Here is a 230686-nt window from a genome sequence, read left to right on the forward strand (position 1 = left end):
GCGACTCGCTGCTGTTCACCGCGGGCCTGATCGCGGCCGCCAAGTCGGCGGAGGTCGAACCGTTCGCCCCTTTGTGGGTGCTGATGGTGACGATTCCGATCGCCGCGGTCCTCGGCGACCAGGTCGGCTATCTCATCGGAGCGAAGGGCGGAACCAGGCTGTTCAAGCCGGATTCGAAGCTCTTCAAGCAGGCCTACATCGACGAAGCGCACCGCTTCTTCCTGCGACACGGACCCGCGATGATCTTCCTGGCACGTTTCGTGCCGATCGTGCGCACCTACGCCCCGCTCGTCGCGGGCGCCGCGAAGATGCCCTACCGCGTGTTCATCACCTACAACATCATCGGCGGCATCGTGTGGGGCGCCGGCGTGACGCTGCTCGGCTACCTGCTGGGACAGATCAGCTTCATCGCCGACAACATCGACATCATCTTCCTGGGCATCGTGTTCGTCTCGGTCATCCCGATCATCACCGAGGTCGGCAAGCGCGTGCTCAGCTCGCGTCGGGCCAAGAACGGTGAGGCGCCGGCCGCCGAGACCGAGGCCGCGACGATGCCGATCAACCGCATCGACAGCAAGTAGGAACGGTCCTCACACCGCAGAAGGTGGATTCCGCCCGTCGAACGAACGGGTCGGAATCCACCTTCTTCCGTTTCATGACCGCGACGCGGTGACGGCGTAGGCAGCTTCCATGAGCATCCACCCGCCGAGCTGCACCGACATGTCGCGTTCGGCGACGGCCGACTCGCGGACGGTGCCGCCCGCGAACCGCGCGACCGACGTGCCCAGACCGGGCAGCCGCGCCTGCCGCGACCAGTCGCGGCCGAAGACCGGCAGCTCCTCGACCTGCAGTCGGTTCTCCCAGGCGGCCTCCGCCGACGCCAGCACGATGCGTGCCGCGGCGTTGCGGGCGCGGATGTCGTCGCCGTCGACGACGGGCAGTGTCGTGGCGACCATCGCGAGGTAGCGGGCCAGGATCCCGTTGAACAGTCCCCCGTCGCCGCCTCCCCCGCCGGTGACGACGCTGCGTTCGGTGAGATGATCGTCGACCGCGGTGACGAGCGCGTGGACCCTGCGGCGGTGCCGGGGGTCGTCGAGCTGCAGGGCGAGTTCGGTCTCGAGGCCGAGCGTCACCCCCTGGCAGTAGCTGTAGATCGCGCGTTCGTGCACGCCGTCGCGGATGCCGTCCAGGACGAGACCCGTCTCGGGGTCGAGCAGCACGTCGTGGATCCAGTCGGCCATCTCCTCGGCGCGGTAGACCTTGCCGGTGCGGGCGAGCAGCAGCGCCGCCGGACCGTTCGCGGGGGCGTTGAAGAAGTTGTCCCGCCGACGCCACGGGATGCCGCCCCCGCGCTCGGGTTGCCACGCGTCGACGAGCTCGTCGACGAGGGTCGCGATCGCGCCCCGGTGGTCGACGTAGAGATGCCGTTCGGCCCGTTCGAGCGACAGGCCGAGCCACGCCATGTCGTCGTAGTAGTTGTTGGTCCAGCCGGTGAGATTGCGGATGCGGTGGGTGCGCGCAAGCCGCACGACACGGCGCCGGCGACGCGGGGTGGCGTCGCGCTCGGCGGCGTCGACGGCGGTGTCGATCAGGTGCGCCTGCCACCAGTAGTGCCAGGAGAAGAACAGCCGCTCACGTCGGACGGCGGGCCAGCCGACCACCCCGAGCGCGGTGCCGGGGAGGGCCCAGAGACGACGGATGTGCCGCGACACGATGGCACCCTCTGCGGCGTCGGCCCGTTCCGACCACCGGGCGGCCTCGACTCCGTCCGAACGCTGTCCTGCTGCGGTGTTCATCACCCTCCACACTGCCCGACCGGCGGCCGCCCCGACGACGGTCCGCGCGACTTTCATCCCGGAATGCGGGGCAGGTGTTACCAGGCGTCCGAGAAATCGGCGTGCTGCCGGATCCACGCGTGCATCGCGATGCCCGCGGCGACACCCGCGTTGATCGACCGTGTGGAGCCGAACTGGGCGATGGAGACCGTCATCGAGGCGACGTTGCGGGCTGCTTCGGTGACGCCGGGGCCCTCCTGCCCGAACAGCAGCAGGCAGCGGCGCGGCAGGGTCGCCGTCTCCAGCCGGACCGAGCCGGGGGTGTTGTCCACCGCGACGATCTCGAGGTCCTGTTCGGCCGCCCACGCGACGAGCGCGTCGACATCCGAGTGGTGGAGCAGGTGCTGGTAGCGGTCGGTGACCATCGCTCCGCGCCGGTTCCACCGGCGTCGTCCGACGATGTGCACGGTGCCCACGGCGAACGCATTGGCGGTGCGGACGACAGTTCCGATGTTCGCGTCGTGGGCGAAGTTCTCGATGGCGACGTGCAGCGGGTGCCGGCGACGGTCGATGTCCGCGACGATCGCCTCGCGGGTCCAGTAGCGGTAGGCGTCGACGACGTTGCGCCGGTCGCCGTGGGCGAGCAACTCGGGGTCGTAGCGCGGGTCGATGGGCGGCTCGGTGCCGAACTCCTCGATCCACGGTCCGACGCCGTGCGGGTGCTCACCCCACTCGGTGGGGCCCGCCGCGTCCTCGACGGCCGGTTCGGAATGCGTGTCGGTCACCGTCAGAACGTCTCGTTCGAACCTGCTGCGACGCGGAAACCGTGGCCGGTGGCATCGTTGGTGCAGGTCACGTCGGCTGCGGTGGTGGCGCACGTGTAGCCGAGCTGCGACAGCGACGATCCCGGCGGCAGGACGGGGCTCGCTCCGTCGGGTGAGAGGTAGACCGGTCCGCCCGAGCACACGAACTCGCCTTCGCCGGAGTCCTGCACGCGGATGCCGAGTCCCCAGTTGACCATGCAGTCCTCGGGGCGCGGCGGGATCGGATCGGTCGGTCCCTCGCAGCCCGCCTCGGTGCGGGTGGGCAGCCGGACGATGCCGCATTCGAAGGTGCCGTCGGGGCTGCTGAAGTAGTACGACTCGTTGCGCTGGTACTCGACCTGCGCGAGCGGAGCGGGTTCCTCCGGGGAGGTCTCCGGCTCGGGAGCCGGTTCGGTCGTCGACGGGGTCGTCTCCTCGGTGGTGCTCGGAGCGACCGTCGTGGGCGAGGTCGTCGAGGCAGCCGCCGAGGTCGTCGTCGACGTCGCTCCGGAGTCGGCCTCCGGCCCGTCCGCGGAGCCCCCGCATCCTGCGACGAACAGTGCCGCACCCGCGACGACTGCGACCGGCCACATCCGAATTCTCACGCAACACCCTTCCCGACGACGTGCGGGTGTCACTCTATCGAGCGGTGTCAGTGGCCGGTCAGGCGCCGGTTGACCAGGCGATTCATCCATCCGGGCGACACCTGGGCGAGTGTGGCGAGCACGGTCGCCTGCCGGCCCACGGGCCTGTGCACCCGTCCCGAGCGCCGCGTGGGGCGGGTCGCGTCGAACACCGCGCGGGCGACGTCGTCGGCGCCGAGGTTCACGCCCAGTGAGCGTCGCGAGCCGATGTCCATCCCGTCGACCATGTTCGTGTCGACGAACAGCGGCCACAGCGCCTGCACCTTGATGTCGTGGCGTGCCCACTCGAGTTCGAGTGCTTCGGTCAGACCGCGCACCGCGAACTTGGTGGCGCTGTAGGTGGCGAGCTCGGGTTGTCCGTAGAGCGCCGACGCCGAGCACATGTTCACGATGTGCGCGCCGGGGGTGTCGCGGAGATACGGGAAGGCCGCGTGGCAGCCGAGGACGACACCGGTGACGTTGACGTCGACGAGCTGGCGGTGCCGACTCGCCGGGATGTCCTCGAACGGCCCGGACGACAGCAGCCCGGCGTTGTTGACGAGGACGTCGAGCCGACCGTCGGTGCAGAAGTCCTCGAGGGCGCGGGTCCACGCGGAGGTGTCGGTGACGTCGAGGGCACCGGTGACGATCCGCCCTGCGGCGATCGAGGCGCCCTCCTCGGCGAGGCTCGCGAGCCCCACGGTGTCGATGTCGAAGGCACCGACGCGGTAACCGTGACGGGCGAAGAGCAGGGCGGTGGAGCGACCGATACCGGCGGCGGCGCCGGTGATCACCACGTTGGGAGCGGACATGGCATCACCCTAATCACGGGCGGAAGCCGACGGGGCCGAGCGGGGATAGGCTGGAACCGGAGGAGCTGTGAATCGTCGTATCGTCGCTACTGTCGGATTCGTCACCGCGGGATATGTCGTCGTTCTCGCGTTGTGGCTGAACCTGTTCCTGCCGATCTCCGAACCGGGCACCGAGGGCTTCCAGGTGGTCTTCCTCGTCTGTCTGTACGGCACCGTGCTCGGCCTGTCCTTGGCGCTCGCGGGTCGGAGTTCGAAGGTCATGCGCCGCATCGAACGCGAGGGTTACGAGGGATGGGCGATCATCCGTTCCGCGACCCCGCTCGATCTGACCTCGACCGGTCAGCTGACCCGGCTCGATCTCGAGCTCACGGTGCCCGGCTCGGAGTCCTATCGCGGCACGGTCGTCTACGAGGTCGACCGTCGCAACCTGCAGCGCTACGCGCCCGGCGAGGTCGTGAGCATCTGGGTGGACCCGCTCGACCGCGACCGGATCGTCCTCTATCCTTGACTGTCCCGGCTCGTGAGAGCGAGAAGCCCTTCCACGAGCAGCAGCTGGGCCACGACGTAGGTGGCCAGCACGAATCCTTCCGCTGCCGCGCGCGTCTTCTCGTCCTTCAGCAGGGTGCGGCGCACGACGATCGATCCGTCGGACAGCGTGAAGATCAGGCCGCCGAGACCGAGCCGACTGCGCCGGTCGGAACCCGGCACGGGCAGACCCGCGCGCACGCGCGCACCGGGCGCGAGGGCAGGGTCTCCGGCGAGGGTCGCGGTGGTGGCGAGCAGGGCGCCGTATCCGGTCAGCGGCGCGGCCACCGAGCGGTTGCGGGCGGCGAGCAGACCGGCCGCACCGGCGAGAGCGCCGGCACGTTGCACCGCGACCGGCGTCGAGACCCGCGCACCGCGCCGGACGAGGATGCTCGAGTAGGCGGTCTGCATGACGCCGAAACAGGCTGCACCGCTCAGGATCCGGCGGTCCTCGTCGGAGCGGATCATCGCGATGTCACCGAGGGTGGCGGCTGCGAGACCCGCGACCAGCAGGGCGGTGTCGGCGCGATCGGTGTCGCGGGAGCGGCGCAGCACCCGCACGGCGAGCGCCGGTGCGATGAGTGGTTTGGCGATCTGCTGCAGCTTCTCGTTCCCCGCCACTCCCCCGACGACGGTGGCGGCCGACGCCGCCGCGAACACCGCGTGCTCGACGCCCCATCTCTTGCGACTGAACCAACCCATGCGCGCACAGTACCCGGCTGCATCGATCAGCCCGCAAGCTTCAGCAGCGGCGCGCACCGCCGGACGCCGTGGCGCGCAGGAAGGTCGGCGCCGGCAGGTCGCGACGTGCAGCGGCGTCGGCGACGGCCTTCCGCACCGAGTCGACGCGGTCGTCCTCGCACAGCGCGATCGCCGACCCGCCGAAACCGCCACCCACCATCCGGGCGCCGAGCGCACCGGCAGCGACGGCCGCGTCGACGGCGGTGTCGAGTTCGAGGCAGCTGACCTCGAAGTCGTCGCGCAACGAGCGGTGCGACGCGTCGAGCAACGGTCCGAGATCCCGGATCTGCCCTGCCCGCAACAACTCCGCAGCCTCCTGAACGCGGGCGATCTCGTCGATCACGTGCCGGGCGCGCCGACGCAGGACGGGATCGTCGATCGGGTCCGCCGAGGAGGCGTCGCGCAAGCTCTCCACGCCGAGGATGCGGGTGGCGTCCTCGACCTCACGGCGGCGCTGTCCGTACTGCCCGTCGGCGAGCTCGTGTCCGGTGCCGGTGTCGACGACCAGCACGGTCAGCCCGCGGGCTTCCGCGTCGAACGGGATGTGTTCGCTGCTGCCGTCGGCGAAGTCGAGGAGCAGCGCGTGGCCGGGACGTGCGTGGAGGGCGATCCGCTGGTCGAGTCCGCCGGTAGGGGCGCCGGCGTAGTCGTTCTCCGCGCGCACACACGCCGCGGCGAGCCGGTCACGGCCGTCGTCGTCGAGGGGCAGGCCGCACAGGTCGGCGAGCGCTACCGCGATCGACGTCTCGAGCGCTGCGGACGACGAGAGCCCTGCCCCGACGGGCACGTCCGACGCGACCGCGATGTCCGCGCCGGTGAATCCCGGCGGGTCGAGCGTCCAGATCACGCCTGCGACGTAGGCGGCCCAACCGTCGACGTGCCGGTCGCGCAGATCGAGGTCGACGCTGTCGAAACCGGAACTGCGCACGCGCAGCACGTGATCGGAGCGCCGACGCACCGCGACGATCGTGACCTGCGGGATCGCCATCGGCAGGCACAGACCCCCGGCGTAGTCGACGTGCTCGCCGATGAGATTGACGCGCCCGGGGGCGCACCAACAGCCCTCGGGTTCGGTGCCGAACTCGGCTGTGAACAGTGCGCGGGCGGTCGCTGCGAGTGTCATGGCGCCACCTCACGCAGGCGTTCGGCGATCCGTTCGGGGGTGGTGTCGCTGATCCACGCGCCCATCGCGGATTCGGACCCGGCGAGATATTTCAGCTTGTCCGGGGCGCGGCGCAACGAGAAGATCTGGCAGAACAGTCGCACGTCCCCATGAGGTGCACCGACCGGTGCCTGGTGCCAGGCGGCGATGTAGGGGGCGCGGTCGACTCCGGGGAAGAACCGGTCGACGCGGCCGAGCAGGTCGCGCTGGATGCGGGCGAGTTCGTCGCGTTCGTGCTCGTCGAGGGCGGCGAGACCGGGGATGTCGCGGTGCGGGACGAGGTGCACCTCGACGGGCCAGCGTGCCGCGGCGGGAACGTAGGCCGACCACGCGTCGCCGGAGAGCACGAGCCTGGTGCCGGCGCGTCGTTCGGCGTCGAGGATGTCGCCCTGCAGCGACCTCCCGGTCCGCCGGCGATGCTCGCGGGCGCGGTCGAGCAAGGCCTGCGAGCGTGGTGGGACGAACGGGTAGGCGTAGATCTGTCCGTGCGGATGCTGCAGTGTCACACCGATTTCCACACCGCGGTTCTCGAAACAGAAGACCTGCTCGACGTCCGGCAGCTGCGACAACTCGGCGGCGCGGGCGGCGAGCGCATCGATGACGGTGCGCGCCCGGGACACGGAGAGGTCGGCGAACCGGGCGTCGTGGTCGGGGGTGAACGCGACGACCTCGCAGCGGCCGGTCGCCGGTCGTCGCGGCCACAGACCGTCGTCGTCGACGAGATCCTCGTCGGATGGGGGCGCCCCGAGCGACGGGAAACGGTTCTCGAACACGACGACGTCGTAGTCGTCGGCCGGGATCTCGGTGCACGCATCGGCCCTGCTCGGACACAGCGGGCAGTCGACGGCCGACGGCAGGAAGGTGCGCTCCATGCGGTGCGCCGCGAAGGTGACCCACTCCCCCGTCAGCGGGTCGCGGCGCATCTCGGAGGTCGCCGCAACAGGCGGCAGGTCGCGGCGGTCGTGGAGGTCGCGGGTCGCGGCACCGGAGACGAACGGCTCGGTGTCGTCGAAGTAGATCAATTCCCGGCCGTCGGCGAGATGCGTGACGGTCTGCCGGACCCGCGCCCCCACGCGGCTACTTGTCGTCCAGACCCAGGTCGGCGAGGCCGAGCAGGGAACGGTACTCGACGCCCTCGGCGGCGATGACCTCGTCGGCGCCGGTCGCGCGGTCGACGACGGTCGCGACACCCACGACGATCGCGCCGGCCTCGCGCAGCGCCTTGACGGCGGTGAGGGGCGAGTTGCCGGTGGTGGTGGTGTCCTCGACGACGAGCACACGCTTGCCGGTGACGTCCGGTCCCTCGATCTGCCGCTGCATGCCGTGGGCCTTGGCGGCCTTGCGGACGACGAAGGCGTCGATGGGCCGGCCGGGGGCGTGCATGACGGCGAGAGCGACGGGGTCGGCACCCATGGTCAGGCCACCGACGGCGTCGAAGTCCCAGTCGGAGACGAGTTCGCGCAGGAGCTTGCCGATGAGCGGGCCGGCCTTGTGGTGCAGGGTCGCGCGGCGCAGGTCGACGTAGTAGTCGGCTTCCTTACCGGACGACAGGGTCACGCGGCCGTGTACCACCGCCAGCTCGCGTACCAGTGCTGCCAGTTCGTCGCGGTCACTCATTGCGTCCTCACCCGTCGTTCGGCGGCGCGACGCCGGTGCGGTCGCGCTCGTGTCGGGGAACGAGCCTAGTCGCTGCGGGTCGCAGGTCAGGCAGCGACGGTGTCGGAGGTCGCCTCGGACTCCGGCCGGACGTCGCTCTCGACGATCTCCGCCTCGACGGTCTCGGGCTTCCGCGCCGGTTCGGATGCGGCGACGGGCGCGGGCGCCTCGAACAGCACGACCGGTCCGACGGCCGCGAGCTTCGCGAACAGCGAGGTGGGGAATCGGCCGACCGCGGTGTTCAGGGCGCCGCCGAGGTCGTTGTGCACGCGGACGGCGCCGGCGATGCGCTGCTCGCGGGTCTGCAGTTCCCGGGCAACCCGGATGAACGGCCAGTGGTTGACCCCTTCGAGTCCACCGATCAGCTCGTGGAGCGTCGCGGACAGCGCGTTCTCGGCGCCGGCGCGTTCGGTGAGCCCGAGACGCTGGTCGCGCATGCCGATGGCGAGCGACCGGGCGCCGACGACGGGCCGGATGCGCTCACGTTCGACACCGGCACCGGCCGACGCCGCGATGAGCGCGGGCACGAGATCGTAGCGGTCGTCGAGTTCGTGGAGGAGCAGACGCAGGCTCTCCCGCTGGCGTTGCTGCAACGTCCGAAGACGGCGCACGCCTGCGCGCAACCAGAGCACCACCGCAACCACGACAGCAACACAGAGCACCACAGCCACAGACGTCACGCGCAGAAATGTACCGAGCGCACGAATCGCGTCGAAGACTGCACCCGGCGTGTCCTGCGCGGTGTATCCGTACCGTGATCTGGCAACGCCCGCCGTCAGTTCGTCCGTGGCGATCGGGCGCTGTCGCGGCGGCAGCCGATCAGGTGCGGCCGCGACCGTTGCCGAAGGTGTTGGTCAGCTTCCGCACGAGGTTCTGCGGCACCAGTCGTCCCGCCGTGGCGAGCACCTTGTACTGCAGCCCGGGGATGCTGCGGACCTTGCCCTTGTCGAGGTCGGCGAGCGAGGTGCGCACCACCTCGTCGACCTCGAGCCACATCAGGTTCGGGGTGGACGACATGTCGATCCCGGCGCGCCGATGGAATTCGGTGCGCACGAAGCCGGGGCACAGTGCCTGCACCCGCACGCCCGTGCCGGCGAGACCACCGGCCAGCCCTTCGGTGAACGACACGACATAGGCCTTGCTGCCGGAGTAGGTGGAGCCGCGCCCGGGCAGCAGACCGGCCACGCTCGCGACGTTGACGATGTCGCCCCTGCCCGCCTCGATCATCGACGGGAGCGCGGCGCGGGTGAACGCGACAACCGAGGTGACGTTGACGTCGAGCTGCGCCTGCAGCAGGGCCGGATCGGCGGTCCAGAACTCGCCGGTCGTGCCGAATCCGGCGTTGTTGACGAGCATGTCGACACCGCGACCGAGGCGCTCGACGACGAGATCGCGACCGTCGGCGGCCGCCAGGTCGGCGACGATGATCTCCGATGCCGCCCCGAACTTCTGCTTCAGCTCGGCGGCGAGTTCGTCGAGGGCGGGACGGGTGCGGGCGACGAGCACGAGGTCGTAACCGCGACTCGCGAGTGTGCGGGCGAAACCCGCACCGATTCCCGAGGTGGGGCCGGTCACGAGCGCGACGGGGCGGGCGGAAGTCATGGCCGTCACACTAACGACACGCAGCGTGCGCGACCACCTCTCGGAAATCCTCGCTCAGTGGCGAGCGGAGGGCCGACCCGGATCCTGCGAACCCCGGTCGAGTTCCTCGGGTTCGACGACGGGCGGCAGCACGTGGAGGATGCCCGACAAACGCGCGACGGTCTCGATGGCCGAGTCCCATTCGCGTCCGGAGCTGCCGACGGGGATCGAGCCGAGCGTCCACTCGCCTTCGCTCCACAGCATCTGCACGTGGTCGGGGATGGACTCGGTGAACGCGACCATCCGCTGGTCGCACACGCGTCGCGCGATCTCGAGGTCGGTGGCGAAGACGATGCGCGGGCCGATCGAACCGAGCAGGTTCATGTCGGGGTCCTTCGGCGGCGGCGTCGACTTGAGCCGCAGATCGATGTCGACGTCGGAGCCGACCTTGCGCCGGACCGCGATGATCGTCGCGGTCTCCTCGATGTCGAACAGGACGAACTCCTCGCCGCGGCGAACCCCGCGGACGATGTCGATCGCGCCGAGATATTCCTGCTTGGCGAGCGCCGCGCGGTGCCAGGTGGACGGCAGGTGGTCCTCGGCGGAGGTGTACTTGTAGCCCTGCGCCTTGGCCCAGATCTCCCGGATACGACCCGACTGCTCTCGCCGCGTCCGGTCGACGTAGAGCAGCGCGACCGCACCCAGCAGTGCGACCGCGGCCAGAGAGAACCACATGACAGTCATCGTCGAGTCAGCCTAGCGGGTCAGCGGCCCGAACCACCGAAGGATGGGAGGGACGCGCTGACGACGGTCTCAGCGGTCATCCGTCCCTGCTCGACGGCACTGCCGGTCGCCACGGCGGTCGCTCCGACCTCGAGGCTGTCGGCGGTATTGCCGGTCAGGGTGATGATCTCGGTGTCGGGGGTGAGGACGACGGTGACCGTCGAACCACCGATGACGCCGAGGGTGATGCTGCCGCCGTCGTTGGCGGTGATCGTGCCCACGACCGCGCCCGCGTCGCCCATGACCTCGCCGAGTCCGCCCGGGATCCGGTCGAGCGGCAGTCCCGGTGTGGTCGGTTCGGGTGCCGGCGGGAGAGTCGCCGTCGGCGGGGGCGCGACGGTGGCCGGGGCGCGATCCGACGCGACCCGCGAGGTGGAGTCGTCGGGCCGGCTGAGCAGGAACCCGATGGTGCCGCCGAGCGCGATGAGGACCACCGCGGCGAGCGCGATCAGTCCCCAGCGCGGGCCGCGCGGCTTCCCGGCATCCGCGCCGGGCACCGGACCCGTGGGTGGCTGCCCGGGGATTCCGTGCCCCGGCGTTCCCGGTCCCGGGTTCATCGCCGTCTGCGGGTTACCGGGGTCGTATCCGGGGAGCACCTGTGTGGGCTGATAGCCGTGCGGAGGCGGGTAGCCCGGCCGAGGCGGATACGGCTGTTGCGACGGAGGACCCTGGGGGGAGGGATAGGCATGGGTGGGCTGGTACTCGCTCCCCTGCGCGCCCCACTGCTCGTAGCGGGTGTACGCGACCGTCGGGTGGGTGACCGGCCGCCCGTACGCCTCGGTCGGGTCGTCGGTGTGCAGCACGCGGGTCGCGTCGTCGTCCGTCCCGTTCGACGACTCGTCGAGTGCGTAGGCCCGTTCCTGCGGGGTGCGCGGATCCTGGGGATTCGTCATAACGCCTTCCAGAGTAGGCGCGCGCGGCCCCGGCGGCTCCTGCCACCGAGGCCGCGCACCGGTGCCGTCAGGCGCTGATCACGAGGTGGTCGCCGTCCTCGCTGACGCCCACGTGGACGGTGTCTCCGTCCTTGATCTCACCGGCGAGCAGCTTCTTGGCGAGCTGGTCGCCGACCGCCTGCTGGATCAGGCGGCGCAACGGACGTGCACCGTACTGCGGGTCGTAGCCGCGTACCGCCAGCCAGAACCGCGCGGTGTTCGAGACGTCCAACGTCAGTCGCCGTGCCGACATGCGGTCGGCGAACTGGTCGAGCTGGATGTCGACGATCTTCTCGAGCTGCTCCTCCGAGAGCGGGTCGAAGATCACGACGTCGTCGAGCCGGTTGATGAACTCCGGTTTGAACGCCGCCCGCACCGCCGCCATGATGTGCTCCCGATCGCCACCCGCGCCGAGGTTCGACGTGAGGATCAGGATGGTGTTGCGGAAGTCGACCGTGCGTCCCTGGCCGTCGGTGAGACGACCGTCGTCGAGCACCTGCAGCAGCGTGTCGAAGACGTCCGGGTGGGCCTTCTCGACCTCGTCGAACAGCACCACCGTGTAGGGGCGGCGCCGCACGGCCTCGGTCAGCTGACCGCCGGCCTCGTAGCCGACGTAGCCCGGAGGCGCACCGACGAGGCGTGCCACCGAGTGCTTCTCGCTGTACTCGGACATGTCGATCCGCACCATGGCGCGTTCGTCGTCGAACAGGAAGTCGGCGAGCGCCTTCGCCAGCTCCGTCTTGCCGACACCGGTCGGGCCGAGGAACAGGAAGGACCCCGTCGGACGGTTCGGGTCGGCGACACCGGCACGTGCACGACGCACCGCGTCGGAGACGGCCTGCACCGCGACGTCCTGGCCGACGACCCGCTTGCGCAGTTCGTCCTCCATTCGCAGCAACTTGGCGGTCTCGCCCTCGAGCATGCGGCCGGCGGGGATGCCGGTCCATGCCGCGACGACGTCGGCGACGTCGTCCGGGCCGACCTCCTCCTTGAGCATCAGGTCGCCACCGGCGGTGGTACCCGACGCGGCGGCTGCCGCCTCGAGCTTCTTCTCCAGCTCGGGGATGCGGCCGTAGCGCAGCTCGGCGGCCTTGCCGAGGTCGCCGTCGCGTTCGGCGCGTTCCTCCTCACCGCGCAGGGATTCGAGCTGTTCCTTGATCTCCCGCACGGAGTCGATCGCGGTCTTCTCGTTCTGCCAGCGCGTGGTGAGCTGGTTGAGCTTCTCCCGCTCGTCGGCGAGTTCGGCGCGCAGCTTCTCGAGGCGTTCCTTCGAGGCTTCGTCGCTCTCCTTCTGCAACGCCATCTCCTCGATCTCGAGGCGACGGACGATGCGTTCGACGGTGTCGATCTCCTCGGGACGCGAGTCGATCTCCATCCGCAGGCGCGAGGCCGCCTCGTCGACGAGGTCGATGGCCTTGTCGGGCAGGAAGCGCGAGGTGATGTACCGGTCGGACAGCGTCGCCGCCGCGACGAGCGCGGAGTCGGTGATGCGCACGCCGTGGTGCACCTCGTAGCGCTCCTTGAGGCCGCGCAGGATGCCGACGGTGTCCTCGACACTCGGCTCCCCCACCAGAACCTGCTGGAAGCGGCGTTCGAGGGCCGCGTCCTTCTCGATGTACTTGCGGTACTCGTCGAGGGTTGTGGCACCGACCAGCCGCAGCTCACCGCGGGCGAGCATCGGCTTGATCATGTTGCCGGCGTCCATCGCCGACTCGCCGGTCGCGCCGGCACCGACGATGGTGTGGAGCTCGTCGATGAAGGTGATGATCTGCCCGGCCGATTCCTTGATCTCGTCGAGCACGGCCTTGAGGCGTTCCTCGAACTCGCCGCGGTACTTCGCGCCCGCGACCATCGAGCCGAGGTCGAGGGAGATGACGGTCTTGCCGCGCAGCGACTCGGGGACGTCCCCGGCGACGATGCGCTGAGCGAGGCCCTCGACGATGGCGGTCTTGCCGACACCCGGCTCACCGATGAGGACCGGGTTGTTCTTGGTCCTGCGGGAGAGCACCTGGACGACACGGCGGATCTCGTTGTCGCGACCGATGACCGGGTCGAGCTTGCCTTCGCGCGCCCGCGCCGTCAGATCGGTGGAGTACTTCTCCAGGGCCTGATAGCTGGCCTCGGGATCGGCGGAGGTCACGCGGCGGTTGCCGCGGACGGTCGTGAAGGCGTCGCGCAGGGCGGCCGGCGTCGCGCCGTGCCCGGCGAGGAGCTTCGCGACGTCGGAGTCGCCACCGGCGAGGCCGACGAGGACATGCTCGGTGGAGACGAATTCGTCGGTGAGTTCGGTGGCGAGTTTCTGCGCCGCGGTCATGGCCGCAATCGCCTCACGCCCGAGCTGTGGCGTGGTGGTCGCACCACTGGTCTGCGGAAGGCGACGGACGAGGTCCTCGGCTTCCCTGCGGACCGCGGCCGGGTCGACGCCCACCGCTTCGAGCAGCGGGCCGGCGATGCCGTCGGTCTGGTCGAGCAGTGCCACGAGCAGGTGTGCCGGACGGATCTCCGGGTTGCCCGCAGCGGACGCCGACTGAAGTGCGGCGGTGAGTGCGGCCTGGGTCTTGGTCGTCGGATTGAACGAGTCCACTGCGCGCCCCTTTCTTTCTCGGTGCACTCCACGCGCAGGCGAGTGCCCCATGTCGATTCTGCAGCCGATTCCCTGCATCGGGCAGGTCTCGGTGATGTCGAATTCTTCAACGGATCGTAAGTTGAGTTTGTTCCACTCAACTTTCCTGAGTGTAGTGACTCTGATCACAAACCGCTCGCAGGTTGTGACGGACCCGGCGGTCAGTGGCCGGGCGCCCTGCAACCGACTACAGTGGCGGCGTTCGCGCAGCACGGATACAGGGAGGATGGCGTGGAGGCTTTCGCCATCGCCCGGGTTCAGCTCAGCTTCGCGTCGATCATCGCCACCCCCACCGGAGCCGAACGGTTCGCGACGGCGTTCTACACCGCCATGTGGAGCGAGTCCACCGGCATCCGCTCACTGTTCCCCGCCGGCATGGAGTCGATGCGGCAGCGTTTCGCGACCGCGGTCGGCTGGGTCGTCGCCCGCCTCCACGAGCCGGGCACCGTCGACAGGTTCCTCGCCCAGCTCGCGCGCGACCACCGGAAGTACGGGGTCGAGCCGCTGCACTACCGCGTCGCGGGCAACGCACTGCTCGCCGCGGTCCGCGAATGCACTCCCCTGATCCTGTGGACGGCCGCGCTCGAACGCACATGGGCCGAGGTCGTCGACGGGGTCGTCGAGACGATGGCGACCGCCGCGGCCACCGACGACCTGCCCGCCTCGTGGGGCGCCACCGTCGTCGGCCACGAACGCGTGCTCCCCGATCTGGCGATCATCCGGCTCGAGGCCGACAGCCCGATCCCCTACTACGCGGGCCAGTACATGAGCGTGCAGATCCCGCAGCGCCCGCACATGTGGCGCTACCTGTCCGCCGCGATCCCCCCGAATCCGTACGGGCAGATCGAATTCCATGTCCGACGGGTCTCCACCGGATGGGTGAGCCCCGCGCTCGTCGGCGAGACCGCCGTCGGCGACCGATGGACGATCGGCCCACCGCTCGGCGGCCTGCACGTCGACCGTGAGAGCGGCCAGGACGTGCTGATGATCGCGTCCGGCACCGGCCTCGCACCGATGCGCGCCCAGATCATGGAGATGGCGATGCGCGGCGACAACCCGCGCGTCCACCTGTTCTACGGCGGCAAGTATCCGTGCGACCTGTACGACCTCGAGACACTGTGGCAGATCGCCACGACCAACCCGTGGCTGACCATCGTGCCGGTGCTCGAGGAGAAGGAGAACCCTTGGTGGCACCCGGTTCCCGTGAAGGAACCGCCCACCGGCCTCAACCGGCCGATGTACGGCAAGCTCGGTAAGGTCGCCGGGCAGTTCGGCACGTGGGCCGACCGTCAGATCCAGATCGCCGGGTCGCCGTCGATGATCCGCACGACGCTGTACGCACTGTCGGCAGCGGGAACGCCGCGTCAGAACATCAGCTTCGACCCGCTCTGATCTGCTTGCGCAGCTTCCGTGCTGCGAGAGGTTCCGCGCCGGCGACTACATCCGCTGCGCCGCGACCGCCCGCGCGAACTCGGGATGCGCCTGCGAGATGACGAGTTCCGAACCGTCCTCCGCCACCGACATTCCCAGCGACGCCCGTTTCGGTTCGAGCACCCGCAGGGCGACGTAGATCGGGAGGAACGACAGACCGAAGACGCTGAGCAGCGCGAGACCGTAGATCTTGGGAGCGCCCTGTACGAGCGCGAACACCAGCGCGAGGAAGATGACGCCGAGGACCGTGCAGGTCGCGGCGGCGGCGATCTGCCAGCGCGTGCGGACTGCGACGCAGCGAGCGCACACGGGCCAGTCCACCGCGGCGACCTGCACCGTGTAGGCGGCCTCGAGCGCCGAACCGAACCGGTTCGATCCCTGGCGGGGCTCCGACGCGTCGGCCGCGACCGTCACCCGGACACGTCCGGTCTCGGGCTCTCCGTGACGCGGGCAGATCGGGGGGATGGGATCGATCGGTCGCATCGAACCGTCTCCGAGCGTGCTCGTCGCTCCCGAGCCCGGATATTCGACTGCCAACCGCACCTCGACCCGCTGGGCGTCCCCGTTCACCATGCGAGGGAGTATGTCAGCACGGCCCGGGCAGTGAAAGACCGGCTGCACCTGACCGGTACTCGTACGGTCGCGCGGGTACCGACGCAGCCCCTACGCGCTCGTTCCCGAAAGCGCGCACGACCTTTCGGGCAGACCTCCGCGAGGACACAGCACGAACTCCGCCGCAGCAGCAGAACGACGAAGCTCGATGTAACGCAGATCACACTCCTCGCGATGATCCATCATCAGCCACACACAGAGGAACGGACATGAGCAGGATTCACGTGTGGCTCGCGATGATCGTCGTCATCGCGGGGATCGGGCTGACGGGCCCGACCGCGTCGGCCGCAACGCCCTATTGCGGCATCCACTGGGGTTCGCTGGACAAGGTGAACCCGACGATGGTCACCTCACCGTTCACCGCCGTGCGGGCGGGACGGCACGAGTGCTTCGACCGGATCGTCGTCGATCTCGCCGGACCGGCCGCGGGCTACCGCGTCGGCTACGTCCCCGCCGTCCACGAGGACGGATCGGGGTTCGAGGTCCCGCTGCGCGGAGGCGCCTACCTCCAGGTGGTCGTCCTCGCTCCCGCCTACTACGTACCGGCGAACCGGCGCGAGGTCGTCGACGTGAGCGGGTACCGGACTCTGCGGCAGGTGGCGTGGGCCAACAGTTTCGAAGGCCAGACCACCCTCGGGGTCGGGGTACGGGCCCGGCTGCCGTTCCGGGTGTTCACCCTCGACGGTCCCGGTAGCGGTTCCCGGGTGGTGCTGGACGTCGCGCACCAGTGGTGAGGCCGGAGACCGGCACCTCCGGATCCGCGGATCCTTGTGATACACAGCCGCTCCCGGCAATCACGGTCGATTGCCGGGAGCGGCTGTCACGAATGCAGGGTCAGCGATAGGACGCCCGCAGCGTCTTCTTGTCGAGCTTGCCCAGCGGCGTCAGCGGCAGCGCGTCGAGGAAGTCGACCGACTTGGGGGCGTGCACCGAGCCCTTTGCGGCACGCACCTTCTCGATCAGTTCTTCGGCCGGCACCGACTGGCCCTCACGCAGCACGACGCATGCCTTGACGGCCTCACCCCACTTGGTGTCCGGCACCCCGACGACGGCCACGGACGCGACCGCGGGATGCGAGGAGATGACGTCCTCGATCTCGCGGGGGAAGACGTTGAAGCCGCCGGTGACGATCATGTCCTTCTTACGATCGACGATCGTCATGAAGCCGTTCTTGTCGGCACGCGCGACGTCGCCGGTGTGCAGCCATCCGCCGCGCAGCGCCTCGGCGGTCTCCTCCGGCTTGTTCAGATAGCCCTTCATCACGAGCGGGCCGCGCACACAGATCTCGCCGAGTTCACCCTGCGGCACCTCGTTCAAGTCGTCGTCGAGCAGGCGGACGTCGAGCCACGGCACGGGGCGCCCGCACGACGCGAGGCGGCTCGGATCGTCGGGGAGGTGTTCCTCCTTGCGCAGCACCGAGATGGTCATGCCGCATTCGGACTGACCGTAGAACTGGAAGAAGACCGGACCGAGCCGCTCGATTCCTTCGCGTAGGCGGGACGGCGACATGGCCGACGCGCCGTAGAACAGGGTCTCGAGGCTCGACAGGTCGCGGCCGTCGAAATCGGGATGGTCGAGCAGCATGTAGATCATCGTCGGCACGAGCATGGTCGCGTTGATGCGGTGCTTCTCGATCGTTTCGAGCACGAGCGCGGGATCGAAATGGGGCAGCACGTAGAGGCATCCGCCGCGCAGGAGCGTGGGGACGAAGAACGCCGCCCCGGCGTGCGAGAGCGGGGTGCACACGAGGAAGCGTGGCTGCTCGGGCCACTGCCACTCGGCCATCTGGATCTGGTTCAGGGCCGCTCCCGATCGGAACGAGCCCATGACACCCTTCGGTTTCCCGGTGGTGCCGCCGGTGTAGACGATGGATGAGGTGTCCTCGATGTCGACAGGTGCGGACACGAGCCGCTGCTCGGTGAACTGCTCGGACAGGGCGAGGATGTCGGTACCCACCGAGGACGGGCCGAGGGAGAACAGGTTCTTCAGGGTCGGTACCTGCTCGCGCAGCTCCGCGGCGCGTTCCTCGAAGTGCCGGGGATCGAAGATCAAGGTCTCGATCTCGGCGTCGGTCGAGATGTACTGGTGGTCGGAGAGCGAGCCCATCGGGTTCAGGGCCGTGTTGCGGCAGCCGGCGACCATCGTGGCACCCATCGAGATGAGTACCTCGGGCCGGTTCTTGGACAGCATCGCCACCGCCGATCCCTGCCCGACCCCGACGGACGCGAGCGCCTGCTGGAACCGGCTGATGGCGGCGCGCATCTCGGCTCCGGTGAGGACGACGTCACCGAGGTGCAGGGCGGGCCGGTCGGCGCTGCGGTCGAGCGCGGTGATGAGGAGATCGGGCGTGAATGCGGGGCGGTAGAGGTCGGCGTACTCCTCGGGCATGGTCGTCCTTCCGGTGTGCTGTGACGGTCCGTTGTGTGACGTCACCGGTCGGCGTTCTCCGCTGTGGTGACCATCACCTGCCGTTCGTCACGATAACCGCTCGAAGCCAAAAACTGAAACACGTTCCACTCTGCCTTTTCGCCGATTTCTCGCCTAGAGTCTTGGGCACGTCACAGCACACCACCGGGGGATCACGCATGCAGTCGGCCACGCCGTCACCGAGCGAGACCGAAACGGCAGTCACCGCAACCGTCGTCGAACATCATCGGCTCCGGCACGACCTCGCCGTCGTGCGTCTCGAATGCGACGACGCGATCGTCGATTTCCGCCCCGGACAGTACGTCGACGTGGCCGTGCCGCAACGTCCCACGCTGCCGCGTCGCCTCTCCCCCGCGCTGCCACCGTCGCTGGACGGCAAGCTCGAGTTCCACGTGCGCACGGTCCCGGGTGGCTGGGTGAGCGGCGCGATCGTCGTCGACACCCAACCGGGCGACGTGTGGCAGATCGGCGCCGCCCGCGGCGGCGACCTCCACATCGACGACACGGGCCGCATCGTCATCATGGTGGCCGGCGGCACGGGCCTCGCGCCGCTGCGGTCGTTGATCCTCGACACGGCGCGTCGCCCGGATCCGCCCCGCACCTTCCTGTTCACGGGCGCCCGCAACCCGCGCGACCTGTACGCCGCCGACATGCTCATGCTCCTGTCGGAGGCGCTGCCGTGGCTGACGGTGGTGCCGGTCGTGGAGACCCTCGAGATCCCCGACATCCCCGACCCCTGGTTCGACCGCATCGCCCCGCGCATCGACGAGTTCGGACCCGACCCCGACGAACTGCTCGAGGGCAGCGTCGACGAGGTCGTCACGTCCTACGGTGCGTTCGGCGACCACCAGGTGCTCGTGTGCGGCCCGGCGGCCATGGTGCGCACCACCGCTCAGCGGCTGATCGAGACCGGTACCCCGGTCGAGAACATCCGCTACGACCCGTACTGAGTGCCCCGGCGCACCGGCCGGCGCTCTACGAAGCGGCCGCGGTCACCCAGGCACGGGCGACGACCGACCGGGACGAGTCCGTGCCGACGAGCGCGACGTCCTCGACGTTCTCGTGATCGGTGCGGTAACGCTGCAACACGGTCACCGACCAGGTCGGTGATCCGGGACCCGCGGAGTGCTCGTAGAAGCGCATCCGGAGCCGCCGCACATCGGCGAGGTCGAACCGTTCGACAACCGAATGCAGCAGTTCGTCGGCGTACGGGGTGGGCACACCGTGCTCACCGCCCGGACGCGCCGATCCGGACACGAAGACCTCGGCGACGACCCGCCCGATCTCATCGACGTATCCGAGTGTCCGGTCGAGCCGGCCGGACACCTCGTCACGGTTGTCGCGGGCCCGGCAGGTCAGCGCGTCGGTGGTGGGTGGCGCAAAGAACACGACGTCCACTTCGTCCACCGGGCCGTCTTCGAGGTGTGGCCCGGCTCCCCAGAGGGACAGCACGGTAGGGAGGGAACGGACGTTCCCGTTCGTGATCGTCACATGCCCTCCCTACCTCTCGGATCGTCCACTCAGGCGACCGGTGCGTCCGACGATGCTGCGTCGCGTGCCGCGATGTACCCGAAGACCAGGCCCTGCCCGATGGTGGCGCCGGCACCGGGATAGCGGTGGCCGAACGCGTTGGCCGCGGTGTTGCCGATGGCGTAGAGACCGGCGATGGGGCTGCCGTCCTCGCGGAGGACCCGCGCCCGTTCGTCGGCGCGCACGCCACCGCACGTGCCGAGATCGCTCAGCGTCATCTTCACCGCGTAGAGCGGACCGTGCGTCAGGGGTCGCAGGTTCGGGTTCGGCTGGACGGTCGGGTCACCGTAGTAGCGGTCGTAGGCACTGCCGCCACGTCCGAACTCGGAATCCGTTCCCGCCGCCGCGTCCTCGTTGAACTTGCCGAACGTCGCGGCGAAGGCGTCCACCGGCACGCCCATCGACGCCGCGAGTTCCGCAGCGGTGGTGCCGCGGTGAGCGATGCCCGCCTTGTACCAGGCCTCCGGGAGCGGCTGGCGCGGGAACACCCCGGCCGCGAAGACGTAACTGTTGCGGTACTTCTGGTCGAAGACGATCCACATCGACTCGATCGGATCGCCGGCACGCTCGCGTTCGAGCACCAGCCGTCCGAACGACATGTAGTCGGACGACTCGTTCGTGAACCGGCGTCCCGTCTGGTCGACGATGAACGAGCCGGGCAGCGATCGCTCGGCGAGCATGACCATCGGCGGCTTGCCCGGGCGGGTCGGCGCGACGGCGGGGAACCACCAGGCCTGGTCCATGAGGGCGAGATCGGCACCGACCTCCTGGGCCGCCTTGATCGCATCGCCGGTGTTGGTCTCCGCCCCGAGGCTCTCGTGGTCGAGCAGACGCTCGGACTGGAACTTACGGCGCATCTCCATGTCGTGGTCGAACCCGCCGGCGGCGAGCACCACCCCGCGACGCGCGGTCACCGTCACCTCACGTCCGTTCTGCGCTACGACGGCACCGGTGACACGGTCGCCGTCGGTGAGCAGACGCACCAGCGACGTCTCGGTCCACACCGGCACACCGGCCTTCAGCACACCCGCGAACAGTCCGGCGGCGATCGCCTGTCCACCGGCGACGTATTCACGCTTGACGGCGAGACCGGCGACACCCTGGGCGAGCCGCTTGAAGATGCGCGGAAAACCCTTGTGCGGCACGCGCAGCATGAGGTTCATCCACTTGTAGTCGGCACCGGTGGTGGGCATCGGCAGGCTCGCCTCCATGAGGCCGGGACGCAGTCGACCGCGCTCCTCACCGAGGACCGACAGGTCCAGGGGCAGGCACTCGCAGCTGCGGCCGACCGCCGAACCACCCGCCAGTTCGGGGTGATAGTCGGAGTAGCCCTCTGCCCAGAACAGCTTCATGGGGGTGGTGCGCTGGAGCATTTCGACGGTGGCGACACCGTTGTCGACGAAGGCCTCGCCCCGCTCGACCGGCGCCGTGCCGTCGACGACCGTCCGCACGTAGGTGTGGCCGCGCTCGATGGTGTCGCCGCTTCCCGCCGCGTCGAGTACCGGATTGGCCGGCACCCAGAACGCACCGCCGGAACGGGCGGTCGATCCGCCGACGTAGGCCGATTTCTCCACGATGAGGGCGGACAGGCCCGCCTCGTGCGCGGTGAGCGCGGCGGCCATGCCGGTACCGGACCCGATCACGAGCAGGTCCACGGTCGTGTCGCGGGCTGTGGTCACGGCCGGTACAGGGGTCTTGGCCATCGACTGTCTCCTTCACATCGTTGTCTTCCGGACGGTATGGCAGCTCCGGGAGTCGTAACATGCGTGATCCCGATCACCGGGAGAACGCGAGGACGGACGATCGGTCTCCGGCCGTCCGATCATTCCGGCGAGGCGAAGACACCGGAGAGGTAGGCGACGATCTCGTGGAACAACTCCTCCGCAGCAGGTAGCACGGCTGTCATGGTCGCGAAACCGTGCATCATCCCGTCGTACCGCCGTAGTTCGACCGGCACACCGGATTCCTGCATACGCCGCGCGTACTCCTCGGTGCCGTCGCGCGTGGGGTCCACTTCGGCGGTGGCGACGAAGGCGGGCGGCAGGCCGACCAGGTCGCCGGCGAGGCCCGGAGATGCCTGCACAGAACGCCGGTCGGTGGGATCCGGCACGTACATGTCCCAGAACCAGTGACAATCCTCCGGGGACAGCAGTGCCGTGGCGTACTCGGGATTGGTCACCTCCATCACCGCAGTCCCGTACAGGGAGATCTGCGCGAGCGGACATGGAAGGCCGGTCTCGTGGAGTTGCTGGGCCAACGCGAAGGTCAGAGTGCCACCGGCACTCTCGCCTGCGATCACTGCTCGCGTCACGTCGACGGACCGAAGTTCATCGGGCGCAGAGGTGATCCATTCCCAAACACTCCGACAATCGTCGAGCGCCGCCGGACAGGGGTGTTCCGGCGCCAGCCGGTAGTCCACGGAGACGATGACGCACCGGGATGCGTTGCTCAGCTTCCGCAGGTACTCCTCGTTCTGATCGAGATTTCCGACGGCGAATCCTCCACTGTGCATCCACTGCACCACCGGCAACCCCGGGTCGTCGGACGGCCGGTAGATGCGCACGGGAACGCCACCACCGGCAGAGGGAACGACGCTGTCCTGTCGATGATGAATGGGTGTCGTTGCCGGAATCGCGTGTGCAGCGAGAGCGGCACGCAGATCCTCCACAGGCGTCTCGTGCATGGGTCTTGCCATGCGTGTTGCAGATGCATCGACCACCCGCTGTGCTTCCGGTGAGAGCGGCATATGTTCTCGTTTCGTCGACGTCTCGTACGGGCCGGGACGGTTCCGATCGCGGCGGCGGCCGTTCGGATCAGAGAACTCGCGCGGACACCTCTGCGAAGTGATCGGCGTATCTCACCGAGTCCTGGGTATCGAGGACGACGTGGACAGCACTGAAGACCGGTCCCGCTTCGGTGGCCCGGATGCTGCCGCGCACGATGCCACTCGATACGTTGAACGGCCTACCGTCGACGATCTTGGTGACGAAGATGTAGGACGAGAACTCGACCTCTCCGTCCGCGACGCCGGTGACGAACACATTGGTGCCGTTGTGACGCAGCGGATAAGGACTGTTGCGCCGGTGGTCGTCCTTCCATGCCATCACATTGGCGGCGCCACGCACGTCGACGCGGATGAAGTCCTCGTAGTCGGTCTCACCCGTGTCGCTCGCGCAACTGAAGGCGATGTCGTCGGCCATGAGCGCCCGAAGTTCGATGGGATTCCATTCGTCGTAATGGAACCACCAGGCCGCGACGAGGGCGCTGACGGTGCCCGGATCCACGGTCGACTCGTTCATGGAACTCTCCTGGAAGTCGGGACGGATGGTCGGGGAATCCGGAAGCTCTGTCACCGGTCGCGTCCGGCGGCGATACCCATTCGTGTGAGCATCGCCTGTGGGTCGGCCGGCGGCGCGAGATCGAGAAGCTGGTGCGCACGCCGATGTACTGCGGCGATGCACAGGTCGTCATCCGAGTGGATCCAGAACTCGCCGCGCGCGATCTGCTCGACCATGTGCTCGGCAGCGACGAGCGGATCGAGCCCTTTCTCGACGTTGTCGCGTTGCATGGCCGCGAACACCGCGTTCGCCGTCGGGTTGTCCGTGGGTGCCTCACGCTGCGCCGACAGGAAGATCTCGCTCCGGATCGAATGCGGGATCACGGCACTCACCTGGATCGGTGCACCGACGATGGCCAGGTCCTGGTGCAGACACTCCGTCATCGCGAGCACCGCATGCTTGCTCACGATGTACGGGGATTGCACCGCAACGGCATTCAGTCCACCGACCGACGACAGATTGGCGATGCACGACGGAGTTCCCGCTGCGATCATCCGCGGGACGAACGATCGCAAGCAATAGAAGACACCATCGACGTTGATCTGCATCAGCCGTTGCCACCGCTCGCGGTCGATCTCCCACAGCAGGCCGGCCGACTCGACGCCGGCATTGTTCACCAGGAGTTCGACGCTGCCGTGACGCTCGAAGACCTCGCTCGCCATCGTCTCGACAGCGTCGGGGTCGGCGACGTCGACGGCATACGGTTCCGCCTTGCCCCCTGCGGCGACGATCTCGTCGACGACCTTCGCCGCTCGACCGCCGTCGATATCCGAGACGACGACCGTCATTCCCAGTGACGAGAGATGCCGTACCAGACCTTCACCGATACCGGCGGCGGCGCCGGTCACCACGGCCACGCCCCGGGAGAACCGTTCCCGCGCACTGCTCGTCTGCATGCTCACGCCCTCAGTCCGTCGTCGGCGATGTTGGGATTGCACCAGGCAGGCGGCTCGCGGCGAGGCAGTTCGTCCTTGCCGTCGAGGCTCTTCACCGGGATCCCCTGAGACCACGGGAAATGCAGACTGAAGCCCACCAGACCGGTACGTTCGGCGGCGGGCAAGGTGCACATCTCCAGGACGGTCTGCGCCAGGTATTCCGGTGGTTCCGTCTCGTACCCCTCGGGCAGCAGTGCGGCAGCGCCCGGGGTCATGATCGCCGTGGACGGCCCGACCGCATTGACGGCGATGTTGTCGTCGACGAGTTCCGCGGCGAGGCCTTGGGTGAACCGGTGCAGAGCAGCTTTCGCCGACGCATAGATCACGTCACCGGAGGTCTTGTTGTACTCGCGGAACGGGCGGATCGGGCTCACACCGGTGGACGAGCCGATGTTGACGATCCACCCCGCACCGGACTTGCGCATGTGAGGGATGGCGGCCTGCGAGAGGAGGAAGGGAGCCTTCAGGTAGTGCTCCAGAGTCCTGTCGAACGTTTCTTCGCTCATCTTCTCGATCGACGAGTAATCGGCGAATCCCGCATTGTTGACCAGGATGTCGAGCCCTCCGACGGCGTCCGCCGCTGCGTCGATCAGTCCCGCGCGCTGGTCGCGGTCCTCGAGATCCGCCGCGATCGGCACTGCGCGACCACCGGCCTGTTCGATCAGCTGCACCGTCTCTTCCAGAGTGCCCTCGAGTACGTGCTCCTGCCCGTCCCGGAGCGATCGGGACGGGGACATGGAACGAGCCGTGACCACTACGGTGGCACCTTCGGATGCGAGACGTCGCGCGATCGCCCGGCCGATCCCCCGGCTGCTTCCGGTCACGAGAGCGGTACGTCCGGTCAGTCGTTGTGTCATGTCGGTTCCTGCTGCCTGTTCGTCTGTGTGCTCGGACTTCTCGTCGAACCACTCCGAAGCTATGCCGCAGCCCGTACGGGCGGACCGTTCCCTCCCGTTGTGCGGGAGGTCACTCCGACTACTTCCCCGATCTGCGGAACCGGAGCAGATAGGACGGAAGCCCGCGAATCGGAACCGACCGGGGCCAGTCGTCGGCACGGAAGTACGCGTCGGAACCACCATCGACGAACACCACGCTGCCGCACAGGAAATCCGCAGCGTCCGACAGCATGAAGACCGCCCATGCAGCAAGCTGTCCGGCATCACCGAAGCCACCGACCGGTACGGGGAACGAGCGGATCGCCTTCGCTTCGGAAGGAGTGGACAACTGCTTCTCCAGCAGCGGTGTCATGATCGCTCCCGGCGCCAGAGCGTTCAGCCGGATACCGGCACCCGCCCACTCCGGCTGCACGGCGGTGCGGCGAACCCATCTGCTGACGGCGATCTTCGACGCCGCGTAGATGATTGCAGGCGCGACCTTGCCGAACAGCCGGACCGATCGCACCGCCTTGTCCGCGTCCCCTCGCAGAAAAGCCTTGACCGTCCGACCCGGTACAGCGGGCGTGGTGGTCGTCGAATTGCTCGAGAACACAACCACCCTGGCGTTGCCCGCTGCTTCGAGGGCCGCACGCCAACCCATCAGGAGGTCGACGACCCCGAAGTAGTTGACCTCCGCGATGAGCCGGGGGCGTTCCGGGCCGGGCGCCGGCCCGAGACCCGCAGCGAGCACGGCGCCGTCCAGCCGGCCCTCGGCGGCCTCGAGCACCTTCTCGACGGCGCCCTTCCTGCCCTGCGGTGTCGACAGGTCCGCGACAACCTCCGCCTCTCCGATATCGACACCGATGACGGTGTGCCCGGCGGCGCGAAGTTGTTCTGCGACGGCGCGCCCCATGCCCGATGCAGATCCTGTCACCACATAGACGCCCACGTCGTCTCCTTCGTTCTCACGCACCGTTTCTCGGTGAAAGATATTTGACAGAGTAGGACAAAAATGGTGTTCTCGGAATGTGCGTCAGGAATCCTCCGATCCGCCGAAAGCATCCACCGAATCGGCGGGTGGACGCAGGCGTGGCCGACCATCGGTCATCGATACCGAAGCGATCGCCGAGGCTGCTTTCCGCCTCTGGTCCCGACAGGGATATGCCGACACCAGCTGGAACGACCTCGCCGAAGCGACCGGGATCAGTGCCCGCACCCTCATCAGGCACTTCTCCGTCAAGTCCGCGATCGCCTGGATCGGTGTGGCTCCCGCGACCGAACGGCTGCGCGCATCTCTCTCCGTCGCACCCGAGACCGCTCCACTGACCGATGCCGTACGCACGGCGATCGTCGAATCGATCTCGCACCGTCCGCACATCCAGCGCGTCGGACGCGATTGGCTCCGCCTCATCGCGGGCACACCCGAACTCGCCGCGATGTCGTCGGAGGCGTACCGGCCGTGGATCACCGAACTGGCCGATTACATCGGCCGACGCGTCCCCGAAGTCCCGGCAGCGATCGCGCGCGCGTTGGCGACCGCATACCAGGCCGCGGCGTTCGCGGCGTTGACGGAGTGGGCGGAAGAGGGTGCCCACGGGGATCCTGCCGACGCCGTCGACGCGATGCTGCGCTGGATGGACATCGTCCCCCGCTCCTCTGCACGTCCCGCCTGAATCAGCACTCTCCGCCTGGAATTCCTCTCACAGCCCGAGAATACGGAGATCACCATGACGACAGTCGACCCCGAATCTGCTACCGCGCCCACGGTCGATCCGCTGGCGCCTGCGCGCCTCGGACCGATCACCCTGCGCAACAGAATCATCAAGTCCGCAACATTCGAGGGCGCCAGCCCGAACGCCCTGGTCAGCGACCGCCTCGTCGACTTCCATGTCAGGGTCGGTGAAGGAGGCGTCGGGATGACCACCGTTGCCTACCTGGCGGTGGCACCCGAAGGGCGCACCGAGAAGGATCAGATCTACTGGCGCCCGGAGGCCCTCGACGGTCTCCGACGGCTCACCGATGCCGTGCACGCCACCGGTGCGAAGGTGTCCGCCCAGATCGGCCATGCCGGCCCCGTGGCCAACTCGCGATCGAACGGTCTCCCCTCGCTGGCGCCCTCCGCGCGCCCGAATCCCCTGTCGATGAGCATCGACCGGAAGGCGAGCGAGGACGACATCCGACGGATCATCGCCGCGCACGGTGAAGCGACACGATACGCCCGGGAAGTCGGATTCGACGCGGTCGAGGTCCATCTCGGACACAACTACCTCGCCAGTTCGTTCCTGAGCCCGAAGGTGAACCGCCGCAAGGACCGTTGGGGCGGCTCCCTGACGAACCGTGCCGAGTTCGCCCGCCGTATCGTCGCCGCCGTTGCGGAGGCGGCGGACGGTGAGATCGCCGTGCTGGCCAAGATGAACATGGCCGACGGGGTGCCTGGCGGACTCTGGCTCGACGAATCCCTGCCGTTCGCGAAGATGCTCGAATCCGACGGTCACCTCGACGCACTCGAACTCACCGGCGGTTCGTCGCTGCTCAACCCCATGTATCTGTTCCGCGGAGACGTACCGCTGCGGGAGATGGCCGAGACACAGATTCCGATCCTGCAACTCGGGATGAAGATGTTCGGCAACTTCGTCTTCCAGCATTATTCGTACGAGCCGCTGTACTTCCTCGAGTACGCCCGTCAGTTCCGCGACGAACTCGACCTGCCGCTCGTGCTGCTCGGCGGCATCACCGATCTCGACGGAATGCAGGTCGCGATGCGCGAGGGTTTCGAGTTCGTCGCGATGGCCCGGGCACTGCTGCGCGAACCGGACCTGATCGCGCAGATCCAGCGGGACAGGGACACCCGGTCGCTGTGCATCCACTGCAATCGATGCGCGGCCAGCATCTTCACGGGAACGCGGTGCCCGCTGGTCGTCGAATCCCTCTCCTGACAGCAGCAGACGGGCCCCGCAGCACGGTTCTGCTGCGGGGCCCGTCGTCGCTCTCAGTGCAATCGGGGCAGCTTCTGCCCGACAGGCAGTTCGATGCGCGATTCGGTCAGCACGCGCTGCGCGACCGCACGGTCGATGCTGTCGCGCAGCGCGCTGCACTCCCGGCCGTGATCACCGGGAGCCGAACCGCTCCGCGAGATGAGCGGGCACTCCGACGTATCGGATTCCCACTGGATCGAGGTGTGGGCAGGGCTGAACTTCTCGACGAGCACACCGACTCCGCACTTCTCGCACGACAGTGCCTGCATCGTCATGCCGAAGTTCCCTTTCCGCCCACGCGCGCGGGGTCGATGAACTCGAAGTGGTCGGGATGCGGTTCGCGGAGCAGGGTCCAGTAGTCGACGAGCCGCCACGGGCACGGTACGACGGCGCGTCCTTCGCTGTTCCGGTAGTAGCCGTTGGTCTCGGCACCGGGATGCACCCACACGGTCTTGTCCAGCGCCTCGTCCACCCTGCGGTTGTACTCGTCGAGCACATCCTGCCGCACATCCATCGCGTCGTGCCCGTTCTCCACGAGGTACTGCAGACACTCGACGATGTAGTGGACGTGCTCCTCGCTGAGGATGTTGTGGCCGGCACCGTGGTTGGGCGCGGAGTTCGGACCCGCGGTGACGAAGAGGTTCGGGAAACCGGACACCTGGATGCCCAGATACGCCCGCGGGTCGTCACCGCCCTTCCACTGCTCGGCGAGGGTGCGTCCTCCTGTCCCCACGATGTCGATCGAAGTCGTGAACTCCAGCTTGAAACCCGTTGCGAGAACGATGACGTCGGCGGGTACGAACTCGCCCTCGGTCGTGACCACGCCTTCCGGTGTCACCTCCCGGAACGACGCGCGGTGCAAGGTCACGTGATCACGGGTGAGCGCCGCGTAGAAGCCCGGATCCTTGACGATCCGCTTGCTGTAGGGACGGAAGTCGGGTGTCAGTTTCTCGACGAGATCCGGACGGTCGGGGAAGTTGGCGTGCAGGTGGTTCAGTGCCGTCTGCAGCACCATCTCGTTCGCCGGTGAGGCCGAGAAGTGCGTCTTCGCCCATTCGGGGTCGATGCGCGGCATCACGTAGAGGTTGTCCGATGCGAACCAGTAGGAGCGCAACCGGAACCACTCGTGGTACCGAGGAAGATGCGCCAACGCCCACTTCTCGCCGTCCGGAACCTCGTTCACGACGGCCTTCTCCGGGACGATCCAGTGCGGCGACCTCACCACGACGTCGAGCGATTCGACTCGGTCGACGATGCTCGCGACCACCTGGACGGACGTGCATCCGGTGCCCAGAACGACGACGCGCTTGCCGGTGAGGTCGAGGTTCTCGTCCCACTCGGCGGTGTGCACGACGGTGCCGCGGAAGGTGTCCATACCGTCGACGTCCGGGATGTTCGGTGAGTTGAGCATCCCGAGCGCTGTCACGACGGCCTTGGCGCGGTGCACCTCGCGGGTTCCGTCGACGGATTCGACGGTCACCTCCCATACGTGCTGATCGTCGAGCCACCGCGCGGACTGCACCCGCGTACGGAAGGAGATGTTCTCCGCAATTCCGTAGGTGTCGACGACCCCCTTCAGGTACTTCTGGTATTCGGTACCCGTCGGGTAGTACTTGGACCACCCGGGGTTCAGCTCGAACGAATACGAGTAGTAGTGGCTGGGTGTATCGACGGCGGCGCCGGGATAGGTGTTGCGCGACCAGGTTCCGCCGATCTCGTCACGGGCTTCGAACACACGGTAGGTGAAGCCGGCCTCACCGAGCTTGATCGCGGCATTGATGCCGACGATGCCGGCACCGATCACGATCACGGAGAATTCCGGCGCCGGTTTCCGTGTGACCGGGACGCAGCGTTCGGAAAGGACGAAGCCCGCTTGTTCCCGGAGGATCGGAACGAACTCCTCGTCGACACGCTCCGAGGTCGCGACCGTCGCCATCCGGAGGAACAGCTCCGGCTCGGGTACACCCAGCCGGTCCTCGGCATCCGGCGTGAGCAGTTCGTGGGCACGCGCCCGGATATCTGCGACCACGTCGTCCGGGTACTGCCCCGGCGGCGTCGTCGGACGCGTCCCGGTGCGGTAGTGGTTTCCCGGCTCGCCGATCGTCAGGCGTGGCGCGAACTCGTCGAGCAGAGTGGTGTCGCCGGTGGCGTGGACCAGGGACATGAGTAGCGGTGCCGGATCGCATACGTCGATGGCGGCATGCAGCCGGCCTTCGCGGTCCTCCACGTCCTCGGCACCCGAGCCGAGGGAGATCGTCTCGGTCATCATCAGCCCTTCTTCGACGCGAGTTCGGTGGGTGTCTCGATCGCCGCTCGCCGGACGATCTCGAATCCCTTGTAACCGGCTGCCGCGATCTCGGCACAGATGTTGCCGTAGTTCGCGAATCCGCCGATGTACGGCATGAACACCCGTGGTTTGCCGGGAATGTTGGCGCCCATGTACCAGGAGTTCGCCGAGGGGAACAGGGTGCCGGCGGCTTTCTCGTTGCACTCGGCGACCCATTCCTCGACGGCCCGTTCGGTCGGTTCGATCGAGGCGGCATCGTGCTCGTCGAGATGGTCGAGGCAGTCGGAGATCCAGTCCACCTGTTGCTCCGCCATGAGCACCATGTTCGCCAGCACACTCGGGCTGCCCGCACCCACCATGAAGAACATGTTGGGGAACCCGTGGGACGCGAGCCCCAGATAGGTTCGCGGTCCTGCGGACCACTCCTCACGGAGGGTGCGCCCGCCGCGGCCTCGGATGTCGATCCGGGCAAGCGCACCCGTCATCGCATCGAATCCGGTCGCGAAGACGATCATGTCCAGCGCATGGTGATCCTCGCTCGTGCGCACACCGCTCTCGGTGATCTCGACGATCGGAGTGGTGCGCAGGTTCACCAACGTCACGTTGTCGCGGTTGAACGTCTCGAAGTACCCGTCGTCGGTGACGATGCGCTTCGTGCCGATGGGGTGGTCGTTCGGGATCAACTGGTTCGCGATCTCCGGGTCCTCGACCATCTCCCGGATCTTCGCCTCGACGTATTCGCGGGCCGTGTCGTTCGCCCGGCGGTCCATCATCTGATCGGGGAACGCCTTCGCGAAGAGGTAACCTCCACGCTGCCACCACTCGTCGTACACCCTGCGACGCTCGGCCTCGTCGACCTCCATCGCGCCCTTCGGGTACGGCGTGAACGGTGTGCCTCCGCCGCTCATCCGTGCCAGTCGCCGACGCTCCGGATACGTCGCCTTGACTTCGGCGATCTGCTCGGCGGTCAGCGGCCGGTTGCCGGCCGGGATCGAGTAGTTGGGGGTCCGCTGGAATACGAAGACGTGGTCCGCTTCCTTCGCGATCACAGGAATCGACTGGATGCCCGACGAACCCGTTCCGATCACGCCGACGCGCTTACCGGTGAATTCGACGGGCTCGTGGGGCCATTCACCGGTGTGGTAGGACTCGCCCGCGAACGTGTCGCAACCGGGAATGTCGGGTCGGTTCGTCGCCGACAGCACCCCGGTGGCCATGATGCAGAATCGCGCCCTGACCGATCGACCGGTGTCGGTGGTGATGGTCCACAGCGCAGACTCCTCGTCGTACACGGTCGACACCACCCGGGTGAGGAACTCGAAGGCGCTTCGCAGGTCGTGCCGGTCCGCCACGTGTTCGAGATACGCCAGGATCTCCTCCTGCGTGGCGAACCGCTCGGTCCACGTCCATTCCTGCTGCAGTTCCTCGTCGAAGGAGTACGAGTAGTCGATACTCTCGACATCGCAGCGGGCACCCGGATAGCGGTTGTGGAACCAGGTTCCTCCCACTCCTGCAGCGGATTCGAAACCGTGGACGGTCATCCCGCGCTTCCGGAGCTTGTACACGGCGTACAGCCCGGATATGCCCGCGCCGATCACGACCGCGTCCACGTCACTCGAGGTGGTCACGGGAATCATTCGGTCGCCTCCTGCAATTGCTTGGCCCACAGCCATTCGTGACCCCAGTAGCTGTCGGCGGTGATCTCCTCGGCCGTGTAATAGGTCTCGTCGACGAGCATGCCCTCGGTGCCGTATTCGATGTCCCATCCGCCGGGGACCTGGACGTAGAAGGACACCATCTTGTCGTTGGTGTGGCGACCCAGCGTGGACGATACCGGGAAGTCCCGGGCGGTCACCTGATCGAGGGCACGGCCGACTGCATCGAGCGAATCGACCTCCACCATCACGTGGACGAGGCCCGGGTCCCGATCCTCGGGGCTGGGCATGAGGGCCAGACTGTGATGGCGCTGGTTGACACCGAGGAACCGGATCCGCATCGGGTCCATACCGGGAGGAGTCGGCAACCGGAACGCCCCTCGCGGAAGAAATTCGAGCACGTCCACGTAGAAATGGAACGATTCGTCGAAGGCGGTGGTGGGCATGACGACGTGCCCGAGGCCCTGTGGTCCCGTCACGAACTTCTGTCCGTAGCGTGTGACGACGGGACTGTGGTCGAGAGCCGGCCCGAAGAAGAACTCGAGCGGGGTGCCACCCGGATCCTTCATGATCAGGCCACCTTCGACGCGCCGCCGCTCGCACATCTCGAAAGGCATGGCCTCGAATTCGTATCCCGCGGTGGTCAGTCGGTCCGCGAGAGCCCGGAGGGCGGTACCGTCCCTGACTTCCCAGCCGACCGCGGTCACGCGGTCGGTGTCGCCCGGTTCGACGGTGATCCGAGCCGGACGTTCGTCCATGCGGAAGTGCAGTGCGTCGTCCTCCGGACCGGTGCCCGGCGCGAAGCCGAGCACATCGAACCCGAGCTCGCGCCAACGCGCCATGTCGGTGGCCTGGACGCGAACGTAGCCGAGGCTCTTGATCTCAGTCACAGAATTCCTTTCGAGTGCGCAAGGGGTGTCAGATCATCACGCGGAGGGGTCCGTCCGGAACGTCGATTCCGAGGGAGGCCATGGCCGACGCGTGATAGGTGGTGCTGGTGACGTGGATGGCGTGGTGCAGGCCGGCGTGCGCATCCCGCCAGAAGCGCTGCAAGGGGTTGTCGACGCGGAGGGCGTTTCCGCCGCACCGGTCGAAGACTTCGTCCGCGGCGCGGACGGCACGCCATGCCGAGCGCACCTGGTTGCGGCGCGACGTCGCCCGGGTCTCGAAGTCGACCTCCTTGCCGGCATCGACGAGATCCCAGATCCGGTCGACGTTCGCCAGGAGTTGCTGCCGGGCCGCGTCGATCTCGGCAGCGGCCTCGCCGAGGGCGTGCAGGACGTACGGATCGTCCTTGATGGCAGTCCCTGCCGCACCCACGCGCCCGCGCTGATAGTCGACACCCGCCGCGAGTACGCCCTCGCAGATCCCGATGGTGGCGGAGGTGATACCGAGCGGGAACATCGTCGACCACGGCATCCGGTAGAGGGTCTCGGTGACGCCGTACTCCTTGGCCGCGGTCCCGTCGATCACCGCTCCGCCGTTCATCACCCGGTACTCGGGAATGAACGCGTCCTTGACGACGATATCCTTGCTGCCGGTACCCCGCAGACCGACGACATCCCAGGAATCGTCGATGATCTCGTAGTCGGAACGCGGAAGGATCACGTGCAGGCCGACGGGGGGCATGACCGGTGCGCCGTCCTCACCACCCACCAACGCGCCGAGGAAGATCCACTCGCAGTGGTCGGTTCCCGACGAGAACTGCCACCGCCCGTTCAACCTGTACCCGCCGTCGACGGGAACCGCGACGCCCCCGGGCATGTACGGGGATGCCTGCCAGGTATCGGAATTCGTGCCCAGCACTTCGTCCTGCACCTTGGGGTCGGCGAAAGCGAGCTGCCACGGATGGACGCCGACGATCCCGCCGACCCATCCCGCGGAACCGTAGATGCTCGCCGTCTTCATCACCGTCTCGGCGAACTCCCGAGGATGTGCTTCGTACCCGTTGTACTTCTTCCGCTGCAGCAACCGGATGATCCCGGACTGCCGGAGGCCGGCGGCCATGTCGTCCGTCAGCCGACCGAGCCGGTCGGAGTCGTCGGCCCCCGCTCGGATCTCGTCGGCCATCGCGACGATGTTGTCGAGCACTTCGTAACTCATGGTTTCTCCAGGAGGTATGTGATGATGCGGAATTGCGGGGTCAGGATCCCGATTCGGCGGAGGCTGCCTCACGAGCCCGGGTGAGGTTCGGGGCGAAGGCACTACGTCCGGCAGCGACGTTCTCGTCGACTTCGGCCTGCCAGCTCGTCAGGGCGCGCGTGGTGTCGATCTCGTACTCGAACCGGTTGACCATCTCGGGTCGGATGTCCTCGACGTCGACGTAGAACTGTTCGTACCACCGCCGCAGTTGGTAGACGGGACCGTCCTCCTCGCACAGCAGGGGGTTGTCGATCCGCGACTTGTTCTTCCAGATCTCGACGTCCTGCTCGAATCCGATCGCGACGCCCTGGGCGACGGCCTGGGCGATCTGTTCCGCCTGCTCCGGGGGCACTCCCTCGGGCCTTTCCACCATCACGCCGTACTGCAGGCGGAAGGAGGTCGGAAAGATGGGGTAGTGGCAGTTGATCAGGTAGATGTTCGGCGGCGACTCGGGATCACGGCCGGCGCTCCACAGCTTGTCGATCATGTACGAGGGACCGTAATACGTGGCATCGGATCTGCTCTCGGCACTGTAATTGGTGGTCTGGCTGACGCCTACGGCATCCGCCCGGGGCAGGGACCACATGACCTGGGTGGCGGTATGACCTTCGAACACGTTTCGGAAGTAGGTCGGCATTCCGTAGTGGACGTAGAAGAAGTGCGCCATGTCGACGACGTTGTCCACGATCTCGCGACAGTGGGATCCGGTCACCTCGATCGAGTTCCACACCCAGTCGGTCCACCCGGGATCGCCGTAGGTGGGAACCTCCGGAACGGCGAGCTCCGCCGGCGGCTTGCTGCCCTGCGGGTCGTGCCAGACGAAGAGCTGACCGCTCACCTCCGCCACCGGCCACGTCCGCGTGCGGGCGAGCGGTGGAACACGACGCGCATAGGGGATCTCGGCGCACTTCCCGTCACCGCGCCAGCGCCAGTCGTGGAACGGACAGGCGATGGTGTTGCCCTTCACGGCTCCCTGCGCCAGATTTCCACCCATGTGCCTGCAGTAGGCGTCCAGAACGTTGAGCTTTCCGTCCTCACCGGCGAACACCACGAGCGAGGTCCCGAACGCGTCGACCTGATGGGGCTTGCCGTCCGCGAAATCGCGTACGAGCCCCAAGCAGTGCCATCCTCGCGCGTAGCGCTCCGGCGGCGTGCCTACATCGATGGTTCGGACCTGATCTTCGGTGTCTGTGGAACCCACGATGCCTCCTGATCGACTGATCGCGACGACTCGCCCGTCGCACCAGGGACCAGGATCGAGAACCCGGACGTCGATGTGATGTCCGTCTCCCGAAGAGCGGGAGGGCAGTTTCGGTCACAGGGATCCACCTGGCACGGTCGGTTCCATGGTTGCCGTACGTGGCGCTTCGCGGATATGGTGACGCCCATCACACCTGGGGGGTGTTCAGGAGGAGAATGTGAGTACGTCACGCACCGATGGTCTGCCCGTGTCCGTCGTGGACCGGATTTCCCTGGTCCTGGAGGCCTTGAGCACGGGCCCGATGACGCTGGCCAAGGTCACGGCCCGCACCGGGCTCCCCCGCTCGTCGGCGCACCGCCTTCTGGAACAACTCGCCAACGCGGGCTGGTTGGCGAGGTCACCCGAGCAGACGTACGAGTTCGGGGTGAAGGCGTACGAATTGGGTCAGGCCGCGCTCAATCAGAACCGGCTCCTGCATCATGCGCGTCCCCTGATGCATGCCTTCGCGCATCGCTCGGGGTTCACGGTGCAATTGGGGGTTGTGGACCGCGGCGACACCGTCTACCTGGCCAAGGTGAACGGACGCACATCGGGCTCGACCCCGACGGCCGTCGGCCAACGCGTGCCGGCCCACTCGACCGCCCTCGGCAAGGTCATCATGGCGTACTCGGCGGTCTCGTCGCAGCACCGTCCGGACCGTGACCGGATTGCCTCCGGGACAGCACCTTCCGCACGGAGCCGCTTCGAGGACGAGCTCGCCCAGGTGCGTGATCGTGGCGCCGCGTTCGACCGCGCCGAGGCGTTCCCCGGCATAGCCTGTGTCGGGGTGTCGATCGGTCCGCCCGATCACATGTACGGGAATCTCGCCGGGCTGTCCGTGTGCGCCCCCGTCAGCGTGCTGGATCACCACAAGATGATCGGGCCGCTACGTGTTCTGGCCGGCGACATCTGGCAGCGCTGTGTCGCGTCGGATCTTTCGACGCACTAGCCGACGGCGGTGGGCGCGGAACACATGTGTTCCGCGCCCACCGCTGTGATGTCGAGAGTATGGCGAGGGCCGAGGGTACGGATCAGCCTCGCTGCACGAACTCCACGAGATAGCCGTCCGGGTCGCGAACCGTGCCGATCACCATCCCGTAGGCCTCGAGTTCCGTTGCCGGTGTCTCCTCGACGCCACCGTGCCTACATGCGTGGGCCATCCTCTCCCTGACGTCGTCGGTGTTCAGCACGATCTTGACGAACATGTTGCCGTGTTCGTGTGGGGTCTCCCCCTCGATGCCGGTCGGCACGACGAGTTCGAGGCCCGCGGCACCGGCCCGGACGATCGACGCGCGGAATGTAGGGGTGTCCAGATCCTTGTCGTGCGCGAATCCGCATCCCCGGGTGTAGAACTCGGCAGATCTTTCCAGGTCGGCGACTCTCAGCGCAGTGAGCGAGAGCAACGTCGGCGCACCCGACTCCTGCACGGTCATCGCGTCTGGGACCCACCGTTGAAGTCCAGTGTCTGACCGGTGATTCCGCCCGCCTCGTTCGAGGCCAGGTAGGCGCAGAATGCGCCGACCTCGATGGGATCGCCCAGGCGGCCGATCGGGATCGTCCGGAGGATCTGCTCGATCATCTCCGCACTCATCTTCTCCTCGAGGTTCTTCTGATGCCCCAGTGCCACGATGTTCGCCGTCACGCCGTACTGCCCGGTCTCGGCCGCCAGGTGCCGGATGAACCCTTCGATTCCGCTCTTACCCGTTGCGTACATCGATTGATTGATGTTCTGACCCGTGCGTGCAGAACCCGACGAGATCTGGACGACCCGTCCCCAGCCGGCCTCGCACATCCCGTCGAGGGCGACCTTGATGCAGTTCATCGCGCCGTAGATGTTGAGATCGATCGGAGCGCGCCATTCCTCGGGCGACAACTCGCGGAACGGTTTGATGACGCGTCCTTCCGCGATGCCCGCATTGTTGACGACGATGTCGACGTGTCCGCCGAGTGTCTCCTCCGCCGCCCGTACGCATTCGAGCGTGGCGTCGTAGTCGGTGACGTCGAAGGCCGATGCGACCGCCGTGTTCCCCTCCTCGACGATCGCCGCGGCGACCTTCTCGGCGCGGTCCGGGAACAGATCGTTGACGATGACCGAGGCCCCCTGCCGCGCAAGGACCTTCGCGATTCCCTCACCGACGCTCTGACCGGCACCGCTGACGAGCGCGATGCGTCCGGCAAGACTGAACACAGGTACTCCTTCCCGTCGAACATGATTCGACGAATCGTGATGTGAGCCAGTGCACAACAGAGAACCATTTATTGTCAACAGATATTGGATCCAATAATCGCTACGCATCTGTTACGGTCTCCGCATGACCCAGATCTCATCCGATCCTGAGCTGGGCGGCGGCCCGACGGAGCCGATTCTCTGTTCCGTCGCAGACGGTCTCGCCCGCATCACCTTGAACAATCCTCGTCGCAAGAACGCGATCACCCTGGACATGGCAGCCGAGATCTCGGCGTTCTGCGACCGCGTCGAACGGGATACGACCATCGGTGCCGTGGTCGTCGACGCGAACGGAAGCTATTTCTGCAGCGGCGCCGACACTCGCGACCTCGCATCCTCATCCACCGATCCCGCTTCTCCCGAAGCGGTACAACGCACGTCGGCGGTCTACAACGCCTTCGTACGCATCGGGTCGCTCCCGGTACCGACCGTCGCCGTGGTGACCGGTGGCGCTGTCGGGGCAGGTCTGAACCTCGCCATGGCCGCCGACATCATGGTGGTGACACCCGAGACCGTCCTCGACAGCGGCTTCTCCGCTCGGAACATCCATCCGGGTGGCGGCCACATCTCCCTGCTGGGACGTGCGATGGGTTGGTCCGGCGCGATCGCCCTCGCAGCGTGCGGACAGTCCCTGAGCGGATCCGACGCCGTGGCACGAGGACTCGCCTACATCGCTGTGGCCGCCGAGGACATACCGGCGACCGTCGAGCAGCTCACCCGCACGGCCGCCGCCGATCCCGAACTGACGCGACGCATCATGACGAGCGCGCGCCTCGAACTCGGCCCACCCGCCGTGAGCTGGGAATCGGCGCTGGAGATCGAACGCGGCGTGCAGATGTGGTCGATGGCCCGGAAGGGCCACGCATCGTGGTCGTCGCGAGGACCGGGCCGCTCGTGACCGCCACCGGAACCGAGCACCTCGAGGACATCGACTCCGGGCTCGGGCACCTCCGCGCCGAGGTACGGGCCTTCTTGTCCCAGGAGATCACCCCGGGCCGGTTCGTTCCCGACACGGACAGCTGGATGACCGGGTTCGACCCCGACTTCAGCGCTCGTGTGGCCGGACGAGGCTGGCTCGGCATGACGGTCCCCACGGAGTACGGCGGGCACGGACGCAGTCCGCTCGAACGCTTCGTCGTCAGCGAGGAGATGCTCGCGCACGGCGCCCCCGTCGCGGCGCACTGGATCGCCGACCGCCAGATGGCACCGAGCATCCTCGCCAACGGATCGGAAGAGCAGAAGCAGCGGTACCTTCCGGAGATCGCCTCGGGCCGAGCCTTCTTCGCCATCGGTATGAGCGAACCCGACGCAGGCTCGGATCTGGCTTCGGTGCGTACCCGCGCCGTCGACAACGGCAATTCGTGGACGATCACCGGCACCAAGGTCTGGACCACCGGAGCCCACCTCGCGCACGCGATGGTGCTGCTCGCCCGCACCGACGGACAACCGGGCGACCGCCACAGCGGCCTGTCCCAGTTCGTCGTCGACCTCCCCCACCCCGACATCGAGATCCGTCCCCTGCGGAGCATCGACGGACAGGCACATTTCAACGAGGTCGTCTTCCACGGCGCGCAGGTGCCGGCATCGGCCCTCCTCGGCAAGCGCGGAAACGGCTGGACCCAGGTCATGGGTGAACTCGCGTTCGAGCGATCCGGTCCCGAGCGCTATCTGAGCACGATGCCCCTGCTGCGCGCATGGGCGGCCCACCTCGCGGAAAACGGGGCGACTCCCGCACAGAGACAGACCCTGGGCACTCTCACAGCCAGGGCGTGGGCTCTGCGCCGGATGTCCTTGCGGGTCGCGGCCGAGCTCACGGCCGGCCGCAGGCCCGACATCCTCGCAGCGATGGTGAAGGATCTCGGGTCGACCTTCGAGGGCGATCTGGTCGAAGCCGTGCGGGCTTCGAGCAACCTCGTCGCCCGGCGCGACGGAGCCGATCCGCTGGCGCGCATGCTGGCCCACAGTGTTCTGCACACACCCGTGTTCACCCTCAGGGGTGGCACCAACGAGATCCTGCGCGGGATCATCGCGCGCGGATCGGGGGTTCGATGAGCGAGTTCACCACCGAGCTGGCGGAGACCACCGCGGCGATCATCGAGCACGTGGGGGTCGATCCGGCCACGCCTGCGGACGGCATGCACGGTGCGCTCTGGACGCAGCTCGTGGACGGCGGCTTCGTCACCGTCGGCGTACCGGAAGCCGCCGGTGGGGGTGGCGCGACACTCGGCGACGCACTCGCAGTCGTGACGACCGCAGCGCGGCACGGCGCAGTGGTGCCCCTCGTCGAGCACGGCATCCTCGCAGCCTGGCTCGCCGCCACAGCCGGACACGAGTTGACCGCGGAGATCGCGACCGCGGCACGAGGTGACGAGCGATGCTCGATCCACCGCCGGGGCGACACCCTCCTGTTCGACGGCACGGTGACGGATGTCCCCTACGCGGCCGACGCGGACACCCTCGTCGTGATCCTCCCTCCGGAGAACGGCGCGGACGGTTCCTCGGTCGCCGTCGTGTCGATGTCCGGAAACGGCGCCGACGTCTCGGCAGAAACCGACCTGACCGGTGTTTCCTACGCCGACATCGTCTTCCGGGACGCACCGGTCGTCTTCCACGGAAGTTCACCGGTTCCCCTCACCGAGTTCCGGCACCGTGGCGCTCTCGCCTACGCGGCCGCGACGGCGGCTGCAGCTACGGCAGTACGGGACCACACCGTTCGCTATGCATCCGAGCGCCTCCAGTTCGGGCGCCCGATCGCGAAATTCCAGGCCGTCCAGCAACAGCTGGCACAGCTCGCCGCCCGGACCACGATGATGGAGATCGCCGTCGACTCCGCGATCGCCACGCACGACGACCCGGAGATCGGCCCGCTCACGACAGCAGCCGCGAAAGTGGTGACCGCGATGTCCGCGCACTCCGTCGCTGCCGCCGGCCATCAGATCCACGGTGCCATCGGCACGACCTCCGAACACCACCTCGGCCGCTTCACCACCGCGTTGTGGAGCGGGCGCGACCGATTCGGCTCCGAGCAACTCTGGGCGGAGGACCTCGCGAGCCGGATCCTCGACGACGGCATCGACGTCTGGGACGTCGTCACCGGAACACGAACAGAGCACGACAGCGCATCGACGGCGTACAGGAGCCCGGCATGAACGTCTCCACCTCCCCCGGTCACACGCCCACATCGACGGCCGATTCCGCGATCGACGGTCGTGCCGCGTGGCGGGCGGCCGATCGCAGCACCGGAGTCGGCGCGCTCGCCGGACTCCGGGTACTCGACCTCAGCAGGGTCCTCGCCGGGCCGTACACGGCCCAGACCCTCGCCGACCACGGCGCCGAGGTGATCAAGGTGGAGGCACCGTCCGGCGACGAGACACGCGGATGGGGACCACCTTTCGACGATTCCGGCGAGAGCAGTGCGTACTACGCGGGTCTCAACCACAGCAAGGACAACATCTGTCTCGATCTCCGGACCGACGCGGGCCGCGAAGTACTGTCGCATCTGCTGCGTGGCGCCGACGTGGTGATCGAGAACTTCAAGGCCGGCACCATGGCTCGTTGGGGGTTCGACTACGAGACCGTGCTCGCCGAGGAGAATCGCCGGCTCGTCTACTGCAGGGTGACCGGGTTCGGTGTGGACGGGCCGATGGGCGGACTACCCGGATACGACGCGGTGCTGCAGTCCTTCGGTGGCCTGATGAGCGTCAACGGCTATCCCGACGGCAATCCCTTGCGTGTCGGAGTTCCGATCGTCGACATCGTCGCGTCCCACATGGCGGTCAGCGGCATCCTGCTCGCGCTGAGGGAGCGGGACAGCAGCGGCCGCGGTCAACTCGTGGACATCACCCTGCTCGACTCGGTGATCTCGCTGCTGCACCCCCACGCATCGAACTGGGTCTCGAGCGGGAAGGTGCCCCAGCGCACCGGCGACTACCACCCGACGGTCGTGCCGTATCAGGTCTTCGCTGCCCTCGACGGTGACTTCTTCATCAGTGCCGCCAACGACCGGCAGTTCCGCTCCCTGGTGACCGTCCTGGGCAGGCCGGATCTCGCCGACGACCCGCGATTCGTCTCCAACGGCGTGCGGTCGCAGAATCGCGACGAACTCGCGACCCTGCTCGGCGGTCTCGTCGCCGGATGGCGACGAGACGATCTCGCGGTCGAACTCGAACGCGCCGGTGTCGCGGCCAGCCCGGTCAACACCGTCGACCAGGCCCTCACTGCGCCCCAGACCGTTCACCGCGGGCTCTTCCTCGACACCGTCGACTATCGTGGCCTGGGTGTGCCGATAAAGCTCGGGCGGACGGCCACACGGACACCCAGGACGGCGGTTCCGCTCGGAACCGACACCGAAGCGGTGCTGTGTTCGATGGGATACAGCGCAGACACTGTCGCCGCTCTACGGGCCACCGGCGCGCTGGGCCGTTCACGAACGACGCATGCGGGGACGACCCGGAAGGACGACGCAGGAGAGGACCGAGGTGAGCCCACGAGCGATGCGGACCGGTGACGACGTCACCGAGCCCGGTCCCCCGGCAACCGTTCGCGGCGCCGACTGGGTCGCCACCGAGATCGAGCGGATGATCGTCACCGGTGATCTGCTCCCCGGCCAACCGGTCCGTCAGGAGCAGATGGCGGAACGACTAGGAGTCAGCCGGCTCCCGATCCGGGAAGGACTACGCCAACTCGCCTCGCAGGGGCTCATCGAACATCGCCGCAACGCCGGGTACACCGTCGTCCGGCTCGAGCAGTCCGAGTTCGACCAGATCTACCTGATGCGCGATGCCCTCGAACGGGAGGTTCTTGCCTCCCTCCCCGCCCTGGATGCCGACGCGCTCGCCGAGGTCCGCAGGCTGGGCGAGCGCGTCGCCGAGGCGGCAGAACGTGGAGACCTGCTGGAGATGCGCCTGGCGAACCAGGACTTCCACTTCGCCATGTTCGACCGCTCGCCGCTCGGTCTGGTCGTCTCGGAGATCCGCCGATTGTGGCGACTCGCGATGCCGTATCACGCGGCGTATCTCTTCGATGCCGAAGTGCGCCGACGTGTGATCGCGGAACACGATGCGATGATCGACGCGCTCGCCGACCACGACAACGAGCGTCTGATCGGCCTGATGAACGAGCATCGCCGCGGCGGTGAAGCCGGCACGAGCATGCTTCTGCGGAACACCGCTCGCGGAGGTTCGTGACTCGGCACCCCACGGGTGACGGCCGGCCCGGGGCAATCACGCCGGGCCGGCCGATCGGGTCACCTCATGCCGTTCGAACGGCCCCCAACAGCTTCTTCAACGGAACCGTCTCGTCCGAGAGCAGTTCCCGGGACGGCCGGTGCCCACGTGCGAGCGCGGACCGCAGTGCGACGAAGTCGGCGGGCGCGTTGACGCATTCGGCGGCGAGCAGGCGGTCGTCCTCGAAATAGAGTGCGACGCGGCGCCGAGGCTTGCTCGGATCGGTACGGACCAGCACCTCCGTGTGCCCGCCGATCATTCCGGCGATCTGCAGTTTCCACGGCCCCTGGTCGGACCAGAACCACGGCACGGGCCGTTCGACTGCCTCACTTCCGAGCAACGTCGCAGCTGCCACGTTCGCCTGCTCGGTGGCGTTGTCGACGGATTCGAGACGTACCCGGGTTCCCTCACCCGTCGTCTGCACGGTGCAATCACCGATGGCGAGGATTCTCCCGTCCGAGGTCACACAACGCTCGTCGACCAGGACGCCACGATCGCAGGCGAGGCCGAGTTGTTCTGCGAGTTCGGTGCGCGGTTCCGCACCGACCCCTACGAGGACCGTCGCTGCGGCGATCTCGCGACCGTCGTCGAGACGGACCGCACGTACCCGATCACCGTCGAGTGGGATCTCGACGGGTTTCGCATCGAGGACGACGTCCACGCCCATCTCCCGGTGCGCCGCGAGCAGGAACTCGGCCGTTCCTGCTCCGACAGCACGACCCATCAGCTGCCGGCCCGCCTCGACGACCGTGACAGCGACACCCAGTCCCCGGAGTGTGGCGGCGACCTCGAGTCCGACGAAACCACCGCCGATGACCACCACCGGTCCGGCAGTGACACGTTCCGCCAGTCGGTGTGCATGGTCGAGTCCACGCAACACCAGGACATCCCGGTGGTCGGAACCGGGAATCGCCAATCGTCGTGCCCGAGCGCCGGTGGCGAGCACGAGCCGATCGAAGGCGCGCGTCCCGACGGACCCGTCGGAGCGCTCCAGGTGCAGCGTGACGCCGTCGGCGTCACGTTCGACCCTGCGGACGGTTGTACCCAGCAACACTTCGATCTCGTTGTCCGAGTAGTGATCTGACGCACGTAGCATCAGCCGGTCCGGCGTCGACTCCCCCTTCAGCCATGCCTTCGACAAGGGCGGCCTGTGGTAGGGCGGATGCGTCTCGTCGCCGATCAACGTCAGAGGTCCGGTGTACCCGCCGGACCTGAGCCGATCGGCCAGGTGCACCGCCGCGTGCGAGGCACCGACGACCGCCACACTGCGTGGTGGTGCGCCGGTGCCGGTCGGATCTCCGGTCATCTCACGCCTGTTCATCGGGGATCGTCACGTGCAGGTCGACCCCCTCGCGGAGAATCAACTGGCACGACAGTCGTGACGAGTCCTCACGATCACTCGCGGTGCAGTCCAGCATGTCGTCCTCGTCCTCCGAAGGAGCATCGAAATGATGCCGGTCCTCTTCGGCGAGGTAGACATGACAGGTCGCGCACGACAGCGAACCGCCGCACTGTCCGACGATCCCGGACACACCGTTGCGGACGGCTGTCGACATCACGGAATCGCCGGGCACACCGTCGATCACGCGTTCCGTCCCGTCCGGTTGGACATAGAACACCTTGGGCATGTCGGGTCCCTACCAGGTGACGGGGAGATCGACGATGGGCTGTGTGAGGTTGTCGTTGTCCACCACTGCCTCACCAGCGAGCCTGAGGCCCGGGAGCCGCTTGAACAACTCGGTGATCGCGACCTGCATCTCCATCCGCGCCAGTGGTGCTCCGAGGCAGTGGTGCAGGCCGTAACTCAACGTCAGGTGCGGGTTGTCCTTTCGACGTACGTCGAAGGTACCGGGGTCCGAGACTGCGACCGCGTCGTGATTGACCGAAGCGGGATCCACCAGCACGGCCTCCCCCTCGGCAATGACCTGGCCGTCGATCTCCACGTCCTCGGTGGCGACGAACGGAACGAGCCCCCCGCCTCCTGCAACGGTGTCGTAGATGGACATACGGCCGTTGCGGAGGATCTCCTCGACCGCAGTGGGTGCCACGGCGTCGACATCCTCGAGGAGGACCGCCAGCTGGTCTGGGTTCTTCAGGAGCGACAGGACACCGGAGCAGATGAAATTCGCCGTGTTGTCGAAGCCTGCCACGATGAGGATCATCGCGATGGGAAGGATCTCCCCGTCGGTGAGCGAATCGTCCTTGTCCGGCGCATTGGCCAGATCGCTGAGGAGGTCCTCCCGGGGATTCTTGCGCCGATCCTCGATCAGAGCACTCAGGTACATGAAGAGTTCGGTCATGTTCTGCACGACCTCGTCCTCGGGCATGTTCGCCACCGCGAGCGTGGCAGCGCTCCACTTCTGGAACTTCGGACGATCCTCCGGCGGAACGCCCAGCAGGTTGGACAGCATCTGGATCGGCAACGCCACGGCGTAGTCGCTGACCAGATTCGCCGGCGCACCCTTGTCCACCATCTCGTCGATGAGCTCGTTCGCGAACTCGACCGCAGATTCCCGCATGGCGCGCACGCGCTTCGGGGAGATGGACTTCTGTACGAGTTTGCGAAGTTTGGTGTGGTGCGGCGGATCCTCGAACTGGATCGTCGACTTCAGGAAGTCCGGGAACTCCACGAAGTAGGGCACGGCCCGCTCACCGGTCCGGAAGGGCTTCCGAACGAAGCGGGGATCGCTGAGCATGTCGCGGGCTGCAGCGTTCCGGTGGATGACCCAGACGTCACCGCCGATCGGCATCGTCATCTTCGTCATGGGCCGCTCGGCCGAGATGGCGACGTACCGCTGGACGGCATCCTGCGGAGGGACGGCCGCGAACGGGTAGGAGGTGTCGACCACCCGGCCGGTGGGAGTCGTGGACGTTTCCGTTGAGCTCACTGTAATTCTCCTGGGGCTGAACCGATGTCGGGAGATTCCGCTCAGGACGAAGCGGGAACCTCGGCGGGGGCGACGACCTGCGGCGCAGCGTCGGCGGTGATCGCCATGATCTCCTCGAACCGCTCGGCCACCGTGTCGACCGTAAGATCGGGGTCGTGGATGCCCACCGTGTTGACCAGAGCGAGACGGTTGACGATGCCGCCGGCGACGTTGAACACCTCACCGGTGACGGTGCAGTCCGGGTGGACCAGGTATGCAGCGACCGGAGCGACATGCTCGGGGCGCAACTGGGTGCGCATGTACTCCATCACCTCGGGCGACAGGGTGTCCGCAGACGCCTCGGCCATCCGGGTGCCGGCGCCGGGAGCGATGGCGTTGACCTTCACCCCCGAGGCGAGACCTTCGACCGCCAGGTTCCGGGTGAGGCCGAACAGTGCGCCCTTCGATCCGCCGTAGTGCGACATGTCCGGATTACCGAGCATCGCTTGGGAAATGGTGTTGACCACGCGACCGGCAGGCGACTTCAGCAGGTGCGGCCAGGCCGCACGGCACAGCCGGAGCGCACCGAAATAGTGGACGTCGAGATGACGTTGGTACTCCTCGTAGGGAACTTCGTCGAACGGTGCGGTACGCACGATGCCCGCGTTGTTGATGACGGCGTCGAGCCGGCCGAATTCCGCCAGGGCGATGTCGACGAGGGCGTTGGCGCCTTCCTCCGTCGAGACGTCGGCCGCACATGCCACGGCACGTCCACCCGCCGCGGTGATCACCGCGGCGACCTCCGCTGCCGGGTCGTCGCCGTCGACGCCGGAGCCGTCGATGGTGGCACCCAGGTCACCGACCACCACTGCGGCACCACGCGCGGCCAGCAGTTCGGCGTGGGCGCGGCCGATTCCGCGACCTGCTCCGGTGATGACGACCACGCGGTCGTTGAAATCCAATGTCATGATGTGTCCTCGGATGTGGTGGGAAGTGTCGGAGTCAGGGACGGGTGTCGCCGCCGCTCACGGAAACGTCTGCTGCCCAGATGGTTCCCAGTGCTTCCCGAGCGGACTTCTCGAAGTCGAAGACCTCGACACCGACGGTCATGTAGAGCGTGGTGCGGTCGGGGCCACCGAGCAGGCAGGCCGAGGCGACGCCGTTCTCGAGCGGGACCGGAACGGCGTCCGTCATGCCGTCCTCGGTGAAGCGGGCCACGTAACCGCTGCCGGGCATCGCCGCCCACACGCCGCCCTCGGTGTCGAGTCCGATTCCGTCGGGAAGGAACGGGCAGGCGGCGAACGGACGAGGATTGGACAGTGATCCATCGGCGGCGCGGTCGATGACCGTCAGTCTCTGCGCCGTCACCTCTGCGGTGTAGACCTTCGTTCCGTCCGCGCTGATGGTAATGCCGTTGGCGCACATGAGCGGTCCGACCTCATCGGCCGTGGACACGGTCCCGTCGGGCTCGACGACGATGATCGGGGACGCCACCGGCTCGGCACCGGCGAACAGGTCGAATCCGAGCTGGGTGACGTATGCGCGGCCCTCCGCGTCGACGACCATGTCGTTGATGGGGGCCGGCGCGAGTGCGGAGACATCGGCGAGTACCTCGAGGTCGTCGGGCCCCTTCCCGCCGTGGACGAGGACGAGCTTCTCACGCATGGAGGTGACGATCAGCCGGCCGTCCGGGAGCCATCCGAAACCGCCGAGGTGGATCGGAACGTCGGTCCCTGCACGACGGCCCGACGCGTCCACGACGACCGTCGCGTTGCCGTCGGCGTCGAGGGTTTTCAGTGTCGAGGTGTACATGTCGGTGAACCAGAGGGCGCCGTCGTGCCAGCGCGGGCACTCGGGCCACGAGAACCCGCTCGCGATCTTGCGGGGTTCGACGATGCGCGCCTTCGCCTCTGCGACAGCGGCGGCGGTGTCGGCAACTACGTTGGTCATGTCGTGCCTTCCAGTGAGAGGGACCGGGCGCAGATGTCCACGGTGGTTCTGCCAACGCGACGAGGACGACCCGGGAGAGGGCCGTGAACTACGTCACAACTACGTTCACGAGGGACATTAGGTCCCGGAAAATCCCGCATACGGGGTGCATCCCGCTGAGCGGTCAGCTTCCTTTCGCGGGCGTGCCGAGCACGCTCTTCATCTGCCCGGCGACGAGATTCGTCGTCCACCGGGGCACAAGGCGGACGAGCCGATCGAGGATGTTCGCGTCCTGGCCGATGACCACGCGGAAGCTGCCCTTCTCCATTCCGGAGACGATCAGCTCCGCTGTCCGCTCGGGTGTCGTGGCACGCACCTTGCGACCACCCGCATCGATCATCTTCACGCCCGAGTTGCCGCTGAGATTCGTACTGATGTTGCCCGGGAAAACGGTCGTGACCACCACGCCGGTATCCGAGAGTTCCTGGTACAGACCCTCGCTGAACTGTTTGACCGCTCCCTTGGAGGCGCCGTAGACCGTCTGGCCTGCGAACGGGACGAGACCGGCCAGACTGGCGATGTTCACCAGCGAGGCCTCCGGGCGCTGCCGGAGCTCGGGCACGAATGCCAGGCACATGTTGACCACGCCCCAGAGATTGACCTGCAGAACGCGTTCGATCTCGCTCCGTTCGAGTTCGAGGACCGGGACGAACCGGTGGATGACGCCGGCAACGTTGACGAGACCGTCTATCCGTCCATGTTCGGCGAGGACGGCTGCGGGCAACGCATCCACCGCCACCCGATCCGTGACGTCCACGACGTGCAGCGAGACCTTCGCGTTCCGGTCACCGGTGAGTGCCTGCGTCTCGCGCAACCACTCCTCTTTCAGATCGACGAGCGCGACCCGGGCTCCCCGTTCGAGCAACGTCAACGCTGTCTGCCGTCCGATACCGTTTCCGGCTCCCGTGACGACGACGACCTTCCCGTCCAACCGCATGCGACACCTCTCCCTGTCCGGTGGCGCACCGCGCGACACCACCCGTCTCTTCGTCTACCGGGCAGACGTCCTCGGATGTTCGGAGCCGACCGCACAGCGGGAGACCGAATGTGGTTCGTCCTCGGATCACGTGTCCGCGGTGGCCCGGCTCTCCTTGCCGTTGTGCTGCACGGAGCCGGTGTGTTCCACGGAGTCGTTGTGCTGCACGGACCCCAGATAGGCGTGTTCGATCCGGCCGGGATCGGCAGCGAGCGATGCCGCGTCCTCCGACAGCACCACCGACCCGTGCACCAGTACGGCGGCACGGTCGGCGACATCGAGCGCAAGGCGCACATGCTGTTCGACGAGGAGCACGGACATCTCCCGCTCCTCCACCAACCGCCGTAGCACCGAAAGGATCTCGTCGACGATCACGGGGGCCAGGCCCATACTCAGTTCGTCGATCAGCAGAACCTTGGGCCGCTGGAGGATCGCCCGGGCGATCGCCAGCATCTGCTGCTCGCCACCCGACAGGCGACCCGCGGCGACACGGAGCCGCTTCTCCAATGCGGGAAAGTATTCGAGCATCTCGTCGACGGCGCCGGAACGGCGACGGCGATCGTGTACCGCGAGCCGGACATTGTCGGTCGTGCTCAGTTCTCGGAAGAGTGCCCGGTCGTCGGGGACGAGGACCATTCCCGAACGCACGGCATCACGCGGCCGGCCCGGAACCACATCGAGTCCGTCCACGACCACGTCGCCACCGAACCGGGGTAGCAACCCGGCGAGGGAGAGCAAGAGCGTGGTCTTGCCGGCTCCGTTCGGTCCGAGCAGGCAGGTGATCGTTCCCTTCTCCACGCGTAGGTCGACGTCCCGGACGCAGGGACGCTGCGGTAGGTAGCCCGTCGAGAGTTTTCGAATCGTCAGTCCGCTCACGAGAGCGCCTCCTGGGGATCGAGGGCCGGTGCGGCCGCAGATGCGGGAACCGTGTCGTGCCCGGTCTCCGCCGGAGCAGGCGGCAGGCCCAGATACGCGCTGATCACAGCTTCGTCGGCCCGGACTTCCTCCGGTGTACCGCATGCGATCACCCGCCCCAGATCCAGGACGACGACGCGGTCGCAGATCGTGAGGACGAGTTCCATGTCGTGATCGACGAGCAGGATCGACGTACCGGCGTCGCGAGCGGCGCGGAGCCGGTCGCCGAGCCAGCGGCTCTCGGAGCTGTCGAGGCCTGCGGCCGGTTCGTCGAGCAGCGCCACTTTCGGCGACGAGACCAGCACGCGGGCCACCGACACCAACTGACGCCTGCCTTGGGACAGGGTCGACACCTCGGCATCCGCGACATCCCCGAGACCCACCGTGTCGAGGACCCTGCGCACCCGCTCCGAAACCGCTACCGCGGAGGACTCGTGTCCTCTCGCCGCACCGACGGTCACGTTCTCGACGACCGACAGGTCGTCGTACAGTTCGACGTCCTGGAAACTGCGGCCGAGCCCTCTCCTGCTGAGGCGGTAGGGCCGCAGATCGCTGACGTCCTCCCCGTCCAGGACGATGGCACCGGTCGCCGGAGCGAAGCCGGTGACGGCGTCGATGACGGTGGTCTTTCCCGCACCGTTCGGCCCGATGAGCCCGACGATCTCTCCGGCGCGGACATCGAAGGAGACCCCGGACACCGCGTGCACCGCACCGTATTTCACATCGAGGTTCTGCACGGACAGGAGCGGGCCACCCGTCTTCGACGCCGGCACCTGCGCGGCCACCGGTTCGACCTCGCTGGCGTCCGCTGTTCCGTCGAGGGACGTCCTCCGCCTCGACGGCCAGGGGATCCGTGGCAGCTTCCCGGCGATACCGTCCGGATTGACCATGATCGTGACGATGAGCAGAATTCCGCTGATCACCGCGTAGTAGTCACCGATGTGCAGGAACCGGTCGACGAGCAGGAACAGCAGTCCGCCGGGCGCAATGATCCCGGCCAGCACTGCACCCGTGATCGACGTGATGCCGGCGATGTACATGATCGCGAACAGGGTGATTCCGAGGAACACCGTGAAGGGTTCCGGTGTCGCCAACGTCTGTTGATACGCCATGAGCGATCCGGCGAGTCCGGCAAGAAAGGCGCCGATGGCGAATGCCGCCAACTTCGTTCGGGGGACGTCGATTCCGGATGCCGCGGCAGACCGCTCGTTCGCCCGGACCGCGAGCATGTCGGTCCCCAGACGGCTGCGCCGTAGCCATGCCACCCCGAGCGCCGCTGCGACGAGCACCGCCAGGCACATCAGGGCGAAGGCGAGTCGTGGATAGCCCTCCCCCGCACCGATCCCCAGATCGAATCCGAACAACCGAGGGCTGTCGACGGGAGCACCTGCGACACCGCCGTTGAGTTGCGGGTTGCGGAACCAGAACGCTTCCAGGAAGACCGCCAGCGCCAGCGTGACCACCGTGAGGGGCAGACCGCGCACCCGGAGGGCCGGCAGCCCGATCACGATACCGATCACCATCGCGAACAGCGCACCGACCAGCGGCGCGAACGGGAACGGGATCCCGAGATGCGTGTTGAGGACACTGATCGAGTAGGCACCCACTCCTGCGAGCGTGAGCTGCGCCAGCGACACCTGCCCGGTATAGCCGGTGACCACCACCTGGGACAGTGCGATCACGGCGAAGATGATGCTGCTGATGATCGCGGCGCGATAACTGCCCCCGGTGACGAGCAGCGCGACGACGGCGATCGCGACGGCCACGAGCGCGGGAGCGAGGATCCGCTCGGGACGAGGCGCGTGACCGAGCCTTTGGCGGACGACACTGCCGCGATCGGGCAGCGGCCGTCCTTTGAAGACGAGGAAGACGAGGATCAGCAACAGCGGGATGGCCTCCGCCGCACCTGCTCGCGGGAACCAGTCGAAGGTGGCCTGCAGGTTCGTGGTCTCCGCTTGCAGCGCCCCGATCACGATTCCTGCAACCACGGTCAGCCAGATCGACCGGAAGTTCCCGACGAGGGTCGCCGCGAGGGCGGGAACGATGAACATCGAGTACGCAACGGGATTCAGGGCCACGATCGGCGCTATGAGGATGCCACCGAGGCCGGCCACCACGGACGACAGCGCCCAGTTGCTGAACGCGATCCGATCCGGTGAAAGACCCGTCAGGTAGGCACCCTTCTCCGACTCGGCCGCCGCCTCCGTCGCGATTCCGAAGCGACTGAACCGGAACACCAGTGTGGCCACCACAGCTATCGCGATGATCGTGGCAGCCAGCCAGATCCGGTCGGTCGGCGCCTGCCGGGCGCCGATGGCGATGCTGTCCAGAGCGAAGATCGGTTCCACAGCCACGATCTCGGTCCCCACACGCAGGGCGATCAATGCCTGCAGCACGATCATCAGACCGATGGACGCCACGGCCTTGGCGATCACCGGTGCGTCACGGAGCGGCCGGAAGATCAGAGCATAGAAGATCAGGCCGAGCAGCGCCGCGATCACGAGCGACAGGGCCATCGCCGGGGCGACCCCGAGTGGTCCACCGAGATCGACCGTTCGGGGCAGCCCCGGAATCGGGACCATCAGCTCACCCGTACGCAACAACGCATACGTGTAGGCGGTGTAGAGGGCCACGGCACCGGTGGCGAAGTTGACGACGCCGGAACTCTTGAACGTCATCACGAGTGCCAGCCCGATGGCTGCGTACACGGCTCCGTTGCCGAGACCCAGTACGAGATAGGCGAGATGGTCGGTCATGTCGTGTCCTTGTGGGATTCGGCCGGTCCGTCAGCCCGTGACCGTGAGGTCGACGGGAATACCCTGATCGTCGATCTCACCGATCAGCATCTGCGACGAGCAGATCGACGGCATCATCGGGAATGCGGTTCCGTTGCAGGTGAAGGTGATTCCTCCGCCGGCGGGCATCTCGACGTTCTCACTGGTCCGAAGTGCCTCACGGATGGATGCCGCGTCGACCTCCCCGGTGATGCCGTCCGTTGCGCCGGCAAGAGCCATCACGGTCTGGTAGCCGGTCGAGCCGTATCCCGTCGGGGACAGGTCAGGGGCGTACTCGGCGAGAATCGACCGGAACAGTACGGTGTCCGGCCGGTCCGACAGCGCATCGGTCGCGGTGATTCCGATGTTGCCCTTGACGTTGTCGATACCGATCGCCTTGACCACGTTCTCGTCCAGGCAGGTCGGGATCAGCACCTTCTTCACGGTCGGCGCTGTCGTCTGCACGGCCTTCAGCACCGAAGTGCAGGTGGCGGCGTCGCCGATGAAGCTGACCCCATCGGGGTTGTCCGCCAGCCCGGCTGTCACCACGGGGGTCGGATCCGGAATGCCCAGAGCGACCGGAACCACGTCCAGCCGAACTCCGAATCCCTCGAAGATGGGCTTGCCCATCTGGTCGATCATCGCCGCGATTCCACCGCCGTCACTGGCGAACATCGTGAACGTCGACATCCCTTCCTGCTGCGCTGCCGTCGCGGCCGCGGTCAGTGTTCCGGGAAGGCCTGCGGACAACGATGCAACCTCGGGTGAGGTCAGTTCGATCGGTGCGACACCGTTGAGCGTGACGTACGGGATACCTGCACCGATGACGATCGGAACGATCGCCGGGCCCATCGATGTACCGGGCGACAGCACGGCCGCCACCTGCTGTTCGACGAACTGGTTCGCGCAGGCCGTCGCCGACGTGGGCTCCTCCTGCTGCTTGCAGACGACGAGTTCGACCGGCCGGCCCGCGAGTCCGCCACCGTTGTTGTTGAGGTACTCGACCGCGGCCTCGGCTCCCTCACGCATCTCCGGCAGCGATACAGCGGCACCCCCTTCGGTCGAGACGAAGCCGATCTTCACCGGTTCGCCGGTCGCCGGGTCGCTCGGCAGGGCGGAGGTGGACGAGACCGCCGCCGCTGTGTCGTCCTGCGGTTCGTCGCTTGCACATGCTGCGAGGCCGAACATTCCGGCGAGCAGCAATGCGCTCGTTCCCGCAACCGTCCGGAACTGTCGATTCCGACCGCTCGAATTCATAACGCGGACTCCTTCAGAGGATGGTGATGTCCGACCGGACGAGATGCCGGACACATTACTTCTCGCCCAGTGATCTGCATCACCCCCGACGTGGGCGCTGAATTATGTGCGCACGCTCGAGGTCGGTGGACGGTGGTCTCCCGTTCAACGGGAGGAGCATCCGGGCGGTCCGTTCAGCGGGAGATGCGAGTTCTGTTGCCGACGTCTGCCGTCATTCTCCACTCGGGAGTTCCTCGCCCCGCTCGTCGCGTGCAACTTCTGCTTCATCACCGGGACCGGTCCGACAAGGAGATCCATGAGCAAGCCCACGCGTTTCGCTTTCACGAAGATATTCGTCGACGACATCGAGACCGAAGCAGCTTTCTATACAGCAGTTTTCGGCATGAGGGAGAAGAACCGACTCACCGTGGGGCGAGGGAAGGACGCCGTGGAGGAGGTCATTCTCACCAGCGGCCGGGGCGACGACTCGTCGCTGATCGTGTGGCGGTACGTCGAACGAGCCACTCCCCCGGCGGGAGAGGCCGTGCTCGGCTTCGACGTGGCCGACGTGGCCGCCACCGTGCGTGCGGTCGAGGAGGCCGGCGGGACCGTCGACACACCGATCGAGAAGATGTCCGACCTCGGGTTCGCCGTCGCCTTCGTCAAGGATCCCGAGGGACACCTCATCGAGATCACCCAGAAGTTGTAGACAGCCGACCACCCGAGCCAGGGTGCATCCACGCTGCCGGCACGGCGACTCGGCAACGAACACATGCCTCGGCGCCACTCTCCCGTGTCCAGCGCGGGCAGGACACGGGAGAGCGAGCTCTCATCGCACTTCGAGAGGAGCTTCCGCCGGATAGCGGCCGGGTGCCATCTTGTAGAACTCGGTCAATGCCGCCACGAACGCCATGTCGTTCATCGGATCGCCCGGCTCGTCGACGGCATGACCCTTGGCACGCATGTCGTCGATCAGGATGCCGAAGACCTTGTCGGGGGTCAGGTCGTCGGTATGGTCCTGGTAGCGGCGGACGTCGTCGATGTCGTCGAACAGCAGAGCCGTGTAGTGGACGAGCAGCCGCATGTCGGCCTCGCCGAAACGGCGGATCTCCTCGTCTCCGTTGCGGACCGACCACTCCGCGTCCCCGACGGCGTGCAATCGGGTGGTCATGTCCAACTCGGGATAGTCACGCTGATCCCTTGCCCCGTTGGATTCTCTGCGGTGGTACATCCGGGAGTTGTCCGTGAGGAATGCGGTGTTCCAGAACGGGGCCGCGATCCGAGCAGGGTCCTCGTCCGGTCCGTCCGGCCAGTACGTGAAACCCCCGTCGATATCGGACCGGTTGAAATACGTGAGGACCTGGGCCGACTTGACCTCCCACGAGTCGAAGAGGCCGGATTTCGACATGATCGCCAACAGCCAGATCGGCGTGTTGAACAAGCCCATGCCGCGGAACACAGCAGTGTCGAAGTGTCCCGGATCGTAGCTGTGCGAGGGCCCGCACAGGTTGAAGAGCAGGTCGTGCACCATGCCGTACTTCGCTCCGTGGAGCGACCGTGCGGTGTCGAGAAGCTTACGCCCGAAGTAGATGTCGTGTAGTTCGGGATAGAAGACCACGCCGTCGTTGCCGAGGAATCCCCGGAACACCGGTGCGACGAAGTCCGACAATGTCGCGTCCGCTTTACGATCCTTCCCACCGGAGATCGCGAGATACTCCTCGGTGGACGAGAAATGATGAGCAAGGATGAGACGCCACGGGCCGTTCTTCCGGATCACGGAGAAGATCGTCTCGATCTCCTCCGGTGTGTAGAAGTTCTCGATCACGGACGGTGGCGCCACGGGAATCATCGGATGACGCTCGAGGGTGGTCATTGGGGCTCCTCTCTGCCGCGGCATCAGCCCCGGCGGAACGGTGATCCGCGTGACAGTAAGCACTTTCGATCACATCGATTCGGGCGGATTCCGAAGAGCGGGAGGGTTTCCCGTCGAGATCGCCTGCCTTCTACCCACGTGCAGCGGCGGCACCTGCCCGACGGCCGAAGAAGCTGCCGTCGCCGAGGCTGGCACCACTCGCGTAACCGCCGGCACAGACGCCTGCGGTGCACCGCCCGGCCGCGAAGAGACCCGGTATCGGCTCTCCCGAGATGTGCAGCACGCGGGAGTCCGTGTCCGTCTTCAATCCGCCCAGGGGGAACCCGCTCGTCATACCCCTCAGGTCGAATGCGGCGATCGGCGTTCCGATCGGCCGCACCCATTTCTCGTTCTTGGAGAACAACGGGTCGGATCCGTCCTCGGCATGCATGTTGTAGACACTCAGCGTGGAGGTCAGCGTTCCGGCGGGGAGACCCATCTCCGCCTCGAGCTCTGCGGCCGTTTCACATACCCATGTCGGTTGCGGACCGGCCGACGCTCCTCCCAGCACCTCGTCGTACGCGCGTTGATCGAGGATCAGGAAGGCTTCGTTGTTCTGATGGAAGAGCATCGCCTGCCCGATCCGCCCCGGATAGGTGTCTTCCGTGATGAACCGCTGTCCGTGCGCGTTGACGATGATTCCGCGCACCATGAGCTGAGGTGACGTGTGGACGGCGACCTCGGCAGCATCCATGTGCGCCGTCGCAGCACCGAGCGCTTGTCCGATCCGGATCGCCCGACCGTCGTGAGCGTCGATCGCGGATCCGGGCCGCCCGAGGAGGGCCGGCACGTGATCGCGCACCATCTCCTCGTCGAATGCGAAGCTCCCCATTGCGAGCACGACACCGCGGTGGGCGCGGATGGTGATCGTCGTGCCGTACCTGCGCGCGACCACACCCACGACCCGACCGTCGTCGTTCACGACCACCGTCCGGATCCGAATGTCGTACTCTGCTTTCACACCCAGCTTCTCGGCTGTCTCGGCGAGGGGCTTCATCAACATGTACCCGCCCCCGCGCTCACCGGTCTTCTTGTTGTCCATCTTCGGTAGATGTCCACGCGGAGCCGGAGGAATCACGCCCGCGAACGGTGCTGCGTTCTCGCCTCCGGAGTACATCAGCCCTTCGTCGTGCGCCGGCTCCCAGCCGGGCTCGCCCCAGAACTCCTCCTTGAACGGAACCCCGGCTTCGACCAGCCAGTTGTAGTGGTCGACACTGCCCTCGCAGTACGCGTCGACCTTTGCTTCGTCCACGGCGGGGCCCAGCGCAGCCTTCATGAATGCCTTCATGTTCTCGACCGTGTCGTCGAAGCCGCACGCCTTCTGCAACGGTGTTCCGCCGCCGAGGTAGATGAATCCACCTGCCATCGATGCTGCGCCGCCCCAGCCGCCGGACCGCTCGAGGACGAGGACGTCGGCGCCGGCACGCGCAGCCTCGACAGCAGCACTGACACCGGCAATTCCGTAGCCGGCGACAACGACGTCTGCGGAGAGATCCCACGTCGAGATCTCGGATTCGGGTACGGGACGCACGGAATCGTCGGACATCGTGTTCTCCTCGAAGTAGCGGAAGGGCACTCGGCCGCACGGTCCCACTCTTCCGGCGCAAATGGGACGAAGTCTCCCGCTCAGCGGTCGATGGGCGCCGCATCCACGGCGGTGCCGCCGACACTCGTCCCGAATCGGTTCGATCGGCGTGAACCGACGAAGAACGAACGTTTCACCGCATCGGGCGGTGAAACCACCCTCGTCTCAGGAGGACAACGGATGTCCGATCCCTCGACCCCGCCCGCCGATGATCGCCGCGACAGCGCAGTGGTGACCAGGTCCACGACCTTCGTCATCGCTGCCCTGGTCCTGGCGGAATGCGTGAGTGCCTTCGAAGCCGGGATGATCTTCATCGCCCTGCCACGGTTCGGCGAGATCTTCGATGCACCGGCCTCGACGACCGGATGGGCGGTGACCGCCTACATGCTCGTCGCCGCGACGACAGCGCTCGTGGGTGGCCGCCTCGGCGACATGTACGGCCGCAAGAAGGTCCTGATCATCGCGATGATGGTGTCGACACTCGGCTCCGTCATCAGCGTCTTCGGCGATTCGATGGGCGCGATCATCCTCGGCCGAGGTGTGCAGGGCGCCGCCGGCGCGATCCTGCCGCTCTGCTACGGACTTGCACGAGAAGCACTCCCGCCGAGCAAGGTGGCCCTCGCTGTGGGATACATCAGCGGCGCGGCCCTGCTGGCCGGATCGGGTGGCTATTTCGTCGCGGGAGTACTGCTCGATGTGGCCGACTGGCACATGATCTTCGTCTTCGCCGCCGTGCTCGCCGTCGTGGCGTCCGTGGTCGCAGCGTTCGCCCTACCCGGCACCCACACGCGCACGGACCTCCCCCGGTTCGACTATCTGGGTGCTGCGCTGCTGACCCCGGGCCTGGTGGCCCTCCTCTACGGCATCACCCAGGGACCGACCTGGGGTTGGGGTAGTTTCGGCGTACTCGCCCTCATCATCGGGGGGCTCGTCGTCCTGAGTGTGTGGACCGTGTGGGAGTTGCGTCTGGCAGAGCCCCTCGTGAATCTCCGGGCGCTCGCGACCAAGCGGATGACGCTGAATCTGATCGCCGTGGCGGTGCTGGCTCTCGGCCCGGTCGGAGCCGTCCAGATCGTCACTCCCATGATCCTGCAGGCTCCGACCTCCATGCCCGTCGGACTCGGTGTGTCGGCAACCGTGGCAGGTCTCATCGGCGGCATCGGCGCCATCGTCGGATTCGCGGCGTCTCCGATAGCGGGGGTGGTCGCAGGGCGCTGGGGTGGCCGGACCGCGTTCTTCATCGGAGCCGTCCTGTTCGCCGTGGCCAACCTCCTGATTCTCGTGGGTCACAAGTCGCTGCCCGTCATGATCGCCGTCTTCGTCGTTGCCGCAGTGGCAACAGCGTTCGCCTACACCGGCTACCCGAAGATCGTCATCGAATCCGTGCCGGAGGACGTCACCAGCGTCACGACCGGAGTGCTGGCCACAGCCCGACAGGCGTTCTCCGCCATCAGCGTTGCGATCGTGTCGGTCATGCTCTCGCTGTGGACCGTGCCGGACACCACCATGCCGACATCGGCGTCGCTCGACCTGGCGGTCGGCTGGTTCGTGTTGTGCTCGCTGATCGTGGCGGCGATCTGTTTGTTCATCGGCCGGCCGCAACAGGCGCCTGCCGTCGACTCGCCTGTGAGCGACGGCCGGGACGACGCCGACATGTCCGGCGCCGCAGTCTGAAAGCGCACCCGGTGTGGGCCCGTTCGTTCCTCCGGGAAAACCCTCCCGCGAAGCGGGATACGGTCGTCCTGGAACTTCCCTACGACCGTAGGTTCTCGATATGACAGAGGAGAATATCTTCGTGGTCGACCGTGTGATCACGAAACCGGGATGTGCACGTACGTTCGTCGACAGATACATCGCCGAATACGTACCGGGGGGACGTGGACGAGGAATGACGCTCGACCGGATCCTCGTCAGTCCTCCGCTCTGGTCCGACGACGAAACCAACGTGGTCACCATCATGTGGTCGGTCGACGGCGTGAAGTCGTGGTGGAACATGACCCGACAGGGACGACGAGACCCCGAACTCGGACGGTGGTGGTCGGATATGGATCAGTACATCACCGAGCGCTCGCGGACGATGGCCGCCCAGGCCGCCGACATCGAAGGACTTGCCGATGTTTAACGTGGTCAGAGTCGTGCACTTCGACGAGTCCGCAAGCATTGCGGGCTGCGCCGAATACGTCGACACCGTTCGGATCACCGCCAAGGAACTCGACACGGTCGGACACTTCGTGGCTCCCACCCTCCCCGGCGTGATCAACGGCGGCAATGTCCTTGTGCACCTCCGTTTTCCCTCCGCAGAGATCGCCGCTCGCCACATCGGCGATTTCGACGTCACCCTCCGTACACCTCCCGCGATGTATGTGGACGGAGTCGGTTATCCGACCGCCTCGGCGCACAGACGCCCGGACGAGCCGCACACGGTCTACCGGGCGCTTCTGGTGCGGGTCGATCCCGACGCCTCGGTCGAAGCCGTCGAGGAGTTCGAAGGTGACCTGTTGAAGATGCCGGGGTACATCCCCTCGATCGTCGCCTGGCGCCTGAGCCGGGTAGCGGATTCGGTGGGCCGTACCGAATGGACGCACGTGTGGGAGCAGGAGTTCACCGATCACGACGCTCTCATGGGCCAGTACCTGAATCATCCGGTCCACTGGAGTATCGTCGACCGCTGGTTCGACCCGGAGTGTCCGGAAGTGATTGTCCGCGAACGGGTGTGCCATACCTTCTGCGCCGTCGACGACATCGCCATCGAGTGAGAACGACGACGTCCTCGGACCATCGGTGATGGTCCGAGGACTCGTCTTCAGCAGGGTGCGGTCACTCGAACAGCGAGCGCATCATCTTCCAGATCTCCTGCCGTGCAGGCTCCGTCAGCGACAGCGACGGGAACGTCAGGAATCCGTGGAAGAGACCGTCGAATCGTCGATGCCGTACTTCCACACCGGCGTCCGCGAGTCGTTGCGCGTAATCGTCACCGGACGAGCACGGTGGATCGAGTTCGGCGGTGATCACGACAGCCTGCGGCAGTCCTGCAAGCGATTCGGTCCGTGTCGGGATCACCCGAGGATCGTCCCTGCCGTCCGGGGCGTACTGCTCCCAGTACCACTTCATCGCCTTGGTGGTGTTGTAGTACCCCGACCCGTACTTCCGGTACGACTCCGTGTCGAAGTCGTCGTCGATGACCGGATAGAACAGCGCCTGGCCGAACACTGCAGGCCCCCCACCGTCGCGCGCTGCGAGGGCGACGGTCGCGGCGAGGTTCCCCCCGGCACTGTCACCTGCGAGCACGATGCGCGTGGGATCTCCCCCGTACGTCGTGATGTTGCCGGCCGCCCATTCGAGTGCCGCGTACATGTCCTCGTGCGCTGCCGGCGCACGATGTTCCGGTGCGAGTCGGTAGTCGACGGACACGACGACGACGCCGACGCCCTCCGCCATCGAACGGCAGAACTCGTCGTGACTGTCGAGATCGCAGAACACGAAGCCACCACCGTGGGCGAAGACCACCACCGGAATCGCGTCCTCGGAACTCTCGGGCCGATAGACACGGAGCGCGAGGTCTCCACCGGGCCCGTCGATGGTGATGTCGTGGACGTCCCGCATGGCGGGCAGGTGCTGAAGAGGTGCACGACGACTGCGGATCAGGTCACGGAGTTCCGGGGGCGGAACCGTGGTGACATCCGGAAAGCCCGCATCCAGGGCTTTCAGCATGGACTCGACTTCAGGATGCAATGACATGTGGGTCTCCTCGATGTGGTGCGTCCGGCCACGCTAAGACCGGGGGCGACGGGTCCGGAACCCGATCTCCCGGCCAGCGGTCGACCGAAATACGTCACTTCAGTGGGACGAAGCCTTCGCTCGGACGGACCCGGCCACGAGGATGAGGAGCAGTCCACACCCGACGGTCACCGATCGACGGTGACCGGAGACCCGGAGGAAGCGACATCATGACCACCGCGCACGGTGCCACGTCCGCACCCGACGACGTCTACGACCCCGACGTGAGGAAGCTGGTCGAGGCGATCCGCGCGCGAGGCGTCGGTTCCTTGCGGGACACCGGGGTCGAAGCAGCCCGCCACTCCCTCGAGTCGATCGTCCGGCCCGCCGGCCCCGACATGCGCTCCGTGCAGTCCAGGGAACTCACCGGACCCCACGGCACCGTTCCCGTGCGCATCTACCGCCCTCGTTCGGTGCCGGATCGACACGCACCCGCACTGGTCTGGTTCCACGGCGGCGGCATGATCATGGGCACCCTCGATTCGTTCGACCGGCTCGCGCGCGAGGTCGCCGAATCGACGCGGGCCGTGGTGATCAACGTCGACTACCGACTCGCCCCCGAACACCGATATCCCGTGGCCCACGACGAAGCCTGGGCAGCACTCCGATGGGCACACGACAACGCTCACGATCTGGGTCTGGATCCGGACCGTATCGGGGTGGGCGGCGACAGCGCCGGCGGCGGGTTGGCCGCGGCCACAGCTCTCCGGGCCCGCAACGAAGGCGGGCCCCGGATCGCTCAGCAGGTACTGGTGTACCCCGGTCTCGAGCGCCGATGTGATCGACCGTCCATGCGCCGCTTCGGCGACAGTCCCTTTCTCAGGGCCGAGGACATCGACTGGATGAAATCGCTGTATCTGGGCGATGATCCGGCAGAGGACGACGAGTACGGAACCCCGGTGCTGGCGACCGATCTGAGCGGGCTCCCTCCTGCGGTGGTGATCTGCGGTTATGCCGATCCCCTCCGGGACGGTGTGGAGGACTACGGACGACGCCTGCAGGAAGCGGGGGTGCCGACGGCCGTCATCCGCTATCCGGGGGTCGGGCACGGATTCTTCATGCAGACCCACGCACTGGCACGGGCCAGGGCCGCGATGACGGAGGTCGGCGCCCTGGTCGCCGCACGGTTCGCTCCGATCGCCTGATCCCGGAAACCCTCCCGGTGAGCAGACCATGACCGTCCCGGAGCCGTGAAACTCCTCGTAGTTTGTCCGCGAGCGCGCAACCCGGTTCGCTCGTAGATGCCGAGGGAGGCAGCAATGTCCCGAGAACCCGGATCCCAGGTGGAACACGACGAGATCGAACACGCGGACGTGGTGGTGGTCGGGATGGGTGCCGCCGGTTGCGCCGCCGCTCTGGCCGCCCACGACGCGGGTGCCCGAGTGGTCGTACTGGAGAAGACCGGTCCCGGCGAGGCCGGCGGGAACACGCGGGTGTCGGGCGGCGGCTGGTTCCATCACGACGATCCCGAACGCGCTGCTGTGTATCTGCGCGCGCTGTGCGGCGACGATCGGCCCCTGCCCGAGCCCGTCGTCCGAGCGTGGTCCCACGGAACCCGAGAGGTGTCCGCATGGGTCGAATCGCTCGGTGTCGAGGTGGGGCCGCACGGTCACTTCAACGCGGCCGGAGCGGAGTATCCCGAGCTGCCCGGGAGCGACTGCTACGGAGGATTGCGTTGTGTCGAGGGGACACTCGGCCAGGGTCGACTCTTCGCGGTCCTGGAGAAGGCGTTGCACGATCGCGGCATCGACGTGCGGTACGAGACGCCCGTTGCGCGCCTGACGACCGACGCGCTCACAGGTTCGGTGACCGGCGTCGTCACCGCCGGCGGTGAACGGATCGACGCCGGGCGCGGCGTCGTGCTCGCCACCGGTGGCTTCGAAGGCGACCCCGAACTGGTACGCACTCACCTCGGACTCGAGGACGTGCCGGTGTGGGGAAGCACGGCCGCGACCGGTGACGGCCTCCGTATGGCACAGGAGGTCGGGGCGGATCTGTGGCACATGGACAACATGATGGCGGTCAACGGCATCACCGACCCGGCCTCCCGCCACGGCTACTTCGCGATGTTCGTTCATTCGCGTGGCGTGATCTGGGTCGACGACACGGGCCGCCGATTCGTGGACGAGTTCGTCCCGTCGGGGCACGGACAGGCGCTGATCGACGGGCGGTACGTTCTGCATCCGCATCGCCCCATGTGGGTCGTGTTCGACGAGAAGACGAGGTCGGCCGGTCCGATCAGCGGCTCGGCCGACATCCTCCCGGTCGGATGGAACGTGTTGATGAACGGTTATCGGTGGAGCTCCGACAACATGACGGAGATCGAAGCCGGCTGGATACGACGCGGCGACACGCTGGAAGAGCTTGCCGTGGTGACAGGACTGCCCGCAGATGCTCTCGCAGAAAGCATCTCGGAGTACAACGCTGCATGCGCTGCGGGGGTGGACGAGCGCTTCGGGCGTTCCACCGCCACGCTGGTGCCACTTCTCGACCCCCCCTTCTACGCCTACCGCAGCGGACCGATGCTGGCGTGGACCAACGGTGGGCCTCGTCGTGACGAACACGCCCGTGTCCTCGCCACGGACGGCACGGTCATCGAGGGACTCTATGCCGCAGGCACGGTGAGCTCGACATTCAGTTGGGCCAAGGACGGCGGTTTCCACATTGCCGATGCGTTCGTGTTCGGCCGCATCGCCGGCGAACACGCCGCCCGTCGTATCGGCTGAGTCCGGAGACCGGGACGGTTCGTGCGTCCTGCGCCCGCCGCGCGCAGACTGCCCGGAGACGACGTTGCGAAGGAGTGTCCTGTCATGGCCCCTGTGCCGAACCGAGATCCGAAGGTGCGGATCGGAATCACCAGTCCGATCGTCACGCGACTTCCGGGTGCGTGCAACGAATGGGAAGCAACCGCCGGGATCGACGAACTGGCACGGATCGCGGTGACCGCCGACCGTTTGGGATTTCATCACCTCACCTGCAGCGAACACGTGGCCGTGCCGGTGCCTGTGGCCGAAGTCCGTGGCGGAACGTACTGGGATCCGTCGGCGACACTCGGCTACCTGGCGGGACGGACCGAACGGATCCGGCTCGCCACGCAGGTACTGGTGCTCGGCTATCACCATCCGTTGGAGATCGCGAAGCGCTACGGCACTCTCGATACCGTCAGCGCAGGTCGGCTGATATTGGGCCTCGGCGTCGGCACGCTACGAGAGGAGTTCGATCTGCTCGATGCCCCCTTCACCGATCGTGGTGAGCGGGCGGACGATTCCCTGGCAGCGCTGCGTGCCGCACTCTCCGAGCGCGTACCGTCCTATCGCGGAAAGTATTTCGAGTTCTCCGACATGGTCGTGGAACCGAACGCGGTACAACCGCGGGTGCCGCTGTGGATCGGCGGGCGCACACCACGCTCCTTGCGACGGGCGTGCGAACTGGCAGACGGCTGGGTTCCTTTCGGCCTGTCGTTCGACGACGTGCAAGCGATGCTCGCCGAGCGACAGGTGCAGTCCGGATTCGAGGTCGTGCTGCCGGCTGCGGGTCTGGATCCGATCGGCGACCCGGACCGGACGAGAAGGAGGCTCGATCGCGCCGTGTCGGCAGGTGCGACGATCATCGGCGCCGGCGTGACCGCCGAGTCGGCCGACCACTACTGCGAGCAGCTCGAGGCTCTCACGGAGCTGTACGGGGAGGCGTTCGGGAACGCCGCGGATCTCCCGCTGCGCGGGAGCGCGACCCCATATCCACCACGACGCGAATAACGTCGACGAAGTCGCCCCTTGACCATCATCAGATCCGAGGAACAGCTATGACCGTGTCCGAAGCAGACGCCCGCACGCAGCGCATCCGCACCACCGTGCACGCCTATCTCGATGCCGTCGCCGCCGGCGTGGCCGCCGACATCGCCGCCCTCTACGCCGACGACGCCACCCTCGAGGATCCTGCCGGCAGCGAGCCTCGCGTGGGCCGGGCAGCGATCACCGAGTTCTACAAGGGTGTCGAGGCGACCGAGAACACCACCGAGCTGCTCACGCTCCGGATCGCCGGGTCGACCGCGGCCTTCCACTTCCGCGTGGTCACGAAGGCGGGCGAGCAGACCTACGAGATCGAACCCATCGACGTGATGACGTTCGACGACGAGGGACGCATCACCAGCATGCGCGCAGTCTGGGCACCGAGCGACATGCGTGTTCGCTGACCGATCGGCGGGACACGGTTCGCACGCCGCACCACAGGTGACGGACACTGGAACGAACCGACCGATAGGAGCTTCTCGATGACAGCGGAACACGCGGTGCTGGATCCTCGGCGGATCCGCGACGTGATGGGCAACTTCTGCACGGGTGTCACGGTGATCACCGCGCTCGACGGCGACGAACCGCTGGGATTCGCATGCCAGTCGTTCGTGTCGGTCTCGCTGGACCCGCCGCTCATCTCGTTCTGTCCCGCCCGCACGTCGACGACCTGGCCGAGGATCCGGGAGGTCGGCAACCTGGCCGTCAACGTCCTGTCCGAGAGCCAGCGCACCCTGTGCGGTGCGTTCGCGGTGAGCGGCGGCAACAAGTTCCGCGGGGTGCGCTGGGAGCCGGGCGACAACGGCGCTCCGGCGCTCGAGGGAGCCCTCGCGCGGGTCGAGGCGACCGTGGAGACCGAGTACGAGGCCGGCGACCACACGATCGTGCTCGCCCGGGTCACGGGGCTGACGTCGCTGCACTCCCGCGGTCCGCTGCTGTTCTTCCAGGGCACCTACGGCGGTTTCGAACGGCGGTGACACCGAACGTCGGCGATGCGGAACGACGGGTGAGGGAATAGACGGTCACCGGTCGAGGTTGCTCCGAAGGTGTGCCCGGCGGCCGATACCGGGCCCCGACGCGAAGGATTACCGGTGACCGTTCCCCTCTCCATCCTCGACCTCGCACACATCGGCAAGGGTGAGACCGCCCGTGAGAGCTTCGACGCCAGCGTGAAGATGGCCCAGCTCGCCGAGCAGTGGGGTTACCGGCGAATCTGGTACGCCGAACACCACAACATGCCGACGATCGCCTCGTCGGCGACGAGCGTGCTCATCGCGCACGTGGCCGCGCACACCTCGTCGATCCGTCTCGGCGCCGGCGGCATCATGCTGCCGAACCACTCTCCGCTGACCATCGCCGAACAGTTCGGCACCCTCGCCACCCTGCATCCCGGTCGCATCGACCTCGGTCTCGGCCGCGCCCCCGGCAGCGACCAGAAGACCATGCGGGCGCTGCGCCGCGACCCGACGTCGGCCGACAGCTTCCCGCAGGACGTCCTCGAACTGCAGGCCTATCTGAAGGGCGAGTCGCGGATCCCGGGAGTCGACGCGATCCCCGGTAAGGGCACCGACGTTCCGCTGTACATCCTGGGCTCGTCGTTGTTCGGCGCGAAACTCGCTGCCCTGCTCGGTCTTCCGTACGCCTTCGCGTCGCACTTCGCGCCGCAGGCCCTCGAGGACGCGGTGCGGCTGTACCGCCGCGAGTTCCAGCCCTCCCCCGACCACCCGGAGCCGCACGTCATCGCGGGTGTCGGCGTGATCGCCGCCGACACCACCGAAGAAGCGCAGTCGCTGTTCGAGGCGACCAAGCGGGCCCGGGTCGTCCAGATGGTCGGACGCGGGCGCACGTTCAGCGAGGAGGAGATCGACATGCTGCTCGACTCTCCCGCCGGCATGCAGGTGCTCGAGATGCTCCGGTACACCGCCGTGGGCACGCCGCAGGAGGTGCGCGACTACCTCGACCGGTTCACCGAGCGCGCGCAGGCCGACGAGCTGATCGTCGTGTCGTCGGCTCCCGGACGCGACGCGTGGCTGCGCTCGCTCGAGCTTGTTGCGCAGGTCAGCGACCTCGTCCCGGCCTGATCGCCGAAGACCGACGGATCGGGCTACCGACGGGTACACTTTGGCGGCCGGCCAGGCACGGCTGAGAACCACGAGTCGTCAACCGCCAGGAGCACGATGAAGTACCGCACCCGCGCTGTCGCAGCGGCAGTGCTGACCGCCGCAGCGGCGATCACTGCACCGGCCGCCGCGACAGCCGATTCCCTTCCCACCGACGGGCCCACCATCTCGGTGACGATCCGCAACGACACCGACGCACCGATGGTGCTCACGTCGACCGAGAACCCCTACGGCAGATGGGTGGACGAGCCGGCCGCGGTGGTCCCGGCCCGTTCCACCGAGACGGTCTCGGCGAGCAGCGCCGACCGGCGCGGGTTCGGCATCCAGATCGACTACACGATGCCCGGCGACGCGACCGTGGCGCTCATGGCCAACAACTACGGCACCGGCGTCGCGAACGGCGACGGCACCCACATCGAGGGTGTCAACCGACACGGCTTCGCGGTCGCGGCGATGGTGGAGGACGGATATCCGTTCATGACAGCGAACTTCGTCGTCACCCGGCCCTGAGACGACGAACCGGGCCCGAAGGGATACCTGCGTATCCTCCCGGGCCCGGTTCGTTCGTGTGTCAGCGGGTGGCCGCGTCCATCACGGACAGGTGCGCGAACAGCGCGCTCGTGCCGATCGGATTACCGCCGCCGGGGTAGACGGTGCCGCTCGGTGCGGCCATCGTGTTGCCCGCCGCGTACAGGCCGGGGATCGGAGCGCCCTCGCTGTCGAGCACGCGCCCGACGGTGTCGGTCCGCAGACCGCCCTTGGTGCCGAGGTCGGAGATGCCGAACTGCGCCGCGTGGAAGGGTCCCTGTTCGATGGGGACCAGCGCGGAACCACCGCCGGTGAAGGCGAGATCGTAAGGTTCGTCCCCGCGACCGAAGTCCTCGTCGACTCCCTTCACGGCCAACTCGTTCCACCGCGCAACGGTCGCCTTCAGGGCTTCGGCGGGCACACCGATCTGCTCGGCGAGTTCCTCGAGGGTGTCGGCGGTCTTCCACAGTCCCGCGTCGACGTACTTCTCGGTCTCGACGAGAGGCACGTTCGTCGCCCCGACCGGCGGGACCTCACCGCTCCGGTCGTCGTAGATCATCCAGAACGGCAACGTCATCTCGCCGCGCTCCATGCGGGCGATGACGTCGCGGCCCAGACGGTCGTAGGGCGCGTACTCGTTGGTGAACCGCGCACCGTCCTGGTCGACGAAGATGCCCCCGGTGAAGCACAGCGCGAACGCCGAACGTCCGTCCGGATGGGTCAGACCCGGCGACCACCAGGCCTCACCCATCAGGTCCACATCGGCGCCCACGGCGATACCCGCCTGGTGTGCCTTGCCCAGATTCGACCACGGACCCATGGAATCCCGTGCGGCGCCCGGAACGCCGTACTTGCTGCGCATCTCGTCGTTCTGATCGAAACCGCCGGCGGCGAGGACGACGCCCTTGCGCGCGCGGATCGTCCGTCGCTCACCGTTGTTCTCGACGATCGCGCCCACCACCACACCGTCTTCGACGATCAGTTCCTCGAGCGGAGTGTTCCGGTACAGCTCCACGTTCGGGTACTTGCGCAGGGCGATGAGGAATCGTCCGACGAGCGCGCGACCGCCGATGAGCATGTCGGGCAGGGGTTCGCCGTTGCGTTCGCGGCCGAGCGGGCCGCGGATCGACTCGTTGAGTTCGGGATCGGCGGCGATGGGCAGCGGCGACGGGACGATGTGACGTCCCTGGGCACGGGCCTTGGGCGCCTTGCCGAAGTAGTCGGGCCACGGGTAGACCATGAATTCGAGGTCGTCGTCGGACTCGAGATAGTCGATCAGCGGGGCGCCGCCGCGGACGTAGGCCTCCTGCAGCTCGCGCGGGGTGCGGTCGCCGACGACCGCGTGGTAGTAGGTCAGTGCGTCCTCGAGGGTGTCGTCGTCACCGGCGCGCTGCAGGACCGCGTTGGTGGGGAACCAGACGCCGCCGCCCCCGGAGTACGCCGTGGTGCCGCCGAAGTACTCGGACGCCTCGACGAGGATCACCGACAGCCCTTCGCGTGCAGCGGTGTACGCACCGCAGCACCCTCCGGCTCCCGACCCCACCACGAGGACGTCGCATTCTTCCGCCCACTCCGCCATGACTGTTGCCTTCCGTCGACCGTTCGTGTGGAACACGCCACACTAGGCAGACCTCGGGTCCGCACAGGGCGATCGTCTCGCTGGGCGGGAGATTTTCGTTCTCGACCGTTCCGGCGGATCAGTCCCGCTCGACCGCGGTGCGGTCAGTCTCGTCTGTTGCGCGGCTTCCACACCACGAGGGCGTTGCTGCGCGGAATCGGCACCAGATCGCCGCGCGTCGAACGCAACTGGGCGACCTCTGCGTTGAGTTCGGCGACGCGCTGCTGCAGCGCCTCGACCTGGTTGGTCAGCTCTATGATCCGCTTGATCCCGGCGAGGTTGACACCTTCGTCCTGGGAGAGGCGCTGCACTTCGCGCAGCAGTTCGACGTCGCGCGGCGAGTACCGGCGGCCGCCACCGCTGGTGCGGTGCGGGGTGACGAGTCCGAGCCGGTCGTAGTTACGCAGCGTCTGCGCATGCATCCCGGCGAGTTCTGCTGCCACCGAGATGACGTAGACGCGCGCATCGGGGTCCGGTGACAGATCCCGTGGCATTCTCGTCTCGCTCATCACGCACCTGCCCATCCCTCTCGAGGATCGAAACCGCTTGCCTCTTCTGCACGAAGATAGTTGTGCAGCGCTTCGGTCGCCTTCTCGTCGAGATTCTGCGGGATCGCGACCTTCACCGTGACGAGAAGATCACCGGCGCCGCCCCCGCGCTTGGGGACGCCGCGTCCGCGGACCCGCAGGACCCGGCCGTCGACCGTTCCCGGCGGGATCTTCAGTCCGACGCGGCCGTCGAGGGTCGGCACCGAGACGGTGCCGCCGAGGACGAGTTCGCCGTAGCTGACGGGCAGCACGAGGGTCAGATCGTCGCCCTCACGTCCGAACACGCGGTCGGGGCGCACGTGCACCGTCACGAACAGGTCGCCGGACGGGGCGCCGCGCAGACCGGCCTCACCCTGACCGGCGAGGCGGATACGCGAGCCGTCCTTGATGCCTGCGGGGACCCGCACGGTGATGGTGCGGGTGCGGTTCTGCACACCGGTACCGCGGCAGTCGCTGCAGGGGTTGTCGATGATCGATCCGCTGCCCCGGCAGTCGTCGCACGGTTCCGAGAATCCGAACGCGCCCTGGTTACGGGAGACCACACCGCTTCCGTTGCAGTTCGGGCAGACCCGCGGGCTCGTTCCCGGCTGGGCACCGCTGCCGTGGCAGGTGGTGCACGGCGCCGGGCTGGTCATCCGCAGGGGAACCGTGACGCCCTGGACGGCGTCGCGGAAGTCGAGCGTCGTCTCGGTCTCGACATCGGAGCCGCGACGTGGACGCGAACGGCCGGCGGTGGAAGCAGTGCCGCCACCGGCGCGGTTGAACAGGCCACCGAAGAGGTCGCCGAGCCCACCGTCGCCGCCGCCGCCGAACAGGTCGCCGATGTCGAAGGTCGCTCCGGTCCCACCGGAGAATCCGCCGGCGCCGGGACGGAAGCCGCCCGGCATGCCGCCGGAGGCGAACAGGCGCCGGGTCTCGTCGTATTCCTTGCGCTTGGCGGGATCCGACAGGACGGCGTTGGCCTCGCTGACGGCCTTGAAACGTTCCTCGGCCTTGGTATCACCGGGGTTGGCGTCGGGATGCAGGTCCCGCGCCAGTTTCCGGTAGGCCTTCTTGATCTCGTCCTGCGTTGCGTCGGGGGAGACGCCCAGGTCCTTGTAGAAGTCCTTCTCGATCCACTCCCGCTGGCTCACCGGGCGTCTCCTCCTCTCGCGTTTTCTTGTTCTTACTCTGTGCCCGGCTCCGCCGACGGCGCGTCACCCGGCGTGTCCGCCGGATCGCCGTCGGTGACCGTCACCATCGCGTGCCGCAGGATGCGGTCGCCGAAGCGGTAACCCTTGCGGAGCACCGCTCCGAGCACCGGGTGGTGACCGTCGCCTTCCATCTGGACGGCCTCGTGCAGCTCGGGATCGAAGGCGTCGCCTTCCTCGCCGAACGCGACGAGTCCGACACTGTCGAACACACCGGTCAGCTTGCCGGAGAGCGCCTTCAGCGGGCCCGTCTCCAGGTCGCCGTGGGCGCGGGCCCGGTCGAGGTCGTCGAGGACGTCGAGGAACTTCGCCGCGACGGAGGCCTTGGCCTCCTCCGCGATCGCCGTGCGCTGCGCCTCGGCGCGGCGACGGTAGTTCGCGTACTCCGCGCTCACGCGCTGCAGGTCGGCGGTGCGCTCGGCGAGTTCCTTCGCCTCCTGCGACTGCTCTTCGGTCTGCTCGGCCTTCTCGGCCTCACCCTCCGCAGGAACCGACTCGATCACCTCGCCCTCCTCGGCGCGCGGCTCCTCGGCGGGGTCGCGCACCTCGAAGGTCTCGGGGTCGATCCGTCGCTTGTCGGTGACGGTCACCGGTTCCTGCTCGGGCTTGTCGGCACTCACTTCTTCTCCGAATCGTTCGGCTCGTCGACGACCTCGGCGTCGACGACGTCGTCGGCACCTGCGGCCGCGCCGTCACCGGCAGCGGCACCCTCGGCGCCCTGCGCCTCGTAGATGGCCTGGCCGAGGGCCTGCGACTCGGTCGCGAGCTTCTCGACGGCGGCCTTGACCGCGTTGATGTCGGAGCCGGCGAGGGCGTCGTTGGCTTCCTTGATGGCAGCCTCGACCTTCTCCTTGACGTCGGCCGGGACCTTGTCCTCGTTCTCCTTGATGAACTTCTCGGTCTGGTGCACGAGCGACTCGGCCTGGTTGCGGACCTCGGCCTCCTCGCGACGCTTGCGGTCCTCCTCGGCGTGGGCCTCGGCGTCCTTGACCATCCGGTCGATCTCCTCCTGGGAGAGGCCGGAGCCCTCCTGGATCCTGATCGTGTTCTCCTTGCCGGTGCCCTTGTCGCGGGCGGTGACGTGGACGATGCCGTTGGCGTCGATGTCGAAGGTCACCTCGATCTGCGGGACACCGCGCGGAGCCGGGGCGATGCCGCCGAGCTCGAACGAGCCGAGCAGCTTGTTGTGCGCCGCGATCTCACGCTCGCCCTGGAAGACCTGGATCTGCACCGACGGCTGGTTGTCGTCGGCGGTGGTGAAGGTCTCCGACCGCTTGGTGGGGATCGTGGTGTTGCGCTCGATGAGCTTGGTCATCACGCCGCCCTTGGTCTCGATACCCAGCGACAGCGGGGTGACGTCGAGCAGCAGCACGTCCTTGACCTCGCCCTTGAGGACGCCGGCCTGCAGGGCTGCACCCACGGCGACGACCTCGTCGGGGTTCACACCCTTGTTGGGCTCGCGGCCACCGGTGAGCTCGCGCACCAGGTCGGTGACGGCGGGCATACGGGTCGAGCCGCCGACCAGCACGACGTGGTCGATGTCGCCGACGGAGATGCCGGCGTCCTTGACGACCTGCTGGAACGGAGCGCGGGTGCGCTCGAGGAGGTCGCCGGTGATCTTCTGGAACTCCGAGCGGGTGAGCTGCTCGTCGAGGAACAGCGGGTTCTTGTCCGCGTCGACGGTGATGTAGGGCAGGTTGATCGAGGTCGACTGCGAGGACGACAGCTCGATCTTGGCCTTCTCGGCAGCCTCGCGCAGACGCTGCAGGGCCATCTTGTCCTTGGTCAGGTCGACGCCGTGCTGGCCCTTGAACTTCTCGACGAGCCAGTTGACGACGCGCTCGTCCCAGTCGTCGCCACCGAGGTGGTTGTCGCCGGAGGTCGCGCGGACCTCGACGACACCGTCACCGATCTCGAGGAGGGAGACGTCGAAGGTGCCGCCACCGAGGTCGAAGACCAGGATGGTCTGCTCCTTCTCGCCCTTGTCGAGGCCGTAGGCGAGGGCAGCCGCGGTGGGCTCGTTGACGATGCGCAGGACGTTGAGGCCGGCGATGGTGCCGGCTTCCTTCGTGGCCTGACGCTGGGCGTCGTTGAAGTACGCCGGGACGGTGATGACCGCGTCGGTGATGTCCTCACCGAGGTAGGCCTCGGCGTCGCGCTTGAGCTTCATCAGCGTGCGGGCGCTGATCTCCTGCGGCGTGTACTTCTTGTCGTCGATGGCCACGGTCCAGTCCGTGCCGATGTGGCGCTTGACCGAACGGATGGTGCGGTCGACGTTGGTGACCGCCTGGTTCTTGGCGGGCTGGCCCACCAGAACCTCACCGTTCTTCGCGAATGCGACGACGGACGGGGTGGTGCGGGACCCCTCGGCGTTGGCGACCACAACGGGCTCGCCGCCTTCCAGAACGGAAACGACCGAGTTGGTGGTTCCGAGGTCGATGCCGACCGCACGAGCCATAATTTTCCTCCAATGTTCCAGCCGCGACGCGTGCGCGCCGCGAAAACGTTCCATGCCCGACCTGAGCCCGTTCGACTCAGGTGAGCGCGGTCGACTCAAGCCTGCACCCGAGCGGTCCACGCCGTCAAGTGAAGTTGAGTCTCATGCGCTCAAGTTGCCTGACTCGTCCAACGGCAGGTAGTGGACTTTTGTTCCGAGCGTGACGCAGATCACGTAGACATCGGGGTCACGCTGTTCCGCTCGCTCCACCGCGTCCGCGGAAACGACCCGCTGGGCGGGAGAGACCGGTGCCCCGCCCGTTCCCGCAGCCCTAGCGTGAGGCCACTTCATGAACCTCCGTGTCCGTTCCGGGACCGGACCGTTCGCGCTCGTGGAAGGACTCCAAGTTGAACGGACAGCATTTCCGATCCGTCGTCACCGCACCCGATGCCACCTCGTACGACGTCGTCGTGGTCGGGGCCGGCATCGCCGGCCTCTACGCGATCCACCGATTCCGCAGCCAGGGCCTGACGGTCCGCGCGTTCGAGGCCGCGTCGGGGGTGGGCGGGGTCTGGTACTGGAACCGCTACCCCGGCGCGCGCTGCGACGTCGAGTCGATCGACTACTCCTATTCCTTCTCCCCCGAACTCGAGCAGGAGTGGAACTGGAGCGAGAAGTACGCCACCCAGCCCGAGATCCTCGCCTATCTCGAGCACGTCGCCGACCGCTTCGACCTGCGCCGCGACATCCGGTTCGACACCCGCGTCACCTCCGCGGTCCTCGACGAGGACGCCCTGCGCTGGACCGTGCGCACCGATCGCGGTGACGAGGTCTCGGCCCGCTTCCTCGTCGTGGCCGCCGGGCCGCTGTCGAACGCGAACACCCCGGCATTCGACGGCCTCGACCGCTTCACCGGCGACATCGTCCACACGGCCCGCTGGCCCCACGACGGCGTCGATCTCACCGGCAAGCGCGTCGGCGTGATCGGCACCGGATCGTCGGGCATCCAGTCGATCCCGATCATCGCCGAGCAGGCCGAGCGGCTGTTCGTCTTCCAGCGCTCGGCGAACTACAGCATCCCCGCCGGCAACGTGCCGCTCGACGACGCCACCCGCGCCGAGCAGAAGGCGAACTACGCCGAACGGCGCCGGCTGTCACGGGAATCCGGCGGCGGCTCTCCGCACCGGCCGCACCCGAAGTCGGCACTCGAGGTCTCCGAGGACGAACGACGCGCCGTCTACGAGGAACGCTGGAAGCTCGGCGGCGTCCTTTATTCCAAGGCGTTCCCCGATCAGCTCACCGATCCCGCCGCCAACGACACCGCCCGTGCGTTCTGGGAGGAGAAGATCCGCGCGGTCGTCGACGATCCCGCGGTCGCCGAGCTGCTGATCCCCAAGGACCACGCGATCGGCGCCAAGCGCATCGTCACCGACAGCGGGTACTACGAGACGTACAACCGTGACAACGTCGAACTCGTCGACCTGCGCAGCACGCCGCTCGTCGGTATGGACGAGACCGGCATCGTCACCACCGGCGCGCACTACGACCTCGACGTGATCGTCCTCGCGACCGGCTTCGACGCCATGACCGGTTCGCTCGACAAGCTCGAGATCGTCGGCCGCGGTGGCCGCACCCTGAAGGAGAAGTGGGCGGCCGGCCCGCAGACCTATCTCGGACTCGGCATCGACGGCTTCCCCAACTTCTTCAACCTCACCGGTCCCGGCAGTCCGTCGGTCCTCGCGAACATGGTGTTGCACTCCGAACTCCACGTCGACTGGGTCGCCGACGCGATCGCCTATCTCGATGCGCGCGGCGCCGCCGGTATCGAGGGCACGCCGGAGGCCGTCGCCGACTGGGTGGAGGAATGCCGCAACCGGGCCGAGGCGTCGCTGCTGAACTCCGCGAACTCCTGGTACCTCGGCGCGAACATCCCGGGGCGGCCCCGCGTGTTCATGCCCTTCCTCGGTGGCTTCGGCGTCTACCGCGAGATCATCACGGAGGTCGCCGAATCCGGGTACAAGGGGTTCGCGATCCTCGAGGGCCGCGACCCCGGACGGTAGGACAAAGGACCGACCGGTTGCGCCCGTCGAGCAATTCGTCCGGGCGCAACCGGTGGTGGTCCGGCCCAGTGCTTACTTGATGCAGTGACCGGCGTCGACGGGCAGGGTGACACCGGTGATGTAGCGGGACTCCTCGGATGCGAGGAACAGGCTCGCGTTCGCGATGTCCTCGGGTTCGATCAACGGCACGGGGAGCAGGTGCATCGACTGCAGGGCCGCCTCGAACTGCTCCCGCGTCGGGTTCTCGACACCCGGGCAGAAGGTGCGCATCGTGGCCGGGTTCTCCACCATCGTGGTCCGGGTGTTGGCGGGGTGGATCGTGTTGACCCGCACCCGATGCGGGGCGAGTTCGTTGGCGAGCGACTTCATCAGCCCCACCACACCGTGCTTGGCGGCGGTGTAGTGCCCGACGCTCACGAGCCCGCGCAGACCGGCGATCGAACTGACGAGCACGATCGAACCTCCGCGACCACCGGTCACGATGTGCGGGATCGCGGCCTTGCACGTGCGCCACACGCCGGTGAGGTTGACGTCGAGCATGGTCTGCCAGCGTTCGGAGTCCATCTCCGTCGCCCGGCCCGACGAGCTGATGCCCGCCGTCGCGCACACGACGTCGAGCCGGCCGAGCGCGGCGACCCCTTGCGCCACCGCGTCGTCGAGCGACGGCTGGTCGCGCACGTCCACCTCGAAGGCACAGATCTTCCGGCCGACCGATTCCACCAGTCGCACGGTCTCCGCGAGATCGGCAGGTGACGCGCCGGGGGTGGTCGCGTGGTCCACCGGGGCGCACACGTCGACGGCGACGATGTCGGCGCCCTCCTGCGCGAACCGCACCGCCTGGGCGCGGCCCATCCCCCGCGCCGCGCCGGTGATCAGCGCGACCTTCCCGTCCAGACGTCCGCTCATCACGCCACCTTCTGGGTCAGGCCGCCGTCGACGACCATCTGCAGGCCGGTGACGTAACGGGATTCGTCGGATGCGAGGAACAACACCGCATTGCTCACGTCGGCCGGTTCGACCCACGGCACGCGCAACAGCGTCTTCGTCGACAGCACCTCCGCGGCGTCGTCGGCGGTGGGCGCCTCGAGATCGGGACGCAACCGCGCGAAGGTCGCGGGGTTGAGCGTCATCGGTGTCGCCGCCGCACCCGGATGAACGGTGTTGACGCGGATCGCCCGCGGTCCGAGTTCGTTCGCCAGGGTCTTGGCCAGACCCGTGACCGCGTGCTTCGCCGCCGAGTAGTGCGACGCTCCCGGTACGGCCTTGATCGCGGCGGTCGAGCTGACGATGATCACCGAACCACCGGCGGGATCGAGTTCGGCGACACCGGCTTTGACGGTGTGCCACGTTCCGGTGAGGTTGACGTCGATCGACCGGTTCCAGATCTCGTCGTCGATCTCCCAGGACGGGCCCGGATTGTCGCTGATGCCGGCGTTCGCGACGACGACGTCGAGCGGGCCGAGCTCGGACACTCCGGCCCGCACCGCTGCGACCACCGCGTCGAAGTCGCGGACGTCCGCTGTTCCGGTGACGATCCGGCGGCCCGTCGCGCGGACGAGGCGAGCGGTTTCGTCCAGTTCGGCCTCCGTGCGACCACCCGGCAGATCCAGCGCGACGATGTCGGCACCCTCCTCCGCCAGCCGCGTCGCGCATGCGCGCCCCAGCCCACCTGCGGCGCCCGTGATCAGCGCGACCTTCCCGGTCATCCGTGCCATGAACGTTCCTTTCGCCGTGATGTGCCGCGACGCTAACGACCGGCGACGCCGATCCGGGAGGTCTTCTCCCGTGTGACGGGAGGCGTCCTCCCCACCGATTTGTCGCGTTCCATCCAGCGGGAGACACGCTTCACGCGGCGAGTGGCCGACGAGTTCCATGAGGCGCATCACAAGTCTCTCCACCACTGACGGCACGGAGGAATTCATGTCCATCGACACCGCACGCTCCACACCGGACGACGACGTCGAGATCCGCGAGATCCAGGCCGCGGCCGCTCCCACCCGCTTCGCCCGTGGCTGGCACTGCCTCGGCCTGCTCCGCGACTTCCAGGACGGCAAGCCGCACTCCATCGAGGCCTTCGGCACCAAGCTGGTCGTGTTCGCCGACAGCAAGGGGCAGCTCAACGTCCTCGACGCCTACTGCCGGCACATGGGTGGCGACCTGAGCCGCGGCGAGGTCAAGGGCGACTCGATCGCGTGCCCGTTCCACGACTGGCGCTGGAACGGCAAGGGCAAGTGCACCGACATCCCCTACGCCCGGCGTGTCCCGCCGATCGCAAAGACCCGCGCCTGGACGACCCTCGAGCGCAACGGCCAGCTGTACGTGTGGAACGACCCGCAGGGCAATCCGCCGCCGGAGGACGTCACCATCCCGGAGATCGCCGGCTACGGCACCGACGAGTGGACGGACTGGAGCTGGAAGAGCCTGCGTATCAAGGGTTCGCACTGCCGCGAGATCGTCGACAACGTCGTCGACATGGCGCACTTCTTCTACATCCACTACTCGTTCCCGCGCTACTTCAAGAACGTCTTCGAGGGCCACACCGCCACGCAGTACATGCACTCGACCGGTCGCGAGGACGTCATCAGCGGCACCAACTACGACGACCCCAACGCCGAACTGCGTTCGGAAGCGACCTATTTCGGCCCGTCGTACATGATCGACTGGCTCGAATCCGATGCCAACGGCCAGACCATCGAGACGGTGCTCATCAACTGCCACTACCCGGTGAGCAACAACGAGTTCGTGCTGCAGTACGGCGCGATCGTCAAGAAGCTCCCGGGTGTGTCGGACGAGATGGCCGCCGGGATGGCCGCACAGTTCGCCGAGGGTGTGCAGCTCGGTTTCGAGCAGGACGTCGAGATCTGGAAGAACAAGGCACCCATCGACAATCCGCTGCTGTCCGAGGAGGACGGCCCGGTCTACCAGCTGCGTCGCTGGTACCAGCAGTTCTACGTCGATGTCGAGGACATCACCGAGGACATGACCAAGCGCTTCGAGTTCGAGATCGACACCACCCGGGCGGTCGCGAGCTGGCAGAAGGAGGTCGCGGAGAACCTCGCGAAGCAGGCCGAAGACTCGACCGCGACCCCCTAGAGGCCCCTCGTCGCATCCCCCACCCCACCAGAAGGAACACGATCATGAGCTACGAAGTCCTGGCCGGCATCGAGGCCGCGGCCGACGACATCTTCGTCGAAGGTGTCGAGGCCGAACGAATCGGCAAGGTCGCCGACGCGACCGTCAAGCGCATGAAGGAGTCCGGCTCCATCCGCATGCTGCAGCCCAAGGAGCACGGCGGTTTCGAGTCGCATCCACGCGAGTTCGCCGAGACGGTCATGCGGATGGCGTCGCTCAATCCTTCGGCCGGCTGGGTCCACGGCATCGTGGGCGTGCATCCCTGGCAGCTCGCGTTCGCCGATCCCAGGGTCCAGCAGGAGGTCTGGGGCGAGGACCAGGACACGTGGCTCGCGTCGCCGTACATGCCGGGCGGCATGTGTGTGCCGGTCGACGGCGGCTACAAGTTCTCCGGCAGGTGGTCGTTCTCTTCGGGTACCGACCACTGCGACTGGGCGTTCCTCGGCGCGATGGCGTGCAATCCGGACGGCAGCGTGCAGATGCCGCCGCGCATGCTGCACGTGATCATCCCGCGGTCCGACTACCGGATCATTGACGACTCGTGGGACGTCGTGGGTCTGCGCGGGACGGGGTCGAAGGACGTCGTCGTCGAGGACGCGTTCGTGCCGGACTACCGCGTCATGGACTGCGACGAGGTCATCGACGGCACCGCCGTCCGCAAGTACGGCCGCACCGAGTCGCTGTACCTGATGCCGTGGTCGAACATGTTCCCGCTCGGGATCACCTCGGCCACCATCGGCATCTGCGAGGGCCTGCTGCACCACGCCAACGAGTACCAGCGCGAGCGCATCAACCCCCAGGGCACGGCCGTCAAGGACGATCCCTACACCCTGTTCGCGATCGGTGAGGCCACGGCGAAACTGCGGTCGGCGCGGGATTCGTTGCTCGCCAACGTCGATCGCATGTGGGACATCGTCGACTCCGGGAGGACGCCGACCTTCGAGCAGCGTGCCCTCGGCCGCGAGACCCAGGTGAACGCCGCCTGGCAGGCCGTCACGGCCGTCGACCAGGTCTACGCCCGGTGCGGCGGTAACGCCTTGCGGATGGACAAGCCGATGCAGCGGTTCTGGCGCGACGCGCACGCCGGTCTGCACCACGCGATCCACGTCCCGGGCACGGTCTACCACGCGGCGACGCTGAGCGGCCTCGGCGTGGACCCGCAGGGTCCGCTGCGGGCGATGATCTGACCTTCCACACATCCGAATCGACAACGGAGACAACAGTATGAGCAAGCCCGACGTCGGCAGTTTCGGCACCGACATCCGCGGTCTGGGATACGTGAGGATCCAGACGAACGACATGGAGCGCTGGCGGAAGTTCGCCTTCGAGGTCCTCGGCTTCGCCCAGGGGTCCGGGCCGGAGGAGAACGCGCTGTACCTGCGCATGGACGAGCGCAGCGCGCGCATCGTGGTGGTGCCGGGCGAGGACGACAGGGTCGTCACGATCGGCTGGGAGGTCCGCGACCGCGCGGCCCTGGCACGCGTCCAGGCAGCCGTCGAGGCGGCCGGGGTGGCCGTCAAGCCGCTGTCGGTCGAGGAAGCCGACCTGCGCCGGGTGGAGGAGGTCATCACCTTCCAGGACCCGAGCGGCGCGACCCTCGAGGTCTTCCACGGCCCGGTGCTCGACCACAGCCCGGTGGTCACGCCGTTCGGGGCGAGGTTCGTGACGGGCGCGCAGGGACTCGGCCACGTCGTCCTGCCGGTCACCGACATCAACGGCACCTTCGACTTCTACACCGAGGTCCTCGGCTTCCTGCCGCGCGGTGCCTTCCGGTTGCCGGCACCGCCGGAGTTCGGGCCGATGCGCCTGCGCTTCCTGGGCGTCAACCAGCGCCATCACAGCCTCGCGCTGATCCCGGCTCCGCACGGTGGCGCCCCGGGGCTGATCCACCTCATGGTCGAGGTCGACACCCTCGACGCGGTCGGCCAGGCTCTCGACCGAGTCGTCAAGGACGGTTTCTCGGTGTCGTCGACGCTGGGCCGCCACACCAACGACAAGATGGTGTCGTTCTACGTCCGCGCTCCCGGCGGTTGGGACATCGAGTTCGGTACGGACGGGCAGCTCGTGGACGAGACCTTCTACACGTCCGAGGAGATCACCGCCGACAGCTACTGGGGCCACGACTGGTCCGGCAGCGAGCCGCTCGCCGCCATGTAGCACCGCAGCTCCGCACTTCCGGCCAACTGCAGATCGCTCCCCGAAGAGGGGGAACTCCGTCCACCAGGACAGCGAGTTCCCCCTCTTCGGCATGCAATCTCGGTGATCCACTTCACAAATCCGCGCGCATATGTCACTATTCCTAATAGAAAGACCCACGTCAGTTGGGTTTCGTGGCGATTCTCGCCCCTGATCGAGGGAGATATCGGTGACCGCACCCGCGACTGCAGACTCCACCCCCACCGCAATTCTCGAACGGATCTCGCTCGTCCTGGACGCCTTCGACGGCCCCGGACGGCTCACGCTCGCCCAGGTCGTCAGGCGAACCGGGCTGCCCCGCTCGTCCGCTCATCGGATGCTCGAACGACTCGTCGAGATGCGGTGGTTGCGCCGCGAGGGCCGCGACTACGAACTCGGCACCCGTTTGATGGAGCTCGGTTCGATCGCCGTCCACCAGAACCGCCTGCACAGCGCCGCCGCCCCGATCCTGCACGACCTGCACCGCGCCACCGGATACGTCGTGCACCTCGGCGTACTCGACGGACCCGACGTGCTCTACCTCGACAAGGTCGGTGGCCGGCTCGCCACCGAGCTGCCCACCCGCGTCGGCAGTCGCTATCCCGCACGCAATTCCGCGATCGGCAAGGCCCTGCTCGCCTACACCCCGCACAGCACCGACGACCTCGCCGATCTCACCCCCGAACTGCGCAAGGTCCGCGAGACGGGCGTGGCGTACGAGGTGGCCCGGATCTCCGGCGGGATCGGCATCATCGCCGTCCCGATCGGCCCCGTCGGCGATGTCGTCGCCGCCCTGTCCATCTGCGGGCCGACCAGCCACCTCAAGTTCGACCACCGCCACGCCGCCCCGGTCCGTATGGCGGCGAACGCGATCCACCGATCTCTCACCGGACGCCCCCGCACTGCGCCGGTCGTGCCGCGGCCGCGCCACCAGGGCCTCTCCGCAGCGGCGGCACAGCCCCGCCTGCAGTACGCCTGAGCGGCGCCGACTCAGCTGCGCTCGCGCCGTTCGAGCCCCAGCACGAAGTCCTCCACGTCGCGCCAGGACCCGGCGACCTGCGGAACGGGATTGCCCAGTTCGTCGCGGTCCTGGACGGACGAGAAGGTCTCGGCCGCCTCGTCGATGTCGGCCAGGACCTGCTTCGCCAGATCGATCTCGGCCTGGAAGTAGCGTTCGGACCAGACCAGGCTCATCCGGGAGAACGCCCATGCCGGTTCGCGGTTGGCGTGATCGCCGTGCAGCTTCGCCCGCTCCCGCATGGACTCCATGTTCTCGATGTGCGACCGGACGAGCTTCTTCAGTTCGTCGGGCTCGTTGAGATGCCCCATCCACAGTCGCAGCATGAGACCGTGCTTGAGGACCGGCTGCTCGACGGGCGCCGCCCGCGACCAGTTCCGCACGGCACGGGTGCCGCGTTCGGTGATGCGGTAGACCCGGCGGCCACGCTCCCCCGGCTCGGACACCATCTCCGACTCTGCCAGTCCCGCCGCCTCGAGCTTCTTGAGTTCGGCGTAGATCTGGCTGACGGACGGACTCCAGTAGAAGAAGCCGATGCTCCAGTCCGCCCACTTCTTCAGGTCGTAGCCGGTGAGTCCCTCACCGAAGGTGAGCATGCCCAGAACGGCCCAACTCGTGGCGGGCAACGACGGGTAGCTGTCGTCGGAAGCATCGGCGACAGGCTCGGTCTCGGGCATGATCGAAGCCTAACAGCCCAGGTAGATGCGGGTGCAGCGCGCGGTCTTCCGTCCACTGAGCGGAACATGGTCTCCCGTTCGGTGGGAGAACGGGAGACTCGACCGGGCGCCGCAACTAGCGTCGCTGTCACAGCCCCCAGGAGGTCCGATCATGGAAAGCGTCACCTGCAACCACTGCAGCAATCGCGTCCTCGTCGAGAAGTACAGCGAGGCACACACCAGCATCCAGTGGCTCGACGACGCCGACAGCGTCTGCCCCGAGTTCGCGCAGGCCCGCACCGCCCAGGAGGGCCGCGCCTGGATCCCCACCTGCCACAAACTGCAGCAGACGATCGACGACCTGATCGTCTCCGGCCAGATCGGCCTGTCGCTGCGCAGCTATCCGGTACCCGGCCGCCTCGAATGACGCGGAGCGCGGCCGGGATCCGCCGGATCACATCCCCCGCGCCTCGTTCGCCTTCGTGATGAACTCGATCTGTTCACGACTCGGCCCGCAGAACTCCTGCTCGATCTGCTGCGCGTTGTCCTCGTGCATGCGGTAGAGGCTGTCGCGTAGGCCCTCGTCGCCGCCGTGGAACTGCTCGAGCAGACCCATCCATTGCCGTGCCATCTCCTGGGCCTCGGGAGAAGCCGGATCCATCCCCGCACTCAGTGCAGCGTCGACACGTGGGATGAGCTCCTGCCACGACGCCTCCGCCGCCGTGATGACGTCGTCGCCCAGCCTTGCGCGTCGTTCCGCGAGGTCTGCGATCTGTCCCTTGTCGAAATACTTCTCGAAGACGTCGTCCACTTCGATCACTCCTCGGATCACCTGAAGGAAGTCGGCGACCGATGCATCCGGCGACGTTCGGACCGTGCGGGAGAGCATCTCGACCTGGGCGCGCAGCGTGCGGGTTGCCGCGAGCTGATCGTCCAGGTAGGCACGGTGCGCATCGAGGATCTCCGACAGCGAGGTGTCACCGTCGGTGACCGTGGCGATCGCGTCCAGCGACAGCCCGAGCTGACGCAACACCAGCACCTGGTACAGCCTCTCGACGTCCGGCTCCTCGTACAACCGGTGACCCGACGCCGTCCGGCCCGACGGCCGCACGAGGCCTATGTCGTCGTAGTGATGCAGGGTCCGCACGGTCAGGCCCGTCTCCGCTGCGAGACGCCCCACCTTCCATTGCTGTCCGGAACGTGTCTGCTGCATCGTCCACCCACTTCCACCGGCACTCCGTGTACCGGCACGATCGACGCTATGACCTCACGTTACGTGAGGTGCAAGCCGATCGTCCGGCTACAACTCGTCTACCGGCCGGCTCCCGCGACCAGCCCCTCCGCACTGCGCGCCGCCACCGCTGCGGCCTTCGCGGTGAACGGATCGAGCAGCGGATGCTCTGCGCGGGATCGCCAGTGCCGCACCGCATCGACGGCCGCCGCACGGATCTCTGCGGGCGACGCGTCGTCGGCGAGACCGAGGCGCCGGGTGGCGCCGATCCCGGACCCACCGATCACACGATGCAGAACCTGGACCTCCTCGTCGGGCAGCGACACCGACGACGACCGCAGTCTGCCCAGCAGGCGGAGTTCGGCGAAACCGTGGTCGTCGGCCAGTTCGCGCCGCACGGCTCCCAGCAACTCGTGGTCGCCGCACGCGTGCAGCACCCGCTCGAGCGCCAGCAGCGCCGAATGGGTCTTGAGCTGATCGGCACGCTGACCGAACTGCACGTCGATGACCTGACGCAGCTCGTCGAGCCCGCTGCGCGCGACGAGTTCCGCGGCGAGGGAGGGTGAATCGCGCGCGCCGAGCTGCACGAGCAGCACCGCGGTGCGGATGCCGAACAGACCGAACCGGTCGACGAGACGCGTCCGCATCCCGGGGTCGACGGGCAGGTCGACGTCGGGCCGTGCGAAACGGTCGGCCGACAGCATCGCGACCTGCAGTTGTTCCGCCGGCACCTGTGCGAGCGCCTCGAAGGCTGCGAACTCGTTCTGCCGCAGGGTCCGTGCGGCGAGGGCGAGCAACCCGGCGACCGGCACGACCGCCTGGCACAGTCCGGTGCGTTCGAGTTCGTCGGTGAACCTCGCCGCGACCTGCTTCGCCGACATCATCGCGTCGGCACGACCGGCACCGACCTCGTCGGCACGCGACACCACCCCGACGATGCCGAGCGGACCCGATCCCCCGCCGACGTGCCGGCCGATCCGTTCGAGGAACTCGACGTCGGCGGCACCGAGCGAACGCATCAGGTAGACGACGGCGTCGGCCCCGGAGGCCGATTCCTCCGGGGTGAGCAGCGCCAGGGTCCGCGCCGACACGTCCTGCGACAGCGACGACGTGCCCGGGGTGTCGATGATGGTGGTCTGTGCCAGCGCGCTGGCCGGCCATTCGACGTCGATGAAGTCGACGTGGTCGGCGGTGAGTTCGCCGAGGTCGAAGGTCAGACGCCCGTCGGGACGCTGCACCGGCACCGGCATGCGGCGGTCCCCGTCGTACCAGGCGTTCACCGACGGCACCGGGCCGTTGCGGTACCACGTCACGACACGCGTGCACTCCGTCGCGTCGGTGGGCGCGATATCTTGTCCCACAAGCGCATTGAGCAGAGTCGACTTGCCGGCCTTGAGCGATCCGGCGAGCGCGACCCGCAACGGCTGATCGAGTCGTGCGGCGCAGTGGTCGAGCCGGTCCGCGACGGCCGGGTTCCCGCCGTACGACGCGCGGGCCCGGTCGAGCAGGTCCCGGGCGCGCGCGAGAGCCGGGGTCACGCCGACACTCCCGCGAGTTCCGCGGCGCGCTCGCGCAATCGGCTCAGTTCCGCGACCTGCGTGTCGAGTTCACCGATCCGACGGCGGCGTTCCTGTTCCTGCACGGTCGCGGCCTGACGGGTCGCTTCGAGCGACTCGTCGAGCGAACGCAGTGTCTGTTCAGCGATCTCGGTGAAGTGATCGCGCAGCTGACGCTGGATGAGGCGAAGTCGGTCCTTCGATTCCTTACCGACCTGGAAGCTCACGTCGTCGGTGAAGGCGCGGATCGCGTTCTTCGCGTCGGCGCGGCGCTTGGCGAGCCGGACCTGCTTGTCGTCGCGATACGCCTTGGTGCCCAGGACGACTCCGGCTCCCACCGAGATCGGGTTCACCAGCGCCATCCCCATCAGGGTGGTGACGAGACCGAACATCAGCACGCCACCGTAGGAGCCTTTCATGCCGACGAGCACCTTCTGACCGATACCGATCCGGCCGGATTCGAGATCGGACAGGTTCTCGACGGGATCGAGCAGCTTCGACAGGTCGCCGAGATGCAGCGAGGGCAGGGACGCGTCGTCGAGCGCGAAGTGCTCTGCGACCCTGCCGGCGAGGATCTCGGCGCGTTCGTGCGCCCACACGAAGTTGTCGCCGACGGATTCGGCGACCTGCTCGGCAAGCCACTGCCCCAGCCGCGGCCATTCCTTGCCCGGATCGCAGTCGTCCACGGACGCTTCGGCATCGCGGGTCACCGTGCGCAACCGGTCGCGCAGGTCGTGGTCGATGTCGGCCGCGAGATCGGCGATACCGTCCGACAGCGTGATCTGCCACCGCGCCGCCCGCGTCCGCAACGCCTCGGTCGCAGCACGCGCCCGGTGCAGGTCCTCGATCGCGGCGTTTCCCGATTCGGGGTCGCGCAGGGCGGCGAGTTCGCTCTCGCGTCCGAGTGCGAGATGGTCGACGACGGTCTTCACGTCGTGTGCGACCGACAGTCGCGCCGAGTCGGCGTTGCGCGCGACCACCTGGTCGCGCAGGAAGTCGTAGATCGCGTCGAAGCCGGATTCCTGCTGCAGCGAGGCGTCTTCGGTGCGCAGGGCGTACTCGCGCAGCAGAGACGAGACGGGCAGCAGCGGCAGGTCGAGTCCGGCTCGTTGCAGGTGTTCGCGGTCGGCGTCGACGATCGCACGCCAATGCGGATACACGTCGGTCTTGGTGACGAGCACCGCCGACGCCGGGCACAACGTCTGCACCTGTCGCAGGAACGACATCTCCGGTGCGGTGAACTCCTGGCTCGCGTCCGAGACGACGAAGACCGCGTCCGCAGTGGCGAGGAGGGTCAATGTGGCTGCGGTGTGCGGGTTTCCGTGTCCGCCCACGCCCGGGGTGTCGACGAACACGAGTCCGTCGGCGAGCAGTGGGCTCGGCACGCTCACCTCGAGCCGTTCGACGTCCCGGCCGGCACTGCGCGGCGCGACCTGCTGCAGGTCGTCGAAGGGGACGGCGATGCGCGGCGCCGAGCCGGTCGGGACGAGTTCGGCGGACGGCTCCTGCCCGTGCTGCACGAGCGTGGGGACCGCGGTGGTCTCGTCGTCGCCGACAGAACACACCTCGAGGCCGAGCAGTGCGTTCACGAAGCGGCTCTTGCCCTGGTTCAGTCCGCCGACGACGACCACCCGCAGTCGCGGGTCGGAGACCTTCGTGCGGGCGGCCGTCAGCCGGTCGATGAGATCGTTGCGCCCGGCGCTGCGGGAACGCGCGATCGCGGAGTCGATCAGGTCGAGAAGCGCTCGGCGTCTCGAGGGATCGGATGAATGCTGCGTATCCGGTGAATGCTGCATGGGCTGCGTCGACTCGCCTTCCATCGGTGCGGGCTCCGGCCATTATGTCCCGGAGCCCGCACCGCTGCGGTCAGGGCAGCAGTCCGTCGAGGTCGGTGGAGTCGGCGACACCGAGCGAAGAGTCGCCACCGGTGCCGGCGAACAGGCCGCCGCCGAGACCGGAGGTCGCGGTGAGGACGCCCTCGCCGAAGAGTCCCGCAGCTCCCGAGGCGGAGCCGAAGACGTCCTCACCGACCGACGCCCAGCTCTCCGCACCGCCCGACAGGGCCGTATCGACCTGCGTGGACAGTTCGGCACCGAGGTCGGCTGCGCTCTCCAGACCGCCGGAGACACCGAGGTCGGCGGCAGCGCCCAGGTCTGCTGCACCACCGAGATCCAGCGCGCTTTCGAAGTCGGTGGCTGCACCCAGGTCGACCGACGTTCCCAGTCCACCGGCCGCGCCGATCCCCGAGTCGATCGCCGCGCCGAGGTCCGCTCCCACGTTCACTCCGGCCCCGAGTTCCGCCGCCGCGTCCAGCGCACCGTCGAGGGCATAACCCAACTGACCGGTGGCTTCGGCACCGGCATCGAGGCTGCCGCCGATCGTCGTCGCGAGCTGCGTGCCGAGATCGGCACCCGCATCGACGGGCACCGACCCTGCGGCAGTCTCGAGTGCGCTGCCGAGCTGCAGACCGAGTTCGGCGCCGGCCGAACCGCCGGTCGCGAAGGTCGAGCCGAGGACGGACGACAGATCCGTTCCGAGGCTCGTCCCCACCTGCACGGTCGAATCGACGGTCGCGCCGATACCCGTGGTGGATCCGATGGCGACGTTCAACGCCGACGACAGTTCGGTGGTCGCGGTGGTCTCGAGGCCCAGCGCGCCGCCGAGCACCCCGCCGACCAGCGTGCCGAGTTCGATGCCCGTTCCGGCCTCCGCGTCGATCTCGCCACCACCCGAGAGGACCGCGTCGAGGTCGACGCCGCCGAGCAAGCCTCCCTGCGCGCTGCTCTCGATGACGGTCCCGAGCGCGGCACCGAGATCGGCCGCAGCTCCGCCACCCGCTCCGAGCAGGGCCGAGAGGGACGCACCGAGCCCGAGGGTCGCGCCCACGCCGGCGTCGAGACCGGCGGAAAGGTCGGTTCCCAGTCCGGCCCCGAGATCGACCACACCCCCGAGGACGCCGCCCAGGCTCGTGCCGAGCGCGCCGGTCAGTTCCGTGCCCACGCCGAGAACGCCATCGAGCGTCGTGCCGAGCGCGACCCCCAGTTCGGCACCGCCGTCGAGGGCCGCGGTGAGCTCGGTCGAGAAAGCACCACCGGCATCGACGGCCGATTCCAGCAGGCCACCGAGAGCGAGCCCGATGTCGGCGCCGAGCGTCCCGCCGATACCCAGGGCTCCTTCGAGGGTGGTCGCGAGGTCGGCGCCGAGACCGCCCGATGCCTCGACGGCAGCGTCGATCGCGGCGGCGAGATCGGCGGCGGCACCGACGCCCAGGCCCAGACCGCCTTCGAGCGCCCCGGCCAGCGCACCACCGACATCCAGAGCACCCCCGACGGCGAGGTCTCCACCGAGTTCGAGACCCGCGCCGAGTGCACCACCGAGCGCAGCACCCAGGGAAGCACCGAGCTCGCCACCGGCTTCGAGTGCCGCTCCGAGCTGCGCACCGAGGTCGGCGACGATCCCGGTCTGCGCGCCGACACTCCCGCCGAGGTTCAGTCCGCCACCGAGACCCAGGCCCCCACCGAGGCCTGCACCCACACCGAGGCCCAGGCCGGCAGCGCCACCCAGGCCCACTGCTCCACCGAGACCTGCCGCTCCGCCGAGGCCGGCCGCGGCGGTACCGGCGATCGACGCTCCGACGTTCGCCGCACCGTTCAGCGCTGCGGTCAGTTCGGCGGCGGTCCCGGCGAACAGACCGCTGTCCGCAACGAGCGGGGCGACGGCGACGATGTCGGCGTGGCACACGTCGTCCAGTCCGGCTTCGGCGAGGACGGCCTCGGGGTTGCTGCAGTACCGGGCGAGTTCCTTCTCGTCGCGGAACAGGCCGAGGATGAAGTCGAGTACGGCGTTGGTGGCCATCACGTGTCTCCTGAGTCGTCGGGATCTGGGAACGACGCTACGAATCCGCGGGTCATGGGCACAGGGGGTGCGGCCCCCTGTCTGCCGTCGCCCGTTAGGGGATCGGGGTGCGGGGGCATCGGGGCCGTTAGGGGATCGTCCCCACGATCGGGCAGGTGGGCGGTGTGGGAGCTAACAGGTCACGGGGTGGGAACGACAGGCTCATCGAGACCGAACGATGGAACGAGAACGCGGACCGATGTCCGCCCAGAACCCGGGAGCGTGCATGTACTCAGGACTCGGCGTCACGATCGGGGCGGCCAACTCGGTGGCCCTCACCGTGCTCGACCAGCCCCGATCCGGCGATCCCAGCGTTCTGTCGATTCCTACCGAACTCCACCTCCCCGAGGGCGGGGCCCCCGTCCTCGGCGCCGGTGCCCCGATCCCCGGCACGCAGGTGTTCTCCGGCTATGCGGCCCGGGTCGGCGATCCGGTCGGCATCCTCGCCGACGACGGCTCCACCTACCTCGGTGAGGATCTCGTCGCGTCGACCGTGGCCTGCCTGCAGTACCGCACCGGTACCTCCGATGTGCCGACGATGCTGGCGCATCCCGCCGCGTGGTCGGCGCACACCGTCGAGGCCCTGCAGGCGGCACTCGTCCGCGCCGAAGTGACCGCACGGACGATCCCCGAACCGATCGCGGCGGTGCGCTGGCTCGACGCCATCCACGGGCCGCTGGGCGACGACGTGACGGTGGTCTACGACCTCGGTGCGCGCTGCCTCGACGTCGCCGTCGTGCAGGGCGGCGCCCACCCGACGCTGCTGGGCCGACCGCTGAGCAGCGACGACGTCTCCGGCGATCACCTCGACCACCTCGTCACCACCTATCTGCTGGGAACGCTCGGTGAGGACGCAGCCGGCCTCGATCCGTTCGATTCCGAGACCGTCACGGCACTCGCCGACTTCCGCTCCCGGTGCCGCGCGGCGAAGGAAGCGCTGTCCAGCGACACCGAGACGGTGGTGCCGGTCGCGCTGCCCGGCCTGCACCGCGACCTGCGTCTGGTGCGCAGCGAGTTCGAGGAACTCGCCCGGGAACCGCTCGAGGCGTCACTCGCCGTGGTGCAGGACGCGATCCGCGGGGCCGGGCTCGATCGTTCGGACATCGGACGCGTGCTGTTGATCGGTGGTGGCTCGTCCACCCCGCTCGTCGCCGAACTGATCTCGTCGGAGCTGGGTCTGCCGATCGTCTCGTCGGCGCGACCGGCCTTCACCGCCGCGCACGGAGCCGCGCTCGCAGCGGCCGAGGCAGGTGCCGCAACTGTGGCTGCCCCGGTGGCGCCTCCTGCACCTGCCGTCGACGACGAGCCCGAGACCGTCGCGCTGCCGGTGGTGTCCGCCGCGGAGGCGCAGCCGGTCGCTGCCGCGCACCGGCCGGCGGTCGTCGACACCGCGACCGGCACCCCTGCACGCGCCCGTGCCCGTTCGTTCACGCTGGTGGGTGCCGCTGTCGCTGCCGTCGTCGTCCTCGCCGGTGGCGGACTGGCGATCGGCACCCTGTCGTCGGAGGCCGAGACGCCCGGTTCGGAGGTACGTCCGTCGAGCGAAGTCGTGGCCGGGAACCCGACGACCACCGAGAGCGTCCCCGGTACGGCCGTCCCCGGCACGACCGGCGCGCAGCCGTCCGAGTCGGGAACCGTCGTCCCGGTCCGGGTGCAAGGTCCGGACGGGACCGTGACCGCTGTCCCGGCCGCCGCGACGCCCGCTTCCGGTGCCGCACCCACCGGCGCTGTACCTGCACCGGACCCGACCGCACCTGCGCCGGCGACACCCGGGGAGACCACGCAGGCACCCCAGCCGGCACCGCAACCCGCTCCCGCCCCGGCCCCGGCGCCCGCTCCTCAGCCGGCCCCGCAACCGACCGCGCCGAGCACGGGTGGCAGCGGCGTCGGCGACGCCCTGTCGGGTGCAGGCCAAGGTGCGGGCGCGGTCGTCGAGGGTGTCGGCAACGGCGTGGGCCGGGTGCTCGACGGCACCGGCAACGTGGTCGGTGGTGTCCTCGACGGCACGGGGCAGGTCGTCGGCGGACTGCTCGGAACCGAGCGCTGACCGATCCGATGACGTCCGCTCCCGCTCCTCCCCGACGCCCGATCCCCCGGGAGGTCACGCGCGCCCTGACCGTGGCCGCTTCCCCGCGACTGTTGCTCGTCGGCGGCACCGGAACCGGGAAGTCCGCCGTACTCGCTTCGCTCCGCACCGATCTCGCCGATGCCCGCATCGTCGACGACGCACACCGCATGACCGCCGCGGAACTGCAGGAGCTCGTCGACCACATCCGGGATGCACCGACGGGGATCGTCGTGGCCACCGAAGCCCGACCGCACCGAGCCGAGATGCGTTCGCTGACAGCAGCGTTCGCGGGACACGGGACGGTGGTGGAACTGGGTTCGTGGACGCCTCGTGAGATCGCCGGTCGCGCGGCGTCGTTCGAGCTCCGGCTCGCACCGCCCCAGATCCGTGCCCTGCACCGCCTCACGGGCGGCGTACCGCATCTCGTCGACACCGCCTTCGAGGCCGTGCGGACGGAGGGTGATGTCCGGCGGGTCGTCGAGGAGGCGATCCGTCGGCAGCTCCTCGCGGATCTCGATCTCACCGCGTCCCTGGCGCTCGTCGATCTCGGTGCCGCGCTCGATCCCGGCGAACTCGCCGCCGTACTCGACATCCCTGTCGAGCGTGCCCTCGACCTCGTCGATGCCGCTCGTGCGAGTGGCCTGCTCGGCACGGATGCCGCGAGCCTCACCACCGGGGCGAGCGGTGTGCCCGCCGGCGTCCTGGGGAGGCACAACCTGTTCGCCGTCGCGCGTCGTCTCCTCGCGACCCGCATCGATGCCGGAACGCTGACGCCGCATCTCGCCCGCGGTCTCGCGACGATCGGTCTCACCGACCCGCACCTCGCCGATCGGCTCGTCGCCTTCGCGGCCGACGCGGCACCGCGCGAAGCCGCCGAACTCCTCGACGCCGCCGTACCCGCGGGAGCCGATCCAGCGACCCTTGCGGTGCGACGAGCCGAAGTCGCCTTCGCAGCAGGGGATCTCGAGCGAGCCGAACAGATCACCGACCGGTTGCTCGACCGCGCCGACACCGCGGACGTCGACGACCTGCGCGCCGCCACCCGGATCTCCGCGAGCATCGCCGCACATCGTGGCATGCTCGACCGCAGTGCCGACCTGTTCGAATGGCTCGGCCCCGACCGGGTCGGTACTGACGCTCCCCTCGCCGCCACCGTGCTGCTCGCCGCCGGTCGCCCCTCGGCCGCAGAACATCTCCGCGATGCCGCCACATCGGGTGCGCCGACCTCGTCGGCCTCCGCCGCGCGACTGCTCGAGCAGGGCCTGCGCGAATCCGTCGGCGGCGACGGCCGGATCGCAATGAACCGCCTCGCCCGCGCCCTGACGAGCCTCGGCTCCGACGGGTCGCTGCGCGCCTGGCCCGACACGGTCGACGCCGTCGCCGCACTGCTGTGTCTGCACTCGGGTGAACTCCGGCACGCACGCGCGATCCTCGACCGTCCGGAGACGCCCACCGTGCGCAATCGCATCCTGGTGGCGTGGACCGAGATGCTCGGGGGTGATCTCGCAGCCGCCGCGGCCACCGCCGAGGCCGTCGCTCCCGAGGTGACCGGGCAGCGCGACCTCCTCTTCTTTCATGCCCTGCAGGTCGGGTTGGCGCGACGGAACGCCGACCTCGGAGCGTTGACGGTGCGGTGGCAGGCCGCGCAGTCGGTGGTGGCGGAGTATTCCGTCGACCTGTTCGGGCTGCTGCCCCTGGGGGAACTGTGGCTGGCCGCCGTCCGACTCGGAGAGTCCGCGCGGGTCGCGCATCTCGTCGCCGCTGCCCGCGCACTGCTCACCACCCTCGGTGAGCCACCGCTGTGGGGTGCGGCGCTGCACTGGTACGGGGTGCAGGCCGCGATCGCCGCGGACCGTCCGGCCGACCTCGTCCCGCACGCCCGCGCGCTGGCCCTGGCCGCGGAGACCACCGCGTACGCCGCGGTGCTCGCGCGGGCCGGGCACGCATGGCTCTCGGTGCTGCGCGGTGAGGTCGACGCGGTGCGCATCCGCGAGGCGGCCGAGTCCCTCGCGTCCGTGGGTCTTCCGTGGGACGGCGCGAAGCTCGCGGGAGAAGCAGCGCTGCGGACGGACGACACCACCGTCGCCACCGGATTACTGCAGGTCGCGCGGACGATCCGGCAGGACGGTCCGGCCGGTCGCGCCCCGGTGGACATCGCCCCCGACGCTCCCCCGGGCGGTCCGGACGAATCCCCCCTCGGTGCACGGGAGAAGCCGGGTGCACTGTCGGAGCGCGAGGCGCAGGTGGCCGACCTGGTTGTTTCGGGCCTCACCTACCGAGAGGTAGGAAACCACCTGTACATTTCCGCGAAGACCGTGGAACATCATGTCGCCCGTATCCGGCGCCGACTCGGTGCCGGTTCCCGCTCGGAGCTCCTGTCACTGCTCCGGGCCATGGGGCACGGCGCAGATGTACCCCGTCACACACACTCCGACCGGAATGGAGGCAAGCCGGCATGTCCGTAGGCGTAGGCCTGAGGGTGGGGACCACCGTGTCGTCGGTTGCGGTCACCTCACCGACGCCGGGACGGCCGGACCCCGCACCGATCGAGCGGTTCACCGCCGTCCACCTGCACTCCGACGGCACCGCGACACTGGGCGACCACGACGTCGTCGACGGGCACACCAGTTCCTTCACAGGCTTCGTCGATCGTCTCGGCCACTCCGGTGGTGTCCGCGCCAACGACGGTTCGCTCTCCCGCGCCGAAGACCTCGTCGCCACGGCCATGGAATGCCTCCTCGCCGACGCAGCCTCTCTCATCGGCGACACCCCGTACACCGCAGTGGCGACGTACCCCACCGACTGGCCGAGCTCGACGGTCGCGGTACTGCGCAACGCCCTCGACTACGTCGGGTTGCGTCATGTCTCGCTCGTCTCCGACGCCGAGGCCGCCGCGGCATGGTTCGAATCGCAGGTCGCGCACCAGACCGGGCGGCTCGTCGCGGTCTACCACATCGACCCGCAGGGCTCGACCGTCACGCTCGTGCGCTCGGGAGTCGCGGCGGGTAAGGCCTTCCGATTCCCCGAGGACGACGCTCCGTCGGTCGCCGCGCAGCTCTCGTCGGCGCTCGGCGCGTTCGGCTGGCTCGTGAGCAACCTCGACGCCATCGTCGTCACGATCGACGAAGCGGTCGACCCGAGCGCGGCGCAGCTCGTCGCACAGTCGGTGAAGACCGGACTCGGCGTGCGGTGCGCCCTGGCGCCCGAGCCGCACCAGACGATGGTGCGTGGCGCCGCTCTCGCGGCGGCCGCCGGCTCGGTCGACCTCCTCGGCTCGACGCAGATCCTGCCCACCGCCAAGCTCGCCGAACCGCGACGCAGCGAACTCGACCCCGAGATCACCGCGGTGATCTCGAAGATCACGGCGACTCCCCCTCCGGGTGCCACGCCCGCTGCCGTCGCGACGCCCGCAGCGAACACGTCGAAGGCGACGGTCGCCGCCGTCGCGGCCGGAGAAGTCGCCGACGAGAAGCCCTCGGGTCGCTCGTCGAAGGTCACGGCCATCGCGGCGGCTGCGGCGATCGCGCTGCTCGTAGGCATCGGCGCGTTGGTGTTCGGGCTGCGGGACTCCCCGACGGCCACCGCGGGCACGCAGGTCGCCGAGACCCCGACCGCACCCACGACCACGACGACCTCGAAGGCGCGCCCCACACCGGCTCCCCGCAGCACCGAGGAGACCACCACCGAGGAATCGACCGAGCCGGCCACCGCCGAGCAGACGGTCCCGGTGGCTCCGCCGGTCGTGCAACAGACCTGGGTCGATCCCACCACCGGCACGAGCGAACAGTCCTCTTCTTCGTCGTCGTCGCCCGGCTCGACCACCTCGAGCACGTCCGACACGTCCTCGACCACGTCGAGCACCGGCTGGTCGCGGCGGAACCAGCCCGATGATTCCTCGGGTGGCGGACGCGGTAGCGGAGGCAGCGGCGGAGGCGGTGGTAGCGCCACCACGACGACGCCGCCGGCAACCGACACGACCGATCCCGAGCCCTCCGAGGAACCGACGTCGACGCAGACGCCGACCGTGGAGCCCACCGACGCTGAGACCGGCAACTAGACAGAGCAGGTATCCGGGTGGTGACCTACGGCACTATCGGCGGTCGCCGGGCCGTCCCGTAGGCTGTCCCGCGGGTCGGCTCGCCGATTCCACGAAGCACCTGTTCAAGAGCACATCGAGCACACATGAAAGGCCTCCATGCGTCTCTCGTCGGCGTCGCGCGCCGCAGTCCGTTCCACCACCCGCCGCGTCGCAGTCGCAGCGGCCTCCGCGGTTCTGCTGGCAGTGCCCTTGAGCGCCACAGCGAGTGCCGCGCCCGCCGAACAGTTGCCTTCCGCTGAACTTCCCGCCGAACTCGTCGAGGCGATCCAGCGCGACCTGGGTCTGTCCCCCGAGGAGTACCTCGATCGTGCCGCCCGCGCGCAGGAGCTCGGCGACTACGCCCGCGACTTCCGCTCCGAGCACCCCTCCGAGTTCGCCGGTGCCTGGCTCGGCGAGGACGGCAAGCCGGTCATCGCCGTCACGAATCGCGAGGCCGCCGAGCGCGCTGCGCAGGACGGCTTCCACGCCACGGTCGCGCCGGTCTCGGCCGACGGACTCGAGCAGGCCCTCGCCGAACTGAACCGCTGGGTGGCGGGACTCCCGCGCGAGGTGTCGTCGCAGATCAACTCCGCGTCGATCGATGTGCTCAACAACCAGATCGTCCTCGACATCGTGAACTCGCCCATCGGGCGCGCACTGAACCTGCCGTCGCTGGTCGCGAACGTGCAGGTCCAGCTGTCGCCGGGCATGCCGCCGAACGATCCGGCCCCGATGGGTGGCGACACCTACATCACCGCCGACGGCGACGTCCGCGCCACGCCCATCGAGCGCATCGGCATCTGCTCGTTCGGCTTCAACGGTGTCGACGCCGACGGTAACGCCGTCAACCTCACCGCCGGTCACTGCGACGCGGTCGCCCGTGCCGACGGTGGTTCGACGGTCTACCTGCCCAACCGCGCGAACATCGACGAGAGCGTGCGGATCGGCAAGTTCACCGAGTCCACGGTGGGCACCGACAGCACCCTCGACTACGGCATCGTCTCTCTCGACGAGGCCGGCGTCGAGGCCGGCCTCGACCGCCCGTCGGTCCGCGGCGGCAACGGTTCGACCCTCACGGTCACCGGCACGGCCGTTCCGGTCGTCGGCGCGCCCGTCTGCAAGTCGGGCCAATCCTCGTCGTTCACGTGCGGCCTCGTCGTCGCCGATCGCATCGAGACCCAGCTGACCTACGACTCGGGCTTCTCGAGCACCATCCGCGGCTTCGCGACCTCCGCCTGCACCCTCGCGGGTGACAGCGGTGGCGCCATCGTCACCGGCACCCTCGCCCTCGGCGTGATCAGCGGATCGAACAGCGCCGGCGCACCGAACTGCGTCGAGGCGAACCTGGTACTCGCGCCCAACGGTGGCACCTCCAGCCTCGGCATTCCGATCCAGGAGATCGAGAACGCCACCGGCACCCGGGTCCGTACTGCGGCGAACCCGGCATAACGGCCGGAACCGTCCGGTCCGTTCGTCACAACAGTCACACGAGTCTCATCCGTAACCGAGAAGTACCTATGTACTTCCTCGCTCACCCCTTAGGATCGGACGGACGCCGATCCGCGGGGGAACGGCGCCTTCGCGCGTGCATGCGTGAAGGAACGAGAAAGGTATCCATGCGACGCACCTTCGCACGTCGGACGGCCGTCATCGGTTCGGCCGCACTGCTGCTCCTCGGTCCTGCCGTTGCCATCGCGCAGGCCGAACCCGAGACCGAACCCGCGCAGACGTCGTCTCTGCCGGCCGAGCTCGTCGAGGCGTTGCAGCGCGACCTGAACATCGATGCCGAGCGCTTCCTCGCCGATGCGCAGCGCAGCCAGGATCTCGCCGCGTTCGCCGAGAAGGCACGGGAGCAGTTCGAAGCCGTCTTCGCCGGTGTGTGGCTGGACGACCAGGGCACCGCCACGGTCGGCCTCACCGAGGGTGACGGCTTCGAGGAGGCCCGCAAGGCCGCCGAGGATGCCGGATTCACCGTCGCCGAGACCGAGCGCAGCGAGGACGCCCTCGAAGATCAGCTCGGCGCGCTGGGCGACTGGCTCGAGACCCAGCCGCCCGCCGTCGCCGACGTCATCCGCGGTATCGCCATCGACGTGGTGAACAACGACGTCGTCGTGCGCACCGACAACGTGTCCGGTGTCGAGCTCCCCGACTTCCTCGACGGGGTGCGCGTGCTGTTCGCTCCCGCCGAGCTGACGCCGGAGGGCGCGACCGACCTGCAGCCCATCGCCGGTGGCCTCGACGCCCCCGACGCCCTCTTCGGTGGCGACGCCTACGCCGCGCTCGGCGCCGGTGAGGGCCTGCGCTGCTCGCTCGGCTTCAACGGCGAGGACGGCAGCGGACAGCCCGTGAACATCACCGCCGGCCACTGCGACCCCAACCGCGCGCAGGCCGGCACTCGGTGGGCCTCCCAGGTCCACCAGCTCATCGGCGACAACCTCGGCCAGCACCTCGGCTCGTTCGAGAAGACGGTGCTCGACGGCAGCGACTACGCGCTGATCCGCCCCACCTCCGATGCCGCGGGTCGCTTCGAGAACAACGGCGTGCGCGTTCCGTTCGCCGCTCCGCTGCCCATCACGGGTATCGCGGATCCCGTCGTCGGCGCCCCGGTCTGCAAGTCGGGCCTGCGCACCGGCTACAGCTGCGGCGTCGTGACCGCCACCGGCCAGAACGTCGAGATCGGCCACCGCGTGCTCGAGAACGGCTTCTCCACCAACCTGTGTGCCCTGCAGGGCGACAGCGGTGGCACCCTCGTCACCGGCACCCTCGCCCTCGGCATCTCCAGTGCCTCGAACGTCGGCCAGTACGGCATGTGCGAGATCGCCGGGTTCGTCAGCGGCCTGCTCGGTGAGAGCCCCGAGCTGTTCGCCACGCCGATCAAGACGGTCCTGGCGGAGAACCCGGGCCTGAAGGTCCGCACCTGGTAATCGACCAGAACGTCACGAAGGTCCGTTCCCTACGGGGAGCGGACCTTCGTCGTTCGTGGGGGCGTTCGGAGGGGCGTACGGCCGTGCCGGTCGGCGCAGGTTCGGGGCGGTTCTCCTGCACCACAACGACCGGCGGCAGAAGGCGGTGGAACAGCCCTTCGTCGGGCGTTCGGAGGATGCCTCCAGGGGCCCTCGGAAATGCCCCTGAATCCGCTTCGGAAAGCGCCCGCGAGCTGCATTTCCTAGGTGAACCTAACCACCTCCGGGACCTGGCTTCCCAATGTCCGTTTAGCGTAGGTTACGATCCTCGCACCCTGGCCGGTAGCGCCATCCCCTGAAAGGACTTCACTTGAGCACTGAACTCTTGATGACCAGCTTCGACATCTTCGGTTACATCTGGGACATCCTCACCTACGGCAGCCGGCTGCTGCTCGGCTCCGCCTAGGTCCGGTTCGAGCTGGAGACCCTGTCCGATCTTTCTTGGACAGGGCCTTTTCCGGTGAGGCTCCAGAGCGGAAACAGAACGGCCGCCGCAAGGAGCATGTCCTTACGGCGGCCGTTCGAGTTCGAATGCCTACCCGACTGGAATCAGTTGGCGTAGACCGTGGTGCCCGGAGGCGCAGCCAGCGTCTGGATCAGGCCGATGCCCGCGATCGCGAGCGTGGGACCACCCGCGACGATGGTGCCGATGATGCCACCGACCGTTGCGCCCAGAGGAATGGAAGCAAGACCCACGGGGCCACCGAGCAGGCCGAGACCGCCCACCACGGCTCCGATGATGGTTCCGGCCAGGCCGCCGACCGCGGTCGCGATACCCAGCTGCGACGCGAAATTCTGCTGAGCCTTCAGGTTCTCGTCCGGCGAAGCAACATCGGTCAGCTTCAGGGCGACCGGCGTGAGGCTCGCGCCGACCTTGTCCTCGGGGGCGACGGGGGTGGCCTTCGACAGGTCGGTGACCGGGGTCAGCGTGAGGGTCTTGCCGTCCTCGCTGATCTGACGCTCGAAGGGGAGCTGCAGATCGCCGAGCTGAATGGCCAGCGGCAGGCTGAGGACAGTGTTGCCGGCGTTGTCCTGGAGCTCGACGCTCTCGCCGTCCCCGGAGACCTGGAACTCGCCGGCGTCGATGACGGTGACCACCGAGTCGCCCTCGACCTTGGACTCGTAGTTGATCTCGTCCTGCGCAGCGGGCGCCGCATACGAGGTACCGGCGGTGATGCCCATGGCGGCGATCGTCATCGTCGCCACAGCGGCAAGCTTCTTCAGCTTCATCTTTTTCCGTTCTGTGACATGGCGCACGCCTGTTAAGACGCCCCCATTCTGCTGTATTGACCTGGAGTTCTACGTCCCCCGACGCGTACAGCCCACATGCGAACCCCATGTACCGGGCGAATCATAACCGACATCACATCCGGAGTGTTATACCCCTTTGTCCGAATGGACACCGCATTGTGGCCGGTAGAACGTGTCATGACCTCCGTGTGACACACGCCTCGTTTCGGGCAAGTTAGGACATCCTGCGTGACGGCGGTATCACGTTTGGCCTCTAGCGTGTCCGGGCACACGGTCTCCGATTCGACGCAGATTTTGCTACTGGCGGGTAACTCCAGTTCAGAACAAGTTACCGGTGGGTAACTTTGCTTGCGTTACGATGCGGTGACTCATACCAGGCGGCACGACGCCGCCCCCGACACGAAAGGCCACGTATGAATGCCCTGACGATTACGTTGGGCACGATCGGCGTGCTGCTGAGCCTCGTGTGTTGGTTCGCGTTCATCAGCGGCGCACTGAAGATGGTCAACACGATCCGGGTCGGCCAGCCGGCCCCGGACCGCTGGCGGCCGTTCTTCCCGCGCTTCAAGCAGATGGTCGTCGAATTCCTCGCGCACACGAAGATGGTCAAGTTCCGGACCGTCGGCTGGGCGCACTGGCTGGTGATGGTCGGCTTCATGCTCGGCGCGATCGTCTGGTTCGAGGCCTACGGCCAGACGTTCGATCCGGAGTTCCACTGGCCCCTCATCGGTGACACCGTCGTCTATCACTTCATCGACGAGATCCTCGGCCTCGGCACGGTGATCGGCATCCTGACGCTGATCTACATCCGCCAGCGCAACCATCCGCGTCAGCCCGGTCGGATGTCGCGCTTCAGCGGCTCGAACTTCAAGGCCGCCTACTTCGTCGAAGCGGTCGTGCTGCTCGAGGGCCTGGGCATGATCCTGGTGAAGGCCGGCAAGATCGCCACCTACCACCACCACAACGCCTACACCGACTTCTTCACGATGCAGGTCGCTCGGATCCTTCCGGAGAGCCCCGAACTCGTGTCGGTCTTCGCGTTCATCAAGCTCATGTCGGGCATGGTGTGGCTCTACATCGTCGGCCGCAACATCACCTGGGGTGTCGCATGGCACCGCTTCTCGGCCTTCTTCAACATCTACTTCAAGCGTGAGGACGACGGCGGTCCCGCTCTCGGTGCCGCACGTCAGATGATGTCCGGCGGCAAGCCCGTCGACATGGAAGACGCCGATCCGGACAAGGACACCTTCGGTGCCGGCCGCATCGAGGACTTCACGTGGAAGGGTTGGCTGGACTTCACGACCTGCACCGAGTGCGGTCGTTGCCAGTCGCAGTGCCCCGCCTGGAACACCGGTAAGCCGCTGTCGCCGAAGCTGCTCATCACGTCGCTGCGCGACCACGGTTACGCCAAGGCTCCCTACCTGCTCGCCGGTGGTCGCACCGATCTCGGTGGCGACGAGGTCGGCCTGGTCGACGCCGAGGGCAACCCGGATGAGGCCAAGCTGGCGAAGATCCCGACGTCGGCTCGCGAGGAGTCGGGTCGCAAGCTCGTCGGCGAGACCGAGGGACTGCTGGAAGCAGGCGAGCTCGCTCCCGTCATCGACACCGAAACCCTGTGGTCGTGCACCAACTGTGGTGCGTGCGTCGAGCAGTGCCCGGTGGACATCGAGCACGTCGACCACATCATCGACATGCGTCGCTACCAGGTGCTCATCGAGTCGGACTTCCCGTCCGAGCTCGCGGGTCTGTTCAAGAACCTCGAGAACAAGGGCAACCCCTGGGGCCAGAACGCCAAGGACCGTCTCAACTGGATCAACGAGATGGAGTTCGACATCCCGGTCTTCGGCCAGGATGCCGACAGCTTCGACGGCTACGAGTACCTCTTCTGGGTCGGCTGTGCCGGTGCCTACGAGGACCGCGCCAAGAAGACCACGAAGGCCGTCGCCGAGCTCCTCGCGACCGCCGGCGTGAAGTTCATGGTCCTCGGTGCCGAGGAGACCTGCACCGGCGACTCCGCTCGCCGCGCGGGCAACGAGTTCCTGTTCCAGCAGCTGGCGCAGCAGAACATCGAGGTCCTCAACGGTGTGTTCGAGGGCGTCGAGCAGAGCAAGCGCAAGATCGTCGTGACCTGTGCGCACTGCTTCAACGCGCTGAACAACGAGTACCCGCAGGTGGGTGGCAGCTACGAGGTCGTCCACCACACGCAGCTGCTCAACCGTCTCGTGCGGGCGAAGAAGCTGGTCCAGGTCAAGGCCGTCGGCCAGGACGTGACCTACCACGATCCGTGCTTCCTCGGACGGCACAACAAGGTCTACAACGCTCCGCGCGAGCTGATGGCGGCGTCGGGCGCGAAGCTCGTCGAGATGCCGCGTCACGGCGAGCGGTCCATGTGCTGTGGTGCCGGTGGTGCCCGCATGTGGATGGAGGAGAAGATCGGTAAGCGCATCAACATCGACCGTGTCGACGAAGCGCTCACCACGAATCCCGCCAAGATCGCGACGGGCTGCCCGTTCTGCCGCGTCATGCTCACCGACGGTGTGACGGCGCGTCAGGAAGAGGGCAAGGGCGAGGGCGTCGAGGTCATCGACGTCGCGCAGCTCATGCTCGAGTCCATCTCTCGTGTCGAGGCTGCCAAGCTCAGCGACAACCTCAAGGTCGTCCAGCAGCCGAAGACGCCGGTCGAGGTCGAGGAGACCGCGGAAGAGGTCGAGAAGGAGCGCGTCGAGGAGGTCGAGGTGGCAGCGGCAGCGCCGGCTGCTCCGAAGACCACCGGTGCCCCGAAGGCCGGCGGGCTGCAGATGAAGGGCGGTCTCAAGGCTCCGGGCGGACCGAAGGCTCCCGGTGGTGCGAAGGCTCCTGCTTCCGAGGCAGCCGAGGCTTCCGCAGCTCCGAAGGCGAAGCCGGGCGGACTGCAGATGAAGGGTGGCCTGAAGGGTCCGGGCGCGAAGAAGGCTGCGGCTCCGGCTGCACCTGCCGCGTCGTCCGAGGCTTCTGCTGCTCCTGCGGCCGAGGCACCGGCAGCGCCGAAGGCCAAGCCCGGTGGACTGCAGATGAAGGGCGGCCTCAAGGCTCCGGGTGCGAAGGCCCCGGGTGCCGCGAAGCCGGCCGCACCTGCTGCCCCTGCCGAGTCGTCGTCGGAAGCTCCCGCAGCCGAGGCACCTGCGGTGCCGAAGGCGAAGCCGGGTGGCCTCCAGCTCAAGAGCGGCCTGAAGGGCCCCGGCGCCAAGAAGGCGGCTCCGGCAGCGAACTCTGCGCCCGCGGCTCCGGCCGAGGAAGCACCTGCTGCGGAGGCTCCCGCGACGGAAGCCCCTGCGGAGCAGCCGAAGGAGTCGGCGCTCCCGAAGGCGAAGCCGGGCGGACTGCAGCTCAAGAGCGGTCTGAAGGGACCGGGTGCGAAGAAGGCTGCGCCTGCCGCTCCTGCTGCTGCGCCGGCGAAGGCGGAGCCGACGCCGGAACCCGAGCCGGTCGCCGAGGCTCCTGCGGAGCCCGAGACGCCCGCGACCCCGGCGAAGCCGGAGGTCGAGGCACCGAAGGCGAAGCCGGGCGCGCTCGGCTTCAAGCCCGGCGCGAAGGCACCTGGCCGCAAGTAGGTACGCAACGCGAGGTTGAGGCTCGCAACGCTGGCAGTGACTGCTGGCGTTGCGAGCCTCACTTCTTTGTTGCGTACCTCCCCGTCGGCCCGCTCCCCCGCGCCGCCCGTGCGAACGCCTCCCGCACCTTCGTTGCGACGGCGCCGCGGGTCCCGAGGTCCTGCCACGTCCACCGCACCACCGTCCACCCCGCGTGACGCAGTGCGTCCTCCCGCAGCTTCTCGCGGTAGACCACGTCCTCGGCGGCGGTGGTCGCGACCCCGTCGCGGCGGTACTTGATCCGACCGTCGAACTCGCCGATCACACCGTGCTCCGGCCACAGGAAGTCGACGCGAGCGAGCCACCTGCCGTCGGCGGAGAAGACGTCCACCTGTGTGAGCGGCAACGGGATCTGCTCACGGACGAACAGGACCCTGCTCCGCGACTCGCCGGCGCTGTCGCTGCACCCGCTCGACAGCTGCACGGCACGACGCGCGTGCGCGATACGGGGATGGCTCCCCATCCGTTCCACGGCACGGGTCAGATCGACGGGGGCAACCAGCCCTGCTCGCAGCGCACTGTCGGCAAGTACGACGGCCTGCTCCACCGGCACCGTTGCGGCCACATCCGTGATCGTCCGTGCGACCGACAGCACCCGCGCTCCCCTCCGATCCACGACGTCCGCCTCACGGAAGAGCGCGGCGTGCATGACGCGGCCGGGTGTCCTCCGCGCTCCACTCGGCGCGTTGCGGGTGAGGTGCACATCGTCGAGTGGGATCTGCCAGACGTCGAGCCCGTGCAGTACCGCGGCCGATACGTGGCTCAGCGCCGAGGCTGGTCCGGCATTCGCGATGAACGCCCGTGCCCGCAGAGCATGTCGAGCGTGATCGTCGGCCCCCGCATACTGGTCGGACTGGACGAAGACTCCCGACGCGAGCCGAGTCCACGTTCCGTTCCGCACCAGACGTCGGATCTCCGCATCGGTGACGCCGCGCGCATGTGCCTCGCGCCGCAGGATCAACTCCCCCATGACGCCCAGCATCGCCTGTCGCCCCGGGCCCGCAGGTGCCTACGAGGACGAATCGGCCGGGTCTGTGGATGAACCGACCGCCTGTGGAGAACTCGTCAGGAGGCGCCGATCGCGGGGCCGAGGACGGGCCACGAGTTGTGCAGGTCGTCCTGCCAGTAGCCCCAGTTGTGGGTGCCGTCGTCGTGGATGTCGATGGTGGCGGGGATGCCCAGTTCGTCGAGGCGCGTCGCCATGCGCCGGGTGCAGTCGGCCGCGGCGGCTTCGATGAGTCCGCCCTTGATGACCACGTCGGCGAGGTCTTCCTCGTCTTTGATCCACTCGGATTCGAGATTGTCGTAGCGGCCGGGCAGGCCGGTGCGCGACGACAGGTACAGAGTGGTGCCGCGGAGTTTCTCGGCGTTGACGTACGGATCGTTGGCGACCCAGGTGGGGTCGTCGAACGGCCCCCACATGTTGAGCGGGTTGCCGAAGAAGTTGACGACGGTCGTGGTGACGAAGGCTTGGCCGAGGGGGTCGCTCGTGCGTGCGCAGCCGCTGAAGCTGCCCACCGCGTCGTACAGATCCGGTGCAGCGATGGCGAGATTGAGCGACGACGTACCCGACATCGAGAAACCGATCAGACCGTTGGTGCCGGTGGTCGCGTAGGTGCCGTCGATGACGGGCGGCAGTTCCTCCGTGAGGAAGGTGGCCCACTTGTAGCGGCCGAGGTTCGGGTCGTCGTGCTTCCAGTCGGTGTAGTAGCTCGACTCGCCGCCCTTCGGGATGACGACGTTGACGTGCTTGTCGGAGAAGAAGTCGACGATGTCGGACTGGTCCATCCAGCTGTTGTTGTACGACCCGCCGTCGACGCCGCTCAGCACGTACAGCGTGGGGCCGGGAGTGTCGGTGTCGGTGGGGCGCAGGATCCGCAGCTCGATGTTCTCGTCCATGGACGGCGAGTAGACCTCGATGTCGAGCTGCTGGTCGTCGACGACCGTGGTGCTCACGAGCCGGGCCTCATCGGGTTCTGCGGACGCCGTCGACGCTCCGAGTCCCCAGGTCGACGCCACGACGGTCGTCACGACCGCCAACGCGGATATCCGCCGCATAGATATACTCCGATTCCGTTCCCCTGCGCAGCCCCCGGAACACCTTATAGGGCCGCAGTGCACTTGCCGATAATCGTCACTGTTCGAAGGATGACCCGTGTTTGGCCGATCGCTCCTGCTGACCGTTCTCGCCGCGGGTCTTCTCGGATCCGGCGTGGCGGCCGCCTCGCCCGCCACGCTGCCCGTTCCGTACGAACTTCCCGACACGGTGGCTCTGGAGCTCGAGAATCCGGGTGGTTCGGCTCCCGGCTCGAACGACCCGAATTGTCGCCCGACCGCCGACAAGCCCAATCCTGTTGTGCTGGTCCACAACACCAGCGGCAACCGGCAGGTCGCGTGGCAGACGTTCTCGCCTCTGCTCGCCAACGCCGGCTACTGCGTCTTCGCTCCGACGTTCGGCGCGTTCCCCGGTCCGTGGCCCGTCAGCGCTCTGGGTGGGATGGCGCCGCTCGAGCCGAGCACACATCAGCTCTCCGCATTCGTCGACGAGGTGCTCGCGCAGACCGGAGCCGAGAAGGTCGACATCGTCGGCCATTCGCAGGGCACGTTGGTCGCGGCGAAGTGGATCGGTGACGGCGGCGCCGACAAGGTCGACCGGCTCGTGTCGCTCGCTCCCCTGTGGGACGGGACGACCATCGTCACCAGCGACGGTGTGATGCGCGACTTCGAGTACGCGACGTGCCCCGCCTGCGCCGACATGCTTCCCGGTTCGCAGTTCCTCGAGGATCTCGCCGCGACCGGCCGTTTCGTCGAGCCGGTGGAGTACACGAACATCCTCACCGCCCACGACGACGTGGTGCAGCCGTACACGAGCGGCCTGGGCGAGGACCCGAACGTCACCGACATCGTGCTGCAGGACGTGTGTGCCTCCGCGAAGACCACGCACCTGCAGATGCTTGCCGACCGGCTCACCGCGGAGCTCGTGCTCTCCACCCTCGACGAGACCGTTCCGGCGCCCACCGGCTGCGTCGACTGACGGCACCTCAGCTCTCCCGCGCGGAGAGCACCGCGTCGAGCACTGGCACGATGACGTCGAGCGCGTCGGGTGAGGTCATCTGCCAGTGCGTCGCCGGCACCTGATGGTTGTCGACGGCACCCGTCACGGCCGCGTCCCAGCCGGACGCGCCTCGGGTTCCGGTCGGGTCGTCGGCTGCGGCGGTGAAGTAGACGATGTCGCCGTCGTACGTCCCCGGTCGATGTTCCGCCATTAGCTCGGAGTTCCGCTGTGCCGCCGCGACCAGCCTGGTCACCACGCGTCTCGTGTCGTCCTCGGTGTTGCCGGTGAGTGAGGCGACGGACGCGACGAGGTCGTCGACGTCCTCGGCACCGGCTGCGGCCGCGTCGTCGATTCCGAATCCGGCGAGCAGCTCTCTCATCGACACATCGCTCGACTCGCCGGTCCGTGCACCGTTGCCGGCGAAGCTGTCGAGCATCACCAACGTGTCGACCTGCTGTCCCTCCGCTTGCAGACGCACAGCCATCGCGTGGGCGATCACGCCGCCGAGCGACCAGCCGAACAACCGGTACGGCCCTTCGGGCTGCACGGTCCGCAATTCGTCGACGTAACGCGCCGCGAGTTCATCGAGGGTGGCGGGTTCGAAGTCGTCCTCCGTGACGGCCGGGGTCTGCAGACCGTAGACGGGCGCGTCGTGATCGAGCTGACGTGCGAGAGCGGTGTAGCACCACGACAATCCGACGATCGGGTGGACGAAGAACAGCGGCGTACCCGCGCCCTGCGTCCGGATCGGCAGGACCGGAGCCACGGATTCTTCGACGTCACCGGCACTTTCACGATCGATGAGTGCCGCGAGTCCTTCGACACCGGGTTCCCGGAACAACCACTGCAGAGGTACTCGCGTCGGGAGCTCCGCATTCAACCGGGAGACGAGTTTGGTGGCCATCAGCGAATTGCCGCCGAGTCCGAAGAAGTCGTCGTCAAGACCCACCTGCTCGACACCGAGCACCTCGGCGAACACTGCAGCGACAGCCTGTTCGAGATCGGTGATCGGGTTCCGGAACTCGCGCTCCTCGACAACCGGATCCGGAAGCGCCCGCCTGTCCAGCTTGCCGTTCGGCAACAACGGCAACGCCTCGAGCACGACAATCTGTGACGGCACCATGTAGCCCGGCAGAACCTCACCCATTGCGGACCGCACGACCCGAACGTCGAGGTCTCCGGACGACACCACGTACCCGACCAACTGATCGGAGACGACGGCTACTGCACCCGCAGCCACCCTGGACTGCGCGCGCAGCGCTGCTTCGATTTCACCGAGCTCGATGCGTTGACCACGCACCTTCACTTGCAGATCGTTTCGACCGACGTACTCGAGCTCTCCATCGCGCGTCCACCGGACCAGGTCGCCGGTGCGGTACAACCGCTCCCCCGACCCGCCGAACGGATTCGCCACGAACCGATCGGACGTCAACTGCGGGCGGGCCGCATAGCCGCGCGCAAGCTGGGCACCGGACAGATACAACTCACCGACGACACCGACCGGCACCGGCGTCAGTCGCGTGTCGAGGACCCAGGCATCGGTGTTCCACACAGGCCGGCCGATCGGGATGTACGAACCGTCCACGGTGTCCGCGCTGCGATGCGTCGCCTGAACGGTGACCTCGGTCGGCCCGTACAAGTTGTGCGCCTCCGCACCGAGCACGGTTCGCACCCGTTCGGCTGTGGACGTGGCGAGCGCCTCACCACCGGCGAACACCAACCGCACCGACGAGGACGATGAACCGTCGATCTCGTCGAGTACGGCATCGAGCACCGTCGGCACGAACTGTGCCACCGTGACACCCTCATCGGACATGACGCCGGCGAGATATGCCGGATCGCGATGACCGTCTGCACTCGCAATCACCATGCGAGCACCGGAAGTGAACGGCCACAGCAATTCCCACACCGATGCATCGAACGTCGCCGGGGTCTTGAGCAGGACCACATCGGATGACGTCAGCGCGAAAGTGTCCTGCATCCACAACAACTGGTTCACCACAGCGCCGTGCGACACCGTCACACCCTTGGGCCGACCGGCCGAACCCGACGTGAACAGCACGTAGGCAGCATTGGCAGACCGAAGCGGCGAGAGACGCTCACGGTTCTCGATCTGCCCGGGCGCGTATCCGGAGAGGTCGAGTCCATCGAGGGTCACCACCGAACGGCCCCATCGATGGTTTCCACCCGAGGCGGTCAACACCAGCAGCGGATCGGCCGTGTCCAGCACGTACTCGATTCGGTCGTCCGGTTGCTCCGGATCGATCGGCACGTATGCGCCGCCTGCCGCGAGCACCGCATGAATGGCGAGCACCATGTCGAGCGAACGGTCCATCGCCACGGCGACACGCACTTCGGGACCCACTCCGGCAGAGATGAGGTGCCGGGCAAGCTTGCTCACCAGGCCCCGGAACTCCGCATAAGTGATTTCATCTCCGCCGACGGATACCGCCACCGCACCGGGTGTCCGTTCGGACTGCGCAGCAATCAGATCCGAAAGGACTCCGCTCACCGGCACCGCGTCCCCGTGACCGAGCGAGACAAGCCGTTCGTGCTCGCCGACGAGAGAGAGGTCGACGTCTCCGACCGGCTTCGACGGGTCCTCGACCGCACCGGACAGCACACGCTCGAATCGCTTCGCAAAGCCGACCATTGTCGCCTCGTCGAACAGATCGGTCGCATAGGTCAGCGCGACCGCCATTCCCGCAGACGAACCCTGCTCGTCGAGCCGCTCCGACACCGTGACCTGCAGGTCGAACTTCGCCAACGACACATCCGCGTCGATCGCCGACAACGACAGACCCGGCAACTCGAATTGCGTCGGCGCCATGTTCTGCATCGTCAACATCACCTGGAACAACGGATTCCACGCGGTCGACCGAACCGGGTCCAGCACCTCGACCAGCTGCTCGAACGGCACGTCCGCATGCCCGAACGCACCCAGGTCGACCTCACGCACACGCCCGAGCAGATCCGTGAACGACTCGGAGGAATCGATCTGCGTACGCAGCACGAGCGTGTTGACGAACATGCCGATCAGATCGTCCAGAGCACGCTCACCACGACCCGCCACCGGCGTACCGATCGCGATGTCACCCGTGCCAGCCAACCGAGCCAACAGCACTGCCAGGGCTGCATGCACCACCATGAAACGGGTGACCCCGTGTTCGGCAGTCAGTGCGTCGAGACCGGCCAGAGATGCCCGGTCGAGCACGAACTCTTGCGTCGCACCCCGGTTCGAGGCCACCGCCGGACGTGGTCGGTCCGTCGGAAGCGCAAGTACATCAGGAAGATCTGCCAGTTGTTCCGTCCAGTACGACAACTGTCGCGAGATCAAAGATCCCGAATCGGAGACGGATCCGAGGACCCGACGTTGCCAGAGAGCGTAGTCCGCGTACTGAACCTCGAGCGGCTCCCATGCCGGGATCTCCCCCGCAGCACGGGCCGCGTACGCCACCAACACATCGCGAGACAGCGGTCCCATCGAGAAACCGTCCGCCGCGATGTGGTGCACCACCACGGCCAGCACATGCTCGGTCTCCGAGAGCTGCAGCAATTCGATCCGCAGCGGCGGCGCCACCGTCACGTCGAATCCGGTACTCACCGATGTGACGACCCGATCGAACACCTCCGCCTCGGAAACGCGCACCACCTCGAGCGCGACTCCGGCGTCCTCGACGTCGAGCACGATCTGACGCCCCGCACCGTCGACCTCCGGATACACCGTCCGCAAGATCTCGTGCCGCTCCACCAGATCCACCACCGCAGCCCGCAACGCCTCGACATCGAGCACGCCCGACAACCGGATCACCGCCGGGATGTTGTTCACCGCCGACTCCGGATCGAACCGGTTCAGGAACCACATCCGCTGCTGCGCCAACGACAACGGCACCACCTCGGGCCGCCCTTGCGCGACCAACGGAACGGCATTGCCAGTATCGACCTCCCGAGCGACCAGCGCAGCGAACTGTTCCACGACGGGTGCGTCGAATAATGAGCGCAACGAAACACGCGTGCCGAGCGCTTCTCCCAGACGCGCGACCACCCGGGTTGCCACCAGGGAATTGCCGCCGAGTCCGAAGAAGTCGTCGTCCAGGCCGACCTGCTCGACACCGAGCACCTCGGCGAACACCGCGGCCACCGCCTGTTCCACGGAGGACGAAGGCGCCCGGAATTCACGTGCCTCGAGCACCGGTTCGGGCAGTGCCCGTCGGTCCAGCTTGCCGTTCGGCAACAACGGCAACGACTCGAGGACGACGAATTGGGACGGCACCATGTAAGCCGGCAACGACTCACCGACAGATGCCCGCAGCGACTGGATATCGAGGGTTCCGGTCGGCACGACGTACCCGACTAGTCGGTCCGACACCACCGCCACCGCACCGGCAGCCACCCCGGACTGCACCCGCAGCACCGCTTCGATCTCCCCGAGCTCGATGCGCTGACCACGCACCTTCACCTGCAGATCGTTACGACCGACATAGTCCAGGTCGCCGGCACGGTTCCAGCGCACGAGATCACCCGTGCGATACAACCGCTCCCCCGACCCACCGAACGGATTCGCCACGAAACGCTCCGCCGACAATCCCGCACGTCCCGCATAACCGCGCGCCACCTGGACACCCGACAGATACAGTTCGCCCACCACACCGACCGGGACCGGCCGCAGGCGATCGTCCAACACCAGCGCCGCGGTGTTCCACACCGGACCGCCGATCGGCACGTACAGACCGTCCACGGCGTCCGCACTGCGATGCGTCGCCTGAACCGTCACCTCGGTCGGCCCGTACAGATTGTGGACCTCCGCACCCAACACCGATCGCACTCGTTCCGCGGTCGACGCGGCCAGCGCCTCACCACCGGCAAACACCAACCGCACCGACGACGAGGAAGCACCGTCGATCTCGTCGAGCACCGCATCGAGCACCGTCGGCACGAACTGCGCCACGGTGACACCCGACTCGGTCAGCATCCGCGCCAAATACTCGGGGTCGCGATGCCCGTCCGCGGAGGCAATCACCATCCGGCTACCGGTGACCAAGGGCAGCAACAATTCCCACACCGACGCGTCGAACGTAGCGGCTGTCTTGAGGAGCACCGAGTCCGATGTGTTCAGCTCGAACTGCTCCCGCATCCACAACAACTGGTTGACCACAGCGCCGTGCGAAACCACCACGCCCTTGGGGCGGCCCGTCGAACCCGAAGTGAACAGCACGTACGCCGCGTTCTCCGGTCGCAATGCTGCACGTCGCTCGTCACCGCGGATCGTTCCGCCGGCATATCCCGAGAGGTCGAGAGCATCGACGGCGAGGACCTGACGCTCGCCCTGTATGCGGATGTCCGAGGACGTCAGCACAATCAGGGGGTCGGACGACTCGAGCACGTATTCGATGCGATCGTCCGGCTGCTCCGGGTCGATCGGCACATAGGCGCCACCCGCCGCGAGTACCGCATGGGTCGCGAGCACCATGTCGAGCGAGCGGTCCATCGCCACCGCGACCCGCACCTCTGGGCCCACACCCACCGAGATCAGGTACCGGGCCAAACTGCCTACGCGATCCGCGAACTGCGCATAGGTGAGTTCGTCGTCCCCGACCGACACCGCCACAGCATCCGGCGTCCGCTCCGCCTGCGACTCGAGCAGAGCAGGAAGCACACCGTCGACCAGTGATACTTCACGTCCTCGACCGAGAGCCAGAACGCCTTCTCGCTCCTGGGCAGCCACGATGTCGATGTCACCCACGCTCGTGTCCGGGTCGTTCGAAAATGCCGCCAGCACCTGCTGGAATCGATCGGCGAAACCGACCACTGTCGCCTCGTCGAACAGGTCCGTCGCATACGTCAGCGCGACCGCCATACCCACAGTCTCACCGCGGTCGTCGAACCGCTCCGAAACGGTGACCTGTAGGTCGAACTTCGCCAACGACACATCCGCATCGATCGCCGACAACGACAGACCCGGCAACTCGAACCGAGTCGGCGCCATGTTCTGCATCGTCAACATCACCTGGAACAACGGATTCCACGCGGTCGACCGAACCGGGTCCAGCACCTCCACCAGACGCTCGAACGGCACATCAGCGTTGCCGAAGGCACCCAGATCCACTTCACGCACACGCCCGAGCAGATCCGTGAACGACTCGGACGTGTCGATCTGTGTCCGCAGCACGAGCGTGTTGACGAACATACCGATCAAGTCATCGAGGGCACGCTCACCACGACCCGCCACCGGCGTACCGATCGCAATGTCATCCGTGCCCGACAACCGAGCCAACAACACCGCCAGGGCTGCGTGCACCACCATGAAACGGGTGACCCCGTGTTCTGCGGTCAACGCATCGATGCCGATCAGGAATGACGGGTCGAGAACGAACTCGTGCGTCGCACCCCGATTCGAGGCTACTGCCGGACGTGGCCGGTCCGCCGGCAACGCAAGTACATCAGGAAGATCCGCCAACTGTTCCGTCCAGTACGACAACTGTCGCGAGATCAAAGATCCCGAATCGGAGACGGATCCCAGTACCCGACGTTGCCAGAGCGCGTAGTCCGCGTACTGCACCTCCAACGGCTCCCATGACGGCATCTCACCCGCAGACCGGGCGGCATAGGCCACCATCACATCGCGAGACAACGGACCCATCGAGAAGCCGTCCGCCGCGATGTGGTGCACCACCACGGCCAGCACATGCTCGGTCTCCGAGAGTTGCAGCAACTCGATCCGCAACGGCGGCGCGACCGTCACATCGAAACCGGTACTCACCGCGGCGACGACCCTATCGAAGACCTCGGTCTCGGAGACCTCCACGACCTTCAGTTCGATACCTGCGTCGTCGAGGCCGAGGACCACTTGACGACCCGCACCGTCGACCTCCGGGTACACGGTCCGCAGGATCTCGTGCCGCTCGACCAGATCCGACACCGCAGCCCGCAACGCCTCGACATCGAGAGCACCCGACAACCGGATCACAGCGGGAATGTTGTTCACTGCCGACTCCGGATCGAACCGGTTCAGGAACCACATTCTCTGCTGCGCCAACGACAACGGCACCACCTCGGGCCGTTCCTGCGCCACCAGCGGAACCCGAGCATCGTTGCCGATCTCCTGAGCGACCAGCGCAGCGAACTGTTCCACGATTGGCGCGTCGAACAAGGTACGCAGCGAGACGCGCATGCCGAGCGCTTCTCCCAGACGTGCGACGACCCGGGTCGCGACCAGGGAATTACCACCGAGCGCGAAGAAGTCGTCGTCGAGACCCACCCGTTCGACTCCGAGCACCTCGGCGAACACCGACGCAACGGCCTGCTCGACGTCGGTGACCGGAGCCCGGAACTCGCGAGCCACGACGGTCGGTTCCGGCAGTGCGCGACGATCCAGCTTGCCGTTCGACGTCAACGGCAGTTCGTCGAGAACCATCACGATGTCCGGAACCATGTATGCCGTCAGGAAATTGCCGACGGTCTCTCTGATCTCCATCGGATCGATGATCGCACCGGCTTGTGGGACCACGTACGCGACAAGTCGTTCATCTCCCCAGGTACCGGCACGCACGACTGTAACTGCGTGCGCCACACCGTCACAGGAGACGAGAGCAGCCTCGATCTCGCCGAGTTCGATACGGAATCCACGGAGTTGGACCTGGAAGTCGGAACGGCCCGCGTACTCGAGCAGACCCGAACGGTTCCACTTGGCCAGGTCTCCGGTGCGGTACATCCGACCTTCGCCGAACGGATCCGCAACGAACCGCGAGGCACTGAGGGACGGCCGACCGAGGTATCCCTGCGAGAGCTGTTCTCCGGCAACGTAGATCTCACCCCGCACGCCTACCGGGACCGGATGCAGTCGTTCATCGAGCACATATGTACGCAATCCTGGCAAGGGACGACCGATAACACTCGAACGAGCCTGCTGGGACATCTCTTCGGTCAGTGCCAGGAACGACACATGCACCGTGGTTTCGGTGATGCCGTACATGTTGACCAACTGCGGCATATCATCCGAGTGTCGGTCGTACCACCCCGTGAGCTTCCCGAGGTCCAGCGCTTCGCCACCGAAGATCACATACCGGAGTCGGAGGTCGTCTGCAGACGTCGCGGCACGGTCAGCCTCATCGAACTGGTAGAAGGCCGACGGTGTCTGGTTGAGGACAGTTACACCGTGCCGCGCAACCAGTGCCCGGAATTCATCCGGTGACCGTGATGTCAGGTAATCGACCACCACCAGCGTCCCACCGAACAGCAAGGGACCCCACAACTCCCAAACAGAGAAGTCGAACGCGTACGAATGGAACATCGTCCATACGTCGGACTCGTCGAATCCGAACTTCGCCTGCGCATTGGACATGAGTTCGACGACGTTGCGATGGGTGACCGCAACTCCCTTGGGTCGTCCGGTGGACCCGGACGTGTAGATCACGTACGCCAGGTTCGATGACCGCAACGGCGCCAACCGGTCCATATCGGTAACCGGCGCGGACGAGAACTCGTCGAGCTCCAACCGATCGACATGGAGAATCTTCACGCCTTCGACTCGGGGAAGCTGTTCGTCTTCGTCCGACGACGTCAGAACGACGGTGGGGTCGCCGTCCGCGAGAATGTATGCGAGGCGCTCCTTCGGTGAAGTGACGTCGACGGGCAGATACGCAGCTCCCGCCGTGACAACCGCGAGAATCGCCACAACGAGTGATTCGTCCCGGGGAAGCGCGACCGCTACGAGTGAGCCCGGCCCTACGCCGGATTCGATCAATCTGCGTGCCAACTTGTTCGACCGAGCGGACAGCTCCGCATAATCCAACACCGCATCACCCGCGACGGTGGCCGTGTTGGCCGGCCAGTTCCGGACAACCCGAGCGAACAGCGCAGGGAGCGTCGACGACGTATCGCGTTCGACGCCGGGCACAGCCCATGCAGAGACGAGTTCTGCGCTCTCGTCCACGGTCACGAACGGGATGTCGCCGATCGGCTTCGACGAGTCCTCGACCGCACCGGACAGCACCCGCTCGAATCGCTTCGCGAAGCCGACCACCGTCGCCTCGTCGAAGAGGTCGGTCGCATACGTCAGCGCGACCGCCATACCCACAGTCTCACCGCGGTCGTCGAACTGCTCGGACACCGTCACCTGCAGATCGAACTTCGCCAACGACACATCGGCATCCACCGCGGACAGCGACAGACCCGGCAGCTCGAACCGAGTCGGCGCCATGTTCTGCATCGTCAACATCACCTGGAACAACGGATTCCACGCGGTCGACCGAACCGGATCGAGCACCTCGACCAACCGCTCGAACGGCACGTCCGCGTGACCGAACGCACCCAGATCCACTTCACGCACCCGACCGAGAAGGTCTCCGAACGACTCGGAGGAATCGATCTGCGTGCGCAACACCAACGTGTTGACGAACATGCCGATCAGATCATCCAGGGCACGCTCACCACGACCCGCCACCGGCGTGCCGATCACGATGTCATCCGTGCCGGACAACCGAGCCAACAACACGGCGAGTGCACCGTGCACCACCATGAATCGGGTCAGTCCGAGCGATGCTGCCAGGGAATCGATTCCGGATACCACGTCGGATCCGAGAACAAAGTGGTGTGTAGCGCCGAGATTCGATGCCACCGCCGGGCGCGGCCGATCCGCGGGAAGGTCGAGAACATCGGGTGTCCCGGCCAACTGCTCGGTCCAGTACGCGACCTGCCGTGCGATGAGGGATTCGGGGTCGTCCTCGGAACCCAGCACCTGTCGTTGCCACAGCGCGTAATCGGCGTACTGCACTTCGAGAGGTTGCCAGGACGGAGCCTCACCCGCCGACCGCGCGGCGTACGCGATCATGACGTCCCGCGCCAACGGTCCCATCGAGAAACCGTCCGCAGCAATGTGATGCACCACCACGACGAGCACATGCTCGGTCTCCGACATCCGAAGGAGCCGAACGCGCACGGGGGGTGCGACTGCGACGTCGAAACCGCCGGTCACGTACTCCGAAACGGTGGCGAGCACGTCTTGCTCGTCGACGGGTTCCGCGACGAGATCCAACTCCGCCTCGGCCGTAGGCACGACCACCTGGACGCCGACGCCGTCGATATCCGGATAGTAGGTCCGCAGGATCTCGTGTCGGGCGACGACGTCACCGATGGCGTGCGACAGCGCCCCGACATCGAGTGCGCCGGTCAGGCGGATGACCACCGGTATGTTGTTCACTGCCGACTGCGGATCGAACCGGTTCAGGAACCACATCCGCTGCTGCGCGAGGGAGAGCGGAATCCGTTCGGGCCGCGACTGAGGCACCAGCGGTGCAATTCCTCCGGTCCCGGCGTGGGTCTCGATGGCCCGGGCGAACTCCTCGACCGTTGAAGCCTCGAACAGCGTTCGTACCGGCACCCGGGCATCCACGACAGCGCTGACACGCGAGACGACCTGGGTTGCGATCAACGAGTTGCCGCCGAGTGCGAAGAAGTCGTCGTCCGCTCCGATCTTCTCGATTCCGAGGACCTCACCGAACACCTGCGCCACCGTCTGTTCGGTGACGGTCGCCGGAGCGCGGAACGCCTTCGTCTCGAAGACGGGAGTGGGCAACGCCTTCCGGTCGAGCTTGCCCGACGCGTTGAGCGGGAACTCCGCCAGGACCATGAAGGCGCCCGGAATCATGTATGTCGGCAAGGCCGTCTCCGCATGCTCCTTCAGAGCATCCGCTGTCACATCCGTCCCGGTGGCCGGCACGACGTAGGCGACGAGTTGGTCGCCGGTTGCGCCGGAGACCACCAGCACAACAGCGTTGATGACCGAATCATGATCGAGCAGTACTGCTTCGATCTCGCCGAGTTCGATCCGTTGCCCGCGGAACTTGACCTGGAAGTCCGTGCGGCCGAGGTAGTCGAGTTCACCACGCGCGGTCCAGTACACCAGGTCGCCGGTGCGATACATACGCTCGCCGGGCACGAACGGGTTGGCGACGAAGCGATCCGAGGTGAGATCGACGCGGCCGTGATATCCGCGTGCCAACTGGTCACCTGCGAGATACAGCTCGCCCGGGACGCCGGTGGGTACCGGACGTAGACGCGAATCCAGCACGTACACCTGGGAATTCCACTGAGGAAGTCCGATCGGGACGCTGCCGTCGTCACCGGGCTCGGCCCGCCGGTACGTGATCGAGACGGCAGCCTCGGTCGGTCCGTACAGGTTGTGGAGTCCTGCGGGGCTGATCTCGGCGAATGCCTTCGCGGTCGCAGCGGGCAACGCCTCACCGATGACGAACACATCCCGGAGTGTCGCCACATCCCGTGCTTCGACTGACGATACGAAGACCGACAGCATCGACGGGACGAAGTCGGTGATCGTCACTCCCCGGTCCCGAATGGTGCACGCGAGGTACTCGGGATCGCGGTGACCGTCCGGCGTCGCCACGACCAGCGTTGCGCCGGCTCGGAGCGGCAGGAAGAAGCCCCACAACGAGACGTCGAAGGTGGTGGCGGTCTTCTGCAGGTACACGTCCGATTCGTCGAAGGCGTACTCGTGCTCCATCCACGCCATCTGGTTGGCAATTGCGCGGTGCGACACCGTTACGCCCTTCGGCTTACCGGTGGAACCCGACGTGAAGATCACGTACGCGCTGTTCTCGGGGCGCACGGCCGGTCGATCGAACGACTTGCCGAACCGACCCGTGTCGTCGAGATCGTCGAGGTGCAGAACGAGCCTGTCACCTGTCGCCGTGAAGTCGTCGCGGTGCGTCGTGAGCACCACGAGGGGATCGGCGGCGTCGAGGATGTAGGCGACGCGGTCGAGTGGATGGTCTGGATCGACCGGCACGTAGGCGCCGCCGGCCCGCAGCACCGCGTACATGCCGACCACCAGCTCGACGGAACGGCGCATGGCCAACGCGACCCGTGTCTCAGGGACGACACCGAGAGCGACCAAGCGCTTGGCGACGGTGTCGACGCGCGCGTCGAATTCGGCGTAGGTGAGTTCCTCACCTTCGAGGACCAGCGCCACGGCGTGGGGGGAGGCCGCAACCCGCGCCTCGAACCCGTCGAGCAGCAGGTGATGGTCGATGTGACGTTCGGTCCGGTTCGGTTCGACGACCATGCGCTGCTGTTCCTGTGCGCTGAGCACCGGCAGGTCGCCGACCGCGGTGTCCGGAGCGACGGTCGCAGCATCGAGAATGCGGAGGAAGCGTTCCGCGAGGGTTCGGACGGTTGCCTCGTCGAACAGGTCCACCGCGTAATCGATCGCGACAGCGGAGCCGCCGTCCTCGCCTGTGGTCACGGTGAACTGGAGATCGAACTTCGTCGTCGTGACGTCGACGTCGACGGGCTCGATCGCCAGGTTGTCGAGTTCGATGGAACTCGATGTCATGTTCTGGAAGAACAACGCCACCTGGAACAACGGATGCCATGCCTGCGAGCGGACGGGGTCGATGATCTCGACGAGCCGTTCGAACGGAAGGTCGGCGTGTGCGAAGGCACCGAGGTCGACGTCCTTGACCCGGCCGAGGAGGTCGGCGAACGTCTCTCCCTCGTCGATGACGGTCCGGAGCACGAGGGTGTTGACGAACATTCCGATGAGGTCGTCGAGTTCGGCAGCACCACGCCCTGCGACCGGAGTACCGACGACAATGTCGTCGGTTCCGGACGTGCGTGCCAGGAGTACCGAGAGCACCGAGTGGACCACCATGAACGGGGTGACGCCGTGCTCGGTGGCGAGTCGTTCGAGTGCCTCCTGCTGTTCTTGCGACCAGCCGAAGCGGTATTCGGCGCCGCGCGTCGAGGCGACGGCCGGCCTGGGGCGGTCGGTCGGCAGGGCAGAGACCTCCGGCAGGTCCGCCAGTGTCGTGCGCCAATACTCGGCCTGGGCAGTCGCGACCGAGGACGGATCGCTTTCGGAGCCGAGCACGCGCCGTTGCCAGATCGCGTAGTCCGCGTACTGAACCTCGAGCGGCTGCCACGCTGGGATCTCCCCGGCCGACCGGGCCGCATACGCCACCATCACATCGCGAGACAGCGGTCCCATCGAGAAACCGTCCGCCGCGATGTGGTGCACCACCACGACCAGCACATGCTCGGTCTCCGACACCTGAAGCAATTCGATCCGCAGCGGCGGCGCCACCGTCACATCGAACCCGGTGCTGACCGACGCTACGACCCGCTCGAACACCTCCGCTTCGGAAACGCGCACCACATCGAGTCCCACACCCACGTCCTCGGCACCGAGGACCACCTGGCGCCCCGCACCGTCGATCTCCGGATACACCGTCCGCAGGATCTCGTGCCGCTCGACCAGGTCCGCCACCGCAGCCCGCAACGCCTCGACGTCGAGAGCACCCGACAACCGGATCACGGCCGGGATGTTGTTCACTGCCGACTCCGGATCGAACCGGTTCAGGAACCACATCCGCTGCTGCGCCAACGACAACGGCACCACATCCGGTCGCTCCTGCGCGACCAGCGGAACAGCAGTACCGGTACCGGCCGCCTCTTCGAGGCGCGCCGCGAGCGCCGCAACGGTCGGCGCGTCGAACAGCATGCGCAGTGGCACACGCGAATCCAGTGTCTGTCCCAGGCGTGCAACCACACGGGTCGCGACCAAGGAATTACCACCGAGAGCGAAGAAGTCGTCGTCGAGACCGACCTGTTCGACACCGAGCACTTCGGCGAACACCGACGCAACGGCCTGCTCGACATCGGTGACCGGAGTCCGGAACTCACGTGCCTCGAGCACCGGTTCGGGCAGCGCCCGACGATCGAGCTTGCCGGAGGCGTTGAGCGGCAGTGCGTCGAGCACCATCATCACGTCCGGCACCATGTACGCGGGCAGACGATCGGACGCGGACCGGCGCAGTTCGTCCGTATCCAGGTTTTCCTGCGAAGCGGTCAGGTACGCGACCAGACGATCGTGCGTCACCACGACAGCAGCCGACGACACACGCGGATCGTCCCGCAGTACCGCCTCGATCTCACCGAGTTCGATGCGCAGACCGCGCAGCTTGACCTGGAAGTCGCTGCGTCCGATGTACTCGAGCATGCCGGATGCATTCCAGCGCACGACGTCTCCCGTGCGATACAGGCGCGCGCCCTCGGTGAAGGGATTCGCGACGAACCGTTCCGCTGTCAGATCCGGACGCTGGACGTAGCCCCGAGCGATCTGGACACCGGACAGATACAGCTCTCCCGGGACCCCCGGAGGAACCATCCTCAGCCGGTTATCGAGCACGTAGACCTGAGAATTCTGCACCGGTGCACCGATCGGAACGATCGTCTCGTCACCGGAGAGTTCGATCTCGGTGGCGTGGACGGTGAATTCCGTCGGTCCGTACAGGTTGTGGACGGCCGCACCAGGAAGCGCCGAGCGCAAGCGGGTGACCGTCCGGGCGGGAAGTGCCTCGCCGGCGACGAGCACCGCACGCAGCGAAGCGCACGATCCTTCAGAAAGCTCGGCCACGAACACATCGAGCATCGACGGCACGAACGACACCATCGACACCGCGTGTTCGTCGATGACCGATGCAAGATATGCGGGGTCGCGGTGTCCGTCGGGAGCAGCAATGACTAGTTGCGCTCCCCTGCTCGGAGGGCCGAACAACTCCCACACCGACACGTCGAACGTGAACGGTGTCTTGAGCAGGACGACGTCCTCGGCACCGATGTCGAAACGCTCGCTGATCCAGTCGATCTGGTTGAGCATCGATTCGTGGGTGACGGCGACGCCCTTCGGACGTCCGGTCGAGCCCGACGTGAAGATCACGTACGCGGTGTTCCGAGCCCGGAGAGGGGCACGACGTTCCCTGTCACCGATCGGCAGATCGCTCAACTGCGAGACGTCGAGTTCGTCGAGGCACACCACGGGTGCGGAGTCCGGCAGTGCGTTCGCGTCCCGGCGAGTGGTGAGCACGAGGATCGGGTCCGCGACGTCTAGCAGGTACGCGATGCGGTCGGCCGGGTGCTCCGGATCGATCGGGACATATGCGCCACCGGCTCGGAGGATCGCGTACATCCCCACGAGCACGTCCACCGAGCGCGGTACGGCGAGGCCGACCAACGTGTCGGGTCCGACACCGCGAGCAATCAGCTCACGGGCGAGTCGGTTGATCCGCGCATCGAACTCGCGGTACGTGAGCGCTCCCTCGTGGCACATGAGGGCCGTGGCATCGGGTGTGTGCAGGACCTGACGGTCGAACAGGTCGAGTACCGTCTCGCCGTCGATGCTTCGATCTTCTGTCGCGTGTGTGAGCAGTCGGGACTTCTCTTCCGAGGAGAGGAGTTCGATGTCTCCGACCACCACGGATTCGTCGCCGGCTGCCGCCAGCACGCGCCGGAATCGCTCGGCGATCGATTCGACGGTCGCTGCATCGAATAGATCCGTGGCATAGCCGAATTCGACGAGCCATCCACCTTCGGGCTGCTCGACGACGGTCACCTGCAGATCGAACTTGGCGAGTTGCGCGTCGGCTTCGAGTGCGGACAGTGACAGTCCGGGCAGTTCGAAGCTCGTCTGCTCGAAGTTCTGGAAGACGAGCATCACCTGGAACAGCGGATTGCGCGCGGCCGAGCGCGCGGGGTCGAGCACCTCGACGAGCCGCTCGAACGGTGCTTCCGCGTGACCGAAGGCGCCCAGGTCGACGTCGCGCACGCGATCGAGCAGTTCGGCGAAGGACTCACCACTGTCGACCCGTGTGCGCAGCACCAAGGTGTTCACGAACATGCCGATCAGGTCGTCGAGGGCGCGTTCACCGCGACCCGCCACCGGCGTGCCGATCGCGATGTCGTCGGTGCCCGACAGTCGTGCGAGCAGGACGGCCAGTGCACCGTGCACCACCATGAACGGGGTGAGGCCACGATCCTGGGCGAGTTCGTCGATACCCGCACGCACCGAACCTTCGATCGTCAGCGTGTGCCGGCCACCGCGGTACGAAGCGACCGGCGGGCGCGGGCGATCGAACGGCAGCGGTAGTTCGTCGGGCAGTCCCGCCAGCGTGTCCGTCCAGTACGACAACTGCTGCGAAATCAGGGACTTCGGATCGTCTTCGGATCCGAGTACTCGGCGTTGCCAGATCGCGTAGTCCGCGTACTGCACCTCGAGGGGCTCCCATGCCGGGAACTCATCGTTCGAGCGCGCCGCATAGGCGAGCATGACGTCCCGCGCCAACGGCCCCATCGAAAAACCGTCCGCCGCAATATGGTGCACCACCACGACCAACACATGCTCGATCTCGGAAACCTGCAGCAACTCGATCCGCAGCGGCGGTGCCACCGTCACATCGAACCCCGTACTCACAGACGCGACGACGCGGTCGTACACCTCGCCCTCGGAGACCTTCACGACCTCCAACTCGACACCGGCTTCTCCGACACCGAGCACGACCTGGTGACCGACACCGTCGGCCTCCGGATACACGGTCCGCAGGATCTCGTGCCGCTCGATCAGGTCCGCTACCGCAGCCCGCAACACATCGACATCGAGTGCGCCCGACAACCGGATCACAGCAGGAATGTTGTTCACCGCGGAGTCGGGTTCCAACCGGTTCAGGAACCACATCCGCTGCTGAGCGAGCGAGAGCGGAATCTGATCGGGACGTTCTTGCGCCACCAGCGGAACCACAGCATCGGCACCGGCCCGCGCTTCGAGGTTCGCAGCGAGAGTTTCAACGGTCGGCGCATCGAACAACGAACGCAAGGGGACCCGCGCGTCGAGAGCCGCTCCGAGACGGGACACGACCTGGGTCGCCACGAGGGAGTTGCCTCCGAGGGCGAAGAAGTCGTCGTCCAGGCCGACCTGCTCGACACCGAGTACATCTGCGAACACCGATGCGACAGCACATTGGGTTTCCGTGACCGGAGCACGGAACTTCCGCTCCTCGAGCTCCGGAGCCGGTAGCGCCTTCCGATCCAGCTTTCCGGACGCATTGAGAGGCAACGAATCCAGCACGACGAACTGTGTCGGCACCATGTATGACGGCAATAGTTCGCCGAGCACTCCGCGAAGGTGCGCGGGATCGATGTCCCCTGCGGGAGCGATGTAACCGACCAGCTGATCCGACCGCACGTCGACCGCCGCGGCCGCAACATGGTCCAGGCTCCGCAGCACCGCTTCGATCTCACCGATCTCGATGCGCTGACCACGGAGCTTGACCTGCAGGTCGTTTCGGCCGATGTATTCGAGTTCGCCGTCGCGATTCCATTGCGCGAGGTCGCCGGTGCGGTACAGCCTCTCGCCGCGATCGTCGAAGGGGTCGGCCACGAAACGCTCGGCTGTGAGCCCCGAACGTCCCGCATATCCTCGTGCGACCTGCGTGCCCGACAGATACAGCTCACCCGTCACGCCTACGGGGACGGGACGCAGACGCGCATCCAGCACACGAGCGTGGGTGTTCCATACGGGTCTACCGATGGGCACGATGCCGGCATCATCGCCGCAGTTTTCACGGTGCGTCGCCTGGATCGTCACCTCGGTCGGACCGTACAGATTGTGCACGTCCGCGCCGAAGGTGGACCGTGCGCGTTCGGCAGTGGCCGACGACAGCGCTTCACCACCCGCGAACACGGCTCGCAATGCCGGTGTCGGGTCGGTCGTCTCGTCGAGCACGGCATCGAGCACGGTCGGCACGAACTGCGCGATAGTGATATCGAAGTCCACGAGTGCTGCTGCGAGATAGGCGGGGTCGCGGTGTCCGTCGGGCGACGCGACCACCAACCGGGCTCCGCATGTCGAAGGCAGCAGAAGTTCCCACACCGACGCGTCGAATGTCGCAGGTGTCTTGAGCAGCACCGAATCCGAGGGACCGATGCCGAACCGATCCTGCATCCAGGCGAGCTGGTTGACCACGGACGCGTGTGTCACCGCGACGCCCTTGGGCCGGCCCGTGGAGCCCGAGGTGAACAGCACGTACGCCGTGTTCTGTGCCCGCAGCGGCGCACGACGTTCACTGTCCGAAACCGGTCCGGAGGCATATTCGGCGAGGTCGAGTGTGTCGACCGCCGTGACCGGGCGTCCGGCGAGTACCTCGATGCCGGACGACCCCAGGACCATCGAGACGGCGGCAGTGTCGAGGACGTATCGGATCCGCTCATCCGGCTGTTCGGGATCGACCGGCACGTAGGCACCGCCGGCCGCGAGGACAGCACAGACGCTCAGCACCAAATCGAGCGAACGATCCATCGCCACCGCGACCCGCACCTCAGGACCCACACCGAGTGAGATCAAATGTCGGGCAAGGCGACCGATCCGTTCTTCGAACTTCCGGTAGGTCCACGTCGTGGAGCCGTCCGATACCGCTGCAGCGTCCGGAGACTGAACGACCTGGGCTGCGATCAGATCGGGAACGGTCACCTCATCCACCGACGTCGGGGATCCGTGACCGAGGACCAGCACACGTTCGAGCTCGTCTGCACCGAACATGTCGATATCACCGACGGCAGGGGTCGGGTCGAGTACGACGGCCGACAACATCCGTTCGAGGCACCCGGCGAGGGTGACGATCGTGGAGTGGTCGAACAGGTCGGTCGCATACGTGATCTCGGCATCGAGACCGGAGCGGTCCGCCTGTGGCGACAGCGTCACCTGCAGATCGAACTTCGCCCATTGGGCGTCGGCGTCGGCGTCGACCGCAGACAACGACAGACCCGGCAACTCGAAACTCGTCGGCTCGAAGTTCTGCAGGGTGAGCATTACCTGGAACAACGGATTCCACGCTGTCGACCGCACCGGATCGAGGACTTCGACGAGACGCTCGAACGGCACATCCGCGTGACCGAATGCGCCGAGGTCGACCTCGCGCACCCGGCCGAGCAGATCCACGAACGACTCGGACGTGTCGACCTGCGTGCGCAACACCAACGTGTTGACGAACATGCCGATCAGATCGTCGAGGGCACGCTCACCACGACCCGCCACCGGCGTGCCGATCGCGATGTCGTCGCTGCCCGACCACCGCGCCAGCACCACTGCCAACGCCCCGTGCACCACCATGAACGGGGTGAGGCCGCGTTCGCGTGCCACCTCGTCGATGCCCGCTCGGACCGCGTCGCTCAACTCGAACCGATGCGTGGCGCCCCGGTAGGACGTGACTGCAGGCCGCGGACGATCGGTCGGGAGATCCAACACGTCCGGTGCATCGGTGAGCGCCTCGGTCCAGAACGACAACTGGCGCGAGATCAACGAGTCGGGATCGTCCTCGGATCCGAGTACCCGACGTTGCCACAGTGCGTAGTCCGCGTACTGCACTTCGAGCGGCGTCCAGGCCGGTATCTCACCCGCGGCGCGTGCGGCATAGGCGAGCATGACGTCCCGTGCCAACGGGCCCATCGAGAACCCGTCCGCCGCAAGGTGATGCACCACGACAACGAGCACGTGCTCGGTCTCGGACAACCGGAGAAGTTCGAGCCGGAGGGGCGGTGCTGCCGTCACGTCGAAACCGGAACCCATGAAGTTCGCGACCTCGCCGAACAGGTCCGTCTCGGTGGTCTCCACGATGGTCAGGGCAGGGGTCGACCCGTCGACGTCGAGCACGACCTGGTGACCGACACCGTCGATCTCCGGATACACCGTCCGCAGGATCTCGTGCCGCACGATCAGATCCTTGATTGCGGCCTTCAGCGCCTCGACGTCGAGAATGCCACTGAGCCGGATCGCCGCGGGAATGTTGTTCACCGCCGAGTCGGGGTCGAGGCGGTTCAGGAACCACATGCGCTGTTGTGCCAACGACAGTGGCACCACGTCCGGCCGTTCCTGTGCGATCAGAGGAACGGCAATCCCGGCACCGGATTCTTCCTCGAGGCGCGCGGCGAGATCCTCGACGGTCGGCGCATCGAACAGCGCGCGCAACGGCACGCGTACTCCGAGGGCGGCACCGAGGCGGGACACCACCTGCGTAGCCACGAGTGAGTTGCCACCGAGGGCGAAGAAGTCGTCGTCCAGGCCGACCCGCTCAACACCGAGTACCTCGGCGAAGACCGACGCGACAGTCTGTTCGGTATCGGTGCCCGGAGCTCGGAACTCACGCTCTTCGACGGTCGGCTCGGGCAACGCCCGTCGATCCAGCTTGCCGTTCGGCAGCAATGGCAACGCCTCGACCACGACGAACTGCGACGGCACCATGTAACCCGGTAGTGCCTCGCCGAGAGCCGATCGCAGCCCCTGCAGATCCGGCTCCCCGGCCGGTACGACGTAACCGACCAGCTGATCCGACACCACCGCCACCGCACCGGCAGCCACCTCGGACTGCGCCCGCAGCACCGCTTCGATCTCACCGAGCTCGATGCGCTGACCACGCACCTTCACCTGCAGATCGTTACGACCCACATACTCGAGCTCTCCATCGCGCGTCCATCGAACGAGGTCACCCGTGCGATACAACCGCTCCCCCGACCCGCCGAACGGATTCGCCACGAAACGCTCCGCCGACAATCCCGCACGACCGGCATATCCACGCGCCACCTGGACGCCGGACAGATACAGCTCACCGACCACACCGACCGGAACCGAGCGCAAACGCCCGTCCAGCACCAGCGCCGCGGTGTTCCACACCGGACCGCCGATCGGCACGTACACACCGTCCACGGCGTCCGCACTGCGATGCGTCGCCTGCACGGTGACCTCGGTCGGCCCGTACAGATTGTGGACCTCCGCACCGAGCACGGTTCGTACCCGCTCGGCTGTGGAGGCGGCCAGCGCCTCGCCACCGGCGAACACCAGTCGCACCGACGACGGGGAAGCACCGTCGATCTCGTCGAGCACGGCCTCGAGCACGGTCGGCACGAACTGCGCTACCGTGACACCCGACTCGGTCACCATCCGCGCCAGATAATGCGGATCGCGATGCCCGTCGGCGGAGGCGATCACCATTCGACTGCCGGTGACCAAGGGCAGCAACAACTCCCACACCGACGCGTCGAACGTCACGGGAGTCTTCAGCAGCACCGAATCGGATGTGTTCAACTCGAACCGCGACTGCATCCAGCGGAGCTGGTTCACCACAGCTCCGTGCGAGACCGTCACGCCCTTCGGCCTGCCGGTCGAACCCGAGGTGAACAGCACATAGGCAGCGTTGTCGGGACGCAGCACACCGAGACGCTCGTCCGCCGACAGCGGTCGATCGTCGAACTCGGAGGACGCGTCGGTGTCGACGACGATCGTCGTCCGCTCGGTGGCGATGCGGCGGTCCGATCGGCTCAGCACGACCTGCGGATCGGCGACGTCGAGCACGTACGCGATGCGATCGACCGGCTGTTCAGGATCGATCGGAACGTAGGCGCCACCTGCGACGAGCACCGCCACGATGCTCACCACCATGTCGAGGGAGCGGTCCATCGCAACCGCGACACGCACCTCCGGACCCACACCCGACGAGATCAGTCTGCGAGCCAGTCTGCTCACGCGTCGCTCGAACTCCGCCCGATCGAGCGTGTCCTGCTCGTCGGAGACCGCAACAGCGCCGGGCGACATCTGCGCCCGAGCAGCGAGAAGATCCGGAACGGTCTCACCGGTCGAAGGAACTGCGATTCCGCTGCCGTATCCGAGGAGCCGCTCGCGCTCCGCAAGTTCGAGCACATCGACGTCGCCCACAGCGACCCGCGGATCCGTTGCGAGTGTCGACAACAGACGGGTGAAGCGAGTGGCGATCGAAGCGGCCGTCGTCTCGTCGAACAGATCGGCCGCGTAGGTGATCGTGCCGCCGAAACCACCGTCGTCGGGTAGTTCGGAGAGTGTGACCTCGAGGTCGAACCGGGCGGTGTGCACGTCGGTGTCGAGCGCCGACAGGACGAGGTCCGGGAGTTCGAAGCGGGCGGGACCGATGTTCTCGAACGAGAGCATGACCTGGAACAACGGGGTCCGTGCGGCGGACCTGACGGGATCGAGCACCTCGACGAGCCGCTCGAACGGCACGTCCGCGTTGCCGAAGGCGCCCAGGTCGGTGTCGCGCACCTGTGCGAGCAGCTCGGTGAACGGCAGCGACGGGTCGATGTCGTTGCGCAGCACGAGGGTGTTGACGAACATGCCGATGAGGTCGTCGAGTTCGGCCTCCCCGCGACCCGCGACGGGCGTGCCGATGGTGACGTCGCGCGTACCGGCGAGTTTCGCGAGCAGGACGGCGAGCGCGGCGTGCACGACCATGAAGGTCGTCGCGTTGTGTTCGCGTGCGAGGCGTTGCAGCGCACCGACTGTGGTGGCGTCGATCTCGAAGGTGTGGCGCGCCCCGCGGTTGGTGGCGACCGGCGGACGCGGATGGTCGAGCGGCAGTTCGAGCGGCTCGGGCAGGTCCCCGAGTCGTTCGGTCCAGTAGGCCAGTTCGCGTGCGACGAGACTGTCCGGATCGTCTTCGGATCCGAGCAGGTCACGTTGCCACAGGGCGTAATCCGCATATTGGACGGCGAGCGGCGACCACGACGGCGCCTCACCGCGGCGACGCGCGTCGTAGGCGACCATCACGTCACGGGTCAGCGGTCCCATCGAGAAGCCGTCCCCGGCAACGTGGTGCACGACGAAGACGAGCACGTACTCGTCGTCGCCGACCCGGTAGAGGCGGGTGCGGACCGGTACCTCCGAGGTGACGTCGAATCCGGCGTTCACGAATTCCACGACGGTGGGCAGGATGTCGGCCTCGTCGATCGGCACCGGTGTGACGTCCGGGCGCACCCGGGAGACGGGCAGCACGACCTGGTGCCCGACACCGTCGGCTTCCGGGTAGACGGTGCGCAGGATCTCGTGGCGCGCGAACAGATCCGCGACGGCATCCGCGAGGGCCGTCAGGTCCAGCGAGCCGGTGAGGCGGATGGCGACCGGGATGTTGTACGCGGCGGAGTCGGGGTCGAGGCGGTTGAGGAACCACATCCGCTGCTGCGCGAGCGACAGCGGCACCGAGTCGGGTCGCGGCTGCGCCTGCAGTGCCGGGCGGCCACCGGAGCCGGCGTGTTCCTCGGCCCGCACGGCCAGTGCTGCCACGGTGGGTGCCTCGAACAGCACACGCAGCGGGACACGCGCGTCGAGTGCGGTAGCGAGTCGCGCGATGACCTGGGTGGCGATCAGCGAGTTGCCGCCGAGTTCGAAGAAGTCGTCGTCCGCACCGACACGGTCGACGCCGAGCAGGTCCCGGTAGATGCCGGCGACGATCTCCTCGATCGGGGTGGACGGCGCGCGGTACGCGCGGGTCGCGACCTCGGGCGCGGGCAGCGCCTTGCGATCGATTTTGCCGTTCGCGTTGAGCGGCAACGCGTCGAGGATCATGACGACCGACGGCACCATGTAACTCGGAAGGCTCTGCGCGAGTGCGTCCTTCACCGTGTGCGCGTGGAGAGACTCGTCACCGGTGAGGTAAGCGACGATCCGGTCGCCGGTATGCGGGTCACTGTGCACGACCGTCACGGCCTGCGCCACGCCCGACTGTTCCCGCAGGGCGGTGTCGATCTCGCCGAGTTCGATGCGGAAGCCGCGGAGTTTGACCTGGAAGTCGGCGCGGCCGCGGTAGTCGAGGGTGCCGTCCTCGTTCCAGGCGACGACGTCGCCGGTGCGGTAGAGACGCTCGCCGGAGCCGAACGGGTCGGCGACGAACCGGTCGGCGGTGAGGTCGGGGCGTCCGGCGTAGCCGCGTGCGAGCTGGGCACCCGCGAGATACAGCTCGCCCGTCACACCCACCGGCACGGGACGGAGGCGACCGTCGAGGACGTGGACGCGCGTGTTCCATTCCGGGCGGCCGATCGGCACCGAGTCGGTGTCGTCGCCGGTCACCGCGTGCGCTGTCACGGAGACTGCGGCCTCGGTCGGCCCGTACAGGTTGGCCAGGTCGACGTCAGGGTGGAGCGACCGGAATCGCTGCGCGAGCGCGGGGGGCAGCGCCTCACCGATCGCAAGCACGCGCCGCACCGACTGGCTCAGCGCACCGCCCGCCGTGTCGAGCAGTGCCTCGAGCATCGACGGCACGACGTGCAGGGTCGTCACAGCCTTCTGCCGCATGACCGCGTCGAGATAAACCGGGTCGCGATGACCGTCGGGTGCAGCGATGACGAGTCGACCACCGGAGACGAGTGCCGACCAGAATTCCCACACCGACAGGTCGAACGTCGCGGCTGTCTTGAGCAGCGCAGCGTCGTCGGAGGACAGTCCGAAATGCTCCGTCTTCCACAGCAGCTGGTTGACGATCGCCGTGTGCGGGACCGCGACACCCTTGGGCCGCCCGGTGGAACCCGAGGTGAAGATGACGTAGGCGGGGTCCTGTGGGTCGAGCGGAAGGCGACGTTCGGTGTCGCGCACCGGGCTGTCGTCGAGCGCATCGAGTTCGGGTGCGTCGACGTGCACCACGGCGCGACCGCCGGCATCGAAGTCGTCGTCGCGACCGGTCAGCACGCACACGGGGTCGGCGACCGACAGGATGTAGTCGATTCGCTCGCGCGGGTGGTCGGGGTCGAGCGGGACGTACGCGCCGCCGGCCTTCGCGACGGCGTACATGCCGATGAGCAACTCGACGGAGCGACGCATTCCCAGCGCAACGGCCGTTTCGGGGCCTACGCCGAGGCCGATCAGGTGACGGGCGAGGCGGTTGATCCGCTTGTCGAACTCGCGGTAGGTGAGGGTGCCGCCTTCGTGATCGAGCGCGACGGCGTCCGGTCGGGCCGCGACCTGCGCGTCGAACAGCGACACCAGCGTCCCGGTGGGAACGTCGCACCGAGTGTCGTTCCACTCGTGCAGGATTCGCGTGCGCTCGACGGTGTCGAGGATGTCGAGATCCCCGACGGGACGGCCGGGTTCGGCGACGATTCTGTCGAGCAATCGGACGAACCGATCGACGAACACGCGGGCGGTCGACTCGTCGAACAGGGCCGACGCGTAGGTGAGATAGCCGACGATGCCGGTGGGTGTGCCTGCCTCGTCGTAGCGGTCCTGGACGATCCAGTGCAGGTCGAATTGCGAGGTGTCGTGTTCGAGGTCGACGAGGGCGACGTCGAGTCCGGGCAGCGCGAGGGTGCCCTGTTCGAAGTTCTGGAACGAGAAACCGACCTGGAACAGCGGGTGCCGCGCGGTGGAGCGCTGCGGGTTGAGCACCTCGACGAGCCGCTCGAACGGCACGTCTGCGTGCGCGAAGGCGCGCAGGTCGGATTCGCGGACGATAGCGAGCAGGTCGTCGAAGGTGACACTGCCGGACACCCGGGTGCGCAGCACGAGGGTGTTGACGAACATGCCGATCAGGTCGTCGAGTTCGCGCTCGCCACGACCCGCGATGGGCGTGCCGACGGCGATGTCGTCGCTGTCGGACAGTCGCGCGAGCAGCACCGACAGGGCCGCGTGCACGGCCATGAACAGCGTGGCGTGACGGGTCTGCGCGAGGTCGACGAGCGAGGCGTGGAGGTCGGCGTCGATGCGGATCTCGACGCGTCCGCCCTCGTAGGACTGCACGGCGGGTCGCCGGCGGTCGGTCGGCAGCGACAGCTGGTCGGGCAGCCCGGCGAGGGAACCGCGCCAGTAGTCGAGTTGCTGCGACACCAGCGAGTCGGGATCGTCCTCGGACCCGAGCACACGACGCTGCCACAGCGCGTAGTCGGCGTACTGCACCGGCAGCGGCGCCCACTCGGGCTCGGAACCGGTGAGAGCCGAGGTGTAGGCGACGAGCAGGTCGCGCACCATCGGGGCGATCGAGAAGCCGTCGCCGGAGATGTGGTGGACGACCATCGCGAGGACGTAGTCGTCCGCGCCGAGTTCGAAGAGCCCGATCCGCAACGGCACCTCGGTGGTGACGTCGAAACGACCGGTCGCGAACGGAGCAACCGCCGCGAGCAGGGCGTCGTCCCCACCGGTGACGGTGTGCACCTCGATGTCCGGGGCAGCCTCGGCGGCCGGCAGCACGACCTGCACCGGCCCGTCGGGAGTGTCGGGGTAGACAGTCCGCAGCGATTCGTGTCGCTCGACGACGTGGGCGACCGCGATCCGCAGCAGGTCGACGTCGACCGAGCCCGACAGGCGGATGGCCATCGGCAGGTTGTAGGCCGCCGAGTCGGGATCGAAGCGGTTGAGGAACCACATCCGCTGTTGGGCGAGCGACAGCGGCACCTGCTCGGGCCGCTCCCCCGCGACCAGTGCAGGTCGTGCGGCCTGCCCACCGTGCTCGGCCACCGCGGCAGCGAGCGCGTCGACGGTGGGATGTTCGAACAGCGTGCGCAGCGGGATGTCCGCGCCGAGCGCCGCACCGATGCGGGCGATGACACGGGTCGCGATCAGCGAGTTGCCGCCGAGGGCGAAGAAGTCGTCGTCGAGACCGACCCGCTCCACGTCGAGCACCTCGGCGATCGCGGCCGCGACCGCCCGTTCCGTGGCGGTGACCGGAGGACGGAACTCCCGCACCGCGGCGACGGGCTCGGGCAGAGCGCGACGGTCGAGCTTGCCTGATGCGTTGAGCGGCAACGCGTCGAGCACCATGAGCACGTCGGGCACCATGTAGCGCGGCAGCGACCGGCCGACCGCCGTACGCGCCGCCTCGACGTCGACACTTGCGCCCGAGGACGGAACGACGTAGCCGACGAGTTGCTGACCGTGGTCGCCGTCGTGCACGACCATCACGGCCTGCGCGATCTCGGGCAGCGCGGTCAGGGCACTCTCGATCTCACCGAGTTCGATGCGCAGACCGCGGACCTTCACCTGGAAATCGGTGCGGCCCAGGAAGTCCAGCTCCCCACTCGGCAGGATCCGGACGAGATCGCCGGTGCGGTAGAGACGTTCACCGTCGGGTGCGGCGACGAACCGTTCGGCGGTGAGGTCGGGGCGAGCGTGGTAGCCGCGTGCGACTTGCACTCCCCCGAGGTAGAGCTCACCGGGCACCCCGACCGGCGCCGGACGCAGCCGCGCGTCGAGCACCTGCACGGTGGTGTTGCGGATCGGCCGGCCGATCGGGACGCTGCCCGCATACTCGGCCTCGACCCGCAGAACCGTTGTGGTGACGGTGTTTTCGGTGGGTCCGTAGGTGTTGTCGAGCGCCGCTGACGATCGTGCGGCGAAGTCGGCAGCGAGATCGGCCGGCAGGGCTTCGCCACCGACGGACAGGTAGCGCAGCGACTCGGGAAGCTGCAGTGCCGGATCGGCGAGGAACACCGCGAGCATCGACGGGACGAACTCGAGGATGCTCACGCGCTCCTCACGCGACACCCGTGCCAGATAGGCGGGGTCGCGGTGACCACCCGGAACTGCGACGACGAGGCGTGCCCCGACCTGCAGGGGGTAGAACAGCTCCCACACCGACGCGTCGAACGTGATCGGTGTCTTGTGGAGCGCGGCGTCACCGGCGCCGAGGTCGTATCGCTCGCGCATCCACGCGATCTGGTTCGCGACCGAAAGATGGCTCACCGCAACACCCTTCGGACGTCCGGTGGAGCCGGACGTGAAGATGACGTAGGCGGTGTTGTCGGGTCGCAGCGGTGCGACGCGGTCGGCGTCGGTGAGCGGCGCGTCGGAGACGTTCGACGGCGCATCGATCTCCAGCACCGGTGCCGCGGCGGGCAACGAACCCCGATCGACTGCGGTGGTGAGCACGACGACGGGCCGCGCGAGGTCGAGCACGTACTCGGTACGGTCGGCGGGATGTTCGGGGTCGAGCGGAACGTACGCTCCCCCGGCCTGCAGGATCGCGTAGATCGCGACCATCATCTCGATCGACCGGCCGGCGTACACGCCGACGAGGCTCTCGGGGCCCACTCCGACTCCGACGAGGTGCCGCGCGAGACGGTTCACCCGCGACGCGAACTGCGCGTACGTCAGTGTCGTGTCCTCGAAGATCAGTGCCGGCGCGTCCGGGGTGCGGGCGACCTGCTCGCCGAAGCGGGCGAGCAGGGTCTCGTCGACGGCCCCCGCATCGGTCGCATTGATGTCGGCGAGCAGACGGATCTCGTCGTCGCCGCGCAGGTCGATGTCGCCGACCGCGACCTGTGGCGCACTCACCGCGGCGTCGACGAGAGCGACGAGGCGCTGCGCGGCCTGCGCGATGGTGTGTTCGGTGAACAGGTCGGTGGCGTAGGTGATCGAGCCGTCGATGCCGAGGCGTCGGCCGTCGGCGTCGAAGGTCTCCCCGAGGTGGATCTCGAGGTCGAGCTTGGCGCCGGTCGCGCCGGGCTCGACAGTGCTCAACCGCAGCCCGGGCAGGTCGATCTCCGAGCGCGTGAAGTTGTGCACCACGAGCAGGGTCTGGAACAGCGCCGAGTAGGCCGTGGAGCGGACCGGGTCGAACAGTTCGACGAGGCGCTCGACCGGCACGTCAGGGTGCGAGAAGGCTGCGAGGTCGACGTCGCGCACCTGGTCGAGGATCTCGGCGAAGGTGGCGCCGGCGTCGATGCGGGTGCGCAGCACGAGGGTGTTGCCGAACATGCCGACGAGGTCGTCGAGGGCTTCCTCGCCGCGACCGGCGATCTGGGTGCCGATCGGGATGTCGCTGCTCCCCGACCAGCGGGCCAGCAGCACCGCGACGGCCGCGTGGGCGAGCATGAAGAGGGTGATGCCGCGTTCGCGGGTGAACTGTTCGACGCGGTCGGCGAGCTCGGCGTCGAGAGCGATGGGGACGGTCGCGCCCCGCGACGACTGCACGGGCGGACGCGGCCGGTCGGTGGGCAGTTCCACCAGGTCGGGCAGGTCTGCGAGGGTGTCGGTCCAGTACGCGAGCTGGCGGGCGAGCAGCGACTGCGGGTCGTCCTCGCTGCCGAGAAGTTTCTGCTGCCAGAGCGCGTAGTCGGCGTACTGCACGCGCAGCGGCGACCAGCCGGGCTCGGCACCTTCGCGACGCGCGAGATAGGCGGTGACGACGTCGCGCGACAGCGGTGCCTGCGACCCGCCGTCACTGGCGATGTGGTGGGCGACGACGGCGAGGACGTGCTCGTCGTCGGCGAGATGGAACAGCCGGGCACGCACGGGTACGTCGACGGTGAGATCGAAACCGCGCGTGACGACATCGGTGAGGACCGCGGTGATCTCGTCGGCCGCGACGTCCTGCGGTCCGAGATCGGAGGCGGCCTCGCCGGCAGGCACGATCACCTGCGACGGACCGGTGTCGCTGTCGGGGAAGACGGTGCGCAGCGCTTCGTGACGGTCGAGGACGTCGAGCAGCGCGGCCTGCAGCGCAGGCACGTCGAGGTCGCCGCTCAGGCGCAGCACCATCGGGATGTTGAAGGCGGCCGAGCCGGGGTCGAAGCGGTTGAAGAACCACATGCGCTGCTGCTGGAGCGACAGCGGGATGCGGTCGGGTCGGTCGACGGCGACGAGGTCGGGACGACCACCGGAACCGGCAGTGCGTGCGACGGCGGCGGCGAGCGCGGCGACCGTGGGAGCGTCGAACACCGTACGCACGGGCACGGTGGTGTGCAGGGCGGCACCGAGCCGCGCGACCAGCTGCGTCGCGTTGAGCGAGTTGCCGCCGAGCGCGAAGAAGTCGTCGTCGAGGCCCACGCGGTCGACGCCGAGCAGGTCGGCATAGACGGACGCGACTGTCTGCTCCACCGGTGTCTCGGGTGCGCGGAAGGCGCGCGCCTCGAAACCGGGGACGGGCAGTGCCTTCCGGTCGAGCTTGCCGTTGGCGGTGATGGGCAGCGCGTCGAGGACGAGGATCTGCGCGGGCACCATGTACGAGGGCAATTCGTCGGCGAGTCGGTCCCGCAATGCGTGCGGGTCGGCCGTGGCGCCGGTCGTGGGAACGACGTAACCGATGAGGCGTTCGCCGGTACGCGCGTCGGTGTGCAGGACGACGACGGCCTGGGCCACCTCGTCGGCGCGGCTCAGTGCCGCTTCGATCTCGCCGAGTTCGATGCGCAGGCCGCGGACCTGCACCTGCGCGTCGCTGCGGCCGACGAAGTCGAGTTCGCCGGTCGCGGTGCGGCGCACGAGGTCACCGGTGCGGTACATGAGCCCACCGGTGAACGGGTTCGCGACGAACCGCGCGGCCGTCAGTCCCGGCTGCGCGTTGTAGCCGCGCGCGAGCCCGGCACCCGACAGGTACAGCTCGCCGATGACGCCGTCGGGCACGGGATGCAGACGCGTGTCGAGGACGACGGCACCGGCACCTTCGATGGGCGCGCCGATGGTGATGCGGTCGCCCGGGGTGAGTGGCGCGGTCTCGGTGATGATGATGGTGGTCTCGGTGGGACCGTAGCTGTTGACGAAACGGCAGACGGGACCGAACTTCTTGACGAGTTCCGGCGGGCACACGTCGCCGCCGATCACCACGGATTCGAGGTCGGGCAGGTCGTCGGGGGTGACGGTGCCGAGCGCGGCGGGCGCGGTGATGATGTGCGTGATGCGTTCGCGGCGCAGCAGGTCGGTCAGTTCGGTGCCGGCGACGATGTGCGGCGGGACGACCACCACGGTGGCGCCGGCGGAGAACGCCGAGATCTGCTCGAACACCGACGCGTCGAAGCTCGACGACGAGAACCGCAGCATCCGCGAGCCGGTGTCGATCCCGAGTTCGGGCCGATGGTCGGCGGTGAAGGCATTGAGGCCGCCGTGGGTGACGACGACACCCTTCGGCGTGCCGGTCGAGCCGGACGTGTAGATCATGTACGCCGCCGAGTCCGCACGCACCGCGGAAGTCACCGGCGCAGAAGAGTAATCGTCGGCGTCGACGCTCAGCCACGGAACATGCGACGGTCCGTCGCCGAGTCCGAGGATCGCGCGGGAGTCGGTGAGCAGGTATGCGATACGCGCTGCCGGGAGCGCGGGATCGACGGGCACGAACGCCGCGCCGGTCTTGACCACGGCCCACAGGGCGACGACGGCGTCCAGGCTGCGCGGGAACGACAGTGTCACCACCGTTTCCGGTCCGGCACCGTGGTCGATCAGCTTGTGCGCGAGACGGTTGGAGGCGTGGTCGAGTTCGGTGTAAGTGAGCTGCCGGTCGCCGTCCACCACCGCGACACCGTTCGGGTTCGCGGCGACACCGGCCGCGAGGATCTGCGGGAAGGTCCTCTGCGGCAGAGGTGCCGGCACCGAGTACGACAGTGCCCGATCGGTCTCGGCGTCCGACAGCAGTGCGATGTCGCCGACGGCAGCCGTCGGGTCGGCCGTACTCGCGTCGAGCAATTGCACCCACCGCGCGGCGAGATCGACGGCGGTCGTCTCGTCGAACAGGTCGGTCGCGTAGGTGAGTTCGGCGGCCAGCCCGCCGGTTTCGTCCTCGCGCAGCGCGATGTCGATGTCGAACTTGGCGATGCCGAGATTCGCCTCGAGCGGTTCGACCCGCAGCCCGGGCAGTTCGAGTTCGCCGATGCCCTGGTTCTGCAGCGACAGCGCGACCTGGAAGAGCGGCGAGTGACTCTGCGAACGCACCGGATCGACGGCTTCGACCACCTGGTCGAACGGCACGTCGGCATGCGAGAAGGCCGCGAGATCGATAGTGCGGACCTGCTCGAGGAACTCCGCGAACGACGCCGCGGGATCGATGCGGGTGCGCAGGACGAGGGTGTTGACGAACATGCCGACGAGGTCGTCGAGGGCACGATCACCGCGACCGGCGACCGGCGTGCCCACCGACACGTCCTCGGTGTTGCCGAGACGCGCGAGCAGCACGGCGAGGGCGGCGTGCAGAACCATGAAGCGGGTCACGCCGTGGGCATGGGCGAGCCGGTCGATGCGGGCGAGGACCTCGGGGGCGATCCGGAAGCCGGTGTTGGCACCTCGATAGGACGCCGCCGCGGGTCGCGGCCGGTCGGCGGGCAGTTCGAGCACGGCCGGGGTGTCGGCGAGGACCGAGGTCCAGTAGTCGAGTTGCTGCGCGATCGGGGCCTGCGGATCCTGCGGGTCGCCGAGCACGGTGCGCTGCCACAGCGCGAAGTCGGCGTACTGCACCGGCAGCGGTTCCCAGGCGGGCTGTGCGTCGTCGAGGCGCGCGGAGTAGGCGACGAGGACGTCGCGTGCCAGCGGCACGGTCGACGCACCGTCGGCGCTGATGTGGTGGACGACCACCACGAGCACGTGGGTGCGGTCGTTCTCCCGGAACAGCGCGCCGCGGATGGGGACCTCGCGGGTGACGTCGAAGCCGCGTCCCACCACTCCGGCGATCGCGGTGTGCAGGGCGTCGGTGTCGGGTGTGTCGATCGGGGTGAGGTCGAGCGGCACGTCGCCGGTGGCGAGCACGTGCTGCGACGGTCCGTCCTCGTGTTCCGGGAACACCGTGCGCAGTGCTTCGTGCCGGTCGAGCACGTCGCGGACGGCGGCGGTGAGGGCGTCGATGTCGAGGTCGCCGTGCAGGCGCACCGCGAGCGGGATGTTGTAGAGCGGGGACGTCGGGTCGAAACGGTTGAGGAACCACATGCGCTGCTGCGCGTACGACAGCGGCACCCGTGCGGGGCGTTCCTGCGGCACGAGCGGCAGCCGCTCCCCCGTACCGATGTGCGAGCCCGCGGTTTCGGCGAGCGCCTGCACGGTCGAGCCCTCGAACACCGCGCGCACCGGCACCGTGGTGCCGAGCGCCTCCCCGATCCGGGCCACGAGCCGGGTCGCGATGAGCGAGTTGCCGCCGAGCGCGAAGAAGTCGTCGTCGAGGCCCACGCGGTCGACGCCGAGCAGTTCGGCGACGATCTCGGCCACCGTCTCCTCGACGGGGTTGGTGGGGGCACGGAACTCGCGGGTGACCGGGTCGGGCGCGGGCAGGGCCTTGCGGTCGAGCTTGCCGTTGACCGTAACGGGCACCGTCTCGATCGGCACGATCTGCGAGGGCACCATGTAGGACGGCAGGACGTCGGCGACGGCGCTGCGCAGCGCATCGGCGTCGACCTCGGCGCCGTCGCGGGGCACGACGTAGCCGACGAGCCGTTCGCCGGTGTGGGCGTCGCGGTAGACGTCCACGACGGCGTGCGCGACGGTGTCCTGACGGCTCAGCACCGCCTCGATCTCGCCGAGTTCGATACGCAGACCACGCAGCTTGACCTGCGCGTCGCTGCGGCCGACGAACTCGAGTTCGCCCGACGCGCGCCGGCGCACGAGGTCGCCCGTGCGGTACATGAGGCCACCGGTGAACGGGTTCGCGACGAACCGCGAGGCCGTCATCCCGGGCCGGTCGTGGTAGCCGCGGGCCAGCGCCTGGCCGGCCAGATACAGCTCACCCAGGACACCGTCGGGCACGGGCTGCAGGCGTGCGTCGAGCACGACGGCACCGGCACCTCGGATGGGTCGGCCGATGGTGATGGCACCGCCCGCGACCAGCGGATCGGTCATCGTGATGACGATCGTGGTCTCGGTGGGGCCGTAGCTGTTGAAGAACCGGCAGCGCGGGGCGAACCGCTCGACGAGTTCGGGCGGGCACACGTCGCCGCCGACCACGACGGCCTCGAGTTCCGGCAGCCTCGCCGGGTCGACACCACCGAGCGCGGCCGGTGCGGTGAGCACGTGGGTGACGTTGTGGCGCAGCAGGAACGCGTCGAGATCGGCACCGGCGACGATCTCGGGCGGCGCGACCACCATCGTGGCTCCGGCACCGAAGGCGGCGAGCATCTCGAAGACCGACGCGTCGAAGCTCGCCGACGAGAACCGTAGTACCCGCGACTGCGCGGTGAGTCCGAGTTCGGTGCGGCACTCGGCGGTGAAGGCGTTGAGGCCGCGGTGCGTGACCACGACGCCCTTCGGGGTGCCGGTCGAACCGGACGTGTAGATCATGTACGCCGCGATGTCGGGTGCGACGTCGACGTCGAGTGCGTCGGTCGACACCTCGGCGCACCGGTCGGCAAAATCGTCGGAATTCAGCTCGAACCAGCGGAAGTCGATTGCCGGAGCGATCTCGCTCATGGTCAGGCCGAAGGCGGCACCCGAGTCCGAGAGCATGAAACCGACGCGATCGACGGGCAGCTTCACGTCGATCGGCACGAACGCCGCGCCGGTCTTCGCGACCGCCCACAGCGCGACCAGCGACTCGATGGTCCGCTCGAAGGCCAGGGCCACCACGGTTTCCGGTCCGGCTCCCTCGGCGAGGAGGACATGAGCCAGGGCGTTGGAACGTTCGTCGAGTCCGCGGTAGGTGAGCTGTCGCGTCTCGTCCACGGCGGCAACACCGTTCGGCGACGCGGCGACACCGGCCGCAAGGATCTCCGGCAGCGTCCGGATGCGGATCGATTCCGGACGCGCGGCGTCGAGTGCCCGGGCGGTCTCGTCGGCGTCGAGATACGGCAGGTCGCCGACGGGGCTGCGCGGGTCGTCGAGCAGCTGTGCCAGCATGCGGTTCCAGCGCTCGGCGGTGCGGGCGGCGGTGGACGCATCGAACAGGTCGGTGGCGTAGGTGAGGGTGCCGGCCAGGGCACCGTGGTCGTCGCGGAGCGTGAATTCGAGGTCGAACTTGGCGATGCCGAAGTCGGGCACGATCGGTTCGACCCGCAGCCCGGGCAGTTCGAGATCGCTGGGATGCGCTTCCTCGACCGACAGTGCGACCTGGAACAGCGGTGCGCTGTTCTGCGACCGCACCGGGTCGACGGCCTCGACGACCTGCTCGAACGGCACCTGGACGTGGGCGAAGGCGTCGAGGTCGACGTCGCGGACGGTGGCGACGATGTCGTCGAAGCCGGCGGCCGGGTCGACCGAGGTTCGCAGCACGAGGGTGTTGACGAACATGCCGATGAGGTTGTCGAGGCGGCGATCGCCACGACCGGCGACCGGCGTGCCCACGGACACGTCGTCGGTCGCTCCGAGACGGGCGAGCAGCACGACGAGCGCGGCGTGCAGCACCATGAACCGGCTCACGCCGTGGGCTTGCGCGTAGGCGTCGAGACGGCGGACGGTGTCGGGATCGACGGTGAACGGCACCGCCGCGCCCCGGAACGACGAGCTCGCGGGTCGCGGCCGGTCGGTGGGCAGTTCGAGCAGCGCCGGTGCGCCGGCGAGTGTCGTGGTCCAGTGGTCGAGTTCGCGCGCGGCGGTCTCGGTGGGGTCGCCCGGTGCGCCGAGCAGCTCGCGCATCCACAGCGCGTAGTCGGCGTACTGCAGCGGCAGCGGCTCCCAGAGCGGTGCTCCGCCCGCGGCGCGCGCGGAGTAGGCGAGCACGAGGTCGGTGGCGAGGACCTGCGTGGACCAGCCGTCGATGGCGATGTGGTGCACCACCATCACGACGACGTGGCTGCCGTCGGCGCACTCGAGCAGCGTCAGCTCGAGGGGCGGTTCGACGGTGATGTCGAATCCGCGTGCGGTCAGCTTCCGGATGCGTTCGGAGAGATCGGTTTCCGCGACCTTCTCGGTGCCGGCGACGAGCACGGGACGATCCCGCAGCGCGTCGTCGACGGAGAGGATGTTCTGGTACGGCCCGGCATCGGAGTCCGGGTAGATCGTCCGGAGCGTCTCGTGCCGTTCGAGGATGTCGACGACCGCCGCGCGCAGGGCGTCGAGGTCGAGGTCGCCGCGCAACCGCAGCGCGGCGCCGACGTTGTAGGCGCCGGAACCGGGGTCGAACCGGTTGACGAACCACATGCGGGTCTGCGCCGGCGACAACGGAATCCGGTCGGGGCGCGGACCGGCCACGGGAACGGTCGCGACGGCACCGGTGCCGCGGGCACGGTCGACGGCGGCGGCGAGGCCTTCGACGGTGGGATCGTCGAACAGCGCGCGGATCCCGATGGCGGCGTCGAACGTCTCGTTGACGCGGGCGATCAATCGGGTTGCGCCGAGCGAATTCCCGCCGAGCTGGAAGAAGTTCGACGACGCACCGACCTGCTCGACTTCGAGCAACTCGCCCATGATGCGGGCGACGGCGGCCTCGGTGTCGGTCCGCGGCGCGATGTAGGCGGCGGAGGCGTCGACGTCCGGTTCGGGCAGAGCCCCCCGGTCGATCTTGCCGTGCGCGGTGACGGGCAGGTCGTCGAGCAGTACGAGCACCGACGGCACCATGTGCCGGGGTACGCGATCGGCGACAGTCGCGAGGACCGCGTTCTCGTCCGGCCGCTCACCGGTGGCGACGGCGTAGGCGGCGAGATAGTCGCCGTGCCGGCCGGTGCGCAGCGTGACGACGGCCTGCGTGATGCCGGGATGCGCGAGCAGCGCGCTCTCGATCTCGCCGAGTTCGACGCGCTGACCGTTGAGTTTGACCTGGAAGTCGGTGCGGCCGAGATATTCGAGTTCGCCGTCGCGGTTCCACCGGACGCGGTCGCCGGTGCGGTACATCCGATCGCCGGAGTTCCCGAAGGCGTTCGCGACGAAGCAGTCGGCGGTGGCGGCGGGACCGGCCTGGTAGCCCCGCGCGACCTGCGAGCCCACCACGTACAGCTCACCCGGCACCCCGACGGGGACCGGACGCAGCGCGGCGTCGAGGACGAGGAAACGGGTGTTCCACACGGGCCGGCCGAGCGGCACCTGCTCGGCATCGTCACGACGTGCGGTGCCGTGCGCGACCTGCACCATCGCGGTGCGATACGCGACCTGCACCATCGCGGTGCGATGCGCGACCTGCACCGTCGTCTCCGTCGGGCCGTAGAGGTTGTGGACCTCGGCGCCGAGCACCTCGCGGACGCGGGCGGCAGTCGTGGCCCGGAGTGCTTCACCGCCGGAGAACACTGCGCGCAGCGACGAGGCGTCGATCCCGGTGTGCTGTGCCTCGGCGACGAACAGGTCGAGCACCGACGGCACGAACTGCGCGATGGTGACGCGTTCGCGGTGGACGACGGACGCGAGGTAGGCGGGGTCTGCGTGCCCGTCGCGGTCGGCGATCACCAACCGCGACCCGCTCTGCAGCGGCAGGAACAACTCCCACACCGACGCGTCGAAGGTGAAGGGCGTCTTGTAGAGCACGGTGTCGTCGGCGTCCGGTGCGAAAGCCGCGCGCATCCAGGCGAGCTGGTTGTGCAGGGCGCCGTGCGTCACCGCGACACCCTTGGGCCGGCCCGTCGAACCGGAGGTGAAGAGCACGTAGGCGAGGTTGCCGGGGCGGAGGGCGGGTCGTTCGTCGTCGGTCAGTGGGTCGCCGCAGTATCCGTCGACGTCGGACACGTCGAGCACGCGCAGGTCGGCGGGCAGGCTGTCGCGGGTCTCGTCGGTCGCGAGCACGAGCTGCGGTGCGGCGGTGGTGAGGACGTGGGCGGTGCGCTGGGCCGGCTGGTCGGGATCGACCGGCACGTACGCTCCACCGGCGGCGAGCACGGCGTAGATCGCGACCAGCTGGTCGTAGGAGCGCGGAACGGCCACGGCGACACGCGTTTCCGCAGCGACACCCTCCGCCAGGAGCCGGCGGGCGAGACGATGCACATCGGACGCGAACTCGGCGTAGGTCGACACCGACCCGTCGACGACGACGGCCGGCGCATCGGGCGTCCGCGCGACCTGCTGTTCGAACAGCGCGACGACGTCCCCGGCGGGCACCGGGTGCGCGGTGTGGTTCCAGGAGTCGAGGACCCGCTCGCGTTCGCCGGGCAGGAACACGTCGACGGCGCCGACGGCCTCGTCGGGACGCTCGGCGACGAACGTCAGGATCTGCGTGAAACGCCGGGCGAGTTCGGCGACGGTCGCGGCATCGAAGACGTCGGTGCGGTAGCGCAGGCTCAGTCGCAGGTGCGGTTCGAGCAGCGCCATGAGCGAGAGCGGGTAGTGCGTGGCGTCGCGGGCGTCGACATCGGTGACGCGCATGCCGGCGATGTCGGTGGTCTCGTCGAATCCGGCGCGGTCGACGGGATACGACTCGAAGACGGTCAGCGTGTCGAAGAGGGTGCCTGTGCCGATGCGGTCCTGGATGGCGCCGAGGCCGACGAACTGCTGGTCGAGCAAGGCGGTCTGCTCGCCCTGCAGCCGCAGCACGAGGTCGGCGACCGTTTCGGTGTCGTCGATCCGCACCCGCACGGGCAGGGTGTTGATGAACAGGCCGAGCATGTTCTCGACATCGGGCAGGTCGGCGGGCCGGCCGGAGACGGTCGCGCCGAACACGGCGTCGCGGGCACCCCAGTGCCGGGCGAGCAGCAGGCCCCACGCGGTCTGGACGATGGTGTTGAGGGTCGCGCCGGTGCGGCGCGACAGCTGTCCGAGAGCGTCGATGTCGTCGGCGTCGAGGTCGATGTCGATCTGGACGGGCGCGTCGTCGACGGCGTCGGTGGCCCCGGGCGCGACCAGCGTGGGTTCGTCGAGGTCGGCGAAGGCCTCCGCCCATGCGTCGAGGGCGCGGTCGGTGTCCTGCCGGTCGAGCCAGGCCAGGTAGTCGCGGTAGGACGCGGGAGTGGGCGGTGCCGCCTGTCCGCCGGCGGCGTAGCCGACGAGGAGTTCGCGCACGAGCAGCGGCATCGACCAGCCGTCGAGCACGATGTGGTGGTTGGTGAGCGCGAGGACGGCGCGCTGCTCGGGGAGCCGGACGAGGACGGCGCGCAGCAGCGGCGGATGCGCAAGATCGAAGCGGGCGAAGCGTTCGGTGTCGAGGAGCGCCTGCAGGTCGCTGTGTGGGTCGGCCGATCCGGTGAGATCGACTTCGCGCCAAGCCATCTCGGCCTGATCCAGAACGAGCTGGACCGGGGTTCCGGTGTCGTCGTGCACGAAGGCGGTCCGCAGAGCGGCGTGCCGTGCGAGCAGCGACGCGAAGGCCGCCTGCCAGCGACCGGCATCGACCTCTCCGGCGAGATCGAGGCGCAGTTGTGCGGTGTAGACGTCGACCGCGTCGACGGACAGCGCGGCGTGGAAGGCCAGACCGGTCTGCAGCGGCGAGAGCGGCCAGATGTCGGTGAGTCGCCCGAAGCGGTTCTCCCACTGCTCGATCTGCTGCTGGTGGGTGTGCACGAGCGGCACGTCGGATGGGGTGAGACCGCCGGCGTCGGGTCGCTGCGTGTGCGCGGCGAGGCCGACGAGTGCGTCCTTCCACCGCTCGGCGAGCGCGCCGACCGTCTCGGCGGAGATCACCCGCGGCACATAGGTGAACGACGCGGTGAGGTGCGCACCGTCGGGACCGTCGACGACCATCGCGTTGATGTCGACGGCGACCGACGCGGCCATCTGCGACGTGCGGTTGGGGTCGAGGGCGAGGTCGAGCGGCACCCAGCCGATCTCGCGGATCTCGTCGGCGATGTGACCGGAGGTGAGGCGGCCGAGATAGTTGAACGACACCTGCGCGGTAGGCAGGTCGGCGAGGACCGGCGACGTCTGCGGGTCGAGGTGTCGCAGGATGCCGTATCCGACACCGCTGTTCGGGACGGCAGCGAGTCGTTCCTTGACGGCCTTGACCGCGGAGGCGCTCGCACGTCCTCCGGCGGACGCGTCGGTGAGATCGAGGTCGTCGGCGAGGTCGAGACGCACGGGATACGCACTGGTGAACCAGCCGACGGTGCGGGCCAGGTCGACGGTGCCGGTGGCGTCGAGGTCGCGGCCGTGCCCTTCGAGGGTGAGCAGCAGCGCGCGCTGCCCGTCCTGGGCGGCGGCGAGCGCGAGGGCGGTGAGCAGTCCGTCGGCGGTACCGCTGCCGTACAGCTCGGGCAGTCGGGTGAGCACCGCGTCGGTCACGCTCGGGTCGAGATCGATGCGGACGGTCGCGGTAGTCGCGAGGGTGTCGATCTCCGGGTCGAGCGGTGCGACTCCGGCGAGTGGTGCTGCACCACCGAGGGTTTCGTTCCAGTGGTCGAGCTCGCCCGCGTGGTCGCGGGCGGTGTCGTGCAGGGCGTGCGCCCAGCGACGGTAGGAGGTGCCCACCTCGGGAAGCGACGGCGTTTGTCCTGCCGCGACCTGCATCCACGCCTGACCGAGATCGGGCAACAGCACCCGCCACGACACGCCGTCGACCACCAGGTGGTGCGCGACGAGCAGCAACCGGCCCTGCTCGCCCGGTTCGGCGACGTCGAACCACACGGCGCGCAGCACGAGACCCGATTCGGGATCGAGATCGTGCGCGGCAGCGTCGCATTCGTCGTCGACATAGGCATCCGCCGAGGCGGTGTCGGCGACCGGGACGCGGGTGATCCACGCGTCGAGGTCCGGCAGTGCGGCGTGCGTGCGCCACTGCCCGTCGCGCAGTGTGGAGCGCAGGATGTCGTGCCGGGCGACGACGGCGGCGAGCGCGGTCCGCAGGTCGTCGTAGGTCAGATCTGCGGGAGTGGAGACGAGGACGGCCTGCGCGAAGGTGGAATAGTCTCCGCGCCCGAGCATCTCGTGCACGATGGGCGTGATCGGGATGTCGCCCACGCCTCCGCCGGGCAGTTCGTCGAGGACGAGTGCGGTGGGGACGGCGGTCGCGACCCGCGCGAGGGCCGCGATGGTCTTGTGTTCGAAGATCTGCCGGGCGGTGATGTGCAGTCCGGCGGCCTTGGCGCGGGCGGCGAACTGCATCGCGACGATGCTGTCGGCGCCGAGGGCGAACAGCGAGTCGTCGACGCCGATGCGCTCGACGTCGAGCAGTCCGGTGGCGATCTCGGCGAGGAGGCGTTCGGATTCGGTTTCGGGGGCACGGAACTCGGCGGTGGCGAACTGCGGTGCTGGGAGGGCGGCGCGGTCGAGTTTGCCGGCGGGGGTCACCGGGATCTCGGTGAGTTCGACGACGGCGGCGGGCACCATGTGCGACGGGAGGACGCGGGCGACGCCGTCGAGCAACGCCTGCATATCGAAGGCCGCGCCGGATTCCATACGTACGTACGACACGGGCACGACGGAGCTGCCGCTGTCGTGCACGACGGTCGTCGCGAAGTCGACGCCGTCCTGGTCGAGCAGGGCGTTGTCGATCTCGCCCAGTTCGATGCGGAAGCCGCGGATCTTCACCTGGAAGTCGGAGCGGCCCACGAAGTCGAGCTGGTGATCGGGTGTCCACCGCACCTCGTCGCCGGTGCGGTACAGGCGCGTGCCGGGTTCGAAAGGGTTGGCCACGAACCGATCCGCGGTCTGCCCGGGACGGCGATGGTAACCACGCGCCAGTGCAGGTCCGCCGAGATACAGCTCGCCGACGAAGCCGACGGGCACCGGCCGCAGGCGACGGTCGAGCACGACGGCGACGACCCCGTCGAGGGGACGGCCGATGGTGATCGGGTCGCCGGGGGCCAAGGGGTCGCCGGCGGTGACGACGATGGTGGTCTCGGTGGGCCCGTAACTGTTGGTGAACCGGCAGGTGGGAGCGAAACGTTCGACGAGGTCGGCGGTGCACACGTCGCCGCCGACGACGACGGCCTCGAGATCCGGCAGGCCCGCGGGGTCGACGGTGTTGAGGACGGTGGGCGCCGAGACGATGTGCGTGACCCGGTGGGTGCGCAGGACGTCGACGAGCTCGTCGCCGCCGAGGACGTGCGGCAGCGCCACGACCATGGCGGCACCGGCGCTGAAGGCCTGCAGCATCTCGAAGATCGACGCGTCGAAACTCGCCGACGAGAAGCGGAGCATCCGCGAGCTCGTGCCGAGCGCGAGTTCGGGGCGGGCGTCGGCGGCGAAGGTCGCGAGCCCGAGATGGGTGACGACCACGCCCTTCGGGGTGCCGGTGGAGCCCGAGGTGTAGATCATGTACGCCGGGTTCTCCGGCACGGCCCGCGAGCGCACCGTCTCGATGTCGACGCCTGAGGGGATCGGATCGTCCACGGCGATCCAGCGGGGTCCGGACGGCAGCTCCGCGATCCGGCTGCGCACGGTAAGCCCGAGCTGCGCACCGGAATCACCCACCATGTAGGTGATCCGGTCGGCCGGGAGCGCCGGGTCGATCGGGACGAAGGCCGCGCCGGTCTTCGCCACTGCCCACACCGCGATCAGCGCGTCGGCGCCGCGGTCCATGCTCAGCGCCACGAAGGTCTCGGGTGCAGCCCCGGCCTCGACGAGCTGTGCGGCGAGCCGGTTCGAGAGGTCGTCGAGTTCGCGGTAGGTGACCTGCCGATCGCCGTCGATGATCGCGACACCGTCGGGATTGCGGCGCACGCCGTCGGCGAGGAAGTCGGCGAACAGGCGCACGGGCTGCGCGGGCAGTCCGCGATACGGCACGAGGCGCTCGTATTCGTCGTCGTGCAGGACGGGCAGCGTGCCGATGGTGCGGTCGGAGTCGGCGAACTCGCCGAGATACTCGACGAATCGTGTGTGGTGCGAGCGCAGTTCGTCGACCGTGTACAGGTGGGGGTTGGCCTCGAGGTCGATGTGGGCGGGCTGCCCGGGTGCGCTCGGGTAGATGTTGAGCGAGAGGTCGTCGACCGGTCCGGTGCTCAGCACGTGCCGGCGGCCGACCGAATCGCCGTAGCGGATCTCGTGGTCGAACATCATGATGTTGACCGCGGGTCCGAAGAATCCGCGGTCAGCGCTGCCGTAGCCGGTGTCGCGGCGCATGTCCTCGTGCCGGTACCGCTGGTGACGCAGTGCCCCGGTGAATTCGAGCTGCATCCGGTCGATCAGATCGTCGCGGCTGCCGTCCGGTTCGACGGCCACGCGGATCGGGACGACGTTGGAGACCATGCCGCCGGAACGACGCAGGCGGACGGTGGTGCGGGCCGAGACCGGGAGGCTGAGCACCACGTCGGTCTCGCCGGTGACGCGAGCGAGGAAGGCCGCGAACGCTGCGGCGACCACGGTCGCGAAGGTCGTGGTCTTCTCGCGCTCGGCGATCATCCGGTCGACCGCGGACTCGACCCGCTCGGGCAGCGGCGCGCTGAACCGGACCGGGTGCGGGCCGACGGGCGCGGCGCGACCGGCGAGGCTGATGGGGTGCGGCAGGTCGCGGATGCGGTCGGCCCAGTAGTCGCGGTCGCTGACGAATCGGGCCGAGTCGCGGTAGCGCTGTTCGTCTTCGACGATCTCCGGCAGCGGGCTCACGTCGAAGCGGGCGGGCTCGCGGTGCTGCACCGCGGCGCTGTAGCGCTCGGCGGTGCGGGTGTCGAAGGTCGTCGCCCCATAGCCGTCGAGGGCGATGTGGTGGATCCGGGTGTAGACGAAATGGCGGTCGTCGGCGATGCGCAGGACCGCGCACACGATCAAACGGTCTTCGAGCATGTCGAGGGGCGTGCGGTACTCGGCTCGCATCCAGGCGAGGGCCGCCGCCTCGGGATCGTCCTCGTCGCGCAGGTCGAGGATGGTGGCGCGGTCCTCGAGGGTGTGGTCGATGACCTGACGAGGGTGGCCGTCGACCTCGAAGATGCGGAGCATGCCGGTGCCGAGTTCGCGGGCGGTGGCGGCGCCGGCGTCGGCGAAGATCTCGGGATCGAAGTCGCCACGGACGTCGACGTACTGGGCGATGGTCAGTGGAATGTCGCCGAGCAGATGCTGGGCGAACCAGATTCCGCGCTGTGCCGACGAGAGCGGGAAACCGTCGCCGTCCTCCCGTACCTGCGACGATGCAGGCACATACTGCTGTTCCACTTATCTCCCCGGGCGCGCACGATCCGCACGGGTGTGCGCATCACAGAAACGGCGCTGTCTCCCCGACACGGCGCCTAATTTCCACCACCGTATCGTGCCTGAATCGCCGTTCGTTTCTCAGGCCGAATGTTGATTCGCGACAGATCGTGCCCGTAGTGCTCGAGCAGTCGCGGGTCCATTATCCGCCGCCACAGGGGCGGGAACAGCGCCAGGATGATCAATACCGCGTAACCGGCCGGCAGCTGCGGCGCCTGCGGCATCGACCGCAGGGTCTGGTAACGGCGTAGGGGATTGGCGTGGTGGTCGCTGTGCCGCTGCAGGTTGTAGAGGAACAGGTTGGAACACACGTGGTTGCTGTTCCAGCTGTGCTGGGGTTGCACCCGTTCGTAGCCGCCGTCCGGTCGCTTCTCGCGCAGCAGACCGTAGTGCTCGAGATAGTTGGCGCCCTCGAGGAACATGATCGCCATGACGGCCTGGACGACGAGCCACGGAGCGATCGACCAGCCGAACACCGCGATGAGCACGGCGTAGAGAACGACGCTCAGCGCCCATGCGTTGAGGATGTCGTTGTGCCGCACGTTCCAGAACGACGTACCGCGACGCTCGAGCCGGCCCTTCTCGTAGCGGATCGCTGAGCGGAGACTGCCGAACACCGAGCGGGGCAGGAACCGCCAGTAACTCTCCCCCATGCGGGCGGTGGCCGGGTCCTCCGGGGTCGCGACGCGCGCGTGGTGTCCACGATTGTGTTCGACGTAGAAGTGGCCGTAGAACGACTGGGCGAGGGCGATCTTCGCGAGACGCCGCTCGAGGGTGGTGCGTTTGTGGCCGAGTTCGTGCGCCGCATTGATGCCGACCCCGCCGACGATGCCGAGCGTGGCGGCCATCGCGAATCGTTCGGCGCCGCCCATGGGCTGCGACACCCACATCCAGCACCCGAAGGCCAGGCCCGCGTATTGCAGCGGGAGATAGAGATAGGTGCAGTAGCGGTAGTACCGGTCGTTCTCGAGCGTCCGCATCATGCTCTCGGGCGGATTGCTCGTGTCGAGTTTCGCGAACGCGTCGACCAGCGGGCAGATGATGGCGATGACCAGTGCACCGGTGGCCCAGAAGACGCCGAGGTGCAGATATTCGACGAGGACGTAGGCGATGAACGGGCTCAGGGGGACGACGAGTCCGTACAGCCAGAGGCGCTTCTTGGGGTCGGTCCATCGATCGTGTGTCGCACTGCGAGGAGTAGCCGAATCCACAAACACCCATTCCCCCACGAAGGAAAAACCGTCCGGTACGAATCCCCCCGCACCGGAGAAAACAAACTGTTACCCCACGACTCGGATATACCTTACAAGTCGTACTTACCGACAGGTAGGTCCATACGCCCCTGTTGTGGTGGAGAGCACACGACGACGGCGCCGCACCGGAAGTGCGACGCCGTCGAACGCGGAATTCTCGAAAGGGTGCGATCTAGATGATGCGCACGCCCTGAGCCTGCGGGCCCTTCTGCCCCTGACCGATCTCGAACTCGACTCGTGCCCCCTCGTCCAGGGTCTTGAAGCCCGACCCCTGGATCTCGGAGTAATGGACGAAAACGTCTGCTCCCCCACCATCCTGCTCGATGAAGCCGAAGCCCTTTTCCGCGTTGAACCACTTGACAGTGCCCTGCGCCATACCACTTGCTCCTTGCATTCCCCCACGTCACCCCGACGTGCGGCCTAGATGGACCTCGATCATCGCATTGATCCGGACATTCGTCGCGCCTTGTTTCCCGAGTCGTTACCGCAACCGAGAAAACGCGGATGAAATCGTGTTGCAGCACGGTGGCACCATGTAACCCGTGACTACCGAGGAGCAAGGCCAACTTCACCATCACATCAGCCGTCGGCTCGAGCAGTCGTCGAAGCTCCAGAACGTGCTCTACGAGATCCGCGGGCCGGTGCACGCCCACGCCGCGCGGCTCGAAGCCGAGGGGCATCGCATCCTCAAGCTCAACATCGGCAACCCCGCGCCGTTCGGGTTCGAGGCGCCCGACACGATCGTGCAGGACATGATCGCGGCGCTGCCGCACGCGCAGGGCTACTCGGAGTCCAAGGGCATCGCCTCCGCCCGTCGCGCGATCGTCACGCGCTACGAGCTCGTGCCGCGCTTCCCGAAGTTCGACATCAACGACGTCTACCTGGGCAACGGCGTCTCCGAGCTCATCACCATCACGATGCAGGCCCTGCTCGACGACGGCGACGAGGTGCTCATCCCGGCACCCGACTACCCGTTGTGGACGGCGATGACCTCGCTGGCCGGTGGCACCCCGGTGCACTACTTGTGCGACGAGACCAACGATTGGAACCCGGACCTCGACGACATCGAGTCCCGGATCACCGAGCGCACCAAGGCGATCGTGGTGATCAACCCGAACAACCCGACGGGCGCCGTGTACTCGCAGGAGGTGCTCGAGGGGATCGTGCGCCTCGCGCGCAAGCACCAGCTGCTGCTGCTCGCCGACGAGATCTACGACAAGATCCTCTACGACGACGCCAAGCACATCTCCCTCGCCTCGCTGGCCCCCGACCTGCTCTGCCTGACCTACAACGGCCTGTCGAAGGCGTACCGCGTCGCCGGCTACCGGTCGGGCTGGATGGTCATCACCGGCCCGAAGGAGCACGCGGCAGGCTTCCTGGAAGGCATCGATCTGCTCGCCTCGACGCGCCTGTGCCCCAACGTGCCGGCCCAGCACGCGATCCAGGTGGCGCTCGGTGGCTATCAGAGCATCGAGGATCTCGTCCTGCCCGGTGGGCGCCTGCTCGAGCAGCGCGATGTCGCCTGGGAACGGCTCAACGCCATCCCGGGCGTGAGCTGCGTGAAGCCACGCGGTGCGCTGTACGCCTTCCCGCGTCTGGATCCGGAGGTCTACGACATCCACGACGACGAGAAGCTCGTGCAGGATCTGCTGCTGCAGGAGCGCATCCTCGTCACCCAGGGCACGGGCTTCAACTGGCCGAACCACGACCATCTGCGGATCGTCACGCTGCCGTGGGCACGCGATCTGGCGGTGGCGATCGAGCGGATCGGCAACTTCCTGTCCTCCTACAAGCAGTAGGAGGGCGGCTCCGACCTCGGGAAGATCATCGTTACCGAACAGTTACTTTGCGGTTTTCGGGACCAAAGTCCCTGTTTGGAGGCACGCGCTACCTACCCGAACGGACAGTTTGTCGGGTTCGTGACCATCGCCACACGCCAACCCCTCCCCAAGCCGGGGCCGGAACCAGTAATTTGTCTTATGGCACTAAGCACTACGCAATGTGCCGGGCTCCCTGATCGATCGCCATCCCCCCTGTGCGAGATCAGGTGACGGTGGCGGGGACACCCCCCCTGCTCCCCGCCACCACCAGCCCAAATCTCCTCGCTTCTTGGCTAGCCTGTCCGAGTGAATCACGGACACGGCCATTTCAGCCACGGACACGGTCACGGCCACGGGCAGGCCGAAAGTCCCATCCCGCTCGGCCCCATCGCCGCGAAGATCGTCGTCGGCCTACTGGCCGCGATCGGTCTCCTGGTGCTCTTCGGCACAGCCCTGCTGTGGCCGAGCAGCCGTTCCGTGGACATCCCCGCCCCCTTCCAGACCAGCGGCGGTGGCGCAGTCGTCACCGAGGCCGGGACGGTCGTCGAACAGAACACCGGACCGTGCGGCAGCCCGTCCTTCGGGCGCGTCTTCACCGGTGAGCCGTCCCCTCCCTCGAGCAACACCTTCGACTGCGAACGCAGCATCGTCGCCATCGAATCCGGTCCCGACGACGGCGCCCGGACCCTCCTCGAGGTGATCCCCGGCCCGGGTCAGCCCGAACTGCAGGCCGGCGACGAGATCCGCCTCGTCCGCCAGACCGATCCCGCGGGTGCCACCCAGTACTCCTTCTACGACTACGCCCGCGGCTTCCCGCTCGCCCTGGTGGTCGCGGCGTTCGCCGTCGTGGTGGTCGCGATCGCCCGCTGGCGCGGTCTGCGGGCCCTGATCGGCCTGGGCGTCGCGTTCGGTGTGCTGGTGGTGTTCATGCTCCCGGCGCTCCTGGACGGCAAACCCGCCGTGCCGGTCGCGCTCGTCGGCGGTGCGCTCATCCTCTACGCGGTGCTGTATCTGGCGCACGGCGTGAATCTGAGGACCAGTTCGGCGTTGCTCGGCACACTCGCCTCGATGGTCGTGGCAGCCCTGCTGTCCTACGTCGCGATCCGGATGACGCACCTGACCGGTCTGTCGGAGGAACAGAACACCGACGTGCAGCTGTACATCGGGCACGTGTCGATCTCGGGCCTGCTGCTGGCCGGATTCATCATCGGCTCGCTCGGTGTGCTCAACGACGTCACCATCACGCAGGCGTCGTCGGCATTCGAACTCGCCGGGCTCGATCCCGAGTCGTCGCGCCGGGAGATCTTCTCGGCGGCGATGCGTGTGGGCCGCGACCACATCGCCAGCACCGTCTACACGCTCGTCCTCGCCTACGCGGGCGGCGCGCTGCCGCTACTGCTGCTGTTCTCGGTGGCCGGGCGGTCGATCACCGATGTGATCACCGGCGACGCCGTGGCCATCGAGGTGGTCCGCGCATGCGTCGGCGGTATCGCGCTGACGTTGTCGGTGCCGCTCACCACGGCGATCGCCGCCGTGCTCGCGCGCACCGACGCGCCCGGACAGCAGACGGGTGGCCGGCACGCGCGACGCGCGTGACGCTGTGCGTGACCGCCGACGGGTCGGCGGCGCGTGACGTCAGGGAAGCCGGATCTGCGGCAGCGGGGGCAGCTCGATCGTCGGCAGCGGCGGCAGCGTCGGGACCGGCACCCCCAAACCCGGGATGGTCGGAACCGGAGCGGGTGGAGGTTCGGGGGCCGGGGGGACCGGGCGCGGCGAATAGGTCGTCGGAGCCGGCTCCGGCTCGACCGTGGTGGTAGTCGTGGTGACCTGCGTAGGCGCCACCGCCGGCGCGGGGTTCTGCCGCGGCGCACCGGTCGTCGGGGGGGTGTACGACTGGGTGGGGCTCGTCTCGTCGGTCGACGAACTCGTGAAGCCGGTGCTCAGCGCCACCCCGATGACCGCGACGACCGCGAGGGCCGTGCCCGCGATACCGGCGCCGGAGATCTGTTTACCGCTGACCGACGGGCCGCGACCGGCCAACGTCGACCACCACGGCTTCTTCGCGTCGGCGGACTCCGGACCGGACGCGGCGGCTGCGGTCGTCTGCGCGGGGGCCGCAGCGGCGACGACCGGGATCTGTTCGGTCTCGGCACTGGTCGACGAGGGACGGCCCGGCACGATGCGGGTGAGGGCGCTCACGGGCTGCGAGGTGGCCGGTTTCGCGGCGGCCATCGCCCCGCCCTTGGCGAGCACGAGTTCGGGCTCGTGCGGCACCACCAGCGGCAGTCCGAGCCATGAGCGCAGCACCTCCTGCACGAGCGGGATGTGCGCACCGCCGCCGAGCAGGACCACGGCCTCGGGGTTGCGACCGGCACGGGAGATCACCTGGTGCACGAACTGCGCCGACGACTCGACGCACTGCGCGATGAGCGGGTCGAAGGTCTCGCGTGACATGAGCACGACTCCCGCCGCGCCCGGCACGGCCACGGTCTCGCTCTGCGAGAGCTTCTCCTTGGCCTCGCGGCACTGGGCCGACAGTTCGTCGTCGGTGGCGGGGTCGTCGGGGCGCCACACACCGTTGGTGTCGAGCTGGTGGTCGCGGATCACGTTGTCGAAGACGCGGCCGCCGATGCTGTCGGTGCGTTCGGCGAGCACCTCGCGGGAGACGAGGTCGACGACGGTGACGGTGAGCCCGGCGTCGCCGAGGTCGTAGAAGACGGCGGTGTTGCTCCCGAGTTCGCCCGTGGCCTGCAGATAGGTGACGGCGGCCTCGGGTTCGGAGACGAGCAGGTAGCGGTCGATGTGTTCGACGGTCATCGCCGCACGCAGGCGTTCGGCCTGTGCCTGGTCGCGGTAGACCAGTCCGACCCGCTCGACCGGATCGCCCGCGACACCGGTCTGGAAGAGCACCCCGAGGGTGCCTGCCGCCAACCGCGCCGGATCGTCCTTACCGGTTTCGACCACCTGGAACTGGAACCCCGCCGTCGGGGTCGTTCGATCCACGGGCCGCACCACCCGAACGGCGCTCTCCCCCACGGTCACACCGAGAACAGAACTCATCAGCCGCCTTCGACGTTGGATGCGCCAGCCGCGTCAGCTTCCCCCGGCGCCCGAAATCACCGACGATGGTACAGAACGTTACCGATCGGTCACGAGGGCCGTTCGGATGACGTACACCGGGACCGAGCACTCCACAGATGTCTCCTGAGCGTCCGGGAGGCGTCTCCCATAGGATCGCCGAATGCGGATTCTCTATGTGTGTACCGGAAACATCTGCCGATCACCCACCGCAGAAAGGCTGACCACCGCCTACGCGGCCGAGGCCGGTCGCGACGACCTCTCGGCGCACAGCGCTGGCACCCGGGCGATGGTCGGCTACGGCATGGAACCCACCGCAGCACTGGTGTTGCAGCAGCTCGGAGGCGATCCGGACGGATTCGCCGCGCGTCGGATCACCCCGCAGATCGCGGAGGACTCCGACATGATCATCACGATGAGCGAGCGGCACCGCGCCAAGGTCGTCCAGCTCGCACCGCGCAGGATGCGCGTGACGTTCACGCTGCGCGAGGCCGCCAGGCTGCAGAACGCCACCGGTGCGCGGACCGTCGCAGAACTGACGACGGCCCGGGCGCAGATGTCTGCGCCCGGGCCGGAGGACATCGTCGACCCGATCGGCCGTGACGAGGAGACGTTCGTCACGGTCGGGTCCGAGATCGCCGATCTGTTGCTACCTCTCCTCGCCGCTCTCCGAGCCTGAGTCGTTCACCGGGCGCCGCGGTGCGTGCACCACGGGCCGCGACAGCGGCTCGGCGGCGGAATACGCCTGCGGCGCCCGGTAGGGCTCGCTGCCGTACCGCTCCGATGCCGGCTGCGGTGCCGGCGGGAACTGCTCCGCAGCGCGGTAGTGGTAGGCGTCGTTGCTCGGCGCCGGATAGGCCTGCGTGGCCGGCGGCTCGACGTGCCGGTGACCGTTCTGCGGCCGGGCCGGTCCCTCGACGGGTGCCTGCGCCTGCGGAGCCTGTGCCTGCGGAGCCGGCTGGGCGGCCGGTGCAGTCGGTGCCGGCGCTCCGACACGCTGTGTCGCCGGCGTGCTCGTCTGGGCGGCAGCCGGCGTGGCAGCGTCCTTGTCGGAGCTGTAGTAGTAGCGGTACTCGTAGGCCGTGCCGCGTCCCTTGGTTGGGGTCAGCGCCAGGATCGTGCCGAGCACGGGCGCGTTGACCGCACGCAGGTTGCCGACGGCCCGCGCGAACTGCTCGCGGGTGGTCTTGCCGTAGCGCGCGATGAGCAGCGCACCGTCGGCGATGTTCGTGAGGATCGTCGCGTCGGTGACGGGCAGCAGCGGCGGCGCGTCGATGATGACGTAGTCGAAGCGCGACCGCAGGTCCTCGATGACCTCCCGCGCATGCGCGGAACCGAGCAGCTCGGACGGGTTGGGCGGCAGACCACCGGCGGCGAGCACCCACATGCCGTCGAAGCGGGTGGGCTGGAGCACGTCCTCGAGCGCGGCCGTGTGAGCGAGCACGTTCGACAGGCCGGCGTCGCCGAGCGTGTCGAGGTACTTCGTCACACGCGGGCGGCGCAGATCGGCTTCGACGAGCACCACGGAATGGCCGGCCTCGGCAAGCACCAGAGCCAGGTTGACGGCCGTGGTGGTCTTGCCCTCACTGGGCAGCGAGCTGGTGACGACGATCGCGCGCGGCGGGTTGTCGACCTCGAGGAACTGTAGGTTGGTCCGCATCTCGCGGTAGGCCTCGGCGTCGCCGCTGTTGGCTTCTCCGAACACGATCGCCGGGTCCTCGTGCCGTGCCTTCTCAAAAGGAATCACACCCACCACACCGGTGCCGGCGAGATCCTCGACGGCGTTGCGGTCCTTGATGGTGTTGTCGAGGCGGTCACGCAGCACCGCGAGGGCGAGGCCAAGGAGCACACCGATGGCCAGACCCAGCGCGACGTTCTGCGTGGTCTTCGGCGTCACCGGCGACGACGGCGTGGCCGCGTACTGCTCGACCACCACGCGAGCGGTGGGCAGGCCACCGTTCTCGGGGGTCTCCAGTTCGCGGGCCATGACGACGAATTCGTCGGACAGCGCGTTGGCGAGGTCGCGGGCGCGCTCGGGCGACTCGTCGGTGACGGCGGTGTCGATGAGCACCGTGTCGGGAGTCGACGAGGCCGTGACCTTGCCGGCGAGATCGACGGCCGACAGGTCGCTCAGCCCGAGCTTGTCGAGGGTGCGCTGCGCAAGGGTGGTGCCCTCGAGCAGTTCGGTGTAGGAAGTGACTCGCTGCTGGGAGAACAGGTTGCCCTGATAGATCTCCTGCACCGACGCGCCCGACGAGGTCGACACGAACAGGCGTGTCTTGGCTTCGTACTGCGGCGTGGTCAGCAGGGAGGCGCCGAGAGCGGCAAGCACCGCCACCACCGTCGTGACGGCGACGATCTTCCACCTCGCCTGCAGAATTCGCAGGTAATCATGTACTTCCATCAGGGCGTCTCCCTCGTTGCGGTAACACTGCGTGCGCACCCGGCGGGCGCGGTGTGGGGGTCGTCGTGGCGCTCGAGCACGCTGTCGAGCACCGGGCCGATCGCACGCACCGCGTCCGGATCGGCCAGTTCCGAGTGCGTGAACGGCACCGGATGTTCGACGACGAGACCGCGCACATACCGCTGCCAGGTGGCGGCGATATCTGGGTGCCGGTCGAGATCGGGTGCGGCGACCACCAGGTCGATGTCGCCGTCGTATTCGCCGAGGGTGTGCCGGCGCACCGCATCTTCGACGGCCTGTGCAGCGGCGTCGGTGCGGCGCCGGACTTCGGCGACGAGTTCTTCGGGCAACCCGGCGATGTCGGGTACGTTCTCTGCCGTCGGGTGGGGTTCGGCAGGCACAGTCTCGGGCGTGAGCGTGTCGAGCAGCACTACCGCACCGACCTGCTCTCCGTGCTCGCGTAGTTGCACGGCCATCTCGTGTGCGATGGTGCCGCCCACCGACCAGCCCAGCAGGTGGTAGGGACCATCGGCCCTCACCTTACGGATTTCGGCCACATACCGCGCGGCGAGTTCGCCGATACTCTCCGGAATGTCGTCGAAGCCCGTTGCCTGCAGACCGTAGAGGGTGCGGCCGTCGAGATGCTGCGCGAACCCGGCGTACATCCATGCGAGCCCGCTGATGGGGTGCACGCAGAACAGCGGCGGTTTCTCGTCACCGCGACCGGCGATCTCGACGAGGCTGCCGAGCGGGTCGCGCTCATTGTCGCTGCGGCCGTGTTCGATGCGGTCGGCGAGCGACGCGAGATCCGGGCTGGTGAACAGCCACTCGATGGGAACGTCGGCGCCGAGCGCGTCGCGCAGTTCGCCGGCGACGGTGACGGCGGCGATGGAACTGCCACCGAGATCGAAGAAGCCGCGGTCGGCGGAGATCTCGTCGACCGGCAGGTCGAGGTGGCGGGCGAACACCGCGGCGACGGCCTGCGCGATGCGTCCCTGCGGCGCCACATACGGTTCGTCGACGGCGGCGTCGGGGGCGGGCAGCGCCGCGCGGTCGACCTTGCCGGACGCCATCAGCGGCAGCGCGTCGACGACGGTGATGCTCACCGGCCGCAGGTGACGCGGCAGGTCGGCGACGAGCGCGCGACGCAGCGCGGACACGTCGGGTGCGGTGCCGGTCTCGGGCTGGATATAGGAGACGAGAACGGTGTCGCCGTCGCGTCCGGGATGCGGGACGGTCACGGCCGCCGCGACTCCCGGACGGTTCAGCAACGCGGCGTCGACCTCGGCGGGTTCGATGCGGATGCCGTGGATCTTCACCTGGTCGTCGATGCGGGACACGTAGTCCAGTACCCCGTCCGGCAGGATCCGAACCAGATCGCCCGTGCGGTACAGCCGCGACCCGCCGTCGTCGAACGGATTCGCGACGAATCGGGTTGCGGTGAGTCCAGATTCGTAGCGGTAGCCGCGGACGGTGCTGTCGCCGGTCACGTAGAGCTCGCCGACGGTGCCGCGTGACACGGGGTGCAGGCGCGAATCGAGCACGTAGGCGGTTGCTCCCGCGACCGGTGTGCCGATGCTCGGCTTCTCGTCGCTGGTGAGCGGGACGGAATACGAGACGGCGACGGTGAATTCGGTGGGTCCGTAGCCGTTGACGATCCGGTGCCGCGACCAGCGGCCCACCAGCGCACCGGGCAGGGTCTCACCCGCAGCGACGATCGTCGTCGGCCCGAGCGCCTCGGGGTCGAGGGTGCCGAGCACGGTGGGTGTGAGGTTGAGGTGCGTGACGCGCTCGTCGACGATCAGCTCCTGCAGGGGTTCCCCGGCGAAGGTGTGGTCGGGGGCGATCACGAGGGCACCGCCGTGTGCGTGGGCGGAGAGCAGTTCGAAGATCGCGGCGTCGAAGGTGTGCGAGGCGACCTGCAGTACGCGCGATTCCGGGCCGAGATCGAGCAGGCCGGTCTGCACGTCGAGCAGCGCCGCGAGTCCGCGGTGGGTGACGTCGACGCCCTTCGGGGTGCCCGTGGTGCCGGACGTGTAGATCGTGTAGGCGAGGTCGTCGGATGTCACTGCGGGACGTGGGGGTTCGACGGCGTCGAAGTCGATGCTGCGGTCGGCGGTGAGGTCGAGCCACGTCACGTGGCCGAGTTCGCGGTAGCCGACGGTCAGGCCGATGCGGGCGCCGGAGTCGGCGAGGATCGCGGCGCTGCGCGCGTCGGGCTGGGTGAGGTCGACGGACACCCATGCCGCACCGAGTTTCGTGATCGCCCAGACGGCGAGCGGCCAGTACTCGCTGCGCGGCACGGCGATCGCGACGAGGTCGCCGCGTCGCACGCCGTGGGAGGCGAGCACGGAGGCGATCTCGTCGGCGCGGGCGTCGAGTCCGCCGTACGTCCACGCGACGGTGCCGGAGCGCACCGCGATGCGTCCGCGATGCTGCTCGACGGAAGTCTCCAGGATCTCGAGCAGCGTGCGCGGTGCGACGGCCGGAGCCGACAGCGGCGCGGGCACCGGCACGGCGAGATCACCGACGGCGCGGTCGGGTTCGGCGAGCGCCGCGGCGAGCATCGCGACGAGGTCGGTGAGCATCGCGTCGCCGGTGGTGTCGTCGAACAGATCCGTCGCATAGACGAGGCGCAGGTCGAGTCCGGCCTCACGCTCGACGAGTTCGACGACCACGTCGAACTGCGCGGCCGGTTCCCCGGCGTCGGTCTCGGCGATCTGCACGTCCGGCAGTTGCGGCAGCACCTCGCCGGCCTCGACGCGGTGCGTGAGCAGCACCTGGAAGAGCGGGCTGTACGACGGGTCGCGCCGCGGTGCCAGGCGGGCGACGACCTCGTCGAACGGCACGTCGGCGTGCGCGAGCGCGCCGAGGTCGGTGGCCCGCACGTCGCGCAGCAGGTCGGTGAACGGCCGCGACGGGTCGACGGCGGTGCGCAGCACGACGGTGCCGACGAACATGCCGACGAGCCGGTCGAGGCGCGCATCGGTGCGACCCGCGATCGCGGTGCCGACGGCGATGTCGGTGCGTCCGCTGCGACGCGCGAGCATCGCGGCGAGCACCGCGTGGACGAGCATGAACACGGTGACGTCGTGGCTGCGCGCAACGTCCCGGAGGCGACGGTGGGTCTCGGCGTCGAGCTTGGAGACGATCTGCGCGCCACGGTGGGTCGGCTGCGCGGGGCGCGGCCGGTCGGCGGGCAGTGGCAGCGGGCTGTCGGGCAGGCCGGCGAGTGTGGTTGCCCAGTAGTCGAGTTGGCGGGCAGCGAGCGAACTCGGATCCATGGTGTCGCCGAGCAGTTCGTGCTGCCAGCGCGCGTAGTCGCCGTAGGTGACGGGCAGCGACTCGAAGACCGGTGCCTCTCCCCCGCGACGCGTGGCGTAGGCGACGGCGAGATCGGTGAGCAGCGGACCGACGGACGCACCGTCGAACGCGATGTGGTGCACGGCGGCAGCGAGCACCCAGCGGCCGGGTTCGACGTCGAACAACCGGACCCGCATCGGGGCCTGCGTCGTGATGTCGAAGGGCATGGTGATCGTGGCGGTCACGGCCGCGGCGACGTCCTCCGGCGCGGAGTGTTCGAGCACCGGCGGGTCGACGGGCACCTGCACGTCGTCGGTGAAGGCGGTGCGCAGCACGCGGTGGCGGTCGACGACGTCGCTCACTGCGGCGGTGAGGGCGTCGACGTCGAGGTCGCCGCTCAGCGTGAGCACGACCGGCACGAGATATCCGGCGGTGCCGGTCTCGGCGCGCGCGACGATGCCGAGGCGACGTTGCGCGGGGGCGATCGGTGCCGGGGTGTCGTCGTCGTAGTGCCGCAGCGCGACGCGCTGGTCGTCACCGGATTCGATCCGGGCGGCGAGCGCGGCCAGGGTCGGCGCGGCGAGCACCTCGCGCACCGGCACGTCGGTGCCGAACGCCTCGCTCAGTCGCGCAGCGAAGACGACGGCCGACAGCGAGTCGCCGCCGGCGGTGAAGAACCCGCGGTGCGCGGCGGGGCGGGCGCCGAGCACGTCCTCGGCGACGGTGACGACGAGATCCTCGGCGTCGGTGAGCGGCCGGTCGAGGGCTGCGTCGTCGTCGAGTGCGGCGGCGTCGTGCAGTTCGAGCGCGGCGACGTCGAGCTTGCCGTTGGCCGTGAGCGGCAGCTGGTCGAGCGCGTGCACACGGGTCGGCATGCGGTGCGGCGGCACGACGAGCGCGACTCGCGCAGTGATGTCGTCGGCCGACAGATCCGGTCCGGCCGCGAACGCGACGAGCGTGCCACTCACCGCGACCACCGCGGCCTGCCGTATGCCGGGCTGGGCCAGCAGCGTCGCTTCGAGTTCGCCGGGTTCGATGCGCACGCCGCGCACCTTGAGCTGGCGGTCGGTGCGGCCGAGATAGCCGAGGGTGTCGTCGACGCGGCGGTGGACGCGATCACCCGTGCGGTACATGCGTGCACCGCCGGGGGCGGCGACGAAGCGTTCGGCGGTGCGGGCCGGATCGTCGAGATATCCGGCGGCGAGGCCCTCACCCGCGAGGTACAGCTCGCCGACGGCTCCGGCCGGCACGGGACGCAGGCGCGCGTCGAGCACATGAGCGACGGTGCCGGGCACGGGCTTGCCGATGCTCGGGCGGGTGCCGGGTTCGATGTCGACGAGGGTCGCGACGATCGTGGCCTCGGTCGGCCCGTACGCGTCGAGCATCACGCGGCCGTCGGCCCAGCGCGCCGCGAGCGACGGCGACAGGGATTCGCCACCCGAGGCGACGACCTTCAGGTCGGGCAGTCCCTCGGGATCGAGGGTGCCGAGCACCGTGGGGGTCGACAGGTAGTGGGTGATGCGCTGTTCGGCGAGGTAGCGGTGCAGGTCCTGCCCGGCGTAGACGTCCGGGGGTGCGACGACGAGCGTCGCGCCGGTGGTGTGCGCGAGCAGCAGTTCGAGCAGTGCCGCGTCGAACTCGGGTGAATAGCCGTGCAGCACGCGGTCTCCGGGCTCGACCCGGTAACGCTCGGCCACTTCGGCGGCGAGCGGGGCGAGTCCGCGGTGCGTCACCGCGACCCGCTTCGGGGTGCCGGTGGACCCGGAGGTGGACACGACGTAGGCGGTGCCGGGCAGGCATGTCTCCCCCGCCTGCCGAGAATGTGTAAAGGCCGCACCGGTCTTGGTGATGGCCCACAAGGTGCGGATGTAGTCGACACTGCGCGGCGCGTCGATGCGCACGATCCGGCCGTCCCGCGCGCCGTCGGCCCGCAGTTCGTCGGCGAGGGCGTCGGACTGCTCGTCGAGTTCGCGGTAGGTGAGCGATTCGCCGTCGCCGCGCAGGGCCTCGCGGTCGGGATGCGCGGCGGCGGTGGCGCGCAGCATCTCGGCGAGGGTGCGAGTCGGGGCCGGTTCGCCACCGTCGAGGGCAGCGGCCGGGGTGTCGACCGTCAGTCCGCCGACAACACTGTCGGGTGCGCTCGCCAGGGTGCCGAGCAGCGCGACGAACCGGGTGACGAGCAGTTCGGCGGTGCGGCCGGCGAAGCGGGCGGCGTCGAACACGAGCGTGCCGGTGTAGCCGTCGGGGCGCGGGGCGAGCGTGAACTGCAGGTCGAACTTCGGTGTGTCGTCGAGGACTTCGCGGGCCTCGACGGTGAGCTCCCCGAGGCTGATCGGGTCGATGCCGAAGTCCTGCAGCGCCAGCGCGACCTGCGGTGCGCCGCTCTGCCGCTCCGACAGCAGCTGCTCGTAGGGCACGGCGACGTGGTCGAAGGCGGCGACGTCGAAGTCGCGGACCTGGCCGAGCAGTCCGGCGAACGACATGTCCGGAGCCACGCGGGCGCGCAGCACGAGGGTGTCGAGGAACGGACCGACGAGGTCTTCGAGCTGCGCCCAGCGGCGTCCGCCAACCACAGCGGCGACGGCGATGTCGTCGCTGCCGCCGAGTCGTGCGAGCAGCACCGACAGCGCGGCGTGCAGCACCATGAACTCGGTGGCGCCGTGTGCGCGGGCGAGTTCGGCGAGCGCGTCGCGCACATCGGCGGGCACCGTGAAGTCCACGCTGCGCGCACCGGTGTCGGTTCCGGTGGCGTCGGCGGGCAGTTCGGTGACGGCCAGTCCGTCGAGGGCGCGCCGCCAGTGTTCGAGGTCGCGCTCGGGGATGCCGCGTTCGGCTTCCCACAGGGCGTAGTCGGCGTACTGCAGGGGCAGCGGTTCCCACTGCGGTGCCGTGCCGTTCACGCGGGCGAGGTAGGCGATGGTGAGGTCGCGCAGCAGCGGCCGCAGCGACGTGCCGTCGGCGATCGAGTGGTCGACGTCGAGGTGCAGCACGTGCTGGTCGGGGCCGGTGCGTTCGAGTCGCACGCGCCACCGGTCGCTGCGCGGCGCCTCGTGGATCTCCTGGTACACCCCGTCGCCGTCGACGAGGTAGTCGGTGCGCAGGATCTCGTGGCGCAGCGCGATGTCGCCGAGCGCGGCCTGCAGTGCTCCGAGGTCGAGCGGTCCGCTCAGGTTGACCTCGCTGCGCAACCGGTACGCATCGGGGGCAATCGAACTCAGACCCCACAGGCGGCGCTGGGCGCGGCTGAGCGGGATCCGTGCCGGTCGCGGCGACACGGCGACGGGGCCGGCGCCGGTGTCGAAACCACCGGCGTCGAGGGCGGCGGCGAGCGCGTCGACGGTGGGGTTCGCGAAGACGGTGCGCAGCGGCACCTCGGTGCCGGTCTCGTCGCGCAGGCGCCCGACGAGGACGGTGGCGAGCAGCGAGTTGCCGCCGACGGCGAAGAAGTCGTCGGTGCGTCCCACCGCGGTGCCGTCGCCGAGGACGTCGCCGATGATGCGGGCGACGAGCGCTTCGGTCTCGGTGCGCGGTTCGCTGCCTTCGCCGGCGGCGGGTTCGGGCAGGGCGGCGGCGTCGACCTTGCCGTGGGAGGTGAGCGGGATCGCGGCCAGCGGCACGATCGCGGTGGGCACGAGGTGCGCGGGCAGGACGGTGCGCAGCTGGGCTCGCAGGTCTGCGTCGTCCAAATTACTGCCGTCGAGGTTCTCGCCGGTGACATAGGAGATGAGGCGGCCGCTGCGCACGAGGGTCACGGCGCGGTCGACGCCGTCGAGTGCGGCGAGGGCGGTGTCGATCTCGCCGGGCTCGATGCGCACACCGCGCAGCTTGATCTGGTTGTCGCTGCGGCCGACGAATTCGAGGGCACCGGCGCGGGTCCAGCGCACGAGGTCGCCGGTACGGTAGCGGCGGCCGTCGGGTCCGGCGACGAACCGCGAGGCGGTTCGCGCAGCGGCGCCGCGATAGCCCGAGGCCAGTCGCGGTCCCGAGACGTACAGTTCGCCGACCACACCGGCGGGCACGGGACGCAGCCGCTCGTCGAGAACCTCGACGGTGACGCCGCGGACGGGAGTGCCGATGACGATGTCGTCGCCCGGTCGCAGGGGCTGCGAGTTGGTGACGAACATCGTGGCCTCGGCCGGGCCGTAGCTGTTGACGAGAGTGCGCCCGTCTCCCCAACGATCGACGATCTCGCGGGTGAGCCGGTCGCCGCCGAGCACGAGCGTGCGCAGGGCCGGCAGGTCGCGCACCGGCACGGTCGCGAGCGTCGACGGCGTCATCACCGCGTGCGTGATCGCGGCGCTGTCGAGCAGGTCGCCGAGGGCAGCGCCACCGTAGCTGTCGGCGTCGGCCACCACGAGCGTCGCGCCGGAGATGCCGGCGGTGAGCATCTCGAGCATCGCGGCGTCGAACGACGGTGCCGCGACGTGCAGGACCCGATCGCCCGGGAAGGCAGCGAGGTATTCGCCGATGTCCTCGGCGAACGCGCTCGCGGCGCGCTGGGTGACGGTGACGGCCTTGGGGTGTCCGGTGGTGCCGGAGGTGAAGACGAAGTAGGCGGGGGCGTCGGGTGCGGGATCGACGACGTCGGCAAGCGGTTCCTCGTCGTCGGAAGTCACCTCGAGCCACCGCACGGTCGCCGGAAGTGTCGGCGCTTCACCGACTCCCACACGCACGTCGGCGAGCATCTCGGCCAGGCGCGCGGTGGGGGCGGTGGGGTCGACGAGCATCGGTGCGGCGCCGGCGCCGATGATGCCCCACACGGCGAGCACCGATTCGAGCGAGCGGGGGTAGGCACACGCGACCGGATCGCCCGGGCGCACCCCGGCGAGCTGGAGGCGCGCGGCGAGAGCGTCGGAATAGTAGAGCAGTTCGGGATACGACAGTTCGCGGTCGTCGTCGACGATCGCGAGTTCCTCGCCGCCGGCAGCCGCGCCCTGCGCGAGCCACTGGCGCAGCGACCGGGGTGCGCCCGGCACAGCGCCGACGGTGGGCAGGTCGGCGTCGTCGTGCAGGGCGATCTCCCCGACCCGCACATCCGGATCCGCGACGGCCGCGCTCAGGATCGTGCGCAGGCGCTCGGCATAGGCGGCGACGGTGTCGGCGTCGTACAGGTCTGTGCTGTAGAAGAATTCGAGGTCGATGCCGTCCTGCTGTTCGGTGACGGTGACCTGCACGTCGACGTTGACCGTTTCGGTGTCGATGGGCGCGGCGGTGACGTTGAGGCCGGGCAGCGCGAAGGTCGATGCGACGGGTCGTGCCTGCGACAACGCGATCTGGAACAGCGGGTGCCGCGCTTCGCTGCGGGCGGGCTGCAGCTTCTCGACGAGCGTCTCGAACGGTGCGTCCGGGTTGCTGTAGGCGGCGAGGTCGCGGCGGTGCACCTGCGTGAGCAGGTCGGTGAAGGTGGCGTCGGGGTCGACGTCGGTGCGCAGCACGAGGGTGCCGGCGAACATGCCGACGACGTCGTCGAGCTGCGGGTCGCCGCGACCGGAGACGGCGGTGCCGATGGGGATGTCGCGACCGGCACCGTGCCGCGCGAGCAGGGCCGCGAGGGCGGCGTGCAGCACCATGAACACCGTCGCGCGACCCTCACGGGCCAGCGTGTGCAGTCCGCGGACGAGGTCGGCGTCGAGCGAGACGGTATGGGCGGCGCCGTGTCCGGTGGGCTGTGCGGGTCGCGGTCGGTCACCGGGGAGGGTCACCTCGTCGGGCAGGTCGGCGAGTTCGCTCAGCCAGTACGGGATCTGCTCGTCGGCGACGCTGCGCTGCCACCGCGCGTAGTCCGTGTACTGGACGGGCAGTTCCGGCAGCTCGGGGGTCGCGCCGGTGAGGCGGGCGTCGTAGGCGACGGCGATGTCGCGCAGCAGCGGCGTGAGCGACCAGCCGTCGGCGGCGATGTGGTGCAGGACGACGAGCAGCACGTGCCGGTCGGGTGCCGTCCGGTACAGCCGCATGCGGGCCGGGGGTTCGACGGTGAGATCGAAGCCGGCGGTGGCGTAGTCGCGGACGAACTCGTCGAGGGCGTCTTCGGGCACGGCCACCGGGTCGAGATCGGGGCGCGCGGCAGGCAGCGCGGTGTACTCGTCGGCGGCGGGGTAGACGGTGCGCAGGGTGCGGTGCCGTTCGAGCACATCGGTCACGGCGGCGGCGAGGGCGTCGACGTCGAGGTTCCCGTCGAGCCGCACCGCGAAGGGCAGGTTGTAGCTCGGGGACGCCGGGTCGAAGCGGTTGATGAACCACAGGCGCTGCTGCGCCGCCGACAGCGGAGCGGGTGCGTCCGGATCGGCGACGAGAGGTGTACGGCGCGAGCGAGTCTCACCGTTCTCGTCCACGAAGGCGGCGAGCGCTGCGACGGTGCGATTCTCGAACACGTCGCGCACGGTGACGTCGGTGTCGAGCACGTCCGAGAGGCGACCGGCGAGGCGCGTGGCGAGCAGCGAGTTGCCGCCGAGGTGGAAGAAGTCGTCGTCGGCGCCGAGGGTGCCGGGGGCGATGCCGAGCAGTTCGGCGCACACGTCCGCGACGAGTTCCTCGACCGGTCCGTGCGGTGCCGCTCCCCCACCGGCGGTGACGTCGGGGGTGGGCAACGCGGCGCGGTCGAGTTTGCCGTTGGCGGTGAGCGGCAGCGCGTCGAGGACCACGGTGGCCGACGGCACGAGGTAGTCGGGCAGGCTGCGGCGCAGGTCGCGCAGGGCGGCGGTGGCGTCGCCGCCGACGAGATAGGCGACGAGCCGGTCGTCGCGCAGCAGCACGACGGCCTGACGCACACCTTCGCTGCGCAGCAGGGCGGCTTCGATCTCGCCGGGCTCGATGCGGTAGCCGCGCAGTTCGATCTGCTGGTCGGCGCGACCGAGATAGTGCAGCGCACCGCTGGTGTCGCGGCGGCCGAGATCGCCGGTGCGGTAGCGGCGGGCGCCACCGGGAGCGGCGACGAAACGCGTCGCGGTCTGGCCGGGGCGTCCGCGGTAGCCGCGCGCGAGTTGTTCTCCGCGCACATACAGTTCGCCGATCGCGCCGGGCAGTGCGGGTCGCAGCGAGGAGTCGAGCACGTCCACGGCGAGACCGGGCAGCGGTGCACCGATGCCGGTCGCGGTGGCGTCGCCGAAGGTGACGTGCACGGTGGTCTCGGTGATGCCGAACATGTTGACCGCCCGCACATGCGGATGATGTTCGACCCACGGGCGCACCCGCGCGGGGTCGAGGGCTTCGCCGCCGAAGATCAGCAGCCGCAGGTCCTCGAGCGGTGCGTGATCGGTGGCGGCGAGCTGGTAGAAGGCCGTGGGGGTCTGGTTGAGCACCGTCACCCGGTTGCTGGTGAGCACGTCCACGAAGGCGGCCGGGTCGCGCACGGTGAGGTGGTCGACCACCACGACAGAAGCGCCGGTGGCGAGCGGTGCCCACATCTCCCACACGGAGAAGTCGAAGGCCGGCGAGTGGAACAGCGTCCACACGTCGTCGGCGCGTAGCCCGAACTCGTCGACGGTCGCTGCGAGCAGCGACAGCACGTTGCGGTGCGTCACCTGCACGCCCTTGGGGGTTCCGGTGGAGCCGGAGGTGTAGACGATGTAGGCGCCGAGATCCGCGACGAGCGGGAAGTCGAAGAGTGCGCCGTCGTCGAGGCGGCCGGCGACCTCCGGGGCGTCGAGTCGCACCGCAGGAACCCGGATGTCGGTGAGGTCGCTGTCGGTGACGACCAGCGAGGGCTGTGCGTCGTCGAACAGTGCCTGCAGGCGCGTGGCGGGATGCGTGACGTCGACGGGCAGGTAGATGCCGCCGGCGCGGGAGACGGCGAGGATCGCGACGACGAGGTCGGGGGTGCGCGGCAGTGCGACGGCGACGACGTCCTCGGCGGTGACGCCGCGTTCGCGGAGGAGTTTGGCGAGCGCGCCCGAGCGCGACCACAGCGCGCCGTAGCTGAGGGAGTACCCGTCCCCCACCACGGCGACGGCCGCAGGATCGTCGGCCACGCGCTGCGCGACCAGCTCGGGCAGCGACTCTGCCGGTAGTTGTTGTGCGACGCCGACGGGGGTGAGGTCGGCGTCGCACAACTCGATACCGCCGACCGGCACAGCCGGGTCGGCGGTAACGGAGTCGAGGATACGCACGAACCACGACTGCCACTGCACAATCGTGTGCGAATCCAAAAGTTCGTCCGCGTACGTAAGGATCGTCTCCAAACCGGCCGGCACACCGGTCTCGGAACGACGTTCGCGGACGGTCAGCTCGAGGTCGACGCGCGCGGTGCCCACCGGGATCTCGCGGATGGTCGTGGAGCTGCCGGGCAGCGTGAACTCGTCGAGCGAGAACGACTCGTACGCCAGGATGACCTGGAACAACGGGTGGTGGGCATCGGTGCCGGCCCCCACGGCGTCGACGATCCGATCGAACGGCACGTCGGCGTGAGCGAAGGCGTCGAGGTCGGCGCGACGGGTATCGGCGAGCAGGTCGGCGAAGGTGCGGCGCGGATGCACCCGCAATCGCAGCGGCACGGTGCCGACGAACATGCCCACCACATCGTCGACCGCGGCGTCGCTGCGGCCGGAGACCGGCGTGCCGATGGTGACGTCGTCGGTGGCGGCGAGCGCCGACAGCAGCGTCGCGAGCGCCGCGTGCATCACCATGAACGGCGTGACGTCGTGGGCGCGGGCGAGTTTGTCGATCGCGGCGTGCAGTTCGGCGGGGATCGCGAAGCTCGCGCGACCCGCGGTACCTGTGGTCGCCGCGGTGCGGGGACGGTCGGTGGGCAACGCAAGCAGCGGCGACGCGTCGTCGAAGGTCTGCTTCCAGTAGGCGAGCTGCCGGGCCGCGAGGCTGTCGGGGTCGTTCTCGTCGCCGAGCACGGCGCGGTGCCAGCGCGCGTAGTCGCGGTAGGTGACCGCCGGGGCCGGCAGGTCCGGCGTCTCCCCGTCGCGGTGGGCGCGGTAGGCGGCGACGGCGTCGCGGCCGAGCGGCAGCAGCGACAGGCCGTCGGCGGCGATGTGGTCGATCACCACAGCGAGGACATATCCGGAGTCCGTCCGGCACAGCCGGGTGCGGATGGGCGGATCGACGGTGAGATCGAAACGCGCGCGGGCGAATTCGGTCAGCTCCCCGCCGAGGTCGGTGCCGGCGTCGACGGGCTCGAAGTCGAGCGTCACCGACGGCAGCACGTGCTGGCGCGGGCCCGACGGGCTGTCGGGGAAGACCGTGCGCAGCGAGTCGTGGCGGGCCAGCACGGTGGCGGCGGCCGCGCGCACGGCGTCGAGATCGGTGTCGGCGTCGAGGTCGAGCGCGAAGGCGATGTGGTCGCCGCCGTCGATGCCGTCGGCCACGTCGAACCGATTGAGCAGCCACATGCGCTGCTGCGCCGGTGCGAGCGGCGCGTCGCTGTCGTCATCGACGTGCACGAGCGGCAGATGCTCGCCGGTGGGTTCCTCGACGAGCAGGTTCGCGAGTTCGGCGACGGTGGGGTGCTCGAAGATGTCGCGCACACCCACCCGGCGACCCGCGACTCCCCGCAGACGCGCGGCGAGCTGGGTCGCGAGCAGCGAGTTGCCGCCGACGGCGAAGAAGTCGTCGGATCCGGCGACGCTCGGCAGGTCGAGCAGGTCGGCGACGACACCGGCGACGAGTTCTTCGGTGGCGCTGCGATATCCGTCAGTGCGGGTCGCGGTGACCTCCGGCTCGGGCAGCGCGGCGCGGTCGATCTTGCCGGTGCTGGTGAGCGGGAACGCGTCGAGCACGGTGACGGTCGCGGGCACCATGTGCCGGGGCAGACGCTCGGCGGCCCATTCGCGGATCTCGTGCGGGTCGAGGCGGCCGTTGCGGCTGTGCACGTAGGTGGCGAGGGTGTCGCCGCGCACGACGGTCACGGCGGTGCCGATGCCCGGGTGGGTCTGCAGGGTCGCGTCGATCTCTCCGAGTTCGATGCGGAAGCCACGGATCTTGACCTGGTGGTCGCTGCGGCCGACGAATTCGAGGGCACGGTCGTCGTCATGTCCCGTCCAGCGCACGAGGTCGCCTGTGCGGTAGAGACGTCCGGTGCCGAACGGGTTGGCGACGAATCGGTCGGCGGTGAGTGCGGGTGCGTCGAGGTATCCGCGGGCGACGCCTTGTCCCCCGAGATACAGCTCGCCGGTCACCCCCTCGGGCACGGGCCGCAGGCGTTCGCTCAGCACCACCGCGGTGACGCCGACGAGGCCGGTGCCGATGGTGAGCCGGTCGCCGGGTGCGAAGGGTTCGCTCGACGTGGCGAGCACCGTCGTCTCGGTGGGGCCGTAGACATTGAGCAGGGTGCGTCCGGGTGCCCAGCGTTCGGCGGTCTCGACCGGCCATGCCTCGCCGCCGATCGCGATGGTGCGCAGGGCGCCGAGTCCGGTGGGGTCGAGTTGGGTGGGTACCGAGGGCGTCGAGAACCAGTGGGTGATGCCTTCGGTGCGAAGCAGTTCCACGAGCTCGTCGCCACCGAACAGGTCGGCGGGCGCGACCACCAGCGTGCCGCCGGAGGTGAGCGCCAGGACGTATTCGAGCACCGCGCCGTCGAAGGCGGGGGTGGCGAAGTGCAGCACCCGTGCGTCGGTTGCGGTGTCCGAGATGGTGGGCAGGTCGAAGCGTTCGACGAACGACTGGGCGAGCGGGCCGAGTCCGCGGTGCGAGACCACCACGCCCTTGGGCCGGCCGGTGGAGCCGGAGGTGTAGACGACGTAGGCGGTGTTGTCGAGGTGCAGCGGCCGCACACGATCGGCGTCGGCGATCGGGCGGGTGTCGCCCTCGACGGTGAAGGCAATCGGCTCGACGCCGTCGGGCAGCGCGACGTCGCCGTCGACGATCGCGTACCGCGCACCGGATGCGCCGAGCAGCTGGGCGATGCGCGCAGCGGGCTGGCTGGGGTCGACAGGCACGAAGGCCGCGCCGCTCAGCGCGACTGCCGCGGCGGCGAGCACCGAACGCGTCGACCGCGAGAGCACGACGGCCACACGGTCTTCCGTGCCGATGCCACGCTCGATCAGCGTCCACGCGAGCGGGCGTGCCGCGGTGCGGATCTCGGCGGCCTGTCCACCGGGTTCGGCGACGCAGGCCGGCGATCGGTCGATGATCTCGGCGAAGGTCGCCTCCGGGCCGGGCTCGGCCGGTTCGACGGAGAGGGTGCCGAGGTCGAGGTCGCCGACGGGCAGCGACGGATGCTGCGCGACCTGCTCGAGCACTCCGCTCAGGCGGGTCACCCAGCGGGCGATGGTGTCGTCGTCGAACAGCTTCGTGTCGTAGACGAGACGGCCGGTGAGCGATCCGTCGCGCAGTTCGCGCAGCGAGATCTCGAGGTCGAATCGTGCCTGCGACGAGGCGATCTCCTGCGGCCGCACGGTGAGGCCGGGCAGTTCGAGATCGGGCACGTCCACGTTGTCGTAGGCGAGCATCACGTGGAAGGGCGAGAAGCCGAGGGCGTCGACGACGTAGTCGAACGGCACGGTGGCGTGCGCGAAGGCGTCGAGGTCGGTGTCGCGGGCCTGCGCGAGCAGCGACGTGAACGGCTGTGCCGGGTCGACATTCGTTCGCAGGGTGACGGTGCCGACGAACATGCCGACGAGCGCGTCGAGGTCGGGGTGGTCGCGACCGGCCGTTCCGGTGCCGATGGCGATGTCGTGCCCGGAGGTCCAGGCGGCGAGCCACACGGCGACGGCGGCGTGCACGGCCATGAAAGTGGTGGCGTCGTGCGCGGCGGCGACGGACCGCAGTGCCGCGACCTGCTCGGCCGGCACCGTGAAGTCCACGGCCGCGGCGGGACCGAAGCCACCATTGCGAGGACGGTCGGTGGGCAGCGGCGCGGCGTCGGCGAGACCGTCGAGTGTGCGTGTCCAGTAGTCGATCTCGCGACCGGCGCGAGTGTCGGGCGCTGTCGGATCGCCGAGGCGATCGAGGTGCCACTGCGCGTAGTGCCGGTAGTGCAGCGGCAGCGGCGTCCACGCGGGCGCCTCCCCGGTCGTGCGGGCGAGGTAGGCGGTGGCGACGTCGGCGGTGAGCGGCACGAACGACGCACCGTCGAGCGCGATGTGGTGGGCGACGACGGCGAGCACGTGCTTGTCGTCGGCGAGTCGCAGCAGGCGGATCCGGAACGGGATCTGCGCGGTGAGGTCGAACGGTTCGGCCGCCCACTCGGTGATGAGCGCTTCGACGTCGCCCTCGGTGGTTTCCGGTTCGAGCGCGAGACCGGCGACGGCGCGCTCGAGCGGCAGCACGTCCTGCACCGGGCCGTCGAGCTCTAGGCGGAACAGCGTGCGGAGGGTTTCGTGCCGGTCGAGGACGTCCACCACCGCGGCCTGCAGAGCCGGCAGGTCGAGGGCGCCGTCGAGGTGCAACGCGAACGGCAGATGGTAGGCGGCCGGGTCGCCGTGCGCGCGGGCGAGCAGGAACAGTCGGCGCTGCGCGGGAGCGAGCGGCGACGGTCCGATGTCGGGAGTGGCGACAGGTCGCGATTCCGATTCGGGTCGTTTCGCCGCGGCGGCCGCAAGGCTGGCGACGGTCGGGTGGGCGAACACGTCGCGCAGCTGCACGTCGCGGCCCAGTGCGGCCCCGAGACGGGCGGCGAGCTGCGCGGCGCCGAGTGAGTGGCCGCCGAGCGCGAAGAAGTCGTCGTCGGCTCCGATGTCGTCGATGCCGGTGAGTTCGGCGAACAGCTCCGCGACGATCTTCTCGGTTGGGCCGTTGGGCGGTCGTGATCCGACGGCCACGGCACGCTCGGGTGCGGGCAGCGCGCGCCGGTCGACCTTGCCGCCCGGCGTAAGGGGCAGCGCCTCGAGCACGGTGATCGACGACGGACGCAGATAGGTGGGCAGTTCGTCGGCGAGACGGACAGTGAGGTCGGCGGGGTCGACGTCGCCCACGACGTAGGCGGCGATGTGCTCGCCGTGGACGGTGACGGTCGCGGCCTGCACCTCGTCGAAGGAGACGAGCGCGGCTTCGATCTCACCGAGTTCGATGCGGTAGCCGCGGATCTTCACCTGCTGGTCAGCGCGGCCGAGGAATTCGAGGTGACCGTCGGTGGTCCAGCGGGCGCGGTCGCCCGTGCGGTACATGCGCCCACCGAACGGTGAGGCGACGAAGCGTTCGGCGGTGAGGGCCGGTGCGCCGAGGTAGCCGCGCGCGACGCCCGGTCCCCCGAGATACAGCTCGCCGATCACGCCGGCGGGCACGGGATGCAGACGGACGTCGAGGACGACGGCGGTCATGCCGTCGATCGGCCGGCCGATCGGCACGCCCGCGCCGGGTTGCAGCGGATCGCTGAGGGTCGCGAGGATCGTGGTCTCGGTGGGCCCGTAGGCGTTGAGCATCGTGCGGCCGGTGGACCAGCGATCGGCCACGGCCTGCGGCAGTGCTTCGCCCCCGGCGTCGAGAACCTGCAGGTCGGGCAGGCCGTCGTCGGGGGTGACGGCGAGGATCGCCGGTGCGGTGATCGCGTGGGTGACGGCTTCGCTGCGCAGCAGGGTTGCCAGCGCCGGTCCGCCGACGGCGTCGGGCGGGCAGATCACCAGGGTTGCGGCGGCGTCGAAGGCGAGGAGCAGCTCCTGCAGCGACGCGTCAAAGGACGGCGACGCGAGGTGCAGCACCCGCGACGTCTCATCGGCGCGGTAGCAATCGCGCAGCGTCGACACGAGCGCCGACACACCGCCGTGCCCCACCGCGACGGCCTTCGGGGTGCCGGTGGAACCGGAGGTGTGGACGACCCACGCCGTGTTGTCGACGTGCAGCGGCCGCAGGCGATGCTCGGCGGTGAAGGTCTCAGCGGAGCCGTCGGCAGGCGGCGCGATGCGGGTGACGTGCTCGAGCAATGCCGGGTGGTCATGAGCGACGGCGATCCGCATATCGCGCAGCACCTGCTCGAGGCGACGGGCGGGAAGTTCGGGGTCGAGCGGAGTGTAGGCGGCGCCGGTCTTGGCGACGGCCCACAGCGCGACCACCGAATCGATCGAGCGAGGCAGCAGCACCGCGACGCGCTCTTCGGGTCCGGCACCCGCCGCGACCAGCGCATGAGCGAGCGCATCGGAGCGAGCGTCGAGTTCGTGGTAGGTGATGCTGTCGTGTCCGTCCACGACGGCGACGGTGTCGCTCGCGGCGTGGCGGGTAAGGACGTCGGGCAGCAGTTCCGGCTCGGGCGCGGTGCGTCCGCGGGCGGGAGCCAGGCCGTCGAGTTCGACCGGGTCGGCGAGGGCTAGATCGCCCACTGCGACGCCCGCGTTCTGCACGAACTCCTTCAGGAATCCGCGGAAACGGCTGTGCAGCGACGAGAGGTGCTCGTCGCTGTAGAGATTGGGGTTGGCCTCGAAGTCGACGCGCATCGTGCGGCCGGCAACGCCCGGGTAGACGTTCACGGCCAGATCGTCGATCGGGCCGCTGGACTGATGGTGGTACTCCCCCGTCACGTCGCCGAACGCGATCTCGGGATGGAACATCATCAAGTTGACGGTAGGGCCGAACGGGCTCGCCGCCTCGTCGCGGGAGCGGCCGAGGCTGCGCAGATCCGCGAGCATGTCTTCATACCGGTACCGCTGGTGGCGCAGGGTGCTGCTCAATTCCACCTGCACGTCGCGGATAAGTTCGGCAGGTGTGGTCGCCGGATCCACGCACAGGCGCAACGGCACGACATTGGCGAGAACACCAGCGGACCGACGCAGCGCGGCGGTGGTGCGGGCGGAGACCGGCAGGCTGAGCACGACGTCGACCACACCCGTCGTCCGGGCGAGGAACGCGCCGAACGCCGCGAGGACGATCGGAACGTCGGTGGAGTTCGCGTCATGAGCGAGGGCCGAGACCGCAGCCGCGGTGTGGGCGTCGAGTTGGGAGTTCGCCCGACGCGCCGGCACCCCGAGAGGTGCCTCGTGATCGACGAACGACACGGGTTCGGGCAGGTCGGCGAGACGCTCGAGCCAGTGCTGACGGTCGGTGTCCTGACGCTTCGAGCCCACATAGGCGGCCTCGACATCGAGAATGTCGGCAAGCGGCATCGCCTTGAGCGGCGGTGCGTCGGAGCCGGATACCCACGCCGAATACAACTCGGCGGCGCGGTTGAGCATATTGACCGCACCCTGCCCGTCGAGCGCGATGTGGTGGACGTAGCTCGACAGGAAATAGCGGTCGTCCGCGATGCGCAGCACGGTGGTGGCGATGAGCCGGTCGTTCAGCAGATCGAGAGGCTTCGTGAACTGCTCCGCCATCCAACGATGAGCTGCAGCTTCCGGATCCTTCTCGGACCGTAGATCGAGATAGCCAGGAGCGTCCTCGATATCGAGGACCACCTGCTGGAACGGCTTGCCGTCCTGCTCGACCAGCACCAACGTGCCCGATTCGACGTCGCGCGCAGCTTGCTCGCAGGCATCTCGGGCTAGGTCCACGTCAAGATCACCTTGAAACTCGACGTACTGAGCCGTGGTGAATGGCATGTCCGGATTCAGTTGCTGCGCGAACCATAAACCCCGCTGACTAGGGGACAGCGGAAGTAGATGCACCACGCTCCCCTCGCCCTCCCGACACAATTCAGGACACGGGAAGTGCAGAACCCTCCCCTGTCATGCGATCATGGACAGAGCCTCCCAACTCTGCGGCCACGATCACCGCGCAGAAGTTTACTTACAGTCACGGTCACCCACCACTTGAACGGTCGACCAGGTCGGATCAGGTTATCGTCTCGAGCGGAAACCACGAAGGGGGCACAAGCGGCGTGAGCGATATTACCGGCGAGTCAGATCGATCCGAGGAGCATCGGCGCAAGGTGCGCAGGCGACTGTCCGACGAGGAGATCGCAGCACAGCGCAGGAAGCGTCGGCGCGTGCAGATCGGCTGCGGCGTAGGAGCACTCGTCGTTTTTGGATTCATCGGCTTGCTGGCTTACGAAGGCCTGCAGGCGAAGTCGAACCTGGAGAAGGCGCAGAACTTCGCGACGCAAGCGAAAGACGCACTCCTCGCAGGTGATATCGACAGGGCCCAAACCGTCGCCGGGGACGCGGATCGTTATGCTCAGAACGCCCAAAGGTCAGTCGATTCGGCGCCGTGGCGAATGGTCAGCGCCGTCCCACTGCTCGGCAGTCCATTCAATTCTGTCCGCCAGATGACCACCATTGTGAGCGATATCACAGATAGGGTTCTTCTGCCAGCGGTCGATGCAGGTAACGCAGTCTCACCCAATCAATTGATCCTCGACGGCGCACGCATTAATCTTGCAGCCCTTCGGGATGCAGCCCCACTCCTGGAATCGACCGCTGCTGCCGCCGCCGATCTGAACGCTCGGGCCCAAAGCGTCGACAGTACCTATATCGGGCTGATCGACAATGCCCGCGTCGACCTGCAGAACCAAGTCTCCGAGTTGACAGGGCTATTGAGCAATACGTCGATGGCAGCGAAGATCGGACCGGCGATGCTCGGGGCAGACGGCCCCCGTAGCTATTTCGTCGGCTTCCAAACCAACGCGGAAGCGCGCGGCACCGGCGGACTGCTCGGTGGATACGGGACGATCAGGGCGAATGCCGGTGCGATTGAGATCGATGATCTGACCACTACTCAGAATCTGCTCGAGGGCGAGTACGAGCCAATCGACCTTGGGCGCGACTTCACTCAGCGTTACGGTCACAGCCGGCCAACCACGTTCTTCGGAAACAGCAACGTCAGCCCACACTTTCCCTATGCAGCCCAAATCTGGCAGTCCATCTGGCGCCAGGAATCCGGTGACAACGTCGACGGCGTCATTGCAACCGATCCAGTCGCCCTGAGCTACGTGCTGGGCGCGATCGGTCCTGTGACATTGCCCGACGGCGAGAAGATCACTGCCACCAACGTCGTCGAACTGACCGAGTCGACTGCGTATACGCGTTTCGCTGGCGACAACACGGCTCGCAAACGGTACCTGCAGACCGTTGCGCAGACGGTCGCCGCAAGAATGACCTCCGAGGTTCAAAATCCCGCCGGCCTTCTTTCGGCTTTGGCCCGCGCCGCGAGTGAAGGTCGTCTGGCAGTCTGGAGTTCGCACGCAGACGAACAGGCAGTCCTCGAAACCACGAAGCTCGGACACATTGTCCCGGACGACGAAGCTCCTTACGCAGGGGTGGTAGTGAACAACCTTGCCGGAAACAAGATGGACTACTATCTCAAACGCGCGATCCACTACACCGCCGGAGCCTGCGTGGGCGAGACCAGGTCGTCCATTGTGCGCGTTTCACTTAACAACAGTGCACCCAACGGAGACTTGCCGCGTTACGTAGCGGGCGCATACTCATCGTCACTGAACGTGCAGCCGGGAGAAAACCTGACGGACCTATCGCTACTCGCAACGCACGGTGCAGAACTCGAAAAAGTAACCGTCAACGGAACCTCCATATTTGCATCGCGGGGGCAAGAACGGGGCCACCCTGTCTTCTCGCTGCAGTTCCGCATCCCGCCCAGCGAAACTGCGGAGGTCGTGTTTGAATTGTCTGAGCCCACAGCACCTGGCGTAGCCCGGGTACCCGTGCAGCCACTTGTGGATGATCCCGAGGTGGTCGTCGACGTACCCAACTGCGAAGGATGATTCAGAATCACTGAGGGACCATCGGCTTATAGGGGAGGAGTTAAGCCGATTCCGGACGCGATGGCGTAGGCGTCACGGTCGGTACCGATTGCGCGCGGATTGATGCTGCAAAATAGGATCGCGGATTAGCGCAACGACAAACATCCCGTCAATTCGGTTCGAACTCGGCGGGACTACCCTTGTGCCGTTTTCTTGTCACAGCTTTCCGATGCGCGAATTGCACACGCACACTGTATGATTCGAGTTATGTGTGGAATCATCGGATACGTCGGGAGCCGTGGAGGCCTACAAGTTGGCGTCGAAGCGCTTCGGCGTATGGAATATAGGGGGTACGACTCCGCTGGCGTGGCTATTGCCGACGGAACAGGCAATCTCATCATCGAGCGCAAAGCCGGCGAATTGGCCAACCTCGAAGCGGCCATCGCCGTACGCGGCAGCGGGGAATTTCAGGGGTCAACAGTCATTGGCCACACCCGGTGGGCCACCCACGGCAGCCCATCGGATCGCAACGCCCATCCCCACCTCGATGAGACCGGCAAGATCGCAGTGGTCCATAACGGGATCATTGAGAACTTCGCTGCTCTACGAGAGGAGTTGCTCGCGGCAGGGGTTGAACTCAAGTCCGAAACCGATACCGAAGTTACCGCTCATCTCGTATCGAGGGCGTACTTCTCGTGCCCGGAAACGGCGGGCAATTTCGTCGAATCGGTGCTGTCGGTAGTCCGCGGCCTCGTCGGTGCCTTCACACTGGTATTCACACATGCCGATCACCCAGACACAGTGGTTGCCGCGCGACGTTCCACACCTCTCGTAGTTGGTGTCGGAGAAGGCGAAACCTTCATCGCTTCGGATGTTGCAGCATTTATCGAACACACACGTAATGCAGTCGAATTGGACCAAGACACGGCCGTCGTCGCTCGTACCGACGGTTTCGAGGTCTTGAACTTCGACGGAACACCCAGCGTGGCTCGCCCGTTCGTTATCGACTGGGATCTCGAAGCTGCAGAGAAGGGCGGCTTCCCCTACTTCATGTTGAAGGAGATCGCCGAACAGCCTCGCGCCGTATCGGATACCTTGCGCGGACATTTCATCGACGGTCGAGTGGTTCTGGATGAGCAGCGTCTCGCAGAGCAGGATTTACGTGAGGTCGATAAGGTCTTCGTGGTCGCTTGCGGTAGTGCATACCACTCCGGACTACTGGCAAAGTACGCAATAGAGCACTGGACACGGCTCCCCGTCGAGGTAGAACTTGCGAGTGAGTTCCGCTACCGAGATTCGGTCCTTGACTCCTCGACCCTCGTCCTGGCGATCTCCCAATCCGGCGAGACGGCCGACACTCTTGAAGCGGTCCGGCACGCGAAAGCGCAGAAAGCACGTGTCCTCGCGGTGTGCAACACCAATGGTTCTCAAATCCCGCGTGAAGCAGATGCCGTGCTGTATACCCATGCCGGACCGGAGATCGGTGTCGCTTCCACGAAGGCGTTCCTTGCTCAAGTCACTGCGAACTACCTGGTCGGTCTCGCCCTGGCTCAGGCCCGGGGCACCAAGTCGCCCGGAGACATTGCTCGGGAATTCGCTGATCTCGAGGCCGTGCCCGAACTGATCTCGCGGTTGCTCGAGTCCGTCGAATCCGTTCGCGAGCTTGCACAACGCTATTCGGAATCGTCCACGATTCTGTTCCTCGGTCGCCACGTCGGTTATCCGGTAGCGCTCGAAGGCGCGCTCAAACTTAAGGAACTTGCATATATGCATGCGGAGGGATTCGCGGCAGGAGAGCTGAAGCACGGTCCGATCGCCTTGGTAGAAGAAGACTTACCGATCATTGTCATGGTCCCTTCTCCCAAGACCCACCCAATCCTGCATTCGAAGATCTTGAGCAATATCCGAGAGGTACAGGCGAGGGGTGCCCGGACGATTGTGATCGCAAGCGAGGGAGATGAGACCGTGGCTCCGTTCGCTGATCACCTCATCGAAATCCCGTCCACCTCCGGGTTACTTCAGCCGTTGCTGTCGACGATCCCGTTGCAGATCTTCGCTGCCGAGGTAGCACAAGCGCGCGGGTACAACGTCGACAAGCCCAGAAACCTTGCGAAGTCGGTAACTGTGGAGTGATCCGGCCGGTCTTACCACGTCATGGAACCCAGTCGCCTTCTAACCGAAAGTAGCCTCTTACACCGGCAAACACCCCGAACGAGGAGGGCGCGGACGATCCGCCAGCGGCGGGATAAGTCTAGGGCGTCTGCTTCATTGCTATGGCTGCGCTGACGTATCCGAGGATCTCGGCCGGACTCGTCTTGCCATCATGCGCCTCGGCCGCCTGAGCATGTAACACTTTTCAGAAGTTCCCGATGATTATGCGGACACGTGATGTAGGCCAACGTGGCACTACAAGTGGTCCCGGTCGCTAACGGCCACATCACGCACGGTTGCATCGATCAGGGGGATGAATGCCCACAAGCACTGCACGATGGCGGGGAAGCACTCCGAAATCAACTGCTACACCTCACTATCGTGGAGACATCGAGGGTCTTCGTGCCATTGCCGTACTCTTGGTACTGGCATGGCACGCGGGATTAACTCAAATTCCGGGCGGCTTCGTTGGTGTGGACATATTTTTCGTGATATCAGGATTCTTGATGACAGGAATCCTCTACCGCGAGTTGTCGTCCAGAAAAAGTGTTGCATTCGCGAAATTCGTCCGCCGCAGAATCAAGCGGCTACTACCAGCTAGCGCACTGGTTCTCGTAGCTACTGCCGTGGGCTCGTGGCTGTTCCTGCCATCGTCAAGACTGTATGATATTGGACTCGACATCCTGGCTGCGGGTTTCTACGTCTCCAACTGGAGATTGGCCGAGTCATCGGTCGATTATCTCCAGCAAGGTATATCGCCGAGCCCGGTGCAGCATTTTTGGTCGCTCTCCGTCGAAGAACAGTATTACCTTGCGTGGCCACTGCTACTCGCCGTAGTCGGGCCACTCGTAGCCCGAAGAATGGCATCCGTGCGACCGCTTGTCGTCAGTCTGCTGAGCGTTACATTCATCGCTTCGCTCGTTTGGTCCATCTACCTCACTCAGACTAACCCCAACGAGGCCTACTTTGTTACTACTACAAGGCTTTGGGAACTCGCGGTGGGCGGATTGGTGGCGGTTTCGATTACTTGCCTCGAGAGGGTCCCAGCTTTTCTTTCGGCGCTGATGGCGTGGACAGGTCTACTAGCAGTTGGGGCGACCTCAATACTGCTCACGTCCTCGGTCCCGTTCCCAGGCGCCGTGGCACTGATTCCTACATTTGGCACCGCTCTATTGATCGCCTTTACTCCGACTGCAGGCAACCTCGGCCCTAAGAGGCTACTTACCGTGAGGCCAATGATTTGGATCGGCGGACTGTCTTACTCGTTATACCTATGGCATTGGCCTCTGATCGTCATAGGCGGACATACACTCACACACGGGACTCGTTCACTCACTGTTCCGGAAGGGCTTGCTCTTGTAGCCGTATCTTTCCTCCCAGCATGGGCTTCGTACAAATACGTAGAAAACCCTGTGCGACATTCGGAATGGATAGCCAGGTCGAATTCGAACTCATACCTTGTCGGTTTCGGCAGCATGGCAACGGCAGCGATAATGGCAATGTCACTAGCCTTGAACGTGGGACGTCCACCCGAGATCTCGTCGTCGACTGCCTACATCCCTCAAGTTGCGTCCGATTCCAGGGTGCTCAGAATGGAGCAACCACTGGGCGCCGAGGTGCTGAGAGATTCGAGTGAGCCGTCATCCGTGGGTGCCCCAATCGACCACAGCGAGAGCATTCTGCCCGACCCAAACCGCGCCAGCACCGACGTACCGCCAATGTTCAAAGACGGTTGTCACGCCTTACGTGAGGAGACGACGTTTTCTACATGCGAATATGGACTCCGTGAAGGTGGGGTCAAGGTCGCACTCGTCGGGGATTCCCACGCCGGCCAGTGGATGCCTGCACTTCAGGAGGTTGCCAAAGATCGAGGATGGAGCCTCCGGGTGGGCACGAAAAGCGCCTGTCCGTTCCTCGACGCACCACTAACTTACTCGGATAAATCGGACTACTGGCAGTGCGCCGAATGGCACGATAACGCATTGACCGAGCTACAATACGTCTTGAAACCAGATGTCCTCTTCGTCTCATACAGCAATTACGCCCAATTCTCGAAGAATGGTCAGGCAGCGCTTACGGATGGGGCTATATCGACGCTGCGCAAGATCAGGGATTCAGGATCGAAAATCGTCATCCTGCGAGATACTCCCTCGTTCCCGGTCAATATTGCGGAGTGTGTTGATGCCAACCGGACCACGCTATCCCGATGCGCGCTTCCGCGGGAAGAAGCGATCCTCCGCCGCGATAGAACCCAGGAAACGGTAGCGGCAGCCAGTTCTGCGACCTTGATTGACCTTCTGGATGCGATCTGCCCCGCGGATCGGTGTGCGCCCGTCATCGGCGGCGTCCTAGTATGGCGCGACGACAATCACTTAACTGCAACCTATGCCCGTTCGTTGGCTTCCAGATTGGCCCTCGAAGTCGCCCATTTAGGCTGGTAAGTTTCGGGGGCGCCTGATCGAGTCGCTTTGAAAACGGTTGTCAACGGCCATCGTGGTGTCCCCGCTCTTGGCCAGGTGGAAGTCCCCGCCTCGTGGGTGTTCGGGGTTGGGGTCAGGGGCGTTCACCTCGTTCGTGTCGGGCTTGGCGCATCCGGTAGGACTCACCGTCGGTGAGCACGACGGTGGCGTGGTGCAAGAGCCGGTCGAGGATGCCGGCGGCGGTGGTGTGTTCGGGCAGGAACCGGCCCCACTGCTCGAACGGCCAGTGCGAGGCGACCGCCAGGGATCGGCGTTCGTAGGCGCCGGCGACGAGTCGGAACAGCAACTGGGTGCCGGTGTCGTCCAGCGGCGCGAACCCGACCTCGTCGACGATGATCAGATCTGCCCGCAACAGCGTGTCGATGGTCTTGCCGACGGTGTTGTCGGCCAGGCCGCGGTAGAGGGCTTCGACGAGGTCGGCGGCGGTGAAATAGCGGACCTTGTGCCCGGCGTGCACGGCCGCGATCCCCAACCCGATCAGGGTGTGGGATTTTCCGGTACCCGGCGGGCCGACCAGCGCCAGATTGGCGTGGGAACGAACCCATTCCAAACCGATCAGGTAGTCGAATGTGGCTTGTGGGATGGAGGACTCGGCGACGATAAAACTGTCGAGGGTCTTGGCGACGGGGAACGCGGCCGCTTTGAGTCGGGCGGCGATGTTGGAGGCGTCGCGGGCGGCCAACTCCGCTTCGATCAGGGTGCGCAGCACCTCCTCCGGAGTCCAGCGTTGGGTCTTGGCGGTCTGCAGGACCTCGGCGGCGGTGCGGCGGACGGTGGCGAGTTTGAGTCGGCGCAGACCGGCGTCGAGGTCGGCGGGCAACGCCGCGACCGCCGGCGGAACGGCGGTGCTCGAACTGCTCATCGTGCGGTCTCCTCTCGGGTGACGGCGTAGGCGTCGAGAGATCGGGTCGGGGCGGTCGGCAGGTCCAGCACCAGCGCCTCACCGCCGGGGCGGGGTTGGGAACCCCGGCGCCGGCGTCGAGGATGGAACGGACGTCGTCGGCGCGGAACCGCCGGAACGCCACCGCCCGGGTCAGGGCGGCGAGCAGGGCATCGGTGCCGTGCGCGGCCTGCAGGTCCAGGAGCACCGCGAGTTCGGCGGGCAGGCGGGTGTTGGCGGCCGCGGCGGCACCGACGAGGAACTGTTCGGCGACCGGACCGAGTGCGCAGAATCGTTTCTCGACTTCGGTTTTCGGTCGCGGACCACGACTGGGAGCCTGTCGTGGGGTCGGGTAGTGCTCGTCGAGGATCGACGCGGTGCCCGGGGCGGTGAGCGCGTGATCGGCAGCGACCTCCCCTGTGGCGGGGTCGGCGATCAGCAGTCGCCCCTCGCCGGCGGTGACGGTGACGGTGGCCCCGATCAGGCGGGTCGGCACCGAATAGCGGGCCGAGCCGAAGCGGATGCAGGAGAGCTTGTCGACCTTGCGGGTCACCGGTGGCGGCCCGATCTGCAGTCGCAGCGACGGCAGCGGCCCGAGCACGGCCTGTTCCTCGCGCAGGCGCTGGGCGGGGACCGCGTCGATCTCGGTGTGCACCCGGGTGTTGACCTCGATGCACCAGGCCTTCGCGGCGGCGTTCGCGGCGGCCAGGTCCACCGGTCGGCCGGACAGGTCGGCGTCGGTGAGCAGCGGGACGACCAGGTCGCGTTGGGCGTAGCCGACGAGGTGTTCGACGACGCCCTTCGATTCGGGGTCGGCGGCGTGGCAGAAGTCGGGACGGAACCCGTAGTGGGTGGCCATCCGCACGTAGTCCGGGGTCGGGACCACCACGTTCGCCACGACTGCGCCTTTGAGGCAGGCCATCGAAGTCGGCCAGGACCTTGGTGGGCACCCCGCCGATCGCGGCGAGGGCCTCGGCGATCAGCGTCAAGGTGGTGGCGGCGCGTTCGTCGGTGGCGAAGGCGACGAACCGCCACCGTGAATACGCCAGCACCGCGCAGAACAGGTGCAGGCCGGCACCGAGGGTGGCCCAGTCGATGACCAGGTATTCACCCGGTGTCCACACGGCGGGGCGGCGACCGCGGTGATTGTTTTTGCGCCACTTGGTTTTCTCGTCGGCGACGAGGCGGCGGAAGTTGCGGTCCGAGCCGGTGTATCCGGCGGCCGCGGCGATGGGGAGCAGGCGTTTGGCTTCAGATTCTGCCTCGGGACGAGGCGATGCGTTCTGCGACGATCTCGGTGACGGTGTCGTAGTTGCGGGGGCGGGGTTGTCGTGGGGGTGGGGTGTCGCCGGCTTCGAATCGTTCGATGACACGGCGGACGGTTTTGTGGGTGGTGCCGCACATCTCGGCGGCGCCTCGGTAGGTGCCGACCTCGCGGTAGGCGGAAATGATGTCCATGCGGTCCTTCGCAGACTTCAATGGAACTCCCTGGGCGGTGACAGGTGACTGGGTGGCACCTTCACCTTCACCGCTCAGGCCTGGTGTTCCGGTGGGAATCACGACGAACACGAGGCGGGGACTTTCATCTGGCCACCGGTGGGGACCGTTACTCGGCCACCAGTGGGGACTTTCTCATGGCCATGGACAACGGTATGCGGCAAATAGTCAGCGGCCCGGCGCGTCGTGTCGACGGCACGTGAAAACTGACCACGGTATGGCATCTCAATCTTGACCCCCTGACCACCGATCCTGGCTTGTAAGGCCCGGACACATAGCTGACAGATCGTGCGCGGGACATCCCTGACACCCTTCCGAGGGTGCGAGCGATGACCGTGAACGAACGATGGCTGGAGATCCTGCTGACCCCACTGCGCGACGGCATCACCGTCGCCGAAACCTGCCGCCGCTACGGCGTCTCCCGACAGTCGTTCTACGACTATCGCCGACGCCTCGATGCCGACGGCGTCACCGCGCTGCAGCCTCGGTCGCGCCGTCCGCACAGTTCACCGAACCAGACCGATCCGGAGGTCGAGGCACGGATCGTGGAGATGCGCACCCACAACCCGAGATGGGGCGCCCGCACCATCCACACTCGACTCGTCCGAGCCGGGATGGTGCGGCCGCCGGCGATCTCCACGATCCACCGGATCCTGAAACGCCACGGCCTGGTGACACCGCAAACGCAGAGGACACCCCGGACGTGGCGGTGGTTCGAGCGCTACGCACCGAACGATCTGTGGCAGATCGACGGCACCCAAGTCGTACTCGCCGACGGCTCGAAGGCCTGGATCGTCGACATCCTCAACGACCACGCCCGCTACGCGATCGGCGCAACCGCAGCCCGCAGATTCACCGCCCACGCGGCATGGCGGGCGATGGAAACCGCGATCGACGAGCACGGCGCACCACGACAGCTGATCAGCGACAACGGTCTGCAGTTCAAGTCCGGCAAGGGACACAAGCCCGTGTACTTCCAAGGGCGGCTCGCCGCCTTGGGGATAGCCCAGTTGTCTTCGCGGCCAAGGCATCCACAGACCTGCGGCAAGCTCGAGCGCTACCACCGCACCTTCAAGGAGTTCTACGCCGACCACGGTCCCGCACACACCGTCGAGGAGTTGCAGCAGCTGTGCGATGCGTTCCGCTGGCAGTACAACCACGAGCGACCACGCCGCAGCCTCGACCAACGCACTCCCGCCGAGGCGTATCAGGCGGTACCGAAAGTCGCCGCGGGAGATGTACGGCCCCGACGTCGCAAGAGCGGACCACGGATCCTGCGGGTATCGAAGGCCGGCTCGGTCAGCTACCGCAAACGCAAGCTCGGTATCGGACCTAATGGGAGCTACCGACCACGTCCCGACTGTGGAAAGGTCGGTGAAGGTAGCGGCCGACGGGACAACACTCCTCTGACCCGACACGGACTCCCATCGAGGGAACCCCGATGTCTGAAGTCAGACCGTGTACCCGCCGGTCGTGAGGGAAGTGGTGATCGCTGATGGGATGACGTACCCCGCCGCTGTGCGTGTCGGTGAGTACTCGAGCCATTAGGTCGCCGACTGCTTTCCTCCGCTGCCGACCGAAAAATATTAAATAGCAGCCTGTTCGGAGGTTCGCGCCATGTTGTTCATCGGCGATGACTGGGCAGAAGGACATCACGACATCGAGGTCGAAGACGACACCGGTCGCCGCCTGGCACGGATGCGGCTACCGGAAGGCGTCGAGGGGTTGGCCCGACTGCACGAGGTGATAGCCGAACATCTCGATACCGACCCCGACGGTATCGGGACCGATGTCCCCACCGATGGTGCGGTCGTCGTCGGGATCGAAACCGATCGTGGAGTATGGGTGTCGGCACTGCTGGCCTGCGGATACCAGGTGTATGTGATCAATCCGATGTCGGCAGCACGGTACCGAGAGCGGCACGGCACCTCGGGAGCCAAGTCCGACGCCGGCGATGCCCATGTCCTCGCCGAGATCATCCGGGTGGACCGGGACCATCACCGCCAAATCGCCGGGGACTCCACACAGGTCGAAGCCCTGAAACTGCTCACCCGCGCCCACCAAGGCCTGATCTGGGATCGGACCCGACACCTGCAGCGGATGCGGTCGGCGCTACGCGAGTACTTCCCGGCCGCATTGACCGCATTCGACAACCTCGCTGCCCCGGACACCCTGGCATTGCTGCAGAAAGCCCCCGATCCGGATCGCGCAGCACGACTGACCACCGGGCAGATCACCGCGGAACTCGCCCGGGCACACCGGCGCGGGGACCGCACCGCCAAGGCCACCCGCATCCGCGATGCGCTGCGGGCACCGGCGCTGCGGCAACCCGCTGAGATCGAAAATGCCTACGCGATCGTCGTCGTCGGACAAGCCCGCATGCTCGAGCACCTGAACGTGCAGATCGACGAGCTCGAGCAGGAGGTGAAGCACAGTTTTCGTCGGCACCCGGCCGCTGACATCGTCCGCAGCTGTCCCGGACTCGGGGACGTGCTGGGCGCCCGGGTGCTCGCAGAATTCGGCGACGATCCGCACCGATACCGTAATGCCAAGGCCCGCAAGAACTACGCCGGGACATCCCCGATAACCCGAGCATCGGGAAAGAGGAAGACGGTGTCAGCGCGTTACGCCCGCAACAAGCACCTGGCCGATGCGTGTCACCAGTGGGCGTTCTGCTCGATGAACACCTCACCGGGCGCTCGTGCCTATTACGACGCGCTGCGAGCCCGGGAGGTCGGCCATCATGCCGCGCTGCGTCAGCTCGGTAACCGGCTCGTCGGGATTCTCCACGGATGTGTGAAGACCGGCACGGTCTACGACGAGAACACCGCGTGGCCCCAAGTCACGACGCAAACCGCGGCTTGACACAGATACGCCATGGGATGTCTGAGTTAGGACATTTGGCTTAGTGTCCCAATTCGAACCCGAGACGGGTGAGAGTCTCCAGCTCGGCAGCCGGGATCTGCGGCGGAAAGTCCTGGACGGCACCGTTGATGGCGATGGTGGAGGTCCGTAGCGGCCGCAGTTGCTTGACCAGTCTCGCGATCGCCACACCGGTCTGGTCCTGGGCGCAGCGGGCCACAGCCAGGGCGGCGAACACGATGGTCAGGTGCGCTTCGATGGCGTCGCGGGTGCGGTGGAACATCGGCCGGGCCCGCAGATCGGTTTTCGACATGCGAAACGACTGCTCGACATGCCATAGGTCGTGGTACTTGCCGATCACCTCGCCCGGTTCCATGCGCGTGACGGGAATGTTGGTGACATATCCCTTCAAGCCCACCAGCGATCGAGCTCGTGCCAGCGCGGCGTCGTCGAGTCGCTGACCTGCGGTGGTGGTCTTGACGAAGCGGGTGGCCTTGGCCTTCGTCGTGCCCTCGACCACCGCCCGCGCCCGCGCTTCCTGCGCGTTCAATGTCTGGTTGTCGCGGACGGCACGTTTGCGGGTGTACTGCCAGATCGCCCGCCACGAGCTGGGATGCCGTCCCGGATCCCAGACCGGTTCGGCGCGCCGTTTCACGGTGTTGACCACGCTGCGGGCGTGCCGGGGTGTGACGGTATCGATGATCTGCCCGTCGGTGAATACATCACCGTGCCAATGGAAATGGGACGTCAGATCAGCGGGTGCCTTCGTCACCCGGGAACCGACGATGAACTTCAGGCCCGCCTCATCCAGAGCAGTCAGATTCGCCGCCGACAGCATGCCGGCGTCGGCGGCGATGACCATCTCCACACCCTCGATGTCGTGGCGGGCCTGGAACTGACGCACGATCGGGACCAGGGTGTGGGTTTCGGCCTTGTTGCCTTCGAAACAGCCGATCTCCAGTGGGAACCCGGTGCGGTCGACGAGCAGCCCGACCACGATCTGCGGATCGACCCGGCGCTCCTTGCTGTAGCCGACCTTGCGCAGGTCGTCTTCCTTCTCCGCTTCGAAGTACAAGGTGGTCACATCGAACAGCAACAACCCCAACCCGCCGGTTTCGGCGGCATACTCGAAACAGCGGCGGGCGATCCGATCGCGGTAGTCACCGGTGATGATCTGCGCAAGGTGACGCCGAATCGTTTTGTACGACACCGGATTCGAACCGAGATCTTCGAGAACGCGCAGCGCATCGATCTTCGAGGTCGGTTCCACGATCCGGGCGATGACCAGATCCTGGAACACCGCATCGTCGAGGACGTCGAAGCCGAGCCGGTTGTAGACGAAGGCGAGCACGTCGTAGAGCAACCGGGCGCTGGTGCGCACGGTTCGTCCCGCGCCGGCGAGCTCGCCGCCCTTGCTCGTGGTCGGGCCGGGTAGTCGACCGGTCCGCCAGTCGGCCACGTCGGCGATCTGCTCGACGGGCGTCGGCACATCCAGGTCGAGCATGCCTTGATCGCCGTGCAGGAGCTGGCGGGCTCGTTCGAGCAGAATGCCCAGCTCGACGTCGGTGTGCGCGGACCCGACGTGGGCGAGGATCTCGTGCCGGCCGCGGTGTTTGCGCACGACCTGCACCGCCACCGCCCCGGATGCGGTACGCACCTTCCGCACGAATGCCACTGTCCGAACCTACCTGCTTAGTGTCCCGATCCGCTTCGGCGACGGAGTGAATGCGCAGGTGAAAGCCTCGTCAGGGGTTATACCGGCCAGTAATGTCCTAACTCAGGAGGGGTTATACCGGCCAGTAATGTCCTAATGATGGCGCTCCTTGATCCTGCTCAGTCCTGCTCACCGAAAGTGCTCACCCGTGTGGCTCCGCCGATGAGGGCGGGTCTCCTTCGATGCTGGTGGTCTCTGACCACGCACCAGCACCCCGAAGGAGACCCGCTTTCTCATGTTGACATGGGAGGAAGACGTGGAGATCCACGCACTGCACAAACGAGGCTGGACGATCTCGGCGATCGCCCGGCATACCGGCCGAAACCGGCGCACGATCCGCAACTATCTGAACGGCACCACCACCCCAGGGGTCCGTAAACCCGCTGGTGAGGATCCGTTCGAGCCGTTCGTCGACTACGTCACCGCTCGTCTGACCGAGGATCCGCACCTGTGGGCGCGGACCTTGTGCGACGAACTCGAAAACCTCGGCTACACCGCCTCGTATCAGACGCTGACCCGCCAGATCCGGCAACGCAAGCTCCGGCCCGTCTGCCAAGCCTGCGCGTGCGCGACCGACCGCCCCAACGCGGTCATCGAACATCCGGCGGGGGCGGAAACCCAATGGGACTGGCTCGAGCTGCCGGACCCGCCCGTCTCCTGGGCGTGGGGCAAGACCGCATATCTGCTGGTCGGATCGCTGGCGCATTCCGGGCGGTGGCGTGGGGTCCTCGCCCCGGCGATGACCCAACCGCATCTGATCGACGGTCTCGACCGCATCGTCCGCGAACTCGGCGGCCTGACCCGTACCTGGCGGTTCGATCGAATGTCCACGGTCTGTCACCCCGACAGCGGGAAGGTCACCGCCTCGTTCGCCGGCGCGGCCAAACACTACGGCGTCTCGGTTGCGATCTGCCCGCCTCGGGCCGGGAACCGCAAAGGCGTCGTCGAGAAAGCGAATCTGACTGCGGCGCAGAGATGGTGGCGAACACTGCCGGACGAGGTCACCGTCGAGCAGGCGCAGACGAGGTTGAACGAATTCTGCCGCCTGCGTGCAAGCGGACATGCCAATCTCCCTATAGGCGGACAGGTTCGTCCCTGCTGACGGACAGCTGATCTCCCTTCCGATGGACACGGGGGCCGGCGGTGTGTCGGTCCTGACACAGACGCCCCTCCGGGGTTTTGCTCGAGGTCTTCGACCACCTACGAGCAACTCCCACCGGAGGGACGCATGAAGAAGTCTGACAGGGACATCATGGAAATTCTCGAGGCCTACGACACCACCGGCAACGCGCACTCCGCAGCGCAGCTGGCCGGGGTCGATCCGAAAACCGTCCGACGCTACGTCGCCGCCCGAGACGCCGGTATGCCGCTGACCGGCCCGTCGCGACGGCCACGCATCATCGACGACTACATGCCCAAGATCGAAGAATGGGTCGAGCGCAGTAAAGGCAAGGTCCGCGCCGACATCGTCCACGAACGCCTCGTCGATCTCGGTTTCGACGGCACCGAACGCACCACCCGACGCGCCGTCGCAGATGTGAAAGCAGCATGGCAGGCCGGCCATCGCCGCACCTATCGACCGTGGATCACCGAGCCCGGGTTGTGGATGCAGTTCGACTGGGGCGACGGCCCGAAAGTTCCTGGCCCGGGCGGGGTTCTACGCTCGACCTTGTTGTTCTGCGCCTGGTTGGCATGGTCCCGCTACCGGGTGGTGATCCCGGTCTGGGATCAGACGTTGCCGACGTTGATCGCGTGTCTCGACGCCACGGTGCGTCGCTTCGGCGGAGTCCCGACCTACGCGTTGACCGACAATCCGCGCACCGTGAGCATCGATCACATCGCCGGAATCCCGGTGCGGCATCCGCAGATCGTCGAGACCGCCCGCCACTACGGCATGACCGTGCACACCTGCATCCCTTACGATCCGGAATCGAAGGGCGGCAGCGAAGCAACCGTCAAGATCGCCAAGGCCGATCTGGTGCCCACTGACGCGAATCTGCTGCCGGACTATGTGTCGTTCGTCGAACTCGAGGCGGCCTGCGAGCGGTTCTGCGCCACCGTCAACGGCCGTCGGCACCGCGAAAGCGCCCGCATCCCCACCGAGGCGGTGGCCGAGGAACGCGCCCGCCTGCACACCCTGCCGGCCAGCCCGCACACCCTGGCACTGGGCACCACCCGCAGTGTCGGCACCGACCAGACGATCCGCTTCGGGTCAGTGCGGTATTCGACCCCGCCCGGGTTGGTCGGCTCCGAAGTGTGGGTGCGCGTTGCCGGCACCGAACTGGTCGTCGTGGCCGATCTCGATGCCCTGCCCCGGGTTCCGGACTGGGCTGAGAACAGACGGGGTTTGAGTGAGGTTGTCCGGCATCTGCTTTCGACACCGGGCAACCCGCAGATCGACCCGGCGCATTATCCCGATCATCCGCAGGATCCGGACGGGTCACCGAAGCCGCCGGTCCCGAAGGCTCGCTCCGCGGCCGAGGCCCGGTTCCTCGACCTCGGCCCCGGTGCGCACACCTGGTTGATCGCCGCGTCGGCGGCCGGGACGGTCCGGATCCGGGCGAAGATGACCGGCGCGGTCGAGTTGGCCGCATTTGTCGGCGCCGCCGCCGTCGATGCCGCGTTGGCGGTCGCGGCCGAGGCCGGCCGCTTCGCCGACGGTGATCTGCCGGCGATCGTCGCGCATCACACCGCCACCGCAGCCGAGACCGGGCTCGTCGTCGCCGACGAGGCTCATTCGGTCCAACCCGGCACCGCGGCCTGGGCGGGATTCGGTGCCGCCGGAACCGGAGTCGGGTCATGAACGCCTCTGCACCACCACTACCCGACGATCTCATCGCCGTCCTCAAACGGATGCGGCTACCGTATCTCCGCGCCGCCGCACCGGAGGTGCTGGCCACCGCCAAAGCGCAGCGATGGGATCCCACCGAGGTCCTCAAGGTTCTTCTCGACGAGGAGGTCCGCGGTCGGGATGAGGCGACGAAGGCGATGCGCCGAAAAACTGCAGGGCTTCCCGCGGGCAAGACGTTTTCCTCCTGGCGCGAGACGGATTCGTCGATCCCGCTACCCACCCAGCACGCTCTGGCCACGTTGGAGTGGGTGGGGCGTGCCGAGAATCTTGCGGTCAGCGGGCCGTCGGGAACCGGCAAGACCCACTTCGTCGAGGCACTCGCGCATGCGGTCATCGACGCGGGGATGCGGGTGTCCTGGTTCAGTCTCGAATCGTTGACCGCCGCGATCGGGCGGGCTGCGGTGGACGGATCGATCACCAAGACCATCACCCGCATCACTCGCGCCGAGATGATCGTCGTCGACGATATCGGCATGCTGCCGTCGGGGCAGGCTGCTGCCGAGGCGTTCTACCGTCTCGTCGACGCTGCCTATGAGCGGCGCAGCGTGGTGGTGACCAGCAACCTCCACCCGTCCGGCTTCGACACGATCATGCCGAAGACCCTAGCCACCGCCGCCGTCGACCGATTGCTGCACCATGCGCATGTCGTGATCACCGAGGGCACCTCACTGCGGCTGCAGGACGCCACCGCCGGACGCGGGGTGATGCCGTTGACCTGACCTGGTGCGGGAGATCGGCTGACCGCCGACAGGGAGATCAGCTGTCCGCGCGCAGGGACATGACCTGTCCGCCTACAGGGACGCTCTCATGTCCCTTGACACTGCGCACCGACACCCGATCCCGGAGCGCCCCCGAAGGAAAATCGACGGTGGCGGCGATCGCCGCGACCGAACCCCTGACACCGCCGCCATCGGTTCCGTATCCGGTGACGGTCACCGAGACCCGCACCGTGTCACGGCAGGCGCTGGTGGCCTACCGAGGCAACCGTTACTCGGTGCCCCCGGAACTGGCCGCAGCGCAGGTCACCGTCACCCGGCGGCTCGGTGACGAGGTGATCGACATCGTCACCGCATCACACATCACCGTCGCCCGCCACCGCCTCGCTCCGGACGGGGCCGGCGCTCTCGTGCGCGATCACGGCCATGTCCATGCCCTCGACCAGACCGCGATGTCCGCCGCCATGGCCGGAGGCCGGCCACACCGCCGCAAGGAACGCATCCCACCCGGACCCGACGCCCTCACTGCAGCAGCAGCATTGCGCACCGACACCACTGACCGTCAGTTGTCATCGACGACACCGCGATCGACGGTTGTCGACCTGGCCGCCTACGAGCGCGCCGCCCGCGGAAGGAACACTCTGGCATGAGCACCCCCGACGCCACCACGCCCACCAACACGGCGAGTCTCTATCAGCGGCTACGCGGTCACCTGGCGACCTTGAAGCTGCACGATGCCGCCGAAGCGCTGCCGTCGGTGCTCGACCGAGCCCAGAAGGACGGACTGTCGATGACCGCGGCCCTCGAACAGCTGCTGTCGATCGAGGTCGAGGCCACCGAAGCCCGCCGCCTCGCCGGGCGGTTGCGGTTCGCGTGCCTGCCCACCCCGGCCTGTCTCGAGGACTTCGACTACGACGCCGCCCCCGGACTCGACCGGGCACTGATCACCGAACTGGGTACCTGCCGGTTCCTCGAAACCGCGACGAACGTCCTGCTCATCGGCCCACCGGGGGTCGGAAAGACCCACCTGTCGGTGGGTTTGGCGCGAGCAGCCGCGCATGCCGGCTATCGCACCTACTTCACCACCGCCGCCGATCTGGCCGCCCGCTGTCACCGCGCTGCGATCGAAGGCCGGTGGGCGACGACGATGCGGTTCTACGCCGGCCCGACGCTGCTGGTGATCGACGAACTCGGCTATCTACCCCTGCCCGGCGAGGCCGCATCCGCGTTGTTTCAGGTTGTCGCGCAACGCTATCTGAAGACCTCGATCATCATCACCACCAACCGGGGTGTCGGAGAGTGGGGTGAGGTCCTCGGCGATACGACCGTCGCCGCCGCGATGCTCGACCGGCTCCTGCATCGGTCGGTGGTACTCAACCTCGACGGGGATTCCTACCGGCTGCGTGACCACCACGCCCGGTCGGAAAAGCTCCGTCAAGCCACCACCGGCACCCGACAACCGCTACAGTGAACCCGCCCGCGAGTGGGCACTTTCGACGAGCACAAGTGAGCACCTTCGCTGAGCCTCATCACTAACTCAGGCGGTACCGAAAGTCGCCGCGGGAGATGTACGGCCCCGACGTCGCAAGAGCGGACCACGGATCCTGCGGGTATCGAAGGCCGGCTCGGTCAGCTACCGCAAACGCAAGCTCGGTATCGGACAGGCCTACATCGGGCAGCAGGTCACCGTCGCCGAGTTCGGCGACACGGTCATCGTCACGCATACCGAGTCGGGTCGGCTGCTGTGGGAACTGACGCTCGGGCCCGTCGGGACCTATCACCGCAACGGCAGCAAGCGCGGGCGGCCGCGCAAGATTCGTGTCGAGGAACCGGAATCGGTAGTGTCAGCGGTGTCCTGACAACACTGTGTCAGGGATGTCCCCGGGCCTTACGATTTTCAGATGCCGGAAAGGGGTCAAAATTCAGGTGCCGTTAACACGTCGCCCACGATATTGAAACCCTTTCCGGCCCGAGGTCACCATCGACACGCCATGGGGCGACCTCGGGCCCCGAGCGCCTCGCCGTATCAATCACCGAGAAGAGCGCTCTTTTCCATTGACTATGCCGTCACCGTGACCGAACGTTGGTAAGGAAGCGTTCAAGGCTGGCAAACACTCGGGCAATTTGGGGTCCTGCCAGAGCGGACCCGCTAGGCAGCGAAAGACCGTTCTCGAACAGTCGTTCGGACATCCCATCCAGATACGAATCGGCATCCTTATACACCGGTTGCATATGCATCGGCTTCCAAAGCGGCCTGGATTCGACGTTTTCCGAGTCCAGGAAATTCATCAGGTCTCGCGCGCACCAACCTGCGCTAGTTGGCTCTACGTATATCGACGTCAACCAACAGTTGTCCTTCGTACCGGCGGCCGCTCCCGGCCCCGGAGTAGCGCCGTCGTCTCCTCCGAATACCTCAACGCCCTCTACACCTTGGAAAAATTCACGGTACCTACGTCGCAACGCCACCCTCCGCCCGATCATTTCGTCCAAACGGTCGAGTTGCGCCAGACCGAGCCCCGCGAGCAGGTTCGAAAGACGATAGTTGAACCCCACATCCTCGTGCTCGTAGTGCACCACAGGTTTCCTCGCCTGTGTCGCAAGGTAACGCGCTCGACTCGCCACGTCCTCGCTATCCGTCAAGAGCATCCCGCCGCCCGAGGTCGTCATGATCTTGTTTCCATTGAACGACACGATCGCGTGATCACCGAAGGAGCCAGCAGGACGACCGCACCGCCACGCTCCGAACGATTCCGCCGCGTCAGCAATAACCGGTATTTCGTACTCCTGAGCGACCGCCTCGATCGATTCGTAGTCAGCGATCTTCCCGAGGAGATCGACCGGCACAATTGCCGCTACCGAGCTACCTCGAGAAAGCTCGCACGTAACTGCTTCCCGCAGAATTTCCGGATTCATGTTCCCGGTCTCATCCACATCCACAAATACGGGACGAGCCCCGGTATACATGATCGCATTCGCAGTGGCTGCAAAGGTCATTGTCGAGCACATCACGACATCACCTACCCCTATGGCATTAGTCAGAAGCGCGAGGTGCAGGGCCGCGGTGCCCGAAGAGAGCGCAACCGCAAAGTCACGTCCCACTCGTTCGGCAACGCGCGCCTCGAACGCATCGACGTGGGGTCCTAATGGTGCTATCCACCCAGACCGGAAAGCCTCAAGCAAGGCCTTCTCCTCAAGCTCGCCCACGTCGGGTGATGACATCAGAATGCGTTCCGTCATATTATTCTCCATCTAATAAAAGAATTTTCGAAGTTATCATTGAGGAGCATCAAGCGAATCGCCCAAGTATTTTCGCGCCCAAATTCTGAAGTCACCCAAATTCTGGAGTCATACGTTCGATATCAGACGGTGCCCTGCCCGACAATGGTCAGATTGGTTACCCGAGGCGGGGCGGTGGACTTCAATACGGCCACCGTTGTCCTTGCGCCGGCCAGTCTCAATATCTGGCACGGATCGCCGGCCGGGACCAGAGACGAAGATTAGCCACAGAACGAGAAGTACCACCAGCCGTGGACCGATTCGCGCCACAAAGGTGAAGCTGCCACCCCATACGAAGTCGAGTATTCCAGAGGCCAATATCACGATCCCGGAGACAGTCAGTATGCCACGTCGGTCCCAAAGTGACGCTGAAGTGAACTTCACCATTAACCGGTCCAAGGCCCACACTGCAAACCCCACAGCGACCGCAAGGTACATCATGCTGAGGAGACCGAATGAGAATAGCCATTCACCGTAGTGTAATGCTGCCTCGGAGTGGCCTGTGCCATTCAACTCGGGACGAAAAAACTGAGCAAGCATCGCGCCGAACCCCTCTGGCTTTTCTGGCCAAATACTCCGCGGAACCAGGGCGACAAGGGATGCAAAGTACGGGAGTCCGCCCAACTCAGGCAACCCGCCAGTCGAATAGATATGCAGGGATTCCGCAAATCGAGCGAAGGGACCAACAACGGAAGAGAATCCATCCGCATCTGCCGATTGGTTCGGGTTCAGCCTTGCGGTGAACTCAACCCGAGATTGGGCCAAATAGAGAAGGACCGGGGCCGCAGCGAGCAAGATTCCGATCTTCACTCCACGTCGACTCCAGCGATGGGACACCGTCATGGCAATCGCTATGCCCAAGGTTCCCAATTGTAATCTTCCGAATCCGGTGAAGACAAACGATGAGTACGCAAGGAACAAAATTCCCACAAAGACATACAAAATCCAACTGTACGATCGCCTCGGCGTTCGGTATGCAGATACGCAGAAAAGAATTATTCCCGAGAATGCGGCCGCGTTAGAGAAACCAGCCAGACTTACACCCGCAAGAGATCCAATTACGCCGACAGTCGCGAGAGTCACACCGACCCAGGCCCCCCAGCTAAGGTCGGTGTAACGAACGGGGTCTTTCTCGACTATGCTCTGGGTCCGCGCACCCCTATTCCAAACGTAGTGGTACAGGATTACCTGTATAAGATACGCAATGTTCAATGCTGAGATCGCAGCCAACGGACCGTGACTGAAGGGGTCGAAATAATACATATAGACGCCCGGAAAAAACACAAATAAACCGGAACCGAACAAGAAAACGCCCGGTACAGAAATACGGTTACCGCCATTTTGAACGAACCCGTAACAACAATGCGCGATACCGACGGCCGAAATCAGAACCTGCGATGTGTCGGAACCGTAAAAAACCACGTTAGGGATGTTTGCGAGAAGCCCAAGCAACATCCATATCAGAGGAGCCAGCAGCACACGGCGACCATAGTCGGCCGTTGCTGTGTGCGGCCACCGTAAACGCGCCCAAGCGATTTGGGAAGATCCGTTCTTGTGCATAACCCTCCAAGTCAGATATATGGCGTATATCGCACTTATCCATGCGACCGCCGCCATACCGGACGCGACATACCGGATGTCCCCGGTCCATGCCAGGGTGAAGCCAGAAATAAGCATCGCCGTCGTAAATACGAATCTGATCTTCAGTAACTCAGACGCGGCACCTTGCGCGCGTAGCAGGGCCCTTGCTACCGCACTCAAGGCTTGTGCCATGTACTCGATACCGACGAGAATCAATATCATTCGGGTGTCGACCCAGGTCTCCCCCAGGATCTGCGTACCTACCCATCCGGGCAGCAAGTAACCAAGAACGCCAACACTTAGCGCCACCAGTGCCAGCCCCAGACCGAGAAAACTGTACCTTCGGACCGTGGCCCGGCTCGTCATTCCGGATCGCACGAGAATCGGAACCAACACCATGGGCAATGATCCAAAGACGATGCTCAGCGGGCCCATGATCGTTCCGGCGCCCCTAAGAGCGCCAGCCGCTACTGTTCCCATGATCACAGAAATGACTGAGATGTAGACGACTGAACTTACTGCGGCGACGCCATAGTCAACAGCGAAACTGACCCGTGTCCGCCACCCCGACGAAATCCAACCGGCCAGTCCAATGAACCGTGGTCGCACACCGAGGACGAAGAGGAGGTAAGCGAGACCACATATCGCCCCGAGTGCCCAAAGAAGAATAATGCCCTCGATCGATACATCGGACCGTATGACTGTTGCAGTCAACGCGCCTGCGGAGAATAAGAACCACAACAAGTCTGATATAAGCGCGCTTGATGCACGCATTTTCGACATCGCGGCAAATCGCAGGCAATCTTGCATCAAAGCGATCGGCACCGCGACTGCGAGGATTATCAGATAACGACTTTCCGTCAACAAGGACGTAACCACGAGTGCAGCGGTCAAAAGCGAGCCAGCAAGAAATGCAACAACGACTCCGTAACTGGCTTCCGCGCGGATCTGCTGGGGATCCTGTAACAGCGAAAGGGGTGTGCCGAGTAAGCCTCGTAACGTCGACATCAAACCTACTACAACTGCAAACCACACAGCGAAGGTGCCGAACTCCGCAGGAGTGAATATCCTTGCAATCGCTATTAGGATCAAGGAGTTGCTCGCGCTAGAGAGAACCTGATCCACCAGGCCGATGGCTGCGTATCGACGCTTAGACAATCGATGCTCTCTTAAATGCGACAACGAGTGGACCGCTCTGAATGCTAACCACGACTCCACTCCTCGTACGAAACAATCGCGCTGAATTTTCCTGCTAAGGTTTTGAATATTTTGTCCGAATATTCAAGAATAATCGCGCTTCCGTCAATACTTCCCGCAACTTTCTGCAATTCAGACAAAGTATAACTGCGAATAGACTCCAAATCGACGGGACTGGTGGTGCGGAGAAGCACGCGGAGTCCACCTCTCGGCTCAACTACGAACTGGACCTGCAATACCTCTGGCACTCTCAATAAAATCTGGCGGAATACCCGTACCTGAAGCCGTGCCACTCCGCCGTCCACGTTCGCCAACTCCAGCACGTCGCCCTCACGTCCTGCGACCCCCTCGATCTGAAGGAGATTTTTATCGGTACCGAGGGTATCCAAAACATCACCCAAACGATATTTAATCACGGGGAATATCCGGGGATAAATCGTCGTAACTTGCGCTTCAGAGGCGCTATCAGCTGTCACCACGTTATTTTGCCACAGCACGTGGAGCTGTGAGTCGCTGCCACGAGAATATGCAATCACCCCCGTCTCGGCCGCACCATACTCGATAATTACATGTCGGGCGAGCACGGACTCGATTACTTCGATATCTCGGTCCGTAACACTTTCCCCTGTTACAATCGCTGCCTCGATACCAGGAAAGGCAGAGTTGTCAATCCCTAGCTTACGAGCGCTGTCGGCGAGCCAGACGAGCGACGATGTATAACCTATGAGATACTTGGGGCGCTTTCGCGCGATAATTTCCAAATACTCCACCGCAACGTTGACGTCCTGAACGTAAGCGTTTAGGCGCGTACCGCCCGCAACCCAGTCCTTGACGTCACGCGAGAACTTGGCGAGTAACGCTCTTCGCCCCTTGCCTAAAAGATGCGCGTGACCCCAGATATGTACGTACGTGTCCCCCGGCTCAATGCCATTCCATCCGCGTCCTGCAAAAATGCCGGCGTAGATCCGATCGGCTTCACCGGCACCCCGAGGAATACGGATCGGCTCCCCACTGCTGCCACCGGTTGTGTAATAGTCGACGATTCCCTTTGTCAGCGCAACCAAGTCCTTGTGCTTGCGTAAGTCGGTTTTGGTGAGCGGAGGGAAGAACTCGAGTTCGTGAATTGAGGACAGCTTGTCCGGCAACCCGTGCGTGTCCTGCCAGAAGCTATAGAAGGGGACCTCACGAATACAGTAAGTCCATATCTTGTTAAAGCGCTCCGTTTGAAATTTTTCGATATCCAGCCGATCCTGGGTGGTTCGGTATCGCCGATTTTCTTCCCTCAGGAGGTCAAACCTCGCTTTCCCGGAAAGAATCGAGAGCATCTGCTTTCTCACCGAACGTCAGATCCTTCCCCGTCCGCGTCAACTCGACCTTCTGAAATGAGCTTGCAGTAGTCTTTCCAATACGGATGATTTATGAACTCTGAAGCGAGAACACCAACGTGCACGACATCGACGTACGCTCCTTGCCGCCATACATGGTGTCGCCACCGCCCTTCCACAGACCAGCCGGCGTGAGTCGTAAAAATCTTGAGCGACGCTCTATTGTCAGCTCGAATGGACGCATACAGACGATTCAGTCCGACCTCGTGAAACGCGTATGTGCACGTGCTCAGAAGTATATCCGTTCCGTACCCTTTCCCGCGGTACACACCGGAAGCGATTTTGATACCCACTTCAGCGTTTCGATCATGCCAGTTGATGTTCCACAATCCGACAAGTCCGATCGGAACTCCATCGGCGCTCTCGACGATCCACCGCTGTGTGGTCCCGCCGCTAGAGCCGGACTCGAACCACCGCTTCTGCTCGTGGATCGATTTCGGGAACTCCCATCCACCAACCCCCGAACGCACTTCAGGATCCGCATTCATACGCACGATAAATTCTTGATCACCTAGTTCGATCGGCCGTATATTTACATACTTACCGTGAAACACGGCGCCCCCTCTCAAACTCGACTATCAAATCTATAATTCGCTGCATATCGCGGTGGTTGTACCTATGGTCAATCGGCATCGAAAGGACCGGGGACTTCCATCGCCTCCTCAATTCGGACTCCTTTGGAGGCGGCCAATGGATCGGGCAGTACACACCTTGAGCGGTCAGATGCGTCCTCAATTCCAGAACGCGGTCGGAAGAAACCACTAAGTATGGCGGCGCGGTCGTGACGGCCTCTCGGTTAACAATTCGGATCGAGGAAATGTCGTCGAGTCCTGCAGCGAGATACGTGGCATTCGATTCTCTACGGCGGGACAACGATTCGTAATCGAGGGAAGCCAAAAGTACTTCAGACTGCCTACTCATCGGCAGAATGTCAGAGAACTCGTCGAGTATATTCTCGGCCCGCGCGTAAATGTCTAGAAATGCTTTGTCATTTCGATCGCCCCGAAGGTATGCAGCCTTCTGTTCCGCGGCGGTGAGCCGTAGACCGACGACCTCGGACAGCCCTCCCTGCTCGCGGTCGGGCTGCATGTAATCAAGACCGAATACGTACGCTCCGTCAGGCAATGGCAGCAGTTTCCGCAAGCTAGCGATCCTGTATGTGAACGAACTCGGCCGCGATTGAAGAATCGAATGCGTTTCGTCGGCGATTACAGGGGTGCCCGATTGTTCGATTGAGTTCAGTATTTTTTCAAGAGCGGGCGGCGTCCTTGCGCCGAATGTTTCGGAATGCAGGACCGGCGCAACGCCAAGGCGATCGATGGTGCTCTCGAGCGCTCCGGCAGACATGATCATCGACTCGTCGACATCTACATACTCGATACGCATGCCGCATCTCTCGAAAGGAACTGCCATGGTCCGGCAATGATGGAGCGGCATGTATAGCGATGTCCAACCGTCTGCTGCCAGCTTCCGTGCCACCGCCGTCAGCGCCTGGCGACCCGCCGAGAGATACGCCGGTTCTGAATCGTGCACCCACGGAGGGGACGTGGGACGACCAATGAAGGCGTCACTGACGGGCTCGAATTCAGAGCCGATCTCACGTTCGAGCATCGGCGCTCTCCTGGCCGATCATACTGTCGACCCTTGTCCGAGGTCATCTACCTGTGCACTGGTTTGATCTGTTAGCTGTCCGCTACCCTTAAACGCGGCAGGCACTGTTCGCAGTATTAGTCCGAGATCGGTGAGGAAACGGATCTTCTCGGTGTACTCGACATCCGACTTTATACGTACGCTCCAGGTGGCATTGTTTCGGTAGCGGATCTGCGCGAGGCCTGTGAGACCTGGTGTCACGTTAAGACGTCGGCGCTGAAAATCAGTATAGCGCACGGCTTGATCGGGAATTGTAGGACGAGGCCCGACAAAACTCATTTCTCCGCGAAAAATATTCCATAGTTGCGGTATTTCATCCAGACTCAACCGACGTAGCATCTTCCCACTGCGCGTGATCCTGTCGCTGGTAGGATAATTCTTCATCAGTTCTTCCGTCCCGACGAGCATCGTACGCAATTTATGCAATCTGAATTCTTGCCCATGACGCCCAACCCGCGTCTGATGAAAATACACTGGACCCGGCGAGTCCACCTTGACGGCAAGTACACACAATGCGTGAATAGGAGCTGTAAGGACGAGAAGAGCGGCGCTGGCGCACGCGTCGAAGATTCGCTTGCCTCGCCGCTGATAGAACGTCTTGGGAGAGTTCGACATCACTTGACCTCCTTGCGGTACGCAGGGAAGAAACGCAGGTCCTGCAATTGGGAAACGGTGACTCCCTGCCTGCGAGCCGATGCCGCTACGGCATTCTCGTACGCAGCGTCGTCGACGATCACGCCAGCCGCAGTGTAGTTCCGTTGGTCTCCGCCGAATCCGCGCTTGAACCGTTCCAAGCCGTCTCCAGGCTGTACACCCCCACCCAAGAAGACGCCCCGCGCTCCGGTATGCGCGGCGTGTTCCAGCAGCTTCCACAGAAGGAGACTGGTCGCTCCGGCACGTGTGCCGTCACGGGACGATCCCGAAAGGTGGTAATGGAGAACGCCATGGTGTGCCATGAACAACGAAGCCGCCTGGATCTCTCCTTCTCCACTGCGAACTGTCGCGATGAGCAGAGAACTCTCCAGCTTTTCGTGAAGAATGCGGTAGTACTCGTCGTCAAACAAGTAGTAGCGGCGAGCGTTTACTTTTGCCATTGTCTGCGCGTAAATCGTTCTGAACGCAGAGCCGGCCTGTAGATCCTCGAGAGAAACAGAACGAATATCGACGGACATCCCGGTGCGGTTCGCCTTGCGGATTGCAGTCCGTGCACGGCCCTCCATTCTCTTCCACAAGGTGTCCACGTCGTCCGTATCTATGAAGTAGGTCGGGTGCGCCTCGACGACTAGAACGGATAGGGCAGGTAGCGGCGCTTGGTTCACCAACGGAGAGCGGCGCAAAAACAGTGAAATGACGCCTTCTTCCCGAAGTACTTCGAGAGTTCTGTCCCAGAGGCTGGTGACTTCAGAAACCGACAGGTCGGGGTGAGCGTACGCCCCGGAGTAACCGTATGGAGAGACCGCGTCCACTCCTCCGGAAAGCACAGGACGCAAGATCAGGGGGATCTGCCATCGACCATCCGCCCCGTATACCAGGCACCACTCTCCGCGCTCGGAGTGTTGAGCAGCCGCACCGTACGCACTCGTGAAGTAAATGTCGGGGGCACCTGGGTCGAGCACCGAAGCGGCCGAGCCTGTTACAAGTTCGACCGCGAGGTCTAGTCCAGCAACCATTTGAAATAACTTTCAGGATCGAACGGTGCGGGGTCTGCAATGAGATCGGTATCAAGCGCACGATCTACGGCGTCCGCGAGGCTCTCGTCATCCGCGTATTGGAATCCGAAGAGTGCTCCTCCCGCAATATCGCGATTGTGGGCGATGTCTTGAGCTATGACAGGTATGCCGGCGGCTCGCGCTTCAGCCAACGGGTAGCCGAACGACTCCACCAACGTCGGGTAATACACCGCCGCGCAGGTGCTGTAGATCTCCTCCAGGTCCTCGCGTGGCAGGACGCCGCAGAATCTGAACAACTTCCTTTCGCGCAGTTTCGGCGGGGCATCCGCTGGTGACATGGTCATCACAACTTCGATGTCTTCGCGACCCGAGAGCGCGCGAGCTATGGCAGTGAGGTGTGTATCCAGGTCTTTGTACGGGGAAGGAACAACCGGACACAAGATGACTTTGCGTCCTTCACCGGTGGGTCGTCTCCTAGGTGGCTGCAGGAGCGGATGGAATCGAACGACTACACGATCATGCAGTTTCGGGTGCACGCGCAGCACACGTTCAGCCATCGACTGGGAGGGTACGACCAGCAGGTCGGATCGGAGTAGCGCAGCTCGAACAATCGGGATCTGCGCACGGAACTTGGGGGAGAAATGCTGTCGGCTCGCCGCCCATTCCTCGTCGCTCAAGAAGTGGTTGGCGTTACGAAGAAGAGTCCATCTCTCCTTACCCGCCGTCAGGGTGCCTACATTGTTCGCAGCTACAACCTTCGCGGCACCACGTGCTACGAGTTCTCGTCGCACCAACCACGAGGGTGTCACATACTCGTCGAACCCAATGGGAACATTAGGAGGAAGCTTGCCGTGTTCCTCGAGTGCGAGGTACTGCCCGCGGAATCGACCGGCACCGCCGACCGTGCCGCCGGCAAAGTCGATCACAGTGGAATCGCCGACCGAGGTTCTCACAACTTCACCACGCTGGGTCCAACGACGACATTACGCGTGTCAAGGACCGGGTAGCCTCTCTGTGTCAATATCTCCAGGTCCAGTTCGTCGTGATCCGTGATGACTATCGCTAGATCCCACCCGCGTGCACTGGACTCACTCAGACCGGTTCGAGTGACGCCTTCGGGCCACCTCGCTTCATCGACGAAGGGATCGACTCCGGCGACATTGGCACCGCGCTCGAGTAGCAACGAAGCAACTTTCAACGCAGGAGACTCCCGTACGTCACCCGTTCCCTTCTTGTACGAGAGCCCGACCAGCAGAATGGATGCTCCACGCACCGACTTGCACGCGTCATTGAGTAGATCAGTCGCACGCTGCACCACGTAGCTCGGCATCTGATCGTTCACGTCGTTGGCCAACTCCACGAATCGGAAATTTTGCCCCAGACGTCTGCGCACCTGCCAGGAAAGATACGAGGGGTCAACAGGCAAGCAATGGCCGCCGACACCCGGGCCAGGCGTAAACCGCATAAATCCAAAGGGTTTCGACGCAGCTGCGTCAATTGCTTCCCAGATATCGATTCCGAGCTGGTGCGCAAATACGGCGAGTTCGTTGACGAGTGCGATATTGACGTGACGGAACGTGTTCTCGAGAAGCTTAGTCAACTCGGCCTCACGTGTCCCCGACACGGGGACCGTCGTTTCGATGAGTGAACCGAAGAACTCGTTCACACGCTGGAGGGATTCGTCGTTGATTCCAGATACGACTTTCGGAGTCTCTACAAACCCGTACGAAGGATTTCCCGGGTCGATACGTTCGGGCGAGTAACCAACGAAAAAGTCCTCGCCGGCACGAAGCCCGGACCCCTCTTCGAGAATCGGTACCATGAGCTCTTCGGTCGTGCCAGGATAGGTCGTCGATTCGAGAATCACAGTACAGCCAGGACTGACGTGCACCATAAGATCGCGTGCCGAAAGTTCGATGAAAGTGAGGTCGGGCAATGTTTCTCGCAGAGGCGTAGGAACACTTACCACCGCGTAGTCGAATCCCTCAGCTGCTTCGTACGAACTGCTGGGTCGGTAATTCTGCGACTCGAGCACACGGCGGAGGCGTTCGGAAGACACGTCTTCGACATAGCTCTTCCCGGCCTGCAACGACTCGACACGACGCGGATCGATATCGATACCGACGACCTCGTAGCCAACCTCGGCCGCCCGAACGGCAACGGGAAGACCGACGTAGCCTTGTCCGATCACGACGACCTTCTTCGGCTTACTGGCGTTCATGCTTGGATCTCCTTCTCAGGAACAACTGCGGAGCGGAGAAGGTCGGCGAGTTTGGCCCCCCCTGACTCTTCGGACAGTTCGGTCTCGCTCGCCTCCAACGACGAACGGGCCATCGCTGTCAACTCTTCTGCGTCGGCTATCGAAAACGATTTGAACGCTTGGGCAATGGACTGGACATCATCAGGCTCAGCAACGTGGCCGAGCTTCCAATTCTGAACAAAATTCGCCCCATCACCCGCGAGAACGCCAAGAATAGGACGTCCCAATCTGGTTATGGTTTGCAATTTGCTTGGGAATGTCGCCTCGAACAAGGGGTCGCTCGCAAGGCTGACGATCGACACGTCTGCAGCCAGCGTCATCGCAGCTGCGGTTTCACTATCCACCCGCGGGTATACGTGAACTTGCGCAAGCGAGGCAGCCATGCTCTGCACGTTCTCTTTGGACACGCCATCTCCTACTAGGACAAGATGGTGACCTTCGCCGAGACCAGCGCTGTCGAACCCCTCAACTAGTGCCTCAAGATTCTGCGCAGGACCGAAGTTTCCTGCATAAAGATATATGGTTGCCCCAGTAGGAATATCGAACTGACGGTGCAGATTTCGGCGTTGCTCTTCAGCATCTCCCACCAGAGAGCTCGGCGTAATGGTGTCATCCAGCCAGTTGTAGATCGTCGAAATCTTCTCCGGCGGCACGCCTCTGGCGACAAGCATTTCCTTCGCTCCAGGGCAGATTGTGACGATGTGGTCGGCCGCCCAATATGTCAGGTTGACGAACCTAGTCAGCGCTAGATTGATGACCTTCGCGATCAGTGACTTTTCGATGAAGCCGGAATTCAGAACGGAGTCCGGCCAAATGTCTTGAACGTGAAGGACAAACGGCGTGCCGAATACGAGTCGGGCGACGAGGGCCGGAAAGGCCGTTGTCGCAGGTGAGGAATACACAAGCAGAACGTCGTCGTGGCGAAGATGCCGCATTGCTCCTACTGTTGACGCCAATGCAAAAGATGCATATCCGACAAAACGTCCGAGAACGCCACGGCCACGATACGGGAATTCGGGGTAATGGTGGACCGCGATTCCATTGCTGACCTCAGCCGTTGGTTTCCATGCACGATAACCCGAAGTAACCTTACCCGACGGGTAATGCGGTATGCCGGTGTAAACGCGCAATTCGAAACCACGCTTATTTAAGCTCTGCGCGACACTTGCCGCAACCCCCGCAGGCTCAGGCGGATACCACTGAGTGACATATCCGACACGTGGGGGTGCGGTCCGTGCGAAATCTGCACGTGCGTTCCGGCGGTGGAACACTTTCGCGCTCCTTGCTCCTTTTCTCATACCCTTATACCAGCCCATTGGTGGCTTCTATGCGCGGTAGAAAGAATGAAAGATACCGCGCGCCGCGAGCAATCACTGATCTCGTAGTCTTCCGGATAGGCGGGGGACATTCGCTCCATCCGTGAACTTTCGGTCACAAAGCGCACGGCATCCACGCAGTCATCAGGGTTCAACCCGGTCATGACGATATGCCCGGAATCCAGAGCCTCCGGACGTTCGATCGAGTCGCGTAACGTGATCGCCGGAAACGCGAGCAGACTTGATTCCTCACTGATGGTGCCACTGTCTGACAGGACAACATAAGCGTCCCGCTGGAGCCGGAGGTAATCAAAGAATCCGAGAGGTTCAGAATAGTCCACGCCATCTACGACGCGGCCCAGGGCCTCTAGGCGTTTCCGGGTACGTGGATGCGTGCTGAAAATGATCGGGAGACCGGTGTACTTTCGAACGGCATCGAGGCAATCCAACAGCTGATTCAGTCGGGCAGGCAGGTCGACGTTCTCCTCCCGGTGAGCGCTCACGACCACGTAACCATTCTCTTTGAGACCGCGACTCGAAAGGACTGTGCTGGCTTCGATCCCCGGCCGCGCATCGGTCAGCACTTCTCGCATCGGTGAGCCCGTCTTGAGGATGCGCCGCGGTTCCAAACCCTCTCTCAGGAGGTTTCTGCGCGCGTGCTCCGTGTACACCAGGTTGAAATCACTCACATGGTCGACGAGCTTGCGGTTCGTCTCCTCCGGAACGTTCTGATCGAAGCACCGGTTGCCGGCTTCCATGTGGTACACCGGCACTTTGAGTCGACGCGCCATCAAAGCAGCAATGCACGAATTCGTATCGCCGAGAACGAGCACCGCATCCGGTCGCTCCTCTTGGATCACCTTCTCTGCGCCGATCAGGATCCCGCCGAGAGCTGATCCGAGGGAAGACGTGTCAACGTTGAGGAAGTGGTCGGGAGCCCGTAGTCCCATTTCGTCGAAGAAGACACCGTTGAGCGTGTAGTCGTAATTCTGTCCGGTGTGGACCAACACGTGGTTCACGGTGCGGTCGAGGAGTTTCATCGTCGCAGACAAGCGAATAATCTCCGGACGAGTACCGACGATAGTCATGACCTTCATTGGCTGCTCCCATCCATCTCCCGCATGCGCACAGGCTCATCGGACACCTTCGCGGGGAACGTGTCGGGATCAGTAGGGTCATAGGGTTCGCTGATCCAGAACAGCGTAATCATCTCTTCCTCGCCGATATTCTCGATCGAATGTGTCCAACCGGTGGGCATGTCCACGACCACGGGATTGTCACCGGTCACTGGGTACTCGACGACGCGATCGGTGACCATGTGGCGTAGCCGCATAAGTCCATTGCCCTTCACGACCACGAAGCGTTCGGCCTTGCGCAGATGGAAGTGATCTCCACGCCGGATACCTGGCTTTGTCGTAGAGAACGAAGACTGACTCGCACCACCTAGGCTGCGCGTGATCTCCACGAAGGTTCCGCGTGAGTCGCTGTGCTGTGCAAGAGGGATCGGTAGATGGTCTGGAAATAACGCCGCGCTCAAGGTGTTGAACAGACGCATCTCGAAGGCCGACGAGAGGTCCGGAAACACTCCGTAGCGATACACCGCATATTGAGCTGCCAGGATCTCGGCCACGTCCGAGATCCGTACATCGAACCCCTCAAGTGGGTGCACTTCGGGAGAGTCCCCGAGAAGACCGATGAGGTGCTCGGCTGCATCCTGCGCATGTACGAGCCGGATCGTGCGGTCGTTCTCCACAACCGGATCCTCACCTGCGACGACCTTTGCCACGAAGGTCGCCACGAACGAGTTGTAATAAGGACGTCCGCCCTCGCCGAACAGATTCGGAAAGCGGACATCAAAAAATTGACTGCCTCGCCCCTCTGCGCTTTTTCGAAGCACTGCGGCCGCTGCTGCCTTCCCTCTACCATAAGGATTATCGAGGTCCGCTTGGATCGAGTTTGCGTAGACGATATCGGCAGTAGAGCGGACGCGATCAAGAGAATCGCTCAACAAACGCGCAAGTTCCACGTTTCCTTGCTCGACCTGGTCGTCGGCAGCGCGGTTCACTCCTGCCAGATGAAAAACTACGTCTACACCGGCCAATGCATCATCGAGCAATAGGTCCGATGAGGTCTCACGACGAGTGATCGTCGAGATATCCCACTCAGGGCGGTATGCCTTGATTGCCAACTGGAGGTGTGTCCCGAGAAAACCGGCGGCGCCTGTAATACCCACCTTCACAGGGCACCAACCGGGGTCGCTACGGAGAACTCCTCCCGAAGCGCATCGACGTCACGGCCGAATTCGACTAAAGCGCGGCACACCTCCGGCACATCGAGAAGCTTGGACGATAACTCTTCAGAAGTCATCCTTGTGACGTTATCCGAATCAAAATCCTGGGACTTCTGAATCGCGTTCATGCCCCTGTCCACGTACGTGTCGTACTGCAGTTCCCGCGCATCTACCGGTAGTCGCAAGTACTTGCCGTGATCGAAGGCAATCGCGAGTTCCTCACGCGTGGCGAGCGTTTCGTGGAGTTTCTCTCCATGTCTGATACCGATATCCTGGATCACGGGCTCCACGCCGAAAACGCGACACAATGCGAGAGCAAGCTCCTCGATAGTGCACGCGGGTGCCTTCTGGATGAAAATGTCGCCCTGCTCGGCATGCTCGAAGCAGTACTCGACGAGGTCCACGGATTCCTGGAGCGTCATCATGAAACGCGTCATCGACCGTTTGGTGATCGGAAGCGCCTCACCGGCAAAGATTTTCCTCACGAAGAGAGGTATAACCGACCCTCGCGAATACATTACGTTGCCGTAGCGCACGGACGAAACTATTGTTTCGGGGTTCGTGCAGGCGCGAGCATGTGCACGCGCCAACTTCTCCATGAGCGCCTTGGACATCCCCATCGCGTTCACTGGGTAGACGGCCTTATCGGTACTGAGGCAGACGAGGGACTTGACACCGTTCTCTTCCGCACAGTCGATGACGTTCCGACTGCCTTCCACATTGGTCCGCACCGCTTCCATAGGGAAGAATTCGCAACTGGGCACTTGCTTCAGCGCGGCAGCATGGAACACATAGTCGACACCACTGAGTGCCTGACGGACCGAGTCTCGGTTCCGAACATCACCGATGTAGTAACGAACACGACCATCTCCAACGGAATGGCGCATCTCGTCCTGCTTTGCTTCGTCACGGCTGAAGACACGTACTTCCGCAACATCGGTGCCCAATGCTCTGCGAATCACGGTCCGCCCGAATGACCCTGTCCCCCCTGTCACCAGGACTGTCTTTCCGTCATAAGCGCTCGGCACGTTATATCCCTGCTTTCTACTGCTGCACAAGACGAAGCTGATCCTCCGTCGCGAGTTCATGATTCACATCGGGTCGCGCCGACTTTCCATCAGGATTCGCAGCGATCAGTAACCACTCCTGGGCTGTAGCGTGAGTGGCAATGCTCCTGATGTCGACGTCATCGAATTCGAGTGGAGGAACACGCACTTCGGACAACAACGGGTGGCGGTCCCCCTGAGTTGCATTCTCGCGAGAATCGAAGAGCTCTTCGGCCAGCTTCTCCCCGTCACGAAGACCGGTATAGACGACCTCGATGTCCGGATTACCCGATTGTGCGATCAAGGTTCTAGCGACCTCGTCGATGCTCAATGGCTCGCCCATGTCGAGCACCATAGTCTCGCCAGATTCGGCCACAGCAGCCGCTTGCAGAACTAATTGGCATGCTTCTGGGATCGTCATGAAAAATCGGGTCACGTCAGGATGGGTGACGGTCACAGGTCCCCCAGCCTTGATCTGTTTCTCGAAAGCGGTGAGCACCGACCCGCGAGATCCCAGGACGTTGCCGAAGCGGACCGATACGTATCGACCGAATGATCGTCGAGCTGCTGCTGCCGTGAGTCTTTCTGTAACACGCTTCGACTCGCCCAGGACAGAAATAGGATTAGCCGCTTTATCGGTCGAAACGTTCACGAACGTACTAACACCTGATTTCAGCGCCGCCTCGATAACATTGTGCGTTCCAACGACATTCGTCTTGAACGCTTCGAGAGGATACTTTTCGAGAAGTGGAAGATGCTTCAGGGCGGCGGCATGAATTACGATGTCAGGCCGACGCTTCAAGAAGAGCTTCTCAAGAGCTGACCTGTCTCGAATATCCATCAGCACTGTGTTGTCGCCGTCCAGCATTGACTTACCCTCGATTGACAACTGAACAGCGTGCAATGCGGATTCGTCGCGATCGAGCATGATCAGTTCCGAAGGCCGAAATGCGTTGAGTTGGCGGCAAAGCTCCGACCCGATCGATCCGCCGGCGCCAGTCACCAGAACACGTTGGCCGTTCAACGATCCAGCAATCACTTTGAGATCGAGCTGTATCGGCTTTCGCCCCAGAAGATCATGAACGTTGATCTCGCGGAGCTCGTCTACATGGACCCGGCCGTGCATCATCTTGTCCAGCGGGGGGAGAACAAGGACGTGCAGACCGATTTCCTCCGCACTGTCCCTAATCATCCGCAGTTCGTTGGGATCGAGACTCGGCACAGCAATCAGAAGTGTCGCCGTGCCGAATCTGTCGGCTGCGGCGGCGATACCGTCACGCGTGCCTACTACTTTGACTCCGTTGATCCGCATACGTTGCTTGAGAGGATCGTCATCGAGCACCGCGACGACTCGGTAAGGACTGTCATGACTGCGGCGGATCTGGCGGATGAGACTGTGCCCGGCCTCCCCTGCCCCGAACACCAGCACGGGTTCCGCGCTTTCGCTTTGTCCAGCACCGAATAGACGCTTTAGCCGGGCCATGTACCGGAGCCAAAGGACCGCCAGGAACAGGAATGCGGCCGCGATTGGAAGAGCCGATCGAGGTAGCTCATCAGACGCGCCCCATAGGACGGTCATCACGAAGCCAGCACAGCCTCCACTAAGTACTGCAATACCTATGGCGGCGATCTCGATTGGACTGTTTCTTATGTACCAACCGCGATACAGGCCGACTGTCCACCCCACTAGGATCTGCACTACGGCTATAGCCAAGAGGGAGAAGAGAAATCGGCTACTGTCTACTGCAGTTGCCGTACGTGCAGCGTCGAAATCGAATCGGAGCCACAGACTGAGGACAAGCGCTGGTGCCCAAACCAGTGCATCAACGAGCAGCCATGGCGAGTAGGTCCAGCGAGGAACTGCAATTTTCTCCACACCGACTGGGGTTACGTATGGCGATTTTTTCATATTACGATCTCCGATAAGTACAAGGTCTAATTGCAAGAATCAAAATTCTTGCTTTCACGGTGTCGATGACCTTGTACATCCAAAGTCGCAGCACTTCAAATCGTCAGGTTGCCGTAAACCGACACCTTGAGTGCAGCAGCGGTGCCGTCCTACACAGAGGTGAGCATGAGCGACTAACCGCCGGCCACGCGCCACGAAAAAAGACATAGTCCGTCCCCTCCCCGAGACGTGCGAGGGCGATCTACCCTCTTCCCCTCAACCCTTCGGTCGCGCTGCGGTTTCGTTACACCGAACATTCCTCCCAGACGTTCTGGTGCATCCGCAGTCGGATGAGGGCGTCGAGACCCTTCCATAATCAGACATAAGCGCCCCGTGCGCATCTCGGACGCAACACTAGTAGCGACATGCTTTCTACCAGCGCAGCGACGTACTTAACCGGAGGACGCGACGGCGCTAGATAACCCCAGGTCACAACCTTATAACGCACCTCATAGACTTCTACCGGCCGGTAACATCAGCAGTGACAAATCCTTACATGTGACGTAAATCACTCCCGCTACCTTCTCGCGTCAACCACTGAGGACAAGTGTCCATTCACTTGGCCATGGACGTGTCATCGTTCATTCTCATGTGGCATCGATAGCTGAAGAGGGCGCGAGTCCGGCCCAATTGGACCAATCGCCCCGATTCGGACTCCTGGCGACGTGGCGAGCGGTAGATGCTTGAACGATTGCGATGACACGCGGTAACGGGTCGGTGAACAGCGAAGGTCTCCCGTCGTGAAGTGCAGCTGCTACGACACACCTTCACAACCGGGAGACCTCTCCGAAGGGCGTGGACGAAGCCGAGCCGGTTCGCATTCGCACCCCGGTTGTTGATCCGGGACCACTGACCGGTTGACGGTGACCTTGCTGACCGCAGATCCCCGTTCCACATATCGTCGTGACGCCCGTCCGCAATAGTCGACGGATCAGTGCCAACCCTCCGCTGTGAGCACCCTCTGGTCTGTCCGAGCGGCCTGGCTTTCAAGCGTTGTTATTGCCTCGCTTTCGAACGTCGCCGGTGCAGCCCTCGGCATGGATTTCTACGTCCGAACCCTGCAAGTAGAAGCTGCTAGGCCAGCAGTAGAAGGACGCCATGATGCGCAGTACCGTGGTCTGCATTCAAACTACGGCGGTGTCACGTCGTTAAGCCTAATCTCCCCATACAGTAGGCTTTTAGATCGCGTGCAGCGCATGGAACTCTGCATCATCGACTCTTGCATCGGAGGATCCGAGGTACCGTACGGGGTATTCTCGCGCTGAGTCATTGTACGAGACGGGCGCTCACAGATTTGGTAGAAGTCTCGTGGCGGCGGATCTCACCTGCTCGCTGAACGACTGGGCAGAATCGAGGACGGTTTTGGTGAATCCGCCCATCTCTCTCAAATAAGCGTACGGCCACCGAGATTCCGGTATTGATCGAGGAACAGCTACGACAGTAACCTCACCATCGAAACGCTTCGCCATCTCGTATCGAACCCGGCTGACGTGCGGCCTATATGTAACCACCATGATTGTTTTCCAGCCTTCAGATTTCGCAGTGGTCGCGATTGCAGTCGCTTCGCCTCGAGTCGTCGAGGGAGCCGGATCAAAGCATAGGATTCTCACGTCCTGCGCGGCTCCGCAGAAATCGTTCATCAATGAGTCATCAGGACCGTACGGATTCGATAATAAGACCACATCAGCGAGACCGGCTTTCGCCAAGTTAAGCGCATACTGTTCGCGACCATCGTGCGCCCCTGCGACGACTGCGATTGCATCCGCCTCGTGGGGGGAATCCATACGAGGCCAAACAATGAATTTCAATGAGCCGACGAACAAAACCAATCCGGCGATAAACATGACTAATATAGTCCCGGCGATGCAGCGTCGGATAGTTGTCAACGTCGTGGTGAAAAAAACGAAGCGTCGCAACATCGATCTACCCAGTTTGATTCACAAATTACCGCGCACTTGAAGCGCGGTGCCTGCGGGCGGCACGTAGACACCCATCCCCTATGCAGGCATCGAGCTTTCCGCGCAGGATCAAAATCATCACGCGCTCTGCCCTCGCCGTCCCATCCCTTTACATATAACCGTCACCCCTCCAACGCTAGCTCATGTCCCGAATCTATCGGCATGGTGTGCCGATCAGCTACGACGGGAGTACGGCTCTGGACAAGCTCAAACAAGCTGCCCGGAGCGATGTTCGCTGGCCGCTGGGGCGAGACGCCGTGCTACTTCTGCGACCCCCCAAGGCTATTTTCCGGGGAGTAGACCGATTGGTATGTAGGACCCGGATCGCGCGCTTGATTGACTACCAATCCGCCCGCGAAGATCGCCAAAGCACTGATCAGGCCCACGATGGCGGCAATCAACCAGAGATCGGGCCCCCTGCGTTCCGTGAAGACGAGCCGCCTTGAAGATGAATGACCGTTTGACGAATGCAGTTGGTTGTTGCTGTCGCCGCTGCGGTCCCGGGCAGGCGACACGTTGGTTTGATGACGCCCGGTTGCGTCGTCGATGCGCTGGAACTGGATTGTATCGGCCGTCTGGTCGACTGGCAGACGCTCGCTCATGGGAACCCCTAGTCGAATGTGCACTGACACTGCATCTTCGCAAAGTCCGATTATTCCGTTACATCACTTTTCTAGTTTCACCCAGGGAATCACCCTGTGATCGTTACCCCGGAACCCCGTTCACCGGACACCGGACACCGGAGGTAGGGCATCCAAGATTCCAACTGTTGACGCATTCCTGCACCAGTGCCAGGATGATTAATCGAAATCGAACGGTTGTGCGAACAACTCACAACAGATGGCCCGCCGCGACGGGCATCGCGACGGGCCGGATGTCCGACTATGGAGGAGTCGAACATGCGTCATCATACCTATGCGCAGGTGTTGTCGTGAGCATCGAAGCGATCACCTGGGCACTCGAACAGGCAGACATTCCGTCACCCATCCCGCCCGGCATGCCGTCGGCGCCGGCTCTGACAGTGGTCTTGCTCGGCCTCGCCAATCATGCGTCCCGTCACGGCGCGGAGACATATCCATCCGTAAGAAAGCTCGCCGGCTACGCGCGCATCAGCGAGCGTCAGGTGCAGCGTTGTCTGAAGGCACTCGTTTCCCTCGGGCTCATCTCGCATGGCGACCAGGAGCGAGTTGCGGCCAAGATTCCTCGCGAAGATCGCCGTCCCGTCCTCTACAACCTGTCGATGAAGCGGGGCGACATTCCGCCGCCCCGCAGCTCCGAACGAGGTGACAAGACGACACTCACCGGGGTGACAGGAACGACCGAGCGGGGTGACGCCCCGGTCACCCGAACCGTCCTTGAACCAAAAGAAGAACCTGCTGCTCTCCGCGACGCGACGAATCGCATCCGCGAAGCGGCACGCGAACGGCAGCAGTTATCTCCCATCGACCGATTGCCCACGGCGTGCCGCCGGGCCGGCCTCACCGCACGGTTCGACACCTTGACTCCCCCGAAATGCGCAATCGCCGAGCAATCGATAGCCCTTCACGGCGTAGAAGCGCTCGTCCGTGCCGCGCTCGATCGTCATCGGCCATGGGATCCAGCTCGTTCCGCGGCGGCGTGGATCCCCCTTTGGCAAGCACCGCAACCGCCGCGCCCCGAACTCCCACCGCGGTGTGGCCAATGTGATGAGTACGGCTGGCTACCTGACGATGAGTTCGGGCGTGCAGTGCGCTGTCCATGTCGTCGCGCGACATTGCATACGCGCCACACTCGTAGGCAGGAGGCGATGCCGTCGGCGGCATGACAGGATCAGTCCCTGCGTAGTTCGATCGACGGATTCCTCACCGGTCTTCGGCTCCTTATGCTTGCCCGCATCGGGTACACAACAAGGGGATCCGGATGACGAACAAGGTGAAAGCGGCAATGACGGCCGGCGTTCGAGGCGAGCTGCTCAGTTCTCACCCGCTGGTGCAGGTGGCGCGAAAGAACGACGCTCCCATCGTCATCGGCATCTACGTTGGCAGCAGTTGTTTCGCTCGTTCTTAGCGTGTTCCTCATGAATCCGACGGTGACGCTGACCGTGGACCTCCTGATGTTCACGGCCTGGGGCGCCTTCGGATACCTGTTCGTCGCGATCGACACACGGTTGTCCCACAACATGGCCACATGGGGCATCGCCTTGGTCGCCGCGATCGTCGCCGTGTCCAAGGTGTTCGGCAACTTGAGTGGTGCTTTCATGTGGAACACGGTGAACGCGGTCTTCGCGGAGACCGACCTCGAGTTGCCGGGTGCAGGCAGATATGTGTTCCGACTCATCGTGTTCGGAGCACTCGCGGCGGCTGCATCTACCTGGTGGTCGTCATGGCACGCGCGATGAAGATGATGTCACCGACGCCTGCCCCCTTTCCCGCCGCCCGGTACCATGAGCCCATAGTTCACAGGCGCGACGGCTGCAGTCGCAAAGGACGTGAGGCAACTGGTACCCGAGGGAGTTGAGCGTCGTCCGCTCGCAGTGTGCGTAGTCGGGGCTGGCACGATTGGACAGACGGTGATCGACGCTCTGCACGCCGGCTCGGTGCCGGACGTAAGCCTCACGGCCGTGTTGAACTCACGAAGCAGCCCGGAGGAAGCCGCTGCTGCGTTCGACGCTGCCGACATCGTGGTCGAAGCTGCCACGGTCGACGCCGCTCGGACCCTGGTACCCGAGGTGGTGAAACGCGGTAAGGACGCCATCGTCTGTTCGTGCGGCGTCTTGGCCGAGCGCGGCTTCGATGTGGAATCGTTCGGCTCCGGACCAGGACGTGTATTGCTCCCGACGGGCGCGATCGGCGGCTTCGATGTTCTGGCCGCAGCGACACGTGCAGGAACCCGCGGTGCACGCCTGACCCACACCACGATCAAACGACCCGGTGCGCTCGGCATCGAAGAACGTTTGGAGGCAGAACGCACCGTTTTCAGAGGATCTGCCCGAAAGGCTGCGCTGACCTTTCCGCGAACCTCGAACTCGTCGGTGGCTCTCGCCCTCGCGACGCTCGGGCTCGATCGGGTCGAGGTGGTGGTCATTGCCGACCCCGCCGCTGCGAGCACGCGGCACGTCGTCGAGTGGGAGTCACCGCTCGGCCGGTACGAGTTGACTTTCGAGAACGCGATCGACCCGGCGTCGAGTGGACGCACGTCTGCGATCACTGCTTGGTCGGTGATCGAGGTTCTCGCTGCGCTACCGCTCGGGATCGGTCCGGGCGCGGTCGTGCTCGGGCCTTCCCGTAGGTCGTAGCCGACCCAAGAGGATCCGAACACCCAACGAGGGCGATTGTCGCTTTCGCGTGTTTGGAGCAGAATTTCGGGACGAAAGTCCCCAACGCCTGGGCGGAATCGTAACCACTTCTGTCACATTCGTGTTTCCTGATAGTTGCCCGGGTAGCGGAGGGTGAACAGGTCCTGTACACAGTGTGAAACAACACATTTCGCAGGTGAAGGTGTAACTCCCTACCGGGAGTGGCAATTCGGTTTCACCTGACCTACTCGCACCCTGGAGCAGCCTGTGACGACATCATCGCTTTCGGACCGACCGGCACGGGTACTTTTCCTCGGCACCCCTTCCAGCACCGTCGCACTCGACAGGTGGACAGAACTGCAGGAGCGCCTCGACCTCGCAGGGATCGAGACCACCACCGCTTTCGAAGGCGAAGTGGACTACGCGATCCTCACCGAGGACATCCTCGACGGCTACTGCACCGCCGCCGAAGCACTCACCCTGCAGAAGCTCCGCGCTCGAGGGATCACGTGCGCAAGCACATGCGCCGGTCCCGAGCAGATCCTCGCCGCGCTGGCGGAAACCTCGGCCGACGTTGCTTCTGTCGTGCCGATCTCGGCAGCCCGGGGAAGCACTTACCGGCACGCTGTATCCAGCGCAGTCTGAAACTCCAGAACGAATTGTGCGCGCCAGTGGAGATTCACTGGCGCGCACGACTCGTTCATTACGGCTCGTTCTACGGCGACGGCATCCCACCGTTGACGTGAATCGTCGCTCCCACCACGTAGCTCGATTCCGGCGACGCCAGGAACACGTAGGCGGGTGCCAACTCGGTCGGCTGTCCCGCACGTCCGAGTGGGGTGTTCTGCCCGAACTCGGGCAGCTCTTCCTTCGGCTGACCGTCCGAGGGCTGCAAGGGCGTCCAGATCGGTCCGGGCGCAACCGCATTCACGCGGATGCCCTTCTCCGCCAGCTGGGTCGCCATGTTCTTCGTGAAGTTGTTGATCGCGGCCTTCGTCGACGAGTAGTCGATCAACGCCGGCGACGGCTGGTACGCCACGATCGATGTGGTGTTGATGATCGTCGAGCCCGGTTGCAGGTGCTTCAACGCCGCGCGCGTGGTGCGGAACATCGCGAGGATGTTCACTTGGAAGGTCTGCTCGAGCTGATCGTCGGGCAGGTCGTCGAGTCCCTCGACCGCGATCTGCTTGCCCGCATTGTTGACCAGGATGTCCAACCCGCCGAGCTGTTCGACCGCCTGGTTGACGACATCCGTGCAGAACGAGGCATCCGTCAGATCACCGGGAAGCGTGATCGCCTTACGGCCGCTCTCGCTGATGATGCGGGCGACGTTCTTTGCGTCGGGTTCCTCATCCGGCAGGTACGAGATCGCGACGTCGGCACCCTCCCGCGCGAATGCGATGGCAGTAGCAGCGCCGATGCCCGAGTCACCACCGGTGATCAGTGCCTTACGTCCTTCGAGCCTGCCGGTCCCTCGGTACGAGAACTCGCCGATGTCGGCCTTGGGCACCATGTCGGCATCGAGTCCCGGCTCGGGCTGATCCTGCTTCGGCGGTGAGATGGACGGGTAGCGAGTGGTCGGATCCTGAAACTTCAGTTGATCGGTCTTAGTGGTGTGTACGTCTTCCTCAGGCATGAAATACCGTCCTGTACATCGGTGGAGTCGTCGAACTGCGCAGATCTCTTTGACAGTCGACTTCCCGCGGGACCCGCCTCGCAAACGCCCCCGGATGCCCGAAGACCGTCGAGGCAGCTATCACCGGCTCAACCGGCGTCCTCCCATCGCGTATCACCGTCTTCGGGAAACGGTGGCGGGACCTCGGGCTGGTCACGAGCCCGAATGATTCGCCCGAAGATCACGGCCACGGCGATCGACACGACGACCCAACCGAGGAGCAAGAACACAATCCACTGCACGAGTTGGACAACGGTCCCACTCCGAGTTTCGTAGCCTGACGAGCCGGATATCACCCGATGAATTCACCCTGCCGCTCGAGACGTAGACCTACCCCGGACGAGCGGAAGTATGCCCACAGACAACAGAAGCCCCGCCGGAAGGCCATGCGAGTAACCTTCCGGCGGGGTTCGATGTCACCGTGCAGGGGACGGCGACAGCCTGAGACACTACCGCGAAGTTGATCTTGGGGCGAGGACTGTTTCGCCCGAAGATCAGTACGCGCCTTCGCTGGCGACGACCGCCTTCACGGTCTTCATGATGATCAGCACGTCGGAGACCATGGACCAGTTCTCCACGTACGACAGGTCCAGACGCACCGACTCGTCCCACGACAGGTCCGAGCGGCCACTGACCTGCCAGAGGCCCGTCACACCGGGGCGCACCAGCAGACGACGCTTGACCCGGCCGTCGTAGCTCTCTACCTCGCGACGTAGCGGCGGGCGCGGACCCACCACGCTCATCTCCCCGCGCACGACGTTGATGAACTGCGGCAGCTCGTCGATGCTGAACCGACGCAGGACCCGACCCACACGGGTGACGCGCGGATCCTCCTTCATCTTGGAGAGCAGGCCGGCGCCCTCGTTCTGATCGAGCAATTGGTCGACCAGCTTGTCGTCGTTCTGCACCATCGAGCGGAACTTGATCATTCCGAACGGAGTTCCGTCGAGGCCGATGCGCTCGGACCTGTAGAAGATCGGGCCGCCATCCTCAAGTTTGATGAGCAGCGCAACGACAGCGAAGACCGGTGCCAGGCACAACAGCGCGGCGAGCGAGAACGCGAGGTCGAACAGACGCTTCCCGCTACGCTTGGCACCGTGATAGCTCGGCTTCTCCACATGGATCAGCGGCAATCCGGCCACCGGGCGCATCTCGATGCGCGGGCCAGCGACGTCGACGACGCCGGTCGCCACCACCAGATCGGCACGCTTGGGTTCGAGCTGCCACAGCAGGTCTCGGATGCCTTCGTGCCCGAGGGTCTCGGTGGCGGTCACCGCGACGGTGTCGGCACCTGAGGCACGCAACGCTGTGACGACGGTGTTCTCGTCGCCGTGGATCGGGATCTGCCGTCCGTCTACATCGATGCTCTCGCCCGGCACACCGGAATAGCGCGGCACGCACACACCCACGACGCGATACTTCTCACCACTGTGTCGCTGGAACGTGCTGACCATCTGGCGCACTGCGCGTGCGCCGCCCACCACGAGCACCGACGTCGTGAGCTCACCTGTTCGACGCCGACGTGCGACTATCCGTCGCCAGACCCACCTCAAGAACAGCAGACCCGCGAGACCAACGGGCAGAGCGACGGCGAGAAAATCGCGCGCGAGGTCTATCCGGAAGACGAGCGCAAGGACGGCGACCAAACCGAAGAAATAGAGCGTTGCCGAGATGACGCGCTGATATTCCTTGAATCCTGTGCCGATGACACCCCTGGACCGGGTACCGAAGAGGGCAAGAAAAACAGTCCAGGCGACGGGAATGAGCGTGTAACCCAGTACCGTGAGGGCGTCTATGGCGGCGAGCGAGTCCTGCCCGAAACGTGTCACGTGCGTGAGCGCGACTGCTAGTGCGATGACCAGACTGTCGGTGACGAACAGAGTGTTGGCGTAGGACTTCCGCCAGCCCCAGGTGGGGGACATTCTATTGCGGTCCGGCACACCGGCACTGGTGTCGATATGTGAGAGGTCATGTGCAGCATCGTCGTTCGTTTGACGAACTGTGGTCATGACGGAAGAACCCTCATAGTGTGTCTCCTCCCCGAGACGCTTCGAAGCTCGAGCACCTCCCTGCACTCGGACGTCGACAACCCCGTATATCGAAGCCGCGTCCTCCGTAGCAGCCCCGATACGTTATGCGATTGAGATCGTCTCACAGAACTGTTGCGTGCGCGCGACAACAAAAGGGAAGTTATCGAGAAACTCATCCGTGGGTAGCGTGCTCGGGGCCGAGATCGAGGCGCCGGAGCGTCTGGGCGTTGAGCGCGACGACGATCGTCGACGCCGACATGAGCACCGCAGCCACGGCCGGGGAGATCGCAACACCGGCGAAAGCGAGCACCCCGGCTGCCAGCGGAACGGCGACGACGTTGTATCCGGTTGCCCACAGCAGGTTCTGCCACATCTTGCGATAGCTCGCGTGCGAGAGTTCGACGATCGACAACACCGCTCGCGGATCGTTCGCGGCGAGGACGACGCCGGCCGACTCGATCGCGACGTCCGTGCCGGCTCCGATCGCGATACCGACGTCGGCCCGTGCGAGGGCAGGCGCGTCGTTGACGCCGTCGCCGACCATCGCGACGGTGTGCCCGCGCTCCTGCAATTCGGCGACCTTCGCATCCTTGTTCTCCGGCAACACTTCGGCGAACACTTCGTCGATGCCCAGATCGGCGGCCACCGCGTCGGCCACCTGCTGGGCATCACCGGTGATCATCGCGACCGTCACGCCGCGCACATGCAGCGCGTCGACGGCCTGGCGGGATTCGTCGCGCACGGTGTCCTCGAGCGCCACTGCCCCGAGTACCCGCCCGTCGGAGGCGACGTGCAGCACCGATGCGCCACGTCGTACCCATCCGTCGGTGACGGCGGCGACGTCGTCGGGCACCGACAGTTGCAGGGAGCTCAGCATGGACGGTCCGCCGATCGTCACCTCCACTCCATCGACGAGTCCTCGCACGCCGCGGCCGGGCAACGAGCGGAAGTCCGTCACTGCCATTCGCTCGGCGGACGGCACGCGGGCATGGGCGGCGGCGACGATGGCTCGCGCGACCGGGTGCTCGCTGTCAGCTTCGACCGCTGCTGCCAGGGCGAGCAGATGATCCTCGTCCGTTCCCGCCGTCGCGACGACACCGGTGACCTCGTGCCTGCCCTGCGTGAGGGTGCCGGTCTTGTCGAACAACACCGCGTCGACGGTGCGCATGCGTTCGAGCGCCAACCGATCCTTGACGAGCACACCCGCCCGAGCCGCACGTTCGGTCGAGATGGCGATCACCAGCGGGATCGCCAAACCTAACGCGTGAGGGCACGCGATGACGAGAACGGTGACAGTACGGACCACCGCTTCGTCGAGATTGCCGAGCAACGTCCACACGAGGAAGGTGAGAGCACCCGCGATCGCGGCGAAGTAGAAGAGGAAGGCCGCGGCACGATCCGCCAAGGCCTGCGCGCGGGACGAGGACGCCTGGGCATCGGCGACCATGCGCTGGATACCGGCCAACGCCGTGTCCTCCCCCACCGCCGTGATCCGCACCCGCAACGCGCTGTCGGTGGCGACGGTGCCCGCGACCACCGTGGCGCCGACGTCGCGGGTGACCGTCTTGGATTCGCCGGTGACCATCGACTCGTCGACCTCGGCGGTGCCGTCGATGACCGTGCCGTCGGCGGGCACACGTGCGCCCGCGCGCACGAGCACCACGTCATCGAGAGCCACGTCGTGCAGCGGCACCTCGACCACACCGTCGTCGGTGACCTTCTCGGCGGTGTCGGGCAGCATCGCGGCCAGCGCTTCGAGTGCCCCGGAGGCCGAACCCAGCGCCCGCATCTCGAGCCAGTGGCCGAGCAGCATGATGACGATCAGCAGCGCCAGTTCCCACCAGAAGTCCAGGTCGAAACCGCCGACCTCGAGAGTCGTGGCCCACGACGCGACGAAGGCGACCGTGATCGCCATGGCGATGAGCAGCATCATCCCCGGTTGGCGGGAACGTAGTTCGGCCCAGCCGCCGGTCAGGAACGGCACGCCGCCATAGAAGAAGATGACGGTGCCCAGCACCGGTGGGATCCACTCGACGCCCGGAACATCCGGAAGGTGATAACCGAAGAGTTCGGCGACCATGTGGCTGAAGACGACGACCGGTACCGACAGGATCAGGCTGACCCAGAACCGTCGCCGGAACATCTCGCCGTGCGCGCCGTGCCCCGCGTGACGATCGTGGCCGGCGTGCTCGTGGGTGTGTTCGTGCACCTGCTGGGACATCGACAGCTCCTGACTCGGCCGGCGGGACGAACCCGCGACGCGGATCGGCTACAGAGTGGTCAACAACTGACGCATCGTGTCGATTTCCTTCTGCTGGGTGTCGGCGATGGTGCGGGCCAGCTCGACGGTCTCGGGGTACTGCCCGTCCTCGATCTCGTCCTGCGCCATCTCGATCGCTCCCTCGTGGTGGACGATCATCTGCTCCAGATACAGGCGGGCCGCGTCGACACCCTGCGCGTCGGACAGTGCCTGCATGTCCTGCTCGCTCATCATCCCGTCCATGTGCGGCATGTCGTCCATGTGCGGCATGTCGTCCATGTGCGGCATGCCGGGCATGTCGAGTCTGTCCATCCGGGGAGTGTCCTCCCTGTGCATGGGCGGCATGCCCCACTCGTCGAGCCACGCCTCGAACTGCTCGATCTCGGGTTGTTGCTCTGCCTTGATCTGCTCGGCCAGCGCCCTCACCGGCTCCGGGATGCCGTCCTTTGCCAGCAGCATGTCGCTCATCTCGATGGCCTGCGCATGGTGCGGGATCATCATGCGCGAGAACATCACATCGTCCTGGTCGAACCGCGCGGAGTTCGCCTCGGCGGATGTCGGGGCCGAAGTGGCGGTCGCCGTGGTTGCTTCGTTACCACTGGAATCACTGCACGCAGACGTCGTGAATGCCACTGCCAGCGCGATCGCACCGGCGGCCAGAGCCTTCTTGTTCATGGCATCCACCCTCGCGTGTGCGCTCCCGGGTTCCGGTGGAGATCTCATGAAGATTTGCTCAAGAAGTGCGGGCACATCGTCAGCACCACGGCGGGTGGTGATGATGGATGCCATGCCTTCCTCTGTTCGCCCAACGGGACCATCCGGCGGATCCGCACCCGCCCCGAGCTCGACCGGCCGGATGCGAGCCATGGTCGTCGAGGACGAGGAGTCGTTGGCAAAGCTCGTGGGTTCGTATCTCGAACGCGACGGCTTCGACGTGACGATCACCGGCGACGGATCCGAGGCCGTGACCCTCGCGCGGCAGGTCGACCCCGACATCCTGGTGCTCGACCTCGGCCTCCCCGGACTCGACGGTGTCGAGGTGTGCCGGCAGCTGCGCACCTTCTCCGACGCGTACGTCGTGATGCTCACCGCGCGCACCGAGGAAGTCGACACCCTGATCGGTCTGTCCGTCGGAGCCGACGACTACCTCACGAAACCGTTCAGCCCGCGCGAACTGATGGCCCGCATCCAGGCCATGCTGCGTCGTCCCCGGACCACTGCACGGATCTCAGCCTCTACGGGCCGGCAGGACCGCGTGTTCGGCGATCTCTCCATCGACGTCGACGGACGGGAGGTCGCCGTGCGCGGCACACCGGTCGCGCTCACCCGCACCGAGTTCGACATCCTCGCTGCCCTGGCGCAGGACCCAGGAGTCGTATTCACCCGGGCGCAGCTCATCGCGGCCGTGTGGGGACAGAACTGGGTCGGCGACGACCACCTCGTGGACGTGCACATCGGCCATCTGCGCCGCAAACTCGGCGACGATGCGAACCAGGGACGTTTCGTGCGCACCGTCCGCGGCGTCGGCTACCGGATGGGTACAGGACGATGACGTCCCGCTCCCCCACCGCGACGAGCTTCGGCACCCGCCTGTTCCTCGCGCTCGTCGCCGTCGTCGTCGGATGTGCCGTCAGCGCATGGCTGGTCGCGTCCGCTCTCGCTCCCGGGATCTTCCACGACCATCTCGGACAAGCGGGCATCGATCACGATTCGAGCCAGGCCGCCCACGTCGAAGAAGCCTTCACCTGGGCCATCGTCCTCGCGTGGGGTCTGGCGGTCGCGATCGCGGTGCTGTTGGCCTCGGCGGTCAGTTGGTACATCGCGCGACGGATCCAGCGTTCGCTCGACACGGTGACCACCTCCACCGCGCAGATCGCCGGAGGTCGTTACGACACCCGCGTCCCCAGCCCCGAGCTCGGCCACGAATTCGACGAACTGGCAACCAGTTTCAACGAGCTGGCACGACGCCTCGAAGCCACCGAAATCACAAGGCGCAGAATGCTCGCCGACCTCGGGCACGAAATGCGCACACCCATCGCCACACTCGATTCCTATCTGGAAGCACTCGAGGACGGCGTCCGCACTCTCGACGACGACACCCGGCAGATTCTGCGAGCCGCCACTCACCGGCTGAACCGCCTGGCACAGGACATCACCGCCGTCTCCCGGGCGGAAGAGCACCTCACCCGCATCCATCGGGTGCCCACGACCACCGGCACCCTCGTCGCCACGGCGGTCGACGCGGTGCGCGAGCAGTACGACGGCAAAGGCGTGACGTTGCAGGCCGAGGTCGTCGAATCCGCGCCGGTGACGGTCGATCCCGACCGGCTCGGACAGGTGCTGGCGAACCTGCTGGACAACGCCCTACGGCACACACCGGCAGGAGGAAACGTCACCGTCGCCACGCGCATCCTGGGCCGCGGCCGAACGGAGATCACCGTGACCGACACGGGCGCCGGTATCGCGCCCGACCACCTCGACCACCTCTTCGACCGGTTCTACCGCGCGGACACCGCCCGCGACCGGAATCACGGCGGCAGCGGCATCGGCCTGACGATCGCGCGGGCACTCGTCGAAGCCCACGACGGTCGCATCCACGCGCACAGTGAGGGACCGGGCTGCGGAGCCCGGTTCACTCTGGAACTGCCGACGGCGAGTCAGGCGTAATTGGACAGGACGAACTCGGTCAGCCCCTTCCGGACCGCCTCGACCGCGTGCTTCTGCCCGCGCTTGAGCACGAAGCCGGGAACCGGAACCTTCGGTTCGAGCGACATGGTGATGTGCACCCGGGTGCCGCGCGCGATCTGTTCGAGGGCGTACTCCCCGTCCTGGCTGCGCTGCATCGCGCTGTCGACGAGCGTCCACGACGTCGAACTCTCCGTCCACGAATGCTCGATGGTCTGGGTGTCGGAGAAGCCGAGCAGCGACAGGGTCATGCGGATCCGGAGCGGCCGGCCGTCGTCATCCCGGGTGAGCACCTCGACGCTCTTGTGCGCCGACGACCACTCGGGAATGCGCTCGACATCCTTCAGGGCGCGCATCACCTGCTCGGGTGTGGCCTCGATGTCGAATCGATCGGAGACGCTGGCCGCCATGTCGGGTCCTCCTCGTCGGAAACGCGGTACATCCACCAGATGACCCCGGATGCCCCACGCCGAAACCCCGCCGACGGTGCCGGCGGGGTTCGGGCCGCGCTGTCGATCAGCTGTCGACGCGCACCTCGTCGCCGGTGATGAGGAAGGTCATCAGGTCGGTGCCGACGGTCAGCGGGCCGTCGTAGTTCTCCCGGGTGCGTTCGACGAGCGTCTCCTCGGAGATCCCGGGGACGCGGCCGGGGATGCCGTTGACGATGTGGCTGTACACGGCCATCTTCGGCTGGGTCTGCTCGAAGATGTCGCCTGCCTGCTGCGGGTTCGTATGGTGCGCGTACACGCTGGGCAGCGCAGACGGATCCTCGAAGTCGGCGACCTCGTGCACCAGCACGTCGACGCCTTCGCCGAACTTCAGAACGTTCTCGGTGGGCACGGTGTCGCCGCTGATGAGCACCGACTTGCCCGCATAGTCGACGCGATATCCGACCGCCGGCTGGATGGCACCGACCGGATCGTGCTCCACGGTGAACATGGTGACGGTGACGCCGTCCTGGTCGAAGACGACGCCGTCTTCCGCGAACTCGTGCGATTCGATCGGCGTGGTCGCGGGATCCACTTCCTTGTCCGCGACGCGCACATCGATGTCGTTGCGGTAGGTGCTCTGCATTCCGTCGCCGATGTTCCGGACGCCGACGGGTCCGTAGAGCTGGAAGGCTCCCTCGCGGCCACCGAGCGCCGGGACGTAGCTGCTCATCCAGAGGTCGGACAGACCGTTGATGTGGTCGGAGTGGAAGTGGGTGAGGAAGACGGCATCGACCTGACCGACCGGCACGCCGGCCTGCGTGAGGCGCACCGTGGCTCCGCGTCCTGCATCGAAGACGAGGTTCAAGCCGTTGGCCTGGACCAGCGTGGACATGCCGTAACGCTCGGTGCTCGGCACCGGGCTGCCCGTGCCGAGCAGCGTCACACGCATCTCGCCCTCGGCGGGAGCTTCGGAGGCCGGGTGAGCGGAGTCCGTGGGCGAACCATCCGACGCCGTCGTTTCCTGGGCTGCGGGTGTCTCCTGAGCTGCAGATTCACCGGAGCTGCAGCCCGTGAGTGCGAGCGCGAGAACACCCGACACCACTACTGCCGCCGTGCGGATCCGGCCGAATTCGAATGAGCGTCGTGACACCGAAGGTTCCTTCCAAGGGAACGAGAGATTCTGTACGCACGGCGTACGTAGTGAACGCTGTGCGTACATACTGTGCGGGTCATCACAGCGGAAAGTCAAATCACGATTGGGTGTCGGAGATCGAGAACGGCCCCGGAGTCGAAACCCCGAGGCCGTTCCGATCGAGCTGCGGTCAGTTCTGCATGAGGACCTGCTGGCTCTTCACCAGCGGATACGACGCCAGTTCGCTCCCGTCGAGATCCTCTTTGTGCATGTCCACACCGGTGATCTGACTGTTCTCGTAGGTGCGGTAGTAGTAGATGCCCCTGTGGGTGTTACAGCACGACGAGTAGATGGTGATCTCGTACTTGTCCTCGAGCCGAACACATCCCCGCTGCTGTTCCACGGAACCGAGGATGTGGAAGAACTGGCTGATCGCCTCGGACTCCGAGTCGCCCGATACCGAATTCACCTTGGTGAAGGCGGCCTTGACGAAACGCGACATCGACGACAGGTCTCCCGGCAACCCCACAGCACCGAGGCCGCGACTGTAGGTATCGAAGGGGATCTCCTTCGAGAAGCGCGGCTCGGGTGGATCGACCGACAGACTCATGTAGTTGTTGATGTTGAACAACTGGATGTCGAAGGTCGGATTGTTCGTGAGGACCTGGATCGGGTTGTCGTGGACCTTCAAGCCCTCGGCGACGGATTCGACGGTAATGGACTCGTCCCGGTCGGAAATGATCCAGTGCAGCGGGGACGGCGGGAACTCCTCACTGAACGCAATGTCGACGATGCGCACGTCCGCAAGCGCGTCCCGCACCTGCGCGACGGTCTCGAACTGTCCGAGCACCCAGGGGATGAACTCGAACGACGCGACGTTCGTCCCGTCCTCCGAAACGGGCTTGTAGTCGGCATTGTCGGGGAAATTCAGCCCCGCCATGCTCAAGCCCTTCTCGTTGGTCGCGTCGTAGTAGAGCGGATAACCCTCGGCTACCGTCGCCATGCCGATCATGGCGTGATGCGTCTTCAGTGGCGGCACCTTACGGAACTCGAACGGGAAGTTCCGCGGCGTGACCGTCACCGCTTCCCGGTAGGAGTATTCGAGGTCGAGATTCCGGCCGAAATAGTGGTCCTTGGCGGTGTAGTTGGCGGCTGTGCACATGCGGCTACCTCCGGACTGTTTCGTCCCACGGTATCGGCATATGCGTGGACGCATGGCGGTTCGGACGGTCCCATACGAGAACGGCCCCGGAGTCGAACTCCGAGGCCGTTCTCTTCGCGCTTGCTCAGTAGGCGCCGTCGCTGGCGAGCACTGCCTTGACGGTCTTACCGATGATCAACACATCCGAGACCATCGACCAGTTCTCCACATACGACAGGTCCAGGCGCACCGACTCGTCCCACGACAGATCCGACCGGCCACTGACCTGCCAGAGCCCGGTCACACCCGGACGCACCAGCAGGCGACGCTTGACCCGACCGTCGTAGGCCTCCACCTCACGCCGCAACGGCGGACGCGGACCCACCACACTCATCTCCCCGCGAATGACGTTGAGGAACTGCGGGAGTTCGTCGATGCTGAACCGGCGCATGATCTTGCCGATACGGGTGACGCGGGGGTCGTCCTTCATCTTGAACAACGGACCCGCACCCTCGTTCTGCGCCAACAGGGTGTCGACCATCTTGTCGGCGTTGGCGACCATCGACCGGAACTTGATCATCCCGAACGGCGTGCCATCGATACCGATGCGCTCGGCCTTGTAGAAGACCGGACCCCGATCCTCGAGCTTGATCAACAGCGCGACCACCGCGAACACCGGCGCCAACGCCACCAGCGCCGCGCCGGCGAAGACCAGATCGAAGATCCGCTTCCCCGACCGCTTCGCCCCGTGATAGCTCGGCTTCTCCACATGGATCAACGGCAGACCGGCCACCGGGCGCATCTCG

Annotated in this window: 144 protein-coding genes and 4 pseudogenes (2 of these 148 cut by a window edge); 58 read left to right on the top strand and 90 right to left on the bottom strand. The window is 66.5% G+C overall.

The features are described from left to right. Positions 1 to 581, top strand: partial view of a VTT domain-containing protein gene (locus C6Y44_RS20105; RefSeq protein WP_120280211.1) — the 3' portion only. It extends 187 nt beyond the left edge of the window; the window shows 581 of its 768 coding nt (coding positions 188-768); the start codon falls outside the window, past its left edge; it ends in the stop codon at positions 579 to 581. A gap of 72 nt (positions 582 to 653) precedes the next feature. On the opposite strand, the gene C6Y44_RS20110 is transcribed toward C6Y44_RS20105, so the two are convergent. The 4 genes from C6Y44_RS20110 to C6Y44_RS20125 form a co-directional block, all read right to left on the bottom strand. Beyond that, complete coding sequence (locus C6Y44_RS20110) at positions 654 to 1796, bottom strand: glycoside hydrolase family 76 protein (protein WP_159417632.1); 1143 nt, start codon at positions 1794 to 1796, stop codon at positions 654 to 656. Positions 1797 to 1873: 77 nt separating this feature from the next. Beyond that, on the bottom strand, positions 1874 to 2560 hold the full coding sequence (locus C6Y44_RS20115; RefSeq protein ID WP_120280212.1) for a TrmH family RNA methyltransferase: 687 nt from the start codon (positions 2558 to 2560) through the stop codon (positions 1874 to 1876). Between the two features lie 2 nt (positions 2561 to 2562). After that, on the bottom strand, positions 2563 to 3171 hold the full coding sequence (locus tag C6Y44_RS20120) for a hypothetical protein (protein ID WP_120280213.1): 609 nt from the start codon (positions 3169 to 3171) through the stop codon (positions 2563 to 2565). 59 nt (positions 3172 to 3230) lie between these two features. Beyond that, a complete protein-coding gene (locus C6Y44_RS20125) occupies positions 3231 to 4013 on the bottom strand; it encodes an SDR family oxidoreductase (RefSeq protein ID WP_159417631.1) in 783 nt (260 codons plus the stop codon). Between the two features lie 67 nt (positions 4014 to 4080). Between C6Y44_RS20125 and C6Y44_RS20130 the strand changes: the two genes are divergently transcribed. Beyond that, complete coding sequence (locus tag C6Y44_RS20130; RefSeq protein WP_006552995.1) at positions 4081 to 4521, top strand: hypothetical protein; 441 nt, start codon at positions 4081 to 4083, stop codon at positions 4519 to 4521. Here the strand turns inward: C6Y44_RS20130 and C6Y44_RS20135 are convergent. The 9 genes from C6Y44_RS20135 to clpB all read right to left on the bottom strand — a co-directional run bounded on the left by C6Y44_RS20135 (position 4512) and on the right by clpB (position 13977). Next, complete coding sequence (locus tag C6Y44_RS20135) at positions 4512 to 5240, bottom strand: lysoplasmalogenase family protein (RefSeq protein WP_159417630.1); 729 nt, start codon at positions 5238 to 5240, stop codon at positions 4512 to 4514. The two genes, C6Y44_RS20130 and C6Y44_RS20135, sit on opposite strands and share 10 nt — an antisense overlap. A 40-nt stretch (positions 5241 to 5280) precedes the next feature. Continuing rightward, positions 5281 to 6402 carry a galactokinase gene (galK, locus tag C6Y44_RS20140; RefSeq protein ID WP_192378517.1) on the bottom strand — a complete coding sequence of 374 codons (1122 nt, stop codon included), beginning with the start codon at positions 6400 to 6402 and terminating at the stop codon, positions 5281 to 5283. After that, positions 6399 to 7514, bottom strand: coding sequence for a galactose-1-phosphate uridylyltransferase (gene galT / locus C6Y44_RS20145; RefSeq protein ID WP_159417628.1), 1116 nt, complete (start codon positions 7512 to 7514; stop codon positions 6399 to 6401). Before galT ends, galK begins: the two co-directional genes overlap by 4 nt. A 4-nt stretch (positions 7515 to 7518) precedes the next feature. Beyond that, on the bottom strand, positions 7519 to 8058 hold the full coding sequence (pyrE, locus tag C6Y44_RS20150) for an orotate phosphoribosyltransferase (protein ID WP_016691489.1): 540 nt from the start codon (positions 8056 to 8058) through the stop codon (positions 7519 to 7521). Between the two features lie 86 nt (positions 8059 to 8144). Continuing rightward, the gene (locus C6Y44_RS20155; RefSeq protein WP_159419138.1) at positions 8145 to 8732 is read right to left on the bottom strand and encodes a LemA family protein; all 588 of its coding nucleotides are present in this window, start codon (positions 8730 to 8732) and stop codon (positions 8145 to 8147) included. Between the two features lie 184 nt (positions 8733 to 8916). Continuing rightward, complete coding sequence (locus tag C6Y44_RS20160) at positions 8917 to 9699, bottom strand: SDR family NAD(P)-dependent oxidoreductase (protein ID WP_159417627.1); 783 nt, start codon at positions 9697 to 9699, stop codon at positions 8917 to 8919. Between the two features lie 54 nt (positions 9700 to 9753). Continuing rightward, positions 9754 to 10413 carry a type III secretion system chaperone family protein gene (locus C6Y44_RS20165; protein ID WP_006553002.1) on the bottom strand — a complete coding sequence of 220 codons (660 nt, stop codon included), beginning with the start codon at positions 10411 to 10413 and terminating at the stop codon, positions 9754 to 9756. 29 nt (positions 10414 to 10442) lie between these two features. Next, entirely contained in the window at positions 10443 to 11354 is a 912-nt protein-coding gene (locus C6Y44_RS20170; RefSeq protein ID WP_159417626.1) for a hypothetical protein, read from the bottom strand. Positions 11355 to 11421: 67 nt separating this feature from the next. Continuing rightward, complete coding sequence (clpB, locus tag C6Y44_RS20175; RefSeq protein WP_088898890.1) at positions 11422 to 13977, bottom strand: ATP-dependent chaperone ClpB; 2556 nt, start codon at positions 13975 to 13977, stop codon at positions 11422 to 11424. Positions 13978 to 14247: 270 nt separating this feature from the next. Here clpB and C6Y44_RS20180 point away from each other — a divergent pair, with 270 nt between their 5' ends. Continuing rightward, entirely contained in the window at positions 14248 to 15408 is a 1161-nt protein-coding gene (locus C6Y44_RS20180; protein WP_120283639.1) for an FAD-binding oxidoreductase, read from the top strand. Between the two features lie 45 nt (positions 15409 to 15453). On the opposite strand, the gene C6Y44_RS20185 is transcribed toward C6Y44_RS20180, so the two are convergent. Then, the gene (locus C6Y44_RS20185) at positions 15454 to 16020 is read right to left on the bottom strand and encodes a hypothetical protein (protein WP_006553007.1); all 567 of its coding nucleotides are present in this window, start codon (positions 16018 to 16020) and stop codon (positions 15454 to 15456) included. Between the two features lie 248 nt (positions 16021 to 16268). Between C6Y44_RS20185 and C6Y44_RS20190 the strand changes: the two genes are divergently transcribed. Continuing rightward, positions 16269 to 16793 (top strand): AMIN-like domain-containing (lipo)protein, encoded by a 525-nt coding sequence (locus tag C6Y44_RS20190; RefSeq protein WP_225623615.1) that lies wholly within the window; start codon positions 16269 to 16271, stop codon positions 16791 to 16793. Positions 16794 to 16893: 100 nt separating this feature from the next. Here C6Y44_RS20190 and C6Y44_RS20195 read toward each other — a convergent pair whose 3' ends face one another. Further along, positions 16894 to 18447 (bottom strand): AMP-binding protein, encoded by a 1554-nt coding sequence (locus tag C6Y44_RS20195; protein ID WP_159417624.1) that lies wholly within the window; start codon positions 18445 to 18447, stop codon positions 16894 to 16896. Positions 18448 to 18644: 197 nt separating this feature from the next. Here C6Y44_RS20195 and C6Y44_RS20200 point away from each other — a divergent pair, with 197 nt between their 5' ends. Beyond that, a complete protein-coding gene (locus C6Y44_RS20200; RefSeq protein WP_159417623.1) occupies positions 18645 to 19436 on the top strand; it encodes an FAD-binding oxidoreductase in 792 nt (263 codons plus the stop codon). 25 nt (positions 19437 to 19461) lie between these two features. On the opposite strand, the gene C6Y44_RS20205 is transcribed toward C6Y44_RS20200, so the two are convergent. The 7 genes from C6Y44_RS20205 to C6Y44_RS20235 form a co-directional block, all read right to left on the bottom strand. Then, positions 19462 to 19977: a hypothetical protein gene (locus C6Y44_RS20205; protein ID WP_159417622.1), complete on the bottom strand. Its 516-nt coding sequence runs from the start codon at positions 19975 to 19977 to the stop codon at positions 19462 to 19464. A gap of 29 nt (positions 19978 to 20006) precedes the next feature. Continuing rightward, entirely contained in the window at positions 20007 to 21719 is a 1713-nt protein-coding gene (locus C6Y44_RS20210; RefSeq protein ID WP_159417621.1) for a 3-ketosteroid-delta-1-dehydrogenase, read from the bottom strand. Between the two features lie 119 nt (positions 21720 to 21838). Further along, positions 21839 to 22711 carry an alpha/beta hydrolase gene (locus tag C6Y44_RS20215; RefSeq protein ID WP_225623616.1) on the bottom strand — a complete coding sequence of 291 codons (873 nt, stop codon included), beginning with the start codon at positions 22709 to 22711 and terminating at the stop codon, positions 21839 to 21841. Positions 22712 to 22829: 118 nt separating this feature from the next. Next, complete coding sequence (locus C6Y44_RS20220; RefSeq protein WP_225623617.1) at positions 22830 to 23315, bottom strand: hypothetical protein; 486 nt, start codon at positions 23313 to 23315, stop codon at positions 22830 to 22832. 50 nt (positions 23316 to 23365) lie between these two features. Then, the gene (locus C6Y44_RS20225; protein ID WP_159419135.1) at positions 23366 to 24250 is read right to left on the bottom strand and encodes an SDR family NAD(P)-dependent oxidoreductase; all 885 of its coding nucleotides are present in this window, start codon (positions 24248 to 24250) and stop codon (positions 23366 to 23368) included. A 2-nt stretch (positions 24251 to 24252) separates the two neighbouring features. After that, entirely contained in the window at positions 24253 to 25146 is an 894-nt protein-coding gene (locus C6Y44_RS20230) for an SDR family NAD(P)-dependent oxidoreductase (protein ID WP_159417620.1), read from the bottom strand. A 118-nt stretch (positions 25147 to 25264) separates the two neighbouring features. Continuing rightward, positions 25265 to 26113, bottom strand: coding sequence for an SDR family oxidoreductase (locus C6Y44_RS20235; RefSeq protein WP_088898906.1), 849 nt, complete (start codon positions 26111 to 26113; stop codon positions 25265 to 25267). Between the two features lie 79 nt (positions 26114 to 26192). On the opposite strand from C6Y44_RS20235, the gene C6Y44_RS20240 reads away from it, so the two are divergent. Next, positions 26193 to 26837, top strand: coding sequence for a TetR/AcrR family transcriptional regulator (locus C6Y44_RS20240; RefSeq protein WP_159417619.1), 645 nt, complete (start codon positions 26193 to 26195; stop codon positions 26835 to 26837). 54 nt (positions 26838 to 26891) lie between these two features. Continuing rightward, positions 26892 to 28100 (top strand): NADH:flavin oxidoreductase, encoded by a 1209-nt coding sequence (locus C6Y44_RS20245; RefSeq protein ID WP_159417618.1) that lies wholly within the window; start codon positions 26892 to 26894, stop codon positions 28098 to 28100. A 53-nt stretch (positions 28101 to 28153) separates the two neighbouring features. On the opposite strand, the gene C6Y44_RS20250 is transcribed toward C6Y44_RS20245, so the two are convergent. The 6 genes from C6Y44_RS20250 to C6Y44_RS20275 are packed head-to-tail and all read right to left on the bottom strand — an operon-like array spanning position 28154 to position 35424. Beyond that, on the bottom strand, positions 28154 to 28414 hold the full coding sequence (locus C6Y44_RS20250; protein WP_159417617.1) for a hypothetical protein: 261 nt from the start codon (positions 28412 to 28414) through the stop codon (positions 28154 to 28156). Beyond that, the gene (locus tag C6Y44_RS20255) at positions 28411 to 30408 is read right to left on the bottom strand and encodes a flavin-containing monooxygenase (protein WP_159417616.1); all 1998 of its coding nucleotides are present in this window, start codon (positions 30406 to 30408) and stop codon (positions 28411 to 28413) included. The genes C6Y44_RS20250 and C6Y44_RS20255 overlap by 4 nt, the downstream gene beginning before the upstream one ends. Beyond that, positions 30408 to 32063, bottom strand: a complete 1656-nt coding sequence (locus C6Y44_RS20260; protein ID WP_192378518.1) for a flavin-containing monooxygenase — start codon at positions 32061 to 32063, stop codon at positions 30408 to 30410. Before C6Y44_RS20260 ends, C6Y44_RS20255 begins: the two co-directional genes overlap by 1 nt. Then, positions 32060 to 32971, bottom strand: a complete 912-nt coding sequence (locus tag C6Y44_RS20265; RefSeq protein WP_088898882.1) for a VOC family protein — start codon at positions 32969 to 32971, stop codon at positions 32060 to 32062. The genes C6Y44_RS20260 and C6Y44_RS20265 overlap by 4 nt, the downstream gene beginning before the upstream one ends. A gap of 28 nt (positions 32972 to 32999) precedes the next feature. Beyond that, on the bottom strand, positions 33000 to 34184 hold the full coding sequence (locus C6Y44_RS20270; RefSeq protein ID WP_145692334.1) for an acyl-CoA dehydrogenase family protein: 1185 nt from the start codon (positions 34182 to 34184) through the stop codon (positions 33000 to 33002). Between the two features lie 40 nt (positions 34185 to 34224). Beyond that, positions 34225 to 35424: a Rieske 2Fe-2S domain-containing protein gene (locus C6Y44_RS20275; protein ID WP_404817771.1), complete on the bottom strand. Its 1200-nt coding sequence runs from the start codon at positions 35422 to 35424 to the stop codon at positions 34225 to 34227. Positions 35425 to 35671: 247 nt separating this feature from the next. On the opposite strand from C6Y44_RS20275, the gene C6Y44_RS20280 reads away from it, so the two are divergent. After that, positions 35672 to 36412 carry an IclR family transcriptional regulator gene (locus C6Y44_RS20280; protein WP_088898879.1) on the top strand — a complete coding sequence of 247 codons (741 nt, stop codon included), beginning with the start codon at positions 35672 to 35674 and terminating at the stop codon, positions 36410 to 36412. Positions 36413 to 36494: 82 nt separating this feature from the next. On the opposite strand, the gene C6Y44_RS20285 is transcribed toward C6Y44_RS20280, so the two are convergent. Together C6Y44_RS20285 and C6Y44_RS20290 are read right to left on the bottom strand one after the other, a co-directional pair. After that, complete coding sequence (locus C6Y44_RS20285) at positions 36495 to 36896, bottom strand: VOC family protein (protein ID WP_016695991.1); 402 nt, start codon at positions 36894 to 36896, stop codon at positions 36495 to 36497. Then, on the bottom strand, positions 36893 to 37651 hold the full coding sequence (locus C6Y44_RS20290; protein ID WP_159417614.1) for an SDR family NAD(P)-dependent oxidoreductase: 759 nt from the start codon (positions 37649 to 37651) through the stop codon (positions 36893 to 36895). Before C6Y44_RS20290 ends, C6Y44_RS20285 begins: the two co-directional genes overlap by 4 nt. 124 nt (positions 37652 to 37775) lie before the next feature. On the opposite strand from C6Y44_RS20290, the gene C6Y44_RS20295 reads away from it, so the two are divergent. From C6Y44_RS20295 to C6Y44_RS20315, 5 genes are read left to right on the top strand one after another with little or no spacing between them, the layout of a single operon-like run. Beyond that, a complete protein-coding gene (locus C6Y44_RS20295; protein WP_159417613.1) occupies positions 37776 to 38588 on the top strand; it encodes an enoyl-CoA hydratase/isomerase family protein in 813 nt (270 codons plus the stop codon). Then, a complete protein-coding gene (locus tag C6Y44_RS20300; protein ID WP_192378519.1) occupies positions 38585 to 39742 on the top strand; it encodes an acyl-CoA dehydrogenase family protein in 1158 nt (385 codons plus the stop codon). The genes C6Y44_RS20295 and C6Y44_RS20300 overlap by 4 nt, the downstream gene beginning before the upstream one ends. Further along, a complete protein-coding gene (locus C6Y44_RS20305) occupies positions 39739 to 40839 on the top strand; it encodes an acyl-CoA dehydrogenase family protein (RefSeq protein ID WP_159417611.1) in 1101 nt (366 codons plus the stop codon). Before C6Y44_RS20300 ends, C6Y44_RS20305 begins: the two co-directional genes overlap by 4 nt. Beyond that, positions 40836 to 42197: a CaiB/BaiF CoA transferase family protein gene (locus tag C6Y44_RS20310; RefSeq protein WP_159417610.1), complete on the top strand. Its 1362-nt coding sequence runs from the start codon at positions 40836 to 40838 to the stop codon at positions 42195 to 42197. Before C6Y44_RS20305 ends, C6Y44_RS20310 begins: the two co-directional genes overlap by 4 nt. Next, on the top strand, positions 42184 to 42876 hold the full coding sequence (locus tag C6Y44_RS20315) for a GntR family transcriptional regulator (RefSeq protein ID WP_145692422.1): 693 nt from the start codon (positions 42184 to 42186) through the stop codon (positions 42874 to 42876). The genes C6Y44_RS20310 and C6Y44_RS20315 overlap by 14 nt, the downstream gene beginning before the upstream one ends. Before the next feature lie 64 nt (positions 42877 to 42940). On the opposite strand, the gene C6Y44_RS20320 is transcribed toward C6Y44_RS20315, so the two are convergent. From C6Y44_RS20320 to C6Y44_RS20360, 9 genes are all read right to left on the bottom strand, one after another. After that, a complete protein-coding gene (locus tag C6Y44_RS20320; protein WP_159417609.1) occupies positions 42941 to 44221 on the bottom strand; it encodes an NAD(P)/FAD-dependent oxidoreductase in 1281 nt (426 codons plus the stop codon). 1 nt (position 44222) lies between these two features. Then, complete coding sequence (locus C6Y44_RS20325; RefSeq protein ID WP_016695983.1) at positions 44223 to 44543, bottom strand: 2Fe-2S iron-sulfur cluster-binding protein; 321 nt, start codon at positions 44541 to 44543, stop codon at positions 44223 to 44225. A gap of 9 nt (positions 44544 to 44552) precedes the next feature. Then, positions 44553 to 45803, bottom strand: a complete 1251-nt coding sequence (locus tag C6Y44_RS20330) for a cytochrome P450 (protein WP_225623619.1) — start codon at positions 45801 to 45803, stop codon at positions 44553 to 44555. Between the two features lie 41 nt (positions 45804 to 45844). Next, positions 45845 to 46750 carry an SDR family NAD(P)-dependent oxidoreductase gene (locus C6Y44_RS20335; RefSeq protein ID WP_088898872.1) on the bottom strand — a complete coding sequence of 302 codons (906 nt, stop codon included), beginning with the start codon at positions 46748 to 46750 and terminating at the stop codon, positions 45845 to 45847. A 34-nt stretch (positions 46751 to 46784) separates the two neighbouring features. Then, a complete protein-coding gene (locus C6Y44_RS20340) occupies positions 46785 to 47732 on the bottom strand; it encodes an SMP-30/gluconolactonase/LRE family protein (protein WP_088898871.1) in 948 nt (315 codons plus the stop codon). Positions 47733 to 47895: 163 nt separating this feature from the next. Then, positions 47896 to 48708, bottom strand: a complete 813-nt coding sequence (locus tag C6Y44_RS20345; RefSeq protein WP_159417608.1) for an SDR family NAD(P)-dependent oxidoreductase — start codon at positions 48706 to 48708, stop codon at positions 47896 to 47898. A gap of 126 nt (positions 48709 to 48834) precedes the next feature. Then, positions 48835 to 49623: an ABC transporter ATP-binding protein gene (locus tag C6Y44_RS20350; RefSeq protein WP_225623620.1), complete on the bottom strand. Its 789-nt coding sequence runs from the start codon at positions 49621 to 49623 to the stop codon at positions 48835 to 48837. Next, a complete protein-coding gene (locus tag C6Y44_RS20355; protein WP_159417607.1) occupies positions 49620 to 52418 on the bottom strand; it encodes a branched-chain amino acid ABC transporter permease/ATP-binding protein in 2799 nt (932 codons plus the stop codon). The genes C6Y44_RS20350 and C6Y44_RS20355 overlap by 4 nt, the downstream gene beginning before the upstream one ends. A gap of 30 nt (positions 52419 to 52448) precedes the next feature. Then, a complete protein-coding gene (locus C6Y44_RS20360) occupies positions 52449 to 53693 on the bottom strand; it encodes an ABC transporter substrate-binding protein (RefSeq protein ID WP_159417606.1) in 1245 nt (414 codons plus the stop codon). 295 nt (positions 53694 to 53988) lie between these two features. Here C6Y44_RS20360 and C6Y44_RS20365 point away from each other — a divergent pair, with 295 nt between their 5' ends. Next, complete coding sequence (locus C6Y44_RS20365; RefSeq protein ID WP_159417605.1) at positions 53989 to 54381, top strand: VOC family protein; 393 nt, start codon at positions 53989 to 53991, stop codon at positions 54379 to 54381. Between the two features lie 120 nt (positions 54382 to 54501). On the opposite strand, the gene C6Y44_RS20370 is transcribed toward C6Y44_RS20365, so the two are convergent. Both C6Y44_RS20370 and C6Y44_RS20375 read right to left on the bottom strand, forming a co-directional pair. Next, on the bottom strand, positions 54502 to 55545 hold the full coding sequence (locus C6Y44_RS20370) for a hypothetical protein (RefSeq protein WP_088898866.1): 1044 nt from the start codon (positions 55543 to 55545) through the stop codon (positions 54502 to 54504). A 130-nt stretch (positions 55546 to 55675) separates the two neighbouring features. Further along, positions 55676 to 57130, bottom strand: a complete 1455-nt coding sequence (locus C6Y44_RS20375; protein ID WP_159417604.1) for an FAD-dependent oxidoreductase — start codon at positions 57128 to 57130, stop codon at positions 55676 to 55678. Between the two features lie 219 nt (positions 57131 to 57349). Between C6Y44_RS20375 and C6Y44_RS20380 the strand changes: the two genes are divergently transcribed. The 3 genes from C6Y44_RS20380 to C6Y44_RS20390 all read left to right on the top strand — a co-directional run bounded on the left by C6Y44_RS20380 (position 57350) and on the right by C6Y44_RS20390 (position 59925). Beyond that, positions 57350 to 58843 carry an MFS transporter gene (locus C6Y44_RS20380; RefSeq protein WP_225623621.1) on the top strand — a complete coding sequence of 498 codons (1494 nt, stop codon included), beginning with the start codon at positions 57350 to 57352 and terminating at the stop codon, positions 58841 to 58843. A gap of 100 nt (positions 58844 to 58943) precedes the next feature. Beyond that, complete coding sequence (locus tag C6Y44_RS20385; RefSeq protein WP_159417602.1) at positions 58944 to 59291, top strand: hypothetical protein; 348 nt, start codon at positions 58944 to 58946, stop codon at positions 59289 to 59291. Beyond that, positions 59284 to 59925 carry a Dabb family protein gene (locus C6Y44_RS20390; RefSeq protein ID WP_225623622.1) on the top strand — a complete coding sequence of 214 codons (642 nt, stop codon included), beginning with the start codon at positions 59284 to 59286 and terminating at the stop codon, positions 59923 to 59925. The genes C6Y44_RS20385 and C6Y44_RS20390 overlap by 8 nt, the downstream gene beginning before the upstream one ends. A 61-nt stretch (positions 59926 to 59986) precedes the next feature. Here C6Y44_RS20390 and C6Y44_RS20395 read toward each other — a convergent pair whose 3' ends face one another. Next, positions 59987 to 60907, bottom strand: a complete 921-nt coding sequence (locus C6Y44_RS20395) for an alpha/beta hydrolase (RefSeq protein WP_159417601.1) — start codon at positions 60905 to 60907, stop codon at positions 59987 to 59989. Between the two features lie 209 nt (positions 60908 to 61116). On the opposite strand from C6Y44_RS20395, the gene C6Y44_RS20400 reads away from it, so the two are divergent. The 7 genes from C6Y44_RS20400 (at position 61117) to C6Y44_RS20430 (ending at position 67364) form a co-directional block, all read left to right on the top strand. Continuing rightward, a complete protein-coding gene (locus C6Y44_RS20400; protein WP_159417600.1) occupies positions 61117 to 62091 on the top strand; it encodes an alpha/beta hydrolase in 975 nt (324 codons plus the stop codon). A gap of 114 nt (positions 62092 to 62205) precedes the next feature. Further along, positions 62206 to 63672: an FAD-dependent oxidoreductase gene (locus tag C6Y44_RS20405; RefSeq protein ID WP_159417599.1), complete on the top strand. Its 1467-nt coding sequence runs from the start codon at positions 62206 to 62208 to the stop codon at positions 63670 to 63672. A 114-nt stretch (positions 63673 to 63786) separates the two neighbouring features. Next, entirely contained in the window at positions 63787 to 64701 is a 915-nt protein-coding gene (locus tag C6Y44_RS20410; protein WP_225623839.1) for an LLM class F420-dependent oxidoreductase, read from the top strand. Positions 64702 to 64748: 47 nt separating this feature from the next. Continuing rightward, the gene (locus C6Y44_RS20415) at positions 64749 to 65138 is read left to right on the top strand and encodes a nuclear transport factor 2 family protein (protein WP_085469130.1); all 390 of its coding nucleotides are present in this window, start codon (positions 64749 to 64751) and stop codon (positions 65136 to 65138) included. Positions 65139 to 65216: 78 nt separating this feature from the next. Next, positions 65217 to 65711, top strand: a complete 495-nt coding sequence (locus tag C6Y44_RS20420) for a flavin reductase family protein (protein WP_088898858.1) — start codon at positions 65217 to 65219, stop codon at positions 65709 to 65711. A 114-nt stretch (positions 65712 to 65825) separates the two neighbouring features. Further along, on the top strand, positions 65826 to 66815 hold the full coding sequence (locus C6Y44_RS20425) for an LLM class flavin-dependent oxidoreductase (RefSeq protein WP_159417597.1): 990 nt from the start codon (positions 65826 to 65828) through the stop codon (positions 66813 to 66815). A gap of 96 nt (positions 66816 to 66911) precedes the next feature. Further along, positions 66912 to 67364: a hypothetical protein gene (locus tag C6Y44_RS20430; RefSeq protein ID WP_159417596.1), complete on the top strand. Its 453-nt coding sequence runs from the start codon at positions 66912 to 66914 to the stop codon at positions 67362 to 67364. Positions 67365 to 67425: 61 nt separating this feature from the next. On the opposite strand, the gene C6Y44_RS20435 is transcribed toward C6Y44_RS20430, so the two are convergent. From C6Y44_RS20435 to dnaK, 5 genes are all read right to left on the bottom strand, one after another. Continuing rightward, complete coding sequence (locus tag C6Y44_RS20435; protein WP_159417595.1) at positions 67426 to 68961, bottom strand: FAD-binding protein; 1536 nt, start codon at positions 68959 to 68961, stop codon at positions 67426 to 67428. Between the two features lie 143 nt (positions 68962 to 69104). Further along, positions 69105 to 69509, bottom strand: coding sequence for a heat shock protein transcriptional repressor HspR (locus tag C6Y44_RS20440; protein ID WP_016695959.1), 405 nt, complete (start codon positions 69507 to 69509; stop codon positions 69105 to 69107). After that, positions 69509 to 70681, bottom strand: a complete 1173-nt coding sequence (gene dnaJ / locus C6Y44_RS20445; protein WP_016695958.1) for a molecular chaperone DnaJ — start codon at positions 70679 to 70681, stop codon at positions 69509 to 69511. The genes C6Y44_RS20440 and dnaJ overlap by 1 nt, the downstream gene beginning before the upstream one ends. Positions 70682 to 70713: 32 nt before the next feature. Beyond that, entirely contained in the window at positions 70714 to 71358 is a 645-nt protein-coding gene (gene grpE, locus C6Y44_RS20450) for a nucleotide exchange factor GrpE (protein WP_159417594.1), read from the bottom strand. Beyond that, positions 71355 to 73196 (bottom strand): molecular chaperone DnaK, encoded by a 1842-nt coding sequence (gene dnaK, locus C6Y44_RS20455; protein WP_088898851.1) that lies wholly within the window; start codon positions 73194 to 73196, stop codon positions 71355 to 71357. The genes grpE and dnaK overlap by 4 nt, the downstream gene beginning before the upstream one ends. Before the next feature lie 386 nt (positions 73197 to 73582). Here dnaK and C6Y44_RS20460 point away from each other — a divergent pair, with 386 nt between their 5' ends. Continuing rightward, entirely contained in the window at positions 73583 to 75235 is a 1653-nt protein-coding gene (locus tag C6Y44_RS20460; protein ID WP_159417593.1) for a flavin-containing monooxygenase, read from the top strand. Positions 75236 to 75307: 72 nt separating this feature from the next. Here the strand turns inward: C6Y44_RS20460 and C6Y44_RS20465 are convergent, their stop codons facing one another. After that, positions 75308 to 76141, bottom strand: a complete 834-nt coding sequence (locus C6Y44_RS20465) for a mycofactocin-coupled SDR family oxidoreductase (RefSeq protein ID WP_159417592.1) — start codon at positions 76139 to 76141, stop codon at positions 75308 to 75310. After that, complete coding sequence (locus C6Y44_RS20470; RefSeq protein ID WP_174246990.1) at positions 76141 to 76950, bottom strand: mycofactocin-coupled SDR family oxidoreductase; 810 nt, start codon at positions 76948 to 76950, stop codon at positions 76141 to 76143. The genes C6Y44_RS20465 and C6Y44_RS20470 overlap by 1 nt, the downstream gene beginning before the upstream one ends. Before the next feature lie 205 nt (positions 76951 to 77155). Between C6Y44_RS20470 and C6Y44_RS20475 the strand changes: the two genes are divergently transcribed. From C6Y44_RS20475 to C6Y44_RS20490, 4 genes are all read left to right on the top strand, one after another. Further along, positions 77156 to 78328 carry a Rieske 2Fe-2S domain-containing protein gene (locus C6Y44_RS20475; protein WP_088898848.1) on the top strand — a complete coding sequence of 391 codons (1173 nt, stop codon included), beginning with the start codon at positions 77156 to 77158 and terminating at the stop codon, positions 78326 to 78328. A gap of 44 nt (positions 78329 to 78372) precedes the next feature. Next, the gene (locus C6Y44_RS20480; RefSeq protein ID WP_088899743.1) at positions 78373 to 79554 is read left to right on the top strand and encodes an acyl-CoA dehydrogenase family protein; all 1182 of its coding nucleotides are present in this window, start codon (positions 78373 to 78375) and stop codon (positions 79552 to 79554) included. A gap of 37 nt (positions 79555 to 79591) precedes the next feature. Continuing rightward, on the top strand, positions 79592 to 80524 hold the full coding sequence (bphC, locus tag C6Y44_RS20485) for a biphenyl-2,3-diol 1,2-dioxygenase (protein WP_088899742.1): 933 nt from the start codon (positions 79592 to 79594) through the stop codon (positions 80522 to 80524). Positions 80525 to 80732: 208 nt separating this feature from the next. Beyond that, entirely contained in the window at positions 80733 to 81521 is a 789-nt protein-coding gene (locus tag C6Y44_RS20490; protein WP_088899741.1) for an IclR family transcriptional regulator, read from the top strand. An 11-nt stretch (positions 81522 to 81532) separates the two neighbouring features. Here the strand turns inward: C6Y44_RS20490 and C6Y44_RS20495 are convergent, their stop codons facing one another. Further along, on the bottom strand, positions 81533 to 82237 hold the full coding sequence (locus tag C6Y44_RS20495) for a PadR family transcriptional regulator (RefSeq protein ID WP_159417591.1): 705 nt from the start codon (positions 82235 to 82237) through the stop codon (positions 81533 to 81535). Positions 82238 to 82388: 151 nt separating this feature from the next. Between C6Y44_RS20495 and C6Y44_RS20500 the strand changes: the two genes are divergently transcribed. Beyond that, positions 82389 to 82643: a hypothetical protein gene (locus tag C6Y44_RS20500; protein WP_159417590.1), complete on the top strand. Its 255-nt coding sequence runs from the start codon at positions 82389 to 82391 to the stop codon at positions 82641 to 82643. Between the two features lie 27 nt (positions 82644 to 82670). Here C6Y44_RS20500 and C6Y44_RS20505 read toward each other — a convergent pair whose 3' ends face one another. The 4 genes from C6Y44_RS20505 to C6Y44_RS20520 form a co-directional block, all read right to left on the bottom strand. Further along, the gene (locus C6Y44_RS20505) at positions 82671 to 83429 is read right to left on the bottom strand and encodes a MerR family transcriptional regulator (RefSeq protein ID WP_016695945.1); all 759 of its coding nucleotides are present in this window, start codon (positions 83427 to 83429) and stop codon (positions 82671 to 82673) included. Between the two features lie 98 nt (positions 83430 to 83527). After that, positions 83528 to 84985, bottom strand: coding sequence for a dynamin family protein (locus C6Y44_RS20510; protein ID WP_159417589.1), 1458 nt, complete (start codon positions 84983 to 84985; stop codon positions 83528 to 83530). Beyond that, positions 84982 to 86799, bottom strand: a complete 1818-nt coding sequence (locus C6Y44_RS20515) for a dynamin family protein (protein ID WP_159419131.1) — start codon at positions 86797 to 86799, stop codon at positions 84982 to 84984. Before C6Y44_RS20515 ends, C6Y44_RS20510 begins: the two co-directional genes overlap by 4 nt. Before the next feature lie 70 nt (positions 86800 to 86869). Next, entirely contained in the window at positions 86870 to 88858 is a 1989-nt protein-coding gene (locus tag C6Y44_RS20520; protein ID WP_159417588.1) for an IniB N-terminal domain-containing protein, read from the bottom strand. A gap of 265 nt (positions 88859 to 89123) precedes the next feature. Here C6Y44_RS20520 and C6Y44_RS20525 point away from each other — a divergent pair, with 265 nt between their 5' ends. The 5 genes from C6Y44_RS20525 (at position 89124) to C6Y44_RS20545 (ending at position 97967) form a co-directional block, all read left to right on the top strand. Further along, complete coding sequence (locus C6Y44_RS20525; protein ID WP_225623623.1) at positions 89124 to 90944, top strand: Hsp70 family protein; 1821 nt, start codon at positions 89124 to 89126, stop codon at positions 90942 to 90944. An 8-nt stretch (positions 90945 to 90952) separates the two neighbouring features. After that, a complete protein-coding gene (locus C6Y44_RS20530; RefSeq protein ID WP_159417586.1) occupies positions 90953 to 93430 on the top strand; it encodes a LuxR C-terminal-related transcriptional regulator in 2478 nt (825 codons plus the stop codon). Next, on the top strand, positions 93421 to 95022 hold the full coding sequence (locus tag C6Y44_RS20535; RefSeq protein ID WP_225623624.1) for a hypothetical protein: 1602 nt from the start codon (positions 93421 to 93423) through the stop codon (positions 95020 to 95022). Before C6Y44_RS20530 ends, C6Y44_RS20535 begins: the two co-directional genes overlap by 10 nt. A 138-nt stretch (positions 95023 to 95160) precedes the next feature. After that, positions 95161 to 96492, top strand: a complete 1332-nt coding sequence (locus C6Y44_RS20540; RefSeq protein ID WP_085469142.1) for a S1 family peptidase — start codon at positions 95161 to 95163, stop codon at positions 96490 to 96492. A 167-nt stretch (positions 96493 to 96659) separates the two neighbouring features. Further along, a complete protein-coding gene (locus C6Y44_RS20545) occupies positions 96660 to 97967 on the top strand; it encodes a S1 family peptidase (protein WP_085469143.1) in 1308 nt (435 codons plus the stop codon). A 588-nt stretch (positions 97968 to 98555) separates the two neighbouring features. Here the strand turns inward: C6Y44_RS20545 and C6Y44_RS20550 are convergent. Continuing rightward, positions 98556 to 99236, bottom strand: coding sequence for an ammonium transporter (locus C6Y44_RS20550; protein ID WP_159417585.1), 681 nt, complete (start codon positions 99234 to 99236; stop codon positions 98556 to 98558). Between the two features lie 434 nt (positions 99237 to 99670). Here C6Y44_RS20550 and C6Y44_RS20555 point away from each other — a divergent pair, with 434 nt between their 5' ends. Beyond that, positions 99671 to 102847, top strand: a complete 3177-nt coding sequence (locus tag C6Y44_RS20555; RefSeq protein ID WP_159417584.1) for a (Fe-S)-binding protein — start codon at positions 99671 to 99673, stop codon at positions 102845 to 102847. Positions 102848 to 102905: 58 nt separating this feature from the next. Here the strand turns inward: C6Y44_RS20555 and C6Y44_RS20560 are convergent, their stop codons facing one another. Further along, positions 102906 to 103856 carry a hypothetical protein gene (locus tag C6Y44_RS20560; RefSeq protein ID WP_159417583.1) on the bottom strand — a complete coding sequence of 317 codons (951 nt, stop codon included), beginning with the start codon at positions 103854 to 103856 and terminating at the stop codon, positions 102906 to 102908. A 95-nt stretch (positions 103857 to 103951) separates the two neighbouring features. Further along, positions 103952 to 104926 carry an alpha/beta hydrolase gene (locus C6Y44_RS20565; RefSeq protein WP_159417582.1) on the bottom strand — a complete coding sequence of 325 codons (975 nt, stop codon included), beginning with the start codon at positions 104924 to 104926 and terminating at the stop codon, positions 103952 to 103954. Positions 104927 to 105041: 115 nt separating this feature from the next. Here C6Y44_RS20565 and C6Y44_RS20570 point away from each other — a divergent pair, with 115 nt between their 5' ends. Then, positions 105042 to 105920 (top strand): esterase/lipase family protein, encoded by an 879-nt coding sequence (locus C6Y44_RS20570; protein WP_159417581.1) that lies wholly within the window; start codon positions 105042 to 105044, stop codon positions 105918 to 105920. Between the two features lie 7 nt (positions 105921 to 105927). Here the strand turns inward: C6Y44_RS20570 and C6Y44_RS20575 are convergent, their stop codons facing one another. The 3 genes from C6Y44_RS20575 to C6Y44_RS20585 all read right to left on the bottom strand — a co-directional run bounded on the left by C6Y44_RS20575 (position 105928) and on the right by C6Y44_RS20585 (position 150789). Next, positions 105928 to 149124 (bottom strand): non-ribosomal peptide synthase/polyketide synthase, encoded by a 43197-nt coding sequence (locus tag C6Y44_RS20575; RefSeq protein ID WP_192378520.1) that lies wholly within the window; start codon positions 149122 to 149124, stop codon positions 105928 to 105930. 74 nt (positions 149125 to 149198) lie between these two features. Continuing rightward, positions 149199 to 150371 carry an alkane 1-monooxygenase gene (locus tag C6Y44_RS20580; RefSeq protein WP_192378521.1) on the bottom strand — a complete coding sequence of 391 codons (1173 nt, stop codon included), beginning with the start codon at positions 150369 to 150371 and terminating at the stop codon, positions 149199 to 149201. Between the two features lie 214 nt (positions 150372 to 150585). Continuing rightward, positions 150586 to 150789 (bottom strand): cold-shock protein, encoded by a 204-nt coding sequence (locus C6Y44_RS20585; protein ID WP_120280264.1) that lies wholly within the window; start codon positions 150787 to 150789, stop codon positions 150586 to 150588. A gap of 166 nt (positions 150790 to 150955) precedes the next feature. Between C6Y44_RS20585 and C6Y44_RS20590 the strand changes: the two genes are divergently transcribed. Together C6Y44_RS20590 and C6Y44_RS20595 are read left to right on the top strand one after the other, a co-directional pair. After that, positions 150956 to 152212 carry a pyridoxal phosphate-dependent aminotransferase gene (locus C6Y44_RS20590; protein WP_120280265.1) on the top strand — a complete coding sequence of 419 codons (1257 nt, stop codon included), beginning with the start codon at positions 150956 to 150958 and terminating at the stop codon, positions 152210 to 152212. 327 nt (positions 152213 to 152539) lie between these two features. Further along, entirely contained in the window at positions 152540 to 153829 is a 1290-nt protein-coding gene (locus tag C6Y44_RS20595) for a YibE/F family protein (protein WP_120280266.1), read from the top strand. A gap of 39 nt (positions 153830 to 153868) precedes the next feature. On the opposite strand, the gene C6Y44_RS20600 is transcribed toward C6Y44_RS20595, so the two are convergent. After that, positions 153869 to 155293, bottom strand: a complete 1425-nt coding sequence (locus C6Y44_RS20600) for an Hsp70 family protein (protein ID WP_225623625.1) — start codon at positions 155291 to 155293, stop codon at positions 153869 to 153871. Between the two features lie 181 nt (positions 155294 to 155474). Here C6Y44_RS20600 and C6Y44_RS20605 point away from each other — a divergent pair, with 181 nt between their 5' ends. Then, positions 155475 to 155990: an arsenate reductase/protein-tyrosine-phosphatase family protein gene (locus tag C6Y44_RS20605; RefSeq protein ID WP_192378522.1), complete on the top strand. Its 516-nt coding sequence runs from the start codon at positions 155475 to 155477 to the stop codon at positions 155988 to 155990. Here the strand turns inward: C6Y44_RS20605 and C6Y44_RS20610 are convergent. Continuing rightward, entirely contained in the window at positions 155961 to 157715 is a 1755-nt protein-coding gene (locus C6Y44_RS20610) for a polysaccharide biosynthesis tyrosine autokinase (protein WP_192378523.1), read from the bottom strand. The genes C6Y44_RS20605 and C6Y44_RS20610 overlap by 30 nt on opposite strands. Continuing rightward, positions 157715 to 176494 carry a non-ribosomal peptide synthetase gene (locus C6Y44_RS20615; protein WP_225623840.1) on the bottom strand — a complete coding sequence of 6260 codons (18780 nt, stop codon included), beginning with the start codon at positions 176492 to 176494 and terminating at the stop codon, positions 157715 to 157717. The genes C6Y44_RS20610 and C6Y44_RS20615 overlap by 1 nt, the downstream gene beginning before the upstream one ends. A 212-nt stretch (positions 176495 to 176706) precedes the next feature. On the opposite strand from C6Y44_RS20615, the gene C6Y44_RS20620 reads away from it, so the two are divergent. The 4 genes and pseudogenes from C6Y44_RS20620 to C6Y44_RS28165 all read left to right on the top strand — a co-directional run bounded on the left by C6Y44_RS20620 (position 176707) and on the right by C6Y44_RS28165 (position 183116). Further along, positions 176707 to 178545 (top strand): DUF4012 domain-containing protein, encoded by a 1839-nt coding sequence (locus C6Y44_RS20620; RefSeq protein WP_225623626.1) that lies wholly within the window; start codon positions 176707 to 176709, stop codon positions 178543 to 178545. Positions 178546 to 178791: 246 nt separating this feature from the next. Further along, positions 178792 to 180657, top strand: a complete 1866-nt coding sequence (gene glmS, locus C6Y44_RS20625) for a glutamine--fructose-6-phosphate transaminase (isomerizing) (RefSeq protein ID WP_192378525.1) — start codon at positions 178792 to 178794, stop codon at positions 180655 to 180657. 335 nt (positions 180658 to 180992) lie between these two features. Beyond that, a pseudogene (locus tag C6Y44_RS28475) lies at positions 180993 to 182057 on the top strand (acyltransferase family protein); the annotation flags it as partial. Positions 182058 to 182267: 210 nt separating this feature from the next. Beyond that, positions 182268 to 183116 carry an SGNH hydrolase domain-containing protein gene (locus tag C6Y44_RS28165; protein ID WP_225623841.1) on the top strand — a complete coding sequence of 283 codons (849 nt, stop codon included), beginning with the start codon at positions 182268 to 182270 and terminating at the stop codon, positions 183114 to 183116. A gap of 112 nt (positions 183117 to 183228) precedes the next feature. On the opposite strand, the gene istB (C6Y44_RS20635) is transcribed toward C6Y44_RS28165, so the two are convergent. Further along, positions 183229 to 184017: an IS21-like element helper ATPase IstB gene (gene istB, locus C6Y44_RS20635; protein WP_024101627.1), complete on the bottom strand. Its 789-nt coding sequence runs from the start codon at positions 184015 to 184017 to the stop codon at positions 183229 to 183231. Then, positions 184014 to 185514, bottom strand: a pseudogene (gene istA, locus C6Y44_RS20640) (IS21 family transposase). The gene istB (C6Y44_RS20635) and the pseudogene istA (C6Y44_RS20640) overlap by 4 nt, the downstream one beginning before the upstream one ends. Before the next feature lie 347 nt (positions 185515 to 185861). Between istA (C6Y44_RS20640) and C6Y44_RS20645 the strand changes: the two are divergent. Together C6Y44_RS20645 and C6Y44_RS20650 are read left to right on the top strand one after the other, a co-directional pair. Next, positions 185862 to 187028 (top strand): IS481 family transposase, encoded by a 1167-nt coding sequence (locus C6Y44_RS20645; protein WP_192378527.1) that lies wholly within the window; start codon positions 185862 to 185864, stop codon positions 187026 to 187028. A gap of 121 nt (positions 187029 to 187149) precedes the next feature. Continuing rightward, positions 187150 to 188397, top strand: coding sequence for an IS110 family RNA-guided transposase (locus C6Y44_RS20650; RefSeq protein ID WP_192378528.1), 1248 nt, complete (start codon positions 187150 to 187152; stop codon positions 188395 to 188397). A gap of 40 nt (positions 188398 to 188437) precedes the next feature. Here the strand turns inward: C6Y44_RS20650 and C6Y44_RS20655 are convergent, their stop codons facing one another. Then, complete coding sequence (locus C6Y44_RS20655; protein WP_192378529.1) at positions 188438 to 190069, bottom strand: IS1634 family transposase; 1632 nt, start codon at positions 190067 to 190069, stop codon at positions 188438 to 188440. Between the two features lie 274 nt (positions 190070 to 190343). Between C6Y44_RS20655 and C6Y44_RS20660 the strand changes: the two are divergent. From C6Y44_RS20660 to istB (C6Y44_RS20680), 5 genes and pseudogenes are all read left to right on the top strand, one after another. Beyond that, positions 190344 to 191195 (top strand): annotated as a pseudogene (locus C6Y44_RS20660) (IS21 family transposase); the annotation flags it as partial. Positions 191196 to 191336: 141 nt separating this feature from the next. After that, positions 191337 to 192911: an IS21 family transposase gene (gene istA, locus C6Y44_RS20665; RefSeq protein WP_318653652.1), complete on the top strand. Its 1575-nt coding sequence runs from the start codon at positions 191337 to 191339 to the stop codon at positions 192909 to 192911. Further along, a complete protein-coding gene (gene istB / locus C6Y44_RS20670; RefSeq protein WP_159418243.1) occupies positions 192908 to 193678 on the top strand; it encodes an IS21-like element helper ATPase IstB in 771 nt (256 codons plus the stop codon). Before istA (C6Y44_RS20665) ends, istB (C6Y44_RS20670) begins: the two co-directional genes overlap by 4 nt. A 149-nt stretch (positions 193679 to 193827) precedes the next feature. After that, positions 193828 to 194325: a Mu transposase domain-containing protein gene (locus C6Y44_RS20675; protein WP_404817772.1), complete on the top strand. Its 498-nt coding sequence runs from the start codon at positions 193828 to 193830 to the stop codon at positions 194323 to 194325. Beyond that, complete coding sequence (gene istB, locus C6Y44_RS20680) at positions 194322 to 195146, top strand: IS21-like element helper ATPase IstB (RefSeq protein WP_192378530.1); 825 nt, start codon at positions 194322 to 194324, stop codon at positions 195144 to 195146. Before C6Y44_RS20675 ends, istB (C6Y44_RS20680) begins: the two co-directional genes overlap by 4 nt. Before the next feature lie 596 nt (positions 195147 to 195742). On the opposite strand, the gene C6Y44_RS20685 is transcribed toward istB (C6Y44_RS20680), so the two are convergent. The 16 genes from C6Y44_RS20685 to C6Y44_RS20760 form a co-directional block, all read right to left on the bottom strand. After that, entirely contained in the window at positions 195743 to 196912 is a 1170-nt protein-coding gene (locus C6Y44_RS20685; protein ID WP_225623627.1) for a DegT/DnrJ/EryC1/StrS family aminotransferase, read from the bottom strand. Positions 196913 to 197020: 108 nt separating this feature from the next. Further along, positions 197021 to 199657 (bottom strand): MATE family efflux transporter, encoded by a 2637-nt coding sequence (locus C6Y44_RS20690; protein ID WP_192378532.1) that lies wholly within the window; start codon positions 199655 to 199657, stop codon positions 197021 to 197023. 77 nt (positions 199658 to 199734) lie between these two features. Then, positions 199735 to 201066: a phenylacetate--CoA ligase family protein gene (locus C6Y44_RS20695; RefSeq protein ID WP_192378533.1), complete on the bottom strand. Its 1332-nt coding sequence runs from the start codon at positions 201064 to 201066 to the stop codon at positions 199735 to 199737. Next, positions 201063 to 201668, bottom strand: a complete 606-nt coding sequence (locus tag C6Y44_RS28480; RefSeq protein WP_192378534.1) for a GNAT family N-acetyltransferase — start codon at positions 201666 to 201668, stop codon at positions 201063 to 201065. The genes C6Y44_RS20695 and C6Y44_RS28480 overlap by 4 nt, the downstream gene beginning before the upstream one ends. Further along, on the bottom strand, positions 201655 to 202725 hold the full coding sequence (locus C6Y44_RS20705; RefSeq protein ID WP_192378535.1) for an aspartate aminotransferase family protein: 1071 nt from the start codon (positions 202723 to 202725) through the stop codon (positions 201655 to 201657). The genes C6Y44_RS28480 and C6Y44_RS20705 overlap by 14 nt, the downstream gene beginning before the upstream one ends. An 18-nt stretch (positions 202726 to 202743) precedes the next feature. After that, the gene (locus C6Y44_RS20710) at positions 202744 to 203379 is read right to left on the bottom strand and encodes a sugar transferase (RefSeq protein WP_192378536.1); all 636 of its coding nucleotides are present in this window, start codon (positions 203377 to 203379) and stop codon (positions 202744 to 202746) included. After that, the gene (locus tag C6Y44_RS20715) at positions 203379 to 204230 is read right to left on the bottom strand and encodes a GNAT family N-acetyltransferase (protein WP_192378537.1); all 852 of its coding nucleotides are present in this window, start codon (positions 204228 to 204230) and stop codon (positions 203379 to 203381) included. The genes C6Y44_RS20710 and C6Y44_RS20715 overlap by 1 nt, the downstream gene beginning before the upstream one ends. A 188-nt stretch (positions 204231 to 204418) precedes the next feature. Beyond that, the gene (locus C6Y44_RS20720) at positions 204419 to 205387 is read right to left on the bottom strand and encodes a glycosyltransferase (RefSeq protein ID WP_192378538.1); all 969 of its coding nucleotides are present in this window, start codon (positions 205385 to 205387) and stop codon (positions 204419 to 204421) included. Then, entirely contained in the window at positions 205384 to 206655 is a 1272-nt protein-coding gene (locus C6Y44_RS20725) for a nucleotide sugar dehydrogenase (protein ID WP_192378539.1), read from the bottom strand. The genes C6Y44_RS20720 and C6Y44_RS20725 overlap by 4 nt, the downstream gene beginning before the upstream one ends. Further along, positions 206652 to 208010, bottom strand: a complete 1359-nt coding sequence (locus C6Y44_RS20730) for a glycosyltransferase family 4 protein (RefSeq protein ID WP_318653653.1) — start codon at positions 208008 to 208010, stop codon at positions 206652 to 206654. The genes C6Y44_RS20725 and C6Y44_RS20730 overlap by 4 nt, the downstream gene beginning before the upstream one ends. Continuing rightward, positions 207989 to 209107 (bottom strand): non-hydrolyzing UDP-N-acetylglucosamine 2-epimerase, encoded by a 1119-nt coding sequence (wecB, locus tag C6Y44_RS20735; protein WP_192378541.1) that lies wholly within the window; start codon positions 209105 to 209107, stop codon positions 207989 to 207991. The genes C6Y44_RS20730 and wecB overlap by 22 nt, the downstream gene beginning before the upstream one ends. Further along, a complete protein-coding gene (locus C6Y44_RS20740) occupies positions 209104 to 210243 on the bottom strand; it encodes a polysaccharide biosynthesis C-terminal domain-containing protein (protein ID WP_225623629.1) in 1140 nt (379 codons plus the stop codon). The genes wecB and C6Y44_RS20740 overlap by 4 nt, the downstream gene beginning before the upstream one ends. A gap of 2 nt (positions 210244 to 210245) precedes the next feature. After that, a complete protein-coding gene (locus C6Y44_RS20745; protein WP_192378543.1) occupies positions 210246 to 211388 on the bottom strand; it encodes a polysaccharide biosynthesis protein in 1143 nt (380 codons plus the stop codon). Further along, positions 211345 to 213255 (bottom strand): nucleoside-diphosphate sugar epimerase/dehydratase, encoded by a 1911-nt coding sequence (locus C6Y44_RS20750; protein ID WP_192378544.1) that lies wholly within the window; start codon positions 213253 to 213255, stop codon positions 211345 to 211347. Before C6Y44_RS20750 ends, C6Y44_RS20745 begins: the two co-directional genes overlap by 44 nt. Positions 213256 to 214580: 1325 nt before the next feature. Continuing rightward, positions 214581 to 215138: a YdcF family protein gene (locus C6Y44_RS20755; protein ID WP_192378545.1), complete on the bottom strand. Its 558-nt coding sequence runs from the start codon at positions 215136 to 215138 to the stop codon at positions 214581 to 214583. 374 nt (positions 215139 to 215512) lie between these two features. After that, positions 215513 to 215854, bottom strand: a complete 342-nt coding sequence (locus C6Y44_RS20760) for a hypothetical protein (RefSeq protein ID WP_192378546.1) — start codon at positions 215852 to 215854, stop codon at positions 215513 to 215515. Between the two features lie 329 nt (positions 215855 to 216183). Here C6Y44_RS20760 and C6Y44_RS20765 point away from each other — a divergent pair, with 329 nt between their 5' ends. From C6Y44_RS20765 to C6Y44_RS20785, 5 genes are all read left to right on the top strand, one after another. Next, positions 216184 to 217056: a helix-turn-helix domain-containing protein gene (locus C6Y44_RS20765; protein WP_192378547.1), complete on the top strand. Its 873-nt coding sequence runs from the start codon at positions 216184 to 216186 to the stop codon at positions 217054 to 217056. A 95-nt stretch (positions 217057 to 217151) separates the two neighbouring features. After that, positions 217152 to 217298 carry a hypothetical protein gene (locus C6Y44_RS20770; RefSeq protein WP_192378548.1) on the top strand — a complete coding sequence of 49 codons (147 nt, stop codon included), beginning with the start codon at positions 217152 to 217154 and terminating at the stop codon, positions 217296 to 217298. Positions 217299 to 217308: 10 nt separating this feature from the next. After that, positions 217309 to 217629 carry a hypothetical protein gene (locus C6Y44_RS20775; RefSeq protein WP_192378549.1) on the top strand — a complete coding sequence of 107 codons (321 nt, stop codon included), beginning with the start codon at positions 217309 to 217311 and terminating at the stop codon, positions 217627 to 217629. Between the two features lie 135 nt (positions 217630 to 217764). Next, complete coding sequence (locus C6Y44_RS20780) at positions 217765 to 218526, top strand: aspartate dehydrogenase domain-containing protein (RefSeq protein WP_192378887.1); 762 nt, start codon at positions 217765 to 217767, stop codon at positions 218524 to 218526. 267 nt (positions 218527 to 218793) lie between these two features. Next, a complete protein-coding gene (locus C6Y44_RS20785; RefSeq protein WP_225623631.1) occupies positions 218794 to 219171 on the top strand; it encodes a hypothetical protein in 378 nt (125 codons plus the stop codon). Positions 219172 to 219241: 70 nt separating this feature from the next. Here C6Y44_RS20785 and C6Y44_RS20790 read toward each other — a convergent pair whose 3' ends face one another. From C6Y44_RS20790 to C6Y44_RS20805, 4 genes are all read right to left on the bottom strand, one after another. Beyond that, positions 219242 to 220162, bottom strand: coding sequence for an SDR family oxidoreductase (locus C6Y44_RS20790; RefSeq protein ID WP_192378550.1), 921 nt, complete (start codon positions 220160 to 220162; stop codon positions 219242 to 219244). Positions 220163 to 220695: 533 nt separating this feature from the next. Continuing rightward, positions 220696 to 222123, bottom strand: a complete 1428-nt coding sequence (locus C6Y44_RS20795) for a sugar transferase (RefSeq protein WP_192378888.1) — start codon at positions 222121 to 222123, stop codon at positions 220696 to 220698. A gap of 280 nt (positions 222124 to 222403) precedes the next feature. Continuing rightward, the gene (locus tag C6Y44_RS20800; protein ID WP_192378551.1) at positions 222404 to 224452 is read right to left on the bottom strand and encodes a heavy metal translocating P-type ATPase; all 2049 of its coding nucleotides are present in this window, start codon (positions 224450 to 224452) and stop codon (positions 222404 to 222406) included. Positions 224453 to 224500: 48 nt separating this feature from the next. After that, complete coding sequence (locus tag C6Y44_RS20805) at positions 224501 to 225166, bottom strand: DUF305 domain-containing protein (protein WP_192378889.1); 666 nt, start codon at positions 225164 to 225166, stop codon at positions 224501 to 224503. A gap of 190 nt (positions 225167 to 225356) precedes the next feature. Here C6Y44_RS20805 and C6Y44_RS20810 point away from each other — a divergent pair, with 190 nt between their 5' ends. Continuing rightward, entirely contained in the window at positions 225357 to 226043 is a 687-nt protein-coding gene (locus C6Y44_RS20810; RefSeq protein WP_088897953.1) for a response regulator transcription factor, read from the top strand. Beyond that, positions 226040 to 227158 (top strand): sensor histidine kinase, encoded by a 1119-nt coding sequence (locus C6Y44_RS20815; RefSeq protein WP_192378552.1) that lies wholly within the window; start codon positions 226040 to 226042, stop codon positions 227156 to 227158. Before C6Y44_RS20810 ends, C6Y44_RS20815 begins: the two co-directional genes overlap by 4 nt. Here C6Y44_RS20815 and C6Y44_RS20820 read toward each other — a convergent pair. The 4 genes and pseudogenes from C6Y44_RS20820 to C6Y44_RS20835 all read right to left on the bottom strand — a co-directional run. Then, positions 227149 to 227586 carry an SRPBCC family protein gene (locus tag C6Y44_RS20820; protein ID WP_192378553.1) on the bottom strand — a complete coding sequence of 146 codons (438 nt, stop codon included), beginning with the start codon at positions 227584 to 227586 and terminating at the stop codon, positions 227149 to 227151. The genes C6Y44_RS20815 and C6Y44_RS20820 overlap by 10 nt on opposite strands. Before the next feature lie 106 nt (positions 227587 to 227692). Continuing rightward, a complete protein-coding gene (locus C6Y44_RS20825) occupies positions 227693 to 228757 on the bottom strand; it encodes an MBL fold metallo-hydrolase (protein WP_225623633.1) in 1065 nt (354 codons plus the stop codon). A 172-nt stretch (positions 228758 to 228929) separates the two neighbouring features. Then, on the bottom strand, positions 228930 to 229901 hold the full coding sequence (gene bsh, locus C6Y44_RS20830) for a choloylglycine hydrolase (RefSeq protein ID WP_016694855.1): 972 nt from the start codon (positions 229899 to 229901) through the stop codon (positions 228930 to 228932). A gap of 124 nt (positions 229902 to 230025) precedes the next feature. Further along, positions 230026 to 230686, bottom strand: a pseudogene (locus C6Y44_RS20835) (sugar transferase); it runs 868 nt beyond the window's last position.

Source organism: Rhodococcus rhodochrous, assembly GCF_014854695.1.
In the GTDB taxonomy this organism is placed as follows: Bacteria; Actinomycetota; Actinomycetes; order Mycobacteriales; family Mycobacteriaceae; genus Rhodococcus.

Bases quoted from the DNA above. Each gene is read 5' to 3' on its own strand.
- C6Y44_RS20775 (WP_192378549.1), top strand. From the start codon at position 217,309: ATGAATCCGACGGTGACGCTGACCGTGGACCTCCTGATGTTCACGGCC.
- C6Y44_RS20185 (WP_006553007.1), bottom strand. From the start codon at position 16,020: ATGGTGAACGGGGACGCCCAGCGGGTCGAGGTGCGGTTGGCAGTCGAA.
- C6Y44_RS20755 (WP_192378545.1), bottom strand. From the start codon at position 215,138: ATGTTTATCGCCGGATTGGTTTTGTTCGTCGGCTCATTGAAATTCATT.
- C6Y44_RS20385 (WP_159417602.1), top strand. From the start codon at position 58,944: ATGACAGAGGAGAATATCTTCGTGGTCGACCGTGTGATCACGAAACCG.
- C6Y44_RS20170 (WP_159417626.1), bottom strand. From the start codon at position 11,354: ATGACGAATCCCCAGGATCCGCGCACCCCGCAGGAACGGGCCTACGCA.
- C6Y44_RS20710 (WP_192378536.1), bottom strand. From the start codon at position 203,379: ATGTCGAACTCTCCCAAGACGTTCTATCAGCGGCGAGGCAAGCGAATC.
- C6Y44_RS20515 (WP_159419131.1), bottom strand. From the start codon at position 86,799: ATGCAGCATTCACCGGATACGCAGCATTCATCCGATCCCTCGAGACGC.
- bphC (WP_088899742.1), top strand. From the start codon at position 79,592: ATGAGCAAGCCCGACGTCGGCAGTTTCGGCACCGACATCCGCGGTCTG.
- C6Y44_RS20820 (WP_192378553.1), bottom strand. From the start codon at position 227,586: ATGGCGGCCAGCGTCTCCGATCGATTCGACATCGAGGCCACACCCGAG.
- C6Y44_RS20525 (WP_225623623.1), top strand. From the start codon at position 89,124: ATGTACTCAGGACTCGGCGTCACGATCGGGGCGGCCAACTCGGTGGCC.
- istB (WP_159418243.1), top strand. From the start codon at position 192,908: ATGAACGCCTCTGCACCACCACTACCCGACGATCTCATCGCCGTCCTC.
- C6Y44_RS20245 (WP_159417618.1), top strand. From the start codon at position 26,892: ATGACGACAGTCGACCCCGAATCTGCTACCGCGCCCACGGTCGATCCG.
- C6Y44_RS20415 (WP_085469130.1), top strand. From the start codon at position 64,749: ATGACCGTGTCCGAAGCAGACGCCCGCACGCAGCGCATCCGCACCACC.
- C6Y44_RS20390 (WP_225623622.1), top strand. From the start codon at position 59,284: ATGTTTAACGTGGTCAGAGTCGTGCACTTCGACGAGTCCGCAAGCATT.
- C6Y44_RS20340 (WP_088898871.1), bottom strand. From the start codon at position 47,732: ATGACCAACGTAGTTGCCGACACCGCCGCCGCTGTCGCAGAGGCGAAG.
- C6Y44_RS20465 (WP_159417592.1), bottom strand. From the start codon at position 76,141: ATGAGCGGACGTCTGGACGGGAAGGTCGCGCTGATCACCGGCGCGGCG.
- C6Y44_RS20315 (WP_145692422.1), top strand. From the start codon at position 42,184: ATGCGGACCGGTGACGACGTCACCGAGCCCGGTCCCCCGGCAACCGTT.
- C6Y44_RS20380 (WP_225623621.1), top strand. From the start codon at position 57,350: ATGTCCGATCCCTCGACCCCGCCCGCCGATGATCGCCGCGACAGCGCA.
- C6Y44_RS20500 (WP_159417590.1), top strand. From the start codon at position 82,389: ATGGAAAGCGTCACCTGCAACCACTGCAGCAATCGCGTCCTCGTCGAG.
- C6Y44_RS20355 (WP_159417607.1), bottom strand. From the start codon at position 52,418: ATGACCGACCATCTCGCCTATCTCGTACTGGGTCTCGGCAACGGAGCC.
- C6Y44_RS20250 (WP_159417617.1), bottom strand. From the start codon at position 28,414: ATGACGATGCAGGCACTGTCGTGCGAGAAGTGCGGAGTCGGTGTGCTC.
- galK (WP_192378517.1), bottom strand. From the start codon at position 6,402: ATGACACTCGCAGCGACCGCCCGCGCACTGTTCACAGCCGAGTTCGGC.
- C6Y44_RS20430 (WP_159417596.1), top strand. From the start codon at position 66,912: ATGAAGTACCGCACCCGCGCTGTCGCAGCGGCAGTGCTGACCGCCGCA.
- C6Y44_RS20545 (WP_085469143.1), top strand. From the start codon at position 96,660: ATGCGACGCACCTTCGCACGTCGGACGGCCGTCATCGGTTCGGCCGCA.
- C6Y44_RS20815 (WP_192378552.1), top strand. From the start codon at position 226,040: ATGACGTCCCGCTCCCCCACCGCGACGAGCTTCGGCACCCGCCTGTTC.
- C6Y44_RS20550 (WP_159417585.1), bottom strand. From the start codon at position 99,236: ATGAAGCTGAAGAAGCTTGCCGCTGTGGCGACGATGACGATCGCCGCC.
- C6Y44_RS20480 (WP_088899743.1), top strand. From the start codon at position 78,373: ATGAGCTACGAAGTCCTGGCCGGCATCGAGGCCGCGGCCGACGACATC.
- C6Y44_RS20225 (WP_159419135.1), bottom strand. From the start codon at position 24,250: ATGCAGACGAGCAGTGCGCGGGAACGGTTCTCCCGGGGCGTGGCCGTG.
- C6Y44_RS20610 (WP_192378523.1), bottom strand. From the start codon at position 157,715: ATGGAAGTACATGATTACCTGCGAATTCTGCAGGCGAGGTGGAAGATC.
- C6Y44_RS20705 (WP_192378535.1), bottom strand. From the start codon at position 202,725: ATGCTCGAACGTGAGATCGGCTCTGAATTCGAGCCCGTCAGTGACGCC.
- C6Y44_RS20440 (WP_016695959.1), bottom strand. From the start codon at position 69,509: ATGAGCGAGACGAGAATGCCACGGGATCTGTCACCGGACCCCGATGCG.
- C6Y44_RS20310 (WP_159417610.1), top strand. From the start codon at position 40,836: ATGAACGTCTCCACCTCCCCCGGTCACACGCCCACATCGACGGCCGAT.
- C6Y44_RS20285 (WP_016695991.1), bottom strand. From the start codon at position 36,896: ATGACCGTGCAGGAGTCGGGTGCGCCGACGTTGCTCTCGCTCACTGCG.
- C6Y44_RS20230 (WP_159417620.1), bottom strand. From the start codon at position 25,146: ATGACACAACGACTGACCGGACGTACCGCTCTCGTGACCGGAAGCAGC.
- C6Y44_RS20160 (WP_159417627.1), bottom strand. From the start codon at position 9,699: ATGACTTCCGCCCGCCCCGTCGCGCTCGTGACCGGCCCCACCTCGGGA.
- C6Y44_RS20760 (WP_192378546.1), bottom strand. From the start codon at position 215,854: ATGAGCGAGCGTCTGCCAGTCGACCAGACGGCCGATACAATCCAGTTC.
- C6Y44_RS20375 (WP_159417604.1), bottom strand. From the start codon at position 57,130: ATGTCCGACGATTCCGTGCGTCCCGTACCCGAATCCGAGATCTCGACG.
- C6Y44_RS28165 (WP_225623841.1), top strand. From the start codon at position 182,268: ATGGAGCAACCACTGGGCGCCGAGGTGCTGAGAGATTCGAGTGAGCCG.
- C6Y44_RS20270 (WP_145692334.1), bottom strand. From the start codon at position 34,184: ATGAGTTACGAAGTGCTCGACAACATCGTCGCGATGGCCGACGAGATC.
- C6Y44_RS20360 (WP_159417606.1), bottom strand. From the start codon at position 53,693: ATGAATTCGAGCGGTCGGAATCGACAGTTCCGGACGGTTGCGGGAACG.
- C6Y44_RS20505 (WP_016695945.1), bottom strand. From the start codon at position 83,429: ATGCAGCAGACACGTTCCGGACAGCAATGGAAGGTGGGGCGTCTCGCA.
- C6Y44_RS20650 (WP_192378528.1), top strand. From the start codon at position 187,150: ATGTTGTTCATCGGCGATGACTGGGCAGAAGGACATCACGACATCGAG.
- C6Y44_RS20405 (WP_159417599.1), top strand. From the start codon at position 62,206: ATGTCCCGAGAACCCGGATCCCAGGTGGAACACGACGAGATCGAACAC.
- C6Y44_RS20365 (WP_159417605.1), top strand. From the start codon at position 53,989: ATGAGCAAGCCCACGCGTTTCGCTTTCACGAAGATATTCGTCGACGAC.
- istA (WP_318653652.1), top strand. From the start codon at position 191,337: ATGAAGAAGTCTGACAGGGACATCATGGAAATTCTCGAGGCCTACGAC.
- C6Y44_RS20190 (WP_225623615.1), top strand. From the start codon at position 16,269: ATGAGCAGGATTCACGTGTGGCTCGCGATGATCGTCGTCATCGCGGGG.
- C6Y44_RS20495 (WP_159417591.1), bottom strand. From the start codon at position 82,237: ATGCCCGAGACCGAGCCTGTCGCCGATGCTTCCGACGACAGCTACCCG.
- C6Y44_RS20790 (WP_192378550.1), bottom strand. From the start codon at position 220,162: ATGCCTGAGGAAGACGTACACACCACTAAGACCGATCAACTGAAGTTT.
- C6Y44_RS20750 (WP_192378544.1), bottom strand. From the start codon at position 213,255: ATGAAAAAATCGCCATACGTAACCCCAGTCGGTGTGGAGAAAATTGCA.
- C6Y44_RS20520 (WP_159417588.1), bottom strand. From the start codon at position 88,858: ATGGCCACCAACGCCGTACTCGACTTCATCCTCGGCCTGTTCCGCGAC.
- C6Y44_RS20200 (WP_159417623.1), top strand. From the start codon at position 18,645: ATGCAGTCGGCCACGCCGTCACCGAGCGAGACCGAAACGGCAGTCACC.
- C6Y44_RS20810 (WP_088897953.1), top strand. From the start codon at position 225,357: ATGGTCGTCGAGGACGAGGAGTCGTTGGCAAAGCTCGTGGGTTCGTAT.
- C6Y44_RS20305 (WP_159417611.1), top strand. From the start codon at position 39,739: ATGAGCGAGTTCACCACCGAGCTGGCGGAGACCACCGCGGCGATCATC.
- C6Y44_RS20220 (WP_225623617.1), bottom strand. From the start codon at position 23,315: ATGAACGAGTCGACCGTGGATCCGGGCACCGTCAGCGCCCTCGTCGCG.
- C6Y44_RS20210 (WP_159417621.1), bottom strand. From the start codon at position 21,719: ATGGCCAAGACCCCTGTACCGGCCGTGACCACAGCCCGCGACACGACC.
- C6Y44_RS20795 (WP_192378888.1), bottom strand. From the start codon at position 222,123: ATGTCCCCCACCTGGGGCTGGCGGAAGTCCTACGCCAACACTCTGTTC.
- C6Y44_RS20475 (WP_088898848.1), top strand. From the start codon at position 77,156: ATGTCCATCGACACCGCACGCTCCACACCGGACGACGACGTCGAGATC.
- bsh (WP_016694855.1), bottom strand. From the start codon at position 229,901: ATGTGCACAGCCGCCAACTACACCGCCAAGGACCACTATTTCGGCCGG.
- C6Y44_RS20110 (WP_159417632.1), bottom strand. From the start codon at position 1,796: ATGAACACCGCAGCAGGACAGCGTTCGGACGGAGTCGAGGCCGCCCGG.
- C6Y44_RS20125 (WP_159417631.1), bottom strand. From the start codon at position 4,013: ATGTCCGCTCCCAACGTGGTGATCACCGGCGCCGCCGCCGGTATCGGT.
- C6Y44_RS20805 (WP_192378889.1), bottom strand. From the start codon at position 225,166: ATGAACAAGAAGGCTCTGGCCGCCGGTGCGATCGCGCTGGCAGTGGCA.
- C6Y44_RS20685 (WP_225623627.1), bottom strand. From the start codon at position 196,912: ATGACGGAACGCATTCTGATGTCATCACCCGACGTGGGCGAGCTTGAG.
- wecB (WP_192378541.1), bottom strand. From the start codon at position 209,107: ATGAAGGTCATGACTATCGTCGGTACTCGTCCGGAGATTATTCGCTTG.
- istB (WP_024101627.1), bottom strand. From the start codon at position 184,017: ATGAGCAGTTCGAGCACCGCCGTTCCGCCGGCGGTCGCGGCGTTGCCC.
- C6Y44_RS20435 (WP_159417595.1), bottom strand. From the start codon at position 68,961: ATGGCGGAGTGGGCGGAAGAATGCGACGTCCTCGTGGTGGGGTCGGGA.
- C6Y44_RS20605 (WP_192378522.1), top strand. From the start codon at position 155,475: ATGCGGATTCTCTATGTGTGTACCGGAAACATCTGCCGATCACCCACC.
- C6Y44_RS20295 (WP_159417613.1), top strand. From the start codon at position 37,776: ATGACCCAGATCTCATCCGATCCTGAGCTGGGCGGCGGCCCGACGGAG.
- C6Y44_RS20535 (WP_225623624.1), top strand. From the start codon at position 93,421: ATGTCCGTAGGCGTAGGCCTGAGGGTGGGGACCACCGTGTCGTCGGTT.
- C6Y44_RS20730 (WP_318653653.1), bottom strand. From the start codon at position 208,010: ATGGGCTGGTATAAGGGTATGAGAAAAGGAGCAAGGAGCGCGAAAGTG.
- C6Y44_RS20260 (WP_192378518.1), bottom strand. From the start codon at position 32,063: ATGATTCCCGTGACCACCTCGAGTGACGTGGACGCGGTCGTGATCGGC.
- C6Y44_RS20585 (WP_120280264.1), bottom strand. From the start codon at position 150,789: ATGGCGCAGGGCACTGTCAAGTGGTTCAACGCGGAAAAGGGCTTCGGC.
- C6Y44_RS20600 (WP_225623625.1), bottom strand. From the start codon at position 155,293: ATGAGTTCTGTTCTCGGTGTGACCGTGGGGGAGAGCGCCGTTCGGGTG.
- C6Y44_RS20725 (WP_192378539.1), bottom strand. From the start codon at position 206,655: ATGAACGCCAGTAAGCCGAAGAAGGTCGTCGTGATCGGACAAGGCTAC.
- C6Y44_RS20470 (WP_174246990.1), bottom strand. From the start codon at position 76,950: ATGGCACGGATGACCGGGAAGGTCGCGCTGATCACGGGCGCCGCAGGT.
- C6Y44_RS20645 (WP_192378527.1), top strand. From the start codon at position 185,862: ATGACCGTGAACGAACGATGGCTGGAGATCCTGCTGACCCCACTGCGC.
- C6Y44_RS20540 (WP_085469142.1), top strand. From the start codon at position 95,161: ATGCGTCTCTCGTCGGCGTCGCGCGCCGCAGTCCGTTCCACCACCCGC.
- C6Y44_RS20395 (WP_159417601.1), bottom strand. From the start codon at position 60,907: ATGTCATTGCATCCTGAAGTCGAGTCCATGCTGAAAGCCCTGGATGCG.
- C6Y44_RS20215 (WP_225623616.1), bottom strand. From the start codon at position 22,711: ATGGCAAGACCCATGCACGAGACGCCTGTGGAGGATCTGCGTGCCGCT.
- C6Y44_RS20335 (WP_088898872.1), bottom strand. From the start codon at position 46,750: ATGACATTGGATTTCAACGACCGCGTGGTCGTCATCACCGGAGCAGGT.
- C6Y44_RS20745 (WP_192378543.1), bottom strand. From the start codon at position 211,388: ATGAACTCGCGACGGAGGATCAGCTTCGTCTTGTGCAGCAGTAGAAAG.
- dnaK (WP_088898851.1), bottom strand. From the start codon at position 73,196: ATGGCTCGTGCGGTCGGCATCGACCTCGGAACCACCAACTCGGTCGTT.
- C6Y44_RS20345 (WP_159417608.1), bottom strand. From the start codon at position 48,708: ATGCGGTTGGACGGGAAGGTCGTCGTCGTCACGGGAGCCGGAAACGGT.
- glmS (WP_192378525.1), top strand. From the start codon at position 178,792: ATGTGTGGAATCATCGGATACGTCGGGAGCCGTGGAGGCCTACAAGTT.
- C6Y44_RS20420 (WP_088898858.1), top strand. From the start codon at position 65,217: ATGACAGCGGAACACGCGGTGCTGGATCCTCGGCGGATCCGCGACGTG.
- C6Y44_RS20255 (WP_159417616.1), bottom strand. From the start codon at position 30,408: ATGATGACCGAGACGATCTCCCTCGGCTCGGGTGCCGAGGACGTGGAG.
- C6Y44_RS20165 (WP_006553002.1), bottom strand. From the start codon at position 10,413: ATGTGGTTCTCTCTGGCCGCGGTCGCACTGCTGGGTGCGGTCGCGCTG.
- C6Y44_RS20370 (WP_088898866.1), bottom strand. From the start codon at position 55,545: ATGACCACCCTCGAGCGTCATCCGATGATTCCCGTGGCGCCACCGTCC.
- C6Y44_RS20770 (WP_192378548.1), top strand. From the start codon at position 217,152: ATGACGAACAAGGTGAAAGCGGCAATGACGGCCGGCGTTCGAGGCGAG.
- C6Y44_RS20320 (WP_159417609.1), bottom strand. From the start codon at position 44,221: ATGACCGGAGATCCGACCGGCACCGGCGCACCACCACGCAGTGTGGCG.
- C6Y44_RS20325 (WP_016695983.1), bottom strand. From the start codon at position 44,543: ATGCCCAAGGTGTTCTATGTCCAACCGGACGGGACGGAACGCGTGATC.
- istB (WP_192378530.1), top strand. From the start codon at position 194,322: ATGAGCACCCCCGACGCCACCACGCCCACCAACACGGCGAGTCTCTAT.
- C6Y44_RS20195 (WP_159417624.1), bottom strand. From the start codon at position 18,447: ATGCCCGAGGAGTACGCCGACCTCTACCGCCCCGCATTCACGCCCGAT.
- C6Y44_RS20120 (WP_120280213.1), bottom strand. From the start codon at position 3,171: ATGTGGCCGGTCGCAGTCGTCGCGGGTGCGGCACTGTTCGTCGCAGGA.
- C6Y44_RS20555 (WP_159417584.1), top strand. From the start codon at position 99,671: ATGAATGCCCTGACGATTACGTTGGGCACGATCGGCGTGCTGCTGAGC.
- C6Y44_RS20530 (WP_159417586.1), top strand. From the start codon at position 90,953: ATGACGTCCGCTCCCGCTCCTCCCCGACGCCCGATCCCCCGGGAGGTC.
- C6Y44_RS20560 (WP_159417583.1), bottom strand. From the start codon at position 103,856: ATGGGGGAGTTGATCCTGCGGCGCGAGGCACATGCGCGCGGCGTCACC.
- pyrE (WP_016691489.1), bottom strand. From the start codon at position 8,058: ATGAGTGACCGCGACGAACTGGCAGCACTGGTACGCGAGCTGGCGGTG.
- C6Y44_RS20400 (WP_159417600.1), top strand. From the start codon at position 61,117: ATGACCACCGCGCACGGTGCCACGTCCGCACCCGACGACGTCTACGAC.
- C6Y44_RS20800 (WP_192378551.1), bottom strand. From the start codon at position 224,452: ATGTCCCAGCAGGTGCACGAACACACCCACGAGCACGCCGGCCACGAT.
- C6Y44_RS20135 (WP_159417630.1), bottom strand. From the start codon at position 5,240: ATGGGTTGGTTCAGTCGCAAGAGATGGGGCGTCGAGCACGCGGTGTTC.